General features: G+C 70.8%; 193 protein-coding genes, 5 tRNA genes, 1 other RNA gene and 3 pseudogenes (1 of these 202 only partly in view). 108 read left to right on the top strand and 94 right to left on the bottom strand.

Features of this window, described 5'->3' with window-relative positions; translation table 11 throughout:
- Window positions 1-178: 178 nt before the first annotated feature.
- Window positions 179-415, top strand: a pseudogene (locus AB0I45_RS07160) (TrmH family RNA methyltransferase); the annotation flags it as partial.
- 70 nt (window positions 416-485) lie between these two features.
- On the opposite strand, the gene AB0I45_RS07155 reads toward AB0I45_RS07160, so the two are convergent.
- The 6 genes from AB0I45_RS07155 to AB0I45_RS07130 all read right to left on the bottom strand — a co-directional run bounded on the left by AB0I45_RS07155 (window position 486) and on the right by AB0I45_RS07130 (window position 9,985).
- A complete protein-coding gene (locus AB0I45_RS07155) occupies window positions 486-2,123 on the bottom strand; it encodes an ATP-binding protein (RefSeq protein WP_345031080.1) in 1,638 nt (545 codons plus the stop codon).
- Between the two features lie 71 nt (window positions 2,124-2,194).
- Window positions 2,195-5,131, bottom strand: coding sequence for an HsdR family type I site-specific deoxyribonuclease (locus AB0I45_RS07150; RefSeq protein WP_360317516.1), 2,937 nt, complete (start codon window positions 5,129-5,131; stop codon window positions 2,195-2,197).
- Complete coding sequence (locus AB0I45_RS07145) at window positions 5,131-6,306, bottom strand: hypothetical protein (RefSeq protein WP_345031076.1); 1,176 nt, start codon at window positions 6,304-6,306, stop codon at window positions 5,131-5,133. Before AB0I45_RS07145 ends, AB0I45_RS07150 begins: the two co-directional genes overlap by 1 nt.
- Window positions 6,303-7,799 carry a class I SAM-dependent DNA methyltransferase gene (locus AB0I45_RS07140; protein ID WP_345031075.1) on the bottom strand — a complete coding sequence of 499 codons (1,497 nt, stop codon included), beginning with the start codon at window positions 7,797-7,799 and terminating at the stop codon, window positions 6,303-6,305. Before AB0I45_RS07140 ends, AB0I45_RS07145 begins: the two co-directional genes overlap by 4 nt.
- Window positions 7,796-9,346, bottom strand: coding sequence for a class I SAM-dependent DNA methyltransferase (locus tag AB0I45_RS07135; protein ID WP_345031073.1), 1,551 nt, complete (start codon window positions 9,344-9,346; stop codon window positions 7,796-7,798). The genes AB0I45_RS07140 and AB0I45_RS07135 overlap by 4 nt, the downstream gene beginning before the upstream one ends.
- 51 nt (window positions 9,347-9,397) lie before the next feature.
- Window positions 9,398-9,985, bottom strand: coding sequence for a recombinase family protein (locus AB0I45_RS07130; protein WP_360317511.1), 588 nt, complete (start codon window positions 9,983-9,985; stop codon window positions 9,398-9,400).
- A 222-nt stretch (window positions 9,986-10,207) separates the two neighbouring features.
- Here AB0I45_RS07130 and AB0I45_RS07125 point away from each other — a divergent pair.
- Together AB0I45_RS07125 and AB0I45_RS07120 are read left to right on the top strand one after the other, a co-directional pair.
- Window positions 10,208-10,615 (top strand): annotated as a pseudogene (locus tag AB0I45_RS07125) (RNA methyltransferase); the annotation flags it as partial.
- A 73-nt stretch (window positions 10,616-10,688) separates the two neighbouring features.
- Window positions 10,689-11,516 (top strand): phosphatase, encoded by an 828-nt coding sequence (locus AB0I45_RS07120; RefSeq protein ID WP_345031071.1) that lies wholly within the window; start codon window positions 10,689-10,691, stop codon window positions 11,514-11,516.
- Window positions 11,517-11,528: 12 nt separating this feature from the next.
- On the opposite strand, the gene AB0I45_RS07115 is transcribed toward AB0I45_RS07120, so the two are convergent.
- Entirely contained in the window at window positions 11,529-12,080 is a 552-nt protein-coding gene (locus tag AB0I45_RS07115) for a YbaK/EbsC family protein (protein ID WP_345031069.1), read from the bottom strand.
- A gap of 223 nt (window positions 12,081-12,303) precedes the next feature.
- Here AB0I45_RS07115 and AB0I45_RS07110 point away from each other — a divergent pair, with 223 nt between their 5' ends.
- Window positions 12,304-12,561, top strand: a complete 258-nt coding sequence (locus AB0I45_RS07110; RefSeq protein WP_137319730.1) for a type B 50S ribosomal protein L31 — start codon at window positions 12,304-12,306, stop codon at window positions 12,559-12,561.
- Window positions 12,562-12,658: 97 nt separating this feature from the next.
- Here AB0I45_RS07110 and AB0I45_RS07105 read toward each other — a convergent pair whose 3' ends face one another.
- On the bottom strand, window positions 12,659-13,483 hold the full coding sequence (locus tag AB0I45_RS07105) for a PfkB family carbohydrate kinase (protein ID WP_137319729.1): 825 nt from the start codon (window positions 13,481-13,483) through the stop codon (window positions 12,659-12,661).
- 244 nt (window positions 13,484-13,727) lie between these two features.
- Window positions 13,728-14,195: a tRNA (cytidine(34)-2'-O)-methyltransferase gene (locus tag AB0I45_RS07100; RefSeq protein ID WP_247424720.1), complete on the bottom strand. Its 468-nt coding sequence runs from the start codon at window positions 14,193-14,195 to the stop codon at window positions 13,728-13,730.
- A 1,269-nt stretch (window positions 14,196-15,464) separates the two neighbouring features.
- On the opposite strand from AB0I45_RS07100, the gene AB0I45_RS07095 reads away from it, so the two are divergent.
- The 6 genes from AB0I45_RS07095 (at window position 15,465) to AB0I45_RS07070 (ending at window position 25,832) form a co-directional block, all read left to right on the top strand.
- Window positions 15,465-17,015: a DUF222 domain-containing protein gene (locus AB0I45_RS07095; RefSeq protein WP_345031063.1), complete on the top strand. Its 1,551-nt coding sequence runs from the start codon at window positions 15,465-15,467 to the stop codon at window positions 17,013-17,015.
- Window positions 17,016-17,246: 231 nt separating this feature from the next.
- A complete protein-coding gene (locus AB0I45_RS07090; protein WP_175406961.1) occupies window positions 17,247-17,978 on the top strand; it encodes a porin in 732 nt (243 codons plus the stop codon).
- Window positions 17,968-19,776: a DNA polymerase Y family protein gene (locus tag AB0I45_RS07085; protein ID WP_345031061.1), complete on the top strand. Its 1,809-nt coding sequence runs from the start codon at window positions 17,968-17,970 to the stop codon at window positions 19,774-19,776. The genes AB0I45_RS07090 and AB0I45_RS07085 overlap by 11 nt, the downstream gene beginning before the upstream one ends.
- Window positions 19,773-23,249, top strand: coding sequence for an error-prone DNA polymerase (locus AB0I45_RS07080; RefSeq protein WP_345031058.1), 3,477 nt, complete (start codon window positions 19,773-19,775; stop codon window positions 23,247-23,249). Before AB0I45_RS07085 ends, AB0I45_RS07080 begins: the two co-directional genes overlap by 4 nt.
- Window positions 23,250-23,340: 91 nt before the next feature.
- On the top strand, window positions 23,341-24,717 hold the full coding sequence (locus AB0I45_RS07075; protein ID WP_295687320.1) for a bifunctional o-acetylhomoserine/o-acetylserine sulfhydrylase: 1,377 nt from the start codon (window positions 23,341-23,343) through the stop codon (window positions 24,715-24,717).
- A 5-nt stretch (window positions 24,718-24,722) separates the two neighbouring features.
- Window positions 24,723-25,832, top strand: a complete 1,110-nt coding sequence (locus tag AB0I45_RS07070) for a homoserine O-acetyltransferase (RefSeq protein WP_295687205.1) — start codon at window positions 24,723-24,725, stop codon at window positions 25,830-25,832.
- On the opposite strand, the gene AB0I45_RS07065 is transcribed toward AB0I45_RS07070, so the two are convergent.
- Window positions 25,833-27,884 (bottom strand): acyl-CoA dehydrogenase, encoded by a 2,052-nt coding sequence (locus tag AB0I45_RS07065; protein ID WP_295687207.1) that lies wholly within the window; start codon window positions 27,882-27,884, stop codon window positions 25,833-25,835.
- A complete protein-coding gene (locus AB0I45_RS07060; RefSeq protein WP_345031053.1) occupies window positions 27,881-28,471 on the bottom strand; it encodes a TetR/AcrR family transcriptional regulator in 591 nt (196 codons plus the stop codon). The genes AB0I45_RS07065 and AB0I45_RS07060 overlap by 4 nt, the downstream gene beginning before the upstream one ends.
- Before the next feature lie 64 nt (window positions 28,472-28,535).
- Here AB0I45_RS07060 and AB0I45_RS07055 point away from each other — a divergent pair, with 64 nt between their 5' ends.
- From AB0I45_RS07055 to AB0I45_RS07030, 6 genes are all read left to right on the top strand, one after another.
- On the top strand, window positions 28,536-29,825 hold the full coding sequence (locus AB0I45_RS07055) for an acetyl-CoA C-acetyltransferase (RefSeq protein WP_295687215.1): 1,290 nt from the start codon (window positions 28,536-28,538) through the stop codon (window positions 29,823-29,825).
- Window positions 29,822-31,210 carry a 3-oxoacyl-ACP reductase gene (locus tag AB0I45_RS07050; protein ID WP_137319720.1) on the top strand — a complete coding sequence of 463 codons (1,389 nt, stop codon included), beginning with the start codon at window positions 29,822-29,824 and terminating at the stop codon, window positions 31,208-31,210. The genes AB0I45_RS07055 and AB0I45_RS07050 overlap by 4 nt, the downstream gene beginning before the upstream one ends.
- Before the next feature lies 1 nt (window position 31,211).
- Window positions 31,212-32,099, top strand: coding sequence for a MaoC/PaaZ C-terminal domain-containing protein (locus AB0I45_RS07045; protein ID WP_295687220.1), 888 nt, complete (start codon window positions 31,212-31,214; stop codon window positions 32,097-32,099).
- 118 nt (window positions 32,100-32,217) lie between these two features.
- Window positions 32,218-32,305, top strand: a tRNA-Leu gene (locus AB0I45_RS07040).
- Window positions 32,306-32,396: 91 nt separating this feature from the next.
- Complete coding sequence (locus AB0I45_RS07035) at window positions 32,397-33,128, top strand: hypothetical protein (RefSeq protein WP_295687223.1); 732 nt, start codon at window positions 32,397-32,399, stop codon at window positions 33,126-33,128.
- Window positions 33,129-33,182: 54 nt separating this feature from the next.
- Window positions 33,183-33,848: a hypothetical protein gene (locus tag AB0I45_RS07030; protein WP_295687225.1), complete on the top strand. Its 666-nt coding sequence runs from the start codon at window positions 33,183-33,185 to the stop codon at window positions 33,846-33,848.
- Between the two features lie 43 nt (window positions 33,849-33,891).
- Here AB0I45_RS07030 and AB0I45_RS07025 read toward each other — a convergent pair whose 3' ends face one another.
- Together AB0I45_RS07025 and AB0I45_RS07020 are read right to left on the bottom strand one after the other, a co-directional pair.
- The gene (locus tag AB0I45_RS07025; protein WP_295687228.1) at window positions 33,892-35,079 is read right to left on the bottom strand and encodes a glycosyltransferase family 1 protein; all 1,188 of its coding nucleotides are present in this window, start codon (window positions 35,077-35,079) and stop codon (window positions 33,892-33,894) included.
- 7 nt (window positions 35,080-35,086) lie between these two features.
- Window positions 35,087-36,361: an NAD-dependent epimerase/dehydratase family protein gene (locus AB0I45_RS07020; protein WP_247424680.1), complete on the bottom strand. Its 1,275-nt coding sequence runs from the start codon at window positions 36,359-36,361 to the stop codon at window positions 35,087-35,089.
- Between the two features lie 153 nt (window positions 36,362-36,514).
- Here AB0I45_RS07020 and AB0I45_RS07015 point away from each other — a divergent pair, with 153 nt between their 5' ends.
- The 4 genes from AB0I45_RS07015 to AB0I45_RS07000 all read left to right on the top strand — a co-directional run bounded on the left by AB0I45_RS07015 (window position 36,515) and on the right by AB0I45_RS07000 (window position 40,087).
- Window positions 36,515-37,153, top strand: a complete 639-nt coding sequence (locus tag AB0I45_RS07015) for an ATP-binding cassette domain-containing protein (RefSeq protein ID WP_247424677.1) — start codon at window positions 36,515-36,517, stop codon at window positions 37,151-37,153.
- Entirely contained in the window at window positions 37,150-37,944 is a 795-nt protein-coding gene (gene fetB, locus AB0I45_RS07010; protein ID WP_265809350.1) for an iron export ABC transporter permease subunit FetB, read from the top strand. The genes AB0I45_RS07015 and fetB overlap by 4 nt, the downstream gene beginning before the upstream one ends.
- Before the next feature lie 21 nt (window positions 37,945-37,965).
- Window positions 37,966-38,655: a PIG-L deacetylase family protein gene (locus AB0I45_RS07005; protein ID WP_137319712.1), complete on the top strand. Its 690-nt coding sequence runs from the start codon at window positions 37,966-37,968 to the stop codon at window positions 38,653-38,655.
- Window positions 38,656-38,722: 67 nt separating this feature from the next.
- Entirely contained in the window at window positions 38,723-40,087 is a 1,365-nt protein-coding gene (locus tag AB0I45_RS07000; protein WP_345031043.1) for a M20/M25/M40 family metallo-hydrolase, read from the top strand.
- 12 nt (window positions 40,088-40,099) lie between these two features.
- Here AB0I45_RS07000 and AB0I45_RS06995 read toward each other — a convergent pair whose 3' ends face one another.
- Entirely contained in the window at window positions 40,100-41,041 is a 942-nt protein-coding gene (locus AB0I45_RS06995) for a DMT family transporter (RefSeq protein WP_295687245.1), read from the bottom strand.
- 2 nt (window positions 41,042-41,043) lie between these two features.
- Window positions 41,044-41,247 carry a DUF5703 family protein gene (locus tag AB0I45_RS06990; RefSeq protein ID WP_345031040.1) on the bottom strand — a complete coding sequence of 68 codons (204 nt, stop codon included), beginning with the start codon at window positions 41,245-41,247 and terminating at the stop codon, window positions 41,044-41,046.
- Window positions 41,248-41,341: 94 nt separating this feature from the next.
- Here AB0I45_RS06990 and AB0I45_RS06985 point away from each other — a divergent pair, with 94 nt between their 5' ends.
- Entirely contained in the window at window positions 41,342-42,040 is a 699-nt protein-coding gene (locus tag AB0I45_RS06985) for a histidine phosphatase family protein (RefSeq protein ID WP_345031038.1), read from the top strand.
- A 34-nt stretch (window positions 42,041-42,074) separates the two neighbouring features.
- On the opposite strand, the gene AB0I45_RS06980 is transcribed toward AB0I45_RS06985, so the two are convergent.
- Window positions 42,075-42,902, bottom strand: coding sequence for an undecaprenyl-diphosphate phosphatase (locus AB0I45_RS06980; protein WP_360317493.1), 828 nt, complete (start codon window positions 42,900-42,902; stop codon window positions 42,075-42,077).
- A 108-nt stretch (window positions 42,903-43,010) separates the two neighbouring features.
- Here AB0I45_RS06980 and AB0I45_RS06975 point away from each other — a divergent pair, with 108 nt between their 5' ends.
- On the top strand, window positions 43,011-43,913 hold the full coding sequence (locus tag AB0I45_RS06975) for an aldo/keto reductase (protein ID WP_265809345.1): 903 nt from the start codon (window positions 43,011-43,013) through the stop codon (window positions 43,911-43,913).
- Between the two features lie 39 nt (window positions 43,914-43,952).
- On the opposite strand, the gene AB0I45_RS06970 is transcribed toward AB0I45_RS06975, so the two are convergent.
- Entirely contained in the window at window positions 43,953-44,291 is a 339-nt protein-coding gene (locus AB0I45_RS06970) for a hypothetical protein (protein WP_345031035.1), read from the bottom strand.
- 111 nt (window positions 44,292-44,402) lie between these two features.
- Here AB0I45_RS06970 and AB0I45_RS06965 point away from each other — a divergent pair, with 111 nt between their 5' ends.
- From AB0I45_RS06965 to mshC, 3 genes are all read left to right on the top strand, one after another.
- On the top strand, window positions 44,403-44,969 hold the full coding sequence (locus AB0I45_RS06965; protein WP_137319704.1) for a DUF3090 domain-containing protein: 567 nt from the start codon (window positions 44,403-44,405) through the stop codon (window positions 44,967-44,969).
- Window positions 44,969-45,784 carry an SCO1664 family protein gene (locus AB0I45_RS06960; RefSeq protein WP_345031032.1) on the top strand — a complete coding sequence of 272 codons (816 nt, stop codon included), beginning with the start codon at window positions 44,969-44,971 and terminating at the stop codon, window positions 45,782-45,784. The genes AB0I45_RS06965 and AB0I45_RS06960 overlap by 1 nt, the downstream gene beginning before the upstream one ends.
- A gap of 66 nt (window positions 45,785-45,850) precedes the next feature.
- Entirely contained in the window at window positions 45,851-47,083 is a 1,233-nt protein-coding gene (gene mshC / locus AB0I45_RS06955) for a cysteine--1-D-myo-inosityl 2-amino-2-deoxy-alpha-D-glucopyranoside ligase (RefSeq protein ID WP_345031030.1), read from the top strand.
- Window positions 47,084-47,114: 31 nt separating this feature from the next.
- Here the strand turns inward: mshC and AB0I45_RS06950 are convergent, their stop codons facing one another.
- Window positions 47,115-47,945: a PAC2 family protein gene (locus AB0I45_RS06950; RefSeq protein ID WP_137319701.1), complete on the bottom strand. Its 831-nt coding sequence runs from the start codon at window positions 47,943-47,945 to the stop codon at window positions 47,115-47,117.
- A 25-nt stretch (window positions 47,946-47,970) separates the two neighbouring features.
- Between AB0I45_RS06950 and AB0I45_RS06945 the strand changes: the two genes are divergently transcribed.
- Window positions 47,971-48,639: an HAD family phosphatase gene (locus tag AB0I45_RS06945; protein WP_295687267.1), complete on the top strand. Its 669-nt coding sequence runs from the start codon at window positions 47,971-47,973 to the stop codon at window positions 48,637-48,639.
- A gap of 16 nt (window positions 48,640-48,655) precedes the next feature.
- On the opposite strand, the gene AB0I45_RS06940 is transcribed toward AB0I45_RS06945, so the two are convergent.
- Window positions 48,656-49,477, bottom strand: a complete 822-nt coding sequence (locus tag AB0I45_RS06940; RefSeq protein WP_265809340.1) for a PD-(D/E)XK nuclease family protein — start codon at window positions 49,475-49,477, stop codon at window positions 48,656-48,658.
- A gap of 69 nt (window positions 49,478-49,546) precedes the next feature.
- On the opposite strand from AB0I45_RS06940, the gene AB0I45_RS06935 reads away from it, so the two are divergent.
- The 3 genes from AB0I45_RS06935 (at window position 49,547) to arc (ending at window position 53,582) form a co-directional block, all read left to right on the top strand.
- Complete coding sequence (locus AB0I45_RS06935) at window positions 49,547-50,734, top strand: site-2 protease family protein (RefSeq protein ID WP_345031021.1); 1,188 nt, start codon at window positions 49,547-49,549, stop codon at window positions 50,732-50,734.
- 68 nt (window positions 50,735-50,802) lie between these two features.
- A complete protein-coding gene (locus tag AB0I45_RS06930) occupies window positions 50,803-51,912 on the top strand; it encodes a tRNA (adenine-N1)-methyltransferase (protein ID WP_345031019.1) in 1,110 nt (369 codons plus the stop codon).
- Complete coding sequence (gene arc / locus AB0I45_RS06925) at window positions 51,909-53,582, top strand: proteasome ATPase (protein ID WP_137319696.1); 1,674 nt, start codon at window positions 51,909-51,911, stop codon at window positions 53,580-53,582. Before AB0I45_RS06930 ends, arc begins: the two co-directional genes overlap by 4 nt.
- A gap of 30 nt (window positions 53,583-53,612) precedes the next feature.
- Here the strand turns inward: arc and AB0I45_RS06920 are convergent, their stop codons facing one another.
- Complete coding sequence (locus AB0I45_RS06920; RefSeq protein WP_137319695.1) at window positions 53,613-53,990, bottom strand: DUF3054 domain-containing protein; 378 nt, start codon at window positions 53,988-53,990, stop codon at window positions 53,613-53,615.
- Between the two features lie 104 nt (window positions 53,991-54,094).
- On the opposite strand from AB0I45_RS06920, the gene dop reads away from it, so the two are divergent.
- Genes dop through AB0I45_RS06885 form a run of 7 tightly spaced genes read left to right on the top strand, consistent with a single transcriptional unit; the run spans window position 54,095 to window position 60,314 of the window.
- On the top strand, window positions 54,095-55,645 hold the full coding sequence (gene dop / locus AB0I45_RS06915; protein WP_345031016.1) for a depupylase/deamidase Dop: 1,551 nt from the start codon (window positions 54,095-54,097) through the stop codon (window positions 55,643-55,645).
- 1 nt (window position 55,646) lies between these two features.
- Complete coding sequence (locus tag AB0I45_RS06910) at window positions 55,647-55,841, top strand: ubiquitin-like protein Pup (protein ID WP_137319693.1); 195 nt, start codon at window positions 55,647-55,649, stop codon at window positions 55,839-55,841.
- Window positions 55,838-56,644, top strand: a complete 807-nt coding sequence (gene prcB, locus AB0I45_RS06905) for a proteasome subunit beta (protein ID WP_137319692.1) — start codon at window positions 55,838-55,840, stop codon at window positions 56,642-56,644. Before AB0I45_RS06910 ends, prcB begins: the two co-directional genes overlap by 4 nt.
- A complete protein-coding gene (gene prcA, locus AB0I45_RS06900) occupies window positions 56,641-57,402 on the top strand; it encodes a proteasome subunit alpha (RefSeq protein WP_137319691.1) in 762 nt (253 codons plus the stop codon). Before prcB ends, prcA begins: the two co-directional genes overlap by 4 nt.
- Window positions 57,399-58,871 (top strand): Pup--protein ligase, encoded by a 1,473-nt coding sequence (pafA, locus tag AB0I45_RS06895; RefSeq protein ID WP_295687282.1) that lies wholly within the window; start codon window positions 57,399-57,401, stop codon window positions 58,869-58,871. Before prcA ends, pafA begins: the two co-directional genes overlap by 4 nt.
- A 59-nt stretch (window positions 58,872-58,930) precedes the next feature.
- Entirely contained in the window at window positions 58,931-59,887 is a 957-nt protein-coding gene (locus tag AB0I45_RS06890) for an FKBP-type peptidyl-prolyl cis-trans isomerase (RefSeq protein ID WP_247424612.1), read from the top strand.
- 52 nt (window positions 59,888-59,939) lie between these two features.
- Window positions 59,940-60,314, top strand: a complete 375-nt coding sequence (locus tag AB0I45_RS06885; RefSeq protein ID WP_247424609.1) for an FKBP-type peptidyl-prolyl cis-trans isomerase — start codon at window positions 59,940-59,942, stop codon at window positions 60,312-60,314.
- An 81-nt stretch (window positions 60,315-60,395) separates the two neighbouring features.
- Here AB0I45_RS06885 and AB0I45_RS06880 read toward each other — a convergent pair whose 3' ends face one another.
- Window positions 60,396-61,550, bottom strand: a complete 1,155-nt coding sequence (locus AB0I45_RS06880) for a DUF3866 family protein (protein ID WP_345031011.1) — start codon at window positions 61,548-61,550, stop codon at window positions 60,396-60,398.
- Window positions 61,551-61,590: 40 nt separating this feature from the next.
- Between AB0I45_RS06880 and AB0I45_RS06875 the strand changes: the two genes are divergently transcribed.
- The 5 genes from AB0I45_RS06875 to AB0I45_RS06855 are packed head-to-tail and all read left to right on the top strand — an operon-like array spanning window position 61,591 to window position 67,531.
- A complete protein-coding gene (locus AB0I45_RS06875) occupies window positions 61,591-62,649 on the top strand; it encodes a WYL domain-containing protein (RefSeq protein WP_247424603.1) in 1,059 nt (352 codons plus the stop codon).
- Window positions 62,646-63,620, top strand: coding sequence for a WYL domain-containing protein (locus AB0I45_RS06870; protein WP_247424601.1), 975 nt, complete (start codon window positions 62,646-62,648; stop codon window positions 63,618-63,620). Before AB0I45_RS06875 ends, AB0I45_RS06870 begins: the two co-directional genes overlap by 4 nt.
- A gap of 35 nt (window positions 63,621-63,655) precedes the next feature.
- On the top strand, window positions 63,656-63,940 hold the full coding sequence (gene tatA / locus AB0I45_RS06865) for a Sec-independent protein translocase subunit TatA (RefSeq protein ID WP_247424599.1): 285 nt from the start codon (window positions 63,656-63,658) through the stop codon (window positions 63,938-63,940).
- Window positions 63,941-63,946: 6 nt separating this feature from the next.
- Window positions 63,947-64,783: a twin-arginine translocase subunit TatC gene (tatC, locus tag AB0I45_RS06860; RefSeq protein WP_265809336.1), complete on the top strand. Its 837-nt coding sequence runs from the start codon at window positions 63,947-63,949 to the stop codon at window positions 64,781-64,783.
- A gap of 57 nt (window positions 64,784-64,840) precedes the next feature.
- On the top strand, window positions 64,841-67,531 hold the full coding sequence (locus AB0I45_RS06855) for a DEAD/DEAH box helicase (protein ID WP_247424596.1): 2,691 nt from the start codon (window positions 64,841-64,843) through the stop codon (window positions 67,529-67,531).
- Window positions 67,532-67,549: 18 nt separating this feature from the next.
- On the opposite strand, the gene secA2 is transcribed toward AB0I45_RS06855, so the two are convergent.
- Both secA2 and AB0I45_RS06845 read right to left on the bottom strand, forming a co-directional pair.
- On the bottom strand, window positions 67,550-69,811 hold the full coding sequence (secA2, locus tag AB0I45_RS06850; RefSeq protein WP_345031006.1) for an accessory Sec system translocase SecA2: 2,262 nt from the start codon (window positions 69,809-69,811) through the stop codon (window positions 67,550-67,552).
- Window positions 69,812-69,903: 92 nt separating this feature from the next.
- Window positions 69,904-71,604, bottom strand: a complete 1,701-nt coding sequence (locus tag AB0I45_RS06845) for an exonuclease domain-containing protein (protein ID WP_295687291.1) — start codon at window positions 71,602-71,604, stop codon at window positions 69,904-69,906.
- A gap of 76 nt (window positions 71,605-71,680) precedes the next feature.
- Between AB0I45_RS06845 and AB0I45_RS06840 the strand changes: the two genes are divergently transcribed.
- Together AB0I45_RS06840 and AB0I45_RS06835 are read left to right on the top strand one after the other, a co-directional pair.
- Window positions 71,681-72,640: a metal-dependent hydrolase gene (locus AB0I45_RS06840; RefSeq protein WP_247424587.1), complete on the top strand. Its 960-nt coding sequence runs from the start codon at window positions 71,681-71,683 to the stop codon at window positions 72,638-72,640.
- A 326-nt stretch (window positions 72,641-72,966) separates the two neighbouring features.
- On the top strand, window positions 72,967-73,701 hold the full coding sequence (locus AB0I45_RS06835) for a polyprenol monophosphomannose synthase (protein ID WP_247424584.1): 735 nt from the start codon (window positions 72,967-72,969) through the stop codon (window positions 73,699-73,701).
- Between the two features lie 102 nt (window positions 73,702-73,803).
- On the opposite strand, the gene AB0I45_RS06830 is transcribed toward AB0I45_RS06835, so the two are convergent.
- Together AB0I45_RS06830 and AB0I45_RS06825 are read right to left on the bottom strand one after the other, a co-directional pair.
- Window positions 73,804-74,145, bottom strand: a complete 342-nt coding sequence (locus tag AB0I45_RS06830) for an RNA polymerase-binding protein RbpA (protein ID WP_345031000.1) — start codon at window positions 74,143-74,145, stop codon at window positions 73,804-73,806.
- Window positions 74,146-74,215: 70 nt separating this feature from the next.
- On the bottom strand, window positions 74,216-74,980 hold the full coding sequence (locus tag AB0I45_RS06825; protein ID WP_265809333.1) for a glycerophosphodiester phosphodiesterase family protein: 765 nt from the start codon (window positions 74,978-74,980) through the stop codon (window positions 74,216-74,218).
- Between the two features lie 134 nt (window positions 74,981-75,114).
- Here AB0I45_RS06825 and AB0I45_RS06820 point away from each other — a divergent pair, with 134 nt between their 5' ends.
- A complete protein-coding gene (locus tag AB0I45_RS06820) occupies window positions 75,115-75,561 on the top strand; it encodes a hypothetical protein (protein ID WP_295687298.1) in 447 nt (148 codons plus the stop codon).
- 84 nt (window positions 75,562-75,645) lie between these two features.
- Here the strand turns inward: AB0I45_RS06820 and AB0I45_RS06815 are convergent, their stop codons facing one another.
- Window positions 75,646-76,158 carry a ferritin gene (locus AB0I45_RS06815; RefSeq protein ID WP_247424572.1) on the bottom strand — a complete coding sequence of 171 codons (513 nt, stop codon included), beginning with the start codon at window positions 76,156-76,158 and terminating at the stop codon, window positions 75,646-75,648.
- A 216-nt stretch (window positions 76,159-76,374) separates the two neighbouring features.
- Window positions 76,375-76,965, bottom strand: coding sequence for a LysE family translocator (locus tag AB0I45_RS06810; RefSeq protein ID WP_360317525.1), 591 nt, complete (start codon window positions 76,963-76,965; stop codon window positions 76,375-76,377).
- A gap of 244 nt (window positions 76,966-77,209) precedes the next feature.
- Between AB0I45_RS06810 and AB0I45_RS06805 the strand changes: the two genes are divergently transcribed.
- Window positions 77,210-77,794, top strand: a complete 585-nt coding sequence (locus AB0I45_RS06805) for an ABATE domain-containing protein (protein WP_247424566.1) — start codon at window positions 77,210-77,212, stop codon at window positions 77,792-77,794.
- A gap of 384 nt (window positions 77,795-78,178) precedes the next feature.
- On the opposite strand, the gene AB0I45_RS06800 is transcribed toward AB0I45_RS06805, so the two are convergent.
- From AB0I45_RS06800 to AB0I45_RS06780, 5 genes are all read right to left on the bottom strand, one after another.
- Window positions 78,179-78,958: an enoyl-CoA hydratase gene (locus AB0I45_RS06800; protein ID WP_295687304.1), complete on the bottom strand. Its 780-nt coding sequence runs from the start codon at window positions 78,956-78,958 to the stop codon at window positions 78,179-78,181.
- Window positions 78,951-79,421: a MarR family winged helix-turn-helix transcriptional regulator gene (locus AB0I45_RS06795; RefSeq protein WP_295687307.1), complete on the bottom strand. Its 471-nt coding sequence runs from the start codon at window positions 79,419-79,421 to the stop codon at window positions 78,951-78,953. The genes AB0I45_RS06800 and AB0I45_RS06795 overlap by 8 nt, the downstream gene beginning before the upstream one ends.
- A gap of 423 nt (window positions 79,422-79,844) precedes the next feature.
- The gene (locus AB0I45_RS06790) at window positions 79,845-80,594 is read right to left on the bottom strand and encodes a DsbA family oxidoreductase (RefSeq protein WP_345030995.1); all 750 of its coding nucleotides are present in this window, start codon (window positions 80,592-80,594) and stop codon (window positions 79,845-79,847) included.
- The gene (locus AB0I45_RS06785) at window positions 80,591-82,021 is read right to left on the bottom strand and encodes a DUF418 domain-containing protein (RefSeq protein WP_345030993.1); all 1,431 of its coding nucleotides are present in this window, start codon (window positions 82,019-82,021) and stop codon (window positions 80,591-80,593) included. The genes AB0I45_RS06790 and AB0I45_RS06785 overlap by 4 nt, the downstream gene beginning before the upstream one ends.
- Window positions 82,022-82,105: 84 nt before the next feature.
- Window positions 82,106-83,038 (bottom strand): AEC family transporter, encoded by a 933-nt coding sequence (locus tag AB0I45_RS06780; RefSeq protein WP_295687312.1) that lies wholly within the window; start codon window positions 83,036-83,038, stop codon window positions 82,106-82,108.
- Between the two features lie 133 nt (window positions 83,039-83,171).
- Between AB0I45_RS06780 and AB0I45_RS06775 the strand changes: the two genes are divergently transcribed.
- Window positions 83,172-83,660 carry an Hsp20/alpha crystallin family protein gene (locus tag AB0I45_RS06775; protein ID WP_137319667.1) on the top strand — a complete coding sequence of 163 codons (489 nt, stop codon included), beginning with the start codon at window positions 83,172-83,174 and terminating at the stop codon, window positions 83,658-83,660.
- Between the two features lie 105 nt (window positions 83,661-83,765).
- Here AB0I45_RS06775 and AB0I45_RS06770 read toward each other — a convergent pair whose 3' ends face one another.
- Genes AB0I45_RS06770 through AB0I45_RS06755 form a run of 4 tightly spaced genes read right to left on the bottom strand, consistent with a single transcriptional unit; the run spans window position 83,766 to window position 87,712 of the window.
- On the bottom strand, window positions 83,766-84,755 hold the full coding sequence (locus AB0I45_RS06770) for a zinc-binding dehydrogenase (RefSeq protein WP_137319666.1): 990 nt from the start codon (window positions 84,753-84,755) through the stop codon (window positions 83,766-83,768).
- Window positions 84,756-84,813: 58 nt separating this feature from the next.
- Entirely contained in the window at window positions 84,814-85,551 is a 738-nt protein-coding gene (locus tag AB0I45_RS06765; protein ID WP_137319665.1) for a class I SAM-dependent methyltransferase, read from the bottom strand.
- A 15-nt stretch (window positions 85,552-85,566) separates the two neighbouring features.
- On the bottom strand, window positions 85,567-86,646 hold the full coding sequence (locus AB0I45_RS06760; protein ID WP_137319664.1) for an Ldh family oxidoreductase: 1,080 nt from the start codon (window positions 86,644-86,646) through the stop codon (window positions 85,567-85,569).
- 7 nt (window positions 86,647-86,653) lie between these two features.
- Window positions 86,654-87,712 (bottom strand): endonuclease/exonuclease/phosphatase family protein, encoded by a 1,059-nt coding sequence (locus AB0I45_RS06755; RefSeq protein WP_175406958.1) that lies wholly within the window; start codon window positions 87,710-87,712, stop codon window positions 86,654-86,656.
- Window positions 87,713-87,765: 53 nt separating this feature from the next.
- Here AB0I45_RS06755 and AB0I45_RS06750 point away from each other — a divergent pair, with 53 nt between their 5' ends.
- Window positions 87,766-89,043, top strand: coding sequence for an aminotransferase class I/II-fold pyridoxal phosphate-dependent enzyme (locus tag AB0I45_RS06750; protein ID WP_137319662.1), 1,278 nt, complete (start codon window positions 87,766-87,768; stop codon window positions 89,041-89,043).
- A gap of 105 nt (window positions 89,044-89,148) precedes the next feature.
- On the opposite strand, the gene AB0I45_RS06745 is transcribed toward AB0I45_RS06750, so the two are convergent.
- From AB0I45_RS06745 to AB0I45_RS06735, 3 genes are all read right to left on the bottom strand, one after another.
- Entirely contained in the window at window positions 89,149-90,009 is an 861-nt protein-coding gene (locus tag AB0I45_RS06745; protein WP_137319661.1) for a 3-hydroxybutyryl-CoA dehydrogenase, read from the bottom strand.
- Between the two features lie 73 nt (window positions 90,010-90,082).
- On the bottom strand, window positions 90,083-90,574 hold the full coding sequence (def, locus tag AB0I45_RS06740; protein WP_137319660.1) for a peptide deformylase: 492 nt from the start codon (window positions 90,572-90,574) through the stop codon (window positions 90,083-90,085).
- A complete protein-coding gene (locus tag AB0I45_RS06735) occupies window positions 90,567-93,968 on the bottom strand; it encodes a pyruvate carboxylase (protein ID WP_345030984.1) in 3,402 nt (1,133 codons plus the stop codon). Before AB0I45_RS06735 ends, def begins: the two co-directional genes overlap by 8 nt.
- 185 nt (window positions 93,969-94,153) lie before the next feature.
- On the opposite strand from AB0I45_RS06735, the gene AB0I45_RS06730 reads away from it, so the two are divergent.
- The 3 genes from AB0I45_RS06730 (at window position 94,154) to AB0I45_RS06720 (ending at window position 99,755) form a co-directional block, all read left to right on the top strand.
- Window positions 94,154-95,293, top strand: coding sequence for an exonuclease SbcCD subunit D C-terminal domain-containing protein (locus AB0I45_RS06730; protein ID WP_345030982.1), 1,140 nt, complete (start codon window positions 94,154-94,156; stop codon window positions 95,291-95,293).
- Entirely contained in the window at window positions 95,290-98,325 is a 3,036-nt protein-coding gene (locus AB0I45_RS06725) for an SMC family ATPase (protein ID WP_295689835.1), read from the top strand. Before AB0I45_RS06730 ends, AB0I45_RS06725 begins: the two co-directional genes overlap by 4 nt.
- Window positions 98,326-98,393: 68 nt before the next feature.
- Window positions 98,394-99,755: an AAA family ATPase gene (locus AB0I45_RS06720; RefSeq protein ID WP_345030980.1), complete on the top strand. Its 1,362-nt coding sequence runs from the start codon at window positions 98,394-98,396 to the stop codon at window positions 99,753-99,755.
- A gap of 90 nt (window positions 99,756-99,845) precedes the next feature.
- On the opposite strand, the gene AB0I45_RS06715 is transcribed toward AB0I45_RS06720, so the two are convergent.
- Window positions 99,846-100,421, bottom strand: a complete 576-nt coding sequence (locus AB0I45_RS06715; protein WP_137319656.1) for a MerR family transcriptional regulator — start codon at window positions 100,419-100,421, stop codon at window positions 99,846-99,848.
- 272 nt (window positions 100,422-100,693) lie between these two features.
- Window positions 100,694-101,494 (bottom strand): lysophospholipid acyltransferase family protein, encoded by an 801-nt coding sequence (locus AB0I45_RS06710; protein WP_137320475.1) that lies wholly within the window; start codon window positions 101,492-101,494, stop codon window positions 100,694-100,696.
- A 196-nt stretch (window positions 101,495-101,690) separates the two neighbouring features.
- Here AB0I45_RS06710 and AB0I45_RS06705 point away from each other — a divergent pair, with 196 nt between their 5' ends.
- Together AB0I45_RS06705 and AB0I45_RS06700 are read left to right on the top strand one after the other, a co-directional pair.
- Window positions 101,691-102,503 carry an alpha/beta fold hydrolase gene (locus AB0I45_RS06705; protein WP_137319655.1) on the top strand — a complete coding sequence of 271 codons (813 nt, stop codon included), beginning with the start codon at window positions 101,691-101,693 and terminating at the stop codon, window positions 102,501-102,503.
- Window positions 102,500-102,922 carry a hypothetical protein gene (locus tag AB0I45_RS06700; protein WP_247424527.1) on the top strand — a complete coding sequence of 141 codons (423 nt, stop codon included), beginning with the start codon at window positions 102,500-102,502 and terminating at the stop codon, window positions 102,920-102,922. The genes AB0I45_RS06705 and AB0I45_RS06700 overlap by 4 nt, the downstream gene beginning before the upstream one ends.
- Here the strand turns inward: AB0I45_RS06700 and AB0I45_RS06695 are convergent, their stop codons facing one another.
- The gene (locus tag AB0I45_RS06695; protein ID WP_137319653.1) at window positions 102,923-103,222 is read right to left on the bottom strand and encodes a hypothetical protein; all 300 of its coding nucleotides are present in this window, start codon (window positions 103,220-103,222) and stop codon (window positions 102,923-102,925) included.
- Between the two features lie 153 nt (window positions 103,223-103,375).
- Here AB0I45_RS06695 and AB0I45_RS06690 point away from each other — a divergent pair, with 153 nt between their 5' ends.
- On the top strand, window positions 103,376-105,112 hold the full coding sequence (locus AB0I45_RS06690; RefSeq protein WP_345030973.1) for a DEDD exonuclease domain-containing protein: 1,737 nt from the start codon (window positions 103,376-103,378) through the stop codon (window positions 105,110-105,112).
- Here AB0I45_RS06690 and trpD read toward each other — a convergent pair.
- The gene (gene trpD / locus AB0I45_RS06685) at window positions 105,077-106,177 is read right to left on the bottom strand and encodes an anthranilate phosphoribosyltransferase (RefSeq protein WP_345030970.1); all 1,101 of its coding nucleotides are present in this window, start codon (window positions 106,175-106,177) and stop codon (window positions 105,077-105,079) included. The two genes, AB0I45_RS06690 and trpD, sit on opposite strands and share 36 nt — an antisense overlap.
- 362 nt (window positions 106,178-106,539) lie before the next feature.
- Between trpD and AB0I45_RS06680 the strand changes: the two genes are divergently transcribed.
- Genes AB0I45_RS06680 through AB0I45_RS06665 form a run of 4 tightly spaced genes read left to right on the top strand, consistent with a single transcriptional unit; the run spans window position 106,540 to window position 110,646 of the window.
- Window positions 106,540-107,076 (top strand): heme-copper oxidase subunit III, encoded by a 537-nt coding sequence (locus tag AB0I45_RS06680; protein WP_247424982.1) that lies wholly within the window; start codon window positions 106,540-106,542, stop codon window positions 107,074-107,076.
- A gap of 51 nt (window positions 107,077-107,127) precedes the next feature.
- Window positions 107,128-107,913 carry a cytochrome c gene (locus tag AB0I45_RS06675; protein WP_137319649.1) on the top strand — a complete coding sequence of 262 codons (786 nt, stop codon included), beginning with the start codon at window positions 107,128-107,130 and terminating at the stop codon, window positions 107,911-107,913.
- Window positions 107,914-107,956: 43 nt separating this feature from the next.
- Window positions 107,957-109,006 (top strand): Rieske 2Fe-2S domain-containing protein, encoded by a 1,050-nt coding sequence (locus AB0I45_RS06670; protein ID WP_137319648.1) that lies wholly within the window; start codon window positions 107,957-107,959, stop codon window positions 109,004-109,006.
- Window positions 109,003-110,646: a ubiquinol-cytochrome c reductase cytochrome b subunit gene (locus tag AB0I45_RS06665; protein ID WP_137319647.1), complete on the top strand. Its 1,644-nt coding sequence runs from the start codon at window positions 109,003-109,005 to the stop codon at window positions 110,644-110,646. The genes AB0I45_RS06670 and AB0I45_RS06665 overlap by 4 nt, the downstream gene beginning before the upstream one ends.
- Before the next feature lie 974 nt (window positions 110,647-111,620).
- Here AB0I45_RS06665 and AB0I45_RS06660 read toward each other — a convergent pair.
- The 6 genes from AB0I45_RS06660 to AB0I45_RS06635 form a co-directional block, all read right to left on the bottom strand.
- A complete protein-coding gene (locus tag AB0I45_RS06660; RefSeq protein ID WP_137319646.1) occupies window positions 111,621-112,022 on the bottom strand; it encodes a cytochrome c oxidase subunit 4 in 402 nt (133 codons plus the stop codon).
- Window positions 112,019-113,725, bottom strand: coding sequence for a cytochrome c oxidase subunit I (gene ctaD, locus AB0I45_RS06655; protein WP_360317452.1), 1,707 nt, complete (start codon window positions 113,723-113,725; stop codon window positions 112,019-112,021). Before ctaD ends, AB0I45_RS06660 begins: the two co-directional genes overlap by 4 nt.
- Window positions 113,722-114,540: a cytochrome c oxidase subunit II gene (gene coxB, locus AB0I45_RS06650; protein WP_247619073.1), complete on the bottom strand. Its 819-nt coding sequence runs from the start codon at window positions 114,538-114,540 to the stop codon at window positions 113,722-113,724. Before coxB ends, ctaD begins: the two co-directional genes overlap by 4 nt.
- 244 nt (window positions 114,541-114,784) lie before the next feature.
- A complete protein-coding gene (gene aat, locus AB0I45_RS06645; RefSeq protein WP_217494856.1) occupies window positions 114,785-115,417 on the bottom strand; it encodes a leucyl/phenylalanyl-tRNA--protein transferase in 633 nt (210 codons plus the stop codon).
- 61 nt (window positions 115,418-115,478) lie between these two features.
- Window positions 115,479-115,829, bottom strand: a complete 351-nt coding sequence (locus tag AB0I45_RS06640; RefSeq protein WP_175406957.1) for an iron-sulfur cluster assembly accessory protein — start codon at window positions 115,827-115,829, stop codon at window positions 115,479-115,481.
- Between the two features lie 67 nt (window positions 115,830-115,896).
- Window positions 115,897-117,300: a dipeptidase gene (locus tag AB0I45_RS06635; protein ID WP_247619072.1), complete on the bottom strand. Its 1,404-nt coding sequence runs from the start codon at window positions 117,298-117,300 to the stop codon at window positions 115,897-115,899.
- A 21-nt stretch (window positions 117,301-117,321) separates the two neighbouring features.
- On the opposite strand from AB0I45_RS06635, the gene AB0I45_RS06630 reads away from it, so the two are divergent.
- A complete protein-coding gene (locus AB0I45_RS06630; RefSeq protein ID WP_247619071.1) occupies window positions 117,322-117,981 on the top strand; it encodes a DUF3043 domain-containing protein in 660 nt (219 codons plus the stop codon).
- On the opposite strand, the gene AB0I45_RS06625 is transcribed toward AB0I45_RS06630, so the two are convergent.
- The gene (locus AB0I45_RS06625) at window positions 117,956-119,044 is read right to left on the bottom strand and encodes a quinone-dependent dihydroorotate dehydrogenase (RefSeq protein WP_137319640.1); all 1,089 of its coding nucleotides are present in this window, start codon (window positions 119,042-119,044) and stop codon (window positions 117,956-117,958) included. The genes AB0I45_RS06630 and AB0I45_RS06625 overlap by 26 nt on opposite strands.
- 121 nt (window positions 119,045-119,165) lie before the next feature.
- On the opposite strand from AB0I45_RS06625, the gene AB0I45_RS06620 reads away from it, so the two are divergent.
- The 3 genes from AB0I45_RS06620 (at window position 119,166) to sucB (ending at window position 124,252) form a co-directional block, all read left to right on the top strand.
- On the top strand, window positions 119,166-120,680 hold the full coding sequence (locus AB0I45_RS06620) for a leucyl aminopeptidase (protein ID WP_345030958.1): 1,515 nt from the start codon (window positions 119,166-119,168) through the stop codon (window positions 120,678-120,680).
- A gap of 194 nt (window positions 120,681-120,874) precedes the next feature.
- Window positions 120,875-122,266: a dihydrolipoyl dehydrogenase gene (gene lpdA / locus AB0I45_RS06615; RefSeq protein ID WP_345030956.1), complete on the top strand. Its 1,392-nt coding sequence runs from the start codon at window positions 120,875-120,877 to the stop codon at window positions 122,264-122,266.
- A gap of 21 nt (window positions 122,267-122,287) precedes the next feature.
- The gene (gene sucB / locus AB0I45_RS06610; protein WP_345030954.1) at window positions 122,288-124,252 is read left to right on the top strand and encodes a 2-oxoglutarate dehydrogenase, E2 component, dihydrolipoamide succinyltransferase; all 1,965 of its coding nucleotides are present in this window, start codon (window positions 122,288-122,290) and stop codon (window positions 124,250-124,252) included.
- Between the two features lie 42 nt (window positions 124,253-124,294).
- Here the strand turns inward: sucB and AB0I45_RS06605 are convergent, their stop codons facing one another.
- Complete coding sequence (locus tag AB0I45_RS06605; protein ID WP_345030952.1) at window positions 124,295-126,049, bottom strand: hypothetical protein; 1,755 nt, start codon at window positions 126,047-126,049, stop codon at window positions 124,295-124,297.
- 239 nt (window positions 126,050-126,288) lie between these two features.
- Between AB0I45_RS06605 and AB0I45_RS06600 the strand changes: the two genes are divergently transcribed.
- Window positions 126,289-127,023 (top strand): DUF4191 domain-containing protein, encoded by a 735-nt coding sequence (locus tag AB0I45_RS06600; protein WP_137319635.1) that lies wholly within the window; start codon window positions 126,289-126,291, stop codon window positions 127,021-127,023.
- 178 nt (window positions 127,024-127,201) lie between these two features.
- On the opposite strand, the gene AB0I45_RS06595 is transcribed toward AB0I45_RS06600, so the two are convergent.
- Entirely contained in the window at window positions 127,202-127,642 is a 441-nt protein-coding gene (locus tag AB0I45_RS06595; protein ID WP_247619066.1) for an RDD family protein, read from the bottom strand.
- 142 nt (window positions 127,643-127,784) lie between these two features.
- Between AB0I45_RS06595 and glnA the strand changes: the two genes are divergently transcribed.
- Both glnA and AB0I45_RS06585 read left to right on the top strand, forming a co-directional pair.
- Window positions 127,785-129,209 carry a type I glutamate--ammonia ligase gene (gene glnA / locus AB0I45_RS06590; RefSeq protein ID WP_247619065.1) on the top strand — a complete coding sequence of 475 codons (1,425 nt, stop codon included), beginning with the start codon at window positions 127,785-127,787 and terminating at the stop codon, window positions 129,207-129,209.
- Window positions 129,210-129,307: 98 nt separating this feature from the next.
- Window positions 129,308-130,768 carry a mycothione reductase gene (locus tag AB0I45_RS06585; RefSeq protein ID WP_360317441.1) on the top strand — a complete coding sequence of 487 codons (1,461 nt, stop codon included), beginning with the start codon at window positions 129,308-129,310 and terminating at the stop codon, window positions 130,766-130,768.
- Between the two features lie 5 nt (window positions 130,769-130,773).
- Here AB0I45_RS06585 and AB0I45_RS06580 read toward each other — a convergent pair whose 3' ends face one another.
- The 4 genes from AB0I45_RS06580 to glgA all read right to left on the bottom strand — a co-directional run bounded on the left by AB0I45_RS06580 (window position 130,774) and on the right by glgA (window position 134,720).
- Complete coding sequence (locus AB0I45_RS06580; RefSeq protein WP_247619063.1) at window positions 130,774-131,244, bottom strand: hypothetical protein; 471 nt, start codon at window positions 131,242-131,244, stop codon at window positions 130,774-130,776.
- A gap of 130 nt (window positions 131,245-131,374) precedes the next feature.
- The gene (locus AB0I45_RS06575) at window positions 131,375-132,073 is read right to left on the bottom strand and encodes a response regulator transcription factor (protein WP_360317437.1); all 699 of its coding nucleotides are present in this window, start codon (window positions 132,071-132,073) and stop codon (window positions 131,375-131,377) included.
- Window positions 132,058-133,476, bottom strand: a complete 1,419-nt coding sequence (locus tag AB0I45_RS06570) for an ATP-binding protein (RefSeq protein ID WP_360317435.1) — start codon at window positions 133,474-133,476, stop codon at window positions 132,058-132,060. Before AB0I45_RS06570 ends, AB0I45_RS06575 begins: the two co-directional genes overlap by 16 nt.
- 59 nt (window positions 133,477-133,535) lie before the next feature.
- Complete coding sequence (gene glgA, locus AB0I45_RS06565) at window positions 133,536-134,720, bottom strand: glycogen synthase (RefSeq protein ID WP_295688068.1); 1,185 nt, start codon at window positions 134,718-134,720, stop codon at window positions 133,536-133,538.
- 172 nt (window positions 134,721-134,892) lie between these two features.
- Here glgA and glgC point away from each other — a divergent pair, with 172 nt between their 5' ends.
- Complete coding sequence (glgC, locus tag AB0I45_RS06560; protein WP_137319627.1) at window positions 134,893-136,167, top strand: glucose-1-phosphate adenylyltransferase; 1,275 nt, start codon at window positions 134,893-134,895, stop codon at window positions 136,165-136,167.
- A gap of 48 nt (window positions 136,168-136,215) precedes the next feature.
- Here the strand turns inward: glgC and AB0I45_RS06555 are convergent, their stop codons facing one another.
- Genes AB0I45_RS06555 through AB0I45_RS06545 form a run of 3 tightly spaced genes read right to left on the bottom strand, consistent with a single transcriptional unit; the run spans window position 136,216 to window position 140,791 of the window.
- Window positions 136,216-139,245: a bifunctional [glutamine synthetase] adenylyltransferase/[glutamine synthetase]-adenylyl-L-tyrosine phosphorylase gene (locus AB0I45_RS06555; protein WP_295688073.1), complete on the bottom strand. Its 3,030-nt coding sequence runs from the start codon at window positions 139,243-139,245 to the stop codon at window positions 136,216-136,218.
- A complete protein-coding gene (locus AB0I45_RS06550; protein WP_137320473.1) occupies window positions 139,245-140,582 on the bottom strand; it encodes a glutamine synthetase family protein in 1,338 nt (445 codons plus the stop codon). Before AB0I45_RS06550 ends, AB0I45_RS06555 begins: the two co-directional genes overlap by 1 nt.
- Window positions 140,583-140,590: 8 nt before the next feature.
- Window positions 140,591-140,791 (bottom strand): hypothetical protein, encoded by a 201-nt coding sequence (locus AB0I45_RS06545; protein ID WP_137319625.1) that lies wholly within the window; start codon window positions 140,789-140,791, stop codon window positions 140,591-140,593.
- A gap of 210 nt (window positions 140,792-141,001) precedes the next feature.
- On the opposite strand from AB0I45_RS06545, the gene ald reads away from it, so the two are divergent.
- Window positions 141,002-142,120: an alanine dehydrogenase gene (gene ald, locus AB0I45_RS06540; RefSeq protein ID WP_345030924.1), complete on the top strand. Its 1,119-nt coding sequence runs from the start codon at window positions 141,002-141,004 to the stop codon at window positions 142,118-142,120.
- Window positions 142,121-142,250: 130 nt separating this feature from the next.
- Here ald and AB0I45_RS06535 read toward each other — a convergent pair whose 3' ends face one another.
- The gene (locus tag AB0I45_RS06535; protein WP_137319623.1) at window positions 142,251-142,964 is read right to left on the bottom strand and encodes an FCD domain-containing protein; all 714 of its coding nucleotides are present in this window, start codon (window positions 142,962-142,964) and stop codon (window positions 142,251-142,253) included.
- Window positions 142,965-143,045: 81 nt separating this feature from the next.
- On the opposite strand from AB0I45_RS06535, the gene map reads away from it, so the two are divergent.
- The gene (gene map / locus AB0I45_RS06530) at window positions 143,046-143,951 is read left to right on the top strand and encodes a type I methionyl aminopeptidase (protein ID WP_265809294.1); all 906 of its coding nucleotides are present in this window, start codon (window positions 143,046-143,048) and stop codon (window positions 143,949-143,951) included.
- Between the two features lie 41 nt (window positions 143,952-143,992).
- Window positions 143,993-144,832 carry a polyphosphate--glucose phosphotransferase gene (gene ppgK, locus AB0I45_RS06525; RefSeq protein ID WP_137319621.1) on the top strand — a complete coding sequence of 280 codons (840 nt, stop codon included), beginning with the start codon at window positions 143,993-143,995 and terminating at the stop codon, window positions 144,830-144,832.
- Here the strand turns inward: ppgK and rnpB are convergent.
- Window positions 144,831-145,208, bottom strand: an RNA gene (rnpB, locus tag AB0I45_RS06520) — RNase P RNA component class A. The genes ppgK and rnpB overlap by 2 nt on opposite strands.
- 109 nt (window positions 145,209-145,317) lie before the next feature.
- Between rnpB and AB0I45_RS06515 the strand changes: the two genes are divergently transcribed.
- The gene (locus tag AB0I45_RS06515; RefSeq protein ID WP_345030916.1) at window positions 145,318-146,070 is read left to right on the top strand and encodes a peroxide stress protein YaaA; all 753 of its coding nucleotides are present in this window, start codon (window positions 145,318-145,320) and stop codon (window positions 146,068-146,070) included.
- Window positions 146,071-146,235: 165 nt separating this feature from the next.
- On the opposite strand, the gene AB0I45_RS06510 is transcribed toward AB0I45_RS06515, so the two are convergent.
- Together AB0I45_RS06510 and AB0I45_RS06505 are read right to left on the bottom strand one after the other, a co-directional pair.
- Window positions 146,236-146,967 (bottom strand): hypothetical protein, encoded by a 732-nt coding sequence (locus tag AB0I45_RS06510; protein WP_345030914.1) that lies wholly within the window; start codon window positions 146,965-146,967, stop codon window positions 146,236-146,238.
- Window positions 146,968-146,969: 2 nt separating this feature from the next.
- A complete protein-coding gene (locus AB0I45_RS06505; RefSeq protein ID WP_345030912.1) occupies window positions 146,970-147,890 on the bottom strand; it encodes a Nif3-like dinuclear metal center hexameric protein in 921 nt (306 codons plus the stop codon).
- 120 nt (window positions 147,891-148,010) lie between these two features.
- Between AB0I45_RS06505 and AB0I45_RS06500 the strand changes: the two genes are divergently transcribed.
- Together AB0I45_RS06500 and AB0I45_RS06495 are read left to right on the top strand one after the other, a co-directional pair.
- Window positions 148,011-149,525, top strand: coding sequence for a fatty acyl-CoA synthetase (locus AB0I45_RS06500; protein WP_345030909.1), 1,515 nt, complete (start codon window positions 148,011-148,013; stop codon window positions 149,523-149,525).
- Window positions 149,526-149,717: 192 nt separating this feature from the next.
- Complete coding sequence (locus AB0I45_RS06495; protein WP_345030907.1) at window positions 149,718-150,116, top strand: ectoine synthase; 399 nt, start codon at window positions 149,718-149,720, stop codon at window positions 150,114-150,116.
- Between the two features lie 6 nt (window positions 150,117-150,122).
- Here AB0I45_RS06495 and AB0I45_RS06490 read toward each other — a convergent pair whose 3' ends face one another.
- Window positions 150,123-151,142, bottom strand: a complete 1,020-nt coding sequence (locus tag AB0I45_RS06490) for an SDR family oxidoreductase (RefSeq protein ID WP_345030904.1) — start codon at window positions 151,140-151,142, stop codon at window positions 150,123-150,125.
- 59 nt (window positions 151,143-151,201) lie between these two features.
- Here AB0I45_RS06490 and AB0I45_RS06485 point away from each other — a divergent pair, with 59 nt between their 5' ends.
- The 4 genes from AB0I45_RS06485 to AB0I45_RS06470 all read left to right on the top strand — a co-directional run bounded on the left by AB0I45_RS06485 (window position 151,202) and on the right by AB0I45_RS06470 (window position 153,810).
- Window positions 151,202-152,293 carry a WYL domain-containing protein gene (locus tag AB0I45_RS06485; protein WP_345030902.1) on the top strand — a complete coding sequence of 364 codons (1,092 nt, stop codon included), beginning with the start codon at window positions 151,202-151,204 and terminating at the stop codon, window positions 152,291-152,293.
- A 5-nt stretch (window positions 152,294-152,298) separates the two neighbouring features.
- Window positions 152,299-152,850, top strand: a complete 552-nt coding sequence (locus AB0I45_RS06480) for a GNAT family protein (RefSeq protein ID WP_345030900.1) — start codon at window positions 152,299-152,301, stop codon at window positions 152,848-152,850.
- Window positions 152,851-153,029: 179 nt separating this feature from the next.
- A tRNA-Val gene (locus AB0I45_RS06475) sits at window positions 153,030-153,106 on the top strand.
- Window positions 153,107-153,132: 26 nt separating this feature from the next.
- A complete protein-coding gene (locus AB0I45_RS06470) occupies window positions 153,133-153,810 on the top strand; it encodes a YoaK family protein (protein WP_345030897.1) in 678 nt (225 codons plus the stop codon).
- A gap of 133 nt (window positions 153,811-153,943) precedes the next feature.
- Here AB0I45_RS06470 and AB0I45_RS06465 read toward each other — a convergent pair.
- From AB0I45_RS06465 to AB0I45_RS06455, 3 genes and pseudogenes are all read right to left on the bottom strand, one after another.
- Window positions 153,944-154,590: pseudogene (locus tag AB0I45_RS06465) on the bottom strand (response regulator transcription factor).
- Window positions 154,587-155,279, bottom strand: coding sequence for a histidine kinase (locus tag AB0I45_RS06460; protein ID WP_345030895.1), 693 nt, complete (start codon window positions 155,277-155,279; stop codon window positions 154,587-154,589). Before AB0I45_RS06460 ends, AB0I45_RS06465 begins: the two are co-directional and overlap by 4 nt.
- On the bottom strand, window positions 155,279-155,701 hold the full coding sequence (locus AB0I45_RS06455; protein WP_345030892.1) for a hypothetical protein: 423 nt from the start codon (window positions 155,699-155,701) through the stop codon (window positions 155,279-155,281). The genes AB0I45_RS06460 and AB0I45_RS06455 overlap by 1 nt, the downstream gene beginning before the upstream one ends.
- Window positions 155,702-156,006: 305 nt before the next feature.
- Between AB0I45_RS06455 and AB0I45_RS06450 the strand changes: the two genes are divergently transcribed.
- From AB0I45_RS06450 to AB0I45_RS06425, 6 genes are all read left to right on the top strand, one after another.
- Window positions 156,007-156,693 (top strand): hypothetical protein, encoded by a 687-nt coding sequence (locus AB0I45_RS06450; RefSeq protein WP_345030890.1) that lies wholly within the window; start codon window positions 156,007-156,009, stop codon window positions 156,691-156,693.
- A 148-nt stretch (window positions 156,694-156,841) separates the two neighbouring features.
- Window positions 156,842-157,966 (top strand): alcohol dehydrogenase catalytic domain-containing protein, encoded by a 1,125-nt coding sequence (locus AB0I45_RS06445; RefSeq protein WP_295686957.1) that lies wholly within the window; start codon window positions 156,842-156,844, stop codon window positions 157,964-157,966.
- A gap of 11 nt (window positions 157,967-157,977) precedes the next feature.
- Window positions 157,978-158,418 (top strand): pyrimidine dimer DNA glycosylase/endonuclease V, encoded by a 441-nt coding sequence (locus AB0I45_RS06440; protein WP_345030887.1) that lies wholly within the window; start codon window positions 157,978-157,980, stop codon window positions 158,416-158,418.
- Window positions 158,419-158,536: 118 nt separating this feature from the next.
- A complete protein-coding gene (locus AB0I45_RS06435; protein ID WP_345030885.1) occupies window positions 158,537-159,478 on the top strand; it encodes an aminotransferase class V-fold PLP-dependent enzyme in 942 nt (313 codons plus the stop codon).
- Between the two features lie 90 nt (window positions 159,479-159,568).
- The gene (locus tag AB0I45_RS06430) at window positions 159,569-160,000 is read left to right on the top strand and encodes a hypothetical protein (protein WP_247618621.1); all 432 of its coding nucleotides are present in this window, start codon (window positions 159,569-159,571) and stop codon (window positions 159,998-160,000) included.
- 23 nt (window positions 160,001-160,023) lie between these two features.
- The gene (locus tag AB0I45_RS06425) at window positions 160,024-160,371 is read left to right on the top strand and encodes a transcriptional regulator (RefSeq protein WP_345030881.1); all 348 of its coding nucleotides are present in this window, start codon (window positions 160,024-160,026) and stop codon (window positions 160,369-160,371) included.
- Between the two features lie 75 nt (window positions 160,372-160,446).
- Here the strand turns inward: AB0I45_RS06425 and AB0I45_RS06420 are convergent, their stop codons facing one another.
- Window positions 160,447-160,932 carry a TetR family transcriptional regulator gene (locus AB0I45_RS06420; RefSeq protein WP_345030878.1) on the bottom strand — a complete coding sequence of 162 codons (486 nt, stop codon included), beginning with the start codon at window positions 160,930-160,932 and terminating at the stop codon, window positions 160,447-160,449.
- 202 nt (window positions 160,933-161,134) lie between these two features.
- Here AB0I45_RS06420 and AB0I45_RS06415 point away from each other — a divergent pair.
- A tRNA-Pro gene (locus tag AB0I45_RS06415) sits at window positions 161,135-161,211 on the top strand.
- 183 nt (window positions 161,212-161,394) lie between these two features.
- Here AB0I45_RS06415 and AB0I45_RS06410 read toward each other — a convergent pair.
- From AB0I45_RS06410 to AB0I45_RS06400, 3 genes are all read right to left on the bottom strand, one after another.
- Complete coding sequence (locus tag AB0I45_RS06410; RefSeq protein WP_345030876.1) at window positions 161,395-161,787, bottom strand: HIT family protein; 393 nt, start codon at window positions 161,785-161,787, stop codon at window positions 161,395-161,397.
- A gap of 149 nt (window positions 161,788-161,936) precedes the next feature.
- Window positions 161,937-162,404: a redoxin domain-containing protein gene (locus tag AB0I45_RS06405; protein ID WP_345030874.1), complete on the bottom strand. Its 468-nt coding sequence runs from the start codon at window positions 162,402-162,404 to the stop codon at window positions 161,937-161,939.
- Between the two features lie 6 nt (window positions 162,405-162,410).
- Complete coding sequence (locus tag AB0I45_RS06400; protein WP_137319605.1) at window positions 162,411-162,857, bottom strand: DUF3052 domain-containing protein; 447 nt, start codon at window positions 162,855-162,857, stop codon at window positions 162,411-162,413.
- Window positions 162,858-163,196: 339 nt separating this feature from the next.
- On the opposite strand from AB0I45_RS06400, the gene aceE reads away from it, so the two are divergent.
- The 6 genes from aceE (at window position 163,197) to AB0I45_RS06370 (ending at window position 171,042) form a co-directional block, all read left to right on the top strand.
- Window positions 163,197-165,956: a pyruvate dehydrogenase (acetyl-transferring), homodimeric type gene (gene aceE / locus AB0I45_RS06395; protein ID WP_345030872.1), complete on the top strand. Its 2,760-nt coding sequence runs from the start codon at window positions 163,197-163,199 to the stop codon at window positions 165,954-165,956.
- 143 nt (window positions 165,957-166,099) lie between these two features.
- Window positions 166,100-167,332, top strand: a complete 1,233-nt coding sequence (locus tag AB0I45_RS06390) for a helix-turn-helix domain-containing protein (RefSeq protein ID WP_345030870.1) — start codon at window positions 166,100-166,102, stop codon at window positions 167,330-167,332.
- A gap of 37 nt (window positions 167,333-167,369) precedes the next feature.
- Complete coding sequence (locus tag AB0I45_RS06385; RefSeq protein WP_345030868.1) at window positions 167,370-168,290, top strand: ACP S-malonyltransferase; 921 nt, start codon at window positions 167,370-167,372, stop codon at window positions 168,288-168,290.
- Between the two features lie 17 nt (window positions 168,291-168,307).
- Window positions 168,308-169,309 (top strand): beta-ketoacyl-ACP synthase III, encoded by a 1,002-nt coding sequence (locus tag AB0I45_RS06380; RefSeq protein ID WP_345030865.1) that lies wholly within the window; start codon window positions 168,308-168,310, stop codon window positions 169,307-169,309.
- A gap of 158 nt (window positions 169,310-169,467) precedes the next feature.
- Complete coding sequence (locus tag AB0I45_RS06375) at window positions 169,468-169,719, top strand: acyl carrier protein (protein ID WP_137319601.1); 252 nt, start codon at window positions 169,468-169,470, stop codon at window positions 169,717-169,719.
- A gap of 81 nt (window positions 169,720-169,800) precedes the next feature.
- Entirely contained in the window at window positions 169,801-171,042 is a 1,242-nt protein-coding gene (locus AB0I45_RS06370) for a beta-ketoacyl-[acyl-carrier-protein] synthase family protein (RefSeq protein ID WP_137319600.1), read from the top strand.
- A gap of 147 nt (window positions 171,043-171,189) precedes the next feature.
- Here AB0I45_RS06370 and AB0I45_RS06365 read toward each other — a convergent pair whose 3' ends face one another.
- From AB0I45_RS06365 to AB0I45_RS06330, 8 genes are all read right to left on the bottom strand, one after another.
- Window positions 171,190-171,681, bottom strand: a complete 492-nt coding sequence (locus AB0I45_RS06365) for a DUF3145 domain-containing protein (RefSeq protein ID WP_345031168.1) — start codon at window positions 171,679-171,681, stop codon at window positions 171,190-171,192.
- A 130-nt stretch (window positions 171,682-171,811) separates the two neighbouring features.
- The gene (locus AB0I45_RS06360) at window positions 171,812-172,183 is read right to left on the bottom strand and encodes a hypothetical protein (protein WP_345030861.1); all 372 of its coding nucleotides are present in this window, start codon (window positions 172,181-172,183) and stop codon (window positions 171,812-171,814) included.
- Between the two features lie 121 nt (window positions 172,184-172,304).
- Complete coding sequence (locus AB0I45_RS06355) at window positions 172,305-174,002, bottom strand: AMP-binding protein (protein WP_345030858.1); 1,698 nt, start codon at window positions 174,000-174,002, stop codon at window positions 172,305-172,307.
- Window positions 174,003-174,051: 49 nt separating this feature from the next.
- Window positions 174,052-174,125 (bottom strand) — tRNA-Ile (locus AB0I45_RS06350).
- A gap of 94 nt (window positions 174,126-174,219) precedes the next feature.
- On the bottom strand, window positions 174,220-174,684 hold the full coding sequence (rraA, locus tag AB0I45_RS06345) for a ribonuclease E activity regulator RraA (RefSeq protein ID WP_345030855.1): 465 nt from the start codon (window positions 174,682-174,684) through the stop codon (window positions 174,220-174,222).
- A gap of 9 nt (window positions 174,685-174,693) precedes the next feature.
- Window positions 174,694-175,947, bottom strand: a complete 1,254-nt coding sequence (locus AB0I45_RS06340; protein WP_265809679.1) for an EAL domain-containing protein — start codon at window positions 175,945-175,947, stop codon at window positions 174,694-174,696.
- A 186-nt stretch (window positions 175,948-176,133) separates the two neighbouring features.
- Entirely contained in the window at window positions 176,134-179,346 is a 3,213-nt protein-coding gene (locus AB0I45_RS06335) for a beta-phosphoglucomutase family hydrolase (protein ID WP_345030846.1), read from the bottom strand.
- A gap of 103 nt (window positions 179,347-179,449) precedes the next feature.
- The gene (locus AB0I45_RS06330; RefSeq protein ID WP_345030843.1) at window positions 179,450-180,997 is read right to left on the bottom strand and encodes an MFS transporter; all 1,548 of its coding nucleotides are present in this window, start codon (window positions 180,995-180,997) and stop codon (window positions 179,450-179,452) included.
- A 79-nt stretch (window positions 180,998-181,076) separates the two neighbouring features.
- Between AB0I45_RS06330 and gluQRS the strand changes: the two genes are divergently transcribed.
- Window positions 181,077-182,021 (top strand): tRNA glutamyl-Q(34) synthetase GluQRS, encoded by a 945-nt coding sequence (gene gluQRS / locus AB0I45_RS06325; RefSeq protein ID WP_345030840.1) that lies wholly within the window; start codon window positions 181,077-181,079, stop codon window positions 182,019-182,021.
- A 62-nt stretch (window positions 182,022-182,083) separates the two neighbouring features.
- On the opposite strand, the gene AB0I45_RS06320 is transcribed toward gluQRS, so the two are convergent.
- From AB0I45_RS06320 to AB0I45_RS06310, 3 genes are read right to left on the bottom strand one after another with little or no spacing between them, the layout of a single operon-like run.
- On the bottom strand, window positions 182,084-182,668 hold the full coding sequence (locus AB0I45_RS06320) for a flavin reductase family protein (RefSeq protein WP_217494853.1): 585 nt from the start codon (window positions 182,666-182,668) through the stop codon (window positions 182,084-182,086).
- Between the two features lie 40 nt (window positions 182,669-182,708).
- Window positions 182,709-183,905 carry a glycosyltransferase gene (locus AB0I45_RS06315; protein ID WP_345030835.1) on the bottom strand — a complete coding sequence of 399 codons (1,197 nt, stop codon included), beginning with the start codon at window positions 183,903-183,905 and terminating at the stop codon, window positions 182,709-182,711.
- Window positions 183,906-183,951: 46 nt separating this feature from the next.
- On the bottom strand, window positions 183,952-184,860 hold the full coding sequence (locus AB0I45_RS06310) for a DMT family transporter (protein WP_265809689.1): 909 nt from the start codon (window positions 184,858-184,860) through the stop codon (window positions 183,952-183,954).
- A gap of 199 nt (window positions 184,861-185,059) precedes the next feature.
- Between AB0I45_RS06310 and AB0I45_RS06305 the strand changes: the two genes are divergently transcribed.
- Both AB0I45_RS06305 and AB0I45_RS06300 read left to right on the top strand, forming a co-directional pair.
- Window positions 185,060-185,132: transfer RNA gene (locus AB0I45_RS06305), tRNA-Asn, on the top strand.
- 278 nt (window positions 185,133-185,410) lie between these two features.
- Window positions 185,411-186,592 (top strand): transglycosylase family protein, encoded by a 1,182-nt coding sequence (locus AB0I45_RS06300; RefSeq protein ID WP_345030830.1) that lies wholly within the window; start codon window positions 185,411-185,413, stop codon window positions 186,590-186,592.
- Between the two features lie 10 nt (window positions 186,593-186,602).
- Here the strand turns inward: AB0I45_RS06300 and AB0I45_RS06295 are convergent, their stop codons facing one another.
- On the bottom strand, window positions 186,603-186,920 hold the full coding sequence (locus tag AB0I45_RS06295; protein ID WP_137319590.1) for a GNAT family N-acetyltransferase: 318 nt from the start codon (window positions 186,918-186,920) through the stop codon (window positions 186,603-186,605).
- A 213-nt stretch (window positions 186,921-187,133) separates the two neighbouring features.
- On the opposite strand from AB0I45_RS06295, the gene AB0I45_RS06290 reads away from it, so the two are divergent.
- Window positions 187,134-187,640: a thioesterase family protein gene (locus tag AB0I45_RS06290; RefSeq protein WP_345030828.1), complete on the top strand. Its 507-nt coding sequence runs from the start codon at window positions 187,134-187,136 to the stop codon at window positions 187,638-187,640.
- Between the two features lie 72 nt (window positions 187,641-187,712).
- On the opposite strand, the gene AB0I45_RS06285 is transcribed toward AB0I45_RS06290, so the two are convergent.
- The 5 genes from AB0I45_RS06285 to AB0I45_RS06265 all read right to left on the bottom strand — a co-directional run bounded on the left by AB0I45_RS06285 (window position 187,713) and on the right by AB0I45_RS06265 (window position 192,765).
- The gene (locus tag AB0I45_RS06285) at window positions 187,713-188,543 is read right to left on the bottom strand and encodes an amino acid ABC transporter permease (RefSeq protein ID WP_345030826.1); all 831 of its coding nucleotides are present in this window, start codon (window positions 188,541-188,543) and stop codon (window positions 187,713-187,715) included.
- Complete coding sequence (locus tag AB0I45_RS06280) at window positions 188,540-189,202, bottom strand: amino acid ABC transporter permease (RefSeq protein WP_345030824.1); 663 nt, start codon at window positions 189,200-189,202, stop codon at window positions 188,540-188,542. The genes AB0I45_RS06285 and AB0I45_RS06280 overlap by 4 nt, the downstream gene beginning before the upstream one ends.
- Window positions 189,203-189,304: 102 nt before the next feature.
- Window positions 189,305-190,216 carry a glutamate ABC transporter substrate-binding protein gene (locus AB0I45_RS06275; RefSeq protein WP_295687011.1) on the bottom strand — a complete coding sequence of 304 codons (912 nt, stop codon included), beginning with the start codon at window positions 190,214-190,216 and terminating at the stop codon, window positions 189,305-189,307.
- Between the two features lie 9 nt (window positions 190,217-190,225).
- Window positions 190,226-190,954 (bottom strand): amino acid ABC transporter ATP-binding protein, encoded by a 729-nt coding sequence (locus AB0I45_RS06270; protein WP_175407044.1) that lies wholly within the window; start codon window positions 190,952-190,954, stop codon window positions 190,226-190,228.
- A gap of 152 nt (window positions 190,955-191,106) precedes the next feature.
- On the bottom strand, window positions 191,107-192,765 hold the full coding sequence (locus tag AB0I45_RS06265; RefSeq protein ID WP_345030820.1) for a hypothetical protein: 1,659 nt from the start codon (window positions 192,763-192,765) through the stop codon (window positions 191,107-191,109).
- Between the two features lie 207 nt (window positions 192,766-192,972).
- Between AB0I45_RS06265 and AB0I45_RS06260 the strand changes: the two genes are divergently transcribed.
- The 5 genes from AB0I45_RS06260 (at window position 192,973) to panC (ending at window position 198,636) form a co-directional block, all read left to right on the top strand.
- A complete protein-coding gene (locus AB0I45_RS06260; RefSeq protein WP_137319583.1) occupies window positions 192,973-194,634 on the top strand; it encodes a thiamine pyrophosphate-dependent enzyme in 1,662 nt (553 codons plus the stop codon).
- Window positions 194,635-194,719: 85 nt separating this feature from the next.
- On the top strand, window positions 194,720-196,339 hold the full coding sequence (locus AB0I45_RS06255) for a CYTH and CHAD domain-containing protein (RefSeq protein WP_137319582.1): 1,620 nt from the start codon (window positions 194,720-194,722) through the stop codon (window positions 196,337-196,339).
- A gap of 72 nt (window positions 196,340-196,411) precedes the next feature.
- Entirely contained in the window at window positions 196,412-197,215 is an 804-nt protein-coding gene (locus AB0I45_RS06250; protein ID WP_137319581.1) for a hydratase, read from the top strand.
- A gap of 91 nt (window positions 197,216-197,306) precedes the next feature.
- Window positions 197,307-197,729, top strand: coding sequence for a thioesterase family protein (locus AB0I45_RS06245; protein ID WP_137319580.1), 423 nt, complete (start codon window positions 197,307-197,309; stop codon window positions 197,727-197,729).
- Between the two features lie 40 nt (window positions 197,730-197,769).
- Window positions 197,770-198,636 (top strand): pantoate--beta-alanine ligase, encoded by an 867-nt coding sequence (panC, locus tag AB0I45_RS06240; protein ID WP_137319579.1) that lies wholly within the window; start codon window positions 197,770-197,772, stop codon window positions 198,634-198,636.
- Window positions 198,637-198,680: 44 nt separating this feature from the next.
- On the opposite strand, the gene AB0I45_RS06235 is transcribed toward panC, so the two are convergent.
- On the bottom strand, window positions 198,681-199,229 hold the full coding sequence (locus AB0I45_RS06235; protein WP_345030813.1) for an NAD(P)H-dependent oxidoreductase: 549 nt from the start codon (window positions 199,227-199,229) through the stop codon (window positions 198,681-198,683).
- Window positions 199,230-199,461: 232 nt separating this feature from the next.
- Here AB0I45_RS06235 and AB0I45_RS06230 point away from each other — a divergent pair, with 232 nt between their 5' ends.
- On the top strand, window positions 199,462-200,616 hold the full coding sequence (locus tag AB0I45_RS06230) for an amidohydrolase family protein (RefSeq protein ID WP_345031164.1): 1,155 nt from the start codon (window positions 199,462-199,464) through the stop codon (window positions 200,614-200,616).
- Between the two features lie 96 nt (window positions 200,617-200,712).
- Here the strand turns inward: AB0I45_RS06230 and AB0I45_RS06225 are convergent, their stop codons facing one another.
- The 3 genes from AB0I45_RS06225 to AB0I45_RS06215 form a co-directional block, all read right to left on the bottom strand.
- Window positions 200,713-203,106, bottom strand: a complete 2,394-nt coding sequence (locus AB0I45_RS06225; protein ID WP_345030810.1) for an excinuclease ABC subunit UvrA — start codon at window positions 203,104-203,106, stop codon at window positions 200,713-200,715.
- 86 nt (window positions 203,107-203,192) lie between these two features.
- Window positions 203,193-203,807: a YitT family protein gene (locus tag AB0I45_RS06220; RefSeq protein WP_345031161.1), complete on the bottom strand. Its 615-nt coding sequence runs from the start codon at window positions 203,805-203,807 to the stop codon at window positions 203,193-203,195.
- A gap of 155 nt (window positions 203,808-203,962) precedes the next feature.
- Window positions 203,963-204,838, bottom strand: coding sequence for an FUSC family protein (locus AB0I45_RS06215; RefSeq protein ID WP_345030807.1), 876 nt, complete (start codon window positions 204,836-204,838; stop codon window positions 203,963-203,965).
- Between the two features lie 325 nt (window positions 204,839-205,163).
- Here AB0I45_RS06215 and AB0I45_RS06210 point away from each other — a divergent pair, with 325 nt between their 5' ends.
- From AB0I45_RS06210 to yidD, 8 genes are all read left to right on the top strand, one after another.
- Window positions 205,164-206,477, top strand: a complete 1,314-nt coding sequence (locus tag AB0I45_RS06210; protein ID WP_345030804.1) for a histidine kinase — start codon at window positions 205,164-205,166, stop codon at window positions 206,475-206,477.
- The gene (locus AB0I45_RS06205) at window positions 206,474-207,172 is read left to right on the top strand and encodes a response regulator transcription factor (protein WP_345030801.1); all 699 of its coding nucleotides are present in this window, start codon (window positions 206,474-206,476) and stop codon (window positions 207,170-207,172) included. Before AB0I45_RS06210 ends, AB0I45_RS06205 begins: the two co-directional genes overlap by 4 nt.
- Before the next feature lie 65 nt (window positions 207,173-207,237).
- Window positions 207,238-208,143 (top strand): ATP-binding cassette domain-containing protein, encoded by a 906-nt coding sequence (locus tag AB0I45_RS06200; RefSeq protein ID WP_345030798.1) that lies wholly within the window; start codon window positions 207,238-207,240, stop codon window positions 208,141-208,143.
- The gene (locus AB0I45_RS06195; RefSeq protein WP_345030795.1) at window positions 208,143-208,889 is read left to right on the top strand and encodes an ABC transporter permease; all 747 of its coding nucleotides are present in this window, start codon (window positions 208,143-208,145) and stop codon (window positions 208,887-208,889) included. Before AB0I45_RS06200 ends, AB0I45_RS06195 begins: the two co-directional genes overlap by 1 nt.
- A gap of 1 nt (window position 208,890) precedes the next feature.
- Entirely contained in the window at window positions 208,891-209,643 is a 753-nt protein-coding gene (locus tag AB0I45_RS06190) for an ABC transporter permease (RefSeq protein WP_345030793.1), read from the top strand.
- 208 nt (window positions 209,644-209,851) lie between these two features.
- Window positions 209,852-210,202 (top strand): DUF2200 domain-containing protein, encoded by a 351-nt coding sequence (locus AB0I45_RS06185; protein WP_137319545.1) that lies wholly within the window; start codon window positions 209,852-209,854, stop codon window positions 210,200-210,202.
- Window positions 210,203-210,262: 60 nt separating this feature from the next.
- Window positions 210,263-210,682 carry a phage holin family protein gene (locus AB0I45_RS06180; RefSeq protein ID WP_137319544.1) on the top strand — a complete coding sequence of 140 codons (420 nt, stop codon included), beginning with the start codon at window positions 210,263-210,265 and terminating at the stop codon, window positions 210,680-210,682.
- A 99-nt stretch (window positions 210,683-210,781) separates the two neighbouring features.
- A complete protein-coding gene (gene yidD / locus AB0I45_RS06175) occupies window positions 210,782-211,087 on the top strand; it encodes a membrane protein insertion efficiency factor YidD (RefSeq protein ID WP_345030790.1) in 306 nt (101 codons plus the stop codon).
- A gap of 34 nt (window positions 211,088-211,121) precedes the next feature.
- On the opposite strand, the gene AB0I45_RS06170 is transcribed toward yidD, so the two are convergent.
- Both AB0I45_RS06170 and AB0I45_RS06165 read right to left on the bottom strand, forming a co-directional pair.
- A complete protein-coding gene (locus AB0I45_RS06170; RefSeq protein WP_345030788.1) occupies window positions 211,122-211,889 on the bottom strand; it encodes a hypothetical protein in 768 nt (255 codons plus the stop codon).
- 99 nt (window positions 211,890-211,988) lie between these two features.
- On the bottom strand, window positions 211,989-213,179 hold the full coding sequence (locus AB0I45_RS06165; protein WP_345030786.1) for an MFS transporter: 1,191 nt from the start codon (window positions 213,177-213,179) through the stop codon (window positions 211,989-211,991).
- 172 nt (window positions 213,180-213,351) lie between these two features.
- Between AB0I45_RS06165 and AB0I45_RS06160 the strand changes: the two genes are divergently transcribed.
- Window positions 213,352-214,806 carry an FAD-dependent oxidoreductase gene (locus AB0I45_RS06160; protein ID WP_345030784.1) on the top strand — a complete coding sequence of 485 codons (1,455 nt, stop codon included), beginning with the start codon at window positions 213,352-213,354 and terminating at the stop codon, window positions 214,804-214,806.
- Window positions 214,803-215,086: the 5' portion of an N-acetyltransferase family protein gene (locus AB0I45_RS06155; protein WP_345030782.1), read on the top strand. The gene runs 238 nt beyond the window's last position; only the first 284 of its 522 coding nucleotides appear in the window; its start codon is at window positions 214,803-214,805; its stop codon lies off the right edge, out of view. The genes AB0I45_RS06160 and AB0I45_RS06155 overlap by 4 nt, the downstream gene beginning before the upstream one ends.

The raw sequence follows: 215,086 nt of genomic DNA, 5'->3' as shown, positions 1-215,086 counted from the left end.
CGATCCTCAACCGGATCGTGTCCAACGCCGAACTGGTCCAACTCGCCGGCCCGAACATGCGTCGCCACACCAAACTCGACGCCGCCGACTGAACAGCACCGCGGGCGGGATCGCCGCTACCCGGTCGTCCCGCCCGCGCTACCGGTTCGCCACACACACGCTACCGAAAGACGCTGCTAAACAGCACGGCTACGTCGTGGCCGGGATGACGCTGGGGGAGGGCGCGATCACGCTTGACGAGCTGGTCGCGGAGGACCACCCGCATCTCGCGCTGGTGTTCGGGACAGAAGGCCACGGCCTGACGCGCCAGGCCGACCGCCGGCTCGACCGACGAGTGACGATCCCGATGATGCACGGGGTGGACTCGTTGAACGTGGCAGCGTCGGCGGCGGTGGCGTTCTACGCGACGCGGTAGTCACAGGAAACTTACGTGGCGGTGGCCGCCCCAATGCCCATTGGGCAGGGAATCGGGTCGCTGCGGACGCTCACGACCCTTCTAGCTTGGATTCAATTTCGCGAACGAGGGCATCGAGAGGCCCTCTTCGATCGGCTCGAAGGGCGGCGACGGGATCGCGCTCGACGGCATCGGCAACGAGGGTCTTGAGGTCGTCCTCGATCGCCTTAGTCCAACCTTGACCCGAGCCTGCGAAGTAGTCTTGCATTCGCAGCTTGAACTTCTTTTGCGGGTGAGTGTGAGCAGGATCCAGGGTCACGTTGAATCGAGCGAGGATGTCCGGTCCCAGAAATGCTTCGTCGAGCAGATCTTCCACCTCCGAGTCGTTCATGTCGACGACCCTCACCATGGTCGCGTCAAGATGGCTGAAGCCGTGCTCCTTCTCGAGAGCTTCGAGTGCCTTGCGCCCAGCAGCGTCGGAGTCTAGTAGTACGTGAACGCGGCAGACACTGTCGTAGAAGTGACGGAACTGGTAAGCGACATTGCTCGCGCCGGTTGTAATCTCTATCCGGAGTGCGCCGTCAGTCAACGCGGACTGGATTATCGGGCTCTCGCCAGCCAGAAGCGTCTGGATGATCCTTTTGTCACTGAGGCCTTCAACTAGCAGGGCGACGCTCGCCGACTGAAGGTTATCCTCGATCCGTACCCCGAGGATGTCCCGGATCTGGCCGAGTGAACCCGCTTGGACCGCACGGTTCTGCCTGATGATGACGTTGCCCGCGACATCACCACGACTCACGAGGAGAGGGCTGTGAGTTGTAATGACCACCTGCTGGTCATGGGCAATCTCATCCAGAACTGCGCGAAGCTCGTGAACCGCTGAGGGGTGAAGATGGGCCTCAGGCTCTTCGACTGCGAGGATTAGGTCCGACTTATTGTTCGCCTGCGCCAATGAGTGCGCCAAAGAGATCGCGGCAAGGCTCTGCACCCCGTCACCCTTTGACGCCAGAGGCGTCTTCACTCCGTCGTCGACCATGAAGTCGAACTCTGTCCAGGCCCACGGATTCACTCCAAAGTAGTCCCGCCCAGACGGCTCGATCTCGACTGACTCCACGTTTGGGAGGAAGCGGCGAAGGGCATCAGTGACTGACGTGCCGAGCGGTGATAGGGCATCCTTGCGGCGCTCGAGCACGACCTCCAGCGCCTTTCGGTATTCTTGATCGCTTTCCAGCGCCGCGAGACGAGAACCCACCTCGGCGCGCATCAACGAGACCGATTCAAACGCTGGGCGAGACGCAGGGATGTACTGCACGCGAACTTGGTCCGAGATGAACTTCGCAATGGCGACCTTCTTCTCGTTGATCTTCTTGCTGCCGGGTCCCTGTTTGATGATTTGCATCTCGCGCCGTCCTCGGTACAGGCGCAGACGAACTTTCAATGTGCCGTTATTGGCGCTCTTCGTTCGTTCCTTGAATTCTTCAATCTCGTCGTCGTTGAGCTCGAAGTCGAACTCGAGGACCGTTGCCGAGTTCGGTTTTGCTGACCTGACAGAATCGGGGATGTCTGATTCCCACGTGTACGTCTCGAAGTCCCAGTCATCCCGCCGTCCGCGACCGCGCGCGGGATAGGGTGCGCCCTTGCCGATGTCGGATATTGCACGTAGGCCAACGACGAGACCACGCAGGATGTTCGACTTTCCTTCGTTGTTTGGACCGACGAGAACCGTCATAGTTCGAAGGTCCATGCCCTCACTCTTGAGGATGGATCGATACCTCTCCAGGCGGAACTGTCGCACTCTCATCAGTAGTACTCCCGGACGTAGCCGAGGGCTTTCTCGAAAACGTCGTTGTCGCGGATCTTGAACTGGACGTAGAGCGTCTTCCGCAGAGCTTGGCGGACCTCTTGGTCGCCGCGGATCGTGGACTGCCACCCCTCGAAGCGGACCCCACGGACGACCTCGTCGATCCGGTTGACGACGTTCTCGACGATGATCGGGGTCTGATCGCCTTTGAGGGCGTCGAACAGCTCGGTCAGTGCCGCCTTGCCCTGCTCTTCGCGGGGCACCTCGTCGGCTGCTTTCTCGGCAGCAACGGTGTCGCGGGCGAGTTCGAGAAGCTCTCGAAGGAAGTCGAGGCTGGACTGTTGGATGTCGGCGTAGCGCTCGCGCAGGTCGTTGAGGCGCTGGCCGAGTTCGACGAAGACCGGGTTATGCAGGTGCCGCGCGATGCGTGCGGTGATCTGACGCTCGATCTCTTCGGTGGGGATGTCGGTGCGCCGACCAGTCATGAGGTCTTCGATCGTCTGAGCGTCGAGCACGATCGTCTCTGTGTTCTGCGGGATCTCGACGGCGACGTGCTCGTTGATCAGGTCGATTGTCTTGGCTCCGAGCGCGTGCCACACGAGACGGCCCGTGATGTCCGAGGGGCGCACCGACTCATAGACATCCGAGAGCCAGCGGTAGTCATCGCGATGTTCGCCCAGCATGGGGTCTGGACTGAGTGCCTCCCACAGCTGTGACACCACGCTGTAGGCGGCTCCGAAAGCGTCCTTCGTGACGTCGTCGGCGATCGCGGATTGTGCCTGGACGAGGCCTTCGTACCCGCCGACGGTGCGGTCGACACCGGGGAAGAATGCGAGTGCGGCAGCCATCGCCGGTGCGAGTTGAGTCTTGAGCTCCTCGATGTTGGAGACGACCTCCCGGACAGCCTGCTCGTCGAAGGAGAGGGATCGGGCGACGTCGTCGAAGATGCCGAGGTAGTCGACGATCAGGCCGTGGGTCTTGTCCGGCGGGTACACGCGGTTGGTGCGAGTGATCGCTTGGAGCAGCGTGTGCTCCTTCAGCGGCTTGTCGAGGTACTGGCAGTAGAGGATCGGAGCGTCGAACCCGGTCAGCAGCTTCGCCGTCACGATGATGATCTTGAGCGGGTCGCTCGGGTCATTGAACCGCGCGACGACCTGCTCAAGCTCCTCGGCACCTGGGGTCCACTTGGCCCAGTCGGGCGAGTCACCTCGGGTCTTCGACATGACGATGGTTGATGCCTCGGGCCCGAGGTGCTTGTCGAGCTCATTCTTGTACGCGACGCAGGAGGCCTTGTCGTAAGCGACGACCTGCGCCTTGAAACCCTGGGGCTCCACTTTGGATTGGAAGTGGGCGGCGATGTCGGCAGCGATCTTCGCGATGCGCGAGGGCGTCTTGATCAGCACCTCGATCGAGGCCGCCTTCTTCGAGAGGGTGATCTTGTCGCTCTCGGACAGATCGCGATCCGTGGCGAGTTCCTCGAACGCCGCGTCGATCGCCTCCTGGTCGATGTGGATTTCTGAGAGTCGTGGTTCGAAGTGCAACGGAAGGGTCGCACCGTCGCGGATGGAGTCCTGGAATGAGTACCGCGACAGGTAGCCGCCCTCGTCCTCGGGTGCGCCGAACCACTTGAAGGTGTTGCGGTCGCGTCGGTTGATCGGCGTGCCCGTCAGGCCGAAGAGGTACGCGTTGGGTAGGGCCTCACGCATCTTCTGCCCGTAGTCGCCCTCTTGCGAGCGGTGGGCCTCGTCGACCATCGCGATGATGTTCTGCCGGGCGTCGAGGACGCCAGGTGCCTCGCCGAACTTGTGGATCGTGGTGATGATGATCTTCCGAGCTCCCTGGCTGAGCAGCGTCTGGAGCTGGGCCCGAGAGTCGGTCGACACCAAGCCCGGGACGTCCGAGGCGTTGAAGGTGCCCGTGATCTGGGTGTCCAGGTCGATGCGGTCGACCACGATCAGGATCGTCGGGTTCGTCAGCTCGGCCATCGCGCGCAGTTTGAGCGCGGTGAAGACCATGAGCAGTGACTTGCCCGAGCCCTGGAAGTGCCAGATCAGGCCCTGCTTGACCTTGCCGAGCAGAACCCGGTCGACGATCAGATTGGTCGCCTGGAACTGCTGGAACCGCGCGATGATCTTGATCTTGCGGTGCTTCTTGTCAGTCGCGTAAAGGGTGAAGAACCGCAGAAAATCCAGGACCGCACGGGGAGTGAGTACTCCTTCGACGGCCTCTTGGACCGCGACGAGACCGATCTTCGCCGGCGCATCCTCATCGGTGGGGTCGTCGCGCCAGGGGCCCCACAGCTCGATCGGCATGCCAATGGTGCCGTAACGGAAGTCCTTGCCCTCGGTCGCGAACGAGAACACGTTGGGCACGAAGAACTGCGGGACGCTCTGCTCGTAGTCGTCGTGGATCTGCGCGGCCCCGTCGATCCAGGTGTACGCCGGCCGGATCGGCGTCTTCGCCTCACCCACCACCAAGGGCAGGCCATTGCACCAGAGCACCAGGTCAAAGCGCTTCTCGAGCCTTCCCTGTTTGAACGTCACCTCAGTCGAGACGATCCACTGGTTCGACGAATCATCGTCGAGGTCGTCGAAGTCGATCAGCCGGACCGTCGTGTGCTCGCCGTTCGGCCCGAACGGCATCGACTTCTGACCAGTCAGCCACGCCATGAACTCCTCGTTGGCCACCACTGGATGCGGGCTGTTCCGGGCAGCGATCAGGATCGCACGGAGGTTGTAGATGACTTCGTCCGCCTTCGCGGGGTCCGCCTCGATCTCCGGATTCAGCCGGACAAGCGCTCCCTCCAGCACACCTTCGAGCATCACCTCGTCGGTACGACGCGGAAGCTCGTTGCCCGGCAAAAACTGGACGTCGTCGGATTTCACTAGGTCCCGGATGAGGTCGCGCACAGAATTCGCTTCGTTGAACTGGGCCATCAGCTGCCTCCAAGCATCTCTCCGAGAACCACTTTGCCGACGGCGGTGACAGCAGCGACTTCGGCACGAAGGCGTGCGAGACCGTCCCTCAGCGTGCCGAGGGTCTCGACAAATGCTCTTCTCTCTTCGGGGAGTTCCGTCCAGGGAATTTCAAGCTCGTTGAGCCAGCGAACGGCGAGGTTGCCCAAGCCGACAGTCCCCGAGGCTGCGTCACTCATGCGGTGCTGCATCCCCGCCTCGCTCAGGACCCAGAAGAGATAATCCCTGTCGGACATGTCGTTCGCCCGCATAAGGAACTGGAACGCGGACACCGCATGCCCGTGCGCCGCTTCGGGCGGGATGTATACGTTCCCGATCCGCTGTCGGTTTCCATTAGTGCGAATCAGGATGAGGCTCGACTCGTCGATTGTGCTAACACTGGCGGGAAGTCCAGTCACATGGCCGACGCCTTCGAGATCGATCGTTCCGTCAGGCTTCGTGTTAGGGATACCAATGACAGGCACCGATCCTTCGACGGATTCACCGTGAACATCCGATGCTGGAAACGAAGGCCCGGACCGCGTCGTCGTGAGATCCCCCAGTCGCGCTGTAGTGGGTAGGGCGCTGAGCCGTGTAGCCGCGACGCGCGCAAGGACACCTTGGACCGATTCGACCTCGTCCGCAAGGGTGCGTTTATGACGCTCGATGGCCCAGAGGAGGTCGGCCATGCGCGTCTGTTCCTCGAAGGATGGGAGGTTGAACTCAAAGTCCTTGAGGTCGCGCCAGTTGGTGCGTGGCGACAGAGAACCAGCCGACGTGCCGAGAGCATGCTCGAAGAAGCCCTCCGACTGCACAATGAAGGGGAGCAAGTCTCTGCGAAGCTGCGTCTCATCGGCATCGAAGGTGTAGATGTCGCCGGAGCAGATGGCGTCGAACTCGGCGTAGGCGGCCTTTCGCTGGTAGGCACGGCGCTTGCCGAAGAGCGTCTGTCCGGGTTTGACCCGTCGAGTGAAGGTCCTGCCGGCATCGGTGGATCCCCAACGGCTGACCTTCAGCTCGCCGGGGTCCAAATGCTCCATCGCGATGATCCGGTCGATGCCGGCCGCCTCGAGATCACGGACGGTCTCATTGACATTGCGGACGACGTCGCCGAATGCCACCCGCTTCCAGGCGGACTTGTCGAGGTTCAACATCATGCCGTCACCTCTGCTCGCAGGAACGCGAGTACGTCGTCGATCGCCGCGTCGGCTACAGCAGCAGACGCTCGCCAATCAGCAACCGCATCTGTGACGTCGAGCTGGTCTCCCGCGAGGGTGGCTGAGGCTCCGGCGACGTACAGCGGAATCGCGAGGCTGTGACCCTCGTCGGCAATCTGGGCGAGTGAGGCGACGGCTGCGAACTGGTCGATGTCGGCGAAAGCGCGGTACGCCTCCAGCACTTTCTGCTGATGGGAGTCTCGCAGGAACGACTGCGCCTGCTCGCGGGCGACTTCGTTGACCGCGTTGATGAACAGCACTTTGCCCTTGTGCTCGGCGGGCTTACTGGCGCGGAGCGTGACGACCACGGCCTCCATGGGGCTGTTGTAGAACAGTCCGGCACCGAGCCCGAGCACGCACTCGATGAGGTCGGATTTGACCAGTGCTTCACGCAGAGATGCCTCTTCACGCCGGAAGAGCACCCCGTGGGGGAAGAGGATCGCAGCGCGGCCCGTATCGGGGTCGAGACTCTTGGCGATGTGCTGGAAGAACGCGTAATCGGCGCGTCCCTGCGGCGGCACGCCCCAGACGTTGCGGCCGTACGGGTCCTTGGCGAACGCGGTGCGGTTCCACGCCTTGATGGAGTAGGGCGGGTTTGCCAGCACAACGTCGAACGTCTGCAGACGGCCCTTGCCGTCTAGGAACGCCGGCCGGCTGAGGGTGTCACCGTGGGCGATGTGGCCGTCTGTGATGCCGTGCAGGAACAGGTTCATCCGCGCGATGGCGGATGTCCCGTAGTTGAGCTCCTGGCCGTAGAGGCGCAGATTCCGCCACTCCTTGCCCTGCCGCTTCAATTCGGCGGCGGTGGAGATGAGCATGCCGCCCGTGCCGCAAGTGGGGTCGTATACAGACTCACCCGGTTGGGGCTCGAGCATCATCGTCATCAGGTGCACGAGCGTGCGGTTGGTGTAAAACTCCTGCGCGGTGTGACCGGAGTCGTCCGCGAATTTCTTGATCAGGTACTCGTACCCGTTGCCGAGCTCGTCCTCGGGCAGGTTGGTGATCGAGAGCGTCTTGGTGGAGAGGTGCTCGATGAGGTCGGCCAGCGTCGAGTCCGGGAGCAGGTCCTTATTGCCCCAGTCGCCGTCACCGAAGACGCCGGGGAGTGTGTCGGGGTTGGCCTTCTCGATGGACCGCATGGCGTGAAGGAGCGTGGTTCCGATGTTCTGGGTGACGCCTCGGATGTCGTCCCAGTGGCAGCCGTGGGGGATGGCGAAGCGGTGGTTCTCTGGGAGGTCGGCGAGCTCCTCGTCGTCGTCGTATACCTCCATCGCGGCGGCGTGCTCCTCGTCGTAGACGTCGGAGATCCGCTTCAAGAAGACCAGCGGGAAGATGTACTGCTTATAGTCGCCGGCGTCAATCAGCCCACGGAGCACGATCGCCGCGCCCCACAGGTAGTTCTCGAGCTCGCGCTGTGTGATTCTGGTGCTCATACGGACAGCCCCCACTTCGTCAGCTCGGCCTCCAGCGCAGCACGCGTCCTGGTCGCCTCGGCGTGCGCCGTTTCGAGATTCGCGAGAGCGTCCGCGAGCGTGAGCTTCTCGCCGATGTCAGGTGGGGCGACGTACAGCGGGATGTTGAGGTTGTAGTCGTTGCTCTCGATCTCGGCCAGATCGACGACACGGGAGCGGCCCTCGATGTCAGCGTGGAGCTCATAGGCGTCAAGGATCTGCTGGGCATGCTCGGGTTCGAGGGTGTTCTGGTTGCGTCCGCGCTTGAACAGGTCTTCACCGTTGATGAAGAGCACCTTGCGTTTCTCCTCCGGTTGCTTCTCCTGTCGAAGGATCAGTACACAGGCGGCGAGGCCCGTGCCGTAGAACAGGTTGGGAGCCAACCCGATGACCGCGTCGACGAGGTCTGACTCGAGCACGTGGGTGCGGATCCGCGCCTCAGCGCCCTGCCGGAAGAGCGCCCCCTGGGGCAGGACGACGGCGACGCGTCCAGTCTTCGGTTTCGCGGAGGTGAGCATGTGCTGGACCCAGGCCCAGTCGGCATACCCCTTTGGTGGGACACCACCACGTGCGTTCCGGCCCCATTTGTCGGACGCCCATTCGGGCTCGCCCCAGTTCTTAAGTGAGAACGGCGGGTTGGCGACGACGCAGTCGAACTGCGCGAGGTTGTTTCCCGTGTAGAAAGCGGGGTTGCGCAGCGTGTCCTCGCGGACGATCTTGAAGTCTTCGACGCCGTGGAGCAGCAGGTTCATCCGTGCGATCGCAGAGGTCGCGAGCACTTTCTCCTGGCCGTAGAGCTTGCCCCAGAGAGTCTTGGGGCTGCCGCCGGCGGTCTTCACGTGCTCGATGACCTCGATCAGCATGCCGCCGGTGCCGCAGGCCGGGTCGTAGACCGTCTCGCCTTCGGTGGGGTTGAGGATGGTGACGAGCAGGCCGACCACCGAGCGCGGCGTGTAGTACTCACCGGCCTTCTTGTTCGACTGGTCGGCGAACCTTTTGATGAGGTACTCGTACGCGTTGCCGAACACGTCGGGCGGCACAGCGGCGTTGGTCAGCGCCTTGCTCGAGAAGTGCTCGAAGAGATCGGCGAGCTTGCGGTCGGGCAGCTTGTCCTTGTTGGTCCAGCTGGCGTTGCCGAAGATGCCGTACAGCGTCTCGGGGTTCGCTTTCTCGATCTCACGCAACGCAGTCTGCAAGGCGGTGCCGATGTTCGCTGTGTGGGTGCGCACGTCGTCCCAGAGGCTTCCGGGAGGGATCACGAAGCGGTGGTTCTCCGCGAACAGGGCGAACTCGTGGTCGCCCCCGGACTCGTCCAGCGCTTGGGCGTACTCCTCGAGGTAGACGTCGCTGATCCGCTTGAAGAACATCAGCGGGAAAATGTACGCCTTGAAGTCGGCCTGGTCGATGCTGCCGCGCAGCAGGTCAGCCGCCGCGGCGAGGTACTGCTCGAGCTCCGCCAGCGTCAGCGGATCGCTCCCGCCGTGGGGGCGCAATGCCCGCGCTGCCGCGCGTGCCTCATCCTCGGTCATCCGTCTCCTAGCTATTGCTCCACCACGCGGCAATGGCGCTACCGACTCAGCTCACGGCCGAGGGGACAACGTCCCCTGACTAGGCCCTCGTTGCGTCAGCACGCGATGGGCGGTTCCGATCGACACGCCAGCGCTTCCGGCGATGCTGCGCAACGACTCGCCTCGATCTCTCCGCATCCTAATCTCGCGCTGCGTCTCGTCGCTAATGGTGCGTGGTCGGCCGTGGCTGCCTCCGTGTTCCCGCGCCGTCTGGATGCCGGCCCGGATGCGGGAGCTTTGAAGCTCACGACGTAGTTGTCTGAGCTCGCGGATGTCAGCGAGAAGCTCCGAGTCTCCGGTGTGCTCGCCCGCGGCCAGGCCAACGAGGACCTTCACTGTTACTCCTCGGTCAATGAGGCCCAGCAGTGTCTCGAGTCCGTCGACCATGCTCGTGCTCAGGCTCCGTGCGCGGGTCACGGTGAGTGCATCCCCGTCGCCGACCTCCGCCACAGCAGCGAGGAGCCCGGGGCGGTTCTTGATCAGGCGTCGACGCGATGCTGTCGCCTCGAAGAGACGCGAGCAGATCGGCTCGAGTGCTTGCCGTTGCAATCTCGCGTCCTGAGGGTCTGCCCCGACCCGGACGAGTACAATGAGCGCCATCAGCCCAAGCTCAGGTCGCTGCTGTGCAGTCGCAGCATGGCAGTGGGTGGGGGAGTGAGGTGCATAGGGTTTATTGAACGCTCCAAGCCGGCCGACGATGACGACCGAGCGGCCATATTTTCCTTCTGACCTGCGGAGACGTAATGCTCAGTTCATCGGTGTGTCGACCGGAAGGAACCGAGCTCACGGGTCCGAAACGCTCCAGAACACTCTGTGACCGCCTCCAACCTCGGCGCGATCTTCCGCTCCGCGGCGGGCCTGGGCGTCGATGCCGTGCTCATCACCCCACGCAGCGCCGACCCGCTCTACCGCCGGGCGATCCGGGTGTCGATGGGCACGGTGTTCCAGGTCCCGTGGACGCGTCTCGACTCCTGGCCGGCCGACATCGACCGGCTCCACGAGCTCGGCTTCCACACCGCCGCGCTCGCGCTCGAGGACGACTCGGTGCCGCTGCGGGAGTTCGCCGCGCGGGCTCCTGCGCGCACAGCGCTCATCATGGGCACCGAGGGCGACGGACTGCAGCGCAGGACGATCGCGGCGGCGCGCTCGACCGTCCTCATCCCCATGGGCCACGGCGTCGACTCGCTCAACGTCGCCGCCGCGACGGCTGTGGCCTGCTACGCGCTGCAGCCGAGCGTGGACACGCCGCAGAGCGAGACTCAGCGATCGAGCGAGACCATCCGAGCGAATCCCGGAGACGACGATGCAGAACCGACGAACTGACCGCACCGATCCGACTGAGCAGACCGCGCCGGAGCTCACCCGCGCCCTCGAGGCCGCCCGGATCACCGGGGAGGTCGGCACGCCGCGCGAGGGCAACCTGTCCCACATCCAGCGGTTCCTCGACCAGGAGACGCACTTCCACTTCGGCGTGCCGCTCACCCGCGACTGGGACTACGACGCTGTCTTCGACCTCATGGTCGGCCGGGTCGGAATCTCCGCAGATCGGGCGCACACCGCCGGTCAGGACACGATCTCGACCGCGCTGTGCCTCGCGGCCTCCGCGCGCTTCGCGGCGGTGCTCGGCGAGGTCGCGCGCGGCGGCGGACGGATCCTCTTCGGCTCCGGCCACCCGGCCGGCATGGTGCCCGTCCACCAGGCCTTCGCCCGGGCCGCGGAGGCCGCCGGGGCCGAGGTCGTCCGCGCCACCGGACCGATCACCGTCGACACCGATGGGGGAGACGTCCGGCACCTCGGCGGGGTATGGGTCTGGCACCAGCACGGCGGCGTACCGCACACCCACTCGCCCGAACCGGTGGCGCATCTGCTGGCCGAGCTCAGCCGCCGCGGCGAGGCACCGCCGGACCTCGTCGTCGCCGACCACGGCTGGGCCGGGTACGCCGGCGGGCAGGGCCTGCGCGCGATCGGCTTCGCCGACTGCAACGATCCGGCCCTGTTCGTCGCCGAGGCGCAGGGCCAGGTCGAGGTCGCCGTCCCGCTCGACGACGACATCGAGCCGCAGCTCTATCTGCCGCTCATCGAGTTCATCCTGCAGCGCGCCGGCCTCCCCGCCGAGGGGATCGCGCTCTGAGCCGGCTCGCGCTCACACCTCGAGCGCGAGGTCCTCGATCACCTCGGCGCCGGGGAGGCGTGCGAGCTCGGACCCGGGGAGGATGATCTTCGAACCCCGGATGCCCGAGCCGATGATCACCTCGTCGGCCGCGATGACTCGGGAGTCGACGAGCAGCCGGTAGCCCTCCGGGAGGCCGATCGGCCCGATGCCCCCGTACTCCATGCCCGATTCCTCGACCGCCCGGTCCATCGGCAGGAACGAGGCCTTGCGGACGTCGAGGAGCTTGCGGACCCGCTTGTTGACGTCGGCGCGGGTGTGGGCGAGCACGAGGCAGGCGGCGATGCGCTCGTCGCCCGCGCGGGTGCCGGCGACGAGGACGCAGTTCGCGGAGTGCTCCGGGGCCAGGCCGTAGGCCTCGGTGAGGGCTGCGGTGTCCGCGAGGTCCGGGTCGATGGGGAACACCTCGGCGGTGAGATCCGCCGGGAGCGCGGCGAGCGCCTCGGCGGTGGGAGCGGCGACGAGCTCGGGGGTGTCGCTGGCAGGCACGGCGGTCACGGTGTCGGGCAGGATGCTCCAGGTCATGGCACCCACGATAGGACAGGCCGGCGTGCAGGTGCAGGCGCGGTGTCATGATCGGTCGGCGTGTTCGGGTTCGCCCCGGTTCGACGCGTCCGGTATAGTGGATCGTCGGTCCTCCGTGGGACCGGACCGGATCCGAGCAGGATCCGAGCACACGAATTTGAGCACTGGCAGGCGGATGAGGATCCGCATCAGGGCTCACAGGAATTCAACGCGAAGGACATTCATGAAGAAGGACATCCACCCGGAGTACGACGTCGTCGTGTTCAACGACCTCTCCTCCGGCACCAAGTTCCTCACCCGCTCCACCGTGAAGAGCGACAAGACCATCGAGTGGGAGGACGGGAACACCTACCCGCTCATCGACGTCGAGATCTCCTCGGCCTCGCACCCGTTCTACACCGGCAAGCAGCGCATCCTCGACTCCGCCGGCCGCGTCGAGAAGTTCAAGGACCGCTACAAGGGCTTCGGCAAGCGCAAGTGACGCACGCCTGAGACGAGCGCAGGGCCCCGGGATCGAATCCCGGGGCCCTGCGCTATTCACCGCTGCCGACTGCGCACCGAAAGGGTGCGACGGCCGGTCAGCTGCGCGTGACGGTGATGTCCGCGTGCGGGAAGCAGCGGACGGCGGGGTGGAGGAGCGAGCGGACGCCGGTCGCGTTCTCGATCGCCGCGGCGATGCCGTGGGCGACGGTCTCCTTGGCCCGCGCGACCGCCTCGGGCACGGCGAGTCCGGTGGCCAGCCCCGCAGCGATCGCCGAGGCGAACGAGCAGCCGGCGCCGTTGACGAGGTGGTCGTTGACCTTCTTCGTGGCGAACACCGTGACCGACTCGCCGTCGAACAGCACGTCGACCGCATCCTCGCCGGCGAGGCGGGCGCCGCCCTTGACGACGACGTTCTTCGCACCCATCGAGTGGATCGCCCGGGCCGCGTCGACCATGTCCTCGACGCTCGTGAGCTCGGCCGTGCCGGTCAGGGTCGCGGCCTCCTCGAGGTTCGGGGTGATCACCGTGGCGAGCGGGACGAGGTTCTCGACGAAGAGGTCCTTGAGGTCGACCATGGTGCCCGCGCCCTTGCACACGAGGACCGGGTCGAACACGTAGGGCAGGTGGTTGTCGCGCAGGCGCTCGGCGAGGACGAGCGCGGAGTCGACGGAGCCGAGCATGCCGGACTTGATGACGTCGAAGTCGTGGACGGCGAGCGCGGAGTCGAGCTGGCGGTTGACGACCTCGGGCTCGATGAACTCGATGACGTGGTTGAACCCGTCCTCGGGGTCGAAGGTGACGATGCACGTCACGGCGGCGGTGCCGAACACGCCGTACTCCTCGAACATCTTGAGGTCGGCGGCCAGGCCCGCGCCGCCGGAGACGTCCGAGCCGGCGACCGTGAGGGCACGAGCGATCATGAGGTGGATCCTTCCGTGGTGGGGCAGTGGGGTGCGGTGCTGGAGGTGCGAGGTGCGACGGCGCGGAGCCGTGCGCGCGGTGCACGATGGATCCACTGTACTCCTCAGTCCGCAGTGCACACGGTGATCGGTGAGCCGTGATCCGAGTGGGCGGTGAGCAGTGATCCGAGTGGGTGCGGACCGTTCCGAGTGGAGCGCACGTGTCGTCGATGCGCACTGGTCTCGCCGGGCGGGGTGTGCGGGCTCAGGTGCCGCCGGGGTAGCCGAGCTGGCGCCACGCCTCGTACACCGCGATCGAGGCGGAGTTCGCGAGGTTGAGCGAGCGTCGGGACGGCTGCATCGGGATGCGCACGGTGAGGTCGACATGGTTGTCGGCGAGCACCTCGGCGGGGAGTCCGACGGACTCGCGGCCGAACAGGAGCACGTCGTCGCCCGTGTACTCGACGGTGTGGAACGCGGTGTCGGACTGGGCGGTGAAGGCGATGACGCGGCGGTCCCCGAGCGTGTCCCACAGGGCGTCGAAGTCCGGGTGGACGGTGACGTGCGCGAGGTCGTGGTAGTCGAGCCCGGCGCGGCGCAGCTTGGCGTCGGAGAGGTCGAAGCCGAGGGGCTCGACGAGGTGCAGGTGCGCGCCGGTGACCGCGGCCAGGCGGATCGCGTTGCCGGTGTTGCCCGGGATCTCGGGGGTGCAGAACACGATGCTGAGATTCATCACCGGCCCAGTGTATGCGCGCGGGTGCTGCGAGCCGGGATGGGGAGTGCGCATCAGTCCGGTTCGGGGCGGGAGCGGTGGCACCGAGTGCCGAGGTGCGGCAGGCGGGGCGATAGGGGCGTCCCTGCTGTGACGTCCCCGCTGTGACGTCCATCCGGGGTGAAGCGTCCCGGTCGCGCCGCTGTTGAGCATCCCGGCCGAGACCGGGTTCTTCCAGCGAGGTGTTCGCTGCGCGGCGTCGCGGCAGAAGCGTCACCGTGGCGTAGTGAAGGCAACGACGTCACAGCAGGGACGTGAGGGCGAAGACGTCACGGCTGGGACGTGAAAGCCGCTGGGACGTCACGACGGGGCGTCTCAGCGGGGCGACACAGCGGGGACGCGACCGGACGGGTTCCCGCGATCGGAATGACGTCACAGCGCGGAACTCGCAGCAGAGTCGTCGCAGCAGAGGCGTGAGAACAGCGGCGTCGCACCGGGGACGTGACGGGGTGACATCATTGCGAACGCGTCACAGTTGAGACGTGACCTCCGAGACGTCACAGCAGGGGCATCACGGCGGGGTCGTCACGGCGGGGTTGTTACAGCGGGGTGACGGTGCGGGTGTGTGACCGATGCCTATGGAGCACACGGGGTCGGTTGGGCGAAGACGTCACGGCAGGCACGCCGCTGTGACGCCGGAGCCGCCGGAGTGCTGTCCTCGCTTCAGGACTCCGGCGGCTCTCATGGGCGAGCATCCCGCCGGATGAGGACGAGGTGGGCGGGCACCTCGGGACCGGACCGGCCGCCCTAGCGTCGACGGCGAGGTATATGGGCCGGCGGGCGAGGCGCGGAACGAGCGGTCCGCGCGCCGGTTCGATGGCGCCCCGGTGGGGTCGATGGTGCACCGGTAGAGACGAGGGCATCCCGGTGGAGGCGGGCGGCCCCTGATCCGCACAGAACAGCAGGACGACAATAGATCACTGTGATCGAACCCGTGTCAGTGCCTCCCGATAGCGTGATCTCATCTCGATAAGGGTGGGGTGCGGAGCTCGCCCGAAGGAGGGGGACACGATGAGAACACCGACGGCGGAAGACGCGCGGCCGAGCGGGCATGCGAACGGGGCGGACGAGGCCGAGGATATGAGGCGTGGCGGGGATGCACCCGATGCTGACCGGACGGCGGACAGGACGGCGGCGCCTGCATCCGAGGCACCGGAGGAGCGGGAGTCCGGCGGCAACCCGGACGAGTGTGCCGAGCTCGTTCGCCGGATCCGGGGTGCCGCGGCGCAGATGGCACAGTCGCAGGCGCAGTTCGTCGCGCTCCTCGATCGGATCGATCAGGAGGGTGCCTGGGAGGGCTGGGTCGGCATCCGGAGCTTCGGGCACTGGGTGGCGTTCGCGTGCGAGATGACACCGCACACCGCGCGGGAGTACATCCGGGTCGCTCGCGGCCTGCGCGAGTTCCCCGAGGTCACCCGACTCTTCGGGGAGGGCCGGGTGTCGTATTCGAAGGTCCGTGAGATCACCCGGCTGGCAGGTCGGATCGACGAGACGGAGGCGGCGCGGATGTGCCGGGTCGCGACCTCGGCGCAGCTCTCCCGGATGATCTCGACCTTCCGGCGGATCGCGCCGGACGCGGCCGGGGTGGTCAAGGAGCTCCCCGGTGACGTGTTCCGCATCGAGCCGCTCCCTGCCGGGCGCGCACGGATCACGATCGAGCTGCCCGAGGCCGAGGCCGCCGAGGTCATGGCACTGGTGGACGCGGCCGTCGACCGGACGATCACCACCGCCCACCGGCGGGCGCGGGGAGAGGGAGCGGACGGTGAGGCGGGCGAGGGGATGAGCGGCGAAGCCGATGGTGGCGAGAACACGGAGGGTCCCGCGTCGGAGCCGATCTCCAGGGTCGACCGGTTCCTCGACCTCATCCGGACCGGATCGCGGAGCGGCGAGGAGGCCGGGACGACGTCCCGCCGGGCCGAGGTGCACGTTCACGCATCCATCGCGACCGTCGCCGGCGCGGACCCTGCCTCCGAATCCGCTGCGGGGCGGGTCGAGGCGGAGGATGCGAACATCGGCGCGACAGCCGGGGCACACCGCGACACGGGCGATGAGCCGACCGAGGCCGTGGACAGCAGTGAGCCTCGCGCGGTGTCAGAGGCCGACGTCGCCTGCATCGAGGGGTACGGCGCGGTGACCGCCGCCACCGTCGGCCGGCTGAGCTGCGGATCGCCGCTCGTGGGCGCCCTCATCGATGCATCCGGCGACGTGCTCGCCCTCGGCCGGACGAAGCGCCTGGCCTCGCATCGCCAGCGGCGGGCCCTCGCGGTGCGCGACATCGGATGCCGATTCCCCGGCTGCTCGCGCACCCGGCTGCTCGAGGCGCACCACATCCGACCGTGGTCCGAGGGCGGCCCGACGGACCTCGACAACATGCTCCTGCTCTGCCGCTCGCACCACATCGCGATCCATGAGCACGGTGTGTCCATCGCCCGGCGCGCGGGCGAGGTTCCTGACGGCGGTGCTCATGATGACGACGCTCATGATGGCAACGCTCATAGGGGCGCAGCGCGGACCGATCGGCATCCCGGCGTCGGTTTCGTCTTCACTGCCGCGGGTGCCGAGCTCATGCCGACGTGGAGGGAGACGGATGACGTCGGGGTGTTCGATACCGCCTGGCTGTCCTGGGACGACTACGACCGGGTCGCCAATCATCCGGAGCGCATCTGCACCCTCGGCGGCGGGGAGGGCTTCGACCTCCACGAGTGCGTCCGCTGGATCTTCGACGCCGCCCGGCTCCACGATGACGGCCTGCCGCGCGACGAGGCCGAGGCCGCCGCCTGACCCAGCGGCTGCGGATCGGGGCCGGGCGGCTGCCGGCTGGCGTCCGGTGCCGGGGCGTGGGTGCCGGTGTGCTGGTGCCGTGGCGGCTGGGCTGTGCTCGTGCGGCGATCATGCCGCGTTCGAACGGTGGCCTGGCCGCGTGCGAGCGAAGAGCTGAGTATGTTCGAACGGCGACCGGGTGCCCTTCGAATCCCACTTGAATGATTAGAACTGACGTTCGATACTGGATGCATGTCCGCCGACCCCGTGCACGCGATCAGTGCCCTCACCGAACAGCTCACGCGCCTGCCGGGGATCCGGACGGCCTCCGAGCTGTTCGCCGGGCACCCGCCGTACGCGGTCGACGCCCCGCTGCGGCCGCTCTTCCAGCGCGGCGGGCTGCCGCGCGGCGAGATCCTCGCCATCACCGGCGAGCACTCCTTCTCCCTCGCACTGGCCGCCTGCGCCGCCGCTACGCGGGAGCAGCTGTGGTGCGCCGTCCTGGGCATGGGGGAGCCTGCCGTCGCCGGGATCGCCGACTTCGGCATCGATCTCTCCCACTTCGTCAACCTCCGCACCCCGCTCCAGGACTGGCTGCGGGTGACATCGATCCTCGTCGAGTCCTTCGACATCCTCATCGTCCGGCCCGGTTTCGCCCCGACCCCGGGAGACCGGCAGCGTCTGCTCGCCAAGGTCCGGGAACGGCGGATGACCCTCATCACCCTCGACGAGTTCCCCGGCACCGGCGAGCGGCTCGGCGTCCGCGACGTCCGCTGGGAGGGCACTGCTCGAGGCGCCGGCCGCCTCGAGCAGTGCACGGTCACCGTCCACGGTTCGCGCACCGGCACCCACACCCTCCTGCTCCCGGCCCCCTCCGGCCGGGCCGAGCACCCCGCTCCGATGCCGGGGGCCGAACACTCCGTTCCAGCGGTGGGGGTCGCGCACCCCGGCGGCCCTGTCCCGAGGATCCACAGTGTCGACTGAAGCAGCGTCTGCCGAGTCCACGGCTCCTGCCGAGCTCCCCACCGCGCCGGCCGAGGCCCCGACACCTGCCGAAGCCCCGGCTCCTGCCGAACCACCTGCCTCTGCAGCCTCCACCTCCCAGCGCGTGTCCGTCCATCGCACGGTGGTCCTCGCAGTGCCGGACTGGCCGGCGGTGGCGGCCGGGATCGCGCACGGGCTGAGCACGGCCGCGCCCGCCGCCGTGCTCCGGGCCGGGCGCATCATCTCCTGCAATGCGCCCGCGCGCGCCTCGGGCGTGGAGACCGGGCTCAACAAGCGCGCCGCCCAGCTGCGCTGTCCCGAGCTCACCGTCATCCCCTGGGACCCCGAGGTCGACCACCGGGTGTTCGCCGCCGGGATCGGCGTGCTCGAGGACCTCGTCGCCCGGTTCACCCTGCTGTCCCCGGGCGTGGTGAGCATCCCGGCCCTCTCCCTGCGCCGCACCCACGCGAGCGAGGAGTCCGCGGTCGAGGAGCTCCTCACCGGCCTCACCGACTCCACCGGCTGGGAGTTCTTCCCCGGCATCGCCGATACCGCCTTCGCCGCGCTGCTCGCCTCCCGCACCGCCACCCGCGTGCCGCCGGGCCGGACCGCCGCCTTCCTCGCCCCGCTCCCCATCTCCTCCCTCACCGCGGTCGACGCCCACGCCTACGCCGAGCTCGTCCCACTGCTCGGCCGGCTCGGGCTCACCGCGCTCGGTCGGTTCGCCCAGCTCGCGGAGGCCGACGTCCATGCGCGGTTCGGCACCCTCGGCCGGCGCGCCCACCGGCTCGCCCGCGGTCTGCCCGACCGGATCCCCGCCGACCACGTGCGCGCCCGCGAGTTCCGGGTGCACAGCCCCCTCGACCCGCCGAGCGGCCGCAGCGACGTGCTGTCCTTCCACGCCCGCACCCTCGGTGCCGAGCTGCTCGGCACCGTCCGCGCCGCCGGCCTCGTGTGCACCCAGGTGGACATCGAGCTCACCGCGACGACGGGGGAGACCTGCCGGCGGACCTGGCGCCTCGAGGACATGGACGAGTCGATGATCGCCGACCGCCTCCGCTGGCAGGCCGAGGGGTGGCTCGCCGCCGGGGGAGCCGGCACGGGTGCCGACGGCCGGGGCGGACCCCGTACCCGAGGCGCCCGCCCCGATCGCAGGGCTCGCACTGCCCGCCCCGACCGCACCGCCCGGGCCGTTCCCGAGAACGGGGAGGACCCCGGCCCCGACCCGACACTCGTCAGCGGGGAGGACGGGATCTGCGCGATCGGGCTCGCCGCCGCGGAGCTCCTCAGCCCCCTGGGCACGCAGCAGAGCCTGTTCGACCAGCACCCGGGACGGATCGCGCACACCCTCGAGCGCCTCCAGGGCCTGTTCGGCCCCGACGCCGTGCTCGTCCCCGGCCTGCAGGGCGGCCGCGATCCGGCGGAGACGAACCTCTGGACACCCTGGCAGCAGCGCCCCCGGCCCGAGCGCGACCCCGAGGCCCCCTGGCCGGGCGCGGTGCCGGCTCCCCGCCCCACGCTCGTCGAGCACACCCCGGTGGACCTGCTCGACGAGCGCGGCGCCACGATCGTCGCCCGCCCCGCCGGACTCGACAACGTCCCGGCGCTGCTCCGGATCCCCGGCACGGGGACGGTGCGCGTGGTCGACCACTCCTCGGCCTGGCCGGTGGAGGCCGGCTGGTGGGACCGGAGCACGGCCCAGTACCGGGTGCGCCTCCAAGTCGTCGCCGAGGACGGGGCCGCCTACCTGCTGAGCAAGGAGAGCGGCCGCTGGTACCTCACCGGGAGATACGCATGAACGGCTTCTTCAACCCGCGCACCCCGTGGTCCGAGCTCGAGCGGCGGCTCTCCGACCGGCCGGACCCGCGGGCGGACCGGAAGAGCCGGGAGCCGGACCCCGATGCCGGGTCCACAGGTCCCGGATCCACAGGTCCCGTGTCCGTGGGGCCCGGCGGCTCGGACGGACCGTCCCGGTACGCGGGCCGGGACGCCCGCACGCGCCCGGGACGTGCCATCCCCGCAGGCGCCGACGGCTCCGACGCCCCGGCCTTCTCCCGCCCCGACCGGTACGCGGAGGCCGACCAGCACAGGAGCTCCGACCAGCAGGGGAGCTCCGACCACTCCCTCCTGCCCGCCCGCACACCCGCCCTCCTGCCCGCCCGCACCCCGTGGGCGGAGCTCCATGTGCACTCGGACTTCAGCTTCCTCGACGGCGCCTCGGAGCCGGAGGAGCTCGCCGCCACCGGCGCCCGGGCCGGGCTCACGGGGATGGCGCTCACCGACCACAACGGGCTCTACGGCGCGGTCCGCTTCGCCCAGTCCGCCGCCGAGGCCTCCCTCCCCACGGTGTTCGGCGCCGAGCTCTCCCTCGGGCTCACCGCGAAGATCCCCGGCCAGATCGACCCGCAGGCCGAGCACCTCCTCGTCCTCGCCCACGGGGTCGACGGCTACCGCACCCTGTCCGCGGCGCTCACCGCCGGCGCACTGGCCGGGGAGAAGACCCGGCCGGTGTTCGACCGCGCCGGCCTCGCCGCCGCGGCGGGCGACTGGACGATCCTCACCGGCTGCCGCAAGGGCCCCCTCCTGCCGCACCTCGACGATCCCGACGGCGGCCTCGGCGCGCTCCGCCGCCTCGTCTCGGAGTTCGGCCGCGACCGGGTGGTCGTCGAGCTCACCCGCCACGGCCTGCCCACCGACGACGCACGGATCGCCCACCTGTGCGAGCTCGCCCACCGGGCGCGGCTGCCGGTCGTCGCCACCAACGCCGTCCACTACGCGACCCGGGCCCGCTTCGCCGACGCCCAGGTGCGCGCCGCGGTGCGCTCCCGCCGCTCCCTCGAGGCGGTCGCCGGCTGGCTGCCGCCCACCGCCTCGGCGCGCATCCACACCGGCGAGGAGATGCGCGAGCGCTTCCCGGCCGCCGCCCTCGACACCGCCGTCCGGCTCGCGGCGAGCCACGCCTTCGAGCTCACCGCGGCGCGCGCCGGGCTGCCCGATGCCCCGATCCCCGCCGGGACCGACGAGGCGACCCACCTGCGCCGGCTCGTCGAGGCCGGCGGGCTCGGGCGCTACGGCACCCGCACCGCACACCCGCGCGCCTGGGAGCAGCTCGACCGGGAGCTCGCGACGATCGAGACGATGGGGTTCTGCGGCTACTTCCTCATCGTCCACGACATCGCCCGGTTCTGCCGCGAGCAGGACATCTTCTGCCAGGGCCGCGGCTCGGCGGCGAACTCCGCGGTCTGCTACGTCCTCGGCATCACCGCCGTCGACGCCGTGCGGTTCCGGCTCCTCTTCGACCGCTTCCTCGCCCCCGACCGCGCCGGCTACCCGGACATCGACATCGACATCGAGTCCGGCCGCCGCGAGGAGGTGATCCAGTACGTCTACCGGCACTACGGCCGCCACCGCGCCGCCCAGGTCGCCAACGTCATCACCTACCGCGCGAAGTCCGCCGTCCGCGACGCCGCCGCCGCCCTCGGATACGACCCCGGCCAGCAGGACGCCTTCTCCACCGGCATCAACCGCTGGTCGACCCTGCCCGATCCGGCGGACACCGCGGTGCCCGCCCCGGTGCTCGAGGTCGCCGCCGGACTCCTCGGCACCCCGCGCCACCTCGGCATCCACTCCGGCGGCATGATCCTCGCCGACCGGCCGATCGGCGAGGTCGTGCCGATCGAGCCGGCGACGATGGAGGACCGCACCGTCGTCCAATGGGACAAGGACGACTGCGCGGCGATGGACCTCGTGAAGTTCGACCTGCTCGGCCTCGGGATGCTCACCGCGCTCCACGAGATGGTCGACCTCGTGGCCCGGCACACCGGCGAGCGCATCGACCGGGCGGCGATCCCGCAGGAGGACCCGCGCGTGTACGACATGCTCTGCGCCGCGGACGCGGTGGGCGTGTTCCAGGTCGAGTCCCGCGCTCAGCTCGCGACCCTGCCCCGGCTGCGTCCGCGCACCTTCTACGACCTCGCCGTGCAGGTCGCGCTCATCCGCCCCGGCCCCATCCAGGGCGGCTCCGTCCACCCCTATATCCGCCGCCGGCAGGGCCTCGAACCCGTCGAGCACCTCCACCCGCTGCTCGAGAACGCACTCGACAAGACCCTCGGGGTGCCGCTGTTCCAGGAGCAGCTCATGCAGATGGCGATCGACGTCGCCGGCTTCACCGGCCCCGACGCCGACGAGCTCCGCCGCGCGATGGGCTCCCGCCGCTCACGCGCCCGGATGGAGCAGCTCGCCGAGCGCTTCCACACCGGGTGCGCCGCCCGCGGGGTCGCCCCGGACATCGCACAGGCGATCTTCGACAAGATCGCCGCCTTCGCCAACTACGGCTTCCCCGAGAGCCACGCCATCAGCTTCGCCAACCTCGTCTACGACTCCGCCTGGTTCAAGTGCCACCACCACGCGGCGTTCACCGCCGGCCTCCTGCGCTCCCAGCCGATGGGCTTCTACTCCCCGCAGTCGCTCATCGCCGACGCCCGCCGCCACGGCGTGACGATCCGCCCCGTCGACGTCAACGCCTCGGCCGCCCTCGCCGACCTCGAACCGGACCCGGACTCCACCGGTGGGCTCGCGATCCGGGTCGGCCTGGAATCCGTGCGCGAGGTGGGGGGCGCGGCCGCGACGATCGTCGCCGAGCGCGAGGCGGCCGGGCCCTACGCCTCGATCGCCGACCTCGCCCACCGCACCGGGGTCGAGGTGCGGGTCCTCGAGGGGCTCGCCTCCGCCGGCGCCTTCACGGGGTTCGGCGTCGACCGGCGCCAGGCGCTGTGGCTCGCCGGCTCGCTCGCCGGCGCCGGGCCCGGCGTGCTGCCGGGCACCGCACCCGTCACCGCCGCCCCCACCCTGCCACTCATGAGCGCGTTCGACGTCACGCTCGCCGAGCTGTTCGCCACCGGCCTCACCGTCGAGGGATACCCGACCGCCCAGCTGCGCAGCGCCCTCACCGCCCGCGGGTACGCCTCGACGGAGGACGCCCGGGCGACCGCGGACGGCTCCCGGATCACCGTGGCCGGGATCGTCACCCACCGACAGCGGCCGGCCACCGCCTCGGGCATCACCTTCATGAACATCGAGGACGAGTTCGGGATGCTCAATGTCGTGTGCACCCCGGGACTGATGAAGCGCTTCGCCCCGATCTCCACGAGCCGCAGCACCCTCGTCGTGACCGGGCAGCTGCAGCGTGCCGGTGAGGTGGTGAGCCTCTACGCGCACCGGCTCCACCCGCTCGAGGTGCAGCTGCCCTCCCGCTCCCGGGACTTCCGCTGAGGCGCACCGGAGTGCGACGCCGGGAGTCGGCGCCGGACCTGCCCACCGCTCGCACATGACGCAATGTGACGGAAGATGACAGCCAGATGACATCGGGTGCCGCCGGGACCGCGCTCCCGGGCGAGAGTGGGAGGCACACTTCGATGAGGAGGAACCCATGAGCGAGCTGTCGTTCGAGACCCGGCAGATCCACGCCGGCCAGACCCCGGATCCCACGACGGGCGCCCGGGCCCTGCCGATCTACCAGACCACGTCCTACGTCTTCGACTCCGCGCAGACCGCAGCCGACCGCTTCGCGCTCGCCGACCTCGGCCCGATCTACACCCGGATCGGCAACCCGACCGTCGCCGTGGTCGAGGACCGGATCGCGGACCTCGAGGGCGGTGTCCAGGGCCTGCTGCTCGCCTCCGGCCAGTCCGCGGAGTTCCTCGCGCTCATCAACGTCGCCGAGGCCGGCGACCACATCGTCGCGAGCCCCAGCCTCTACGGCGGCACCTACAACCTCCTCGACGTCACCCTGCGCAAGCTCGGCATCGAGACGACCTTCGTCGCCGACCCCGACGATCTCGAGGGGTGGCGGGCCGCGGTCCGCCCCAACACCAAGGCGTTCTTCGGCGAGGTCGTCTCCAACCCCCGCTCCGACGTCCTCGACATCGCCGGCGTCGCCGAGGTCGCCCACGCCGCCGGCGTGCCCCTCATCGTCGACAACACGCTCGCCACCCCCTACCTCGTGCGCCCGATCGAGCACGGCGCGGACATCGTCGTCCACTCCGCCACGAAGTACCTCGGCGGGCACGGCACCGCGATGGGCGGCATCATCGTCGACGCCGGCACCTTCGACTTCTCCCGCGACCCCGAGCGCTTCCCCGGCTTCAACACCCCGGACGCCTCGTACAACGGCATCGTCTACGCCCGCGACCTCGGTCCGGACTCGCCGTTCGGTGCGAACGTGTCGTTCGGGATCAAGGCGCGCGTGCAGCTGCTCCGCGACCTGGGCCCGGCGCTCTCCCCGTTCAACGCCTTCCTCCTCGCTCAGGGCCTCGAGACCCTGAGCCTGCGCATCGAGCGCCACGTCGCCAACGCCGATCGCGTCGCCGCCTGGCTGGAGGACCACGCGCAGGTCGAGCGCGTCGTGTTCGCCGGACTCCCGTCGAGCCCGTGGTACGAGCGCGCCCAGAAGTACCTGCCGAAGGGCGTCGGCTCGGTGCTGTCCTTCGACATCGCCGGCGGCTACGACGCCGCGGTGCGCTTCGTCGACGCGCTCGAGCTCCACTCGCACGTCGCGAACATCGGCGACGTCCGCTCGCTCGTCATCCACCCCGCCTCCACCACGCACTCCCAGCTCGACGAGGCCGCGCAGGCCGCCGCCGGGGTCAGCCCGGGCCTCGTCCGGCTCAGCGTGGGCATCGAGGGGGTCGAGGACATCATCGCCGACCTCGAGAAGGGCTTCGCCGCCGCGCGCGGCTGAGCCGCATGCCGGTCACCGGACGCACGGGACTCGCCGGATTCACCGACCTCGCCCTCGAATCCGGGTACGTGTTCGAGGAGATGCACATCGCCTACGAGACCTTCGGCACGCTCAACGCGGAACGCACGAACGCGGTCCTCATCGAGCACGCGCTCACCGGCGACGCCCACGTGACCTCCGGGGTCGCCGAGCCTGCGACGGCCGAGCACCCGAGCTCGTTCGCCCCCGGCTGGTGGGAGGAGGTGATCGGCCCGGGCCGGCCGATCGACACCGACGAGTTCTTCGTCGTGTGCGCGAACGCGCTCGGCGGGTGCAACGGCAGCACCGGGCCGACGACCATCCACGCCGACGGGCTGCCCTACGGCTCGCGCTTCCCCGCGCTCACCGTCCGGGACCTCGTCACCGCCGAGCTCGCGCTCACCGACAGGCTCGGCATCGAGTCCTGGCACGCGGTGATCGGCGGTTCGATGGGCGGGGCGCGCGCGCTCGAGTTCGCGCTGCTCGCTCCGGAGCGTGTGCGCAAGGCCACGGTGCTCGCCGCGCCGGCGTACTCCGACGCCGACCAGATCGCGTGGGCGCACACCCAGATCCAGGCGATCGCCCTCGACCCGGACTACTGCGGCGGGGACTACGCCGCGCTCGGCCGGTTCCCCGCCGCGGGGCTCGGGCTGGCACGCCAGATCGCCCACCTGACCTACCGCAACGACGTCGAGCTCAACCACCGGTTCGCGAACGCGCACCAGTTCCCGCGCCCGGCCGGGGCCCCGGACACGTACTACTCGATCCAGAGCTACCTCGACCACCAGGCGCGCAAGCTCGTCCACCGCTTCGATGCGGAGTCCTACCGGGTCCTCACGGCGGCCCTGCGGGATCACGACGTGCGCCGGGGCCGGCACTCCGACCTCGCCGAGGCGCTCGCCGGCGCCCGCAGCGAGTTCCAAGTCATCGGCATCTCCACCGACCGGCTCTACCCGCCGGCGCAGGTCGCCGAGCTCGCGGCCGCGCTGCCGGGCACCGTGACCCACCACACGATCGAATCGTGGGCGGGTCACGACGGCTTCCTCACCGAGGGGCAGAAGGTCGGTCGGCTGGTGCGCGGCTTCCTCGAGGGCTGATCAGCCCTTCCGGGTCCGCTCCCGGTGGAGCACCTTCTCGTCGACCGGATGGTCGGCCTGCGCGCGGGCGCGCCGGTAGTGCTCGCGCGCCTCGGTCTGGCGCCGGGCCTCCACGCCCTCGGCGATCGTCGCGCGCCGGTGCTCGGGGCCGTAGCCGAACGCGGCCACGAGGTCCGCGGCGTTGCCGGCGAGCTTGGCGCACAGGCGGTTGATCGCCGGGCCCACCTGCCGGGCGCGGTTCATCGAGAGCCGCCCGTACATGATGTGCCAGCCGATGCTGCGCTCGATGAGCGTGAGCCCGTAGAGGTCGCGGATGCGGCGGAGCGCCTTGGCCTCGTCCGCCCGCCGGGGGTCGTCGTCGAAGGTGTGCATCGCGGTGTTGAGCGCCTGCCACTTGAGGAGCTCGACATAGGCCTTCGCCGCTTCGATGAGCTCGTGCTGGTTCTCGTTGAGGAGCGCGGCGGCCTCCTCCTTGGGGAGCTTGGAGGCCGGACGCAGATTGCTCGCGAGCTCGGCGACCATGGTGTCGACGCGAGCGGACAGGAGCAGCTCCTGGAGCCGGCCCGAGCGGATCCGGCGCTCGGTCAGCCCCGGGGTGAGCACCTCGCCGATCGTGCGCCCGACGTTCGCGAGCCCCGAGCGGTAGAGGGAGTGCTCGGCGGCCTGCGTGCCGATGAAGCGCGCCACCCCGCCGACATCGATGTTCTTGAACTCCGCGGCGTAGTCGCCGAGCAGCCGCTTGCCGACGAGCTGGAGGAGGACGGTGTTGTCGCCCTCGAAGGTGACGTAGACGTCGAGGTCCGCGCGCAGCCCGGTGAGGCGGTTCTCCGTCATGAATCCCGCCCCGCCGCACGCCTCGCGGCACTCCTGGAGGACGTCGAGGGCGTCCCAGGTCGACGTCGCCTTGAAGCCGGCCGCCTGGGTCTCGAGGAGCTGGCGGGCCTCGTCGGAGTCGTCCTCGCCGGAGAACACACGCTGGAAGGAGGCCAGCAGCACCTCGTGCGCGATCGCGTTCGCGTAGGTCTCCGCGAGCAGCGGCATGAGGCGGCGCTGGTGCTGCTGGTAGTCCATGAGCACGACCTCCTCGGTGTCGTCGGCCCCGGTGAACTGCCGGCGCTCGAGGCCGTAGCGCACCGCGATGTCGAGACCGAGCTTCGCGGCCACGACCGCTGCTCCGTCGAGCGACACGCGCCCCTGGACGAGGGTGCCGAGCATGGTGAAGAACCGGCGCCCGGGGGAGTCGATGGGGGAGGAGTACGTGCCATCGGGGGCGACGGCGCCGTAGCGGTCGAGGAGGTGGGTGCGCGGCACCCGCACGTCGGCGAAGGCGAGCCGGCCGTTGTCGACCCCGAGCAGCCCGCCCTTGCGTCCGTCGTCCTCGATCGACACGCCGGGCATGGGTTCGCCGTCCTCGGTCCGGATCGGGACGAAGAAGGCGTGCACGCCGTGGTCGACCCCGGCGGTGATGAGCTGGGCGAACACGACGGCGGCCCGGCCGTGCGCGGCGGCGTTGCCGATGTACTCCTTCGTCGCGGCCCGGAACGGGGTGGTGATGACGAACTCCTCGGCCGCCGGGTCGTAGACCGCGATGGTGCCGAGCGAGGCGACGTCGGAGCCGTGCCCGATCTCGGTCATCGCGAAGCAGCCGAGCAGCTCCCCGCGCTGGGCGGGCAGGAGCCACTGCGCGTGCTGCTCGGCATTGCCGAGGTGCTGGATCGCCCCGCCGAACAGCCCGTACTGGACGCCGGCCTTGATCTGCAGGCTCGGGGAGGCGGTCACCGACTCCTCGAAGGCGGCGACGTAGCCGGCGTGGTCGTTCTCCCCGCCGAGCTCGGTGGGCAGGGAGCGCAGGGTCGAGCCGGACTCCCCGAGCGCGCGGACGCCGCGCAAGGTGGCCTCGCGCATCTCGTCGAGGTCGCCGGTGATCGGCGGCACGGTGTCGGGGTGCTCGACGAGCGTGCGGCCGCGGCGGCGCTCGGAGGCCCACCGGCCATCGAGGAGGTCGGCGAGCACGGACGGGTCGACGGTGAGCGGGGTCTTGGTGCGGTTCATCGGTGTACCTCCATGAAGCTGCGGCTGGAATCCCACAGCCAGGTCGTGAGTCGGGTGGTGAAATCGTGGCGGTCGCGCGGGTCGAGGAGCCACTGCTCGGTGCACGAGCGGACGAAGCCGAGCGCGCCGGCCGCCCACTGCACCTCGGCCTCCCGGGTCAGCCCCATGCGCACGCAGAGCAGGTCGGTGACGTCGGTGAGGAAGCCGCGGGCGGGTGCGCCGCCGGAGACCGCGGAGTCGCAGAAGCGGTAGACCTCCGGGGAGCCGGCGGCGAGCGCGGTGAAGGCGTCGATCATCGCCTCGAGCGCGGCGCGGGAGTCGCCCTCCGGGGCATGGGCGGCGGCGAGCGAGCGGCGGATGGTGTGCATCGCCCAGTCGCCCATCGCCGCCTGGAGGCCCGAGCGATCGCCGAAGTAGCGATAGAGGACGGTCTTCGTCGTGCCCGAGCGGGCGGAGATCTGCTCCATCGAGAGGTCCGCCCCGTGCTCGGCGACGACGTGCCGCACCGTGCGCAGCAGCTCCCGGTGCCGGCGTCGGCGGTGCTCGTCCCAGCGGGCGGAGCGACCGTCGGATGTGATGGGTTTCATGCGTCAGACAGTATCAGGTACTGTCGGTAACGGTTAAACGTCCCCACGTTCCCAGGAGGAACCCATGACGCATCGCAAGGCCGCCGTGCTCGGCGGCAACCGCATCCCGTTCGCCCGCTCGAACAAGGAGTACGCGCACGCCTCGAACCAGGACATGCTCACGAGCGCTCTCGACGGCCTCGTGGCCCGCCACGGGCTGGCCGGACAGCGCCTCGGCGAGGTCGCCGGCGGCGCGGTCCTCAAGCACTCGAAGGACATCAACCTCACGCGCGAGGCGGTGCTCGGCTCCGCGCTGAGCCCCGAGACCCCTGCGTTCGACCTCGGGCAGGCCTGCGCCACCGGGCTCGAGGCGGTCGTGTCGATCGCCGGCAAGATCAAGCTCGGCCAGATCGACTCCGGGATCGCCGGCGGCGTCGACTCCGCCTCCGACGCCCCGATCGTGGTGAGCGAGGAGCTCCGCAGCATCCTCCTCGAGCTGTCCCGCGCGAAGTCCGTGCCGCAGCGGCTCAAGACGCTCTCCCGGCTGCGCCCGGCCGACCTCGCACCCCAGGCCCCGACCACCGGAGAGGCCCGCACGGGCAAGTCGATGGGCGAGCACCAGGCGCTCTCGACCGCCGACTGGGGCATCACCCGGCAGGCCCAGGACGAGCTCGCCGCCGCCTCCCACGCCAAGCTCGCCGCCGCCTGGGACCGCGGCTTCTTCGACGACCTCGTCACCCCGTTCCTCGGGGTCACCCGCGACACGAACCTGCGTCCGGACTCCACCGTGGAGAAGCTCGCCGGTCTGAAGACGGTGTTCGGCAATTCCCTGCCGGCCGAGCCGACGATGACCGCCGGCAACTCCACCCCGCTCACCGACGGCGCCTCGACCGTGCTCCTCGGCAGCGAGGAATGGGCGGCCGAGCAGGGGCTGACGCCGCTGGCCTACATCGTCGACGCCGAGGCCGCCGCGGTGGACTTCGTCGACGGCTCGGAGGGGCTGCTCATGGCCCCGGCCCACGCGGTCCCGCGCCTGCTCGCCCGCAACGGCCTGACCTTCGCCGACTTCGACGTGTTCGAGATCCACGAGGCCTTCGCCGCCACCGTGCTGTGCCACCTCGCTGCCTGGGAGAGCGAGGAGTACTGCCGGGACGTGCTCGGCCTGCCCGCCGCGCTCGGCCCCATCGACCGCGAGCGGCTCAACCCGCTCGGCTCCTCGCTCGCCGCCGGCCACCCCTTCGCCGCGACCGGCGGACGGATCATCGCGAGCGTGTCGAAGCACCTCGCGGAGACCGGGAAGCGCCGCGCCCTCGTGTCGATCTGCGCCGCCGGCGGCCAGGGCCTCACCGCGATCGTGGAAGGAGCGCGAGCATGAGCGACCGCTACATCTCCGTCGTCAACGGGCCACTCAAGGGCATCGTCAAGAGCCTCGGCCTGCCGGCACCGGTCGAGCTCCGCCGCTTCGACCCCGCGGACCCCCGCCACGGGTACCTGACGGAGCCGATCCTCGTCGTCGGGCCGGCCGCCTCGGCCGACCCGATCGCCGAGCTCCTCCTCGGCGCCGACTTCGAGGTCGTCCGCACCGCCACCCCCGGTCAGCGGTACTCCGCGATCATCGGGGTGTTCACCGGGATCGACGACCCGTCCGAGCTCGGTCCGACCGCCCTGGCGATCGGCGCCGGCATCAAGCAGCTCGCCCGGTGCGGGCGCATCGTCACCATCGCCGAGGCCGCCGGGCTCACTCCCGAGGAGGCCGCCGGCACGACGGCTGCGGCGAACGCCGCACGCAATGCCGTCACCGGGATCACGCGCTCACTGGCCCACGAGATGCGCGCCGGGGCGACGGCGAACGGGATCGTCCTCGACGGCGTCGACGTGCTGGCGCCCTCGGCCGTGTCGGCCCTGTGGTTCCTCCTGTCCGCGAAGTCGGCCTACGTGTCCGGCCAGTTCCTCACCGTCGACTCCGCGCGCGGCACCGCGGTGACCGCGCGGGAGTTCGCCGCGACCCGCACCTCGGGGGCCGAGGGAGCCGCTCCGCTCGCCGGCCGCACCGCAGTGGTCACCGGGGCGGCGCGGGGGATCGGCGCCTCGATCGCCGGGACCCTGGCCCGTGACGGCGCCCGCGTCATCGGCGTGGACGTGCCGGCCGCCGGCGATTCGCTCGCGCGGACGATGAACGGGATCGGAGGGGTGGCCCTCCAGCTCGACATCACCGCGCCGGACGCCGCGGCGACGATCGCCGCACAGGTCCGCGGACCGATCGACATCCTCGTCCACAACGCCGGGATCACCCGCGACAAGCTGCTGGCGAACATGGACGGAGCGCGGTGGGACTCGGTGATCGCGGTGAACATCGCATCCCAGCTCCGGATCAACTCAGGCCTCACCGAGCTCGGCGCCTGGGGCGAGCACCCGCACGTCGTGTCCCTCGCCTCGACCTCGGGCATCGCCGGCAACCGGGGGCAGACGAACTACGCCGCCTCGAAGGCCGGTGTGATCGGTTTGGCCGCCGGCGCGGCCGCGGAGTTCGCCGCGCTCGGCGGCACGATCAACGCCGTCGCCCCGGGGTTCATCGAGACCGAGATGACCGCGAAGATGCCCGTCCTCACCCGCGAGCTCGCACGCCGCGTCTCCAGCCTGCAGCAGGGCGGGACGCCGCAGGACGTCGCCGAGGCGATCGCGTACCTCGCCTCGGACGCCGCCGGCGGCATCAACGGCCGCGTGCTCCGCGTGTGCGGCCAGAACATGGTGGGAGCGTGACATGAGGGAACCCCAGCGCAACACGCACGAGAACCCCGGTGAGCAGCAGTCCTCGATGCTGCCGATCTACGGGCGGGCGCTGCTGGGCATGCTGCCCGGCCGGCGCCGCTCCGCCCAGGTGCCCGGCGGGGAGCTCAGCCGCACCGTGGTCATCGACCCCGCCGAGGTCGCCCGGTTCAGCCGCGTCGTCGGCGCGCCGGTCGGCAACCGCGTCCCACCGGCCTACCTCCACGTCCTCGGCTTCCCGCTGAGCATGCGGCTGATGACCGACCCGCGATTCCCCGTGCCCGCCATGGGCATGGTGCACATCCGCACCGCGTACACGCAGCTCCGCCCGGTGGAGGTGGGGGCGGAGCTCACCCTGACCGTCGGCGTCGAGGAGCCGCGGGCCCATGCCCGCGGCACCGAGATCGGCTTCCGCGTGCGTGGATCCGTCGCCGGCGAGCCGGTGTTCGACGAGACCTGGGTGTGCCTGGCGAAGGGTGCCGCCCTGCCCGGTGCCGCACCGGCCGCCGAGCGGGAGCGGAAGGACTTCGCCGCTCCCGTGCCGACCGCCGAGTGGCGGCTCGCACCGGCGATCGGGCCGCAGTACGCCCGGGTGTCCGGGGACTACAACCCGATCCACATGAACCCGCTGGCGGCCAAGGCGTTCGGGTTCCCGCGCTCGATCGCGCACGGGATGTACACCGCTGCCCGCGGCTTCGCCGCCGCCGACGTCCGGCTCGATGCCTTCCGCTGGGAGTTCGAGTTCGCGAAGCCGATCGTGCTGCCCGCTCGGGCGGCCTTCCGGGTCACCCGGCGGGAGGCCGACGGCAGTGTGGACTATGCGGTGTGGAACCCGAAGTCCGGCAAGCCGCACCTGCTCGCAGCGGTCGCACCCCTGCGCTGAGGCACTGCAGGGGCCTCCCGCGGGTGCCCGACCGGAACGGCCGATATGACATGCAACACATTCGGCCGTTCCGGTTTGGCTTCGCCCGAAAGTGTGTGTAAAGTTCTATCTGTTGCCTGCGCGGGTGGCGGAATTGGTAGACGCGCTAGCTTGAGGTGCTAGTGCCCAACTTATCGGGCGTGGGGGTTCAAGTCCCCCCTCGCGCACAGGAACACAGGCCCCGGAGAGATCCGGGGCCTGTTGCTTTCCCCGTTCGGCTCCGGCCCTACAATCGGGATACCGGAAGGGTGCGGACGCATGGAGGAGACCACCCGTGCGCTGCTCTCCCTGCTCCTCGAGATCGGACCGCTCACCCTGCCCGCCGCGGTGAGCCCCGTCGTGTTCATCAACGCGACGACCATCGTCACGACGATGGACCGGCGTGCCGCCTCCCGCTATGTGCTCGGCAACGCCGCCGTGCTCCTGGCGATCGGGATCGTCAGCGCCGGCATCCTCGGCGCGAGCCTCACCGCCGTCATCGAGCGCGAGGTCCTCTCCGGTGTGTTCCAGGGCCTCGTCGGCGTCGCCCTGCTCGTCTACGGGTCCGTCCTCGTCAAGCGCTACTGGGCCTCCACCGGGGGCCGCCGTCGCGCGGAGCGCACCGGGTCCACCGCGGCGAAGTCGCCGGCGACCGAGGCCGTCGAGGCCGTCGGCAGCGCCCGCTCCCGGGGCACCCTCGTGTGGGGAGCGGCGACGATGGCGACGAACTACACCTCGCTGCCCCTCTACATCGCCGTCACCCAGGACATCGTCGGAGCGCCCTTCGGGGTGTGGTGGAAGGCTCCCGTCCTGCTGTTCGTCATCGCAGTCATCTCCACACCTGCGTGGCTGCCGTCCGTGCTCGCGCGCACCGCTCCGCAGCGCATGGCCCGGATCCAGCGCCGGCTGGCCTCGCGCGCGCCGCGCCGGTGGCCGATCACCCCGCTGCTGCCGATCGTCGCATGCCTCGCCGGCGGCGGCTGGCTGCTGTGGATCGCCGTGCGCGCCTGAGACGATAGGCTCGATCCGTCATGACACCGCCGTCTGCGAAGGGGACCAGGGCCGTTGACATCAGATGACCGCGCCGCACCGGACCGGGAGCGCTACTCCGCCGCAGCCCTGCGGGCCGGGATGCTGTGGCTCTACGCCGAGGCGCACGGCCTCGCCGCCGCCGAGGTGCCCGGGTCGTCCGAGCCCGAGGAGGACCCCGGCCTCGGCGAGGCCGCCGCGGCGATCCTCAGCGAGCAGGGCGCTTCGGCGTCCCGCATCGCCCGCTGCCGCGCCGGCATCCGGGCAGCCCTGCGGGTGCTCGCCGCCGGGACCGCCGCGGAGTTCTCCGCCGAGGCGTACGACCGGACGCGGCAGACCGTGATCGCCGGTGAGCACTCCGCCGGCCTGCCCGGTCACCGGATCTGGCCCCCGACGAGCCAGACCGTGCGCCGGACGCTGGGGGAGGGGTACTGGAACTCCGCTCTGCGGGCGGTGGGCCTCCCGGTGTCCGGCCGCGGCCGCGCCCGAGGCGCATCCCGGTACTCCGAGGAGGACTACCGGGCCGCGGTGCGCGACTTCCTCACCGCCGCCGAGCGCGCGGGCACCCCGACGAGCTTCGTCGCGTACCAGGACTGGGCGCGCGCGGAGAGCACCGCGGGCGCCCCGCGGCCGTCGGGCGCCGGCCTGCGTGCGCACTTCGGCGGCTGGCAGGCGGCGCGGGACGCCGTCGATCCTGCCTGAGGAGCGCCGGCCTGAGGAGAACCGGGCTCGGTGAGCGTCCGACTCAGCGGGCGCGGGGCATCGGGCGGCCGAGGAGCTTGATCCGCCACGCCGGCTCCACGTGGTTCGTCCAGTGGCGATCGATCGCGAGCTCGTAGAACTCGACCAGTCGCTCCGTCGCCGCCCGCCAGCTGTACTGCTCCGTGCTCGCCCGGCCCTGCGCGCCGAGGCGCCCGCGCAGCTCCTCGTCCTCGAGCAGGCGCGAGATCTGCCGCGCCATGTCCGGGGCATCGTTCGGCTCGAACAGCAGCCCGTCGACGCCGTCCTGCACGGCGAAGGGGATGCCGCCGGCGCGCGCCCCGACGACCGGCACCCCGGAGGCGAGCGACTCGAGTGCCACGAGTCCGAGCGTCTCCGTCGTCGACGGGAACACGAAGACGTCGGCCGAGGCGTACGCCGCGGCGAGCTCCTTGCCGCTCATGTAGCCGGTGAACACCGTCCGCGTGCCGGCGAACTCGCGCTGGAGCTCCGCGGCGTGCGGGCCCGAGCCGACGAGGGCGAGCCGCGTGTCCTCCGGGAGCCGGGCCATGACCGCGCGCAGCACCCCGAGGTCCTTCTCCTTCGACAGCCGCCCGACGTAGATGAGGAGCCGGTCCTCGGGATGCCCGTCGGTGAGACGCGCACGCATGTCGGGTGAGGCATTGGCCGGCGTGTAGCCGATGGTGTCCACGGCCCGCGGCCACAGGTCGATGTTGCGGATGCCCGCCGCCCCGGCCTGTTCGACCATCTGCTGGGAGGTGCAGAGGTTGACCTCGGCGAGGTTGTGGATCCAGCGGATCCACCGCGTCGTCGTGTCGGTGATCCACTCGAGCCCGAGGCGCTGGGTGTACTCCGGCACGTCGGTGTGGAACGACGCGAGCATCGGCAGGTCGCGGCGCTTCGAGGACATCGTGCCGTAGGCGGCGAGCCACACCGGATTCACCGCGTGGACGACGTGCGGATGGAACCGCTCCATGGTGCGGGCGATGCTCGCCGTCGGCAGACCGACCCGGAGCTCCGGGTACCACGGCTTGAAGGCGACGGATGCCACCGGGACCACCCGGAACCCGGCATAGCGGGCCGGCGGGTTCCCGGGAGCGAACACGACGACCTCGTGCCCGAGCTCGGCGAGATGGTCGAGGGTGCCCATGAGACGGGTGACCACACCGTCGATCTTGGGGAGGAAGACCTCGGTGAAGAGCGCGATCCGCACCGGGGTCTCAGCGCCCGGCGGCGGTCGGCACGGCGGCGGGACCGGCGGCCCCCGCCTCGGTCCCGGCGAGCGAGGGCGGGACGCCCTCGTGGGTGGTCCGGTTCCACAGGGAGCGGGCCGGGATCCGCGACAGGTCCGCCCGTTCCCGGTAGCGCTTCGCCGTCTCCTCGACCTCGAGGAGCAGACCCTCGGACAGGGTCGTCGGCTGCAGGCCGAGGTCGAGGAAGGTGGCGTTGACGACGTGGAGCTCGTTCTCCGGCGACTCCTGCCGCGGGTTCGGCACGAGCTCCATCGTGGCCCCGGTGATCTCGCAGATGAGGGCCGCGAGGTCGCGCACCCGGTGGGTCTCGGTCATCTGGTTGAAGATCTTCACCCGGTCGCCGGCCTCCGGCGGGTTGGCGAGCGCGATCTCCACGCAGCGCACCATGTCCTGGATGTGGATGAAGGCGCGCGTCTGGCCGCCGGTGCCGTGGACGGTGAGCGGGTAGCCGACGGCCGCCTGCATGAGGAAGCGGTTGAGCACGGTGCCGTAGTCGCCGTCGTAGTCGAAGCGGTTGACGAGGCGCTCGTCCTGCTTGGTCTCCGCGGTGTTCGTGCCCCAGATGATGCCCTGGTGCAGGTCGGTGATGCGCAGCCGGTCGTTCTTCGCGTAGAAGGCGAAGAGGTGCTGGTCGAGCACCTTCGTCATGTGGTAGATCGAGCCCGGGTTCGTCGGGTAGAGGATCTGCTGGTCGATGGGGTACGGGTCGACCGGGTTGCCCTCGGCGTCCTCCGTCGCGGTGACCTGGACGTCGAGATAGCCCTCCGGGATCTTCATCCCCGCGGTGCCGTACCCGTAGACGCCCATCGTGCCGAGGTGCACGAGGTGGACGTCGAGGCCGGACTCGACGACCGCGGCGAGCAGATTGTGGGTGGCATTGACGTTGTTGTCCACGGTGTAGCGCTTGTGGCCGGCCGACTTCATCGAATACGGCGCGGCACGCTGCTCGGCGAAGTGGACCATCGAATCCGGCGCGGTGCGCGCGATGAGCGCGAGCAGGCCCTCGGGGTCCTGCGCGAGATCGAGGTCGACGAACTCGATGGTCCTCCCGCTGACCTCGTGCCACGCGGCGATCCGCTCCTCGATCGAGCTGATCGGGGTGAGCGACTCCGCCCCGAGCTCGGCGTCGATGGCCCGCCGGGACAGGTTGTCGACGATGACGACCTCGTGGCCGCGAGCCGACAGGTGCAGTGCCGTGGGCCAGCCGCAGAAGCCGTCCCCGCCGAAGACGATGGTCTTCACTCGGTTCTCCTCGTTCGTGTTCCGGTTGCGTAGTGGTGCGGGATCGTGGGTGTGCGGGTGCGGAGCATGTCCGCATCCTCCGATCACCCTAGCCCCTGCACCGGCGCCGAGGTCGCAGGCACCCCGGTCCCGCGCGGTCCGTAGACTGACCGCATGCCGGTCTTCGAGCTCGAACAGGTGCGCTTCCGCGGCGTCCTCGACATCCCCGCGCTGCGCATCGAGACCGGGGTCACCGCGGTGACCGGACCCTCCGGCGCGGGCAAGTCGACGCTCCTGAGGCTCCTCGACGACCTGCGCGAGCCGGAATCCGGCACGATCCGCCACCGCGGCACCGACATCCGGGAGATCCCCGCGATCGAGCTGCGCCGGCGGGTCCCGATGCTCTCCCAATCGCCGGTCGTCGTGCCGGGCACCGTGCTCGACAACCTCGCCCGCGCCCATCGGCTGCAGGAGCGTCCCGATCCCGCACCGGACGCCGCCGCCGAGGCGCTCGCCGCCCTCGGCCTGACACAGGACCTCGACGCCGATGCCGGGGTGCTCTCCGGCGGCGAGCGCCAGCGCCTCGCCCTCGCCCGGCTGCTGCTCCTCACGCCCGACACCGTGCTCCTCGACGAGCCGACCTCCGCGCTCGACGAGGACACCGCGCTGCGCGTCATGGGGACCCTGGTGCGGCTGCTCGCCGCGGGCGGCACCGACATCGTATTCGTCACCCACAGCAGCGCGCTCGTCGACGCCTGCGCCGAGCACCGGGTCGTCGTCTCCGGGGGCACCGCGCGGCAGGCGGCGCGATGAGCGGCGGCCTCGTCGTGCTCGGCTGGCCGCAGGTCGGCCTCGCCTTCGTCATGGTGCTCGTCGTGCTCCTGCTCATGGTGGCGACCCGGGTGGGCCGGCGCGGGGAGATGCTGTGGGCGTGCCTGCGGATGACCGTGCAGCTCGTCCTCGTCGGACTCGTGCTCGGCTGGGTGTTCGCCCACCCCAGCTGGTGGCTCACCGGGCTGATCTTCGCGCTCATGCAGGTGTTCGCCGTCGCCACCATCCTCGGGAAGTTCCGCGGCCGGCTGTCGCTCGCGCTGCGCCGCGTCGTCGTCCTCGCCTCGACGGCCGGGACCACCGGCGCGGTCGCCTGGTTCCTGTTCGTCGTCGTCGGGCTCAGCCCCTGGTACGAGCCGCGCTACGTCATCCCGATCGCCGGGATGCTCATCGGGAACTCGATGACCGGCATCACCCTGGGCCTCAAGGCGCTCGTCGACGGGATGCGCGAGAACCGCGACGCGATCGAGGACGCGCTCGGCCTCGGCGCCGCGCCGCGTGCCGCCATCGCTCCGCTCGTCCGCTCCGCCTTCGAGAGCGCGCTCATGCCGACGATCAACAGCATGCTCGGCACCGGGATCGTGTTCCTGCCCGGCATGATGACCGGCCAGATCCTCGCCGGGGTCGACCCAATGACCGCGATCGGCTATCAGATCGCGATCCTCCTCGGTATCGTGGGAGCCGTCGGCACGACGGTGTTCCTCGCCCTCGTCCTCGGCGCGCGCACTTACTTCGACGCCCGCGACCGGCTCCGCGACGACCGCATCCGCTGACCCCGATCCGAAAGGACGCCCATGCTCGACACCCTGCCGGAGGACTTCGACTCCGTCCTCCTCGTCATGGCCCACCCGGACGACCCCGAGTACGGCTCGGCGGCAGCCGTCGCGCGCTGGCTCGCCGAGGGGAAGCGCGTGGGCTACGTGCTCGCGAGCCGCGGCGAGGCCGGCATCGCCGGGCTCCCGCCCGCGGATTCCGCGCGGATCCGGGAGGCCGAGCAGCGCGCCGCCTGCGCCGCGATCGGAGTCGAGCACCTCGTGTTCCTCGACGAGCCCGACGGCTCGATCATGTACACCCGTGAGCTGCGGACCGCGATCGCCGAGGAGATCCGGCGGTTCCGCCCCGAGGTCGTCATGGTGCTCAACTTCCACGAGACCTTCGGGGGCCGGCACCCGAACTCCGCCGACCACCGGCACGTCGGACTCGCAGCGCTCGACGCGGTGTCCGACGCCGGGAACGAGTGGATCGTCCCCGGCGAGCGCTACCAGGGTGTGAAGTACATCCTCGAGTTCGCCGGCGAGCCCACCCACGTCGTCGACGTCGACGGCCACGTCGATGCGGCCGTCACCTCGCTCATGGCCCACGAGCGCTACCTGCAGGCGCTCTCCGACGCCCCCGTCGAGGAGCAGGCGCGCGCCCAGATCGAGCGCGCCACCGCCGTCGAGGGATTCGACACCCCGCACATCGCCGTCCGCCTCTACGGCTGACACCACGGCCGAGAACCCGGCCGACACCGCCCGCCCGCACCACGCCGACCACCGACCGAGGACCCCGATGACGTCTCAGACCCCCGACCCCAGCTCCCCGCAGTCCACCGCGCAGCAGGACACCGGCGCGCAGATCCCGAGTGCGGAGTCCGAGGTGGTCGGCATCTGCCGCGAGCTCATCCGCTTCGACACCCAGAACTGGGGCGGGAACACCGCTCGGCCGGAGCGCCCCGCCGCGGAGCGGATCGCCGAGTGGTTCACCGAGGTGGGCCTCGACTCGGAGATCTTCGAGTCCTCACCGGGCCGGGCGAGCCTCGTCGCCCGCATCCCCGGCAGCGATCCCGGCCTCCCGGCCCTTGTGGTCCACGGCCACACCGACGTCGTGCCCGCCGACGCCGCCGAGTGGGCCGTCGACCCGTTCTCCGCCGAAGAGCGCGACGGCCTGATCTGGGGCCGCGGCGCGGTCGACATGAAGGACATGGACGCGATGATCATCGCCGTCGTGCGGAACTACCTGCGCACCGGCCTGCGCCCCCGCCGCGACCTCATCATCGCGTTCTTCGCCGACGAGGAGGCCGGCGGCACCTACGGCGCACGCTGGATGGTCGAGAACCACCCGCACCTGTTCACCGACGCGACAGAGGCCGTGTCCGAGGTCGGCGGCTACTCCGTCGACCTGCGCGGTCAGCGGGTGTACCTCGTGCAGACCGCGGAGAAGGGGATCGCCTGGCTCAAGCTCGTCGCCCGCGGCACGGCCGGCCACGGCTCGCAGATCAACGAGGACAACCCGGTGACCAAGCTCGCCGCCGCGGTCGCCCGGATCGGTGCGCACGCCTGGCCCGAGCAGCTCCCGCAGGCCACCGAGGACCTGCTGCGCGGCGTGTCCGACATCACCGGTGTGCCCTTCGGCGCGGAGACCTACCCGGAGCTGCTCGCCGAGCTCGGGTCGGTCGCGAAGTTCGTCGGCGCCACCCTGCGCAACACCTCGAACCCGAGCCTGCTGTCCGCCGGCTACAAGCACAACGTCATCCCCTCGACGGCCGAGGCGCTCATCGACTGCCGCACCCTGCCCGGTGAGCACGACGCCCTCATGCGCACGGTCCGCGAGCTCGCGGGCAGCGACGTCGAGGTGCTCACCGAGATCGAGGCGCCCGCCCTCGAGGCGCCGTTCTCCGGGCGGCTCGTCGACACGATGACGACCTCCCTGCTCGCCGAGGACCCCGGGGCGCGGGTGCTGCCGTACACGCTGTCCGGCGGCACCGACAACAAGTCGCTGGCCGCGCTCGGGATCCACGGCTACGGATTCGCGCCGCTGCGCCTCACCGGGGACCTCGACTTCCCGGCGATGTTCCACGGTGTCGACGAGCGCGTGCCGGTCTCCGCGCTGACCTTCGGCACCCGGGTGCTCCACCGCTTCCTCCTCGAGGCCTGAGCGGCGTGGACCTCAGGTGCGCCGGCGCCGGGGGAGCGAGGCGATGAGCACGCCGGAGAGCACGATCGCCATCGCGAGGTAGGTCGTCCACGTCACCGGGGTCGCGGCGGCGGGGAACAGCAGGTCGATGACGAGCGAGCCCACGAGGCTGCCGAACAGCGAGGTCAGGCTGAGCAGGAGGACCCCGAGGTGCTCGACGGAGACCGTCGTGATCCCGATGAAGGCCACTCCGATGACACCGCCCATGAGCGTCCACCACTCACCGGGCAGGTCCGGCAGGCCGGTGAAGCGGACGCCGGCGGCGAGCAGGCAGAGTGCCACGGCGACGAGGAAGATCGACCCGCCGAGGAAGTTGATGAACGTCGCGGTCGCGGCCGAGGCCGAACGCAGCTTGATCCGACCGTTGGCCGCCTGCTGGAAGGCGGTCATCGACCCGGCGAGGAACGGCAGGAACGGCGCCCACCAGCTGATGCCGTGCTCGAGCACGCCGCTCGAGGACACGACGACCCCGACGAGCACCACCGCCACACCGAGCACCCGCTGGAGGCTGAGGGACTTCCGTCCGCCCGGGGGCAGGGAGGTGTTGTCGACGACGAGCGCGCCGGCGAGCTGACCGGAGACGAACGCCATGGTGAACACCGCGACGCCGAACAGCGGCACCGTGATCGACTGCGCGATGACGACGGCGGCGCCGCCGAGGCCGCCGAGCGTCATCCACCACGGGACCTCCTGGGAGCGCAGAAGCCGCACGACGAGGGCCAGCCCGCGACGGGTGCGCGGGGAGACGAGGGCGACGACGAGCATGACGAGCAGGCCACCGAGGAAAGACACCGTGGCGGCGAACAGGCCGTTGCCGGTGATCCCGGCGAGGGCGGCGTTGGCGTTGCCCTGCACGGCCATGCCGAACCCGGCGAGCGTCGTCGCGACGGCGCTGAGGAGGAGGGGGAGCCGCACGATCAGGCGGTGCGCTGCACGCGGATGATGCGGCGGCGCAGCCACACGGTGCGGGATCCGCCCATCCCGATCCGGGTCCGGGCGAGCTCCCAGCGGCCGTACTCGGCCTCCTCGGTGAGCAGGGTGCGGGCCTCGCTGCGGGTGGTGTCGCGGGTGAAGCTGATGGTGCGGAACTCGTACTCCACCGGGGTCCGGGTGCGCTTCATCGTTCCTCCGCGAAGTGAGTGCAGCAGTGTGCTGGGCCTGGCGATCGGTGATCGAGCGTAACCGTACCACCGGGCCGTGGGCTAGCCTGGGCGCATGGTCCACATCGTCCTCGTCAGGCACGGCGAGAGCTCGGCGAACGCCGCCGGGATCCTCGCCGGCCGCACGCCCGGCGTGTCGCTCACCCCGGCCGGGGAGCAGCAGATCCGCGGCCTCGCGGAGATCTTCCCGTTCCGCACCGTGACCGAGGTGCGCTGCTCCACGGTGCAGCGCTGCCGCGAGACCGCTGCGCTGCTCCTGACCGGGATCACCGCGCCCGGGGTGCGCGAGGCGCCCGAGTTCGCCGAGGTCGACTACGGGACGTGGTCGGGCCGCCGGCTCGCCGAGCTCAAGGAGCTCCCCGAATGGCAGCGGGTCGCGCGCTCGCCGTCGTCGATGGAGTTCCCGGGGGGCGAATCGCTGCGCGATGCCGCCGCCCGCGCCGTGACCGGGGTCGACGCCTTCGTCGCCGACCTCCGTGCCCGTCAGGTGCCCGACGCCGGAGCGGGGGATGCAGGGGGAGCGGGCGGGACGCGGGTGCCGGTGGGCGTCGTCGTGGCGCACGGCGACATCATCAAGGCGGTGCTCGCCGCCGCGCTCGACATGCCGCTCGACGCGTTCCAGCGGATCGCCGTCGCACCCGGCTCGCTCAGCGTCGTGACGTACCCGGAGACGGGCTACCCGACGGTCACCGCGATGTCGGTGACGGCCTCCGGCCGCACGGGTGAGGCGGGAGCCGTGGGCGGCGGCCGCTGAGCGCACCCGGCTCGGACCGCCGATCCCGCCGGAATCAGACCGCGGAGAGCACTCCGGTGCCGAGCAGCACGAACACGAAGAGGCCGAGCGCCACCCGGTACCAGACGAAGATCGCGAACGACTTCGTCTGGATGAACTTGAGGAACCCGACGATGACGACGTAGCCGACGACGAAGGACACGGCGGTCGCGAGGACCGTCGGACCCCAGCCGAGCACCATCGGCTCGCCCAGGCTCTTGACGAGCCCGTAGAACCCCGAGGCCATGACGGCCGGGACCGCGAGCAGGAACGAGTAGCGGGCGGCCGACTCGCGGGTGAATCCCATGAGCCGGCCGGCGATGATCGTGCCGCCGGAGCGCGACACGCCCGGGATGAGCGCCATCGCCTGGGCGAGGCCGTAGACGATGCCCTGCCCCCAGGTCATGTCCTCCAGGCCGCGCTCGCGGGAACCGACCCGGTCCGCGATGCCGAGGATGATGCCGAACACGATGAGCATCGCGCCGGTGATCCAGAGGTTGCGCAGCACGCTGTCGATCGCGTCCTGGAACGCGAGGCCGAGCACCCCGATCGGGATCGAGCCGAGGATGATGAGCCAGCCGAGGCGCGCCTGCGGGTCGCCCTTCTCCCGCCGTCCGACGAGCGAGGCGCACCAGGAGCGGATGATCCCGACGATGTCGCTCCAGAAGTAGACGAGGACCGCGGTCTCGGTGCCGATCTGCACGATCGCGGTGAAGAACGCCCCCGGGTCCTCGCCCGGCAGGAGGAACTCGCCGACGATCCGCAGGTGGGCCGACGAGGAGATCGGGAGGAACTCGGTGAGTCCCTGGACGACGCCGAGCACGGCAGCGATCAACCAGTCCATCAATGTCCTTCTTCGCAGGAGACGTCGCCCCGAGGGGCGACGAGGCGGCCTCACCTGCACGGGAGGCCCAGACCAGGGTAGTCCTCCGGTCGGGTAACCTCAATGAATATGCGCATCAACCGTGTGGGAACGTCAGGTCTCGAGGTCTCCGAGCTCGGTCTGGGGACTTTCGAATGGGGGCACCGCGTGAGCGCGGAGACCGCCCAGGAGCTCGTCGACGCCTACGCGGAGGCGGGCGGGACGGTGCTCGAGCTGCCGTCCTTCGCCTCCCCGGCCGCCGAGGTCGTGGGGAGCCTGAGTCTTCCCTCCGAGATCGCTCTCATCGCTCGTGTCGGGGTCGATGTCGACACCCGCGGCGCGCGCCTGTCGCTCGGCCGCCGCACGATCCTCACCCAGGTCGAATCGCTCCTCCGGCGGACCGGCCGCGATCGCCTCGATGTGCTCGTCCTCGAGGGCTTCGACGCCCAGGTGCCGCTCGCGGAGACCGCCTCGGCGCTCGATACCGTGCTGCGCAGCGGGGCGGTGGTCCACGTCGCGGCGGCCCACCACACCGGTTGGCAGCTCGCGGTGCTGCGCGCCGCCGGGATCCCCCTCGTCGCGGCCCTGTCCGAGCTCTCGCTCCTCGACCGCCGTGCCGAGAGCGAAGTGCTGCCGGCAGCGGAGTACCTGGGGATCGGCGTCATCGCCGGTTCCGCGCTCGGCCGCGGGATCCTGCCCGGCCGATACGCCACCGGGGTGCCGCGCGACTCGCGCGCCGCCGGTGCCGGACGCGAGTGGGTGACGGAGAAGCTCACCGCGGAGTCGGAGCAGGTCATGGCCGGGGTGACGAAGGCCGCCGCCGGGCTCGGGGTGTCGCCGCTCGATGTGGCGCTCGCCTGGAACCGGGCGCTGCCGGTGGCGTGCTCGCTCGTCGGTCCGCGCTCGGTCGCGCAGCTGCGCGAGATCCTCGACAGCGAGTTCGTGCTCGAGCCGGAGATCCGCGACGCGCTCGATCAGATCTCGGACCCCTGAGGCCGGCGGTGCGGCTCGCCGTGGAGTGACGCTGTGCGCTCAGCGCGCGGAGTCGTCGTCCTCGTCGTCGAAGTCATCATCATCATCATCGTCATCGTCATCGTCGAAGTCGTCGTCCTCGAGATCGTCGTCCTCGTCGTCATCGTCCTCGTCGTCATCGTCCTTGGCGTCCTCGACGTCGTCGAAGAGCTCGAACGGGGTGACCTCGTCGAACGCGGTGTAGAGCGCGTCCTCGTAGAGCTCGAACGCGTCGGCGAGCGCCATGTAGCTCGCCTCCACCCGCGGGTCGGTGTCGGAGGTGCGGTGCGCGGCTGCCGCGTAGTGCTCGCGAACAGCGGAGAGGAAGTCTTCGAGTGCCACGTGCGGTTCAAGGCTCATGCCCCAAATGTACCCCCACCCGGCGCACCGGCGTAACCCTTCCGGGTCGCGGTCCGTCCGGGCGTCATCCCATGTGAAGCGGTGCGGGAGGCCGTGTCATAGGCTGGGGGCATGGCTGCGCAGGTATTCGATCATCCCGCCCCGGACAGGTTCGTCGTCGGGACCGTCGGGCTGCCCGGCGAGCGGACCTTCTTCCTCCAGGCCCGGACCGATCAGCGGGTGACCACCGTGACGCTCGAGAAGGAGCAGGTGGAGATGCTCGGGGAGCGGATGAACGAACTCCTCGACCTCGTCCGCTCGAAGTCCTCGGATCCCCAGTCGATCCCGCTCGCACCGCGCGAGGAGCTCATCGACAACGCCGGTCTCAGCGTGCCGGTCGAATCGGAGTTCCGGGTCGGCACGATGAGCCTGGGCTGGGACACCGTCGCCGAGCACATGGTCGTCGAGTGCTTCGAGTTCACCCGCACCGACGCCGAATCCGGGACGAGCGCCGAGCCCGACGACGAGTCCGAGGACCGCGATCGGCTGCGCGTGGTGCTCAGCGCGGCCCGCGCCCGCGAGTTCTCCCGCCGCGCCGACCAGGTCGTCAACGCCGGTCGGCAGGACTGCCCCTTCTGCTCTCTGCCCCTCGACCCCGAGGGCCACATCTGCCCGCGGGCCAACGGGGTCGCCCGCTGATGTCCTCGGCACAGGCGGTGCGCGACCTCCTGCTCTCCGGTGCGATCGAGCAGCTCGGCCGCATCCCCGGTGCCTCGAACGACACCCGCCTCGTCACCGTCGCGGACGGCGACGCGGTGCTGCGTGCGGTGTACAAGCCGACAGCGGGGGAGCGACCGCTCCACGACTTCCCGCTCGGCTCGCTCGCCGGGCGCGAGGTCGCCTGCTCCGTCCTCGCCGCGCACTGCCCGTTCGTCGAGGTCCCGCCGACCGTGCTCCGGGAGGACCTCCCGTCCGGCCCCGGCTCGCTCCAGGCCTACGTCGAGTCCGCCGGCGATCCCGAGGACCTCGTCACGGTGTTCGCCCCGGACGCCGTGCCCGCCGGCTGGGCCCCGGTCCTCCGCGCCGTCACCGCCGAGGACGAGGAGGTCGTCGTCGCCCACGGGCTGACCCCGGCCCTGCGCGGGCTCGCGCTCTTCGACGTCATCACGAACAACGCCGACCGCAAGGCCTCCCACGCGCTCCACGGCCACTACCATCCCGCTCCCGGCGTGGAGCCGCTGCTGTTCGGGATCGACAACGGGCTGTCCTTCCACGTCCGGCCCAAGCTCCGCACGATCCTCTGGGGCTTCGCCGAGGAGCCGCTGACCGCGGGGGAGCGGGATGCGCTCGGCGCCCTGCTCGCAGCGCAGGACGAGCTCGCCGCCGCTCTCGCCCCGGTCATCGCCGCGGCGGAGATCGATGCGCTGTTCGAGCGGATCGCGGGCCTGCTCGTGCACGGCCGGATGCCGGGGGTGCCGCACACCCGCACCCCGATCCCGTGGCCGCCGCTCTGAGTCCGCGCGGCGCTCTGCGCGCACCCGGCTTTGCCCGGTCTCGACCGGGCTGTCTATGGTTGAGTGGTGAAAACCTGGTCAGCACCCGCAATCCCTGAGATCGGCACCGTCGGCGACGCCCCCGTGGTCTTCTGCACCTCGGCCCGCGGCCCCGTGTCCTCGCCCCGGAAGCAGGCCGAGGCCCGCCTCTACGTCTGCGGGATCACCCCGTACGATGCGACGCACCTCGGACACGCCGCGACCTACGTCGCCTTCGACGTGCTCGTGCGAGTGTGGCGCGACGCCGGGATCGCCGTGAACTACGTGCAGAACACCACCGACGTCGACGATCCGCTCCTCGAGCGCGCCACAGCGACCGGGGTGGACTGGCAGGAGCTCGCCCGCGAGCAGACCGAGCTCTACTTCGCCGACATGGAGGCGCTGCGGGTGATCCCGCCGGACTCCTACATCGGAGCCGTCGAATCCGTCGACCGGATCGCCGCGGCCGTGCAGCGGCTGCTCGACTCCGGCGCGGCCTACCAGCTCGACAGCGGCGACGTCTACTACCGGATCGCGACCGCGGTCCAGCCGCCCTTCGGCACGATCTCCGGCTACGACCGCCCCACCATGCTCGAACTCTTCGCCGAGCGCGGTGGCGACCCGGACACGCCGGGCAAGGAGGATCCGCTCGATGCACTCCTGTGGCGCGCCCGGCGCGACGGCGAGCCGAGCTGGGACGGCGGCGACCTGGGACCGGGTCGACCCGGCTGGCACATCGAGTGCGCCGTCATCGCCGAGGAGTACGTCGGCCTGCCGCTCAGCGTGCAGGGCGGCGGCAGCGACCTGATCTTCCCGCACCACGAGATGGGTGCCGCCCACGCCTCGGCGCTCACCGGCACGGAGCTCGCGCGCACGTACATGCACACCGGCATGGTGGGGCTCGACGGCGAGAAGATGAGCAAGTCGAAGGGCAACCTCGTGTTCGTGTCCGCGCTGCGGGCCGAGGGCGTGGACCCGATGGCGATCCGGCTCGTGCTCCTCGCCCACCACTACCGCAGCGATTGGATGTACGAGGACGCGCACCTCGCCGGGGCCGCCCGTCGCCTCGAGGCATGGCGGGAGGCCGCCGGCCGCGCCTCCGGGATCCCCGCGGCCGAGGTCATCGCCAACCTCCGCCAGGAGCTCACCGACGACCTCGACTGCCCGGCAGCGCTGTCCGTCGTCGACGACTGGGCCGCCGCCGCGGGCAGCGGACCGGCCGACGAGGACACCGCGCGCATCCGGGACGCGATCGACGCCCTGCTCGGCGTCGTCCTCTGAGCCCTGCCCGGCCCGCCGGCGCGGGTTCTGCTCAGTCCTCGCGCCGACGCCGGTCGAGGTAGCGCTCGAACTCCCGCGCGATCGCCTCGCCCGAGGCCTGGGGGAGCTCGGTGGCGTCTGTCATCCCCTCGATCCGGGCGACGTGCTCGGCGAGGTCCTCGTCGCTGTCGACGAGCGCGTCCGTGCCGGTCTCCCACGCCCGGGCCTCGTCGACGAGCTCGTGCTGGTCGACGACGAGCCCGGTGAGGTCCTCGAACGCGCCGAGCATCGCGAGGACCGCCTTGGGCGATGGGCTCGAGGCGGCGTACGCCGGCACCGCGACCCACTGCGAGACGGTCGGCAGGCCCGCTTCCGCGAGCGTCGTCGCGAGCACTCCGAGGATCCCGACGGGCCCGGTGTACTCGCTGCGCTCGATCTCCGGCTCGGCGGCCAGCTCGGGATCCTCCGCGGTCGTCGACACCGGCAGCGGCCGCGTGTGCGTGACGTCGGCGAGGAGCGAACCGAGGAGCACCACCCGGTCGCCCTCGGTCAGCCGTTCCCGGACCCGGCCGATGTACTCCTGCCAGCGATAGGACGGCTCGGTGCCGATGATCACCTCGATCTCCAGACCGGTGCCCGGCACCGTGCCGGTGTGGGTGGTGCAGCCGGGCCACTCGATGTGCGGGCCGTCGGCATCGCGGGTGAGCACGGGGCGGATGAATGTCATGTCGAAGTAGTCGTCGCCGGAGAACAGGGTGCGCCCCTGGAGTCCCCAGACCGCGACGAGGTGGCGCGCGGTGTCGACGGCGGCCTCCCCGGCGTCGTTCCAGCCCTCGAAGGCGATGACGACGAGCCGGCCCGGGCCGGATGGCAGAAAACTCATGGATCCAGATTACGCTGGTGCGCATATGGACACCTTCGCTGCGGTCCTCTGGGACATGGACGGGACCCTCGTCGACACCGAACCGTACTGGATGAGGGCGGAGACCGACCTCATGCACGCCCACGGCCTGAACTGGGACGAGGAGAAGGGCCTCCTCATGGTCGGCAACGACCTGCTGACCTCGGCCCGGATCCTCGTCGACCACGGCCTGCCGCTGCCGCCGGAGGAGATCGTCGAGATCCTCCTCGACGCGGTGATCGAGCAGGTGGCCGAGCACGTGCCGTTCCGCCCCGGGGCCCGCGAGCTCCTCGACGCGCTCCATGCCGCCGACATCCCGTGCGCGCTCGTCACGATGTCGTACCGGCGGCTCGCCGAGGCCGTCGTCGCGGCCTGCCCGCCGGGCAGCTTCCGCGCACTCGTCACCGGCGACGAGGTGCCCGCCGGCAAGCCCGATCCCGCCCCCTACGTGCTCGGCGCCGAGGCGCTCGGCCTGGCTCCGGAGGACTGTGTCGCGCTCGAGGACTCGATCCCCGGGCTGACGAGCGCAGAGGCCGCCGGCACGCTCGCGCTCGGCGTCCCCCACCTCGTCCCCATCCCGGAGGCCCCGGGACGGGTGCTCCTGCCCGGGCTCTCCGGGATCGGCCCGGTCGAGCTGCGGGAGATCGCCGGGAGGATGCGCTCCGGGCGCATCTGAGCCCCCGCGACCCGGATCAGCTCAGCAGGTCCGTCCCTGCGATCGCGGTGATCGGCGGGGGCTCCGGCGGGGTGTTGCCCCAGGCCGGGCACAGCGGCTTGAAGTGGCACCACCCGCACAGCGGCGACTTCCGTGCCCGCCACCGGCCCGAGCGGGCGCTGGCGGTGATGTCGTCCCAGATGCCGAGCACCTCCGCCTCGGTGCGCTCGACGTCGGCGAGCGTCGGGTGGAAGCTCTTGATCGAGCGGCTGCCGAGGTACATGAGCTGCAGGGTGTGGACGAGGACCCCGTCCATGCGATGCCGCAGGAGTGCGTAGAAGCGCATCTGGAACTCCGCCTCGCGCCCGTACTGCGGCTTGGGCTGCTTGCCGGTCTTGTAGTCGACGAGCCGCACCTGCCCGCCCGGGGCGACGTCGACCCGGTCGATGAAGCCGCGCAGCACGAGTCCGCTGTCGAGGGTGACGGAGACGAACCGCTCCCGCTCCGCCGGTTCGAGCCGGTCGGGCAGTTCGAGCCCGAAGTACGCCCGCAGCAGCTCGGTGCTCTCCCGGAACAGGACGTCGACGGCCTGCTCGTCCGGGTACATCGCGGCGACCTCCGGGTCCTTCGCCGCGAGTGCGGCGTACCGGCCGGGCAGCAGACCGGCCGCGGTGTCGAGCGTGCGCTCGGCGGCCGGTGCATCGAAGAGCTGCTCGAGGACCGCGTGGACGAGGGTGCCCTTGAACGCGGCCGGCGAAGGCGGCTCCGGCAGCCGGTCGACGGTGCGGAACCGGAACTTGAGGGGGCACTGCACGAAATCGTTCGCCCGGGACGGGGAGAGTGCTGCGAGTTCGACCATGCCTGCACTCTACCGAGGGGTGCGGACACGGCACCCGGCACCGGCCTCACGCCCGTTAGGATGGACCCCATGTCGGACACCACCTCAGCGCGTCGCGCGCCCGGAGCGTCGCGCGGCCTGCACCTCGGGCGCGTCCTCGGCGCACCGGTGCTGCTCGCCTGGTCGTGGTTCCTCGCCGCCGTCGTCATCACCGTGCTGTTCCGGCCGTGGCTCGCCTCCGTCCGCCCCGACCTCGGCTGGGGCACGTGGCTGGTCGCCTTCGCCTACGCCGTGCTCCTGTTCGGCTCGGTGTTCCTCCACGAGCTCGCCCACGCGGTGGCCGGTCGCGCATCCGGGCAGCGGGTCGCGGCGATCGAGCTCAACGTGTGGGGCGGCCTCACCCGCTTCGAGCCGCGGATCGAGGAGGACTCCGTCCGCGCGGCGACGACGAGCTTCGTCATCTCCATCGTCGGCCCCGTGGTCAACCTCGTGCTCGCCGGGATCGGCTGGGGAGCGGTGCAGTTCACCGAGGTCTGGTCGGTGCCCTGGCTGCTCCTCATGGCGCTGACCTTCGCCAACCTCGCCCTCGGCGTCATCAACCTGCTGCCCGGCATCCCGCTCGACGGCGGCTGGGCGCTCCAGGCGCTCCTCTGGCGCGCCACCCGCAGCCAGTACCGCGGCACCATCGTCGCGAGCTGGGTCGGCCGCCTCATCGCCGTGGCTTTCGTCGCCTGGTCGCTGCTCACCCCGCTGCTCGCCGGGCGCCGCCCCGACCTCGTCACCGTGCTGTGGATGAGTGCGATCGCGATCATGCTCTGGGTCTCCGCCGGGGACGCCGCCACCCACGCCAAGCGCGCCCGGCGGATGGAGACCTACGACCTCTCCCGTGTGATCCAGCCGGCGATCGCGGCGACCGGGGACGCCGACGTCGAGCAGACGCTGGCCTTCGCCGACCGTGCCCTCACCGGTTCGGGACCCGGTGCCGCGCGCCCGGTCCCGCTCATCGTGGTCCTCGACGAGACCGGGCTGCCGTTCGGTCTGCTCGATCGGCACGCGGCCTCGCAGGTCATCGCCGCGCCCGGTCCGCCCGCCCAGGTCAGGGACTTCGTGAGGCCCTTCGGCGCGTGGATCGGGGTGCCCCGCGACATCACCGCGCCCCACCTCCTCGAATCGCTCACCCACCGGCCCAAGGCCGAGTTCTGCCTCGTCATGGACGGCAGCACGCTCACCGGGGTGATCGATCTCCAGGAGTTCTTCGACGAGCTCCTCGCGGACTGATCCGCCGGGGTGTCCGGTCCTCGACCCGCCCGCGCGCCCGTGCCGGGCGGACGACTAGAGTGGAGCCGATGACTTCCACCGATGACCCCAGCGGCCCCGTCCGCACCGACCCCGCGTCGACCGGCGCGGCCGCCCGCCGCGGCCCGCTGCGCATCGGCGACAAGGTGCAGCTCACCGACCCCAAGGGCCGCCTGCACACGATCGCGCTCGAGCCGGGTCGGCAGTTCCACACCCACAAGGGCTCCATCGACCACGACGAGCTCATCGGCGGCGCCGAAGGCACGATCGTCCACACCACCGGCGGCGTGCCCTACCAGGTGCTCCGCCCGCTGCTCGAGGACTTCGTGATGTCGATGCCGCGCGGTGCCGCCGTCGTCTATCCCAAGGACGCCGCCCTCATCGTCACCCTCGGCGACGTCTTCCCCGGGGCCACCGTCGTCGAGGCCGGGGTCGGCTCCGGCGCCCTCACCCTCTCCCTCCTGCGCGCCGTCGGGGACGCCGGGCGCGTCCACTCCTTCGAGCGCCGCGGGGAGTTCGCGCAGATCGCCGCGGGCAACATCGAGGACTTCTACGACGGCCCGCACCCCGCGTGGCGGCTCACCATCGGCGACCTCGCCGAGGAGCTGCCCGCGCAGTTCGCACCCGGCACCGTCGACCGCGTCGTCCTCGACATGCTCGCCCCCTGGGAGTGCCTGCCCGCGGTCACCGCCGCGCTGGCCCCCGGGGGCGTGCTCGCCTGCTACGTCGCCACCGTCCCGCAGCTCTCCCGCACCGCGGAGGCGCTCCGCGAGTCCGGGGACTGGACCGAGCCCCGCGCGATGGAATCGATGCTCCGCGACTGGCACCTCGAGGGCCTCGCGGTGCGCCCCGAGCACCGGATGATCGCCCACACCGGTTTCCTCCTGTTCGCCCGCCGCCTGTCCGCCGGCACGAGTCCGCTCGAGCGCCGCCGCCGCCCGCAGGGCAGCGAGCCGAGCGCGGAGGACCGGGCGGCCTGGGAGGACGGCGAGATCACCGCCCAGGCGATCGGCACCCGCGAGGCGACCGGCAAGAAGCTGCGCCGCGTCATGCGCGAGGCCGGCTCCCGCAGCCGCATCGCCGAGCGCACCCGGCCACCCGGGGCCGCCCCGGGCGCCGGCACCCCCAGCATCGACCGCACACCGGAGGAGGACACATGACGGAGGACCACCGGACCGCCGAGCTCAGCGCGGTGCGCAAGGACGCCGCCCAGCTGCGCCAGCAGCTGTTCAACGCCTCGAAGCGCAACGACGCCCTGTCCCGCACCCTCAAGACGGCGCGGGAGGAGCTCGTGCGGATCCGCACCGAGGCCGAGCGCCTGTCCGAGCCGCCGAACTCCTTCGGCACGGTGCTCGCCGTCGTCGACGGCCCCGCGGACACCCGCGCGCTCGACGTGCTCGTCTCCGGCCGTCGGATGCGCGTCGCGATCACCCCCGACCTCGACGTCTCCACCCTCGTCCCCGGCGCCGACGTCCGGCTGTCCGAGGGCCTCGTCGCCCTCGAAGCGGTGGGCTTCGCCGACGCCGGCACCGTCGTGCCGGTGCGCGAGGTGCTGCCCGACGGACGGATCCTCATCGGGGCGCCGGGCGACGACGAGCAGATCCACCGCCTGTCCGGACCGCTGCGCTCCGAGGGCGTGCGCCCGGGCGACGCGGTGCTCGTCGACACCCGCACCCACTTCGCACTCGAGAAGGTCGAGAAGCCCGAGGTGGCGTCACTCCTGCTCGAGACCGTGCCGGACATCTCCTACAACGACATCGGCGGCCTCGAGGACCAGATCGACATGATCCAGGACGCCGTCGAACTGCCCTTCGAGCACCCCGACCTCTACACCGAGCACGGGCTCAAGCCGCCCAAGGGCATCCTCCTCTACGGCCCGCCCGGCTGCGGCAAGACGCTCATCGCGAAGGCTGTGGCGAACTCGCTGGCCCAGCGCCGCGCGGGGGAGGGGACCCGGTCCTACTTCCTCAACATCAAGGGCCCGGAGCTGCTCGACAAGTACGTCGGCGAGACCGAGCGTCAGCTCCGTCTGATCTTCTCCCGCGCCCGGGAGAAGGCGACCGCCGGTTCGCCCGTCGTCGTGTTCTTCGACGAGATGGAGTCGCTGTTCCGCACCCGCGGCACCGGCAAGTCCTCCGACGTGGAGACGACGATCGTGCCCCAGCTGCTGAGCGAGATCGACGGCGTCGAGCGGCTCGACAACGTCATCGTCATCGGTGCGTCGAACCGTGAGGACCTCATCGATCCGGCGATCCTGCGGCCCGGCCGGCTCGACGTCAAGATCCGGATCGAGCGGCCCGACGAGCAGGCCGCCGCCGACATCTTCTCGAAGTACCTCACCGCCGATCTGCCGCTCCACGCCAGCGTCCTCGAGTCCGCCGGGGGCTCGCGCGCCCAGGCGGTCGAGCAGCTCATCACCGCGTGCGTCGAGCGGATGTACGCGCGCACCGCGCGCAACGCCTTCGTCGAGGTCACCTACGCGACAGGCCAGAAGGAGCTGCTCCACTTCGCGGACTTCGCCTCCGGGGCGATGATCTCCAACGTCGTCGACCGTGCCAAGAAGCATGCGATCAAGTCCCTGCTCGCCGACGGGGAGCGCGGCCTGACCTGGGAGCACTTCGAGCGTGCGATCGGCGAGGAGTTCTCCGAGCACGAGGACCTGCCGAATACGACGAACCCGGACGAGTGGGCGCGGATCAGCGGGAAGAAGGGTGAGCGCATCACCCACCTGCGGATGGTCCAGCACGAGTTCTCCGGTGCGCCGCTGGGCACGACGCCGCCCGGCGGCGGAGACGTCGTCACCGTCGAGGGCGACTCCGGCCTCGTGTGAGGCCGGGCCACCGCGTCCGGAGCCCGGGCCTCAGCGCCCGGAGCGTCCGGCGACGGCGGTGGCGATGAGCCGCCAGCCGACGAGCGTGACGAGGTTGAGCGAGGCGGCGACGACGACGAACGGCCCGGCCGTGCCCTCACCGGTGAGCGCGCGCACGACGAGTCCGAGGAGCACCGTCGTCGCCCACACGCCCACCCCGGTGCGCAGCGGCGCCAGCGGCGCCGCCCACACGGCGTTGAGCAGCCAGGCGGCGAGCAGCCCGAGCACGAACGGCCAGGCGGTGCCGATGATCCCGTCGACGTCGAGGTTCTGCGCGTGCGTGTAGTAGCCGACGATGGTGAACAGCACCACGAGCACGAGGTCGACGACGAGGGCGATGAGCAGGTGTGATTTCTTCTTCGCGGCCACACGAGCAGTGTAATGGGCGCGGGGGTGCGCGCACGTCCTAGAGTGGGGAGCGGACAGGCACCGGCCGCACCCGCACGCCGGATCCGAGGAGAGGAGATGACGACATGCTCAGGGTCGAGAGGATCATGGGGGCGGAGACCGAGTTCGGGATCTCCCAGCCCGGCAACCCGCACGCCAACCCGATGCGGGACTCCGCGCGCGTCGTCGACGCCTACGCGGGACCGCGCGGGCTCAAGTCGAGCCAGAGCTTCTGGGACTTCGAGACCGAATCGCCGCTCGCCGATGCCCGCGGCTTCCTCATGAACGTCGCCGACGCCCACTCCTCGCAGCTCACCCACCTGCCGCAGGCCGAGCCCGAGGCGCAGTACCTCGCCAATGTCATCCTCCCCAACGGGGCGCGCCTCTACGTCGACCACGCCCACCCGGAGTACTCCTCCCCGGAGACCCTGACACCGCGCGACGTCGTGCGCTGGGACCGCGCCGGGGACCTCGTCGCGCTCGCGGCCGTCGAATCGCTGGCCGCCGGGCCCGAGCCGGTCAACCTCTACAAGAACAACACCGACTCCAAGGGCTCCTCCTACGGCGCCCACGAGAACTACCTCGTCGATCGCGCCGTGCCCTTCGACGACATCGTCACCGGCATCACCCCGTTCTTCGTCACCCGCCAGATCCTCTGCGGCGCGGGCCGCGTGGGGATCGGCGTGCACGGCGACACGCCCGGCTACCAGATCTCCTCCCGCGCGGACTTCTTCGAGGCCGAGGTCGGACTCGAGACCACGCTGCGCCGCCCCATCGTCAACACCCGCGACGAGCCCCATGCCGACCCCACCCTCTACCGGCGCCTCCACGTCATCCTCGGCGACGCCACCCTCGCGGAGCCCGCGACCCTCGTGCGCTTCGGGACCACCTCGCTCGTCCTCGGCCTCATCGAGTCCGGCGCGGTGCCGCACCTCGAGCTCGCCGACCCGCTCGACTCGCTGTGGACGGTGTCCCACGACCTCACCCTGTCCACCCGCCTGCCCCTGGCCGACGGCTCGGCCCTCACCGCGCTCGAGATCCAGCGGATCTACCTCGATGCCGCGCGGACCGCCGCCGGGCCGGACCCGGATCCGGACACCGCCGAGGTCCTCGCGGAGTGGGAGCGGTTCCTCGACGCGCTCGCCCGCGACCCCTTCGAACTCTCCGACAGCATCGACTGGGTCGCGAAGCTCGCGATGCTCGAGCAGTACCGGACGCGGGAGAACCTGCCCTGGGACCACCCGAAGCTCGCCCTCATCGACGTCCAGTACCACGACGTCCGGCCGTCGAAGGGGCTGTTCCACCGGCTCGAATCGGCCGGCCGGATCACCCGCCTCACCACCGCCGAGGAGGTCGCCGCCGCCCTCGACACGCCGCCGGAGGACACCCGCGCCTGGCTCCGCGGCCGCGTGGTGGCACGCTTCACCGCCGAGCTCGTGTCCGCGAGCTGGGACTCGCTCATCCTGTCGACCGGCGGCGAGGCGCTCGTCCGCCTGCCGCTGCGCTACCCGCTCAAGGGCACGCGCGCGCTCGTCGGGGCCGCGATCGAGGAGGCGGAGTCGCCGGCGGCGCTGCTCGCCGCCCTCGGAGTCACTAGACTCGGGGGAACAGCCCACCGAGACAGCAGCGAGGTATGAGATGAGCAGCGGCCAGGAGCAGATCCGCACCACCCGCAAGGACGACGTCGAGCCGGTCGACGCACCCGTCGCCGCGCAGGCGCAGACCCAGGTGAATACCGAGGCGGTCGACTCGATCCTCGACGACATCGACAGCGTGCTGGAGTCGAACGCCGAGGAGTTCGTCCGCAACTTCGTCCAGAAGGGCGGCCAGTGACTCCCGGCTTCGACCCCGCCTACCTGAGCTCGACGACCAACTCGTTCATCGCCTTCGCCCGGGCGACCGCCCCCGAGGTGCTGCCGTTCGGCGAGAGCGGTGCGCAGCTCCCCGCCCCGCAGGTGCCCGAGGGCACGACGATCGTGTCGTTCAAGACCGCCACCGGGGTGCTCATGGCCGGCGACCGGCGCGCGACGATCGGCAACGTCATCGCCAGCCACACCATCGAGAAGGTCCACGCCGCGGATTCGACCTCCGTCATCGGCATCGCCGGCACCGCCGGGCTCGCCCTCGAGCTCATCCGGCTGTTCCAGCTCGAGCTCGAGCACTACGAGAAGATCGAGGGCACCCCGCTCTCGCTCGTCGGCAAGGCCAACCGGCTCGCCTCGATGCTGCGCGCCAACCTCGGCCTCGCGATGCAGGGCCTCGCGGTGGTGCCGCTGTTCGCCGGCGTGGAGCCCGGCGCCGACCACGGGCGGATCTTCAGCTTCGACGTCACCGGCGGGAAGTACGAAGAGGTCAACTTCCACTCGATCGGATCCGGCTCCGGGTTCGCCCGGGGGGCGCTGAAGAAGCTGTGGAGCCCCGATCTCGACTCGCCGGCGGCGATCCGGGTCGCCGTCGAGGCGCTCATCGACGCCGCCGACGACGACTCCGCCACCGGGGGACCGGACTTCATGCGCCAGGTCGCCCCCGTCGTCCACCTCGTCGACGCCGCGGGCACCCGGCAGGTGCCGCAGTCGGAGGTCCTCGACATCGCCACCGCCGTGGTGGCCACCCGCGCGGAAGGAGAGCGCGCATGAGCCAGCCGTTCTACGTCTCACCCGAGCAGCTGATGAAGGACCGGGCGGAATTCGCCCGGAAGGGGATCGCGCGCGGCCGCTCGGTCGTCGTGCTCCGCTACGACGAGGGCATCGTCCTCATCGCCGAGAACCCGTCCTCGACGCTCCACAAGATCGCCGAGATCTACGATCGGATCGGCTTCGCGGCCGTCGGCAAGTACAACGAGTTCGAGACCCTGCGGCAGGCCGGGGTGCGCTACGCCGACCTCCGCGGCTATTCCTACGACCGGGCCGATGTCACCGCGCGCGGCCTCACCAACGCCTACGCGCAGACCCTCGCCGGCGTCTTCACCACCGAGTCGAAGCCCTTCGAGGTCGAGATCGTCGTCGCCGAGCTCGGCGTCACCGCCGCCGGGGACCGCCTCTACCGGCTGTCCTACGACGGCTCCGTGGCCGACGAGAACGAGCACGTGGCGATCGGCGGCCAGGCCGACGCGATCTCCACCCAGCTCTCCGGCGTCCACACCGCCGACCGGCCGCTGCCCGCGGTGTTCGCGCTCGGCGTGCGCGCCCTGTCGCCCGCCGACGGGGCGCCGATCCCCGTCACGAGCATCGAGGCCGCCGTCCTCGACCGGACGACCGGCAGCCACCGCACCTTCCGCCGCCTCGACGACACCGCGATGGCCGAGCTGCTCGCCCTCGCCGCGGGCACCGACGCGCAGCCGGGCACCGACGCGCAGCCGGGGAGCACGCAGCCACCGGCGGAGGACGCACAGTGAAGCGGATCTTCGGCCTCGAGACCGAGTACGGCATCGCGTTCACCCAGGGCGAGGGGAGGCGCCTCGGGCCCGAGGAGATCGCCCGCTACCTGTTCCGACCGGTCGTCGAGTGGGGCCGGTCCTCCAACGTGTTCCTCCCCAACGGCGCCCGCCTCTACCTCGACGTCGGCTCCCACCCGGAGTACGCGACCGCCGAGTGCGACGTGCTGCCCGATCTCCTCGCGCAGGACGCCGCCGGGGACGCGATCATGGTCGATCTCCTCGCCCGCGCCCAGGCCGCGATGGCCGCCGACGGGGTGGACGGCACCGCCCACCTGGTGAAGAACAACACCGACTCCGCAGGGAACTCCTACGGCAGCCACGAGAACCTCCTCGTGCGCCGCTCGATGGACTTCACCCACCTCACCTCGGTGCTCCTGCCCTTCCTCGTCACCCGGCAGCTCATGGTCGGCGCCGGGGCGGTGATCCCGCGTGCGGTCGCCACCGACCTCCGGCCGGCCGACTCCAACCGCGCCGCCCCGCACAGCCCGCACACCGCTCCCACCGATCCGGGCAGGGACCTCGTCTACGGGCTGTCGGCCCGCTCCGACGTCATGTGGGAGGGCGTGTCCTCGGCCACCACCCGCTCCCGGCCGATCATCAACGCCCGCGACGAGCCCCATGCCGACGCGGAGAAGTACCGCCGTCTCCACGTCATCGTCGGCGACTCCTCGATGACGCAGACGACGACGGAGCTCAAGGTCGGCTCCGCCGCGCTCGTCCTCGACCTCATCGAGTCCGGCGCCCCGATCCGCGACCTCAGCCTCCGCAACCCGATCCGCGACATCCGGCACGTCGCCCGCGACCTCACCGGCCGACACGTCCTCGAGCTCGTGTCGGGGGAGCGCCTCACCGTGCTCGAGCTGCTCTCGATCTACCTCGAGCGGGCCCGCGCGCTCGTGGCCGCCGGCGACCACAGCCTCGGCTCCGACGCGTCCGCCGCGCGGGTCATCGACCTGTGGACGCGGATCCTCGCCGCCGTGGAGAGCGGGGACTTCACCGGCGTCGACACGGAGATCGACTGGGTCATCAAGCGCGGCCTCGTGCAGCGCTACCTGCAGCGCTCCGAGGCCGGGCTCGCCGACCCGCGGATCGCGCGCCTCGACTTCGCCTTCCACGACCTCACCCCGGGGTCCGGCATGCTCGCCCGCCTCGAGGCCGCGGGGCTCGCCGCCCGTGTGGTCCCCGAGGACACGGTGCGCGCCGCCGTCGACGCCCCGCCGGCCACGACGCGCGCGGCGATCCGCGGCCGGTTCGTGCGCGCGGCGCACGCGGCCTGCCGCGACTTCACCGTCGACTGGGTGCATCTGCGGCTCAACGACCAGCTCCAGCGCGCCGTCGTCCTCAAGGACCCGTTCGCGGCATCGAACGACTCCGCCGACGCACTCATCGCGGGGCTGGGGGAGGCTCCGGGCGAGCACTCAGTGTGAGCCGCTAGGATCGTGGGGGCTCTTCGCCCTGCCCTGCCCCTCGTGGAAAGGACGCCTTCGTGCGCACCACTCTCATCAGTGCCCTGAGCATCGCCGTGCTGGCCCTCGCCGGCTGCGGCGACTCGGGATCGGATCCGGCCGGCGAGACCCAGGCGGTCTCCACCGCCGAGGCCAAGACCACCTCGCTCGACGGCGTCACCGTCGAGGGCGAGCCCGACGCCGAGCCGACGGTGTCCTTCGAAACCCCGCTCGTCATCGAGGAGTCCGCGCACACCGTGCTCTCCGAGGGCGACGGCGAACCGGTCGCCGAGGGACAGCAGGTCACGGCGAACATGACGATGGTGTCCGGGACGAGCGGTGAGGTCATCGAGTCGAGCTATCAGGCCGAATCGCCGTCGGGCTTCCCGATGGACACCGCGCAGATCAACCAGGCGCTGTTCGACGCGCTCGTCGACGTGCCGGTCGGCTCCCGCGTGCTGCTGAGCCTCAACGGCAGCCCGCAGTCCGGGCAGCCTGCCGAGACCCTGATCTACGTCGTCGACCTGGTGAGCGCCGAGGAGATCCCGGAACCGCTCGAACGCGCCTCCGGTGAGCCGCAGGAGCCCGCCGAGGGCCTGCCCGAGGTGTCCACCGACGACGCCGGCGTCCCGAGCATCACCCAGCCCGAGGGCGACGCCCCAGCCGAGCTCGTCGTCGAGCCGACGATCCTGGGGGAGGGCGCGGAGGTCTCCGAGGGCCAGACCGTGAGCGTCCACTACTCCGGCTGGCTGTGGGACGACGCCTCGCAAACCTTCGACTCGAGCTGGGACCGCGGCGAGCCCTTCGCCGTCGAAGGCGTGGGCGCGGCCCCCGTCATCGACGGCTGGAACGAGGCGCTCATCGGGCAGAAGGTCGGTTCCCAGATCCTCGTCGTGATCCCGCCGGAGAAGGGCTACGGGGCGCAGGGCTCCCCGCCGTCCATCCCCGGCGACGCCACCCTCGTGTTCGTCATCGACATCCTGTCGGCCGTCGGCTGACCGGCAGCCGCCGCACCCATCCACCATCTCCCGTCCCGGAAGGACAGCAGACATGGCCAAGAGCAAGCCCGAGATCGATTTCCCCGGCGACCAGCCGCCCACCGAGCTCGAGATCGTCGACGACGAGATCGGCACCGGTGCCGAGGCGAAGGCCGGCGACACCGTCGCCGTCCACTACGTCGGCGTCGCCCACTCGACCGGTGAGGAGTTCGACTCCTCGTACAACCGCGGCGCCCCGCTCGAGTTCCGGCTCGGCGTCGGCATGGTCATCGCCGGCTGGGACCAGGGCGTGCAGGGGATGAAGGTCGGCGGTCGACGCACCCTGCGGATCCCGCCGCACCTCGCCTACGGCGACCACGGCGCCGGCGGCGTCATCGCCCCCGGGGAGAGCCTGATCTTCGTGTGCGACCTCGAGAACGTGCGCTGACACCGCGCTCGCAGCGGCACTGAGCCGAGACCGCGCACGGCGCCGTCGTCCGCCCCCTCCGGGCAGGCGACGGCGCCGCTGTCATCCGGCGAGCGCGCGGGCCGCCCAGCGCCCGGCGGCCGCGGCGGAGAGGAACGAGGCGGCATCCGCGGTGAGACCGCGGCCCATCGTCGACAGCCGGACGGGGGAGCCCTCGAGCGCTTCGAACAGCCCGTCGAGCTCGACGTCGACGAGCGTGTGGGCGGTGAGTTCGGCGCGCTGGGAGGCGAGCGCCTCGGCGACGATCCGCGGGTCGGGGTCGCACGCGGCCGCCACGGAGTCCGGCAGGGTGGCGAGGCCGGGCAGCGGCACCGTGCAGCCCGGTCGAGCGCCCCGGCCGACTGCGGTGAGCGTGTGATGGGAGATCCCGAAATGGCGCCCGCGGGCATCGGCGTTCGACATCCGGGCCACCGCCACGGGCAGCCCGCCGAGCAGCGCGGCGGCGTCGAGGTGGTCGCCGACGACCATGCCGGAGAACCCGAACGGGGTCCCGGTCCCGAGGTTGCCCGGGCCCTGGCTGACGATCGTGATGTCCGCGCCGGCGACGTGGCGGGCCGCGAGCAGGGCGGAGTGGACGGTGACGGCCTCGTGGTCCCCGCCCCACGCCTGGCCGACGCTCAGCGTGTCGGCGAGCCAGCCGGCCTCCTGCAGCCCTGCGACCGCCTGGGAGAACGGCAGCGGGAGCGCCGCCCCGTCGGTCATCGCATAGGCGACCCGCAGCTCCGGGTCCTCCGCCCGGATCCCGGCGAGGATCGCGGGCAGCGCCGAGTGGAGGTCGGCGACGAGCACCGGCATCCCGTCGATGCCCGTCGCCCGGGCGAGCGTCGCATGGTGCTCGGACTCCTGGTCGTCGACCCCGAGCACCATCGTCTGGGTGGGGGAGTAGCGGTCCTTGACGAGGTGCCCCGGAGCCGGAGGCGGGTCCGCGGGGAGCGCCTCGGGCAGGGCGACGACGAGCGCGAATCCGCCGGTGCCGAGCCCGCGGGCGAGGGCGGAGACGTTGAGGATCACGGTGTCGCCGGGCTCCGGGGTGCCGACGAGCCCGGTGTAGGCCACTGCGCGGACCTCTCCGGCACCGGTTGCCCCCGGGCTGCCGTCAGCGCCCGGGAGGGGTTCGGTGAGGGCCGCGCGGACCTCCCTCACCCCGGGCCGATCGCTGCTCACGGACACGACATGCGCACGACGCCAGTGGATCATATGCCCACCGTACCCGGTGCGTGCCTGTAGCGTGGTGGGCGTGAACGATGCCGACAGCCGCGTGCGCGAGCAGACCGAGCGGATCCTCAACCTGCTCATCGCGCTGCGCGCCGCCTCCGGGTGGATCGACCGCGATTCCCTCAAGGCGTGCATGGACGAGTACGCCGGCCTCAGCGACGCCGCCTTCGACCGCGCCTTCTCCCGTGACAAGCGCCTGCTCCGCGACCTCGGGATCGAGATCAGCACCGCGACCTGGGACGACGAGTTCACCGGACGCAACGGCTACGGTTACCGGATCACCTCCGACGACTACGAGCTGCCCGAGATCGACCTCACCCCGCAGGAAGCCGCGGTGCTCTCCGTCGCGAGCCGCTTCTGGCAGGACTCGGCGCTCGGCGAGGCGAGCGGGCGGGCGCTCCACAAGCTCCGGGGTCTCGGCATCGACCTCGCCGAGAGCACGGACCCGCTGCCTGCCCGGATGCGGTTCGGCACCGAGACCTTCGCCGCGGCGCTGTCCGCGGTGAACGCCCGGCGCGCCGTGCGCTTCTCCTACCGCAAGCCCGGCGGCGTCGCCGGGGAGCGGCGGCTCGAGCCCTATGCGCTGCTCACCCGCGGCGACCGCGTCTACCTGCTCGGCCGCGACCTCGACAAGGAGGAGATCCGGACCTTCCGGCTCTCCCGCATCTCCGGCACCCTCTCCCGAGTGCACGGCCGGAAGGACGGGGACTACACGGTGCCGGAGGACTTCCGGCCCGGCGACTGGTTCCGGCCGGTCCACGCCTCCGGAGCGAGCACGACCGCGCACCTGCGGCTGCGACCCGGCAGCGGCGACCCGCTGCGCCGCGCCGGCACGCCCGCCGGCACCGACGATGCCGGCTGGGACCTCCTCGCACTCGGCTACGACGATCCGGAGGAGCTCGCCGCGACGCTGGTGGGCTTCGGGCGGGCCGTCGAGGTCGACTCGCCCGCCGACCTCGCCGACGCCCTGGAGCGGATGCGCGGGACCACGCTGGCGGCCCTGACCGCCGCACAGGACGCCCCCGTGGCACCGAGCACACCCGTGGAGACCGAGGCACCCGACACGGAGGAGCGCGCATGACGACGACCGCCTCGACGCGCCTCGCCCGCCTGCTCGGGCTCGTGCCCTACCTTATCGAGAACCCCGGCGCGGATCTTCACCGGACCGCCGCGGTGTTCGGCGTCACCGTCGCCGAGCTCGTCGACGACCTCGAGCTCCTCTTCGTCACCGGCCGGCCCGGCCGCATGCCCGACGACCTCATCGAGGCGAGCTGGGAGGACGGCCGCATCCACCTCGGCAACGCCGACGAGGTGTCCGTGCCCGTGCGTCTCACCCGCGATGAGTCGACGAGCCTCCTCGTCGCCCTCGACTACCTCGCCTCGCTCGATCCGGACCGCCAGGCCGCGATCGCCTCCACCCGGGACAAGATCCGCACCGCCGCCGGACTCCAGGACGAGCGGCCGAGCATCGACGTGGGCGTCCCCGAGCTCGACCGGGAGCTCGCCGCGGAGATCCGCGGCGCCGCGGCCGCCGGCACCGGCCTGGACATCCGCTACTACGTGCCCTCCCGCGACGAGCTCACCGCTCGCACCGTCACCCCGCGCTCCCTGCGGCTCACCGGGCAGTGGTACATGGACGCCTACTGCCACACCTCCGGCGGGGAGCGGTCCTTCGCCGTCGACAACATCCGCAGCGCTGCCCCGACGACAGCACCCGCCGCCCCGCCCGCGCCGACGGACGAGGCCGATGCGGGCTCCGGAGCCGGTGCCGGCCCCGATGAATCCGGCACCGCGGTCACCCTAGCGCTCGCCCCGGCGGCGGCCTGGCTCGCCGACGAGCTCGATCCGCTCGACCGCGCCCACGACACGCACGGCCCCGGCACCGTGACGATGACGCTCCGAGTGCTCTCCGACACCTGGCTCACCCGCCTCCTGCTCCAGCACGGGCGTCACGTGCTCGCCGTCTCCCCTCCCGAGGCCGCCGACGGTGCCATCTCAGCGATCGCCGGCACCGCTCCGGGCGCGGATGATTCCCACGTCGGCAGGGACTAGACTGGATCCCTGAAACCGCTTCCTGAGGAGTCCGCATGCGCCCCGAGCCGATCCACATCATCATCCTGCTCGTCGTCATCCTGCTGATCTTCGGCGCGCCCAAGCTCCCGATGATCGCGAAGAACCTGGGCAAGTCGATGAAGATCTTCAAGTCCGAGGTCAAGGATCTGCGCAACGACGACGACCGCGGCACCGCCGAGCGGCACGAGATCACCGACGCCCCCGAACGTCCCGCAGACCCGACCCGGTCCGCCGAGCGCACCGCCGAGCCCGTCGATTCCACCCGCACCCCCGGCGACGAGCAGCGCCCCCGTCCCTGACCGGTGGTGAAGATCTCCCGTCCCGGCGGTCTGCCGGGAGGCGGCCGTGCCCGTGCGGCCAACCCCGAGAAGCGGATGCCGCTGGCGGGGCACCTCGTCGAACTCCGCAACCGCGTCCTCCTCTCCGTCATCGCCCTCGGGCTCGGCGCCGTCGTGGGCTGGTTCCTCTACGATCCGGTCCTCCAGTTTCTCCAGGCCCCGGTGATGGAGGTGTCCGCGCAGGACGGCCGCGTCGCGGAGGTCAACTTCGCCGGCGTCGCCTCCCCCTTCGACATGAAGGTCAAGGTCGCGGTCTTCATCGGCTTCTTCCTCACCTCCCCGTTCTGGCTCTACCAGGTATGGGCCTTCATCGTGCCGGGCCTGACGAAGAAGGAGAAGCGCTACTCCCTGGGCTTCCTCGCCGCCGCGATCCCGCTGTTCCTCGCCGGCGCCGCACTCGCCTCGTTCGCCCTGCCGAACGCCGTGCGCACGCTCACCGCATTCACCCCCGAGGGTGCGACGAACATCATCCCGGCGCAGGACTACCTCAACTTCGTCATGCTCATCATCGTCGTGTTCGGCATCGCCTTCGTGCTGCCGGTCCTCATGGTGGGCCTCAACCTGCTCGGGCTGCTGTCGGCCGACACCATCCGCAAGTCGTGGCGCTGGGTCGTCGTGCTGATCTTCGCCTTCGCCGCGATCGCCACCCCGACCCCCGATGCGATCTCGATGTTCTTCCTCGTCATCCCCATGACTGCACTGTTCGTCCTCGCCTGGGTGCTGTGCTGGCTCGGCGACCGGCGGCGGAAGGCGCGGATGATCGCCGAGGGCACCTGGGAGGATCCCGCCGAGCTCGACGACTGAGCCGCGAGCGGCCCGGAGGGCGGCGGACGCGCACCTCGAGGCGGTAGAGTCGAGGGCATGGACGACCGCATCCCGCCTGCTCAGGCCTACGCCGCATCGCGGAAGCGCGCAGCGGAGGCGGCCACCCCGTTCGGACGCTTCACCGCCGCGCTGTCCTACGGACTCGACCCGTTCCAGGAGCAGGCGTGCCGGGCGCTGGCCGACGGGAGATCCGTGCTCGTCGCCGCCCCGACCGGCGCCGGCAAGACCGTCGTCGCCCAGTTCGCGGTGCTGCTCGCCACCGAGCAGGACGTGCGCGTCTTCTACACCACCCCGATCAAGGCGCTGAGCAACCAGAAGTTCGCAGAGCTCAGCCGGGAGTACGGGGCGGACCGGGTCGGACTGCTCACCGGCGACGTCTCGATCAACCGGGACGCGCAGATCGTCGTGATGACGACCGAGGTGCTGCGCAACATGATCTACTCCGGCACCGACCTCAGCTCCCTCGGCTACGTCGTGCTCGACGAGGTCCACTACCTCGGCGACCGGTTCCGGGGACCGGTGTGGGAGGAGGTCATCATCCACCTGCCCGCCCATGTCGCACTCGTCAGCCTGTCGGCCACCGTGTCCAACGCCGAGGAGTTCGGCGCCTGGCTCCGCGAGGTGCGCGGGCACACCGAGGTCATCGTCAGCGAGCACCGGCCGGTGCCGCTGTACAGCCACGTCGCCGTCGGCACCGACCTCCACCCGCTGTTCCAGGCCGGGGCGCCCGGGCAGGTCAACCGCGACCTCGAGCTGGCGGTGCGGCCCTTCGTCTCCCGGGGCTCCCGGCGGGACCGCCGCCGGCCCATGCACGCACGCTTCCAGCGGCCCTCGCGCACCGCGCTCATCCGCGAGCTCGACGAGGACGACCTGCTCCCGGCGATCTTCTTCATCTTCTCCCGCAATGGCTGCGATGCCGCCGTCGAGCAGTGCCTCGCCGCCGGCCTCGACCTCACCGACAAGGCGGAGAAGCGTCACATCATGGCCCGCCTCGAGGAGCTCCACGACGAGCTCGGCTCCGAGGACCTCTCCGTGCTCGGCTACCACACCTTCTCCACCGGTCTCATCCACGGCTTCGGAGCACACCACGCGGGTCTGATCCCGCAGTTCAAGGAGCTCGTCGAGGAGCTGTTCGTCGACGGCTGCCTGCGCGCGGTGTTCGCCACCGAGACCCTCGCGCTCGGCGTCAACATGCCGGCGCGCACCGTCGTGCTCGAGAAGCTCACGAAGTTCAACGGCGAATCCCATGTGCAGATCACCCCGGGGGAGTACACCCAGCTGACCGGGCGCGCCGGACGGCGCGGGATCGACGTCGAAGGCCACGCCGTCGTCGTCTGGCACCCGAGCACCGAGCTCGCCGACATCGGCTCGCTCGCCTCGAAGCGCACTTACGCGCTGCAGAGCCGATTCACCCCGACGTACAACATGACGGCGAACCTGCTCGCCCGGCTGACCGAGCACGACGCCGCGAAGGTGCTCGAGACCTCGTTCGCCCAGTTCCAGGCGGACAAGGGCGTAGTCGGCCTGGCCCGGCGGGTGCGCCGCAACGAGGAGGCGCTCGCAGGCTACCGGACGTCGATGGAGTGCGAGCGCGGGGACTTCGAGGAGTACGTGCAGCTGCGCCGCACCCTGTCGGAGATGGAGAAGCGGGCCAGCCGCTCACGCACGAAGATCAAGCAGCGGGAGACGATCGAGTCGCTCGGCCGGCTCAAGCACGGCGACGTCATCGTGCTGCCCTCGAAGCGGATCGACGGCACCGCCGTCGTCATCACTCCGATGAGCAACCGGGACGGCGAGCTGCGGCTGCCGACCGTGCTCACCGAGCAGGGCAAGGTGTGGCACCTGCGGATGCACGAGATCACCGAGCCCGCCGTGGTGCTCGGACGCCTCAAGATGCCCAAGCGCTTCAACCACCGGCAGGCATCGGAGCGCCGCGCGCTGCGCGATTCCCTGCTCGCCGCGATCGCCGACGGCCGTGTCGCACAGCCCAGCGAGGCCGCGCAGCCGGCCAAGGGTGCCCGGGTCCAGTCCGAGGAGATCGCACTCGTCCGCGAACAGCTCCGCAGCCACCCCTGCCATTCCTGCCCCGACCGCGAGCACCACGCCCGGTGGGCGGAGCGGGCCGCGAAGCTGCAGCGCGACACCGCCTCGCTGACGAAGCAGATCGAAGGGCGCACGACCTCGATCGCGCAGGTGTTCGACCGGGTGCGCCGCGTGCTCACGACCCTCGGGTTCCTCCCCGACGACGCCCGAATCCTGCGCCGCATCTACGGGGAGCGGGACCTCCTCACCGCGCTGAGCGTGCGCGCCGGGCTGTGGGACCCGCTGTCGGAGCCGGAGGCCGCGGCCTTCGCCTCGAGCCTCGTCTACCAGGCCCGGCGCACCGAGGGGTACTTCAACCCGCGGATCCCCTCCGCGAGCCTCGAGCACGCGCTCGTCGAGCTGCGGAGCACCTGGCAGAACCTCTACCGGCTCGAGGTCGACGCGGACCTGCCGGTGACCCCGGAGCCCGAGTTCGGCCTCGTCGAACCGATCTTCCGATGGACCGAGGGGAAGTCGCTGTCGGCGGCACTGGCCGGATCCGACATCGCCGCCGGGGACTTCGTCCGCTGGGCCAAGCAGACCCTCGACCTGCTCGGCCAGGTCGCCGACGTCTGCGAGCCCGCGACCGCGGTGGTCGTGCGCCGCGCGGCGGACGCGATCCGCCGTGGGGTCGTCGCGGATTGAGACCCCGCGGGGCGGCTGTCAGCGACCGATGCGCCGGACCACGGACTCGATGTCGGAGCCGAAGGTCGAGTCCGTCGACAGGTAGGTCCACGTCGAGGACGGCCGCTTGAGCCCGTATGCGGGCAGGTCGATGCCCGCGTCGGTGAACTCCGCCTCCTCCACGACCTCGGTCGCGCGCTCGAGGACATCGGTCCAGAACCCGGAGAACGCGCCGATCGACTCGGAGTTGAATGCCTCGTGCGGCTTCTCCCGGGCGAGCGTGCGCAGGTGGATGCCCTCGCGCAGATCGTTGAGGAACGCGAGGTGCTCGACCCACCGGTTGTCGAGGGTGAAGAGCAGGACGTCGCGGATCGCGGCGTCGACGGTGTCCTCCCCGTGCGCCTCGTCGAGCTCCTCGACGCGCTCCGGCAGCTCCGCGCGGACCTCGGAGATCCCCGCCTCGCCCTCCCGGATCGCCTTCCGGCGCTCGAGGACGAGCTCGCGCTGCTGGGCCATGAGCTCGTTGAAGCGCCAGGTGTCGCGGTGGACCGCGGTGTTCTCGCCCTCGGCCATGCGCTGGGCGTGCTCGACGAGCTGGGCGGCGCGCTTCGAGGCGATGTGGCCGTGCTCGTCGCCCTCCTCGATGAACCGCTGGGCCTCCGGCACGCGGCTCATGAGCTCGTCCTCGAGGCTGGTGAAGAACACCGAGGAGCCCGGGTCGCCCTGGCGGCCGGCGCGGCCGCGCAGCTGGTCGTCGAGGCGGGAGGACTGGTAGCGGCCGGCGCCGATGACGAGCAGCCCGCCGGATTCGGCGACGGATTCGTCGGCGAGCCGGATGTCGGTGCCGCGCCCGGCCATCTGGGTGGACACGGTGACCGCCCCGGCCCGCCCGGCGCCGGCGATGATCTCCGCCTCTGCGGAATCGTCCTTCGCGTTGAGCACCTGCGCATCGATCCCGCGGGTGCGCAGCCGCTCGGCGAGGCTCTCGGATTCCGCCACCGAGCGGGTGCCGATGAGCACGGGACGGTCCGCGGCATGCTGCTCGACGACCTCGTCGACGATCGCGCGCTCCTTCGACTCCTGGAAGGTGTAGAGACGGTCCGGCTCGTCGACGCGGATGACCTCGAGGTGGGGGTCGACCGGCACGATCTCGAGCCCGTAGAACTCGCGCAGGTCCTCGCCCACGGCGACCGCGGTGCCGGTCATGCCGCACACCGTGTCATAGCCGTGGATGAGCTCCTCGACGGTCATCTGATCGAGGATCTCGCCGCTGTCTGTCGTCGACAGCTGCTCCTTGACCTCGACGGCGGCCTGCAGCCCGTCGGGCCAGCGCTGAAGCTCGGCCACCCGGCCGCGGGAGTCGGAGATGAGCTTGATGGCGCCGTCGACCACGAGGTAGTCGACGTCGCGATGGACGAGCGCGGAGGCGTAGAGCGCGAGGTTGACCGCGGCGAGCGTCGCCGAGTCGTCCCCGAACAGGTCGACGTCGAGCTCCTCCTCGACCCGGTCGATCCCGGCGTCGGTGAGCGACACCGCCTTCCGGTCGGGGCTGATCTCGTAGTGCTCGCCGGCCACGAGTCCGGCGACGAGCGCGGCGATCTCCGCGTCCCCCGCCTCGTGGCTGGTGGACCCGGCGAGGACGAGCGGGACGCGCGCCTCGTCGATGAGCACGGAGTCGGCCTCGTCGACGATGACGACGTCCCGGCCGGGCACCCGGATCTCCGCGTCGTCGAGCACGAAGCGGTCCCGCAGCACATCGAACCCGACTTCGGTGACGGAGGCGTAGACGACCTCGGAGCGGTAGGCGGACCGGCGCTCCTCCTCGGTCTGGGTGCCGGAGATCGCGGCCGACTCGACACCGAGCAGATCGAACAGCGGCCTCATCCAGGCCTCATCGCGCACCGCGAGGTAGTCGTTGACGCTGACGAGGTGCACGCGGCGCCCCTGCAGGGCGTAGCCGGCGGCGGCCATCGCGCCGACGAGGGTCTTGCCCTCACCGGTGAGCATCTGCACGATCGAGCCCTCGAGCAGCCCGATGAGGCCGGTGATCTGCTCGTCGTAGGGGCGCTCGTCAAGGGTGCGCTCGGCGGCCTCGCGGGCCAGCGCGGCGAACTCGGTGAGCTGGGTCCGCCGCTCGCCGGTCTCGAAGATCTCCCCGGCCTTCACGGTGATCTCCGCGTCGCTGAGCTCGGCGTACTCCTCGCCGAGTCGTTCGATCTCCGGACGGCTCCTGCTGAGCCAGCCGATGCGCCTGTCGGCCTGGGCGCCGGGCCGGTTGAGCAGTCGGGCGAAGAATCCCATCGCGCATGTCCTCCACAGGGGTCGGGTGTCGGTCCCAGTGTACGCAGGGGACGAGGTGTCCCCGCGCATCCTCCGGGCGGTCGGGGGCGCGGTCAGACACCGGGCCGGGGAGCGGGTCCGCGGCGCGGCTCGAAGGGCCACGAGGGGTCGACGACGGCATTCGGACGGCCGCGCCCGCGCAGGTACTCCTGGAACGAGGCGGCCTGTTCGCGCTTCCACCCGATCTGCGCGGCGTGGAGCGCAGCGGGGGAGTGGGCGGCGATGTCGGGATGGACCGCGGCGATCGCGAGGGCGATCCGGACGGCCGCCTCGGCGTCGGCGAGGGCCTCGTGCGCCTGGGAGAGCTCGACGCCCCAGTTCTGGGACACCGCGGTGAGCGTGCGCGGCCCCCTGCGGAACTGCTGGGCCCGCTTGTCGAGGACGAAGGTGTCGATGACGGGCGGGCAGACGGCGCGGGCGTCGGGCTCGGCACCGGCGCGCTCGGCCTCGTACTGGAGGATCGTGAGGTCGTAGACGACGTTGTGGCCGACGAGCATACCGCCGGCTCCGCGGATGGCGGCGACCTTCGCGAGGATCTCCGGCACCGCTTCGGCGACCGGCCGACCGTGGGCGCGGACGTGCTCGGGGGTGATGCCGTGGATGCGGACCGAGGCGGCCGGGATCTCCACGCCGGGATCGACGAGCCAGGTCAACCGTTCGACCGGGTCGCCGCCCGCGAATCGGACGAGCGCGGCGCTGACGATGCGCGCGGTGTGCGGATCCGTCCCCGTGGTCTCGAGGTCGAATCCCCACAGGGGGGCCTCGGTCCAGACCTCCCCGGCGGACTGCTCCCCGGTATGGGCGGCGGCCGGGACACCTGCGGGTGGGGCGACGTCTGCCGGCGGGGCACCGAGCGCGGCGAGCAGGCGCTCGGCGCTCTGCGTCAGACCGTGGCGGGCGGCGAGCTCGCGCAGGGCGACGGGATCCGGATCACCGCCAGCGGCCTCGACGAACCCGGCCACCGGGAGATCCTCCCGGCATGTCATCACCGTGTGGTTGGCCTCGACCGCGGCGCGGTGCTCGAGGATCGCCGCGGCGCGACGCGGGGACAGCCCGTGGGCCCGCTCGCCGGCTTCGGCGGCGGCGAAGATCCCCGGCAGGTCGCCGTAGCCGGAGAGCAGGGCGGCCGCGGTCTTCTCCCCGATGCCCGGCACCCCGACGAGCCCGTCGGAGGGGTCGCCGCGCAGCGCGGCGAGCGCCCGGTACTGCGCGCCGTCGACGACGCCGTAGGACCCGGGCAGGTCGGCGATGCGCAGCGTGTCCCAGACGCCGGCCTTCTTGGGCCTCATGACCACGAGATCGCGGCCCGGGGCGAGGAGGGAGAGGAGATCCCGGTCGGAGGACACGATGACGACGGATTCGTGCGCAGCGGCGGCGATCGAGGCGATGACGTCGTCGGCCTCGGTGCCGGGCACCTCGGCCACGGGGATCCCGGCGGCGGCGAGGAGGGCGGTGATGAGGGGGAGCTGGACGGCGAGGTCCGGCGGGGTCTCCGTGCCGGCGGCGTCGTCGGTGACGCGCTGCGCCTTGTACTCCGGGACGACGGCGGTGCGGAACGCCGGTCGCCAGTCCGCGTCCATCGCCGCGACGATGCGGGTGGAGCCGGTGAGCTCGACGAGGGAGGCGAGTGTCTGGGTCATCCCGCGGGCGGCGTTGATCGGCATCCCGGCGGGGTCGCGGAGCGAATCCGGGAGGGCGTGGAACGCCCGGTAGTACAGCGTCGGGGTGTCGAGGACGACGAGCGGTTGAGTCACGGTGTCACCCTACAACGGCCCTCGGACACGGGTCCGGGGGAGCATCGCGCCCCGCCCGCCGTGGCAGAATGACCGGGTGACTTCCAGGACAGTTCTGCATCACGGCGACGTCTACAGCAGCGCCGATCCCTTCGCCACCGCCATCGCCTTCGAGGGCGACACCGTGACCTGGGTGGGGTCCGATGAGGCCGCCGCCGAGCTCGGCGGGAACCAGGTCGACCTCGCCGAGGACTTCGTGACCCCGGGGTTCGTCAGCGCCGGGGTGGACCTCCGGGACGTCGAGGTGTCGCCCGCGGAGCTCCTGGCCGCCGGCATCACCACCGCGCACGTCGTGGGGGAGAGCACGACGGTGGAGAACTTCGCCGCCGCCGCGCCCCCGGGGCTCGACATCGTCGCCTACCCGCTCGGGCGCACCGACGCGACCGGCGCGGTGGGCATCGCCGAGCTCGACCCGCAGCACCTGCCGGAGCACCCGCAGTTCGCGCTCGTCGACTCCCCGGAGCAGCTCCGGACCGCCCTCGAGCTGTTCCAGGATCCCGTGGTGCGCACCCACGCGCAGCGCCACGGCTACCGGCTGCTCGTCGGCTGCCCCGTCCCTGCCTCAGGTGTGGAGAAGCTCGCCGGTCACGGCATCCCGGTCACCCTCGACCCGACCCGCCACGAGCAGCCGCTCGGCACCATGCTCTCCGCCGGAGTGCAGCTGAGCTTCGCCCTCGATCCCGCATCCCCCTGGCGCTCGCTCAGCGCAGCGGTGTACGGCGCGGCCGACGGCATCTCCGCACGCGCCGCATTCAACTGCGCGACCCGGTTCGGGCTGCGTGCGCTCGGTCGGTTCGAGGCCGGCGTGCTCGCCCCCGGCGCGCTGGCGACTGCGGTGCGCTGGGAGGTCGACGGGCTCGCGGTGCAGGTCGCCGACGAGCGGGTGGCGGCGTGGAGCACCGATCCGCGCTCCGGTACCCCGGGGCTGCCCGATCTGACCGATCCGGAATCGCTGCCCCGGCTGCGCACGGTGTGGGTGCGCGGCACCGAGGTGTGACCGCTTAGCCGAGCGGCGCGGCGCGGACATGCGCGACACGCCGGGAGTGCTGAGATTCTTCGACCTGTTTTCTGCTCCCGCAACCCGCTGTTCACCTGGGCGGATAGGCATCGTCCCAGGTCAGAGCGATTTTGCGGAACCCTGCTCGGCGGGTAGGTTCGACTCTGACGCTCCCGTTGCGGGAGCGCGACCCGGTTCCCGCCGGCATTAGAAAACGTGGGCCTCTCGGTTCCACGGTCCGAAGTCGGTGGGGCCGGGTCCATCGATTCACGCCGGAGTGCCTCACCGGCCCACCCGCCGGTGTCCTCTAGGGTGGGGGAGTGCCTATGAAGACCCTCATCGTCATCCCCACGTACAACGAGCGGGATTCTCTCCCGCACACCATCGAGTCGATCCGCACCTGGGTGCCCGCGGCCGAGATCCTCGTCGTCGACGACGCCTCGCCGGACGGCACGGGGGAGTGGGCGGACGAGGCCGCGGCGGCCGATCCGCGCATCTCCGTGCTCCATCGCACTGCGAAGAACGGCCTCGGTGCCGCGTATGTCGCCGGCTTCACCTGGGCCCTCGAGCGCGACTACGCGGTGATCTGCGAGATGGACGCCGACGGCTCGCACCGCGGCCGCGACCTGCCGCAGCTGCTCGCGGCGATCGAGGGCGGCGCGGATCTCGTGATCGGCTCCCGCTGGATCCCCGGGGGAGCGGTGGTCAACTGGCCGCGCAACCGCCACCTGCTGTCCCGCGGGGCGAACCTCTACGTCAACGCGGCGATGGGTCTCGGGGTCGGTGACGCGACCGCCGGCTTCCGCGCGTACCGGCGGGAGGCACTTGCGGCGATCGCGCTCGACGACATCGAGTCCCAGGGCTACTGCTTCCAGATCGATATGACGAAGCGGGTGGACGAGGCCGGCTTCCGGATCGCCGAGGTGCCGATCACCTTCGTCGAGCGCGAGCTCGGGGAGTCGAAGATGCACGGCGGAATCATCTCCGAGGCGATGACAAACGTCGCCCGCTGGGGCCTCGAGCGCCGCGGGCGTCAGGTCCGGCGCCTGCTCCGTCGCTGACGCGACATCGGGCGGCGGTCGGCGACCACCACTGAATGCGACGATCCCTGAATGCAGCGATCCCGCCGAGTCCTCTCGGCGGGATCGTGCGCTTTCAGGGGGTCAGCTCTGCAGCGGGGCCTCTCCACGCCGCACTGCCAGCCGCTCGTCGAGCAGCACCTGGAGCTCTTCGAAGGAGCGGCGCTCGAGGAGCATGTCCCAGTGGGTGCGGACGTGCTTCTCCGGCTCCGCCTCGGGCTCCTCGCCGCCCACCCGCATGCCGATGCCGTGGGTTCCCGAGTCCCAGGTCGCGGGCACATCGGCCTCGACGGAGAACGGGACGGTGAAGGTGTGCCCGTCCTCGCAGGCGTACTCGACGACCTGACGCGGCGCCGGCTCGACGCCGACGTCCGATTCGAGGCTCCGCGAGCCCAACTGGGTCCCGCGCAGGCTGCGCTCACTCATTCCTGGTCCACCTTCCGGTCGTGCACGATCGAACAATCCAGTCCAACAGTCTACCGGGCGCTTTCATTCCTCAGGAACGAGGATTCCCCGGCGACGGCGGATCACCCGCAGGCAGGTGATTCCCGAGCACGGCGAGTGCCCGGGCCGGGTGATCGGTGACGATGCCGTCGACCCCGAGCGCGGCGAGCTCGCGCATGTGCGCGGGTTCGTTGACGGTCCAGACGTGGACGAGGAGCCCGGCGGCATGAGCACGGTCGACGAAGCGGCGCGTCACGACGGTGATGCCGGACCGCCGGTGCGGTACCTGGAAGGCATCAAGGTCCGGATCGAACCGGTGGGCGGCCCGGCGGCCCGCGAGCAGGAACGCGGCGACCTCGGCGGTGCCCGCGGAGCTGCGCACGCCCGGAAGCGCGGCACGCAGCCGGGCGAGCCGGCGGGTGGAGAACGACGCGAGGCGGATCCGGTAGCCGATGTCCATCGCGCGGATCAGGCGCACGGTGGAGGCGGTGGACCGGTCGGCCTTGACGTCGATGTTGAAGGACACGCCCGGGAGCTCCTCGAGCACGTCCGCCAGGCGGGGGAGTCGACCGCCGCCGGTGAGCTCGATCCGATCGAGGGTCCGGGCGTCGAGGTCGCCGAGGCGTTCGGGGCGGCCGGCGAGGCGAGCGAGGTCGGGATCGTGGACGGCGTAGAGGACCCCGTCGCGGGAGGCGTGCACGTCCGTCTCGATCCAGTCGAGCCCGAGGTCCGCGCAGCGTCGGAAGCCCTCGATGGTGTTCTCCGCGGCGTCGTCCCACAGTCCGCCGCGGTGGGCGATCGTCTCCGGTCCGGTCATCGCACCCACAGTAGCCGAGCGTCGACCCGCGGGCCCGCCGGTCCACCGGCGCCCGCCTGAGGATCGCCTGTGTGGGTGCGACGAAGCGCTCCCTGACGTTGACCACGGCGGCCGTGACCGGGGACAATCGGCGTATGAGCGATCATCGTGAACCCGTGGAACCGACCGAAGTGTACGACTCGACCCATCGCAGCGCCTCGGATCGCATCCGGGCCGCGGCGGACCAGGTGATCTCCGGCGGCGTGCGCGCCGCCGATGCCGCACGGCTGCGGGCGGAGTCCGCCCGCAGCGGCGTGCGCGACTTCGCCGATCAGCCCGTCGATCGGGTCCGCTCCTACTCCGAGCGCGCCCGTACGGAGAGCGCTCGGATCGGCGACCGGGCGAAGTCCCAGGCCCACCGCGCCGCCGCCCCCGGTGGACCGGTGGACTGGACCGAGACGAAGATCAACGGCCTCATCGCCGGCATCGGCACGCGCCTCTCCGACGCGGTGCGCACCGGCAAGGTCGACCGCGTGTTCCAGGTCGCGCAGGAGGGTGTCACGAAGGGCGCCGGACAGGCCCGCCGCCTGCTCCGCCGCTGACGGACCCAGCACCACCCGCCGGGCATTCAGTCGGCGGAGACGACGAAGGCCCCGATCATCCGATCGGGGCCTTCGTGCGTGCGGTCACTCGCCGCTGTCGATGTCCGGGGTGCGGCTGCCGAGCTGGCTGTCCATGCGGAGCAGTCCGGAGCCGTCGTCGCCGACGATGGTGAGGCGCCCGACGATCTCGCCGACGCTCGCCTCCTCCTCGAGCTGCTCGTCGACGAACCAGTTGAGCAGCGGCAGGATGTCGATGTCGCCCTCGGCCTGGGCGGTGCGGTAGAGCTCACGGATCGCCTCGGAGACCTTCTCCTCGTGGGCGAGAGCGGCCTCGAAGAGCTGCACCGGCGTGCGGCCGGAGAAGCTCGGCGCCTCGATGGTGCCGATCTGCGGGGCGGATCCGCGGTCGAGGGAGTGGGAGATGAACTTGGCAGCGTGGACCTGCTCCTCCTCGGCCTGGGCGCGCATCCACGAGCTCATGCCGGTGAGATCCTGGTTGTCGAGCTCGATGGCGAGCTGGAGGTAGACGATCGACGCGGTGAGCTCGAGGGTGACCTGGTCGCTGAGGGCGCGGGCCATGGTGTCGGACAGACGCATGGAGGCTTCCTTTCGGGTCCGGAACGGTGGAGCATGACGCGAGTCACGCTGTGCTCACATCGTAGTCCTGCAAGGGGAGCGCGGCATGTGTGGATAGGCTGACCTCAGCCTGGGGCCCGGATGAGCAGGCGTTGCGGGCTCCCGTTGCCATAGAAGATGTCGGAACTTCTCCGTCAGATGAGTCGGAACGTCACCCCGCACAGTTCACTATGGCGGTCACTGCGTGCGTACCGTGTCGACGACGATCGCCAGGGCGAGCAAGAGGTAGACAGCCCCGGCGAACTGGTGAAGATGGCGGCTGGCACGTCGATTCTGTGCGAAGCGGGCGGCGAAAGCGCCCGCCAGGAGGCCGATTGCCCCGTACAGCAGAACCTCGGTGGCGACGTTGACCGCGCCCAACATCGCGAGCTGCAGTTCTGGGCTCTCCGCTCTGCCGATGAACTGGGGGAGGACGGCGACGAAGAACAGGATGAGCTTGGGGTTGGTCAGGCTGATGATCACGCCCCGCACGTACCACCGGCCGGCGCGCACCTGATCGATGTCGGTGCTCCCTCGACGCGCGTCGCGCAGGCTCGTCCAGGCCATCCACACCAGAAAGGCCGCCCCGCCCAGTCGCACGGCGTCCAGGACTGCAGGGTTGGCCTGCATGAGCCTGGCCAACCCGAGGACCACCGCGGCGGCGTAGACGCTCATCCCGGTTCCGATCCCGAGGATGGCGCGGGCGGCTGCCCGCCGGCCCCCTTGCAGGCCCACGGCGATCATGTAGGTCATGTCCGGCCCGGGTGGTGCCAAGAAGGCTAGGATCACCCCGACGAAGGCGGGGAGGACCAGCAGGTCAACCACGGGCTTGCCCGTCTATCAGGATGGCCCAGGTGGCAATCGATGCGGGGGACCAAACCGTTGGCTGCCGGGTTGCCGTGAGGTGCGAGCGACAGAAGGCGGGCAGGGGCATGTTCACTCCGCTCGATAGGAACCGTCATGGGTAGTTCTAACAGCCGGTCGCCGTCCGTGCAACCAGCAATGTCGGTTCCGAATTGGTAGACTCGCAGTCATGTCGGCGACCAGATACCCGCCGTTCCGCCCGGGAACGGAACTGGCGATGTGCTTCACCGGAACACTCACCGAGCGTCACGGGGACCGCGTGGAACGCATTCCCGTGCCGTCGCGCCTTGCAGACTGGTTCATCGCCAACGGTCTTGACGTGGTGGCCTGCAGTGAGGCCGATCTTGACCGTGCTCGCGAGCTGCGCGAGGCCGTCCACGTATGCGGCACAGCGGCGGCACGGGGTGAGCCGCTTCCGCCTGAGGCTCGCGAGGTCATCAACATGGCCAGCATCAACGGGTCCGCTTCAGCTCTCCTCACTACGGAGGGTGGCCTTGGTTGGCAGTTGGGACCCGGGGGCCCAGTGGCCGGCGCCCTGGGGGTCGTAGCGCTGAGCGCGATCGGCATCATCTCCGGAGCGCGCGACGGCAGGCTCGCACTCTGCGCATCCCCGACGTGCCGGGCGGCCTTCTTCGACACCAGCCGCAGCCGGACCCGAAAATGGTGCGACATGAACACCTGCGGCAACCGCGAGAAGAAGGCACGTTTTCTGGCCAACAGGCGAAGCGCCGGCGGTTCGTCCCGCGACACGTGATCGGCAGGATCCTCCCGGGTTGAAATGATGGGATGGTGAGCTCGACCGGTCCGGGGCCCACCCCGCGGGTGCGGTTCAATGAGTCGACCTCGGGTGGTCGTTCGGGCCGTTGTGCTCGCTCCGGTGATCTCCTCGGCCCGCTCGGCGAGCATGTTCGCGTCGTTGATCCCCGTGGACACGGCCCGATTCGCGGAGCAGAGGCATCGGCCGATCTCGCAGGTGGCGTGGGCGCTGGAGTTCAACGAACGCCGGGACGGCGTTGCTCTCCCGCAAAGCCGATAATATACATTATGTTAACTACGGGCGGAAGAGGGGAAGAGGGCGGGAACGGCGCAGACGTACCCCCTCCCGGTTCCGCACGTCTGCGCCGGCCCCGCTCCCCGTTCAGCTGAACTGCGAGAAGTCGGGCTTGCGCTTCTCCGCGAAGGCGGTGAACGCCTCCTTGGCCTCCGGGCTCGTCAGACGTGCGGCGAACTCCTCACCCTCGACGCGCATGTGCTCGGTGATCGCCGTGGTGTCGCGCATGAGCTGCTTCGTCGCGCGGACCGCGCCGAGCGGCAGCTGGGCGATCCGGGCGGCGACGGCCTCGATCGTGGGCACGAGCTCGGCGGCGGGAACCGCTGTCGTGGCGAGTCCCCATTCCACAGCCGTGTCGCCTCTCACGGTCTCCCCCAGCGCGAGCATGCTGAATGCGCGCAGGTGGCCGATCCGGGCCGGCAGGAGCATGCTCGAGGCGGCCTCCGGGACCAGTCCCAGGCTGACGAACGGCGTCGAGAGCTTCGCGTCCTCGGCGATGGCGACGTAGTCGCAGTGGAGCAGCAACGTCGTCCCCACGCCGACCGCCCGACCCTGGACGGCGGCGAGCAGCGGCTTGGGGAACTCCGCGATCGCGCGGACGAACCGGCGCACGTGGCGTGGTCCGCTGTCCGGCGTGCTCGCGGCGAACTCGCCGACGTCGTTGCCCGCGGTGAACATGTCCCCCTCACCCCGGATGACGACGACGCGGACCGCAGGATCGTCCTGGGCCGCCTCGAGAGCGTCCGCAAGGATTCCGTACATCTCGTTCGTCAGCGCGTTCTTCTTCTCGGCGCGGTCCATGACGAGCGTGAGGACGCCGTCGGATCGCTCCGTTCGGATGCTGCTGTGCTGCGTGCTGTCATTCATCGTTCTTCTCTCCTGGTGAGAATCGGGTAGTCACGGTTTCCAGCCAGCGCTCGACGAGGGCGAGCTCGCTCGCGTCGAAGCCCTCGCACAGCCGGTCGTTGATGGTGCGGGCGGTCCGGACCGCCTCGGCCCGGGCGGTCCGGCCCTCCGCGGTGAGGACGATTGTCGCGGCGCGCCCGTCGTGCGGGTCGGGACGGCGTTCGACGAGTCCGTCCCGGCTCATCCGGTCGAGCAGACCGGACAGCGCGGAGGGGCTGAGCCGCAGCTGCGCGCGCAGCTCTTTCGTCGGTCGCCCCGAATCGTCGTCCCCGACGGCGAAGAGGATGCCGGCCCGGGCGGAGTTCTGTTTCCCCGCATCGTCGTGGAGGGCGGCCTGGAGCGAGCGTTGCGCGAGGTTGAGCAGATAGATGAAACGGGGCTTCCGCTCAGGGGCGGGCGCGGATCCCGCGAATTCATTTCGCATACGAACAATACTAGGTCACATACGAAGCATCTGTCGAGCGTCGGGTCCATCATTCCGTCACCGCTGTGACGCGAGCACAGTGGTGCTCGGTCATGGACGGTGAGCCCGCACCTCCCGCCACCTGACTGCAGGCCGAGGTCGGGCCGCCTCTCCCCCAGCTTCTCGAGGACCTCGGCCTGCGGGTGGTGCACAGCGCGTGAATGACAGAGCCCGCCCGTCCGGAGAGGACGAGCGGGCACTGGAAGGTTCGGATCCGATCAGCGGTCGGTCGAGCGACGCGAGGACTTCTGGTCGGCCGTCGGCAATACGACGATCGCGAGCAGGGGCAGCACCAGCATCCCGCCGATGATGGCCATCGAGAGCAGCACATCGATCATGTCTTTCACCTCCCACCGAGTCGTCGTGGACAATCCTAACCCGAGGTCAGGACTGCTCCGCACCCGCGTCCGGGCGCGTCGGCACCGCACATCCGTCCGGCCCGCACGCGGCGGCATCGGGCTCCCCCAGCGGCGTCAGTCCGACCTGCGGATGCACCTCCGCCCACACCTGCTCGAGTGCCTGGGTGAAGACCTCGGCCGGCTGAGCGCCGGACACCCCGTACTTCTGCTCGAAGACGAAGAACGGCACCCCGGAAACGCCGATCTGCTGGGCCGCGGCGAGGTCGGCCTGCACCGCGCGCACCACCGTGGGGTCGGTGAGTCCGGCGCGCACCGCGCCGGCGTCGAGGCGCTGCGCCGCCCCGATCCGCACGAGCACGTCCGCATCCGCGATGACCTCGCCGTCGCGGAAGTGCGCGTCGAACAGCGCGTCCTCCACTGCCCCGATGTCCGCACCCGTGGCCTCCGCATATTTGAGCAGCGCGTGCGCGGCGAGCGAGGACGAGGGCACCACGGAATCGAAGTCGAAGTCGAGCCCCTCCCCCGCACCGGCCCGCGCGATCTGCTGCGTCATCGCCTCGACCTGGGCGCGCGGCATGCCCTTGCGCTCGATGAGGTATTCGACCTCGGTACCGTCGTAGCGCACCGGCAGGTCCGGATCGAGGATGAAGGCGTGCCACGCGACCTCGACCTCGTCGCGGTGCGCGAACCGCGCCAGCGCCGATTCGAAGCGGGCCTTGCCGATCCGGCACCACGGGCAGGCGATGTCGGACCAGATGTCGATGCGGATGGTCATGGCGAGGCTCCTCGGGACGGAGGGTCGATGGGCGGTGGAGGAACGGACGGCTGTGGCGGTGGCGGCCGCCCCGGTCCTGCGGGTCCCGGCGGGTCGGACCGGGTGGGCACGGCACCGGCCGGGTGGAGTCCTGCGGGATCGTCCCGCCGGTACGTCAGGCGCCGGAGCAGCGCCTCGGCCGGCCCCCGCCGGCCGCGGGATTCGAGCACTCCGGCGATGACGAGCGAGAGCACCCAGACCGCGACCGCCAGTGCGTAGGCCCCTGCGGTGCCCATCCACTCCCCCATGCCGAATCCCCAGGCCGCCAGCAGCGGAGCGAAGATCAGCGACTGGAGCAGATAGAAGCTCAGCGAGCGCTTGCCGACGGCCGCGACCGCGCGCAGCGGCGACCTGACGCGGGAGCGCAGTCGCAGCGCGAGCAGACCGAACAGCGCGGCGTAGCCGACCCCGCCGGCCATGCCGGTGAGGGTGACGAGCCCCATGGTGCCCCACCACGCTGCGTCCGCCAGCGGCAGGAGGCCGAGGTACGACAGTGCCTGGGGCACGGCGCCGAGGACTCCGATGAGGATCCCCCACAGCGCGGTGCGGCCGAGCAGACGGCGGTGGCGCTCCGAGTCCTCGAGGAAGCGGTGGCGGGCGGCGAACCACCCGAGGAGGATGCAGGCGGGCACCACGAGGCCGAGGAGCTGACCGAACAGGCCGAGGGCGAAGAACAGCACCCGGGCGCCCACCGAGACGAGGTAGTTCCCGTCCCCGCTGAGCATGCCGCGCTGGCTGCCGACGGTGAAGCCGGTATCGCCCGCGAGCTCCTCGGCGGACATGCCGGTGGCCTGCGGCAGCACCCACGAGACCATCACCGCGCCGAACAGGCTGAAGAGCGCGCTGACGGCGAGCATCGCGACGACCACCCAGACGAGGATCTTCAGGGTCCGGTCGGCGCGTCGGAAGAACAGCGCAGCGAGGATGAGGCCGGCGAGTCCGTAGGCGCCGAGGATGTCACCGGCGAACAGGAGTGCGGCGTGGACGAACCCGAAGGCGATCATCCACCAGTGGCGCCGTGCGAGCATCCGCCGGACCACCGGCTCGGGGATCCCGCGCGCCGCGCGCGAGGTCGCGAACTGCACCATCCCGTAGCCGAACAGGAAGGCGAACATCGGATAGACGCGGGCGTCGACGAAGAGGATCGCGAGTGTGGAGAGCGCCCGGTCGAGCACGGTGCCGTCGGTCGGGTGCACGACCGCGGGGTGTTCGTCGCCGCCGTAGAGGAACCACGACACATTGGCGATCGCGATGAACAGGAGCATGACCCCGCGGGCGAGGTCGGGGGCGAGAGCGCGCGGACCCGGTCCGCGGTGCGGCGTGTGCGGCGCGGGACCGGCCGCAGGAGCCGGGCCGGCCGGGCCCCGGCGGGGTTCGGGCGTGTGCATGCGATCGATGCCTTCGGGCGGGGATCGCCGAACGGGGCGGGTGCCGTCGGCGGGGCACTTCGCAGTCTAGCGGGATCCGCGGACTCAGCCGAGGAGCCGGAACCCGAGGCCGAGGACGAGCGGCAGGGTGACCATCGACAGAAGCGTCTGCACGGCGATGAGGGCGGCCATGAGCCGGGCGTTCCCGCCGAGCTGCCGGGCCATGACGTACGCGCTCGGCGCGGTCGCGATCGCCTGGAACACGAGGCCCACGCGAGCCGCCTCGCCGGTGACGCCGAAGGCGAGGAGCGCGGCGACGGTCACCGCCGGCAGGACGAGGAGCTTGACCGCGGCGGCGACGACCAGGCCGACCCCGTGCTCGCCGATCGAGATCGCACGCATCCCCGCGCCGACGCACAGCAGGCCGACCGGCAGGGCCGCGGCCGACAGCGGGTCGAGCACCTCGAGCGCGAGCCCGGGCAGTTCGACGGGGAGCAGGTTGACGACGATCCCGAGCGCGCAGCCGAGCACGAGCGGATTGAGGACCACCGTGCGCAGGAGCGAGAGCCACGAGTGCTTGTCGACGAGGAAGAGCTCGAAGGCGAGCGAGGACAGGACGTTGACGAGGGGGACGAGGATCGCGCCGATGATCGCCGCGAGCGCGAGCCCGGTGTCGGCGAACAGCGCCGCGGACAGGGACAGGCCGATGTAGGTGTTGAAGCGGATGCCGCCCTGGAACACCGAGGTGAACGCCGGGGCGTCGGCCGCGACGAGCCGGTGGACCAGGCACAGGACGCCCGCTGCGCCGAGCGTCGGCAGCACGAGGCCGAGTGCGAGCGGGCCGAGGTCGAAGGCGGCGATGTCGACGGTGGCGACGTTGCGGAACAGCAGGGTCGGCAGGAGGGCGAAGTAGGCGAGCTTCTCCGCGCCCGCCCAGAATTCCGCGGAGGAGAACAGCGGGGTGCGCCGCAATCCGAAGCCCAGGGCGATGAGAGCCGCCACCGGCACGAGCGCGGTGACGATGTCGGCGAATCCCATGGACCTCACTCTAGGAGATCGGCCGTGCTGCAGAACCTGCGGGCGCGGAGTCGGCGGTTCTCGGGAATGATCTCGGACTTGAGTGTGTTCGACTCAATGTAAGGCTTCACCGCACATCTGAAAGGACATGCACATGGCCACCAAGTTCGATCCGATCCGCGATCTCGACCGCTTCTTCTCCGAGGTCACCCGCACCCCCAACACCGCCGCGCTGCCGATGGACCTCTACCGTGAGGGCGAGGTGTTCGTCGCCCGCATCGACATGCCCGGCGTCGACCCGGCGAGCATCGATGTCGACGTGCAGGACCGCACGCTGACCGTGCGCGCCGAGCGCACCGCGAACACGAGCACCCAGGACATCAAGTGGCTCACCCGTGAGCGTCCCACCGGGACCTTCGCCCGTCAGCTCACCCTGGGCAACCGGATCGCCCTCGACCAGATCTCGGCGGACTACACCGACGGTGTGCTCCTGCTGACGATCCCGGTCGCGGAGGAGGCGCGGCCGCGCAAGATCTCGGTCGCCCACAACCAGGGCACCGACCGCAGCACCACGGTCACCACGGACCTGGGCACCTCGACCGGCACCGACTCCGGCACCTCGGGCACCGGCACCTCGGTCTGAGGATCCTCGGGGCGTCCCTCGCCCCGGTGACAGCGGAACCGGCCGGGACATCGCATCACGCGATGTCCCGGCCGGTTCTTCCATGTCCGGGCGTCGGCCGGCGCCTCACTCCATCGAGAGCACGATCTTGCCGAAGCGGAGGTTCGAGTCGAGCTGGGAGTGCGCCTCGGCGACCTCGTCGAGCGGGTAGACGGAGTCGATGACGGGATCGATGTCCCCGTCGGACACCATCTCGAGGAACCCGGCGAAGTCCCGCGGGGACCCCATCGCGGTGCCGAGGATCCGCTTGTGCTGGAGGTAGAGGGTACGGATGTCGAAGTCGGAGACGATGCCGCTGTCACCGGTCCCGCCCATCGACAGCACCGCTCCCCCGCGCCGCAGCAGCAGCACGGACTCCTGGAGCGTCGATCCCACCGAGTCGAGGACGAGGTCGGCCTCTCCGATCTCGTCGCGCAGCCGCAGCTCCCAGTCCGGGACGGTGTAGTCGACGCCGACCGCAGCGCCCATCTCCTCGGCGAGCCGGAGCTTGTCCTCGCTCGAGGACGTCACCGCGACGCGCGCGCCGGCCTTGACGGCGAGCTGGAGGGCGATGAGCGACACGCCCGACCCGGCGCCGAGGATGACGAGGGTCTGGCCGCGCCGCAGCCGCCCGACGGTGAACAGCGCCCGGTATGCGGTGAGGCCGGACAGCGACAGCGCGCCGGCCTCCGCCCAGGCGAGGTGGCGCGGTTTGGGGAACAGGCAGGCCTCGTCGACCGCGATGAGCTCCGCGTAGGTGCCGCCGTCGGGCCCGCCGCCGAGCACCGCGTAATCCGGTCCGGGGCAGGCGTCGTCGTCGCCCCAGCGCAGGGACGGCAGGATGATGACCTCCTCCCCCGTGTCACGGCGGATGCCGGCGCCGTCGGAGCCGAGGATCACCGGCAGGTGCGGTCGGTAGCCGGGGCCGATCCCGCCACGGATGAGCGCGTCGCGGCGGTTGATGCCCGCGGTCCGCAGCTCGACGAGGACCTGACCGGCCTTCGGTTCGGGGTCCGGGATCCCGGTGCATCCGAGGACCTCCGGTCCGCCGTGCTCTGTCAGCAGGACTCCGCGCATTCTCGTGTCTCCTCCTCAGTCGATTCCGTTCCTCATCCTCCCACGGATGGTTCTGCCCTCATGCGGATCCGGCGTCGGTGAGACGCTGTGCGCGATAGCTGAGACAGAGGTACGGGAGGTCGAGGCGGGTGCCGAGTGCCACGGGGTGCTCCTCGGCGAAGTAGTCGCGGAGGTTGGCCTCGACGCGCTTGCGGATGTGCCGCGGCGAGCGCAGCCAGTAGGAGCGGGTGGCGGCGAGGTCGACGATGTCGTCGACGCCCACCGGGGTGCTGAACTCGTCGAGGCGCGCCTCGACACGACCGAACCCCGGTCCGAGCTCAGGGCGCCAGTGCGGGCGGTAGACGTCGCCGGCGTGCATGATGCGGCTCAGCCGCAGCACCCAGTCGACGCGCACATCGAGCTGGTTGAGCACGATCCACAGCACTCCGCCCGGGCGGAGGACGCGGGCGATCTCCGCGGCTGAGCGCTCCGGGTCGAGCCAATGCCAGGCCTGGGCGACGGTGACGAGGTCGACGCTGCCGTCGGCCAGCGGGATCGACTCCCCAGTGCCGAGGATCCCGCGGGCCGGGTTGCGGGCGAGCGCCTGGCCGTCGGGGTCGACGGCGACGACCTCGAGGCCGCGCTCGAGCAGCGGGCGCGTGAGCTTTCCGGTGCCGGCGGCGAGGTCGAGCACCGCTCCCCCGTCCGCCGCGATCGCATCGACGAGCGCGTCCGGGTAGCCGGGACGCACCGCGTCGTAGACGTCCGCGGCCGTGCCGAAGCACCTGCCGTGCGCCTCGCGGCCGGCGGCAGGCATGCGCGGGCCGGCCAATCAGACCTGCTCCGCGAGGAGGAACTCCGCTCCGGTGTCGGCGCACACGTGCTGCAGCTGACCGACGAGGGTGTCGGCCAGCGGGATCCCGTGGGCGGATCGCTCGGCGCGGATCCTGGTCTCGGGGTCGCCGGCGACCTGCACGGGATGCGCCGGGTCGACGGGCTCGAGCCCGCGCAGGGTGTCGCGCAGCTCCTTCGCGTAGTCGGCGGCCACGCCCGGGTTGATGAGCTCGGTGTCGATCGCGAGGAAGAAGTAGCCGACGTCGTGGAACCCGGCCTTGCTGCCGGGCTGGTCGGCGCCCGGGATCGCGGCGGACAGGAGCTGGATCATCGTGGCCAGCGCGTAGCCCTTGTGGCCGCCGGACAGGGTGCCGCGCCCGCCGATCGGCACGAGGCCGTGGCGGTCGTCGTGGCTGCACAGACCGGCGTACGCGGCCCCGGCGTCGGTCTCGACCTCGCCTGCGTCGTCGACGACCCACTCCGCGGGCAGCGGCTCGCCCTTGAGCCCGTAGACCTTGACCTTGTTGAGGGGGACGACGGAGGAGGCCATGTCGATGACGATCGGCTCCTCCCCGGTGACGGGGGCGGCGAAGGCGAGCGGATTCGTGCCCATGAGCGGGTGGCGGGAGCCGGTGGGGGTCTGCAGGGCCTCCCGGGTCGAGCACAGGGCCATGCCCATGAGCCCCTCCTCGGCGGCCATCCGCGCGTAGTAGCCGGCGGCGCCGAAGTGGTTGGCGTTGCCCACCGAGCCGAGCCCGATGCCCATCTCCTTGGCCTTCGCGATCGCCTCGCGCATGCCGAGGTGCGCCGCGGTGTGGCCGAACCCCCGGTGCCCATCGATGAGGCTGAAGGCCCCGGCGCTGCGGGTCACCTCGGGCACGGCGTCCGGGTCGGTGGTGCCGGCGGCGATCTCCCGGTGGTAGATCGGCAGCATCGAGATGCCGTGGGAGTCGACCCCGGAGAGGTCGGTGGCGAACATGACGTCGGTGCACACGGTGCGGGTGGCGTCGTCGACGCCGAAGCCGGCCATGATGGCATCGATCTGGGAACGGGTCGAGTCCGGTGTGTATCGTTTCATGTGCCCATCATGGCACCCGCGCGGCGTCCACGATGTACTCGACGAGCACTCCGCGGTGGTCCGATCCCGGGATGTCGAGGATCCAGCCGCGGTGTGCGGTGAAGCGCTGCGGATCGAACAGCTGGTGGTCGATCGCGGCGCCGAGCCCGCGCGGCCACTCCCGGTCGCCGACGGTCTGCGGCCAGGTGCCCACGGCCCCCATGCCGAGTGCGGTGGCCGCATCGGTGCAATCGGTGTGTCCGGTCAGGGTCCGGTGGTCCGGGGTGGCGTTGAAGTCCCCGACGACGAGGGTGCCGGCCCCGGTCGTGCAGAGCTTCGCTGATTCCGACACCGAGCGCCACCAGTTGAACTGGCGGATACTGCGGTCGATCGGCGCATAGGTGTGGACCGCGTAGATGTCCCCCACATTCGTGCGCGCACCGACCGCGGCGAAGGGCAGCGGTCCTCCATCGATCTCCTCCGGCTCGAGCGCCGGGTTGACGAGGAGGATCGTCGCCGCGGTGTCGACCCCGGAGCGGATCGACACCGCCGCCACCTCATACTCCGCTGACAGTCCGGTGCGCTCGAGGACCGCTTCGACGATGGCCGGTGAGGTCTCCTGGAGGGCGATGACGTCGGCCTGCGCGGCGGCCGCTTCCCGGAGCAGATCCTCGTAGCCGGCGTTGCCGATGAGGACGTTCGCGGTGAGCACGGTGAGCCGGGACCCCGGGGCCGACCCAGGGGCGGCCGCCGGGGCGAACGGCTGGGTCTCCGCCGCGGGCACGCCCGGGTCGGAATATCCTCGGCCGAGCAGGATCCCGCCGCTGGCGAGCACGAGGACGGCGCCGAACCCGAGGAACCCGGTGAGGAACGGCCGCGACCGGCGGGAGAGCAGGCCGCCTGCGGCAACGAGGAGGATCCCGAGCGCGGCGAGCGTGACGAGGCCGCGCAGGGCACTGAGATGCACCGCGCCGCTGAGGGTGTGCAGCCCGAGCGCGTCGGGGAACAGGGCGACGAGGCCGAGCCCGACGGCGAGCAGCGCACCGAGCAGGACCGGGCGGAGGCGGGTCTCGGGGTCAGGGGTCACCGCACTAGGATATGAGCGGAAGGCCTCATCGACCCCGGGAAGGGCGGCTTCGCATGGCACTGGAAGATCTCTCGCAGGCGGACCTCGAGCAGGAGCTCGCGGCCGCGACCGAGGCGTACGGCGACTTCGCCGCCCGCGGGCTCGACCTCGACATCACCCGCGGCAAGCCCGGCACCGACCAGCTCGACCTGTCCGCGGGCCTGCTCACCGCGGTCGCCGGGGACGACATCCGCTCCCGCGACGGCGTCGACGTCCGCAACTACGGCGGGCTCGAGGGCCTCCCGGAGCTCCGCGAGATGTTCGGCGAGCTCTACGGCGTCCCCGCCGATCAGCTGCTCGCGCAGGGCAACTCCTCCCTCACTCTCATGCACCAGGCGCTGAGCTTCGCGCTGCTCGCCGGCACGGTCGACGGCGACGCGCCGTGGGTCGGGCAGCCGCGCCGGATCATCTGCCCCGTGCCCGGGTACGACCGCCACTTCACGCTCGCCGAGGCGCTCGGCTTCGAGCTCGTCACCGTCCCCCTCGACGACGAGGGCCCGGTGCTGTCCGCGGTCGAGGAGCTCGTCGCCACCGATCCCACGATCAAGGGCATGTGGGTCGTCCCGATGTACTCGAACCCGACCGGCATCTCGATGAGCGAGGAGCGCACCCGCGCCCTGCTCGCGATGCCGACCGCGGCCCCGGACTTCAAGCTCCTGTGGGACAACGCCTACGGCATCCACCACCTGCGCGAGCCCCACGCCCCGATGCTCGACGTGCTCGGTCTCGCCGCGGATGCCGGACACCCCGACCGGGTGTGGGTGTTCGCCTCGACCTCGAAGATCACCCATCCGGGTGCCGGGGTCGCCTTCTACGGTGGCTCGGAGGCGAACATCGGCTGGTTCACCGGCCACCTCGGCGCCGCGTCGATCGGCCCGGACAAGATCAACCAGCTGCGCCACGCCCGGTTCTTCGGCGATGCCGCCGGGGTGCGCCGGCACATGTCCGAGCACGCCGCGCTCATCGGCCCGAAGTTCGCCGCGGTCATCGAGAAGCTCGAGGCCGGCCTCGCCGGCACCGGGGCGGCGCGATGGACGGACCCGGACGGCGGCTACTTCATCACGCTCTCCGTGCTCCCCGGAACCGCCGACCGGGTGGTCAAGCTCGCCGGTGAGGCCGGTGTCAAGCTCACCCCGGCGGGTGCGACGCACCCCTACGGCCTCGACCCCGACGACGCGGTGATCCGGATCGCCCCGACGATGCCGAGCCTCGCCGATGTCACCGCCGCCACCGAGGGTCTCGCGGTGTGCGTGCGACTCGCCGCCTGCGAGAAGCTCCTCGCCCAGGACTGAGATCCCGCCGGCACGGGCGCCCACCCGCCGGCAGGAATGCGAAGGCCCCCACCGGGTTCCCGGTGGGGGCCTTCGCGTCTCCGGCCGAGGGCCGGCCGTGACGGCTCAGCGGTAGTCGTCGTAGAAGCCCTGACCGGACTTCACGCCGAGCAGGCCGGCGTCGACCATGCGGCTCAGCAGCAGCGGCGGCTTGTTCGCCGGGTCCCCGGTCTCCTCGTAGATGCTCTGTCCGACGTAGAAGCAGGTGTCCAGGCCCACCCGGTCGGCGAGCCGGATCGGGCCCATCGGGTGGGCGCAGCCGTTGATCATCCCGGTGTCGATGTCCTCCTTCGTCGCGTGCCCGGCCTCGAGCATGCGGATGGCGGAGAACAGGAACGGGATGAGCAGCGCGTTGACGATGAACCCGGGGCGGTCGTCGGAGCGGATGGTGACCTTGCCGAGCACCTCGGTGGTGAAGGCGTCGAGCTCGTCGGCCATCGCCGGGTCGGTCAGCAGCGAGGAGATGATCTCGACGAGCGGCTGCACCGGTGCGGGGTTGAAGAAGTGCATGCCGATGACGCGCTCGGGGCGGGAGGTCGCCTGGGCGAACCGCACGATCGGCATCGACGAGGTGTTCGACGCGAGGATCGCCTGCGGGTCGGTGACGATCGAGTCGAGCTCGGCGAAGATCTTCTTCTTGATCCCCTCGTTCTCGCTCGCCGCCTCGATGACGAGCTGCCGGTCGGCCATCGCCGACAGATCCGTGGTGAAGTGGAGGCGGGCGAGAGCGCCGTCGCGGTCCTCGGCGCTCATCTTGCCCCGCTCGACGCCCTTGGCGAAGGACTTCTCCACCCGGGCGCGACCGGCCTCGACGGCGGCGTCGTCGATGTCGCGGACGACGACGTCGAGGCCCTTGCGGGCGAGGATCTCGGCGATGCCGGATCCCATGAGGCCGCAGCCGATCACTCCTGCGCGTTCGATTGTCATATCAACTCCTGTAGTCATGTGCGGTGCTTGCAGTGCGGACGGGCTCGGGTGCTCCGGGCCCGATCGTGCGGGCTCAGAACCAGTCGGACTCCCGGACCGCCTTGAGGGCGGCGCGCCGGTTCTCCGGGCTCAGCCGGTCGAGGTAGACGAGTCCGTCGAGGTGGTCGACCTCGTGCTGGAGCATCTGGGCCATGAGGCCCTCGCCCCGCACGACGACCGGCTGGTTGTCCTGGTCGACGCCGCGGACCACGGCGGTCTCCCAGCGCGGGGTGGGGTACCAGAGCCCGGGCACGGAGAGGCAGCCCTCCCCGATCTCCCGCTTCTCTCCCCCGGTCTCGACGAGCTCCGGATTGACGACGTAGCCGAGCTCGCCCTCGACGTGGTAGGCGAAGACACGGCGGGTCGACCCGATCTGGGTGGCCGCCACGCCTGCCCGCCCCTCCATGCGGGTCGAGTCGAGCAGGTCGCGAACGAGCTCCCTGAGCTTCCGGTCGAACACCGTGACCGGGTCGGTCACGGTCTTGAGGACCGGATCGCCGAAGCGACGGATGGGCCTCTCAGGCATCGACCACGGCCACGAGGTCGCCGCCCTCGAGCTGCTGGACGGCGCCGATCGCGACACGGGAGACGGTGCCGGCGATCGGGGCGGTGATCGCGGCCTCCATCTTCATCGCCTCGATCGTCGCGACGGTGTCGCCGGCCTTGACGCTGTCCCCGGCCGCGACCTGCATGGTCACGACGCCGGCGAACGGACAGGCCATGTGGCCCGGCACCGAGGTGTCGGCGCGCTCGGCGGTGACGACGTCGACGTCGACGGAGCGGTCGCGCACGGAGACGGGGCGCATCTGGCCGTTGAGCGTGCACATCACGGTGCGCATGCCGCGCTCGTCGGCCGGGCCGACGGCCTGGACGCCGACGAGCAGCGCCTTGCCCTTGTCGATGACGACGGCGTGCTCCTCGCCCTCCTGAAGACCGTAGAGGTAGTCGGTGGTCTCGAGGACGGACAGGTCGCCGTAGGTCTCCCGCATCCGGTTGAATTCCTTGGACGGAGCGGCGAACAGGAGCCGGTTGAGGGTCTCCTGGCGCACCCGGCCGGTCTCCCCGAGCAGGTCGGAGTCGTGGTCGGACAGGCTCTCCGCGGGGGCGGTGTACTTGCGGCCCTCGAGCGCCTTGGAGCGGAACGGCTCCGGCCAGCCGCCGGGCGGATCACCGAGGTCGCCGGACAGGAATCCGATGACGGAGTCCGGGATGTCGAAGTGGCGCGGGTTCTCGGCGAACTCCTGCGGGTCGGCGCCCACGGCGACGAGGTGCAGGGCGAGGTCACCGACGACCTTCGACGAGGGCGTGACCTTGACGAGGTGGCCGAGGATCCGGTCCGCGGCCTCGTACATCTTCTCGATCTCCTCGAATTTCTCGCCGAGGCCGAGCGCGAAGGCCTGCTGGCGGAGGTTCGAGAGCTGGCCGCCGGGGATCTCGTGGCGGTAGACGCGGCCGGTGGGGCCGGGCAGACCGGATTCGAAGGGCTTGTAGACGTTGCGCACGGCCTCCCAGTACGGCTCGAGGTCGGAGACCGCGGCGAGCGAGAGGCCGGTGTCCCGGTCGGTGTGCTCGAGTGCGGCGACGAGCGCGGACAGCGCGGGCTGGCTCGTGGTGCCGGCCATCGAGGCGCTCGCGGCGTCCACCGCATCGGCTCCCGCGGTGGAGGCGGCGAGCAGCGTGGCGAGCTGACCTCCGGCGGTGTCGTGGGTGTGCACGTGGACCGGGAGGTCGAAGTTCTCCCGCAGCGCGGTCACCAGCGTGGTCGCAGCGGCCGGGCGCAGCAGGCCTGCCATGTCCTTGATCGCGAGCACGTGGGCACCGGCCTCGACGATCTTCTCCGCGAGCCGGAGGTAGTAGTCGAGGGTGTAGAGCTCCTCCGCCGGATCGGTGAGGTCCGAGGTGTAGCACAGCGCGACCTCGGCGACGGTGGTCCCGGTGGCGAGCACGGCGTCGATCGCCGGGCGCATCTGCTCGACGTCGTTGAGGGCGTCGAAGATCCGGAAGATGTCGACGCCGGTGCGCGCGGCCTCCTCGACGAAGGCATCGGTCACCGCGGTGGGGTACGGGGTGTAGCCCACGGTGTTGCGGCCGCGCAGGAGCATCTGCAGGTTGATGTTCGGCATCGCCTCGCGCAGTGCGGCCAGGCGCTCCCACGGATCCTCGGCGAGGAAGCGCAGCGCGACGTCGTAGGTCGCACCGCCCCAGCACTCGACGCTCAGCAGCTCCGGAGTCATCCGGGCGGTGTACGGGGCGACCGCGAGCAGGTCCTTCGAGCGCACGCGGGTGGCGAGCAGCGACTGGTGGGCATCGCGGTAGGTGGTGTCCGTCACGGCGAGGGCGGACTGCTTCCGCAGGTCCGCGGCGAAGGCCGCCGGGCCGAGGTCGAGCAGCCGCTGGCGCTGACCGGCTGGGGCCTCGCCGGAGATGTCGAAGGCGGGCAGCTTGTCCTTGGGCAGCAGCGCCACCGGGGAATCGCCGTGCGGGCGGTTGACCGTGACGTCGGCGAGGAACTCGAGGAGCTTGGAGCCGCGGTCGGCACCGACCTTCGCGGCGAGCAGGTGCGGACGCTCCTCGATGAAGGTCGTGGCGACGTCGCCGCGGATGAACGCCGGGTCGTCGAGCACGGCGCGGAGGAACCCGATGTTCGTCGCCACACCGCGGATCCGGAACTCGGCCAGGGCGCGGCGGGCCCGGTTGACGGCCTGTTCGAAGGTGCGGCCGCGGGTCGTGCACTTGACGAGCATCGAGTCGAAGTGCGCGGAGACCTCGGCGCCGGCGTACACCGTGCCGCCGTCCAGGCGGACTCCCGCGCCGCCGGCGGACCGGTAGGCGGTGATGGTACCGGTGTCCGGACGGAACGAGTTCGCCGGGTCCTCGGTGGTGATGCGGCACTGGAGGGCGGCGCCCTTGACGGTGATGCTGTCCTGGCTGAGCCCGAGGTCGGCGAGCGACTCCCCGGCCGCGATCCGCATCTGGGACTGCACGAGGTCGACGTCGGTGACCTCCTCGGTCACCGTGTGCTCGACCTGGATCCGGGGGTTCATCTCGATGAAGGCGTGCTGGCCGGCCCGGGGCCCTTCGGTCTCGAGGAGGAACTCCACGGTCCCGGCGTTCTGGTAGCCGAGCGCGGTGGCGAACTTGAGCGCGTCGGTGCGCAGGGCCTCGGCGACCGCCGGATCGAGGTGGGGCGCCGGAGCGATCTCGACGACCTTCTGGTGGCGCCGTTGGATCGAGCAGTCGCGCTCGAACAGGTGGATCGCGTTGGAGTCGTTGTCGGCGAGGATCTGCACCTCGATGTGGCGCGGGCGCTGCACGGCCTGCTCGATGAAGACCGTGGGGTCGCCGAAGGCGCCCTCGGCCTCGCGCATCGCGGCCTTGAGGGCATCGACGAGCTCGGACTTGCTGCCGACCCGGCGCATGCCGCGCCCGCCGCCGCCTGCGACGGCCTTGACGAACAGCGGGTAGTCCATCGACTCCGCGTCCGCGAGGAGCTCGTCGAGATCCGCCGAGGGCCGCGTGGAGGCCAGCGTGGGGATCCCGGCGGAGCGGGCGGCCTCGAGCGCGTGCACCTTGTTGCCGGCCATCTCGAGGACGTCGGCCTTCGGGCCGATGAAGACGATGCCGTTGTCGGCGCAGGCCCGGGCGAGGTCGGGGTTCTCGGAGAGGAAGCCGTAGCCGGGGTACACGGCGTCGGCGCCGCACTCCTTGGCCACGCGGATGACTTCCTCGACATCGAGGTACGCGCGGACCGGGTGCCCCTTCTCCCCGATCGTGTAGGCCTCATCGGCCTTGAGCCGGTGCTCCGAGTTGCGATCTTCGTACGGGAACACGGCGACGGTGGTGGCGCCCAGTTCATAGGCGGCGCGGAAAGCGCGAACCGCGATCTCTCCGCGGTTGGCTACGAGAACCTTTGAGAACATCAGTGTTGCTCGTTTCAGCTCGGCGTCGATGGTGGTCGGCGCGGGGTCCTTTGACAGGCACAACTCTACAGACGCCCGCGGACACGTCACCGGCGGGGCGTGGAAACCCTGGATGCTGCCCCCGCCGGTACGGAGCATCGCCCGCCGCCCGACCCCGTGTCCGTCCCCGCCGATACCCTGGGCGCATGCGTATCCTCCACACCTCCGATTGGCACCTCGGGCGGTCGTTCTTCGGCGTCGACCAGCACGACGTCCACGCCCGGTTCCTCGACTTCCTCGTGGACACGGTCGAAGCCGAGCGCATCGACGTCGTCCTCGTCTCCGGCGACGTCTACGACCGGGCGATCCCGCCGCAGGAATCGCTCGAGCTCTTCGACACCGCGGTGGGCCGTCTGCTCGCCGCCGGTACCCGGGTCGTGGTCTCCAGCGGCAACCACGACTCCTTCATGCGGCTCGGGATGGGTCGAAGGCTCGTCGACACGGCAGGTCTCCACCTGCGGACCCGGCTGTCGGACATCACCTGGCCGGTCCCCCTCTCCCCCGCCGGCGGAGATCCGGAGGCCGTGGTGTACGCGATCCCCTACCTCGAGCCCGCGCTCGTCCATTCCCGGTTCGGCGTCGAGCGGACCCACACCGCCGTGCTCGGTGCTGCGATGGAGAGGATCCGGGAGCACGCGGGAGCCCACCATCCCGGGGTGCCGCTGCTCGTCATGGCCCACGCCTTCGTGTCCGGTGCCGTCGGCAGCGAATCGGAGCGCGACATCGGGATCGGCGGCGTGGGCGTGGTGCCCGCCGCGGTGTTCGCCGGCGCGGACTACGCTGCCCTCGGCCACCTCCACCGCCCGCAGTCGATCACCCCGACCGTGCGCTACTCCGGCTCCCCCGTGCCGCTGTCCTTCACCGAGGCGCTCACCCCCAAGCAGCTCGTCCTCCTCGACATCCGCGACGCCGGGATCGAGCTCAGCGCGGTGCCGGTCCCGGCGTTCTCCCGGATCGAGACCGTGCGCGGCACCTTCGCCGACGTCCTCGCCCGCGCGGCGGAGCACGAGGATGCGCTCGTCGCCGTCGAGCTCACCGACACCGAGCGCGTCGACGGGGCGCTCGGGCGGCTGCGCGCCGTGCTGCCCGGGCTCATCAGGCTCAGCTACGTCAACGCCGCCCAGCCCACCGCACTGGAAGTGCCGGACGCCGCGACGGCGGCCGCCCGCACCGACACCGAGGTGTTCTCCGCCTTCGTCGACGACGTCGCCGGACGCCCCGCGCGGCCCGGGGAGCGCACCCGGTTCGAGACCGCACTCGCCTCCTCGCGGAGGGAGGACGCATGAGACTGCACACGCTGACGCTCTCGGCCTTCGGACCGTTCGCGGAGACCGCGGAGGTCGACTTCGACGCCCTCGCCGGGGACGGCCTCTTCCTCATCCACGGGCCCACCGGCTCGGGGAAGACGACCGTTCTCGATGCCATCGTCTTCGCCCTCTACGGGACCGTGCCGGGGGCCCGCAACGAAGCCGGACAGCTGCGCTCCCAGTTCGCCGCTCCGACCACCCCGACGACGGTCGTCCTCGACTTCAGTGCGCGCGGCCGGCGCTATCGGATCGAACGCAGCCCGGCCTACGAACGGCCCAAGCAGCGCGGCTCCGGCACGGTCACGCAGCGACCGGCGGTGTCCCTGCTCCAGTGGGACGGCACCGCGTGGGCCGGACTCGGCCGCACGATGAACGAGGTCCAGGCCCACGTCAATCGGGCACTGCGCCTCAACGCCGAGCAGTTCACCAAGATCGTCCTCCTCCCCCAGGGCGAGTTCGCCGCCTTCCTCCGCGCCGCACCGCAGGAGCGCGAACCCATCCTGCGGCGGCTCTTCGACACCGAGCACTTCACCGCCGTCGAACGGGTCCTCGCCGACTCCGCCCGGGCGGCGCGCACCCGGATGACCGAGGTGTCCGCCGGGCGCACAGCACTCGTCGACCGGGCGCTCGCCGTCCACGGCGAGGACCTCCCCCGCCCTGCGGTCGAGCACCCGGGCGTCGCCGATGTCGACGCCGTGCTCGGGCCGAGCACGGCGATCTGCGCCGAGCGCCGGGACCTCGCCGTGGCCGGCCGGGATCTCAGTCAGGCGGCCTGGGACCGGGCGGCGGAGGCGGCCGGTGCCGCCGCGGAGCGCCTCACCGCCCGCCGGGAGCTCACCCGGCTGCGGAAGCTCGAACAGGACTACGAGGGCGGGGCGGGCGACCGCGACCGGATCCGTGAGCAGCAGGCGCTCGCCCGGGCTGCCGGCGCGGTGCTGCCGCTGCACCGTGAGCTCCGCGCCGCCGAGCGCACGCGGGACACCCGCACAGAATCGGCGCGCGCCGAGCGCCGGCGCCTCGAGGCCGCGCTCGCGACCCTGCCGGAGGTCGACCCCGACACCTCTTGGGAGGAGCTCGCAGAGCTCGGGCGCGGGGTCGCGGAAGCGGCCCGGACGCTCGGCAGAGCACTCGAGCGCGGCGAATCCCTACGCGCTGCAGCTCGGGACTGCGAGGAGGCGATCACCACGCAGTCGGCACGGCTCCGGGAGCACGCCGAGCTCCAGCAGGCGGAGGCCCGTCGGCGCACCGAGACCGCGACCGCACTCGCCGCCGAACCCACCGTGCGCGCCGCACTCGAGAAGGAGCGCGCGAACCTCCGTCGGGCCGCGGAGCAGCTCGAGTCCGCCGAGCTCCGCGACCGCCTGGCCGACCGGCTGGCCGATGCGCGCACCGAGGTCGGATCCCGGCGCACCGATCGGGACCGCGCTCGCACGGATTACGAGGACATCCGTCGCCGCCGCATCACCGGGATCGCCGCGGAGCTCTCCGCCGCACTGGAAGCCGGGGCCGAATGCCCCGTCTGCGGATCGACCGAACACCCGCACCCGGCCGCAGCGGACTCGCATTCCGTCACCCGAGAGGACGAGGAGCGCGCCCATTCCACCTGGGAGTCGCGGCAGGCCGCACTGACCGCGGCTCAGGACCGGAGCACCCGGCTCGAGGAGCAGCACGCCGCTGCGCGGGCCACCGCCGGTGACGGCTCGGTCGACGACGCCTCCCGCGCCAGGGCCGCAGCCGCGCAGCAGGTCGAGGCGCTCGAAGCGCAGACCGCCGATCTCGACCGGCTCCGCACGGAGGCCGATCGCCTCGCGACCCGCGCTGATGCGCTCGACGGCGAAGCACAGCGCCTGTCGACGGAGCTCACCCGCCTGCGCGCGCGGTCCGAATCCCTCGCCGAGCAGATCGCTGAGCTCGACGAGTCCGAAGCCGCCTCCCCCCGCGAGGTCCTCCGACGCACCGGGCACGCGGTGCCGGACTCATCGGCGGCCGCGGAGGAAGCCGCAGCGACCGGCACCGCACTCACCGCGGCCGCTCAGGCGGCCGGGCGAGCCAGTGCCGCCGCCGCGGACGCCGCGAGCGAGGTGGCCACGCGGCAGACGGAGTACGACACGGCGCTGCGGGCCTCGCCCTTCACCTCCGAATCGGAGCTCCTCAGCGCCCGCAACCTCGACCCGGATGTGCTCTCCTCCCAGGCGGCGCAGCACCAGGCTCTCCTCACCCGCATCACCGTGATGCGGGAGTCGGCGTGGTTCCCGGCTGCCTCGCGCGACACCGCACCGGAGGAGGAGCTGCTCTCCGCCTGCGCCCGCGCGGAGGACGCGGAGGTGCGGTTCCGGGAGCGGGCCCGCCGGGCCGTCGAATCCCTCGCAGTCGCCGAGGATCGCTGCCGCGATATCACCGGGCTCCGCACGACGTTCCTCGACGAGGCCGCGGTCGAGGAGGACGAGCTCGGCGAACTCCGGGCAGACGTGGCACTGGCCGGCCTCGTGCAGGCGACGAGCCCGGACAACCTGCGGCGGATCTCGCTGTCGTCCTACGCGCTCGTCGCTCTGTTCGCCGACGTCGCCGCGAACGCCTCGGAGCGGCTGCGGGTGATGAGCCGGGGTCGCTACTCCCTCGTCCACGACGACGTCATCCACCGGCGGGAGAAGCGTGCGGGACTCGGCCTGCAGGTCGTCGACGGCTTCACCCAGGAGCGGCGCGACCCGCGGACGCTGTCGGGCGGGGAGAGCTTCATGGCCGCCCTCGCGCTCGCCCTCGGGCTCGCCGACACCGTGAAGTCGACCGCCGGGGGGATCGAGCTCGATTCGCTGTTCATCGACGAGGGCTTCGGCACCCTCGACCCGGACACCCTCGCCGAGGTCATCGGGATCCTCGAGGAGCTGCGCGAGGGCGGTCGCACCGTCGGGGTGATCTCCCACGTCCAGGGGATGCAGCAGGCGATCCCGAACCAGATCGTGCTCGAGGCGTCCCCCACGGGTTCGCGCATCCGGGTCGAGATCCCCGGCTGAGCGAACCCGGTGCGCGCTCCTGCGTGCGTCGTCATGATCCGGGGTGGGATATCGGCTAACGTTGGACTGTGCTCGTCCTCAGTGTCTCCAGTCTCAAGGGCGGGGTCGGAAAGACCTCCGTCACCCTCGGCCTGGCCTCGGCCGCCTACAGCCGGGGCATCCCGACGTTGGTCGTCGACGTCGATCCGCAGGCCGACGCCTCCACGGGCCTCGACGTCCCGGTGACCACCGAGGTCGACATCGCCGACGTCCTCGCCGCACCGAAGTCGCGGATCCTCGACCGCGCGGTCGTGCCGAGCGGCTGGGTGGGCGACCGCCCCGGCCACATCGATGTCATCCCCGGCTCCCCGCGTGCCGCCGAGTTCGACCGGCCCTCGCTCACGGACCGGTACCTGCGCCGTCTCAAGGACGCGATCGCCAAGGTGTCGAGCGGCTACCGGCTCGTCCTCATCGACTGCCCGCCCTCCCTCAACGGACTCACCCGCGCCGCCTGGACGGCGAGCGACCGCGTCCTCATCGTCACCGAGCCGGGCCTGTTCTCCGTCGCCGCAGCCGACCGCGCGCTGCGCGCCACCGAGGAGCTCCGCCGCCGCAACGCGCAGAGCCTGCAGCCGCTCGGCATCGTCGTCAACCGGGTTCGACCGAACTCACGTGAGCACGCCTACCGCTTCACCGAGCTCAAGGAGATGTTCGGCCCGCTCGTCATCACTCCCCCGCTCCCGGAGCGCACCGTGCTCCAGCAGGCCCAGGGCTCGGCGCGGCCCATCCACTCGTGGCCGGGCCGTCCGGCAGCGGAGCTCGCCTCCGCCTTCGACCGGATCCTCGACCGCGCGCTCCGCAGCGAGAAGATGCGCCGGCCCGGCGCCCCGCAGGGCGGGGCCGGGGACGCTGCCACTGGCGACTCCGCGCAGAACGGGCCGTCGCAGGAGAGCCCCGCGAAGGACGATGCCGCGCCGGGATCCGTCGACGCCGCAGGCGTCGCGGAGCAGACGGACGATGCGGCGGCCTCGAAGCCCTCAGCATCCACGACTCCCCCGGAACCCGGGACCGAGAAGGATGGCTCCTCGGCGGCCGACGGGAAGAAGGTCTCCACAGCGACCGAGAGGGACGACGACTCCCCCGCGACCGAACAGGACGCTGCCGGCGAACCCGGGACCGCATCCGCACCGGGGTCCGCATCCGCCACCGCCGGCGAGTCCCCGGCCGGAGTCGACGCGGCGTCTCCCCCGCGCTCCGTAGCCGGTGCTCCGCAGAGCTCGGCCCGGGGTAGCGGGAGCCGGGCGGCCGGCGAGCCGAAGAAGCCCGCCGATCCCCCATCGAGCGCCGCGCGTCCGACCTCCGGCGGCACCGGTGAGCGCCAGGCCGGCGAGCACGAGGAGAGCTTCGAGTCCCGCCGCGCCCGCCGCGCGCGGGAGAAGAAGCGGTTCTGACGCTGCACCGCCGGGCATGATGAAGGGCCGTGATGATGATCATCACGGCCCTTCATCGTCAGCGGGTCCTGCTGCTGGGGCTCTCCTGCCTCAGCTGGACTTGCGTGCGGCGCGCCGGGCGGCGAGCTCGTCGACGATCTCGACCTCGTCCTCAGGACGTTCGCTCGGGAGTTCGCACAGGGTGCCCTCGACCTCGCGCCAGACCCGGCCCACGGCGATGCCGAACACGCCCTGGCCGCCCTGCACGAGGTCGATGACCTGGTCGGCGGAGGTGCATTCGAAGACGCTCGAGCCGTCGCTCATGAGCGTGATCTGCGAGAGGTCGTCGACGCCCCGCTCACGCAGGTGGCCGACGGCCACCCGGATCTGGTTGAGGGACACACCGGTGTCGAGGAGGCGCTTGACGATCTTGAGCACGAGGATGTCGCGGAAGCTGTAGAGGCGCTGCGAGCCGGAGCCGGTCGCGGTGCGGATGCTCGGGACCACCAGATCCGTCCGTGCCCAGTAGTCGAGCTGACGGTAGGTGATGTCGACGACGCGGCAGACGGTGGGACCGCGGTAGCCGGCCTCCTCGTCGAGCACAGGCAGATCGTCGTCGAACAGCAGACCCTGCGCGGCCGGCGGCACTGCTGTGGAACGGGCCTGTTCCTGACTTGAGCGGTTCACACCGACTCCTCCTTCATGTCCCTGGGGGAAGCAGGGCCTGCGAGCACCGGATCGGTTGTCTCCAGTGATTCTACCGCACCGGGCGCTCGCGGACCCAGGGAAAGTTACACCCTTGAACTTATGCGCTGGTGCGGGCGCGGACAACGAAGCACGGGATAACGATTCGGCGTGTCGCCGTTACCGGAGTAATCGAACGCCGAGCGACCGGAATCTCTCCGCGGTGACGGCCGGTGCGCCCGCACCGGGGAGCGACCAGCATCGGCGGGTCGCCGTCACCGCGGAGCAGCCGTCGCAGGCGCCCCACCGGCGGCCTCGCCGCCGACGGATCCGCTCCCGGCGGCGTTCCCGGCGGCGTTCCCGGAGGTCTCCTCGGTCCGGTTCGTCGGCTTGGTCGAGGTCAGCAGCTTCGTCTTCACCGATGAGGCATAGGTGTCGACGTACTCCTGCCCGGACAGGCGCAGGATCTCGTACATGATCTCGTCGGTCACCGAGCGCAGCAGGAACCGGTCACCCTGCATGCCGGCGTACTCGCTGAAGTCGAGCGGCTTGCCGAACACGATCCCCACCCGACGCAGGCGCGGGATGGTCCGTCCCTCGGGCTGCACCTTGTCGGTGCCGATGAGCGCGACGGGCACCACGGGTACGCCGGCCTCCATGACGAGGCGCGCGATCCCGGTCCGCCCGCGGTACAGCCGCCCGTCGGGGCTGCGGGTGCCCTCGGGGTAGATCCCCAGGAGGTCCCCGCGGCGGAGCACCCTGAGCCCGGCGTCGAGCGAGGCCTCCGAGGCCGAGCCCCCGGACCGGTCGATCGGCAACTGGTTGGTGAGCTTGAAGAACCACCGGGTCACCGTGCCCTTGATCCCGCGGCCGACGAAGTAGTCGTTCTTCGCGAGGTAGACGACCGGCCGGGGAACCGCCAGCGGCACGAAGATCGAGTCGATGAAGGACAGGTGGTTGCCCGCGATGATCGCACCGCCGGTCTCCGGGATGTTCTCCAGCCCGCGCACCCACGGCCGGAACAGGGCACGCGCGACCGGCCCGACGACGATGGTCTTGAGCAGCCAGTAGAACACGGTGTCCCTTTCCACACGGGCGGTCGAACGGTCCGAGACTACTACACGGAGGCGTCCTCGGATCCGCTGCGATCGGCACCGCGCCCACCGCACCCACCGCACACTCGCCGCCTCTGGGCTGTGCGTCACCGACGCCCTTCCAGTGAGGAAGCACGGGCTCTCTGCGGCTGCGGCGCGGTGTGGCATTCTGGAACGCATGACGGCACCTCCCGGAAGCACGATCGCAGCCGAGCGCCCGGCCTCCGCGCTGACCTTTGACGCCCCGTCCGAGGTCGGCGTGCTGCTGCTCCACGGCATCACCGGCTCCCCCGCCGCCTGGCGGCCGATCGCCGAGCAGCTCATCGCCGACGGCACCGCGGTGCGTGTTCCGCTGCTGCCGGGACACGGCACCGTCTGGCAGGATCTCAACGCTGCCACCTGGGCCGACTGGCGCACTGCGGCGGCGCGCGAGCTCGCCGACCTCCGCGGGCGCCACTCCGCAGTCGTCGTGGCGGGCCTCTCGATGGGCGGGGCACTCGCCCTCGAACTCGCCGCAGCCGCTCCGGCAGGCGACCGGGAGGGCGCGCTCGGTGAGATCTTCGGCCTCGTCCTCGTCAATCCTGCCCTGCGGGTCGATTCCCCGCTGCGGACCGCGCTCCCCCTCCTTCAGCACCTCGTGCCGAGCGTCGCGGCGATCGGCAACGACATCGAGCTGCCCGACCAGGACGAGGTCGCCTACCCGCGCACCCCGCTGCGCGCCATCGCTTCGATGCAGCGCGGCCAGCGCTCACTGCTGCAGCGCCTGTGGCGGATCACCGTGCCCACGGTCATCTGCCAGTCGGGCACCGACAACGTCGTGGGACCGTGGTCGGCGCGACAGCTGCGCGCCCGGCTCGCCGGGCCGGTGCGCACGGTCTCCCTGCGCCGCAGTCGCCACGTCGCCACACTCGACTACGACGCGTCCCTCGTCCTCACCGAGATCCGCCGCATGCGCGACGCCGCCGCGGACTCCCCGAGGTCTCGGCCATGACCGGCTCCGGCGGCCTCCCGGGATCCTCCGGTGACCCGGATCGCGAACGCCTGCCCGACGCCGAGCGCATCCCGGATGCGGACTGGGAGTCCATGGTGTCCGGGATCGAGGCGCAGTCGGGCTTCGTCCCGGAGATGTCCATCGACGAGATCCGCGAGCGGCTCGAGGAGGACGAAGACTGGGTCCCACCGGCCCCGGAGCGGATCGGCTGGCGCAGTGCGCCCCCGCTCTTCGTGCTCTCCGTCGTCGGGCTCGTCGGCGGGGTCGGCGCTCTCCTCGTCATGGCGATCTTCTTCCGGCCCGTGCCGGGCATCGCGGTGCTCGTGCTCCTCGGCATCAGCATGGCCTCGGGCCTCATGCTCTTCCTCAACCTGCCGGCCGAGCACCGCAGCGATCCCGGCGGCGGGGCGCAGGTCTGATCAGCCGACCCGGCGGATCGCCGGAGCGAAGGGCACGTAGTCGGCCTCCCGGTCGTCCTCCCCCGGCGCCACGACCTGCGGCACGAGGCCGCAGTCGCCGAGCACCGCGAGCGCCTCGACCTCGAGACGATCGAGGTGATCCGGACTCTCGAGGATCCAGTCGGGGCGCACGGCGGGCAGTCGGTCCATCGGATCCGGACCGGAGTGGACGGCGGCGACCAGGCAGTCGGGGTCCGGGCACACGACCGCGCCCGTGCGCTCGTCCGTGCCGTGGCCGGGATCGGTGCATTCGATGATCATGAGGTCCTCCTCGATCGGTGCGCCGCGGCTGCGACGCACGGTGTCAGGTGCACGTTCCAGACCCTAGACGGAGGTGCGGACACGGCCCCGCCGGCGGCCGCCCTGCCCGCATCCCCGACCCCCGTGTCCGTCCCGCGTGGCAGGATGTCAGCCATGTCCATCCACCGCGCCCCGAGGGCTTTCGACCGGGACGAGCGGCCGCGCTCCGGGCAGCTCGACCTCAGCGATCTCGGCACCCCGCTGGAAGAGGTGACCTTCGTCGTCGTCGACCTCGAGACGACCGGCTCGACCGACATCACCGAGATCGGCGCGGTCAAGCTCCGCAGCGGCGAGGTGCTCGGCGAGTTCTCCACCCTGGTCCGGCCGCGCACGAGCACGATCTCCCCGTTCGTCGAACGACTGACCGGGATCACCAACGGCATGGTCGCCGGCGCCCCGGAACTCGATTCGGTGCTCCCCGCGTTCCTCGAGTTCGCGCGGGGATCCGTCCTCGTCGCCCACAACGCAGGCTTCGACATCGGCTACCTCAAGGCCGCCTGCAGCTCGCTCGACTACGCCTGGCCGGACCCGCCCGTGCTCGACACCGTCAAGCTCGCCCGCCAGGTCGTGCCCCGCGGAGAGGTCGTCAACCACAAGCTCGGCACACTCGCCGCGCATTTCGGCACCGCGGTGGCCCCGGACCACCGGGCACTGGCGGATGCGCGGGCGACCGGGGAGATCCTCCACCGGCTGTTCGACCGCTTCGGCACCTTCGGCATCACCACCCTCGAAGACCTCCAGCGCCTCAAGCCGGCCGGATGGCAGAAGCGCCGCACCAAGGCCCACCTCGCCACGGGGGTCCCGGAAGGACCCGGTGTGTACATGTTCCTCGACGGCTCCCGGCGGGTGCTCTACATCGGGGTGAGCCGGAACATGCGGGCCCGCGTGCGCAACTACTTCACGGCCGGGGAGACCCGCGGTCGCATGGCGGAGATGATCACCGCCGCCCAGGAGGTCAGCACGGTCCCCTGCGACACGCACCTCGAGGCGGAGGTCAGGGAGGTCAGGCTCATCGGCGAGCTCGCCCCGCCCTACAACCGACGGTCCAAACATCCGGAGCGCCGCACCTGGCTCCGGCTCACTGACGAGGAGTTCCCGCGCCTCTCGGTCGTGCGGACAGCACCGGCCTCGGCGGACGACGCCGCGCGCCGGCTCGGGCCGTTCCGGACCCACCGCCGCGCCCAGGAGGCCAAGCGCGCCCTGGACCGCCTCTTCCCGCTCAAGCAGTGCACGCAGAAGCCGCACCACGCCGCCTTCGCCCCGTGCGCCTCCGGGGAGCTCGGTCGCTGCGGCGGACCGTGCGCCGGGAACTGGGACGCCGAGGCCTACCGGGCCGGCATCACCGGCGTCCACGATCTCCTCGTCGGCGACCCGGCGGAGTTCGTCCGGTGCTGCCGGGAGCGCATGGCCGCCCTCACCGCGGGCGAGCGCTTCGAGACCGCCGCCGAGGTGCGCGACGCGATGACCGGGCTGCTCTCCTCGCTCGCCGCCCAGGAGCGGCAGGCCGGGCTCGCTGCGATCGAGGAGTGCGTCGCCGCCGTCCCGACGCCGGGGGGCGGCTGGGACCTCGCCCTCGTCCGCTGGGGCCGGCTCGCCGGGAGCGCCCGCGTGCCGGGGGGCGTCAATCCCTATCCGGCGATCGAGTCGCTGCGGCTCACCGCCGAGCACGTCGAGCAGCCGTCCGTGGATGCGCCGGCGGCGCTCGCCCAGGAGACCGCGCTGATCCATCGGCGGCTGGCCGACGGGAGCACGCGGCTGGTGCGCACCACCGGCGGCTGGAGCGAGCCGCTCACCGGCTTCGGGCGCGTCCTCGGGTCATTCGGTCCGCTCGGCGGCACCCCAGCGGTGTGACGCCTCGATCAGCTCATCGAGCTTGCGGCGGGCGGCCCCGGAATCGAGCGCCTCGGCGGCGATCCCGGACTTCGCGGCGAGCCGATCGGTCAGAGCACCCTCGGCCTCCCGATCGGCTGCGACGAGCGCGGCCGCCGCATTGAGGATGACGACATCGCGCACCGGGGACCGCTCGCCCTCGAGCACCCGGGTCATCACCCCGGCGTTGAACTCCGGGTCACCGCCGCGCAGATCGTCCTTGGAGACCCGCGGGAGGTCGAGGGCGGTCGCGTCGAAGGTCGAATGGACGACCGAGCCGTCACGGACCTCCCAGACGTCGTTGACCGCGGTGGTGCTGAGCTCGTCGAGGCCGTCGCCGGACCGGAACACGAGCGCCGTGTCGCCGCGTCGGGCGAGCACCCCGGCGACGAGCGGTGCCATCGCGGGATCGGCGACACCGATCGCGGTGGCACGGGTGCGGGCCGGATTGGTGAGGGGGCCCAGGATGTTGAAGGCCGAGGGCACCTTGATGGCCTTCCGCACCGGGGCGATGAATCGCATCGCCGGGTGGTAGACGTTCGCGAAGCAGAACGCCATCCCCACCTCGCGGGCGAGCCCGACGGTCTGCGCGGGCGTGAGGTCGAGGGTGAGTCCGAGCGCCTCGAGGACGTCGGCGGACCCCGAGGCCGAGGACGTGGCCCGGTTGCCGTGCTTGACGAGACGCTGCCCGGAGGCGGCGATGATGAACGAGGCGGTCGAGGAGATGTTCACCGTCTTCGCCCGGTCGCCGCCGGTGCCGACGATGTCGACGGCGTCGGAGAGCCCGTCGAGCGTCACCGCATGAGCCATCATCGCTTCGACGAGACCGCTGATCTCCTCGACCGTCTCCCCTTTCCCGTGGTGGGCCACCAGGAAAGCGGCCATGGTGACGTCGGGGACGTTGCCGGACATGATCTCGTCCATCGCCCACGCCGCGGTCCCGGCGTCGAGATCCTGCCGCGACATGAGGGCGACGAGCAGGTCGGGCCAGTTGCGCACATCCGAGACGACGGCAGACGCGTTCGCGGGTCGGGACTGTGCGCTCATTCGGGGGACCTCTCTCTGGGCTGCGGTGTTCGATGGGACTCCGGGTCTCACCCCGGGAAGGGGACGGCTCCATCATGCTACGCCGCCCGTGCCGGCGCGTCCGCGGTCCGATCGGCGGAACCGACACGCGAGGGAGCGTGTTCCCGCACGTCACACGGATCCGCGAGTTCTCGGGCTTTCCGCTACACGCCGTAGAAAATGTCCCCGGCGAACCTGAGCAAAAGGTGAATTTATCCTTGGGACTGGGTAATAATGGGGGCGTGTCCACTGCCAATGCATCTCAAACAGCGCCGGTTCATCCAGTCGTCAACAGGCCGAACACGACAACCGTAGGGTTCATCGTGTGGCTGTCGAGCGAGCTGATGTTCTTCGCCGCGCTCTTCGCCATGTACTTCACGATCCGTTCGGTCGTCCCGGAAATGTGGGCCGAGGAAACGCAGAAGCTCGCGTTCTGGTTCGCGCTCGGCAACACCTCGATCCTGGTGCTGTCGTCGGTGACCTGCCAGCTCGGCGTGTTCAAGGCCGAGCACTTCCAGCCGCGCCGCACCGGCGGTCTGCTCAACGTCGGCCGCTGGGGCCTCGTCGAGTGGTACTACGCCTCCTTCTTCCTCGGCTCGATCTTCATCGGCGGCCAGGTCTACGAGTACGCCACCCTCGTCTCCGAGGGCGTTGCGATCAACTCGAACGCCTACGGCTCGGTCTTCTACCTCACCACCGGGTTCCACGGCCTCCACGTGCTCGGCGGCCTGATCGCGTTCCTGCTGGTCATCGGCCGCACCTACGCCGCCAAGCGGTTCGGTCACCGGGAAGCCGTGTTCGCGATCTGCGTGTCGTACTACTGGCACTTCGTCGACGTCGTGTGGGTCGGCCTCTTCGCCGTGATCTACATCCTCCAGTGATCGCGGTCTGAGACCCGCCCTGCCAGACTCCAGCAAGAAAAGGACAAATCTGTGAAGCTTCTAGCCGCACGACGCCGGCACCCGATGGCCCTCGTGGTCCTGCTGCTCGTCGGTCTGTTGATGACCGGCGGCGCCTACGCAGTGTTCACCACGAACAGCACCGCGTCCGCCGAGGAGTACACGGCTCAGGACGTGGAGGAGGGCGAGAAGCTCTTCGTCACCAACTGCGCGACCTGCCACGGGATGAACGCCGAGGGCACCGAGAACGGGCCCGGCCTCGTCGGAGTCGGCGCGGCAGCCGTGGACTTCCAGGTCGGTACCGGCCGCATGCCGCTGCAGATGAGCGGCCCGCAGGCACAGGTCAAGACTCCGCAGTTCAGCGAGGAGCAGATCTCGCAGATGTCGGCGTACGTCGCCTCGCTCGGCCCCGGACCGGCAGTTCCGGAGGACGAGTACCTCGACGCCTCGCAGGGCGACCCCGCCGCAGGCGGCGGACTCTTCCGCACCAACTGCGCGATGTGCCACAACGTCGTCGGCTCGGGCGGCGCCCTGACCCGCGGCAAGTATGCCCCGAACCTCTCCGAGGTCTCCGAGAAGCACCTCTACGAGGCCATGCAGACCGGTCCGCAGAACATGCCGATCTTCAACGATGCCAACCTCACCCCCGAGCAGAAGCGCGACGTCATCGCCTACGTCCGCGAGGTCTCGGAGCAGCCGTCCGCCGGTGGAGCCAAGCTCGGCTCGCTCGGCCCGGTCGCCGAGGGCCTGTTCATCTGGTTCTTCGGTCTCGCTGCAGTCATCGGCATCACCGTATGGCTCTCGGCGCGGTCCAAGTGACCACCACGTTCTCATCCGTATCGAGTAAAAGACGAGGAAGCGAATGACCTCGAAACAGCACACTGCCGAGCACGGCAGCCAGCTCGAGCAGGTGAACGGGTTCACCAATCCTGGTATTCCCGAGCACAAGCCCCGAGTCACCGACAGCAGCCCCGCTGCTGAGCGCATGGCCGAACGGCAGATCGCGGGATGGTTCATCCTCTCGATGATCGGAACCCTGTGGTTCATCGTGTCGTACTTCCTCTTCCCGATCGAGGACGGCTCGATGGGGTCGATCCGACTGCAGAACGCGATGCTCGGGCTCGGCGCGACGCTCGCGCTGTTCTCCATCGGAGTCGGCATCGTCCTGTGGGCCAAGACCCTCATCACCGACGTCGAGGTCGTCGAGTCCCGTCACGACATCGCCGGGTCCGAGGAGGACCAGGCGATCGCGCTCGAGATCATCAACCAGGCCAAGGAGGAGTCGGGCATCGCCCGTCGCCCGCTGCTGCGCAACACCCTCATCGCAGCCGTCGCGATCGCTCCCCTGCCGGCGCTGCTCGTGTTCCGCGATCTCGGTCCGCTCCCGGGCGACTCGCTCTTCAAGACCCTCTGGGGTCCCGGCGTGCGCCTCGTCCAGGACCCGGGCATGGTGCCCCACGAGGACCGCTACATCCGTGCCGAGGACGTCACCATCGGCTCCGCGTTCCACGTGATCCCGGAGAAGATGTACGAGTCCGAGCACCCGCTCAACGAGAAGGCCAAGGCCGCCGTGCTCCTCATGCGGATCGATCCGCAGGAGCTCAACACGGATCCGGCGAAGGAGGACTGGGGTGTCGACGGCATCGTCGCCTACTCCAAGATCTGCACCCACGTCGGCTGCCCGGTCGCCCTCTACGAGCACCAGACCCACCACCTCCTGTGCCCGTGCCACCAGTCGACCTTCGACGTGACCAACCACTGCGCGGTCATCTTCGGCCCGGCCAAGCGTCCGCTTCCGCAGCTTCCCATCGCCGTCGATGACGAGGGCTACCTGGTCGCCCAGCGCGACTTCGTGGATCCCGTCGGCCCGACGTTCTGGGAGATCAACACCAGGGAGACCTCCGAGCAATGAGCACAGCACCCGCGACGACCGCTGTCGGAAAAGCGGCACAGTTCACCGAGAGCCGCGTAGGCGCCTCGAAGATGGTGAAGGAGTTCGGTCGCAAGATCTTCCCTTCCCACTGGTCCTTCATGCTCGGTGAGGTGGCCCTCTACACCTTCATCATCCTCATCCTCACGGGCACCTTCCTCACGTTCTGGTTCAAGCCGGCGATGGGCGAGCTCCACTACGAGGGTCCGTACATCCCGCTCAAGGGCGTCGAGATGTCCGAGGCCTACGCCTCGACGCTGGCGATCTCCTTCGAGATCCGCGGCGGCCTGTTCATCCGCCAGATGCACCACTGGGCGGCTCTGCTGTTCATGGCCGCGGTGAGCATCCACGCGCTGCGCATCTTCTTCACCGGTGCGTTCCGCCGCCCGCGCGAGATCAACTGGCTCATCGGCATCGCTCTCATCGCGCTCGGCATGGGTGCCGGCTTCACCGGCTACTCGCTGCCCGACGACCTGCTCTCCGGCAACGGCCTGCGGATCATCGACGGCCTGCTCAAGGGCATCCCGCTCGTCGGCACCTATGTGTCGTTCTTCCTGTTCGGCGGCGAGTTCCCCGGCATCGACATCGTGTCGCGCCTCTACTCGCTCCACATCATGATCGTCCCGGCGCTGCTCATCGCTGCCATCGGCGTCCACCTGATGTTCGTCGTCATCCACAAGCACACGCAGTGGCCGGGCGCCGGGCACACCGAGAAGAACGTCGTCGGCGAGCCGGTGCTCCCGACCTTCGCGGCCAAGGGCGGCGGGTTCTTCTTCATGATCTTCGGCCTGCTGGCGCTGATCTCCGGCTTCTTCACCATCAACCCGGTGTGGAACTACGGGCCGTACGATCCCTCCCCCGTCTCCGCCGGCACGCAGCCGGACTGGTACATCGGCTGGATGGACGGCTTCCTCCGCATCATCCCGGGCTGGACCGAGTTCTACATCTTCGGATGGCCGATCAGCTTCAACATCTTCTCCGCGCTGCTCATCGCCGCGCTGCTGTTCGGTGCGATGGCCGCCTGGCCGTTCGTCGAGGCGTGGGTCACCAAGGACCACCGCGAGCACCACATCCTCGACCGCCCGCGCAACAACCCCACGCGCACCGCCTTCGGCATGGCGGCGGTCGTCTGGTACGCCGTGATGTGGGCAGCTGCCTCCGGTGACCTCATGGCGGTGTTCTTCCACATGTCGCTCAACGACATGATCTACATCTTCCGCTTCCTGTTCTTCGCCGGCCCGATCATCGCGTACATCGTGACGAAGCGGATCTGCCTCGGACTGCAGCGGAAGGACCGCGAGATCATCCTGCACGGCTACGAGAGCGGCGAGATCATCCGCCTGCCCCACGGCGAGTACCAGGAGCGCCACAAGGTGCACACCGATCACGAGGTGTGGGCGCTGAGCTCCTTCGAGTCCCCCGAGTACGTCCCCGCCGAGCCGGACCCCGATGGGAAGATCTCGAAGTGGGAGCGTCGCCGAGCAGCGATCTCGAAGTTCTTCTACGAGGATCGCGTCGCCCCGGTGACCAAGGACGAGCTCGATGCCGCTCACCACGATCATGGTGACCACGGCGTCGACGCCGGATCGCACTCCGGTGGAGAGCTCCCGCGCGGACACTGAGCGGAGATCCGCTCGCACGAGGCCGAGGGCCGGACTGTTACCGACAGTCCGGCCCTCGGCCGTTCACCCGGTCCTGCGAACGGCTGCTCGCCGGACTGCTCGTCCGATCACATGCAGGCCCCCAGTCCCCTCCCCCGAGGCTCCGTCCGAGCGGACGAGGCGTCCGGCACGTCACGGCTGGCCTTCGCGCTCGACCGTCAATCGCAGCCCATCACTCGCCGGCTCCGGCTCACTGAGTTCAGCGCTGGTTCGCCCTCGTCTCACACCCCAGAGAGATCGCAACGGAAACTGCTGCCGCAGTCGCAGACTGCGCAGTCCACGAGTCCACGACCGCCACAGCAGTCTGCGTTGTTGCAGACACGTATCGAAGTCGGCCGCGGTGCTGGGTTTCTGAGCGAGAGCAGGGGGGTTCGGCGCCGCCTCGGACAGCGCCGCCGCGACTGCAGCGATCCGGGCCTCATGAGGTTCGCCGCTGCGGATAGTCGGTGGTCGTGGCGTAGCCCCCACGCCAGATCGAGCATCCGTTGGAGTCCGATGCAGTGCGGTCTCGGAGGAACGAACCGATCGTCGGGGAGTTGCTGGACACCATCGCTTCCTGGAGCGCAGTGAAGCTGTACTCCTCGGGAACGGGGCACCGGCGGTCGCAGGATCGCCGATTTCAGCTGGTCGTGCTGATACCTTCGCCGCACCCTTCACCGCTGAGCACGTGTACCGCCTGGGCCTTCTTCCTGGCCGCAGCAGTGTTCGCCTGAACCCGTCGAACTCTCCTGCACGCCCGATCACCGCAGTTCGTCGCCCGTGCGCCCAGAGGATCGAGTATCCTACCGCGGATCACGCACTCGCTCGGTTCCAATTCCCCCGGAACAAGCAATCACGGGAGGCGCCCCCGGGTCGCCTGAAGGCACACGCAGAGAAGCGGGGCCGGGACATGAGTCCCGGCCCCGCCTCAGCGTGCCTGCGCTATGCGCCTGCGCTCAGTGCGCGTGGTTGCCGCGATCGTATTCGTAGACGAGTCCGACGAGTCCGACCAGGGCGATGAGTCCTCCGAACGGAACGATCCACCATCCGACGGCCACGCCGACGAAGCAGATCCCGGCACCGGTGGCGACGGTGATCGGCCACCAGCTCCACGGGCTGTAGAAGCCGTACTCATAGGCTTCATCGGAGATCTCGCCGTCGAGGTCGTCGGCGGCGATCCGTCCGATGCTCCTGTCGTGGAGGAAGAGGTACCCGCCGATCATCAGGGACATGAGCCCGACGAGGAGGATCGCCGGGAATCCGACGAGCTCCTGGAAGTCGGTGAGGAACCCGTAGATGAAGGCGATCGGGAGGAAGAACAGGATGCCCGAGCTGAAGATGATGGCTGATGTCTTCACTTCTTCGTCCTCTCCACCACTGCGTACGCGTCACGATCGTAGCCGGCCAGCTCGAGCAGCTCCGGGTGGTTCGCGTCGAACGCAGGGCGCTCGGAGCGGATCCGGGGCAGCGAGGTGAAGTTGTGGCGCGGCGGCGGGCACGAGGTCGCCCACTCGAGGGAGGAGCCGTAGCCCCACGGGTCGTTCACCGTGACCTTCGGTGCCCTGCGGGCGGTGACCCAGACGTTCCAGAAGAACGGGATCATCGACAGACCCAGGATCAGCGAACCTACGGTGGAGATCTGGTTCATCCACGTCCAGCCGTCCTGCGGCAGGAAATCCGCGTACCGGCGCGGCATGCCATCGGCACCCATCCAGTGCTGGATGAGGAACGTCATGTGGAAGCCGATGAACAGCAGCCAGAAGTGGATCTTGCCGAGCGACTCGTTGAGCATCCGCCCCGTCCACTTCGGCCACCAGAAGTAGAACCCGGCGAACATCGCGAACACGACCGTGCCGAAGATGACGTAGTGGAAGTGGGCGACGACGAAGTACGAATCGGACACCTGCTGATCGAGGACCGGGCTGGCGAGGATGACCCCGGTCAGCCCGCCGAACACGAACGTCACGAGGAACCCGAGGGACCAGAGCATCGGAGTCTCGAAGGTCAGGGAACCGCGCCACATCGTGCCGATCCAGTTGTAGATCTTCACACCCGTCGGCACCGCGATGAGCATCGTCATGAACGCGAAGAACGGGAGGAGGACCGCACCGGTGACGTACATGTGGTGGGCCCACACGGTGACGGACAGCGCGGCGATCGCGATCGTCGCGTAGACGAGGCCCTTGTATCCGAAGATCGGCTTGCGGCTGAAGGCCGGGAAGATCTCCGACACGATGCCGAAGAACGGCAGTGCGATGACGTACACCTCGGGGTGGCCGAAGAACCAGAACAGGTGCTGCCAGAGGATCGGCCCACCGTTCTCCGGGCTGAACACGTGGGCACCGAGGATGCGGTCCGCACCGAGCGCGAGCAGCGCGGCGGCCAGCGGCGGGAAGGCCATCATCACGAGGATGCCGGTGATGAGGACGTTCCAGGTGAAGATCGGCATCCGGAACATCGTCATGCCCGGCGCACGCATGGTGATGATCGTGGTGATGAAGTTCACCGAGCCGAGGATCGTGCCGAAGCCCTGGAACGCCAGGCCCATGACCCACAGGTGTCCGCCGACCCCCGGAGTGAAGGTCGTGTTCGACAGCGGGGCGTAGGCGGTCCAGCCGAACGAGGCAGAACCCTGCGGGGTGAGGAAGCCGGCGAGCGCGATGAGGCTGCCGAACAGGAAGAGCCAGAACGCGAAGGCGTTGAGACGCGGGAACGCGACGTCCGGCGCGCCGATCTGCAGCGGCATGATGACATTGGCGAACCCGGAGAACAGCGGGGTCGCGAACATCAGCAGCATGATCGTGCCGTGCATGGTGAACAGCTGGTTGTACTGCTCCTTCGTCTCGATGATCTGCATCCCGGGCTCGAACAGCTCGAGCCGGATGAGCAGCGCCATGACGCCGCCGATGCAGAAGAAGATGAAGGAGGCGATCAGGTACATGTACCCGATGGTCTTGTGGTCGGTGGAGGTGATCCAGTCGACGACGATCCGACCCTTGCTCCTGGGGAGCGGATCCCGGGTCACCGCGGTCGTGGACCGGTTCTCAGCGACGGCTGTCATTGTTCAGCCCCCTCTTCCTGCTCATAGGGATTCTGGTACCACTCGGTGCGGTCGTAATCCGGGCCGAGGATGCCGGTGTTGCCCTGCTCGCGCAGGCTGTCCGTGTATTCGATGAACTCGTTCTCCGGAACGACCTCGACGTTGAAGAGCATCTCTGCGTGGAACTCACCGCAGAGCTCGGCGCACTTGCCCACGTAGGTGCCCTCCTTGAGGGGACGAAGGTGGATCGACGACTCGCGTCCCGGGATCATGTCGCGCTTCTCGAGGAAGGCGGGGACCCAGAAGGAGTGGATGACGTCGCGCGAGCGCATGACGAGTTCGATGTCGGTGTCGGCCGGCAGGTAGAGCGTCGGTGCGTCGTAGCCCGGCTGCTCGGTGCCGTCGAGGTTGACCTGGACGCCGGCGTAGTGGACGTCCTCGGTCACATAGTTGAAGTCCCAGGCCCACTGCTTGCCGACGACCTCGATGACCTGCTCTCCCGGCGTCTCGTCGTCGATGGTCTTCTCGAGGGCGCTGACGTTGTGGAAGAAGAAGCCCACGACGAGGATGATCGGGATGACCGTGTAGAGGATCTCGATCGGCATGTTGTAGGCCAGCTGCACTGGCAGGCCCCGGTCCGACTTCTTGCGCCGGAAGGCGATGACGCACCAGAGGATGAGTCCCCAGGTGACGAGGCCGACGAGCAGGGCGGCGATCCAGCCGCCGTTCCACAGCGCGGTGTAGGCGTCCGTGTGGGAGGTCGCTCCCTTGGACTCCACCGGGAAGAACCCGACCTCCCAGACCTCGCGGGAGCACCCGGCGAGGAGGGCTGTCATGGCAACTGCGCCGACGGCCACGAGCCGTCTGGGCCAGATCCGTCGCTTGCCGCGCACTGGCTGATTCGGAGAATCCACGTGCAGCCTTTCACAACTTCCGTCGATGACCGTCCGCCCTGGTGGGCCCGCCCGCGCGCACTCCTGCGCGCCGTGCTGGCCGCCGCCGGCGGGGCGGATCACCGAATTCTGATTCTGTCTCCACATACCTTACCGCTACGCACGGTAGAAAATCACACTCAACTGCTCAATCGGTGAGAAAAGCCTGCGAATGATTCCGCTCGAGCGCGCTTCGCAGGGCGGACAGGTACTCGAAGGCGCTGATCTCCGACACGCCGAGGCGCGCGAGGTGCGGAGTCCGCCATTGCGTGTCGATGAGCCAGGGGGCGGGATCGTCTGCGCCGTCGAGGATCCCGACGAGGTGCGCGAGTGCCGCCTTCGAGGCGTCGGTGCGGGTGTGGAACATCGATTCCCCGGCGAACACTCCCCCGAGTGCGACCCCGTAGAGGCCGCCGACGAGCTCTTCGTCGGCCCGGACCTCGACCGAATGCGCATACCCCGCCCGGTGGAGCACGAGGTAGAGCTCGATGAACTCCTCGGTGATCCAGGCCCCGGGCCGGGCCGGGTCGGCGCACGCCCGTACGACCGCGGCGAAATCCGTGTCGACCGTCACGGAGAACCTTCGCATGGACCGCCGCAGGCTGGTGGAGACGTGCAGCTCACCGGGCCGCAGCACGCCACGGCGGCGCGGTGCCCACCAGCCGATCGGCCCGGAGCCGCCCTCCCCCAGCCCCATGGGGAACAGTCCGGCTCGATACGCAGAGAGGACCTGGGTGATGCTGCGCAGCTCGCCGACGGCGCGCAGATCACCCAGGTCCATGTCGTCTCCGGACTCCGGCGGAGGCGGTTCGCGGTGCGGATCGGGATCCGCCGCCGCGGCCTCAGTGGAAGGAGTCACCGCAGGCGCACGAACCGCCCGCATTCGGGTTGTCGATCGTGAAGCCCTGCTTCTCGATGGTGTCCGAGAAGTCGATGGTCGAGCCGTTGAGATACGGCACGCTCATCCGGTCGACGATGACTTCGACGCCGCCGAAGTTCCGCACGGCATCGCCGTCGAGGAACCGCTCGTCGAAGTAGAGCTGGTAGATCAGGCCCGAGCAGCCGCCCGGCTGCACCGCCACCCGGAGCCGGAGATCGTCCCGGCCCTCCTGCTGGAGGAGGCTGCGGACCTTGTCCGCGGCCGCGGTGGAGAGATCGATCTCGTGCACCGGGGCTTCGTTCGTGACTGTCATCGGGGACTCCTTCGCAGACATGTGGTTCGGACACAGGCTACATGAACGAACGCCCGTCCCGGGTGCATTATTCCGCCGACTCCGCGCCGTGTGCGAGGCGGTCGAGCAGCAGCGCCTCGGACACGATCGCGGAGGCGAAGTCGGGCAGATAGAGCGATTCGTTCGCGCTGTGCGCCCGGGCGTCGGGATCCTCCACCCCGGTGACGAGGATCGAGGCCGCCGGGAACACCGCGGTGAGATCGGCGATGAAGGGGATCGAGCCCCCGAGCCCCATGCGCACGCACTCGACACCGAAGCCATCGCTGAGCGCCTGCTGGGCGAGCGCGGTGACCGGGTCGTCCGCATCGGCCTGCCACGGGCTGCCGCTCTCCTCGGGGCCGAACTCGATCTGCGCGCCGAACGGGACCGCCTCGGCCAGGTGCTGCTTGACCGCGGCGAGTGCCGATTCCGGCGAGTCGCCCGGCGCGAGCCGGATCGAGAGCTTGGCCCGGAGCGAGGCCTGCAGGGTGTTCGAGGAGTCGTCGACGTGCGGGTTGTCGAGACCGATCACGGTGATCGACGGCTGCGCCCACAGGCGGGAGGCCAGCGAGCCGGAGCCGATGAGCGCAGTGTCCGGCAGCACCCCCGAATCGCGGCGCAGCTCCCCCTCCTCATACTCGACGTCGGCGGTCTCCCGCCGCACGAGGCCGGGCACTGCGACCGCTCCGGCGTCGTCGTGGAGCGTGGCGAGCAGCCGGGTCATGGCGAGCATCGCATCCGGCACGAGGCCGCCGTACATCCCGGAGTGGACGGCGTGATCCAGGGTGCGCACGGTGAACTCGAGTGCGGCCATCCCCCGCAGGCTCGAGGTCAGCGCGGGGACGCCGGCCGCCCAGTTTCCGGAGTCGGCGACGACGATGACGTCCCCGGTGAGCCGTTCCCGGTAGCGCTCGAGGAAATCCCGGAAGCTCGGCGAGCCGGCCTCCTCCTCGCCCTCGACGAACAGCGTCACGCCCACCCCGAGCCGCTCGCCCAGGAGTTCGAGCGCGGTGAGGTGGACCATGATCCCGGCCTTGTCGTCGGCGGCGCCCCGGCCGAACAGCCGGTCCCCCACCCGGGTCGCGGTGAATGGCGGGGTGTCCCACAGCGATTCGTCACCGGTGGGCTGGACGTCGTGGTGGGCGTAGAGCACGACCGTGGGCCGACCGGGGGGCGCCGGGATCGAGGCGACGACCGCAGGGTAGCCCGGGGTGCCGTCGGGGGTATGCGCGGTGAGGATGTCGACGCGGTCGAACCCGGCGGCCCGCGCGAGATCGGCCACCGCCTCGGCACTGGCGCGAACCGGAGCGGGGTCCAGCGTCGGCCAGGCGATCGACGGGATCGCGACGAGCGAGCCGAGCGAGTCGAGCACGCGGGGCATGATCGCCTCGAGCTCGGTGCGGAGGGCGGCGGCGGTGAGGGGTGCGGTGGATGCTGGATTCGAATCGGTCATGCGTCCGATACTATTGAATGCGTGTTTGGACGGAACAAGAACCCCGAGACCCCGAGTGCGAGCGGCTCCTCCGCCGCCGACCCTGCGACGACGCCCGACGGCGGGGCCGGCTCGCCTGCACCCGGGCACCCCGAGGCACCCGCGGCGGTGAATCCGGCAGAGGCGAAGAAGAACCGTCCGACCCCCAAGCGGAGCGCGCAGCAGGCCGCCCGCAAGCAGCCGCTCGTGCCGCAGGACCGCAAGGTGGCCAACCGGCGCGCCCGCGACGAGATGCGCAAGCAGCGCGACCAGGCGCGGATCGGCGTCATGCAGGGGGACGAGAAGTACCTCACCGCGCGTGACCGCGGACCGCAGCGCCGCTACGTCCGCGATTTCGTCGACGCGCGCTGGTCGATCAGCGAGTTCTTCATCCCGCTCGCGCTCATCGTGCTCGTCGTCGGCATGTTCGGCGGCCCGGACTTCCAAGTCATCGCGAACATCATCGTCTACGGCATCCTCGCGCTCGTCATCCTCGACAGCGTGGTCCTCAACTACCGCGTCAAGGCCCGGATGGCCGACAAGTTCGGCGGCCGCGACCGGCTCGAGAAGGGCCTGACGTTCTACCTCGTCATGCGCTCGATCCAGATGCGCCCGCTGCGCATCCCGAAGCCGCAGGTCAAGCGCGGCGAGTTCCCCGCCTGATCGCGCGCAGCAGGCGGCCGGGCCAGAACGGCCCGCCGTAGATCATCCCCGAGTACACCTGCACGAGGTCGGCGCCGGCGGCGAGCCGCGCCCGCACATCGCGGGCGTCGGACACCCCGCCCACGGAGATCACCGCGAGCCGGTCGCCGACGTGCGCCTTGACGAGACGGAGCACGTCGAAGGCCCTGCCGGCGAGCGGCCGGCCCGAGATCCCGCCGGCCTCGGCGAGGGCGAATCTCCGGTCCGACCCGTCGAGCACCGTCCGGTCGATCGTCGTGTTCGTCGTGATGAGCCCGTCCACCCCGGTGCGCAGGGCGAGCTCGGCCACCGCGATGACATCGGCGTCGGCGAGATCGGGAGCGATCTTGACGAGCAGCGGCACGTGGCCCAGGCGCGAACGGGGCGCCGGCACGGCGGACGCGGCGGCCTCCTGGACGGCACGGATGATCGGCTCGAGGGCGGCGGTGGACTGGAGGTCGCGCAGCCCCGGTGTGTTCGGCGAGCTCACATTGATGACCAGGTAGTCCGCGAACGGGGCGAGGATGCGCGCGGACTCGCGGTAGTCCTCGGCCGCCCGCACGGCGTCGACGACCTTGGTCTTGCCGAGGTTGACGCCGATGATCGGCTGCCTTCCCAGGGGCATCCGCGCGACCCGGGTGCGGGCGGTGCGGAGGTTGAAGGACGCGGCGCGCGCACCGTCGTTGTTGAAACCCATCCGATTGAGGATCGCGTCGTGGTCGAGGAGCCGGAACAGACGGGGTCGCGCGTTACCCGGCTGGCTGTGCGCGGTGATCGTCCCGACCTCGATGTGCCCGAAGCCCAGCAGTGCGAGCGCACGGACGCCGGCGGCGTTCTTGTCGAACCCGGCCGCCAGCCCGACCCGATTGGGGAAGGGCAGGCCCAGCACCTCGGCGGGATCGCCGGTGCCGGCGCTGAACAGGGCGCCGAGTGCGGCGCGCACACCGGGGACCCGGTCGAGCGCCCGCAGGCCGCCGAAGCTGATCCGATGAGCGCGCTCGGCGTCCATCGGCACGAACACGGTGCGCAGTATCAATCGGTACACGCCTCCATCCTAACGGCGGGCGACCGGGCCCGGCGCGCCTCGCGCCCCGGCGCTCACCGCGATGCCAGGACGACGGACTACGATCAGTGAGCAGGACAGCAGCCCCGACGAAAGGACATCCATGACCTCCCCCACGATCGACATCACCGCTGACGGCACCGCCCCGGCGAAGGCCCGGGCGGACGTGCTCGTCCTCGGCATGCGGTCCCAGGACGGCACCGCCGCCCTCCCGGCCGGCATCGATCTGCCCAAGGGTGCGCAGTCGGAGCTCGGCGCGGCGGCCGCCGCGGTCGGCTTCTCCGGCGCGGTCGACTCGCACGCGCGCATCCCGGCCCCCAAGGGCGTCGCCGCCCGCTCCGTGCTGCTCGTCGGCCTCGGTGAGTTCGATGAGCTCGACATCGTCGGCGAGGCAGGCGCCGACGAGGCGCATGAAGTCCTCCGCCGGGCGGCCGGCACCGCGGTGCGGGCGCTGTCGAAGGGCGAGTCCGTCGCCCTCGCCCTGCCCGCGGACACCGCTTCCGCCGCCGAGGCGATCGCCACCGGTGCCGGGCTCGGCGCCTACCAGTACACCGAGTACCGCAGCACTCCGGAGGCCAAGCGCCGCCCGACGGCGATCTCCGTGCTCACGACCGACAAGGACGGCTCGCACGGCGTAACCCGGGCCGCTCCGGTGGTCGCCGCGACGAACCGGGCCCGCGATCTCGTCAACCAGCCCCCGCTCGACCTCTATCCGGAGACCTTCGCGGACACCGTCGCCGCGCAGGCGAAGGGACGCAAGGTCAAGGTCACCGTGCTCGACCCCGCGCAGCTCGCCGCGCAGGGCTACGGCGGGCTCACCGGCGTGGGCCAGGGCTCGCCGCGCGGCCCCCGCCTCGTCAAGCTCGAGTACAGCCCCCGCAAGGCCGCCCGTCATCTGGCTCTCGTCGGCAAAGGCATCACCTTCGACTCCGGCGGGCTGTCGCTCAAGCCGGCGGCCTCGATGGAGGACATGAAGTCCGACATGGCCGGTGCCGCGGCCGCGGCCCAGGCGCTGTTCGCGATCGCGGACCTCGGCCTGCCGGTGCGCGCCACCGCCTGGCTCGCGCTCGCCGAGAACATGCCCAGCGGTGAGGCCCAGCGCCCCAGTGACGTGATCCGGATCTACGGCGGGAAGACCGTGGAGGTGACGAACACCGACGCCGAGGGGCGCCTCGTCCTCGCCGATGCACTCGTCGCCGCCCAGGAGGAGGATCCCGACCTCGTCATCGACATCGCCACGCTCACCGGCGCGCAGATCGTCGCTCTCGGCACCCGGGTGTCCGGCGTCATGGGCACCAACGGCGCGCGCAACCGGGTGGTGCTCGCCGCCGGCGCGACCGGGGAGCAGATGTGGCCGATGCCCTTCCCCGAGGAGATCCGCCGCCAGTTCGATTCCACGGTCGCCGATCTCAAGAACTCCGGCAAGCGCCACGGCGGCATGCTCGCCGCCGGCATCTTCCTCGCGGAGTTCGTCGCCCCCGGTGTGCAGTGGGCGCACCTCGACATCGCCGGACCGTCTTACAACACGGAATCCCCGTGGGGCTACACCCCGGCAGGCGGCACCGGGGTCCCGGTCCGCACCCTCATCGAGGTCGCCGCGCAGCTCTCCGGACGCTGAGCACCGGCCCGGCCCCGCGCGTGCACCCGAGTCCGGCTCGCCCTCTGGCGGGCGGGCCTCCGGGCTTCGGGCGTGAGGCGGCTTACAGCAATTCCGGCACCTCTCATCACGACATTTCCGTCGATTAGTGGAAAGATGATTGGAAACGTGCCGTCACCCTCGGCACACCCCTTCAGTACTGCGAGGAGCGATCCGTGAGCGATCCGGACAACACGTACGATCTCGTCGTCCTCGGCGGTGGCACCGGAGGATACGCCGCCGCCCTGCGCGCCGCCCAACTCGACATGAAGGTCGCGCTCATCGAGCGCGACAAGGTCGGCGGCACGTGCCTGCACCGGGGCTGCGTCCCCACGAAGGCCCTCCTCCACGCGGCCGAGGTCGCCGACTCCGCGCGCGAGGCCGGCGGCTTCGGCATCGAGGTCGAGTTCCAGGGTATCGACATGCCCAAGGTCCTCGACTTCAAGCAGGGCATCATCGACCGGAACTACAAGGGCCTGCAGGGCCTCATCAAGGCCCGCGGCATCGACTACATCGCCGGCGAGGGCAAGCTCGTCTCCGAGGACACCGTCGAGGTCACCAACGACGAGGGGACCATGGAGGTCACCGGCACCCACATGGTGCTCGCCACCGGGTCGACCTCGAAGACCATCGGCATCGACATCCGTGATCGCGTGATGACGAGCGAGCAGGCGCTGACGTACGACGAGGTGCCGGAATCGGCCGTCGTGCTCGGCGGCGGCGTGATCGGCGTCGAGTTCGCCAGCGTCTGGGCCTCGTTCGGCTCGCAGGTGACCATCGTCGAAGGCCTGCCCCACCTCGTCGCGAACGAGGACGAGTCGATCTCCAAGGCCCTGGAGAAGGCGTTCAAGAAGCGCAAGATCGGTTTCCAGGTGGGCGTGAAGTTCGACAGCGTCGAGCAGGACGACTCCGGGGTCCACGTGAAGCTCGAGGACGGCTCCGTCATCGACGCCCAGGTGCTCCTCGTCGCCGTCGGCCGCGGTCCGGTGACCGAGGGATTCGGTTTCGAGGACCAGGGCATCACGCTCGATCGCGGATTCGTCATCGTCGATGAGCGCCAGCGCACCGGGGTCGGGAACATCTACGCCGTGGGCGACATCGTGCCCGGGCTGCAGCTGGCCCACCGCTCTTTCGCGCAGGGCATCTTCGTCGCCGAGGAGATCGCCGGGCTGTCCCCGGCCCCGATCATCGAGTCCGGGATCCCGCGGGTGACCTACAGCGAGCCGGAGATCTTCTCCGTCGGCCTGACCGAGAAGAAGGCCGCCGAGGAGTACGGCGAGGACAGCATCGAGAAGGTCGAGTACCCGCTCGGTGGCAACGCCAAGTCGGCGATCCTCAAGACCAACGGGTTCATCAAGGTCGTGCGCGAGAAGGATGGCCCGGTGCTCGGCATCCACGGCATCGGCGCGCGCCTGAGCGAGCAGGCCGGCGAGGCGCAGCTCATCGTCAACTGGGAGGCGTTCCCCGAAGAGGTCGCCCAGCTCATCCACGCGCACCCCACGCAGAACGAGGCGATCGGCGAAGCGCACCTGGCGCTCGCCGGCAAGCCTCTCCACTTCCACAACTGATCCCGAGGGAGACACACCATTATGTCCAACTCCGTGCAGATGCCGGCTCTCGGCGAGTCGGTCACTGAAGGCACCGTCACCCGCTGGCTCAAGGAAGTCGGTGACGAGATCGAGGTCGACGAACCCCTGCTCGAGGTGTCGACCGATAAGGTCGACACCGAGATTCCCAGCCCCTACGCGGGCGTGCTCGAGCAGATCCTCGCCGACGAGGACGATGTCGTCGAGGTCGGCGGTGACCTCGCGGTCATCGGCGACGGCTCCGACGACTCCGCCGACGCGGACGAGTCCGAGGATTCCGCCGATGCCGAGGCGGATTCCGATGCTGAAGATTCCTCCGACGACGCCCCGGCCGACGACGAGTCCGCAGCCGACGAGGATGAGGACGACGCCGATGACGAGGACGACGACTCTGCTGATGACTCAGCCGGCGAGGATTCCGCCCCGAAGTCGGATTCGTCCGGCTCCGGCGAGGCCACCGAGGTCACCATGCCGGCGCTCGGCGAGTCGGTGACCGAGGGCACCGTCACCCGCTGGCTCAAGGAGGTCGGCGACGAGATCGAGGTCGACGAGCCGCTGCTCGAGGTCTCCACCGACAAGGTCGACACCGAGGTCCCCTCGCCTGTCGCCGGCGTCGTGCAGAAGCTCCTCGCCGAGGAGGACGACACCGTCGAGGTCGGCGAGCCGCTGGCACTCATCGGCTCCGGAGCTCCCACCGAGGACAGCTCGGATGGCGAGTCCGGCGCGGACGACACCGCCGATGACTCTTCGGACGACTCCTCCGACGATGAGGTCGCCGATGCCGAGGACCAGGCCGACGCCGAACCCGAGGACAAGGCCGACGAGGCCGCGGAGACCGACGCCGAGGGCGAGAAGGCCGCGGAGAAGGTCGATGCGGAGACCGATGAGGACCCCGAGCCGGACACGGGTTCCGGGCAGGAGTCCGAGAAGTCCGAGCCCGCCGGGAAGTCTGCGGAATCCGCGCCTGCGGAGAAGTCCGAGGGCCGCTCCGGACGCGATATCTCCGCCACGGTGAGCGCCGAGAACGCCGCCTACGTCACCCCGCTGGTCCGCAAGCTCGCGAAGACCAAGGGCGTGGACCTGTCCACGGTGTCCGGCACCGGAGTGGGCGGCCGGATCCGCAAGCAGGACGTGCTCTCCGCGGCGCAGAACGCCGCGGCCTCGCAGGCGGCGGCCCCCGTCGCCGGCGGTGCGGGCGAGCAGCGCGAGGCGTATACGCACGAGATCCCGGAGGAGGCGCAGAAGCTCCGCGGCACCACCGAGAAGGCCTCGCGCATCCGCCAGACGATCGCGTCGCGCATGCACGAGTCCTTGCAGACGACCGCGCAGCTCACACAGGTCATCGAGGTCGACATGACCCGGGTGGCCAAGCTGCGGGCCGCGCACAAGGACGCCTTCGCGCAGAAGCACGGGGTGAAGCTCAGCTTCCTGCCGTTCTTCGCCAAGGCGATCGTCGAGGCTCTGCAGGTCCACCCGAAGGTCAACGCGGTGTACGACGTCGAGGCCAAGGAGATCACGTACTTCGATCACGAGAACCTCGCGGTCGCCGTCGACACCGAGCGCGGTCTGCTCGTCCCGGTGATCAAGGACGCCGGCGAGCTCAGCATCGCCGGCCTCGCGAAGGCCGTCGACGACCTCGCCGCACGGACCCGTGAGAAGAAGATCGGGCCCGATGAGCTCACCGGCGGCACCTTCACGGTGACGAACATCGGCAGCGTCGGAGCGCTCTTCGACACCCCGATCATCAACACCCCGCAGGTCGGGATCATCGGCACCGGTGTCATCACCAAGCGTCCGGTCGTCGTCAAGACGGCCGACGGGGAGGACAGCATCGCGATCCGCGACATGGTCTACCTGCCGCTGACCTACAACCACCAGCTCGTCGACGGTGCGGATGCGGGACGCTTCCTGCAGACCATCAAGGCGCGCCTGGAGGACGGCAACTTCGAGGCGGACCTCGACCTCTGATCCACGGGTCTCCTCGCTGCAGGGGCGGGATGAGCACTGTGCTCATCCCGCCCCTGCGGCGTCTCCGTCCGTGATCCGGTAGACGCGCCAGCCGTCCGCGCCGTAGCGCAGCTCCACCCGGATGCTCACCCGGCCGTGGTCCTCGGCTGTGCCGTCGGGCGCGCTGGTCGTCGTGTGCATGCGCACCGCGAGCCGTGCCGAATCCCCGTCGGCCTCGGGCTCCCCGAGCAGCTCGAGCATGATGGTCACCCTCGTACCGCTGTGCTCCTCGACGGGCGCACGGGCGTCCGCCCGGGCCGCCGGCGAACCGGGCACCGTGAGGGTGGACAGGGCTTCGGCGTCACCGGCTTCATAGGCTGCGGCCCGGGCCTCGGTGAGGACCCGGAACGCCGTGAACGGGTCGTCCCGGTCGAACAGCTCCGGAGCGGCCGTCGTCGCGGACCCGGGCGGGGCGGAGGCTGCCGGCGGAGAGGACTCCGGCGTCGCTGCCTCCGCACCGGCGCTGCCGGACGGTCCGGATGCGGTCGGCCCGGGCGCAGCGCTCGGCCCCGCGGTCGTCCGCTGCTCGGTCTGGAGAGCGGGCAGGAGAACGAGGACCCCGATGACGACGGCGAGCATCGCACCGATCGCCGCGAGCGGGCGCAGTCCGAGCCGACGCAACCGGGCCGCGACCCGCGCGAGGCGCTCGCCCGGGGCGAGGGCACCGAAGTGCCCCGGCCACCGGCGAGGCCTCCCGCTCCTCCGGTTCCCCGCCGTGCTCCGGTGCTGAGCCCTCCTCCGACGTGTGCTCCCGTCTCGCCCCGCATTCCCGTCTCGACCCGTTGCTCCGCGCCGACCGGCCGCCCGACGGAGTCGACCCACCCCGGACGGGGCCGGTGCCTGCACGGTCCCCGCACTGCCGACTCCCCCGCTTCCCGCGGCGCTGCGCGCTCTCCTTGCGCTCCCGGCACCTCCGCGGGTCGGCTCCGCGGTCCCGGTGTCCTCAGCGGCTCCGGGGTCATCAGCGACGCCGCCGTCTGCGGGACCGGTGCGGCCGCGTGCGCCCCGTCCGTTCGCCGCAGCCGCGAGCCGCTCCGCGTACCCGGCATCGATCCGGATCTGAGCGGTCACCGCATCGGCGACCGGAACTGCGGCCTCCGCGGGGAGGAACGGGAACGGCTCAGCGTCGCCGGCGGCGGCGAGTCGAGCGGAGAGCGATCTCGGCAGCCCGTGGATGTCGAGGTCGAGCTCCGCGGCGGCTTCGAGCAATTCGATGACGATGACCGCGAGCGGCTCCGCCGGCGCGTGGCGCAGCGATCGCACCGGGATCGCTGCCTCGGTCCAGGTCCGTCCGGTCAGGCACAGGTACCCGATCTCCCCGAGCTCGACCTGCGGCTCCACCGCACCGGCCGCCGCCGTGTGGCACGGGACGGTCCGGATCGCCCCCTCGGCATCGAGGGCGAACACGTGCCGGTGCAGGCGGGTCCGGCCCGGCGGCGCTGCAGGGGTCTCCGCCAGGGCGGTCAAGCACTCCTGCAGGACACCGATCGTCTGTGCGCTCGACAATCCCCCACACGAGCGCAGGACATCGACGAGCAGCCCGCCGGCGAACCGCGGGACCCGGACCCCGGTGGCCTCGTCGCCGCCCGGCCCGAGGACCGTGATGTGCCGGATCCCGGTGGCGCCCCCTCGTGCTTCCTGCAGAATCGCCTCGGCTGCCGCCGGTTCGCCTGGGAGGAACCACGCGGTGTCCTCCCCCGCACGGATCCGGGCGATCCCCGGTGCCACCTCGGCCTCGACGTGCCATTGCCGGTCCACGCTCGGCTCCTTCGCTCGCGGTGATGGTGGAGCACCGGTCCGGCGCCCGTCGGAATCACTCTGTTGATCTCGCTCAGTGTCGTTTGATGTCCTGTGCGGTCGTTCGCATCATTCCACCAGGTGTCGACGCGGAGCACAAGAGCGTTGCCGGCCCTGTGGACGACGGCGTCCCACGGCGCCGCGCGGGAGAGGGTAAACTTGCTGAGCGAGGAATCATCCGCCATCGATCGAGCGAGAGAATGTCAACAGACTCAGAGAAGCGCCGCGGGCTGTTCAAGCGCAGGCCCAAGGATCCCAACAAGACCGGCCGCCTGGCCCAGATGAAGCAGGTCGTGCAGCTCGCCCGACGCCACAACCCGGCGTCCGTGTGGCTCATGGCTGCGGCGATCGTCGGCTGCATCGGCCTCGGCGTCATCGCCGGGTTCGTGTTCGGTGCGATGTGGCTGTGGGTGATCTTCGGTCTGCTCCTCGGCGTGTTCCTCGCCCTGTTCATGCTCGGTCGCTTCGCGGAGACCGCCGCGTTCGAGGAGATGCGCGGCCAGCCGGGTTCGATCGGCGCGGTCCTCAACACCGCCCGGCGCGGCTGGCTCATGGACGAGCAGCCGATCGCTGTCGACCCGCGGACCCGGGACCTCGTCTACCGCTCGACCGGCAAGGGCGGAGTGATCCTGTTCAGCGAGGGCCCGAAGAACCGCTCGGCCAAGATGCTCGCCAAGGAGAAGAAGCGCCACGAGCGCGTGCTGCCCAATGTGCCGATCCATACCTTCCAGGGCGGCGAGGGCGATGAGCAGATCCCGATGAGCCGCATCGTCAAGACCGTCCACCAGGTGCCGCGGCCGCTCAACAAGGCCGAGGTGCTCGCCGTGCGCAAGCGGCTCACCGCACTCGGCTCGATGACCACGCGCCCGCCGATCCCCAAGGGCATCGACCCGATGCGGGCCCGGCCGGACCGCAAGGCGCTGCGCGGCCGCTGAGGCCGGGCCGCAGGCGCCCACCCGCGCAACGGAGGCCGGGGTACGACGGGGACGTCGGCCCCGGCCTCCGGCGTGGATGACCTCCGGCGCGAATGCTGCAGGTGAGGGTGGGCCGCGGGGCCACGGATCAGCACCCGGATCGATCGCACCGGCCGCCGGTGGTCCCCGGCGCCACGGCTCAGCGGCGGACGATCACCGTGCGCGCCGCGACGTCGTGGAAGCCGCGGTTGTCGACGTTGCTGATGAGTGCGGGGACGACGGGCAGCAGCAGCGCGGTCCGGATGAGACCGGCGAGCAGTCCCGGTGCGCGGCCGGCGAGATTCATCACGCGCACGCCGAACGCCCAGTGCCCCACCGTCATGCCGAGGGTGGAGACGAGGACGAGGTTCTCGACCGCGAAGATCGAGAGGATCGCCAGCGGGTGCGCGTCGAAGAGGAACGCGGCGATCGCGTAGCACATCGCCCAGTCGAGGAGGACTCCGAGGAGGCGTCGGCCGAGCGGCGCGATGGAGCCGGGGCCCGCTTCCGGCAGGCCGAGATTCTTCCCCGGCCAGTAGTCGGCGGGGGCGCTGAACTGGGGGCCGTCGAGCCAGGAGCCGAGGTCGTCGCGATCGATCACACCTACCAGGGTACCGGCCCACGGCGTGTAACACGCTCGAAACACGGGCGATACCGCGGATTCACGCCGCCCACTAGACTGAGGGTATGACGTCGCGGCAATCCTGCCGCAGCGTCCTCCCAGCCCGACACCAGGAGTGAGCTTGTTCTCCACATCTTCCGAACTCGTGTCCTATCTCAGGGACAACGACGTCCAGTTCGTCGACATCCGGTTCTGCGATCTCCCCGGAGTGGTCCAGCACTTCAACCTCCCGGCCTCCGCCTACGGCGAGGACGAGATCAACGACGGCCTGCTGTTCGACGGTTCGTCGATCACCGGATTCCAGGGGATCCACGAGTCGGACATGAAGCTCCTCGCCGACGTCTCCTCGGCCTTCATCGATCCGTACCGCGATGCGAAGACCCTCGTAGTCAACCACTCCATCGTCGACCCGTTCACCGATGAGCCGTACTCGCGCGATCCGCGCCAGGTCGCCGCCAAGGCCGAGGCCTACCTCAAGAGCACCGGCATCGCCGACACCGTCAACGTCGGCGCCGAAGCGGAGTTCTACCTCTTCGACAGCATCCAGTACCAGAACGACCCGGGTCACGGCTTCTTCAAGATCGACTCCGAGGAGGCGGCCTGGAACACCGGTCGCGAGGAGCTCGGGGGCAACCTCGGCTACAAGACCCCCTACAAGGGCGGCTACTTCCCGGTGTCCCCCTCCGACCACTTCGCCGATGTGCGCGACGCCATCTCGCTCACCCTGCAGGAGCTCGGCTTCGAGGTCGAGCGCGCCCACCATGAGGTCGGCACCGCGGGCCAGCAGGAGATCAACTACAAGTTCGATTCCCTCAAGAAGGCCGGCGACCAGCTGCTCGACTTCAAGTACGTCGTGAAGAACACCGCCTGGGAGTTCGGCAAGTCGGCGACCTTCATGCCGAAGCCCCTGTTCGGCGACAACGGCTCGGGCATGCACTGCCACCAGTCGCTGTGGAAGGACGGCGAGCCGCTGTTCTACGACGAGAACGGCTACGCGGGTCTGTCCGACCTCGCCCGCTGGTACATCGGCGGTCTGATCGAGCACGCCGGTGCGGTCCTCGCGTTCACCAACCCGACGATCAACTCCTACCGCCGCCTGGTCCCCGGGTACGAGGCGCCCGTCAACCTCGTGTACTCGGCCCGCAACCGCTCGGCCGCGATCCGCATCCCGGTCACCGGCTCCTCGCCCAAGGCCAAGCGCCTCGAGTTCCGCGTGCCGGACCCGTCGTGCAACCCGTACCTCGCCTTCTCCGCCCAGCTCATGGCCGGACTCGACGGGATCAAGAACCGGATCGAGCCGCCGGAGCCGATCGACAAGGACCTCTACGAGCTTCCGCCGGAGGAGCTCGGCGACATCAAGCTCGTGCCGAACTCGCTCGACGAGGCGCTCGACGAGCTCGAGGCCGATCACGACTTCCTCACCGCCGGGGACGTCTTCACCGATGACCTCATCGAGACCTGGATCCGGATCAAGCGCGAGGAGGAGATCGAGGTCGCCCGCCTCCGTCCGACCCCGACCGAGTTCGAGCTCTACTACTCGATCTGATCGACCGGAACGGTCACCGGCACCCTGCCGATGACCGTCCGCACCGAGGGGGAGCATCCGTGCGGATGCTCCCCCTCGGTGCGTCCTAGACTGGGGCCATGACCCACTACGACCTCCTCATCATCGGCACCGGCTCCGGGAACTCGATCGTCGACGAGCGCTTCGACTGCCTCCGGGTGGCGATCGCAGAGGCCGGCCTGTTCGGCGGCACCTGCCTCAACGTCGGCTGCATCCCAACGAAGATGTTCGTCCACACCGCCGACCTCGCCGCGGCCGCCGCGGACTCCTCGGCCTTCGGGATCCGCACCTCCTTCGGCGGTGCCGACTGGCCGGCGATCCGCGACCGCGTCTTCGGCCGGATCGACCCGATCGAGGCCGGCGGCCGGGAGTACCGGACCAACCGGCAGCCGAACGTCACCGTCTACCCCGAACACGTCCGGTTCACCGGCCCGAAGTCCTTCACCACGGCGTCCGGCACGGAGTTCACCGCCGACCGGGTGGTCCTCGCCGCCGGCTCCCGCGCGCAGATCCCCGCCCTGCCGGGCATCGACACCGACCGCGTCGACACCCCCGGCTATCCCGTCATGACGAACGACACCGTCATGCGGATGAGCGCGCTGCCGGAGACCATGACGATCGTCGGCGGCGGGTTCATCGCCGCCGAGTTCGCCCACGTGTTCTCGGCCCTCGGTGTCGACGTCACCGTGCTCGTGCGCGGCGAGGGGCTGCTCACCGCCGCCGATGCCACCGTCACCGAGCGCTTCACCCGCGCCTTCTCCGCCCACCACCGGGTGCACCTCGGGACGCAGATCCGGCAGGCCGAGGTGTCCGCGGACGGCGTCCGGCTCCAGCTCGAGGCCTCCGGCCGGGTTCCCGACTCCCCCGTCCCGGACGACATCACCACCGACGTCGTGCTGCTCGCCACCGGCCGGGTGCCGAACATCGACGGCCTCGGCCTCGATGCGGCCGGCATCGACGTCGTCGCCGGACGCGTGGCCGTCGACGACCACCAGCGCGTGCTCTCCGACGGTGCTCCCCTGCCCGGGGTGTTCGCGCTCGGCGACATCAGCTCGCCGCACCTCCTCAAGCACGTCGCGAATCACGAGGCGCGGATCGTGCAGGCGAACCTCCTCGCCGACATCGCCGCGGGCGCCCCGGGCGCTGCACCGGACTCCGCGCTCGAGACGACGAACCACCGCGCGGTGCCCGCCGCGGTGTTCTCCCGCCCGCAGGTCGCCTCCGTGGGCGCGACCGAGGATGCCGTCCGGGCCTCGGGTGCGGAGTACACGGTGAAGATCCAGGAGTACGCCGACGTCGCCTACGGCTGGGCGCTCGAGGACACCACCGGGTTCGTCAAGATCATCGCCGACCGCAGCACCCGACTGATCCTCGGCGCGCACCTCATGGGCGATGAGGCGTCGATGATCGTGCAGCCGCTCATCCAGGCGATGGCCTTCGGCCTGCCGGCGGACCGGATGGCCCGGGAGCAGTACTGGATCCACCCCGCCCTGACGGAGGCGGTGGAGAACGCCCTGCTCGGCCTCGAGTTCACCGACTGACGGGCTCAGTCGTCGTCATCATCGTCATCGTCGTCGTCATCGTCGTCGTCCCAGTCGTCATCGTCCCAGTCGTCGTCATCGTCATCCCCTCCGCCGCCGGGCGCGCGCGGGGGCGGAGCGACCTCCTGCGGGGCGGATCCGCCTCCGCCGCCGCTGCTCGATCCCCCGCCGGAGCCGCCGCTGCCGGAACCTCCGCCCCCGGACCTCTCGCGCTCGGGTGCGGGCTGCCTGCGCTCGACCTGGAACTCCGGCCGCTCGGCCTCGCCCGCCGGGGGTGCCGCGGATTCCGAGGGGTCGAGACCGGCCTCCCCCTCCGCGCCCTCGGCGGCCTCGGTCTCCCCTGCACCGGCGTCCTGCGAGTTGCCGACGATCGGTTCGCTCTGGGAATCCGTCGGGGACATCGAATCCGTCACCCACAGCCCGATCCCGGCCATGAGGGCGAGCATCAGGGCGCCGATGGTGATCAGGGTGCGCACGGGTTCCGCCTTCCTCCTACGAATGTCTCCATGGTCCCGGCCGGGGATGAGCCGCGGATGAGTCGCGGATGAGAAATCTCTCATCCGCCCCGGTGCGGCCCGGGGCCGGTGTCCGGGTCACGCGGGCTCCTCAGCCGACCGGCGGATCCTGAAGCATCCGGTAGCCCAGGCCGCGCACCGTCTCGATCGATTCCGCGCCGAACTTCTGGCGCAGGTACCGCACGTAGACCTCGACGACGTTCGACCGGCCGTCGCAGTCGAGCCCCCACACCCGCTCGAGGATCTGGTCGCGCGAGAGCACCGTGCCGGCATGGGTGACGAAGAGCTCCGCGAGCATGAACTCCCGGGCCGACAGGTCCACCCGCCGATCCCCGACCATCGCGGTGCGGGCGTGCGCATCGAGCTCGATCGCCCCGGCACGCAGGGGGAGCGCCTCCGCCGCCGGCGCCGCCTCCGCCCGGTGCTGCTGGTGGTCGCGCAGGCGGAGCTCCACCCGTGCGACGAGCTCGGAGACCTGGAACGGCTTCGCCAGGTAGTCGTCGGCTCCCCCGGTGAGACCGTGCACGGTGTCCTCGCTCGAGGTCCGTGCGGTGCACATGATGACCGGCGTGGTGTTCTTCGACTCCCGCAGCGCGGCGAGGATCGCGAAGCCGTCGATCGTCGGCAGCCCGACGTCGAGCACGATGAGATCGTACGCCCCGTGGAGCGCGGACTGGAGGGCGAACATGCCGTCGGCGGCGACGTCGGAGGTGTGCCCGGCCTTCGTCAGGCCCTTGGCGATGAAGCGGGCGATGTTCGCCTCGTCCTCGGCGATCAGGATGTGTGCCATGGTGCCGGCTCCGTTCTCCAGGGGGTGCGGGGGATGACGATGGTGAATGCGGCGCCGTGTCCGGGCCGGGACTCGAGGTCGACCCAGCCGCCGTGCGCGTGGGCGATCGCGGCGACGATCGCGAGCCCGAGGCCGGAGCCCTCGGTGCCGCCGCTGCCGGATCCGCGGCGGAACCGGTCGAAGATGTGCGGCTGCTCCTCGTACGGGATGCCGGGGCCGTCGTCGGCCACGCGGAACAGCACCGCCGGCCCGGCCTCGGGGTGGGTGGCCGGGGACGTGGTGGCCGCAGCCGAGATCACCACGCTCGATTCCGGCGGGGTGTGGTTCACCGCGTTGCGGCACAGCTGGAGCAGGGCCTGCGCGATCCGCTGCCGGTCGATGACCATCTCCTGATCGACGGAGGTGGCGACGGTGAATCGCTGCGGGCCCAGGCTCGAGGCCTTCGCGGCGACCTCGCTGACGATCGACGCCGCAGACTCCGGGCCGATCCGGATGAAGTCGGCGTGCCCGGCTGCGGCGAGGAGCGAGAGGTCGGCGACGATGCGGCTCATCCGGTCGACCTCGTCGAGCACGAGGTCACGGGTCTCGACGACGTCGGCCGGATCGGTCTCGTCGACGACCTCGAGGTTGCCGCGGATGATCGTCAGCGGCGTCTTGAGCTCGTGCCCGGCATCGGAGAGGAAGCGGCGCTGCTCCTCCACCCCGTCCTGGACCCGGTCGAGCATGGAGTTGAAGCTCGCGCCGAGCCGGTCGATCTCGTCGCCGGTGCCGGTCACCGCGACGCGCGCGCTGAGATCGTTCGCGTCGGCCCTCCCGGCGACCTCGTTGATCTCGTGTACCGGACGCAGCATCCGCGCCATCACCCCGGCGCCGAGCACCCCGACGAGGACGAGCGTGAACAGACTGACCCCGGCGTAGATCCAGGCGCCCTGTGCGACCTCGTCGTAGAACCGTCCGAGGTCGTAGGCGATGATGAAGTAGCCCTGCGACTCGTCGCCGGGCACGGTGACCGGGACGATCGCCACCCGCATGAGCTCGGACTCGTAGGACACGTCGGTGGTGACGGTCCGGTCAGGGGTCCTGCGGCTCTCGATCTCTGCCAGCAGCGCCGGATGGGTGATGTCGACGGTGCGCTCCCCGGCCGGCACGTACACGATCTCGCCGTCGATCATCGCGGCGAAGGATTCGTGCGCGCCCGGCACGTCGGCGGTCATCGCGGCGTAGAGCAGCTCGGTGAGCGATTCGAAGGGCTCGCCCTCGGCGTCGCCGGCCGCGGAGAGGGTGCGGAGGTCGGCGATCTCGTCGTCGAGCTCGTTGTTCGCCCGGTCGGAGGCGCTCTTGGCCTGGAACGCGAAGCTCAGGCCGCCGGCGATGAGCAGGCCGGCGAAGATCGTGGAGAGCACGACGAGGAGGGTGCGGCCCCGGAACGAGCTCGCCGATTCCCGCAGCCGCGCCCGCATCGTCAGCGCAGCAGGGACTCGTACACCTGCACGGTCTCGCGGCCGATCTGCTCCCAGGAGAAGGTGTCGACGGCACGCTGCCGGCCCCGCCTGCCCATCTCGCGGGCGCGGTCGGGGTCGGAGACCATGCGGGTGAGGCCCTCGGCGAGGTCCCGGACGAACGCCTCGGGATCCTTCGGGGTGCCGGTCCCGTCGTCGAGCTGATCGATGGGCACGATGATCCCGGTGTCGCCGTCGAGCACGACCTCGGGGATCCCTCCGGTCGCGGTGCCCACGACCGGCGCGCCGCAGGCCATCGCCTCGAGGTTGACGATGCCGAGCGGCTCGTAGACGCTCGGGCACACGAAGGTCGTCGCGTGTGTGAGGAGCTGGGTGAGCTTCTCCCGCGGCAGCACGGTGTCGATGAAGACGACGCCGGAGCGGGTCTCCTGCAGCTCGGCGACGAGCCCGGCCACCTCCTGGGCGATCTCCGGGGTGTCCGGTGCGCCTGCGCAGAGCACCACCTGGACGTCCTCGGGCAGCAGGGCGACGGCGCGCAGCAGGTAGGGCAGGCCCTTCTGCCGGGTCACCCGGCCGACGAACACGACGCTCGGACGCCGCGGGTCGATGCCGTACTCGTCGAGCACCGCGGTGTCCTCGTTCGGCTGCCAGGCGCTCGAGTCGATGCCGTTGTAGACGACGCGCACCTTCCCGGGGTCGATCTGCGGGTAGACGCGCAGGATGTCGCGCTTCATGCCCTCGGACACGGCGATGACGCCGGCGGAGTGCTCGTAGGCGGTGCGCTCGGCCCACGAGGAGATCGCGTAGCCGCCGCCGAGCTGCTCGGCCTTCCACGGCCGCAGGGGCTCGAGGGAGTGCGCGGACAGCACGTGCGGGATGTCGTACATGAGGGAGGCGAGGTGGCCGGCCATGTTCGCGTACCAGGTGTGGGAGTGCACGAGGTCGGCCCCGGCGATCCCGGCGATCATCGACAGGTCGACGCCGAGCGTGCGGATCGCGGCATTCTGGTCGGCCAGCGCCGACAGCTCTGGGTAGCCGGTGGCATAAGGGATGTCGCGCCGGTCGCCGAAGGCGTGGACGCGCACGTCGATGAGCATCGCGAGGACGGCGCTGAGCTCGGCGACGTGGACGCCGGCACCGCCGTAGACCTCGGGCGGGAATTCCTTGGACACGATGTCTGTACGCACGCCCCAATCTAATCACGGACCACCTGCGGGCGTGAGCGGCGCCGGAGCGCAGGGCGTTCGCTGTGGGGTGCGCTTGCGGGCGAACCGCAGGTCACAGGGAGTGTTGGCGTGGGCGGGGCGAGCGAATAGAGTGAGAAGTGCCCGCTCGACCTCCATCGGAGAAGGACTGCGAATGTCGGATCCCCGCGTACTGTCCATCGTCCTCGCCGGTGGCGAGGGCAAGCGACTGCAGCCGCTGACCTATGACCGCGCCAAGCCCGCAGTCCCGTTCGCCGGCAGCTACCGGCTCATCGACTTCGTCCTGTCGAACCTCGTGAACTCCGGCCTGCGCGAGGTCGTCGTGCTCACGCAGTACAAGTCGCACTCGCTCGACCGGCACATCTCCGAGACCTGGCGGTTCTCCTCCCTGCTCGGCAACTACATCGCCTCCGTGCCCGCCCAGCAGCGGGTGGGCAAGCGCTGGTTCCAGGGCAGCGCCGACGCGATCTTCCAGAGCCTCAACCTGATCTTCGACGCCAAGCCCGACATCGTCGCGGTGCTCGGCGCTGACCACGTGTACCGGATGGACTTCCGGCAGATGATCGACGCCCACCTGGAATCCGGCCTGCCCGCGACCGTCGCCGGCGTCCGGCAGCCGGTGGCCCTGTCCAAGCAGTTCGGGGTCATCGAGACCGTCGAGGACGACCCGAGCCGGATCTCCGCCTTCGTCGAGAAGCCGGCCTCGACCCCCGGCCTGCCCGACTCCCCCGGCGAGTTCCTCGCCTCGATGGGCAACTACGTGTTCGATGCGCAGGCGCTCATCGACGCGGTCGTCTCCGATTCCAAGGACGACTCCTCCTCCCACGACATGGGCGGGGACATCATCCCCTCGTTCGTGTCCCGCGGCGAGGCCGGCGTGTACGACTTCGCGAACAACGTCATCCCCGGGTCCGGGAGCAAGGATCACGGCTACTGGCGGGACGTCGGGACGATCGACTCGTTCTACGACGCCCACATGGACCTCATCGCCCCGGTCCCGTCGTTCGACCTGTACAACATGCGCTGGCCGATCTACACCCGCCACACGGTGCTGCCGCCGGCGAAGTTCGTCCACGACATCGACCACCAGCCCGGTCGCGCCGTCGATTCGATCGTCTCCCCCGGCGTCGTGATCTCCGGCGGCTACGTCGAGGGTTCGGTGATCTCCCAGGGGGTGACCGTCGACTCGCTCGCGGCGGTGTCCGCCTCGGTCGCCATGGACAATGTGCGGATCGACCGCGGCGCGCGGGTGCACCGGGCGATCCTCGACAAGAACTCGGTGGTGCCGCCCGGCGAGACCGTGGGGCTGTTCCCCGAGGTCGACCGGCGACGCGGCTTCACCGTCACCGACAGCGGGCTCACGGTCGTGCCGAAGAACCACACCGTCAACGACGACCCGTTCGACGACGCCCCGCGACTCCATCCCTGAGTGCGGCCCTTCCCCTGAGTGTGGTGCGGCCCCACCCCTGAGTGCGGCTCAGTCGAACTCGTAGAACAGCCGCTCCATGACCTTGCGCGCACGCCGGGTCGCCCCGAGGTACTCCTCCGCGAGCCGCTGCGCGCTGCCCGGCCGGTAGCCCATGAGTCGGGCGGCGGCCTCGAGTTCGGTGTGGTCGGCGGGCAGCGCAGCGGCGGTGCGGCCGCGGAACAGCATCACCGCCGACCGCAGCGCGGTCGCCATCGACCAGGCGGTCTCGAGCGTCCGCGCATCGTCCTCCCCCGCGAGCCCGGCATCCACCGCGGCGTGGAGCGCCCCGAGCGTCGAGGTGGTCCGCAGGCCGGGATGATCCGCCGCATGGCGGAGCTGCAGGAGCTGCACCGTCCATTCGACGTCGGACAGCCCGCCGCGGCCGAGCTTGATGTGCCGCTTGGGGTCCGCCCCGCGCGGCAGCCGCTCGCTCTCCATCCGGGCCTTGAGCCGGCGCATCTGCCGCAGCGATGACACCGGGACCTCGCCGGGATAGCGCAGGGGGTCGATGAGCGCGTCGAACGCCTCGCGCAGCTCTCCCGAACCGGCGATCGGGCGGGCGCGCAGGAGCGCCTGCGCCTCCCAGGGCTCCGACCACTTGGCATAGTAGCGGCGGTACGACTCGAGTCCGCGGACGAGCGGGCCGGACTTGCCCTCGGGCCGGAGGTCGGCGTCGATGTCGATCTCGAGGCTCGCGGATCCGGTGCCGCCGAGCGCGGAGGTGAGCGCCAGCGCCACCTTCTTCACGTGCGCCGTCAGACGCCCCGAGGCCTCGGAGTCGAGGTCGTCCACCAGCGGACGGTGGACGAACATCACGTCGGCATCGGAGAAGTAGCCGATCTCCGCCCCGCCGAGCCGGCCCATCGCGATCACCGCGAACTCGTAGTCGGGGACATCGGCCTCGGCGTCGAGCCCGGCGCGCACGGCGGACAGCGCGGCGTCGATCGTGATCTCCATGAGCTGGGAGAGGATGCCGGGGATCGCGGGGAGCTCGACGGCGTCGAGCACGTCGCCCAGCGCCGTGCGGAGCACCTCGCGGCTGTAGAGCGCACGGATCGGCTCGACCGCCTCGGCGCCGTGCCGCTCGAGGAGACCTGCGGCCTCCTGGCGCAGCGAGTCCACGCTGCGCGGCTGCAGGCGCTCCTGATCGTCGAGCCAGGCGGCGGCCGCGGGATTGTGGAGCAGGAGGCCGGTGGCGAACTCCGACAGGGAGAGCACCTGTGCCATGGACCGCGCGGCGACCCCGGAGTCGCGGAGCAGCTTGAGGTACCAGTTCGACCCGGACAGGGACTCCGAGAGCCGCCGGAACGCGAGCAGGCCGGCATCGGGGTCGACGCCCTCGGAGAACCAGTCGAGGAGCGCGGGCAGCACCTGGCGGTGCACGACGGCGGCGCGGCTCACCCCGGAGGTCAGGGCGGCGATGTGGCCCATCGCGGCCTTCGTGCCCCGGTACCCGAACGCGGCCAGGCGGGCTCGAGCGGCCTCGGCGGACATCGCGGTGAGCGCGTCCTGCCCCGCGGCGGCCTCGAGGATCGGGCGGTAGAAGATCTGTTCGTGCAGGCCGCGCACCCGCTTGCTGTGGGCGGTGCGGTCGTCGGCCAGACGCCCCTCCGAGCGGTCGCCGAGCGCGTACACGCTGCGCGCGAGCGTGCGCAGCTTCGACTCCTGGTCGGGCAGCAGGGCGGTGCGCTGCATGCGGGGGATCTGCAGCCGGTGCTCGACGACCCGCATGAAGCGGTAGGCCTCGGCGAGATCGGCGGCATCGGCGGAGGCGATGTACCCGGTCTCGCCGAGCGCGGCGAGCACCCGCAGGGTGGTGGGGACGCGGATCCGGTCGTCGGCGAGACCGTGGACGAGCTGGAGGAGCTGGGCGGAGAACTCGACATCGCGCAGCCCGCCGGGGCCGAGCTTGATCTGCCGCTCGGTCTCCTTCTTGGGGATGAGGTCGACGACCCGCACCCGCATCGCGCGGACCTGTTCGATGAACCCATCGCGGCCGGAGGCGGTCCACACGTAGGGGTTGAGGGTGTCGTACCAGGCGGCGCCGAGTGAGGCGTCGCCGGCGATCGGGCGGGCCTTGAGCAGGGCCTGGAACTCCCAGTTGTGGGCGACCTCGGCGTAGTAGTGGTCGAACTCCTCGAGCTTGCGCACGAGCGGTCCGGCCTTGCCCTCCGGGCGGAGCGCGGCATCGAGCTCCCACAGCGCGGGCTCGGCCGCGGAGCCGCTGATGATCTCGACGAGCCGCAGCGCCAGGCGGGTCGCGGCCCGGGCTGCGGTGTCGTCGGGGGCCTCGCCGCGCGCGGCGTAGCAGAACACGACGTCGACGTCGCTGACGTAGTTGAGCTCGCGCGCCCCGCACTTGCCCATCCCGATGACGGCGAGCGAGGCGGTGTCGGCGTCCTCGGTCTCCGCGCGGGCGATCGTCAGACCGGCGTCGATCACCCCGGCGGCGAGGTCGCTCAGCAGCGCGGTGACGGATTCGACGATCGATGTCGGCTCGAGGGCGGCGAGGTCGTCGACGGTGACCTGGACGAGCAGGTCGCGGTAGCGGCGGCGCAGCGCGGCCACGGCCTCCTCCCCCGTCATCGTCGCGGTCGGGAGCTCGGCATCCGGATCAGCGCCGACGGCGGTGAACAGCGTCCGCCGCAGCGCGTCCGGTGCGGCGTCCTCGGAGCCGACGATGAGGTGGGTGTCCTCGCCGTTGAGCACGAACACCGAGTCCGGCCAGCGCACGAGGTGATCGATGCTCGCCTCCGAGGCGCCGGCGAGCAGGATGAGACGGGACAGGAAGGCCGGGGACCCGGCGAGGGCGGCACGCAGCCGATCCCCCTCCCCCTCGCGGGCCACCGCCTCGACGACCCGGAGGACGCCGAGCGCGGCGGCGTCGGGATCCGCCGCCGCACTGAGCAGGCCGGCGACGGCGGGGCCGGCGAGCACCTCGGCCCCGAGGAGCTCGTCCGCCTCGCCCATGAACCGCTGGGCCCGGGCGGACGTCCCCGCCCCGCCCGAGCGCGCCGGGTCGCCGCGTCGCGTGCGCATCAGGGTGCGGTGAAGTGCCGGCCGAGCTCGTACTCGGTGACCTGCGCACGGTAGTCGTTCCACTCCTCGCGCTTGTTGCGGAGGAAGAAGTCGAACACCTCCTCGCCCAGGGTCTCGGCGACGAGTTCGCTGTCCTCCATCCGTGCCAGCGCCTCGTCGAGGCTCGCCGGCAGCGCCTCGATGCCCATGGCGCGGCGCTCGTTGTCGCTGAGCGTCCACACGTTGTCCTCCGCCTCCTCGGGGAGCTCGTAGCCCTCCTCGATCCCCTTGAGCCCGGCGGCGAGCATGACGGAGTAGGCGAGGTACGGGTTGGCGGAGGAGTCGATGCCGCGATACTCGATGCGCGCCGACGAGGACTTCCCGGACTTGTACTGCGGCACCCGGATCAGCGCAGAGCGGTTCCGGTGGCCCCAGCAGATGTAGCTCGGCGCCTCGTGGCCGGTCCAGATCCGCTTGTAGGAGTTGACGTACTGGTTGGTCACGGCACTGATCTCCGCGGCGTGGCGGAGCAGGCCGGCGACGAACCGGCGGCCGGTCTGCGAGAGCTGGTACTCCCCTGCCGGCTCGTAGAAGGCGTTGCTCTCCCCCTCGAACAGCGACATGTGCGTGTGCATGCCGTTGCCGGGCCGGTCGGCGAGCGGCTTGGGCATGAAGGATGCGTAGACGCCCTGCTGCAGCGCCACCTCCTTGACGAGGGCCCGGAAGGTCATGACGTTGTCGGCCATGGTGAGGCCGTCGGCATAGCGCAGATCGATCTCGTTCTGGCCGGGGCCGGCCTCGTGGTGGGAGAACTCGACGGAGATCCCCATCGCCTCGAGCGTCTGCACGGCGGTCCGGCGGAAGTCGTTGGCGGTCCCGCCGTTGACGTGGTCGAAGTAGCCGGCGGTGTCGACGGGCACCGGCGGGCGGCCGCCGAGCTCCCCGGATTCGAAGAGGTAGAACTCGATCTCAGGGTGGACGTAGAAGGTGAAGCCGCGCTCACCCGCCCGATCCATGGTCCGGCGCAGCACGTTGCGGGCATCGGATGCCGCGGGATGGCCGTCGGGCGAGTAGATGTCGCAGAACATGCGGCCGGTGGGCTCCGACTCCCCGCGCCACGGCAGGAGCGAGAAGGTCGAGGGGTCGGGGCGCAGGACCATGTCGGACTCGAACACCCGGGAGAAGCCCTCGACGGAGCTGCCGTCGAACCCGATGCCCTCGCCGAATGCGCCCTCGAGCTCCGCCGGGACGATGGCGACGGACTTGAGCTGGCCGAGCACGTCGGAGAACCACAGCCGGATGAACCGGACGTCGCGGTCCTCGACGGTGCGGAGCACGAACTCCTGCTGGCGGTTCATGGATCCCATCAGGACTTCCAGTCCCGGTCCTCGGACTCCCAGTCCGCGGTGTTCTCCGCGGCCCGGGACAGCGCGTTCTGCGCCTCCTCGGCGGTGTCGTAGGGGCCCATCCGGTTCTCCCACGCGCTCGCGCGCCCCTTCTCCACCTGGTTCGTCTTGGTGTTGTACCAGAACTTCTCTGCACCGGCATCGGTGTTCGCGTCCGACATCTCGGGTCTCCTTCGGCTGCGGGGGTGCGGTGGGGCGGCTGCGCCCCCGGTCCGCACGCGGTTGGCGGGTTCCGCTCCCACCTTACCGCCGTGCCGGGCCGCGTCCCCGTCCCACCGTCTAAAGGTTTGCTCGGCCGACCTTTAGGGGCGTACAGTGTGGTGACCCGATACCCCGGCGGCGTACGCCGCCACCCCCGAGGGAGAGAATCGATGAAGGTCGCCGTCCCGACAGAGATCAAGAACAACGAGAACCGCGTGGCCATCACCCCCGCAGGCGTCCACACGCTCGTCGAGGGCGGCAACACCGTCGTCGTCCAGGCCGGCGCCGGCATCGGCTCCTCGATCAGCGACGAGGAGTACCGGGAGGCCGGCGCGGAGATCATCGAGGATCCCGCCGAGGTCTGGCAGGCCGGTGAGATGGTGCTCAAGGTCAAGGAGCCCATCGCCGAGGAGTACGGCCACCTGCGCGAGGACCTCATCCTCTTCACCTACCTCCACCTCGCCGCCGACGAGCCGCTCACCACTGCTCTGCGCGAGGCCGGCACCACGGCGATCGCCTATGAGACGGTGCAGCCCGAGGGCGGCGGTCTGCCGCTGCTCGCCCCGATGTCGGAGATCGCCGGCCGGCTGTCGACCCAGGTCGGAGCCCACACGCTCCTCAAGGCCAACGGCGGTCGCGGCATCCTGCTCGCCGGCGTGCCCGGGGTCCGCCGCGGCCGCGTCACCGTGATCGGCGCCGGAGTCGCCGGCACGAACGCCGCCCGCATCGCCATGGGGATGGGCGCCGAGGTCGAGATCATCGACATCAACGCCCAGCGGCTGCGTCACCTCGACGAGATCTACGGTGCGAGCCTGCAGACCACGGTGTCGAACCCCTACGAGATCGCCCGTGCCCTCGAGACCTCCGACCTCGTCATCGGCTCCGTGCTCATCCCCGGCAAGCGCGCCCCCAAGCTCGTCACCGATGAGATGGTGCAGGGCATGCGGCGCGGTTCCGTGCTCGTCGACATCGCGATCGACCAGGGCGGCTGCTTCGAGAACTCGAAGCCCACGACCCACGACGATCCGACGTTCCCGGTGCACGACTCGGTCTACTACTGCGTGGCGAACATGCCCGGCGCGGTGCCGAACACCGCGACCAAGGCCCTGACGAACGCGGTCATGCCCTACGCCGCCCGGATCGCGAGGTCCGGCTGGCGCGAGGCGCTGGTGGCCGACCCGGCGCTCGCCCGCGGCCTCAACGTCCAGGCCGGGAAGGTGACGAACGAGAACGTCGCCGAGGCGTTCGGTCTCGAGCACATCACGCCGGCCGAGGCGATCGACGCCTGAGCACGGCCCTCTGGCTGCGCCCAGCGGCGGCCCGGAGAGCTTCGGCTCCCGGGCCGCCGGCGTGCGCGGGCGCCCCTGTGAGCAGCCGAGAGCGGGCGGGCCGCCGGCGTGCTCGCGCGGGAGCGGGCCGTCAGCCGGCCATCATCGTCGTCGCCCGGAAGTGCTCCTCGCACAGCCGGCCGGCGGCAGGGCCGTCGCCGTCGCGGATCGCCTCGACGATCGCCGAGTGGTCGGCGCAGGCGCGGGCGAAGAGCTCCGGCGAGAACGGATCGTGGCGGAAGCCGGTGTTGATCCGCCGGTCGAGATCGGTGACGATCCGCACGATCTCCGGGTTGTGCCCGGCGAGGGCCACGGCGTGGTGGAAGCGGGCGTCGGCGAGCCGGGCCCCCGCGGCATCGGCCTGGGCGGCGTAGGCCTCGGCGAGCCCGGCGATCTCCTCGGCCTCGGCCGCGGTGCGCCGCTGCGCGGCGAGCAGCGCGGCCCGGTTCTGGACCACGGCGCGCGCGTCGAGCAGGTCGATGCGGGTGCGGTGGAACTCCTGCAGGCGGTCCTCGATCCCGGCCAGTGCCCGGGAGTCCCATTCGGCGACGAAGGTGCCGCCGCCCCGCCCGCGCCGGCGCACGATGAAGCCGCCGCGCTCGAGCCGGTCGAGGGCCGCGCGGACGGAGGACCGTGACACCTGCATCGCCGCGGCGAGCTCACGCTCCGGCGGCAGCGCCGAACCCACCGGGAGGGCGCCGACGGCGATCGAGGACATGATGTGGTCGGCGATCTGCTGGGGCGCGCTCGTCATCACGACGACGTCCCCCAGACCGTCGCCCAGACCGGACAGCGGTGTGCTCATGCGACCTCCTCGGGAACCTCCATCCTAGTCCCGCACCGCGGACTGCGGACCGGGCCGGACGCCGATTAGACTGGCCGCATCATGACATCACACGCGCCGCTGGGCACCCTCACACCAGGAACCGTCTCCCCCGTCCGCAGCGTCCCCGCCGACATCCCGCGTCCGGAGTACGTGGGCCGTGCGGTGCCGGACGAGGGACGCGGCGGGGACCACTACACGCCGGAGGAGATCGAGCGCATCCGGGCGGCCGGCCGGATCGCCGGCAACGCGCTCGCCGAAGCCGGTCGCGCCATCGTCCCCGGCGTCACCACCGACGAGCTCGACCGGATCGCCCACGAGTACCTCTGCGACCACGGCGCCTACCCGTCCTGCCTCGACTACCGCGGCTTCCCCAAGTCGATCTGCACCTCGATCAACGAGGTGATCTGCCACGGCATCCCGGATTCCACCGTCCTGCAGGACGGGGACATCATCAATCTCGACATCACCGCGTACAAGGACGGGATGCACGGGGACACGAACTACACCTTCTGCGTCGGCGAGGTCGACGAGGAGTCCCGGCTGCTCGTCGAGCGCACGTACGAGGCCACGATGCGCGGGATCAAGGCGGTGAAGCCGGGACGCGAGATCAACGTCATCGGCCGCGTCATCGAGAAGTACGCCGGACGGTTCGGATACGGCGTCGTGCGCGACTACACCGGGCACGGGGTGGGCCGCGAGTTCCACTCCGGCCTCATCGTCCCCCACTACGACGCCGCGCCGGCCCACAACGAGGTCATGGAGCCGGGCATGGTGTTCACCATCGAGCCGATGCTCAATCTCGGCACCGAGAAGTGGGAGTCCTGGGACGACGACTGGACCATCGTCACCGCCGACCGGAAGCGCTCCGCACAGTTCGAGCACACCCTCGTCGTCACCGAATCCGGTGCCGACATCCTCACCCTGCCCGACGAGTCCACCGCGATCTTCCACGGCCCGGCGGCCTGACGCCGCCCCACGAGCCCGACCCGTTCCCCGAAAGGCGGATCATGACCGACTTCCTCCACTCCGACACCCCCTACGGCATCGGCATCGACATCGGCGGCACCGGGATCAAGGTCGGCCTCGTGTCCCTCGTCGACGGCACCCTGCCGTTCAAGCGCGTGCGCGTGCTCACCCCCAAGCCCGCCACCCCGGAGGCGGTCGTGGGTGCGGTGGCCGATGCCGTCGACCAGGTGGTCGACAAGGCCGTGCGCAAGAAGGTCGTGCCGGACGCCGCGGCGCTCGCCCGGCTGCCGCTCGGCGTCGCCTTCCCCGGCGTCGTCAAGGAGGGCACGGTGCTGTTCTGCCCGAACCTCGACCAGAGCTGGATCGGCGAGCACCTGCCCGAGGCGATCACCCGGGCCACCGGCCGCAGCTGCTTCGTCATGAACGACGCCGATGCCGCCGGATTGGCTGAGATGACCTTCGGCGCCGGGCGGGGCCACCGCAAGCAGACGGTGATCATGACGACGCTCGGCACGGGGATCGGCACCGCGCTGTTCCACGATGCGGTGCTCGTGCCGTTCACCGAGCTCGGTCACCTCGAGATGAACGGGGCGGATGCGGAGACGCAGGCGGCGGAATCCGTCAAGGTCCGCGAGGGGCTCGAGTACGCCGAGTGGGCGCAGCGTCTGCAGCAGTACTACTCGATGCTCGAGATGCTCTTCACCCCGGACCTGTTCATCGTCGGCGGTGGGATCTCGAAGAGCCACGAGCAGTTCCTGCCGCTGCTTCGGCTGCGCGCGGAGATCGTGCCGGCCGAGCTCCGCAACGACGCCGGCACGGTGGGTGCGGCGTATCTCGCGGCCAACGGGGGCCGGGCGAAGGTGCGCAAGCACAAGGGGTGAGGACAGGCCGCCTGTACGCCGGGTTCTGTCCACGGGCCGGTTGCCCGGACACCGTTCGACGGTCATCTGTCTAGGGCCGCCGTTGCCGACGGCCTCGAGCGATCCACCCGACAGCTCGGGCGAGCAGCCCTCGGACGCTGTCTGTCTGATCTTGCTCCCAGCGGGGTTTACCCAGCGATTCCGGTCACCCGGAACCCTGGTGGTCTCTTACACCACCGTTTCACCCTTACCGGCCTGCACCAGGCAGGCAGGCGGTCTGCTCTCTGTTGCACGTGCCCGCGGGTCGCCCCGGGTGGGTGTTACCCACCGCTGTGCTCTGCGGAGCCCGGACGTTCCTCGTCAGCGTTCCCGCTGCCGCGACCGTCCGGCGACCTGTCCTCGATCACCCAGTGTAGTCGCAGGCGGCCCGAGCCCGGGCCACGCCGTCCTCGCTGACCATAACCCCGGGTCAGGGGGCGGCTGGGCGGCCTCTAGGATGGTGGACCGTGATCATCCTCCTCCCGCCCTCCGAGGGCAAGACGCCCGCCGCGACCGGACCGCGCCTCGACCTCGTCGCGCTCAGCCTGCCGGAGCTCACCGGCGCCCGCGCCGAGGTGCTCGACGCGCTCGCCGAGGTGTCCGCCGCCCCGGATGCGCTCGACCGGCTGGGCGTCGGGGCGGGCATCGCCGAGGACGTCGCCCGCAACACGCGGCTCACCGAGATCCCCTGCGCGCCGGCGCTCGACACCTACTCCGGAGTGCTCTACTCGGCGCTCGGCCGGCTCACCCCGACGGCGCGTGCCCGGCTCGGGCACGTCTGGGTATCCTCGGCGTTGTTCGGGATCGTCGCCGCACTCGACCCGATCCCCGCCTACCGCCTGTCGATGAAGACCCGGCTCTCCGGCCAGGTGCTCTCCACCTGGTGGCGCACCCGCCTCACACCGGTGCTGGATGACGAGTTCGCCGGGCAGCTCGTCCTCGACTGCCGCTCGACGGAGTACCGGAAGTCGTGGCCGGGCCCGCCGGAGCGCACCGCCGTCGTCGACGTGTACACCGAGTCCCGGGGCCGGCGCACCGTGGTCTCGCACAACGCCAAGCACACGCGCGGAGAGCTCGTCGGCCGCCTGCTGCGCTCCCGGGCCGCGCTGCCGGAGGACTTCCGCGGCCTCGTCACGGCGGCGAAGCGGTACCACGCGGTCGAGTTCACTCCCCCACAGGGCCGGCAGCCGGCCCGGCTCGACATCATCCTGCCCGGCTGAGGCGCCGGAGCGGGGCGGGCCTCCGGACGACGGCGGGTTCCGGGTGCAGTCCGGTGCGGATACCAGCGAGTAACCGCACTGCAGTGGCTGTTGAGTGCCAGAACCGCACTGAGGTGGCTCAGGAACCGGCGTTTCGCACCGCGGCCGTCCAGCTGGTCCGTGCCGTCAGCCCAGCGGCGTGACGAGGAGCGTCTCGCAGGAGTCGCATTCGACGACCGTGCCGGGCTCGGAACCGGAGAGCGCATCGCGGGCGACGCCGCTGAGCTCGTCGCCGCAGGCGCCGCAGGTGCCGTGAGCGAGCACTGCGGCACCGATCTGGCCCGCGGTCTCCTTCGCGCTCAGCCGCTGCCGGATGTCGGCCGGGAGCTTCTCCGCCGTGCCGGCGCGCTCGGCTTCGAGCTCCGCGGCCTCGGCGGCGAGCTCCTCGGCGCGTGCCTTGCGCTCGGCCTGGAGGTCCTTGCCGCGGGCGGCGATCGCCGCGCCCTCCTGCCGCAGGTCCCGGATCTCCGCGTCCTGCTCCTCGACCGTGCCGAGCGAGGTGAGCTGGTCCTCCTCGACCGTCTCCCGCGCGGTCTTCGCGGTCTCGATGTCGCCCTGGAGCGCCACGAGGTCGCGGGAGGTCAGCCCCTCACCCGAGGCCAGGCGGGACTCCATCCGCTCGATCGTCGCCCCGCGGGCGGCGACGTCGGTCTCGAGCGCGGTAGCGCGCTCGGACTCCGCGGTGCGGGTCGCCTCGAGGGCGGCGATGCGCTCGGCGTTGGCCTTGTGCTCGGCGGCGAGCCCGCGCAGCTGTTCGAGGAGCTCGGTCTGCTTCGCGGCGTGGACGTTCTTCCGCAGGCGGGCGGACAGATCGATCCAGTCGAGGAGGGCGCGGTGTTCGGTGTCGGTGAGCGGCATTCTCAGTCCTCGGTCGGAGCGGACGGGTCGGCGGCCCCGGGCCCGAGCGGTGCGGGACGGGTGGCGCCCGGTTCATCGAGCGGCTGGTCGATGCGCAGCGTCCACGGGTCGGTGCGGGTGCGCGACACGGTGATGTCGAGGGCGCATCCGGCGTCCTCGGCCGCGGTCGCGAGCTGGTCGGCGGCCCGATCGAGCCACAGCGCCTCGGCCGCCCAGTGGGAGATGTCGATGAGGTGCGGGGTGTCGTCGGTCCGGTGTGCGGTGTCCCGGGCCTCGCTGGCCGGGTGGTGGCGCAGGTCGGAGGTGATGTAGACCTCGGCGCCGGAGGCGCGCACAGCGTCGAACAGCGAGTCGCCTGCGCCGCCGAGCACCGCGACCCGTGTCACCTCGGCCGCAGGGTCTCCGGCGATCCGCACTCCGGTCACGGTCGGATCGAGCACCTCTGCGAGTCGGCGGGCGAGGTCCTCCACGGTCTGCACCGCAGACAGGGTGCCGACCCTGCCGATGCCCACCCCGGCGGGCGCCTCGGCGGTGGGGGCCAGCGGAGCCGTATCGGTGAGGCCGAGGGATTCGGCGAGCACGTCGGAGACCCCGCCGAGCGCGGAGTCCGCGTTCGTGTGCGCGTTGAACTGGGCGACGCCGGCGCGGATCAGGGCATGGACCGCACCGCCCTTGAGGGTGCCGGCATTGACGGAGGTGACCCCGCGCAGCAGCAGCGGGTGGTGCGTGATGAGCATGTCGTACCCGCCGTCGACCGCCTCGGCGACGACGGCGTCGACGGGATCGAGAGCGAGCAGGATGCTGCGCACGGGAGCATCCGGGTCGCCCACGGCGAGCCCCACGGTGTCCCAGCTCTCGGCGTAGGCCGCCGGCCACAGCTGCTCGCACAGGTGCATGATCGTTCTCACGGTCGCGGTGCTCATGGTGCCACCGTAGTACACGCCCACCCGCCGCCGAGGCGGTGTGCCGGTGCGCGGTGCACGGTGCCGTTCGGAGAGCGGACAGCCCTGGGAGGATGGCGCGGCGCACATTAGGGTGGTGCCATGAACTCGATCCCAGCGCTGCGATCCAGCACCATCGCCGACCTCCTCCGCCGCACCGCCCGCCGCACCCCCGAACGGACCGCCCTCGTCTTCGCGGACCGCACGTGGACCTACGCCGAGCTCGACACCGCGGTGACCGCGCTCGCCCGGCATCTGCTCGCCCAGGGGCTCGAGCACGGTGACCGGGTGGCCGCGTACGGCAGGAACTCCGACCTCTACGCCCTCGTCTTTTTCGCCACCGTGCGCGCCGGCCTCATCCACGTGCCGGTGAACTACCAGCTCAAGACCGACGAGCTCGAGTACATCCTCGACAACTCCGGGGCTCGCCTGGTGATCTCGGACGCCGCGATGGCCGCCGATGTCGACGCCACCGAGGCCGGTCGCGCAGCGCTGCGAGCGGACTTCGAGGACCTCCTCGACACCGTCCAGGCCCCGGACGTCGCTCCGGAGGCGATGGGCGAGTTCGACGTCACCGACACCGACGTCGCCCAGCTGCTCTACACCTCGGGCACGACCTCGCTGCCCAAGGGAGCGGTGATGACGCACCGCGCGCTCATGCACCAGTACATGAGCTGCCTCGACGTCCTCGACTTCGATGCCTCCGACCGGCAGGTCCATGCGCTGCCGCTCTACCATTCGGCGCAGATGCACGTCTTTCTCATCCCGGGGCTCATCAAGGGCGCGCTCAACATCATCGTGCCGGCCCCCGTGCCCGGCGAGCTGCTCGAGCTCATCGAGGCCGAGCGCATCAACACCTTCTTCGCCGCTCCGACCGTGTGGGTCGCGCTCGTCAACCACCCGGACTTCGCGACCCGGGACCTCACGAGCCTGCGCAAGGCATACTACGGGGCGTCGATCATGCCCGGGCCCGTGCTCCACAAGCTCGTCGCCCACCTCCCCGAGCTCGGCTTCTACAACTGCTTCGGGCAGTCCGAGATGGGCCCGCTCGCCACGGTGCTGAGGCCCGAGGAGCACCAGGATCGGCTGGGCTCGGCCGGACGCCCGGTGCTGTTCGCCGAGACCCGCGTCGTCGACCCCTCCGGCGTGGACGTGGGACCGGGCGAGCAGGGCGAGATCCTCTACCGCTCCCCGCAGCTGTGCGAGGGCTACTGGAACAAGCCCGAGGCCACGGAGGAGGCGTTCCGCGACGGCTGGTTCCACTCCGGCGACCTCGTGATCCAGGACGCCGAGGGGTACGTCGAGGTCATCGACCGGGTCAAGGACGTCATCAACACCGGCGGGGTGCTCGTCGCGAGCCGGCAGGTCGAGGACGCGATCTTCGAACTCGACTCCGTCGCCGAGGTCGCCGTCATCGGGATGCCCGACGAGAAGTGGATCGAGGCGATCACCGCCTATGTCGTGCCCAAGGACGACTCCCTCACCGAGGCGCAGGTCATCGAGCACGTCAAGGGCCGGCTCGCCGGCTTCAAGGTGCCCAAGGCGGTCCACTTCGTCTCCGAGCTGCCGAAGAACTCCGCGGGCAAGATCCTCAAGCGCACGCTGCGCACCGGCTGAGGCGGCCGGGAGCTCGAACCGGCGGGGTCGAGCTGCGGGGAACCGGTGCCGTGCTCGTCACCCGTTCCTGGCAGCACCGTTCGTTCCTGACAGCACCCTTCGTTCCTTGACGTCGTCGGCCGGTTCCGTCAGCGTGGGAGGTGCCATCTGCGGCGGCCGCGCTGCCGTCGCTCCCACCGAAAGAGGAGGACGATGCTCATCGTCGATCGTGACGATCTCAACGGGACCGACCAGGACGTCACGTCCGAGACCTGGCGCAGTCGCCGCATGGTGCTCGCCCGCGACGGGGTGGGTTTCTCCCTCCACGACACCGTGATCTACGCCGGCACCACCTCGACGTTCCACTACCAGAACCACATCGAGGCCGTGTACTGCGTCCAGGGGACGGGCACCCTGACGAACGAGGAGACGGGCGAGGTGCACGAACTCCGCGACGGGACGATGTACCTGCTCGACGGGCACGAGAAGCACACCGTCCGCGCGGAGACCGAGCTGCGCATGGCCTGTGTCTTCAATCCGCCCGTGACCGGCCACGAGGTCCACGACGAGAACGGCGTCTATCCGCTCGTCACCGAGGACGCCGCTCGCTGACCCGGCTCAGCGGAACTCGTCGGTCTCGATCGACTCGACCGGCAGCGTCTCGAAGGCTGCCATGAAGCGCCACGTGTCCGGGCGGGAGCCGTCGACGTCGGTGAGCCCGTAGTGCCCGGCGAGCTCGAAGGAGCTCGTCGATCGCGTGTTCCACCGGGCGCGCTCGGGGTCCGCGGCCAGGGCTGCGATCCCCCGGGCCAGCAGCGCCGGGGTCTCCGAGATCCCGAACTCGTAGGGCGGCACGACGTCGGTGCGCCCGCGGTTCGCTGCGGCGGCGGCCGCCCAGGTGTCCTCGGTGACGCCGAAATGGTCGAGCATCATCTCCGATCGCAGCCAGCCCGGCGTCACCGACACCGCGGTGCAGCCGTGGGGCCGGAGCTCGTGGCCCTCGGCGAACGCCAGCCGGTCCACGGCGGTCTTGGTGAGGTCGAGGAACACCGTGGAGCGGAAGTGCTCGGCGTTGTACTCCCGCGTGCCGTCGGTGACCTCGACGACGAGACCGCCGGAATTCCGGATGAGCAGGCCGAGAGCGCAGCGGCTGGTGATGAGGTGGGTGAGGTACCCGGTCTCGAACAGCCGCATCCCGCGGTCGAATTCGTACTCCCACAGCGGGGTGTCGAACTCGACGTAGGCCTCTCCCCCGATGTCGTTGATGAGGATGTCGAGGCGCCCGTGCATGTCCTCGATCCGGTCGAGGAGCGCGGTCACCTGTGCGATGTCCCGGTGGTCGACGACCGCGGCATGCGCGGTGCCCCCGGCGGCGCGGATGAGCTCCGCCGTCTCCTCGACGGTCTCCTGCCGGTCGTAGTCGGATAGGTCGCCGGGCGCGGAGCGCCCGGTGCAGTGGACCTCAGCCCCGGCGGCGGCGAGCTCCCGGGCGATCGCGCGGCCGGCACCACGGGTGGCTCCGGTGACGAGCGCGATCCGCCCGGTGAGCGGGCGCGCGTTGGTGGGTGCACTGGTGCCGGGTCCGGCGGTACCGGGTGCGGGGGTGCGGGATTCCTGGGGTGAGCTCGTCTCGTCCATGGTTCCAACGTCCCAGCCATTCCCGACAGACCGTGTCGTGAATGGCCTAGGCTTCGCGCATGCGCTCAACCCGGCTGCTGTCGCTCATCATGGATCTCTCGCGCCTGCGCACCACGAGCGTGGGGGTGCTCGCCGAGCGCCACGGGGTGTCCGGGCGGACAGTGCAGCGCGACCTCGCCGAGCTGCAGGCGATGGGGGTGCCGGTGTGGACGCGCACCGGTCCGGCCGGCGGCGTCGGGATCGTCGAGGGCTGGTCGTCCCCGATCACCGGGATGCCGCAGCAGGAGATCACCGCACTGCTCCTCGGGGAGACCGCAGCGCGGGAGCTCGGCCTCGCCGGGGAGCACCGGGCGGCCCGCCTCCGGCTGCGCGGGGAACTCGACCCACCCAGTGCGGACGGGCACGTCGCCGACCACATCGAGCAGCGGGTGCTCGTCGACGCCGCGGCGTGGTTCACCGAGGCCGAGGAGCCGCCGGCGCTCGCCGCGGTGTCCCGGGCCGTCTGGACCGGGCGGCGCCTGCGGATGCTGTACCGGCGTGGGGCCGCTGCCGTGTCGCGCCTCATCGATCCCCTCGGCCTGGTCCTCAAGACCGATCGCTGGTACCTCGTCGCCGCGCACCGCAGGGCGCTGCGCACCTACCGGGTGTCCCGGATCGCAGGCGCACGGGTGGTGGAGGCGCCCGCATGGCGGCCCGCCGGATTCTCCCTGGCCCAGCACTGGGCGCAGGCCCGGACGGCCTTCGAACGGGGCCTGGACGGCATCACCGTGCGGGTCGCGGTGGACCGGTCCGCGCTGCCCGCTCTGCGGCACGCCGTCCCGGGGGCGGGCGCCTCGGCGGCGCTCGAGGCAGCGGAGGCCGATGCGGTGACAGATGATGCGGTGGACGGCGTTACTGGCGCTCCCGCAGCGCGGGTCGTGGTCGAGCTGCCGATGGAGACGCAAGCGATCGCCGTCTCCCAGCTGCTCCAGGTCCCCGGCGTCGAGGTGCTCTCCCCCACCCCGATCCGCGATGCGGTGGCCCGCCGCGCGCGCGAGCTGTGGGAGGCCAACGCGCCGGGTGCTCGATCGGACGCGGTGCCGGATGCACTGCGTGGTGAACCGAGCACAAGAGTTCCCGGAGGAGGGTACGAGGGTGAGTCGTTAGGCTGACCGGCATGGATTCCCTGCCCCTGCCTCTGTGCACTCCGCGGCTCACGCTCCGCCCGCACCGCCTCGACGACGCCGCTTCGCTGCTCGCCTACTACTCCCGGCCCGAGGTCGCGGTGCACCTGCTCGAGGAGCCGTGGACGCCGGAGTACGCGGCCGAGCAGTCGCAGTCGCTCACCCGGCGCACCGGGCTGGAGACCGCGGCGCGGGCGCTCGCCCTCGTCATCGAGCACGAGGGACGGGTCATCGGCGACGTCGCCCTGTGGCTCACCGAGGAGGAGCTCCCGGTGGCGGAGATCGGCTGGGTGCTCGACCCTAGGCACGGCGCGCGGGGTTTCGCCGCCGAAGCCGCCGGGGCGCTGCTCCGGGCCGGGTTCGAGACCTACGGCCTGCACCGGGTGGCCGCGCAGATGGATGCCCGGAACACCGCCTCGGCGCGGCTGGCTGAGCGGATCGGAATGACGCGCGAGGCGCACCTCCGGCAGAACTGGTGGAGCAAGGGCGAGTGGACGGACACCGTGGTCTACGGCGCCCTGTCCACCGATGCGCTGCCGGGATGACCGAGGCGATGGTGGGAAAGGAAGCCGGCGGGGTCGGACGGCGGCGGCACCCGGTGCCGCCGGGCGGCCGTGTCGTCGCCCTGCAGCGCCGTCGGCGGTGTGGCATACTGATTCCGCTGTCAGCGCGGGCTGACCGGGACCGATTCCTTCGGTTCCCGGATGCGCGCGGACAGCGGTCGGGGCCTATAGCTCAGTTGGCTAGAGCATCTCGTTTACACCGAGAGGGTCGGGGGTTCGAGTCCCTCTGGGCCCACCACATATCGGCAGGAAGGGCACACGTCGTTGGAGGGGTACCGTCTCGGCGAACGTGTGCTCGCGTGGTACCTGTCGTCGATCACCGGGTTCATCGACGCGCTCGGCTTCCTCTACCTCGGCGGGTTCTTCCTCTCCTTCATGTCCGGCAACACCACCCGAATGACCGCAGCTGCTGTCGAGGGCGGCTGGGACGTGGTGGGACGGGCGGCCGGGGTGATGGCCCTGTTCCTCCTCGGTGTGATGATCGGCTCACTCGTCAGTCGACTCGCCCACCGCCACCTGCCGCCCACCCGACCGCGTGAGCTCGTCCTCCTCTTCGTCTGCCTCACGGCGATGATCGCCTCGGCCCTGGTCCTCGCCGGGCACGATCTGCCCGCGGTGCTCAGCCTGTCCTTCACCGTGGGCTCGATGAACAGCATCTTCGAACGCGACGGCGAGGTCGCGATCTCTCTGACCTACATGACAGGCACCCTGGTGAAGATGTCGCAGCGATTCGTCGGCGCCTTCTTCGGCGGTGCCCATTCCGCCTGGCTCGGGTACTTCCTTCTCTGGCTCTCGCTCGCCCTCGGAGCGGTGCTCGGAGGCCTGTGCTACCTGGCCCTCGGGATCCGCGCGGTCTGGGTCGTCACCGCGCTCGTATTCCTCGGCACCGCGGCCGCGCTCGCCAACCGCGCGCGGCGGCGCAGGCGTGGACTCCCGGTGTAGCCCCGGCACGCTCCACAGTCGCCCGCGACTGGCGGCTCGAGCGGCCGCGCTATGTAGGTGCGGCCGTGACCTGGTCGGAGTGGATCGCCTTCCCGGGCGGCGGGACATCGGCGTCCCGCACTCACACCGCCGGTCACCCCGATCCGGGCAGCACGAGTCCGCTCTCGTAGGCCAGGACGGCGATCTGCACCCGGTCGCGCAGGCCGAGCTTGGCGAGCAGCCGCGAGACGTAGGTCTTCACCGTCGCCTCGCTGAGGAAGAGGAGACCGGCGATCTCGGTGTTCGACCTCCCCGCCGCGATGAGCGTGAGCACCTCCGTCTCGCGGTCCGTCAACACGGGCAGCGCCACTGCCTGCGACGGCGGCGGTGCGAACTGTTCGAGCAGTCGTCGGGTGACCTGCGGGGCGAGCATCGACTCGCCGGTCGCGACGATCTCGACGGCCCGGACGAGGTCGGCCGGGCGCAGGTCCTTGAGCACGAAACCGGACGCTCCTGCCCGCACGGCGTCGTAGACGTACTCGTCGAGATCGAAGGTGGTGAGCACGAGCACCCTGGTCGCGGGGAGCTGCGCCACGATCCGGCGGGTGGCCTCGATCCCGTCCAGGCGCGGCATCCGGATGTCCATGAGCACGACGTCCGGGGACAGCGCCCTCGCCCGCTCGATGGCCTCGACCCATCGGCGGCCTCCCCGACGACGTCGAACCCCGACTTCTCGAGGATCAGCCGGAATCCCGCCCGGAGCAGCTCCTGGTCGTCGACGATGAGCACCGAGGTGGTCACGATCGCTCCACCGGCAGGACGGCTTCTCCGAGGAAGCCGCGCGGATCCGCCGGGCCGGCGCGCAGGGATCCGCCGTAGAGCTCGACCCGTTCGCGCATCCCGATCAGGCCGTGGTCCGAACCGGTCGTCCCGGCCACGGGGATCCCGTCATCGCGCACCCCCAGGTGCAGCCCGTCCTCCGCATGATCGACGGTCACCTCGACCGCCGCTGCACCCGTCGCGTGCCGCCGGACGTTGGTCAGCGCCTCCTGGACGATCCGAGAGGCCGCGAGGTCGATCCCCGCCGGCAGGCCCCTTGGAGTGCCGTGCACCGCGAGGGTGACCGGGAGCCCACTGTCGCGAGCGTCGTCGACGAGCTGCGTGACCGCGGCCAGTCCCGGCTGCGGCACGCGCAGAGCGGTCTCGTCCTGATCCCGGAGCATCGTGACGAACCGCCGCATCTCCCCCAGCGCCTCGGCCCCGGTGAGCCGGATCGTCTCGAGCGAACGACGCACCTCGTCCTCGTCGTCGCTGACGAGCTGGGCCGCTCCCGCCTGGACGACGATCACACTCATCGCATGGGCCACCACGTCGTGCAGCTCGCGCGCCATCCGGGTGCGCTCCCCGAGATTCGCCTGTGCGGTCCGGGCCGCGGCCTGAACCTGGGCGTCGATCGCCTGCTGCCGCGCCAGCGCGGCCTGGTTCGCCATCACCCGCTGCCAGGTCCCAGGGCATAGGCGCCGAACAGTACGCTCCAGTGGAAGACGATCTCGTCAGGGACCTGCAGCTCCGGCACGAGCAGGTCGCCGACGAGCATGGTGCCGATGATCAGCGCCGCTCCGAGGTAGGGTTCCCGCCCCTTTCCGTGGCGCGCCACGGCGAAGGTCGTCAGCACCATCGGGACGAACTGTCCGTAGAACAGCAGGTAGGTCACCCCGGCGATGTGCAGACCGCTGAACAGGATGAGGGCCACCCCGGCGGCGATGAGCGGACGGGTGCGGCGCACCACCATGGCCGCCGCCACGATGACGACCTGCGCCGAGGACAGCCACAGATTTCCGTCCCCCTCACGGGAGACGAACGGGACCCAGACCTCCAGCAGGCCGACCACGAGCACAGCGAGGGCGATCATGAGATCGACGATCCTGGACCGGTGCCGCTCCATATATTCACGGTAGGCCGGTCGGGCACCCGTGGCATCATCCCACGGATGACAATCTTCGGACCATACAACAGTGGTGCTCACTGCTCCCCGGGCCCTCCCTGGTGGCGTTCCCGGCGCCGAGGCGGTCCGCGCGGATCTCGGTGCTGCACGGGCAGGCCGCCGCGGGAGTCAACCATGGGTGACATCGAGCAGCCTCAGGCTCATCCCGCGGAGGACACCGGGCACGACCCGGGGCCGATGCCGGGCGCGCTCTGCGGTGGTGTGCTGGAGACATGAACAGAAAACTTCGACTTCTCGTCGCCATCAGCCTCGTCCTCTTCGCAGCCTTGTCGATCGTCTGGACACTGCTCCTCCCCGACAGCGCCGTCGACCCCCAGAACAGCCTGCTCGTGATCGCCGACGCCGGCGCCACCGCCCCGATCGCCGTCCTGGCGCTCACCCTCAGCCAGCTCGCCTTCATGATCGCCTTCGTCGGAGTCGCGGTCTGGCTCCATCCGGCCACCCCCGGGCTGGCGTCGATCGGCGGTGCACTCGCCATCCTCGGCGGCTTCGGCCACACCGTGTTCTGCGGGGTCGAGATGGCGCGCCACGCGCTGGCCGCCGACCCCACCGCCAACCTCGCGGCCGCCGGCCGGCTCGAGTCCTACCTGCCGCTGATGCCATTCATGATGGCCGGCCTGATCTGCACGGTGGTGGGCCTGGTGCTCCTCGGCATCGCCCACCTCCGCTCCGGCACCGCGCCGCGCTGGGCCGGCCCGGTGCTCATCGCGTTCGTCCTCGTCGAGTTCGTCGGCGGCAACTTCACCGAGTGGGCGACCTACCTCTCAGGCCTGCTCCTGCTCGGCGCCTGCACGGGTCTTGCTGCGAGCGTGCTCCACGGCGCACACCCGCTCCCGAGGCGCGCGGACCGCACCCCGAGTGATGTCACCGTGGGGCGTGGGAGTCCTCAGCACACCTGATGACGCGTCGCCCCGCCGAGAGGACGGGACGGAGGGGGCATCCACCGGTCGGTGGGTGCCCCTGCCGTCGGCGCCCGCGAACCGGTAGCGTCGGATGCACGACGACGCATCCGCCCCCACGCGGCGGCACACAGGAGAAGGAGCCAGGATGAAGATCACCGGAGCTGTCCTCGAGGAGATCGGGGCCGCGCGCCCCTACGCCGAGTCCGCACCGCTGCGGGTCCAGGAGCTCGAGCTCGATCCGCCCGGACCCGAGGAGGTGCGCATCCGGATCCGCGCCGCCGGCCTGTGCCACTCGGACCTGTCCGTGGTCGACGGCAACCGCGTCCGCCCCGTCCCCATGCTGCTCGGGCACGAGGCGTCCGGGATCGTCGAGGAGGTCGGGTCGGCCGTCACCGACCTCGCCCCCGGCCAGCAGGTCAGCACGGTGTTCCTGCCGCGCTGCGGGGAGTGCGCGAACTGCCGCACCGACGGCAAGCTCCCCTGCACCCCCGGCACCGCGGCGAACAACGCCGGACACCTCGTCGGCGACCACATCCGCCTCCACCGCGGCGACGAGGACGTCCTCCACCACCTCGGCGTGTCCGGCTTCGCCACCCATGCAGTCCTCCACCGCACCTCCGTGGTGCCCGTCGGCGACGATGTGCCCGCGGACATCGCGGCCGTGCTCGGCTGCGCCGTGCTCACCGGCGGCGGCGCTGTGATCAACGCCGGCGACCCGGCCGAGGGTGACGACGTCATCGTCGTCGGCCTCGGCGGGGTCGGGATGGCCGCGCTCATCACCGCCGTGTCCCTGGGCCGGGGGAAGGTCATCGGGGTCGATGCGAACCGCGACAAGCTCGACCGCGCCACCGAGCTCGGCGCGGACGCCGTCCACACACCCGAGGAGGCGGAGGACGCCGAGGTGCGCGCCCCGGTCGTCATCGAGGCCGCCGGCCACCCCAAGGCCTTCGAGACCGCCGTGCGGCTCACCGGGGTGGGCGGCACGACGGTCACGGTGGGCCTGCCCTCCCCCGATGCCCGGTCCTCGATCGCGCCGCTCACCCTCACCGCCGAGGCGCGCACGATCATCGGCTCCTATCTGGGCTCCGCGGTGCCGGCCCGGGACATCCCCGTCTACGAAGGGCTCTGGCGCGACGGGCGGCTCCCGGTGGGCGAGCTGATCTCCGGGCACATCGGGCTCGCCGACATCAACGCCGCCCTCGACACCCTCGCCGACGGACGGGCGGTCCGGCAGGTCATCCTGTTCGACGAGACCGCGCCCACCGGCTGAGCGCGGGTCCTGTGCGCATCTGGTCGCTCCACCCCTCCCACCTCGACCGGCAGGGGCTCATCGCCTGCTGGCGGGAGACGCTGCTCGCCCAGAAGGTGCTGCGCGGGCAGACCCGTGGGTACCGCAGCCACCCGCAGCTCGTGCGCTTCCGCGAGCTCGACGCGCCGGTCGCCGCGATCGGCGCCTACCTCTCCGGGCTCGCCGCCGAGGCGGATGCCCGCGGTTACACCTTCAACCGCGGCCTCATCGTCGACGACGCGTGGGACGGCACCATCGAGGTCGCCGAGGGGCAGATCGCGTTCGAGTGGGACCACCTGCTGGCCAAGCTCAGCATCCGCAGCCCCGCGCACGCCGAGGCCTGCGCGGAGCGGGCGCGGGACGGTGACGTGCCAGCGCTCCACCCGCTCATGTTCGCGGTGCCCGGGCCGCGCGCGGAATGGGAGCGCGGCTGAGCCTCGGATGCTAGGGCCCAGTGGCATGCGTCACAGCTGGGGAGAGACCGTCGACATTCCGACCGGATACCTCAACACCGCGAGCATCGGTATTCCGCCGGGCCGCGTCGCGGAGGCGATGAGGACGGCACTCGAGCGCTGGGCGCAGGGACGCACGACGGTCGCAGAGTACGACCCTCCCGTCGCGGCCGCGCTCCAGGGGTACGCCGATCTCATCGGGGTGCCGGTGAGCAGCGTGACGATCGGCGGCAGCGCCTCGGCGCTCATCGGGCTCGTCGCCGCAGCGGTGCCGGACGGGGCCCGGGTGCTCGTCGCCGACGACGAGTTCACCAGCGTGACCTACCCGTTCGTCGTCCACCGCCCCCGAGGCGTCGTCGTGGACTCCCGACCGCTCGCCGAGCTGCCGGGGGCCGCCCCGGGCTACGACTGGGTGGCGGTGAGCGTGACCCAGTCCACGGACGGCGCAATGATCGACCTCGACGGCCTGCGGGAGGCGACGGAGCGCGCCGGCACCCGCGTGCTGCTCGACGTCACGCAGACGGCCGGGTGGATGCCCCTGCATCTCGACTGGGCGGATGCCGTGGTGTGCGCCGGCTACAAATGGCTGCTGAGCCCCCGCGGAGCCGCCTGGATGGCGCTCCGACCCGCCACCGCGGCGGGCATCAGGCCGCTCGCGGCGAACTGGTACGCCGGCGCCGACCTCCAGGGCTCGATGTACGGCCTGACACCCGAACTCCACGCGGACGCCCGGCGCTTCGACGCCTCGCCGGCGTGGCTGAGCCACGTGGGTGCCGGGGTCGCGCTCCCCTGGCTCGCCTCCCTCGACCTCGAGGCCGTGCGCGCCCACGCGGTCGGCCTCGCGAACCGCCTGCGCGCGGGCCTCGGCCTGCCGCCGGGCGACTCGCCGATCCTCTCCCTCGACGGATTCGACGGAGCGAGCCGCACGCTGGACGAGGCAGGGGTGAGCCACGCGGTGCGCGGGGGCAGCATCCGGCTGTCCTGCCACCTGTACTCGACGGAGGAGGATGTCGCCGCCGCCCTCGCGGTCCTCACGTCCTGAAAAGTAGTGGCATTTCCGCAACTACTTTCCATACCGGAAACTATTTGCTACGGTGGTTCCAACAGCACATCCACACCAGGAGGAACCGCCATGAACACCCAGCACACGAACATCTCCCCCGCCGAAGCAGCCGCACTCGTCGAACGCGCGGACGCCTCGACCCGCAGCGCCAAGCAGTCCGACGCCTGGCCGATCGTCGTCCTCGAGATGGTGCTCGGCGCCGTCCTCTCGCTCGCGCTCCTGGCCCAGGTCGTCGCAGGCACCACCACCGGCGGGACGCTCATGGTCGGCGCGGGGCTCGCCTGGCTCGTGCCCGCGTTCATCCTCTACTTCCGGTACGCCAAGGGCTGGCAGCGCGGCACGACCTTCCGGTTCGTCGGATTCGTCGTGTTCGCCACGCTGTGCCTGGTCCTCGGCGTCTCCACGGTCGGAGTGCTCGGATTCGGCTGGGTGCCGTTCGCGGCCGCGGCCGCGATCTGGGTCGCCACGCCGATCGCTGCCCTTCTCGAACTGCGCGACTGAGTCGCAGAACAGGAGACCGCGTCATGGACACGAAGAACTCGACGTCGGGGGCCGACATCGCCGGCACGCTCGACGCCCTCCACCCCGACCTCAACCATCCCACCCGCCTGGCCATGCTCGCCGGACTGCAGAACCGGGAGCGCGCGGAGTTCAAGCTCATCCGCGAGACGCTCGGGGTCTCCGATTCGGTGCTCTCCCGGCAGATGACGACTCTCGAGAAGGCCGGGCTCCTCACGGTATCGAAAGGCTTCGTCGGCAAGCGTCCCCGGACCTGGCTGGCGATCACCGAGGACGGGCGCTCAGCCCTCACCCGGCACCTCGCCGCCCTCCGCACCATCGCCGAGGCGCAGTTCGGTGAGCAGGAGGACTGAGCTCGACGACAACAGATCCGCTCCGCCTGCGGAGCACCGGTCGAACAAGGGCCGCCCCGACCGGGGCGGCCCTCGTCATGTGCCGAGGAGAGCGCGCAGGCCGCCGATGAAGGTGTCCTCGGCGTCGGGATCGTCGACTCCGAGCATCGACCGGTTCTGCTCGACGGCGACCTGGCCGAGCACGAACCCCATGGTCGCCGCGAGCCGGTGCCCGTCGAGGGCGGCGGCCAGCGCCTCGGGCACGGCGCGTTCGGCTTCGAGGGCGTAGGCGAGGAGATGGATCTCCGCGCCGTCGCGGTAGCTCAGGAGCACCTCGCGCAGGGCGAGGGCGACGACCACCGGTGCGGGCTTCGCTGCGGCCGGGCACCGGGTATCCACCTGCTCGGTGAATCGGCGGGCGACGAGGGCGAACAGCTCCTGCTTGTTCTTCACATGCCAGTACAGGGCGGAGGGCTGCACGTCGAGCTCCCGGGCGAGCCGGCGCATCGACAGGTCGCCCATGCCGAACCGGGAGAGCACCTCGAGCGCGGTGTCGGTGATCGACTCCGGGGTCAATGCCATACCCGCTCCTCCCTGCACCTCGACTCCCTGCGTGCGGCCGTTCCATTCCTATCAGACATGCTCGACCAGACCCGCTCGAGCCGGGCCGCCCGCCGGCCCGGACACCGCGACGAGTGACACCGATCACAGGCCGCGCGAAGGGGACGGAGCCGAATTGGTCGAATCCCCCGGGTGTGGTTATAGTTGTTCTTGCTTCGCGCATCGGGATATGGCGCAGCTTGGTAGCGCGCCTCGTTCGGGACGAGGAGGTCGTGGGTTCGAATCCCGCTATCCCGACCATCCGGAAACCGGCTCTGATCAGCACAAACGCTGATCCGGGCCGGTTTTCTCATCCCCGTGAAACAGCAATTTTCGAAGGTTCCTGAGAGCGGTTCCACCAGATATTGCAGTCTCGGCGAGCGGCGTCGAGATTGCGAAGAACGGCGTTCCAGCTCTCAGGAACCTTCTGAAATCGAGGTCTCGTCAGAGGGCGGCGGTGATGCGCTCGGCGTTGGCCTTGAGCACCTCGGGCTCGGCCATCGGGCCCTTGTTCGCGGGATCGAAGTCCTTGATCGCATTCGTCGGCCAGACGTGGATGTGGACGTGGGGCACCTCGTAGCCCTGGATCATCACACCGATCCGCTCGCAGCCGAACGCCGTCCTCTGCGCCACGCCGATCTTCTGCGCCACCGCGAACAGATGCGCGGCGAGGTCCTCGGGCAGGTCGATCCAGTGGTCGATCTCCTCGCGCGGGACCACGAGCACGTGCCCATCGGTCATCGGGGCGACGTCGAGGAACGCCGCACACTTCTCGTCCTCGTAGACGAAGGCGCCGGGGATCTCCCCTGCCATGATCTTCGTGAAGATGCTTGCCATGATCAGTCCTTCCGGTTGCGGATAGCGGATAGCGGTTCGTGGAATACAGGGGTGCACGGCCGACAGCGCTCGGCCGGCGGGAGAGGTGCGCCGGCGCCGCCTGCACCGGGTGCGGGACCCCGCGGTACGGAGCCGGCACCGACGGGAGATCAATCCGGCGGAGGCGGCCCGGCGGGCAGGAACACGGTGAAATCGCGCGCCTCGGCCACCGGGCCCGTGAGCACCTGCTCCACCGTGCCGTCCGTGCCGATGAGGAAGGTGCCGCGCGTCGCCATGCCGCGCTCCTCGTCGAACACGCCGTAGGCGCGGGCGACCTCACCGTGGGGCCAGAAGTCCGCCGCGAGGGAGAACGGGATGCCCATGTCCAGAGACCACGCCTGCAGGGCGTACTTCGAGTCGACGGACACGCCGATCACGGTGATGCCGGCGGCGGTGAAGTGTTCGTGGAGCTCCCGGAGCACATGCATCTCGCCCCCGCACACTGCGGAGAACGCGAAGGGGTAGAACACGAGGAGCACCGGCCCCTCGCGTCGCAGCGCGGCGAGCTCGAGCGGCTCGCCGTACTGCGATCGCAGCGCGAACTCCGGCGCGATCGATCCGACGGCGAGGGCGGGCACCGGCGCTCAGCTGTAGTTCTTCTTGCCCACCAGCCGGAACCCGGACCAGTCCGGTCCGGCGCTGATGGTCTTCGTCAGGTGCATGCCCGCCGTCGGCGCCGCATGGGAGATGTCGGCCGGCGGGATGTGGCCGGGACGACCGGCCTTCGGGGTGAACAGCCACACGAAGCCGCCCTGGCCGAGCATGGTCTGCGCGTCGACGATCGCGTCGGTGAGGTCCGGGTCGTCCGAGCGCCACCACATCACGACGACATCGAACACGTCGTCGACATCGTCGTCGGCCATCTCCTCGCCGGTGATCGCCTCGATGACCTCGCGGAGGTCGAAGTCGACGTCGTCGTCGTACCCGAGCTCCTGGATGTACTGCCCGGCCTTGAGGCCCAGGCTGTCCTTGAGTTCCCCGAGGTCAGCCTCGGATGTGTGCAGTGTCCTCTCGGAAGGCGTAGTGCTCATGCGCACATTGTCCACGCCCGACTGCTGTGGGGGCAAATACATCGCTCGGACACCGGTCAGAATTCACACAATCGATACTCAGGGACGCCGCCCCGGCCCGCCGCTCGCCCGCCGCGCACCGTCCACACGCCCGGTGCGTGCCCCGCCGCGGGACAGAGAGGATGCTCCGCGGGAGGGAGACCGCCGCCACACGCGCACCCTTACGCACGGCGGCGAAACCGGACTAGGCTGGGAGGAGCCCCTGAGGCGGAGATGGCCGACGGCGCTCATCCAGCACCGGCGCCCACGTTCCCGCCCGTCCGCCGACGGCACCCCGTCGAACCGAGAGGACTCCACGAAGTGGTCAACAAGAGCAGCGGACCGATTCTCAACGGTCTCCCGAGCCACGTTCCCGATATCGACCCCGAAGAGACCCAGGAATGGCTCGAGTCCCTCGACTCCCTGGTCGATGACGGCGGCCGGACCCGGGCCCGCTACGTCATGCTCCGGCTGATCCAGCGCGCCCGCCAGAAGAGCCTCGGCGTGCCCAGCCTCACGGCGACCGACTACGTCAACACCATCGGGCCCGACGACGAGCCCTGGTTCCCCGGCGACGAGGACGTCGAGCGCCGCTTCCGCCGCTGGATCCGCTGGAACGCCGCTGTCATGGTCCACCGCGCCCAGCGACCCGGGATCGAGGTCGGCGGCCACATCTCGACCTACGCCTCCGCCGCCACCCTCTACGAGGTCGGCCTCAACCACTTCTTCCGCGGCAAGGACCACCCCGGCGGCGGCGACCACATCTTCTACCAGGGCCACGCGTCCCCCGGCATGTACGCCCGCGCCTACCTCGAGGGCCGGCTGAGCGAGGACCAGCTCGACGGCTTCCGCCAGCAGGTCTCCCACCGCATCGGCGACAAGCCCGGCGGCATCCCGTCCTACCCCCACCCGCGGCACATGCCCGAGTTCTGGGAGCACCCCACAGTGTCGATGGGCCTGGGCCCGATGAACGCGATCGCGCAGGCGCAGTTCGACAAGTACCTCCACAACCGCGGCATCAAGGACACCTCCCAGCAGCACACCTGGGCATTCCTCGGCGACGGCGAGATGGACGAGCCGGAGAGCCGCGGCATGCTCCAGACCGCCGCCTACGAGGAGCTCGACAACCTCACCTTCGTCGTCAACTGCAACCTCCAGCGCCTCGATGGCCCGGTGCGTGGCAACGGCAAGATCATCCAGGAGCTCGAGGCGTTCTTCCGCGGTGCCGGCTGGAACGTCATCAAGGTGATCTGGGGTCGCGAATGGGACGCCCTGCTCGCCAAGGACCGCGACGGCGCGCTCGTCAACCTCATGAACGCCACCCCCGACGGCGACTACCAGACGTACAAGGGCGAGTCCGGCGGATTCGTGCGCGACAACTTCTTCGGCCGCGACCCGCGCACCAAGGCGATGGTCGAGGACTACTCCGACGAGCAGATCTGGCAGCTCAAGCGCGGCGGCCACGACTACCGCAAGGTGTTCGCCGCGTACCAGCAGGCGATGAACCACACCGGTCAGCCGACCGCGATCCTCGTCAAGACGGTCAAGGGCTATTCGCTCGGCCCGCACTTCGAGGCGCGCAACGCCACCCACCAGATGAAGAAGATGGCCCTCGAGGACCTCAAGATGGCCCGCGACCACTTCTCCATCCCGATCTCCGACAAGGACCTCGAGGAGAACCCGAAGATCCCGCCGTACTACCACCCCGGTGAGGACGCACCGGAGATCAAGTACCTGCTCGATCGCCGTCACGAGCTCGGCGGGTTCACCCCCGAGCGCCGCTCGAAGTACGTCGACCTCGCGCTGCCCGGCGACAAGGAGTTCGCCGGCGCGAAGAAGGGCTCCGGCAAGCAGGAGATCGCCACCACCATGGCGTTCGTGCGGATCCTCAAGGACCTCATGCGCCACAAGGAGTGGGGCCCGCGGATCGTCCCGATCATCCCGGACGAGGCCCGCACCTTCGGCATGGACTCGTTCTTCCCGACGGCCAAGATCTACAACCCGCACGGGCAGAACTACGTCTCCGTCGACCGCGACCTGTTCCTCGCCTACAAGGAGGCGACCGACGGCCAGCTGCTCCACATGGGCATCAACGAGGCCGGCTCGACCGCCGCGCTCACCGCGGTGGGCACCTCGTACGCCACCCACGGCGAGCCGCTGATCCCGTTCTACATCTTCTACTCGATGTTCGGGTTCCAGCGCTCCGGCGACGCCTTCTGGGCGGCCTGCGACCAGATGGCCCGCGGGTTCATCCTCGGCGCGACCGCCGGGCGCACCACCCTCGTGGCCGAGGGCCTGCAGCACGGTGACGGGCACTCCCACGTGCTGTCCTCGACGTACCCGTCGATCATCTCCTACGACCCGGCCTACGCCTACGAGATCGGCCACATCGTGCGCGACGGGATCGAGCGGATGTACGGGCCCGACGACTCCCGCGACCCGAACGTCATGTACTACATCACGATGTACAACGAGCCGATGGTGCAGCCGCCGGAGCCGGAGGACATCGACGTCGAAGGTGTGCTCAAGGGCATCTACAAGCTCGCCGACGGCCCCGAGCTCGACGGCCCGAAGGTCCAGCTGCTCGCCTCCGGCGTCGCGGTCCCGTGGATCGTCGAGGCCCAGCGCCTCCTCGCCGAGGACTGGGGCGTGAGCGCCGACGTGTGGTCGGTGACCTCGTGGCAGGAGCTGCGCCGCGACGGCCTCGCCTGCGACGACGAGCGCCTGCTCGATCCGGCCGCGGAGAAGCGGATCCCGTTCGTCACCGCGAAGCTCGCCGAGGCGCGCGGTCCGATCATCGCGACGAGCGACTACACCCGCACCGTGCCGGACATGATCCGCCAGTACGTGCCGGGGCACTTCACCTCGCTCGGCGCGGACGGCTACGCGATCTCCGACACCCGCCCGGCGGCCCGCCGCCACTTCCTCATCGACGCCCCCTCCGTGGTCGTGCAGGCGCTCATCAGCCTCGCCGACACCGGGGAGATCGACCCGTCGACCGCTGCCGAGGCGGCGAAGAAGTACCAGCTCGACGATCCGCGGGCCGGCGCCACCGGCTCGACGGAGGGCGCCAGCGCCTGACCGCACTGACCGGCACGAGCGACCGGCACCGCTGCTCGCTGCGACCGGCGGCATCACAGGACGGGCCGCGGAGGGAGACCTCCGCGGCCCGTCTTGTGGTCCGGGCACAAGAAAGTTGTCGGTCTGCGGTTACAGTGGGGATCATGCCGACAGCCGCCGATGCCCAGTCCGCTGCGATCCGCGGGCGCGCCGAGACCAGCCGCAGGCTCAAGGCCGGACAGGCCGTGCTCTCCAAGCTCACCCTCCAGCGCATCGAGGCGCAGCTCCCCTGGTACCGGGCGATGAGCTCGGCCGACCGCGGCTGGGTGGTCGTTCTCGCCAACTCCGGCATCTCCTCCTTCATCGACTGGTACCGCAAACCCCAGACGCCGCTGCGCGTGGTCGGCGACATCTTCAAGTCCGCCCCGCGCGAGCTCGTGCGCTCGGTGTCGCTCCAGCAGACCCTGCAGCTCCTCCGGGTCGTCGTGCAGGTCGTCGAGGAGCGGGTGACCGAGCTCGCCCGCCCCTCCGAGCAGTCCGCCCTCAAGGAGGCCGTGCTCATCTACTCCCGCGAGATCGCCTTCGCCGCCGCGGACGTCTACGCCCGGGCCGCCGAGGCGCGCGGCAGCTGGGACGCCCGGCTCGAGGCGATGGTCATCGACGCGCTCGTGCGCGGGGACTCCGTCGACGAGCTCGCCAGCCGCACCGCGGCGTTCGGCTGGCGCTCCGACGGCGCCGTCCACGTGCTCGTCGGCCGCGCGCCCAAGCGCAGCGCCCACCGGAGCATCGACGAGATCCGACGGGCCGCCCAGAAGTGGGCGGAGGACGCGCTCCTCGGCGTCCACGACGACCGGCTCCTCATCGTGCTCGGCGGGGTCGAGGACATCGACCGCACCGCGACCTCGCTCGCCCACTACTTCGGCCCCTCGGAGGTCATCATCGGACCCCGGGTCGACTCGCTGGCCGAGGCGGGCACCTCGGCCTCGGCCGCCGTCTGGGCGCTCCGGACGGCCGCGGCCCGGCCGGCCACCCCGCGCCCGGTCCACGCCGCCGATCTCCTGCCGGAGCGGGCGATCGCCGGGGACCGCAGCGCCGTCGCCGAACTCATCTCACGGTTCTACGAGCCGCTCGGTGCGGGCTCCGGGCAGCTCCATGACACGGTCGCGGCCTACCTCGAGTTCGGCGGTTCCCTGGAGACCACCGCGAAGGCCCTCCACGTCCACCCCAACACCGTGCGCTACCGGCTGCGGAAGATCACCGGTCTCATCGGCATCGACCCGACCGAGGCGCGCGCCGGTTTCGTCGTGCGGATCGCCTTGGTGTACGGACGACTGTCCGAGGCCGGGCAATTGTCGAACGGACACAAATCCACTGTGCCCGGCAGTCCCCTGACCTAAGCTGGACCAGAACGTCGACCGAGAGGACCCCTCACCAGTGCTCGTCATCGCCTGCCCGGGACAGGGCGCCCAGAAATCCGGATTCCTCAGCTCCTGGCTCGAGCTCCCCGGCTTCGCCGAATCCATCGATGCGCTGTCCGCGGCCTCCGGGATCGACCTCAGGCTCCACGGCACCGAATCCGACGACGCGACGATCAAGGACACCGCGCTCGCGCAGCCGCTGCTCGTCGCCTCCGCGATCGCCGCCTCCCGCGAGCTCCTGCGCGACCTGCCCGCCCCGCAGGCGGTCGCAGGCCACTCCGTCGGGGAGATCGCCGCCGCGCAGATCGCCGGCATCCTCGACGCCGAGGCCGCGATGGAGTTCGTGCGCGTGCGCGCCACCGGCATGGCCGAGGCCTCCGCGGCCGCCCCGACCGGGATGGCCGCCGTGGTCGGCGGCGACCCGGATCAGGTGCTCGCCGCGATCGAGGCCGCCGGTCTCGCACCGGCGAACATCAACGGCGGCGGGCAGACCGTGGCCGCCGGTGCACTGGAGAACATCGACGCGCTGGTGGAGAACGCCCCCGAGCGCGCCCGCGTCATCCCGCTGCCGGTGGCCGGCGCCTTCCACACCGCGTACATGGCCCTCGCGCAGGAGCCGCTGCGGGATCTCGCCGGCACCCTGACGGTGCACGACCCGCAGATCACCATCCTCACCAATGCCGACGGCCGGCCGGTGGGTTCCGGTGCGGAGTACCTCGGGCTGCTCGTCGACCAGGTGACGAGCCCCGTGCGCTGGGACCTGTGCCAGCAGCAGCTCCTCGACATGGGCGCCACCGGTCTCATCGAGCTCGTGCCCGGCGGCACCCTCACCGGGCTCGCCCGCCGCGCGATGAAGGGCGTCGAGACGCTGGCGCTCAAATCCGCGGACGACCTCGAGGCCGCCCGCGCATTCGCGCAGACCCACGCCCAGGCGTGAACGAAGGAGGAAGAGCCATGCCCACACTGCAGACCCCGGCACCCAATCGGTTCTCGCGGATCGCCGGCATCGGCGGCTACCGCGCCGAGCACGCCGTGCCCAACGCCGACCTCGTCGGCCCGATCGACTCGTCCGACGAGTGGATCCGGCAGCGCACCGGCATAATCACCCGTCATCGCGCGGGCGAGGACGTCGCCGTCCTCGACATGTGCGAGGAGGCCGCGGTCGAGGCGATCGCCAACGCCGGGCTCAAGCCCGAGGACATCGGCGCCGTCCTCATCGCCACGGTGACCTTCGGCACGCCCACGCCGTCGGCGGCCTCCGCGCTCACCACCCGGCTGGGCACCGGCCCGGTCCCGGCCTGGGACATCTCCGCGGCCTGCGCCGGCTACTGCTACGCGATCGCCCAGGCCGACGGCCTCGTGCGCTCCGGCACGCTCGACAACATCCTCGTCATCGGCGTGGAGAAGCTCTCCGACTTCATCGATCCCACGGATCGCACGATCTCCTTCCTGCTCGGCGACGGCGCCGGCGCGGTGGTCGTCACCTCCTCCGACACCCCGGGCATCGCGCAGAGCGTGTGGGGCTCGAAGGGCGAGAACTGGGAGACGATCCGGATGACGAACTCCTTCCTCGACCTGCGCGACGACCGCGAGACCCCGTTCCCGACCCTGCGCCAGGACGGGCCGAGCGTGTTCCGCTGGGCCGTGTGGGACATGGCCGAGGTCGCCAAGGAGGCCCTCGAGGTCGCCGGCATCGAGTCGCAGGACCTCGCCGCGTTCGTCCCGCACCAGGCGAACATGCGGATCATCGACGAGCTCGCCAAGCAGCTCAAGCTGCCCGACTCCGTCGTCGTCGCCCGCGACATCGCGGACAACGGCAACACCTCGGCGGCCTCGATCCCGCTCGCCACCGAGCGCCTGCTGCGCGAGCACCCGGAGCTCCACGGCGGGCTCGCCCTGCAGATCGGCTTCGGCGCCGGCCTCGTCTACGCGGCGCAGGTCATCGTCCTCCCCTGAACCGGAACGCCGCCCGCACCGGTGGGGCGGCGACGCACCTCGGCCCGGCAGGGCCGATGTCGTAGGATTCTGACGGGACACTCGTCGAATCACGTTCCACGCGAAATCCGTCCGACCCCCTCGGGCCGGCGGACCACATGAGAAAGAAGGATAGGAAAATGGCACACACCGAAGCCGAAGTCCTCTCGGGACTCGCCGAGATCGTCAACGAGGAGACCGGACTGGCTCCTGAGGCCGTCGAGCCGAGCAAGTCCTTCACCGACGACCTCGACATCGACTCGATCTCGATGATGACCATCGTCGTCAACGCCGAGAAGAAGTTCAGCGTGAAGATCCCGGACGACGACGTCAAGGACCTCGTCACCGTCCAGGACGCCGTGGACTACATCGTCAAGGCCCAGCAGGCCTGACGGTCCCCTGCTGCGGGGCGGCCCCGGACACACCGGGTCGCCCCGCGGCACCGCACTACTGATTCGACGAGGTTTCACACCATGACTTCCACTGTTGTCGTCACCGGACTCGGTGCCGTCACCCCCCTCGGCACCGGAGCGGACGCCACCTGGCGCGCCGCCCTGGCCGGAACGTCGGGTGCACGCACCCTCACCAACGACTGGTCGGAGAAGTACGGCATCCCCGTCGACTTCGCCGCACCCATCGACGCCTCGGTCGTCGAGGAGAACCTCACGCGCGTCGAGGCCAAGCGCCTCGACCCCAACAGCCGCTTCGCCCTGATCGCCGCCCGGGAGGCCTGGCAGGACGCCGGCGCCCCCGAGGTCGAGCCCGAACGGCTCGCCGTGTCCTGGGGCACCGGGATCGGCGGCGCCTGGACCCTGCTCAACGCCTGGGACACGCTGCGCGAGGAGGGCTCGCGCCGCGTCATGCCGCTCACCGTGCCCATGCTCATGCCCAACGGACCCGCTGCCGCCGTCGGCATGGAGTTCTCCGCCCGCGCAGCCGTGCAGACGATCGTGTCAGCCTGCGCGTCGTCCACGGAGAGTATCGGACACGCCTTCGACCAGCTGCGCTCCGGGAAGGCCGACGTCGTCATCGCCGGCGGCTCCGAGGCCGCGATCCTGCCCGTCACGCTGTCCGCGTTCTCCTCGATGCGCGCCCTGTCGCGCCGCACCGACTCGCCCGAGACCGCCTCGCGCCCCTACGACATCGACCGCGACGGCTTCGTCATGGGCGAGGGCGCCGGCACGCTCGTGCTCGAGCTCGAAGAGCACGCGAAGGCCCGCGGCGCGAAGATCTACGCCGAGATCGGCGGCTGGGGCATCTCGAACGACTCGTACCACATCACCGCCGGCGAGCCCGAGGGCCGCGGCTCGATCCTCGCGATGCGCCAGGCCCTCGAGACCGCCGGTCTGCAGCCGGCCGACATCCGCCACATCAACGCGCACGCGACGTCCACCCCGGTGGGCGACGTGCCCGAATCGCTGGCGATCAACGCCCTGCTCGGCCCGCACGCCTCCGATGCCATGGTCTCGGCCACGAAGTCGATGATGGGCCACCTGCTCGGCGGTGCCGGCGCGGTCGAGGCCGTGCTCACCGTGCTCGCTGTGCAGAACCGCACCGCTCCTCCGACGATCAACATCGAGCAGGTCGATCCGCAGATCGAGCTGACGATCGCCCGCGACACCCCGCAGGAGCTCCCGGCCGGTGAGATCGCCGCGCTGACGAACTCGTTCGGCTTCGGCGGCCACAACGCCGTCGTCGCCGTCAAGAGCGTCTGAGAGCACTTCCGGGCGCGCCGAACGGCCGCCTGTCCGCTGCAGGTCTGCGGGCAGGCGGCCGTTCGCATGGAGGGAGGCAGGGGCACCGGTGACAGGCATCGGGGTGCCGGGGCGCGCCGCACGCAGGGCGGCGCAGGTGGAGCGGGTTCAGCCGACCTTGGTGAGCCAGCGCACCGGGGCGCCCTCACCGGCGTGGCGGAAGGGTTCGAGCTCGTCGTCCCAGGCCTGACCGAGCGCCTTCTCCATCGCACCGGCGATGTCCTCGCCGTGCTCGGCCGCACGGACGAGCACCGAGCGGATGATGTCCTCGGGCACGACGATGTTGCCGAACGCGTCGGTGGTGGCGTGGTAGATGCCGAGCGAGGGGGTGTGGCTCCAGCGGCCGCCGTCGATCCCGGCCGAGGGCTCCTCGGTGACCTCGTAGCGCACGCCGTCCCAGCCGCGCAGGGCCGAGGCGATGCGCGCGCCGGAGCCGCCGGGCGCCTTCCAGCAGATCTCCGCCCGGAACATGCCCGGTGCGGCCGGCTGCGGCGTCCAGTCGAACTTCGCCTGCGCGCCGATGGCCCCGCCCGCTGCCCACTCGATGTGAGGGCACAGCGCACGAGGTGCTGAGTGGACGAAGAGCACGCCCTGCGTCATATCCATATCTGCCTCCTGCGGTTCGGATACGTCTTCCCCTACGATCCGAATATGCGGAGGTCTGCGGTCATTGTATGGCATGGTCAGGGCCGGTGCCAGCACCCGCGCCGGGCGGGTGCGCCCGCGGTGCTCAGGCGGATGCCGGTCGACGGCCGAGGCGCGGGGCCCCGCCGCGCAGCCGGCCGGTGGCCCAGACGAGGACGATGGTGACCTGCACGAGGCCGGCGACGATCGCACCGACGGCCGCCCACGGCGGGCCCGCGAGGATCCCGGCGAGCACCCCGAGCACCCCGATCGAGCCCACGCACACCCCGAGCCACAGGATCATGCGGGTGACGAACGCCCAGGCGTAGGGGATGAAGTGGAAGCCGACGAAGGTCGCGTTGATCGCCGGCTGCAGGTGCTCCATCCCGACGTCGCGGGCCGCTCCCCCGGCGAGGTTGACGCCGACGGCCATGAGCACGATGCCGCCGATCCAGATCGGCAGCGCCGACCAGTGCATCAGCGGCGGATGTCGGTGCGCATCCGGGTGCGCTGCGGTTCAGGCATCCCGGCGACCCAGCGGGGTTCGTTCGGGTGCGCCTCGGCGCGTGCGGTGTCCGTCATCGGGGCCGCGTCGTCTCTCAACCGGCCGCGGTGTCGAACTCGGCCTTGATGTCGCGTTTGAGGAGCTTGCCGGCGGCGTTGCGGGGCAGGTCCCTGCGCTGCATGACGACGTGGGAGGGGATCTTGAACTTCGCGATCCGGGTGTCGAGGAACTCCCGGAGCCCCTCCTCGGAGAGGGTCGAGCCGGGCACGCACTGCACGACGGCGGCGACCTCCTCACCGAGCTCCTCGTGCGGGATGCCGATAACCGCGCAGTCGGCGACGTCGGGGTGCTGGTGGATCGCGGCCTCGACCTCGGCGGAGTAGACGTTCTCCCCGCCGCGGATGATCATGTCCTTGGCGCGGTCGACGATGTAGACGAAGCCCTCCTCGTCGATCCGGGCGAGATCGCCGGTGTGGAGCCAGCCGTCGACGATCGCCTGGGCGGTGGCCTCCGGCCGGTTCCAGTATCCGGTGACGACATTGGCTCCCCTGATCCGCAGCTCCCCGAGCTCGCCGGGAGGCAGCGGCTCCCAGGTCGCGGGGTCGATGACGTCGACATCGCAGATCGGCACCGGTCGGCCGACGCTGTCGGGCTTCTCGATGTAGTCCTGCCCGCGGTTCGCGGTGGTGAGCGAGGAGGTCTCGGTGAGGCCGTACCCGTTGCCCGGAGCCGCCTGCGGGAGGAGCTCGGTGGTCCGGCGGACGAGCGCGGGAGCGGCCGACGCTCCCCCGGAGCCGATCCCGGTCAGGCTGCTGAGGTCGCGGTCGGCGAAGTCCGGGTGCTGGTAGAGCTGGGTGAGCATCGCCGGCACGCCGGTGAAGCTCGTCACCCGTTCGCGCTCCATGAGCTCGAGAGCGACCCCGGCGTCCCACTTGTGCATGAGCACGAGGGTGGCTCCCTGGCTCACCGCGCCGAGCAGCACCGCATGGCAGCCGGTGGCATGGAAGAACGGCACCGCGACGAGGATCGCCCCCGGGGGCGCCGGGTTCGCCAGGAGCTCGCGCAGATTGCTCCCCTGCCGCAGCTGCTCCCGGGCCGCGGCGTACCGCACGCTCATGACGTTGCCGCAGATGTTTCGGTGCGTGCCGAAGGCCCCCTTGGGGGTGCCGGTGGTGCCGGAGGTGTAGAAGATCGTCGCGCCGTCGTCCGGACCGATCTCGCAGTCCGGCAGCTCCGCGGCGCCGGGGACCTCGGCCATGTCCCGCGCGCCGGCGGGCAGCTCTCCGGCGGGACGGGCCACGAGCACGGGGAGGTCGAGGGCGGGCAGCACATCGGAGAGGCGCTCGAGGCGCTCGTCGTCCGCGAGCAGCACGCGCGCTCCGGAATCGCGCAGCCCGAACTCGAGCTCACCGGCGGCCCACCAGGCGTTGAGCGGTACGACGACGGCGCCTGCGCAGGCTGCGGCGAAGAAGGCGATCGACCATTCCGGGTAGTTGCGCATCGCGATGGCGACTCGGTCCCCCGGGCGGATCCCGTACTCCTCGACGAGCGCGTGCGCGAGCCCGGCCACACGGCGGAAGTGCTCGGCGTAGCTCAGGCGGTCGGTGCCGAGCACGAGCATGTCCCGGTCCCCGTGCTCGCGTGAGGCCTCGATCATCGCGCGCAGGCTCGGCGGGGCGTGGCGCCAGGCGCGCACGGTGACTCCGGAGCGATCGATCTCGATGGTCTCGAACGGCGCGCCGGGAGCGGTGAGCTCCGCGTCGACCTCGGCATGCGACCTCAGTGCTGTCATGTCGTCGGCTCTCCTCGATCTCTCCCGGCACCTCGGTGTGCCGTACCGGTGCCCCCGGCGGGGCTTGAACCCGCGACCAAAGGATTATGAGTCCTCTGCTCTGACCAGCTGAGCTACAGGGGCGTGCAGCCTGCGCGCGGAGCGACGCACAGGTCACCGATGGTGTCCTGCGCCACGGCGGGCGTGCCGTCGCCAGGCTAGCAGATGGGCGCCACGCTCAGCGTTCGACGAGGATGCCGTCGGGGTCGGCCCACATCATGCGTCCCGGGACCAGCCGCACCTCACCGATCGTCACCGGGACGTCGACCTCACCGACCCCGTCCTTCGACGACTTGCGCGGGTTCGAGCCGAGTGCTTTGACCCCGAGGTCGAGCGCAGCCAGCGCGGTGCGGTCGCGGACCGCGCCGAGGATGACGACGCCGGCCCAGCCGTTCTCCACCGCGGCCGCGGCGATGAGGTCGCCCATGAGCGCCGATTCGAGCGAGCCTCCCCCGTCGACCACGAGCACTGCGCCGTCCCCGGGCGAGTTGAGAGTCTGCTTGACGAGCCCGTTGTCGCGGTGGCACACGATCGTGCGGATCGGGCCGGAGAAGGACTCCCGCCCGCCGAGGTCGAGGAACTGGAGCGCGACGGAGTCGAGCTCCTCGCCGCGCTCGTCGTAGAGGTCTGCTGTGGAGATCATGGGGCGATCCTAGCCGAGCGGCCGGATCCTGCTGAGGACGCCGCGGGCGGCGTCGACGCAGGTGTAGCGCTCCGAGGTGACGTAGACGTCGTACTCGACGCGGCCGTCGGGCCCCGGATCGGAGCGCCGGGAAGCTGCGACCATGGCCGACCAGTCGGAACCGACGACGATGACGGCGTACTCGCGCCGCAGCGGGTCGGAGGCGTCGACCATCCCCGAGCGCACGCCGGGGATCGGCGGCTCCTCGAACCCGCCGGACAGCGCGGCGACGAAGCCGGCCGAGCCGCTGAGCACGGAGAAGTTCTCCCGTGTCGCGGTGATGAGCTCCTGGTCCTCCCCGAACACACCGATCACCACGGACGATTCTCCGCCGCTCGCCAGCGCCCGGCGCTGCAGGGACTGCATCTGCGCGGTGAGCAGCGGCTCGTCCATGACGAGCGGATCGCGGCGCAGCGCGCGGGTCGCGGAGAACGGCGTGCCCTGCACCGCGGCGTTCCGGGAGAAGTGGTCGGCGAGCGGATCCTCCGGCGGGTTCGTCAGCGGCTCCGGCGCGGTCGAGGGACCGCCGTAGAGCGGCCCGGTGACGAACCGCACCCCGAGGGCGCGGACCATCTCGAGGTCGTCCTCGTGGCGCACACCGGTGGCCATGATCACTCCGCCGGTGCGCTCGGTGTGGGCGTGGAGGAGGCGGATGAGCTCGGCGAGGTGGGCGGTGTCGGTGATGTCGAGGACCCCGGGATGCAGGGTGACGACGGACGGGTTGACGAGCGGCAGGAACGCCGCGGTGGCGAGGTCGACTCCGATCTCCTCCATCCCGATGCCCCAGCCCTGCGAGCGGGCAAGGCGGACCGAGCGGAGCACCGCGGCCGGGCTCGCGGCGATCCGCTCCGGGTGAAGCTGCAGGATGACCGAGCGGTCGGGCTCGTCGGTCCGATCCTCGACGGTGACGAGGGATTCCGGCTCGGCCTGGAGGAAGAGGCGGGTGTGGGTGGGGAGGCCTGCGGCCTCGGCGGCGCGCAGACCGATCGAGCGCAGCGAGGCGTCGAAGTCGCCGATCAGCTGGGAGGCGCGGATGTCGGCGCGGAGCCGGGCCGAGGCGCTGCCGGTGCCGTCCTCCGAGCCGTGCTCGAGGTGCTGCAGGGTGTAGCCGGCGGGCTCCCCGGTGAAGCGGTCCACCACGGGGGCGAAGTGGGTGTCGATGAGACCGGAGCGGATGAGCCGCTCGAGCTCTGCGGTCGAGGTGTCGACGCTGTCGGTCTGCACGATGCAGTGGTCTCCTCACGATGGTTGCGCCCGTGGAACCCGTCCAGGGTCTCATATCGGCCGCTCCGGTTCACGGCGATCCGGGATTTATGACAGGACTGACACAGGATCGTGCCGCACCCGTCGCAGAAGGCGGGGCACCGCGCCCCCGACGGCGGGAACCGGTGGTCACCGACCCCCTGGGTCTCAGCCGTCGAGCGCGAAGTGGAGCGTCGCCCCGCCGTCGAGGAACCGCTGCTCGTCGAACACCTGGACCTTGACGCGGGAGGTCTCGTGGGATCGCGACATGAGGACGAGCTCGTCGTGGTAGACCCGGACGTCGATGACCTGCCCCTGGAACAGCACGCGGAACCGCACCGAGCCCATGGCGGCGGGCAGCCGGGGGTAGAACTCGATCCGGTCGAAGCGGATGAGCACCCCGGCGAAGGCGCGCACGATGACGTCGACGGTGCCGGACATCGCGCCGAGGTGGATGCCCTCCTGCGTGGTGCCCCACTGGGTGTCGTTGAGGTCGACGACGGCGGCCTGCTTCCACGCGTCCCACGCCTCCTCGCGCCCGATCGAGGCGAGCACACCGGAGTTGACGACATTGGACAGGCTGGAGCCGTTCGTCGAGCGGGCGACGTAGTAGTCGATCGTCTGCACGACCTGCTCATGGGTGAACTCGTACCCCATGCGCCGCAGCTCCTTGATGACGCCCTCAGGACCGAGGAGGAAGAAGAGCATCGTGACGTCGGCCTGCTTGGACAGCTTGTAGTTGTTCGTGGAGTCGCCCTCGGACTCCATGATGAGGTCCATCCGGCCGATGTTGCCGTACTTCTTGCGGTAGGCGGCCCAGTCGAGCTCCTTGAGATCGTCGTAGCCCTCGAACTGGCTGATCACCCCGTCGGAGTTGAACGGCACCGCGAGACGGGCGGCGAGCCGGCCCCAGTGGGTGATCTCGGCCGGTTGGATGCCCAGCCGGAAGATCAGGTCCTCGGCCTCGTGGGAGGACAGCACGCGGAAGATCTCCACCGCGTGGCGGCACAGCCAGGCGGTCATGATGTTCGTGTAGGCGTTGTCGTCGAGGCCCTCGCCGGACCGGCCCGGATAGCCGTCGTGGAACTCGTCGGGCCCCATCACGCCGGTGATGTGGAAGCGGTCGTCGCTCGCGTCGTAGGACGACATCGACGCGAACAGCCGCACCACCTCGATGAGGAGCTCGCCGCCCTGCGCGGCCAGCCAGCCGGTGTCCGCCGTCGCCCGGTAGTGCTGCCAGGCGTTGTAGGCGATCGCGAGGCCGACGTGGAACTGCCGCCGCGAGTTGTCCGGCATCCAACGCTTGGACCGCGGGTTGTAGAGCTCGATCGGCGTCTCCTCGCGGCCGTCGGAGCCCGACTGCCACGGGAACAGGGCACCGGCGAGCCCGGCCTCGCGCGCGTGGTGGCGGGCGGCGTCGAGCCGCCGCCAGCGGTAGAGCAGGAGCGACTTCGAGATCTCCGGCAGCCGCAGATTGAGCAGCGGCAGGATGAAGAGCTCGTCCCAGAAGATGTGCCCGCGGTACCCCTCGCCGTGGAGGCCGCGCGCCGGGGTGCCGGCGTCGAGGAAGGCGGTGTGCGGCGACAGCGACTGCAGCAGGTGGAAGGTGTGGAGGTGGATGATGAGCTGGGTCTGCGGATCGGCGTCGACCTCGACGTCGAAACGCTCCCACAGCCGCTGCACGGCCGCCGTGTGGGCCGGCAGGAGGTTGTGGAAGCCGATCGCGGGCAGCCAGTCGAGCTGGTGCACCGCGCCCCCGCGGACCGAGGTGATCGCGGAGTCGCGCGAGTTCACCGCCGCCGTCGTCGAGTCGACGCTCACCGCGTACCCGCTCTCCACGGGCACCGCGAACTCGCGGTAGATCGCCTGCGTCTCCTCGATCGTCGACACCGAGTAGGCATGGGACACCTCGGGCACCTGGGTGGTGACGGCGTGCGTGGGCTCCTGGGTCAGGGTGGTGCGCTGGGCCATCGCGATCCGCAGGTGGCTCTGCGTGGTCTCGACCTCGCAGATGAGCGTGCCGTCCTGGGCGACGGAGTTGTACCGGTTGACGAGGTGGCGCTTGGCAAGCTGGTCGTACTCCGCGACGTTGTCGTTGAGCACCGAGGTGTCGACGCCGGTGCGCACGTAGATCATCCCGGAATGGTTCACCGGGGTGATCTCGGTGAGCATCGCCGCGACGTGCTGGTGGGCCATGGAGACGAGCCGCTGCTGCTTGATCCGCAGCCGCCGGTCCCGGTCGTCGACGAGCACCGCGGTGCGGGTGAGGACACCGGTGGCCATCGACAGCGTGCGGTTCTCCTCGACGACCTCGAGCCCGCCCTCGGACCACCACCGGCCGTCGCCGACCTTGACGTCGCACAGCGCCCAGCGCGGCAGGTTGACCATCGACTCGTGCTCGATGTCGCGGTCGTTGACGTGGCTGACCAGGCGGTTGAAGATCCCCGACATGTACGAGCCCGGGTAGTGCACGCCGTCCGCGGCACGCTCCGGAGCGGAGCCGCGCAGCGACATGTAGCCGTTGGCGAGGGTGGTGAGCGCCTCGCGCCTGCCCTCGTGCTCGGGATCGACGCCCTCGAAGGAGAGCTCCCACGGGTCGTCGCGCACGTCGCCGAGGTCGAGCTCGGTGACGTCGTTGACGACGACGTCGGCGCCGGCGGCCTCGAGCGCCTGCCGGTTGTGGTCGCGGGCGATCCCGACGACGAGCCCGAACCCGCCGGCCCGGGCCGCGCGCACCCCGGCCTCGGCGTCCTCGAGCACGGCGGTGTCGACGGCGTCGACGCCGAGCCGGTTGGCGGCCTCGAGGAAGGTCGCGGGCTCCGGCTTCCCGGGCAGGCCGAGGTCCTTGGCGACCTGCCCGTCGACGATGACGTCGAACAGGTCGGTGATCTCCGCGTTCTCGAGCAGCAGTGGCGCGTTGCGGCTCGCGGTGACGAGGGCGGTGGGCATGCCGCCGCGGCGCAGGCGCTTGATGAGCCGGATGGTGCCGTCGAACACCCGCACACCGTCCTCGGCGAGGATCGCGTTGAAGCAGTCGTTCTTGCGCTTGGCGAGCCCGTGGACGGTGAGCTGGTCCGCGTCGTCGGTCTCCTCGCCCTCGGGGACCACTGCACCGCGCGCGGCGAGGAAGGTGCGCACACCGTCCTCCCGCGGGCGCCCGTCGACGTAGCGACGGTAGTCGCCGACGACGTCGAAGGGGCTGCGGTCGACGTTGCCCTCGAGCGACTCGTCGGCCAGCGCGGTGTCGAACAGCTGCTTCCAGGCCACGGCATGGAGCGAGGCGGTATCGGTGACCACGCCGTCCATGTCGAAGACGACGGCGGACCACGGCGCGGTCGCGGCGAACGGGACCTCGTGGTCGGCTGCGGTGCTCGTGTGCATGGGGGCTCCGTGATCGTCGACGGCCGGTGGGCGGGTCCCCGGGAGACCGGGCTGACCACAGACCACCATAACGAGGTTTCGGACAGGTGAACGACGCCGCGGGCTACGCGCCGGGTCTCCTCCCGGCGCGGCGGGCCTGCACCTGGTCGACGATCCCGACGACGCCGGAGGCGACGACGATGGCGATGATGACGAGGTAGGCGGCGACGAAGGCCGCCGTCCAGCCTGCCTGGCCCTGCACCGCGAAGAACACCGCGGTGATGAGGGCGAGCCCGATCGCGGTGCCGATCCGCTGCCCGGTCTGGAGCACTCCGCCGGCCGAGCCGGCGTAGCGCAGCGGGACGTCGGCGAGCGTGAGCGTCTGGTTGGGGCTGATCGTCGACCCCTGGCCGAGCCCGACGAAGGACAGGGTGAGCAGGAGCCACCAGATGCTTGTGCCGGCGCGGTCGTGGAGCACGACGACGAGGATGCTCGTCACCAGTCCGACCAGGAGGATCGCGATCCCGCCGAGCACGATCGGCCGCCCGATCCGGAACACGTGGCGCCCGGCGATACCGGAGGAGAACGCGGAGAGGATCGCAGCGGGCAGCCCGACGAGCCCGGCTTCGAGCGCGGTGCGGCCGAGCCCGGACTGGAGGAAGATCGCGCCGACCACCCACACGCTCGTCATCCCCATGAAGTAGAGGGCGATGAGCAGCGAGCCGTTGGCGAAGGAGCGGGTGGCGAACAGCCGGAGGTCGACCATGGGTGCGCGCCCGCGCCGCTTGTAGGCCGCCTCCCAGCGCACCCACGCGAGCACGAGCAGGACGCCGAGGCCGAGGATCGACCACACCCAGGGTCCGGCGGAGAACTGGAGGAAGGGGATCATCACCGCGAGCGTGCCGAGTGCGAGGAGCGCCATGCCGACCGGGTCGAGGTCGGGCAGCCGGCGGGCCGGGGCGCGGTCCGCGGGTGCCGCCGGCGGGGGTGCGGCCGGCCCGGGGGCGGGTTCCTCCGCTCCGGCCGGGGCGCCGGGGGTGTCAGGCGATGCGGCGTCGGCATCCGGCAGGGCGCGCCATGCGGAGGCCGGCAGGGAGCGGACGGCGAAGAGGATCGACACGACGGCGAATGGCACGTTGATGAGGAACGAGGAGCGCCATCCCCAGTCGGCGCCGAGCAGCGCGACGAGCACCCCGCCGAGCACCGGGCCGATCGCCACGGAGATCCCGACGACCGCGCCGAACATGCCGAACGCCCGGCCGCGCTGCGCGCCCTGGAAGTACTGCTGGATGAGCCCCACCGTCTGCGGATTGAGGAATCCGGAGCCGATCCCCATGGTGACGCGCGCGATGTTGAGGACGACCTCGTTCGGGGCGAATCCGGCGACGAGCGAGGACAGCCCGAACAGCGCGACGCCGACGACGAACATCGGTGCGCGCCCGAACAGGTCTCCGGCCCGGCCGGCGGCGACGAGCACGACCCCGAAGGCCAGCGTGTATCCGGTGAGCACCCATTGGAGGCCCGAGGCGCTCGCCCCGAGCCCGGTCTCGATCGACGGCAGCACGACATTGACGATCGACACGCTCAGCAGCGACATGAAGAGCGGGACGAGGGTGATCGCGAGGACCGTCCGCTGGACGTCCGTCAGCCGCGGTTCCGGGTGGGAGCTCATTCCCTCATTCGTACACCCGCTTCAGCGGCGGGGCAAAGACGGGTCCGCGCCCGCGCCGCCCGACGCTACAGTGGACGCCATGTCCGTCGCTCCGCAGGCCCCCGCCGACCCCGTCCCGGATCCGCCCCGCACGCCTGCCGGCCGCTATGCGCCGAGCCCGAGCGGCGACCTCCACCTCGGCAACATCCGCACCGGGGTGCTCGCGTTCCTCTGTGCGCGGACCACGGGCCGGGTGTTCCGCTGGCGGGTCGAGGACCTCGACCGGGTGCAGGACGGTGCCGCCGAGCGTCAGCGCGCCGACCTCGAATCGCTCGGGGTGGACGTCGACCCGCCGGTGCTCGTCCAGTCCGCACGCACGGACCGCTACGCCGCGCACCTCGCCGCGCTCGCGGAGCGCGGTCTGACCTACGAGTGCTACTGCTCGCGGAAGGAGATCCAGGCCGCCCCCTCGGCGCCCCATACTCCCCCGGGCGCCTACCCGGGCACCTGCCGGGACCTCGGCGAGACCACGCGCCGGACCGCCCGGGCCCGGCTGCGGGAGCAGGGTCGCCATCCCGCCGTCCGCCTGCGCACCGCTCACGAGTCGGTCACCGTCGACGACGACTTCCTCGGGCCCGTCACCGGCGCGGTCGACGATTTCGTGCTCCGGCGCGGGGACGGGGTGGTGGCCTACAACCTCGCCGTCGTCGTCGACGACGGCGAGACCGGCATCGACCAGGTCGTCCGCGCCGACGACCTCGCGAGCTCCGCGCCGCGCCAGGCGCACCTCGCCGCGCTGCTCGGCTTCGCAGTGCCCCGATACGTCCATGTGCCGCTCGTCCTCGCCCCGTCCGGCGCCCGGTTGGCCAAGCGGGACGGCGCGGTCACGCTGCGGGAGCTCGACACGCTCGGTTTCGACGTGTGGGCGTGGCTCGGGCGGTCCTGCGGGTTCGGACCGTGGTCCGGCATGGAGCAGGCGCTGGCGGAGTTCGATCTCGGCCGCCTCGCCCCGGAGCCGGTCGTCTTCACCCCGCCGGCAGACTGAGCGGACTCATCCCGTCGGCGGAGCGGGACTGCGCAGTGCGAGGGCGCTCGGCGCGGCGGTCCTCAGCCCAGTCGGTAGTGCTCGGCGAGGTGCGCGTAGTGACGCCCCACCCGGGCCACGGGGTCGAGCGCCGGGATGTCGATATGCCCCGCCGCATCGCTCAGCGCCTGCGCGACGTGGGCGCGCAGCACGCGGACGACGAAGAACTCCTCCTGGCCGGGCCGCAGCCGTGTCTCCACCCGGCACTCGAGCGCCGAGTCCGCCGTGCACAGCCGCGGCGGGGCGACGAGCTCGCTCGGTTCGGTGGCGAGCCCGAGCTCGGCGATCTCGCTGTGCTCGGCCGGCAGCGGGCGCGAGCTCGCGTGCATCGCCTGCGCATCGGCCTCGGACACCGAGTGGATGACGAGCTCTCCGGTGGCGTCGAGGTTGCGCCAGGTGTCCTTGTGGACCTCGGAGGTGTGGTCCGGGGTGATCGCCAGGCCCATCATCGCCGGGCGGGTCGACACCACCGTGAAGAAGCTGAAGGGTGCGAGGTTGGTGCGCCCGTGCGCGTCCGCCGTCGTCACCCAGGCGATCGGGCGGGGAACGACGAGCCCGTACATGAGGCGGCGGGTCGCCTCGAGGTCGGCGGCCTCGAAGGTGCGCATGGGCCGGGACCCCGGACCGCGCGTGCCGGGGGTCGGGTGCTCAGGCGGCACGGGGCTCATCGATGACCTTCCGGTAGATGTCCTCGAACGCGTCGAGGGTGCGGGTGATGTCGTGCCGGGCGGCCGTGGTCTGGGAGGCCTCTCCCATCGCGGCGCGCTCGGCCGCGGGCATCCGGCACAGGCGGGTGAAGCGCTCGGCGAGGGCGTCGACGTCGCGCGGCGGGAACAGGAATCCGTTGACGCCGTCCTCGCACAGGTGGGGCAGCGCCACCGCGTCCGCGAGCACCACGGGATTTCCCGAGGACATCGCCTCGAGGGTGGCGATGCTCTGGAGTTCCGCGGTGCCGGGCAGGCAGAAGAACGTCGCCTCCTGGTAGGCGCGCACGAGCGCGCGCTCGTCGACCTTGCCGCGCAGCTCCACCCGGTCGGCGACACCGAGCTCGGCGGCGAGCGAGCGGAGTGCCGGCTCCTGGTCGCCGGTGCCGACGATCACCGCGCTCAGGCCGAGGCCGGGGTCGGTGCGGGCAAGGGCACGGACGATGTCGTCGATGTGCTTCTCCTTCGACAGCCGACCGACGAACAGCACCGTCGGGGCCGCGTCCGACCCGCCGACGCCCGGGCCCACCCCCTCCTGCGCCCGGCGGAAGCGCGACAGGTCGATCCCGCACGACACCGCCTGGATGGGCCGGTCGAAACCGTTCTCGGTGAGCAGGTCCGCAGCGAGCTGGGTGGGCACGGTGATGTGTTCGGCGGACTGGAACGTGCGCCGCAGGTCCCACCAGGCCGCGGCGGTCGCAGCGTCGACGACCGGACCGGACACCGGCAGATACGGCCGCACGTTGTCCGGCATGAAGTGGTTCGTCGCGACGACCGGGATGCCGCGGCGGTGCGCCTCGGAGAACGCGTAGCGGCCGATGACGAAGTGCGCCTGCGTGTGGACGACGTCGGGGCGGATGTCGTCGAGCAGCCGGGCGACGGCGGGCTTGGTCTCCCAGGGCATGCAGATCGTCCAGGTCGGGTGGAAGTACCAGCGATGGGACCGGATGCGGTGGACGACGACCCCGTCCTCCCGGTCGGTGCTCGGCACACCGGTGGGCGAGGGGCAGATGACGTGGACCTCATGACCGCGCGCAGCGAGTCCGGCGGCGAGGCGCTCGGTGAACTTCGCGGCTCCATTGACCTCGGGGGCATAGGTCTCGGCGGGGATGCAGATGGTCAGCGGTGGCGGGAATGCCATGTCCGGTGCGTGTCCTTCCGGGCGTGGAGGCGGGCGGGAGCCCTGCTCAGACGCGTGATCCTGTCGCGGCGACGACGGCCCGGGAGGCGCGCCGGGCGCGCTCCCGTTCGATGACGTCCGGGTGATATCGGGACAATACAACGACGGCGGCGCAGGCGACCACTCCGGTGGCCGACATGAGGAGCACGACGGGCGGCGGTGCGCCGGCGGCCTCCCCGAGCACGACCGAGCCGAGGACGACGGCGAAGATCGGGTCGACGACGGTGAGACCGGCGATCACCATCTCCGGCGGGCCGGCGGAGTACGCCGCCTGCACGAACCAGGTCCCGATCGCGGCGGCGACGACGAGCGCGACGAGGTTGAGCAGCGACACCGCGCCGGGGCCGGCTTGGAACAACTGGTTGCTCACGAGGTGCGTGGTCGTGGCGACGCAGGCGAAGAGCAGACCGGCACCGAGCACGAGCAGCAGCTGCGGCGGACGCCGCCAGGCCAGGACGACGACGAGGAAGACCGCGGAGAGCGCGAAGGCGATCCAGGCGACCGGGTGGGACTCCTCCCCCACGTGCAGGCGGGTGCTCGCGATCCTCGCGGACACCGCAACGAAGGCGGCGACGCTGAGCGCGCAGACCGCGACGGCCAGCGAGATCCGACGGGTGATCCGCAGTCCGCGGTAGCGGGCGGCGAGGAGGATCGAGATGAGGAGGGAGACCGCACCGATCGGCTGGACGACCATGACGGGGGCCAGCGAGAGGGCGACGACGTTCGCGACGGTGCCCAGCCCCAGGCACAGGAGGCCGAGCAGCCACGTCCGGTTGCGGAGCAGGCGAAGGAAGGTCCCGAGCCGGAATCCTGCGGGGTGATCGTCCTCGTCGGCCACACCACGGTGCTGGTACATCGCGCCGAAGGCGAGGCCGACGGCGGCGAGCACTGCGAGGACGATGGCGAGAGGGGTCACGCCGACAGTCTAAGCAGGCGAGACGCCGGGCACCGTCCCGAAGAGCCGGAAACCGGGGGTTCACGGGCAGGTCGGCGGAAAACCCCAGGGTCGTCGGGCAGGTTCCCCCGGGCTGTGATCCACGCCATTCCGATCCGCTTGGACCTCCGGCAGGCCCGGTGCTAGAGTGGTCTCTCGCGTGCGGCACCACGCACGCTATTCCTCCGTAGCTCAGTTGGCAGAGCATTCGACTGTTAATCGAAGGGTCGCTGGTTCGAGCCCAGCCGGGGGAGCACATCGAGCAGGCGGGATCCGGATTTCTCCGGGTCCCGCCTGCTTCGCGTTCGCAGGCCGCCTTGTCCCCCGTCGAGTCGGGCTCCGGCGCCCCGCACATTTCCACCGCGAGGTGTGGCCTCCCCCAGTGGCGCATCACATTATGTCAGTGTTGCGACATTGTGACATTACTGCGCCCTTATGGTTAAGATACCGTAACGTATCTTCCACGCGTGCCGCCTGTGGCCGAGAACCCGCCCGAGGTGCACATCGCGATCCGACCGACGGAGACCACATCATGAGGATCACCGATCTCGCACGGCGCACGGCGGTCGCCGTCGCCGCACTCGCCATGACCGCCCAGCTCGGCATCGCCTCGGCCTCCGCGGCCGGCCTCGGTTCGACCGACACCGGACCGAGCGCGGAGGCGACGACCGCTCCCCCGAGCGCTCCCGAAGACGCCCCGGACGAGGGCGCTCAGCCCGAAGAGGCCCCGGACGAGGGTGCCGGATCCGATGACACAGCGGACGAGAGCGCTCCCGAGGATCCCGCATCCGAGGCGCCGGCCGGCGATGCACTGAGCTCCGGCACCGGCGCGTTCGCGGTGCGCGGTGCGATCGCCTCGACCTGGCACGACCTCGGCGGCGCCGCCGGCGACCTCGGCCGTCCGACCACCGCCGAGCGGTGCGGTCTGCGCGGCAGCGGCTGCTACCAGCGGTTCCAGAAGGGCGAGGTGCACTGGTCGCCGAAGACCGGCGCCCATGCGACCCTCGGCGCGATCGCGAACACCTGGGCCCGGACCGGGCACGAGGGCGGGAAGCTCGGCTACCCCACGTCGAACGAGCGCTGCGGCCTCAAGGGCGGCGGCTGCTACCAGCGGTTCCAGAAGGGCGAGGTGCACTGGTCACCGAAGACCGGTGCGCGGGCGACCACCGGCGCGATCGCCCGGGCCTGGTCCTGGAACGGCCACGAGACCGGCGACCTCGGCTACCCGACCTCCGGAGAACGCTGCGGACTCAAGGGCGGGGGCTGCTACCAGAAGTTCCAGAAGGGCCAGATCCACTGGTCGCCGAAGACCGGTGCGCACGCCACCAAGGGCGGCATGCAGCGCCAGTGGGCGAAGGCCGGCTGGGAGAACGGCTCCTGGGGCTATCCCACCGGCAGTGAGCGCAAGGTCGGCAGCGGCAGGTGGGAACAGCGCTTCCAGGGCGGCCTGAAGACCTACACGACGATCGACCCGGTGTGGGACCGCCTGGCGCAGTGCGAATCGGGAGGCAACTGGAAGATCAACACCGGCAACGGGTACTACGGCGGCCTGCAGTTCTCCGCGAGCACATGGAAGGCGTTCGGCGGCCACAAGTACGCGAAGAACGCGCACCTCGCCACCCGCGAGCAGCAGATCGAGATCGCGCAGAAGGTGCAGAAGGTCCAGGGCTGGGGCGCCTGGCCGGCATGCACCCGCAAGCTCGGCATCCGCTGAGCGGCGGGGCTCAGGACTCCACGAGGTCCGCGTACTGCGGGAAGCGCTCGAGGTAGCGCTGCACGTAGGAGCACGTGGGCACGATCCGCTGCTCGCGCTCCCGGAGCTGGTCGAGGACCTTCGTCACGAGTGTGCGCGCGTACCCCTGGCGGCCGAAGGATTCGGAGATGATCGTGTGCTGGAGGTCGTAGACCCCGGGCCGCTCGAGCCGGTAGCCGAGGAAGCCGACGAAGGTGCGCTCCGGCTCGGAGGCCCAGAGCTCGAACCGATCGTGGGTGAGGTTGTCGAGGACCTCGACGGGCGTGGTGACGATCTCAGGTGTGCTCATGGGCGGCTCCCCTTCCGAGCGCAGGCGGGCTGATGGCCCCGAGTCTATCCGCACCCACCGCTGCCCCGGCGGACCCCCCGACGGGCATCACTCCCCCGGCGGCTCGATGAGGCCCGCGGTGCACTCACCGTGGACGCTGCACGCACCGCCGCCATCGGGTCCGATATATTCGACAGTGCTTGCCGATGCCGCCGAGACGAACGAGGAGCCCCCGTGGCCGATTTCAGCACCCCGACCTTCGCCCAGGTCGATGCCCTGCCCACCGTGCTCGAGGCGACCGTCCCCCAGGACTGGATCGACGAGAACGGGCACATGAACATCAGCCATTTCTTCGACATCGGCGGCGAGGCGGCGTGGAAGTTCTGCCAGGGACTCGGCCTGCAGCGACTCTATGAGGCCGAGCCGCCGACCGGCCTGTTCACCACGGAGCACCACCTCACCTACCTCAGCGAGCTGCGCCTCGGAGAGCGGCTCAGCGCGCATGTGCGGTGCGTCGACGTCGGTCCGAAGTCGGTGCACCTCATCACCCTCATCCTCGACCGGGAGCGCGAACGGGTCGCGACCGTGTTCGAGGTCGTGCTCGTCCACGTCGACATGACCGCCCGGAAGGCCGCGGCGTTCCCCGAGGAGTTCCGCGAGGCGCTCGAGGCCGCCGTCGCCGCCGACGGGGATCTCGGCTGGCCCGCCCCGGTGTGCGGGGCCATGGGCGTCCGCCGCTGACACGACCCCTGCGGCACCCCGGTCCGGCACCTCCCGCCCGGGGGCGCCGCATCGTCGCTCGACGGCGTGTCGTCAGTCGGTGGCTTTCGCCGGCCCCGAGCCCCCGGCGGTCTTCGACTGCAGGCGGCGCTCGAGCCACTGCGCGAACGCGGCGACGATCATGTTGATGGCGATGTAGAGCAGCGCGCCGACGATGAAGGTCGGGAGCAGGTTGTTGTACTGGCGGCCGATCGCGTTGACCTGGTAGAGCAGGTCCTGGTAGGTCACCATGAAGCCGAGCGCGGAATCCTTGAGCAGCACCACGACCTGGGCGATGAGCGTCGGCATCATCGCGCGCAGCGCCTGCGGCAGGAGCACGAGACCCATCGTCTGGGAGCTGCGCAGACCGATCGCCATCGCCGCCTCGCGCTGCCCCTTGGGCACGGCGAGGATGCCGGCGCGGATGATCTCCGCGATGACCATGCCGTTGTAGAGCGTGAGCCCGATGACCACCGACCAGAACGGTCCGATCCGGTTGCCGAAGATCATGAACGTCGCGAAGATCAGGAGCAGCACGGGGACGCCGCGGAACACCTCGAGCACGATCGTCGAGGGCAGCGAGATCGCGCGCGTCGGGGCCAGGCGCAGCAGCGCGAAGACGAGTCCGACGGCCAGGGCGAGCAGAGTCGCGACCGCCGCGACGGACAGGGTGGCGCCCATCCCCCGCAGCAGCACCTGCTGGATGCCGGTGTAGGTGAAGGGGCTCCACCGGTTCGGCTCGAGCTGGCCGGCGTCGTAGAACTTCCAGACGATGAACGCGATGATGCCGAGCAGCACGAGCACCGACACCACGGACATGATGACGTTGTTCCGCCGCGCCCTGGGGCCCGGGGCGTCGAAGAGGACCTGGGTGGGCGCGCTCATCGGAGGATCACCAGCTTCTTCTCGAGGAGGTCGAACACCCGGCCGAGGATCAGCGCCAGCACGAGGTAGACGACGGCCGTGGCGAGCAGGATCGTGATGACGAGGTCGCCGCGCAGCTCGATCGCGTTGCGCATCGCCGACATGAGTTCGCGGTTGTTGAACGCCGATGCGATCGAGGTGTTCTTGAGCATCGCGATGATGACGCTGCCGAGCGGCGGGATGACTGTGCGCACGGCCTGCGGGAGCACCACCGTGGACAGGGTCTGGCCGAAGGTCAGGCCGATCGCGCGGGCCGCCTCGGCCTGCCCCACCGGCACCGTGGCGATGCCGGAGCGCAGGGTCTCGGCGACGAAGCAGGCGGTGTAGGCGATGAGCGCGATCGTCGCCAGGATCATCGAGTTGAGTCCGGCGCTCTCGGCGAACCGGATGTCGAGGTAGGGCAGGCCGAACACGCAGAAGAACATCACCAGGGTCAGCGGCGTGTTGCGCACCACGTTGACGTAGCTGTGGGCGGTGACCCGGAGCACCGGAGTGGGTGAGACCCGCATCGCGGCGAGGATCGTGCCGAGGACCAGGCAGCCCACGAGCGTGAGGAGGAAGAGTCTCAGCGTTCCCCACGTGCCGCTGAGGAACAGCTGGGTCATATCGAGGAATGACACGGGCGATCAGCTTTCGGTTCGGTCAAGCTGGGTGAGGTCCGCCCGAGGCGCCCCGGGTGAGGGCCGTCGACCCTCACCCGGGAGCACTCGCGCGGGCACGGATCAGTAGCGGTCGACCGCAGGCTGCTCGACGCCGGAGGAGTCGCCGAGGGTGTACTCGAACGCCTCGGTCCAGGTGCCGTCCTCCCCTGCCTGCTCGAGCGCATCGTTGACCGCGTCGCGCAGGGCCTGGTCGTCCTTGGGCAGGCCGATGCCGTAGGGCTCGTCGGAGAAGGGCTCGCCGACGACCTTGAACTCGCCCTCGTACTGCGCGGCGTAGCCGCGGAGGATCGCGTCGTCGGTGGTCACCGCGTCGACGTTGCCGGTCTGCAGGTCCTCGACGCACTTGGAGTAGGCGTCGTAGGTGACGAGCTCGGCGTCGCCGTACTCGTCCTGGATCCGCTGGGCCGGGGTGGAGCCGTCGACCGAGCACACGGTGGTTCCGGCGAGGTCGTCCGGTCCGGCGATCTCGGAGTCCTCGGCCACGAGGAGATCCTGACCGGCGACGTAGTACGGTCCGGCGAAGTCGACGACCTCCTTGCGCTCGTCGTTGATCGTGTAGGTGGCGACGACGAGGTCGACGTTGCCCTGCTGGAGGAAGGGCTCGCGGTTGGCCGACACGGTCTCGACCCATTCGATCTGGTCGGGCTCGAAGCCGAGCGCGGCGGCGGTGATCTTGGCGATCTCGATGTCGAAGCCCTCGGGGGCATCGGCGGTGGCGTCCTTGTTGCCGAGTCCCGGCTGGTCGAACTTCACGCCGACCTTGAGGGTCCCGGCGTCGTTCGCCGCGGACCAGGTCGGGCTGTCGGCGAGGTCGACGTCGGATGCGACCTCGTACTGGGGCGCCTCGGCAGCGGTGTCGCCGCCGCCTTCGCCGCCTCCGCCGCCCGTCTCCGGGGTGCCGCTCTGACCGCAGGCGCTCAGCGCCAGGATGCCGACGGCCGAGGCCGCGAGGAGAGTGTGCAGTTTCTTCATGGTGTCTCCTTAGTGGGTGAGGATCTTGGACAGGAAGTCCTTGGCCCGCTCGGACCTCGGAGCGGTGAAGAAGGTCTCCGGCTCCGCGACCTCGACGATCTCCCCGTCGGCCATGAAGGCCACCCGGTTCGCCGCCTTGCGCGCGAATCCCATCTCGTGGGTGACGACGACCATGGTCATGCCGTCCTGCGCGAGCTCGACCATGACGTCGAGGACCTCGTTGATCATCTCCGGGTCGAGCGCCGAGGTCGGTTCGTCGAACAGCATGACCTTGGGCTTCATCGCCAGTGCTCGCGCGATCGCGACGCGCTGCTGCTGGCCGCCGGACAGCTGGGCGGGGAACTTCTGCGCCTGGTGCTCGACGCCCACCCGGGTGAGCAGGTCCATCGCGAGGGCGTCGGCATCGGCCTTCCCCAGCTTGCGCACCTTGATCGGGCCGAGCGTGACGTTCTCGAGGATCGTCTTGTGGGCGAAGAGGTTGAACGACTGGAAGACCATGCCGACGTCGGAGCGCAGCTGCGCGAGCTGGGCACCCTCCTCCGGGAGGACCTTCCCGTCGATGGTGATCGTGCCGTTGTCGATCGTCTCGAGCCTGTTGATCGTGCGGCACAGCGTCGACTTCCCGGAGCCCGACGGGCCGATGACGACGACGACCTCGCCGTGGTGCACGGTGAGGGTGATGTCCTTGAGCGCGTGGAACTCGCCGAAGTGCTTGTCGACGTTCGTGATCTCCACCAGCGGCCGGCCGGGAGCAGGCTGCGGGGAGGTCTGCGCGGGGTTCGGATCAGCTGTCATGTGGATCACAATAAACACCCTGCACGTGGTGCAGGTCACTCCGACCCCGAATGGCGGTCATTGGTCCCGAATCGAGACGCATCCGTTATAGATGCTCAGCCGAGCTGCTCCCGGAAGCGCTCCGCGGCGCGGTCGGCCTCCCCGCGGTCCGCGGACTCCACGACGAGCACGAACAGCAGTCCTACGCCCGCGTGCTCCGTCTCCCCGATGCGCCATGTCGTCGCACCGGTGTCCGCGGGCCGGTTCAGGACCGGCCGCAGCGCCCGGGCCTCTGCCGCGGTGAGCGACCCGGCGGTGCCCGCGAGTCTGCGCGGCGCGCCGCCGGCCTCGGTGACGAGGGCCGGCGCAGAGGTGCCCCCGGCGAGCACCGAGGAGGCGCCGGCCGCCGCGGCGATCGGGCTGCCGGTGAGCCCGGCGCCGGCGGTCCGTGCCGACAGCGCGGGCAGACCGATGTCGAGGCCGCTCATCCCGAGGTCGGCCGCCGCCCTTGTCCGCCGGCCGGGGTCGTCCGGATCCTCGCCGCGGTGCTCGAGCAGCGCCTCGACGAGCAGGGAGTGCGGGCCGTCGGAGTAGCCGCCGCGCAGCGCCCGGTCGAATCCGCCGTCGGCGTTCGCGACCGCGCGGATCTCTCCGGTGCCGGGGTCGACGGCGATGAGCGCCGCCGGGGATCCGGTGTCCTGGAGGGCGGCCTCGGCCGCGGCCTGCACCGCGAGGTCGATCGTCGTGCGGACCGGCCGGCCGGGCACCGGGTCGACGGTGAGCAGCGGCTCGGCGGCGGGTTCTTCCGGTGCCGACTCTCCGTCCACGGGTGCCATCGCGATGGACAGGGTGTACCCGTCGGACCCGGCGAGCTCCTCCTCGTAGTGCTCCTGGAGGCCGCCGCGGCCCACGAGTTCCCCGGGGCGCACCCGGGCGGGTGCGGCGGCGATCTCCTCGGCGGTGGCCTCGCCCACGCGGCCGAGCAGCAGCGGGCCGAGGCCCTGGCGCACCGGGATCGAGCGCTCGCTGCGGCGGAACACCGTGCCGGGGATCGGCCGGATGGCCCCGGCGACGTCGATGTAGTCGCGCTCGCGCAGGGTGATCACCGGCACGAAGGCGGTGGCCGCGGCGCTCTCCACCCGGTCCCGCAGCGGTCCGGGATCCACGTCGAGCTCCGCCTCGAGCACCCGCAGCACCTCATCGAGGTCCTCGACGCGTCCGGGTTCGATCCCGACGTCGACGACGGCCTCAGTGCTCGTGAGCACGGCATCGCCGGCCCCGCGGATCTGCCCGCGCTGCGCCGGAGCGGACTCGACGGCGAAGACGTGGCCGCCTGTGAGGTCGGGGTGGACCACCGCGGGCACGAACTCGGCCTGCCAGGACAGTCGGTGCTTGCGCACTTCGAGCACGGAGGTGTACGTCCAGTCGGGAATCCCGGTCTCCGATTCCGGGTCCGTCGTCCACCCCCAGTGGAGCACCGCCTGCGCGCTCGCCTCTCCGGTGCTGCGGACCTCGAGCACATCGACGACGGTCGGGGTGAGCAGACGGGTGGTCCGCAGCGGGGCGCGCACCTTCGCGTACTCCCGTTCCGCGGCCTGCGGGTCGGTCCAGGGCCCGTGGGCCACCGCGTCCTCCTGGAGCGATTCGGCAGCGCGCCGGGCCGCGGACTCCGGCGAGGTGCCGAGCTCGGGATCGAGGACGATGAGGAGGGACACGAGGAGCGCGAGGACCGCGAGCACGACACCGACGAGCAGCAGACCGGTGCGCCGATGCATCCGCCCTCCTCCGCCCTGTCGGTGCGCGGGCCCGCCGGGCCCGGACGGTTCTCGATGCCCGTGCACCGTCTTGCATGTCGGGAAACCGTGCGGGACGCACGCGCTTTCGATCATCATGGCAGGAACAGTGGCGCCGGTCACCCGTAGACTCGGGTCCCGGCAGGGAGTGCGCGGCAGCGTCACGACGGAGTGGAGCGAAGAGGAACCATGACAACGGTACGCGATATCGAAGGTGTCCCGAACTCGGTCTCGGCCGGGCACATGATCGTCAAGTCCTTGGCGCAGCACGGGGTCGAGCGCGTGTACGTGGTGCCGGGCGAGAGCTACCTCGACGTGCTCGACGGGCTCCACGACTCGGATATCGAGACGGTGGTCTGCCGCCACGAGGGCGGCGCCGCCTACATGGCCGAGGCCGACGGCAAGATGAACCCGGTGCCCGGCATCGCGATGGTCACCCGCGGACCCGGAGCTGCGAACGCCCACGTAGGCCTCCACACCGCCTGGCAGGATTCCACCGCGATGGTGCTGTTCGTCGGCCTCATCCCCTTCGAGCACCGTGAGAAGGAGGCCTTCCAGGAGTTCGATCCGAAGGCCTGGTTCGACAGCGGCGCCAAGCGCGTGATGATCCTCGACCACGCCGAGCGCGCCTCGGAGATCGTCGCCGAGGCGATGTTCGCCGCCGCCTCCGGCCGGCCCGGCCCCGTGGTCGTCGGCCTCCCCGAGGACATCATCAAGATGGGCAACGACGGCGTCCTCCACCCGCGGATCCCGATCGCGGAGGGCGGCATGACCGTCACCGACTGGAAGGCGCTCAAGTCCGCGCTGCTCGACGCCGAGCGCCCGCTGTTCGTGTTCGGCGGCAACGACTGGACGCACCCCGCCGCCGAGGAGTTCACCGCCTGGCTCGAGTCGCACAACCTGCCGGCCGCCGCGGAATGGCGCTGCGAGGGCACCGTGCCGTTCACCTCGCCGAGCTACGTCGGCCCGCTGGGCTACGGCCGGCCGCACCACACCCGCAGCGTGCTCGAGGACTCCGACCTCCTCGTGTTCGTCGGCACCGTGCCCGGCGACGTCATCACCGACGGCTTCACCGCGCGCCAGAACTGGGAGAAGAGCAACTTCCTCGTCACCATCGACCCCGCCCTGCGCGGACGGTCCGGCCCGGTGAGCCATCAGATCGTCGCCAAGCCCGACGTCTTCATCCGCGACCTCGTGCGCATGGACCTGCCGGTGCGCGACGCCTGGCGGCAGTGGACGAACGAGCTGCGCGAACGGCAGAACGACTTCGCCGCGCTCCCCACGGCGGAGCCCGGCGACGGGCAGGCGAAGATGGCGACGCTCATGGCGAACCTCGTCCCCCGTCTCGACGAGGACGCGATGGTGACCTTCGGCGCCGGCGAGCACACGAACTGGGCCCACCGCTACTTCCCCACCAACGGCTACGCCTCGATGATCTCCGCCCGCAACGGCTCGATGGGCTACTCGGTGCCCGCCGCGGTCGCCGCCTCGCTCAACCACCCCGGCCGCCAGATCATCTCGATCGCCGGCGACGGCGAGTTCCTCATGAACGGCCAGGAGCTCGCGACCGCCAAGCAGTACGGCGCGAATCCGCTCGTCATCGTCATGGACAACCAGGAGTACGGCACCATCCGCACCCACCAGGAGCGGGACTACCCGGACCGGGTGTCCGGCACGCAGCTGGCGAACCCCGACTTCGCCAAGCTCGCCGAGGCCTACGGCGGCGTGGGCGTGCGCGTCGAGCGCGACTCCGAGGTGCCGGCGGCCGTCGACACCGCGCTCGCCGCGATCGCCGACGGCGAGTTCGCGCTCATCCACATCATCGTCGAGCAGCGCGTCAAGGCGTACTGAGGTCTCCCGGCCCGCGGTCCCTCCCGGCACGCCCCCGGAGCCCTCCACCCTGTGCGAGGTTGCCCCGAGCGCCCATAATGGGAGCATGAGCGGGACCTTCCTCGAGATCGAGCGCAAGTACGACATCACCGGCCAGACCTCGCTGCCGCGACTGCACGGCGCCGCTGGGGTCTCCCGCGTGGGCTACCGCCCGCCGGTGGCGCTCGAGGCGGTGTACTTCGACACCCGCGACCGGGTGCTCGCCGCCAACGGTGTGATCCTGCGCCGGAGGGCCGGCGGGGAGGACGCCGGCTGGCACGTGAAGATCCCCTCGGGCGCGCACCGGATCGAGATGCAGGTGCCGCTCGCCTCGTCCGAGCGGACCGGGGACGGACCGGCCGAGTCCGTGCCGTACCGCGTGCCGGAGGAGATCGCCGACCTCGTCGCGGTGCACGTGCGCGGGCGCGCGCTCGTGCCGGTGCTCAGCATGAATACGCTGCGCTCCGTCGTCGACCTCATGGATGCCCGGGGCCGCACCGTGGCCGAGGTGTGCGACGACCAGGTCGCGGCGATGGCGGCGGGATCGCGCACCGACTCCCGGGTGCGCCACTGGCGCGAATGGGAGGTCGAGGTCGTCAACCCGACCCTCGTGGGCGGGATGGAATCCGTCCCGGGCTTCCTCGATGCGGTGGAGTCGACGCTCCTCGATGCGGGGGCGCAGCGCTCGCATGCGGGCTCCAAGCTCGAGAAGGTCCTCGGCCGTCCGGCGGACCCGCTGAGCCCGGAGGGCGCCGGTGAGGGCACCGACCTCGCCACCGTCCTCACCCGCACGGTCCGCACCCAGGTGCGCCGTCTCAAGTCCTGGGATCCGCTCGTCAGGCGCAGCGCCGACGACGCCGTCCACCAATTCCGGGTGTCCGCCCGCACCCTGCGCTCGCTCCTCCAGATCTACCGTCCCCTGCTCGAACCGGAGGCGCGGAAGGAGGTCAACCGGGCGCTGCGCCGCCTCGGCCGGCTGCTGTCGGCCGCACGCGACGCCGAGGTGCTCCGCGACCAGGTCGGTGAGCGGATCGCCGCGCTCCCGGGCGGGGCGGAGGGCCTCACCGCCGCACTCATCCCCAAGAGGACCGTGCGCCGGCTCCGCGACTCCCAGGTCCGGGAGTACCGGCGCGCGCACCGGAGGCTCCTCGCCGCGATGCGCAGCCCCTGGTACGCCGAGCAGCTCGACATCATCGACCGCTGCGCCCGTGCGGTCCCGCTGCACCCCGACCTCGGCGCCGAGCAGCGCAGGGATGCTGCGGCCGCCCTCGCCCCGCTCGCCACGGCCCAGGTCGACAGCCTGCTCGCCCACGCGGAGACCGCCGAGCACGAAGCCGACGAGGCCACCCGCATCGAGGAGCTCCACGAGGTGCGCAAGGAGGCCAAGCGGCTGCGCTACGCCGTGTCCGCAGTCACCGATGCCGCTGCGATCGACCTCGGGGACGACCTCGCGGAGAAGATGGCGGTGGCGAAGAAGCTCCAGACCGCGCTCGGCACCCATCGCGACTCGGTGATGTTCCAGGACCATGTCCGCAGCACCGCTCGCCGGGCGGAGAAGAAGGGCGAGCCGACGTTCGGGTACGGGCTGCTCTACGGCGCTGAGATCGCGGTGCAGACGAAGGCGCTGAAGAAGACGACGAAGCTGCTGTCCCGGCTCCATTCCGCGGCGAGCACCGAGCAGGCCTGAGGTCCGGGACCGGAGCGAGCACGGGGACCGGTTGCCGACCTGCGGGGCGGCGCCCGGAGCTAGGCTGAGGCCATGGACCTCTCCCCCGCCCAGATCCAGCAGGCCGCCGCCGTCCTCGCCGAGGCGCGCCGCACGCGTACACCGCTCGAGCGCCTGCCCGGCAGCCTCACCCCGCTGTCCCGGGGCGAGGGCCACGCGATCGCCACCCGTGTCGCGACGCTCGCCGGCAGCCCGGTCCACGGCTGGAAGATCGCGGCGACGAGCGCGGCCGGGCAGGCCCACCTCGACGTCGACGCGCCGATCGCCGGCCGCATGCTCGCCGACGGGATCATCCCCGACGGCGGCACCCTGCAATTGGGCCCCCGGGTGATGCCCCTGGCCGAGGTCGAGTGCGCCTTCACCCTCGCCCGCGATCTCGTCCCCCGCGATGACCCGTACTCGCAGCCCGAGGTGCGCGCTGCCCTCGCCTCGGTCCACCCGGCCATCGAGCTTCCCGACACCCGACTGTCGCGCTTCACCGATGTCGGCATCGCCGAGCTCACCGCCGACAGCGCCTGCGCCGCGGAGTTCGTGCTCGGTCCCGCCGCGCCGCCCGCGCGGCTCGACGACGACCTCACCGAGCTCGAGGTCACGATCACCGTCACGCTGGCGGATGGCACGAGTGCGCACTCGACCGGTCGCGGCGGCAACGTCCTCGACGGCCCGCTCGGCTCGCTCACCTGGCTCGTGGGCGAGCTCTCCACCCACGGGATCACCCTGCACGCCGGGCAGGTCGTGACCACCGGGGTCCTCTCCGCGCCGATCCCGCTCGTGCCCGGGACACGGGTGCACGCCGACTTCGGATCCCTCGGCACGGTGAGCCTGAACACCGCCTGACGCGGCGTCCGCAGCGGCCGGCGGGGCCGCCGGCTGTCCACCACTCGGTCCTGCGGTTCCCGTGATCGGGCTCACATGGCACGATGAGAGAATGACCGACACGATCGACGACTTCCCCATCCGCACCCACGACAAGCTCCGGTACGCGGACACCGACAAGCAGGGCCACATCAACAACGCCGTCTATGCGACGTTCTTCGAGACCGGCCGGGTCGAGTTCATCAGCCGCGCCCACGAGGTCTCGGCCCATGACGATGCCGAGTTCGTCATCGCACAGATCACCATCAAGTACCTGCAGGAGACGCACTGGCCGGGCACCGTCGAGGTCGGCTCCCGGGTCAAGCGGATCGGCGGCAGCTCGCTCGTCGTCGAGCAGGCGCTGTTCAACGACGGTCGCCTGTGCGCCGCAGGTGAGTCCGTGATCGTGCAGATCAACACCTCGACCCGCAAGTCGCAGCCGTTCGACGACGCGATGCGCGAGTACTTCTCCGCACTGCTCGCCCCGGAGGACTGACCCCTCAGCGGCGCGGCCGCACCCCGACCCGGAGGTCACGATGACCGTCCTCACCCGCACCATCGCTGAGCTCCGTAATGCGCTCACCCGCCTCGTCGCGGAGCGCGAAGCCCACTCCGTCGGGCTCGTGCCGACGATGGGCGCCCTCCACCAGGGGCATGCCGCGCTCATGCGCGCGGCCCGGGCGGACAACCCCGTCGTCTGCGCCTCCCTGTTCGTCAACCCGCTCCAGTTCGAGTCGCCGCTCGACCTCGAGCTCTATCCGCGCGACCTCGATGCGGACATGGCGCTGTGCGAGGCCGAGGGGGTCGACCTCGTCCTCGCACCCGAGGTCGAGGAGATGTACCCGAACCACCCCGACTCCCCCATCGTGCGGGTGACGAGCGGCCACATGGGTCAGATCCTCGAGGGCGCCTCCCGGCCCGGTCACTTCGACGGGGTCGCCACGGTCGTCTCCAAGCTCTTCAACATCTTCGATCCCGAGGGCCCGGCGCGGCTCAAGGCATACTTCGGGCAGAAGGACGCCCAGCAGCTCATGATCGTCTCCCGCATGGTCGCCGACCTCGACTTCCCGGTGACGATCGTGCCGGTGCCCACGCAGCGGGAGGAATCCGGGCTCGCGCTCTCCAGCCGGAACCTCCTCCTCACCGAGGAACACCGCCGGGCCGCGACGGCCCTGTCGTCGGCCCTGTTCGAGCTCCTCGACCGGGCGGCGCACGGTGCGGACTGGGATCTGTCGGGGCTGCGCCGACAGGTGCGGGAGGCCCCCGACGTCATCCTCGACTACCTCGAAGTCGTCGATCCGGGCACCCTGCTGCCCACCGAGTCGCTGCCGGCGCTCGCACTCATCGCCGCCTACGTCGGCAGCGTCCGGCTCATCGACAACATCGAGCTCCCGGCGCACTGAGCCGCGGAGCGGGATCTGCGGCGCCCCATGATCGCGCGGGAGTCTCAGGCACCGACCGCAGACAGGCGAGGCCGGGCGTGCAGACCGATGTCGAGCGCGAAGTCGTCCACCGTCCCGGCGACCTTCGCCGCCGCCGGCTCGCTGAGCCCGGCCGGCCCGATGTGCGCGGATTCGACGAACCGGCCGCGCGCGATGGTCGTCGCACCGAGCGCGGCGAGCAGCGGCTTGAGCCCCTGGTCGAGAGCGAGGACGTGGCCCACGGACCCGCCGGTGACGAACGGGAGCACCGGGGTGCCGGCGAGGCAGTTCGGCGGCAGCAGGTCGACGAAGGTCTTGAGCAGCCCGGAGTAGCTCGCCTTGTAGACCGGCGAGGCGACGACCAGGGCATCGGCGGCGACGACCTCGGCAATCCCCGCGACGATGCCCGGATCACCGAGGTCCGCGGTGATGAGGGCCGCGGCCGGCAGATCGCGGACGTTGATGAGCGAGGTGAGGTGACCGTGCCCGCGCATCCGGTGGGCGACCTCGGTGAGGAGGCGTTCGGTGGTGGACGGGTTCGAGGGGCTGCCGTTGATCACGACGACGCTGGCCATGGGCGAGGTCCTTTCCGGTGGGCGGTCCGCGGCCCTGCCCGGCGCACCGCACTGCGAGCGCACCGGGCCGGACCCCGACGACGATGCCCACACTAGGGACGTCACCGCTGCGCGGACCGCCCGCCGGTCGCACGGCGTCACCGCCCGTCATCTGCCGTCGTATACATGCGATGCTGAGACCATGAGCATCATCATCACGAACGTCCGCCCCTAGGGCGGCCCGGCCCAGGACATCACGATCGACGGCGACACCTTCACCGGATTCGCCGACACCGGCCCCCACGGCACGGATGCCGGTTCGCGCACCGAGAGCGCCGCCGAGGTCATCGACGGGCGCGGCCTGCTCGCGCTGCAGGGCATCGTCAACGGGCACGCCCACGTCGACAAGTCCTGGCTCGGCCTGCCCTGGCAGTCCTACGGCGGCGAGCCCGGCACGGACGGCCGGATCCGCCACGAGCGGGCCCGCCGCGACGAGCTCGGCATCCCCAGCGCCGCGCTGAGCTCCCGGGTGCTCGACGCCATGGTGGGCGACGGCACGACCGCGATCCGCTCCCACGTCGACGTCGACCTCGGGATCGGGCTGTCCGGCATCGAGGCGGTGCGCGAGGCCGTCGCCGCCTACGACGGTGCGCTCGCGGTGGAGATCGTCGCGTTCCCGCAGGACGGTGTGCTCCGCCGGCCCGGTGTCGTCGACCTGCTGCGGCAAGCCGCCGAATCCGGCGTCGAGCACATCGGCGGCCTCGACCCCGCCGGTATCGACCACGATCCCGTGGGGCAGATCGATGCGCTCGTCGACATCGCCCGCGACACCGGGGTCGGCATCGACATCCACCTCCACGACCCGGCCGAGCTCGGCGTGTTCCAGATCGAGCTGCTGCTCGACCGGATGGAGCGCTGGGAGCTCTCCTCGCCGGTGAACATCGCCCACGGCTTCGCCGTCGCGCAGATCGACGCCGCCGGGCAGCGGGACCTGCTCGCGCGGATGGGCGGGCTCGGGGTGACGATGTCGACCGTCGCCCCGCCGCGCCTCGGCGCCGCCCAGCTGCCCCTGCACGCGCTGCGCGAGCACGGGGTCCGGCTCACCCTCGGCACCGACGGCATCCGCGACCTATGGAGCCCCTACGGGACGGGCGACACGCTCGGCATCGCCTGGCAGTACGCACGCGGCAGCGGCCTGGTGCGCGACGAGGACCTGCTCGACGTGGTGCGCACCGCGACGAGCGACGGCGCCTGGGCGGTCGGCCGCGCGGACCACGACCTCACGGCCGGGGCGCGCGCCGACCTCGTGCTCGTCGACGCCGAGAACCCGATGGACGCCCTCGTCCGGCTGCCCGAGCGCAGGCTCGTCGTCGGCGGCGGTCGGGTGCTGCGCAGCACGCTGGACTGACCCGCGAAAGGCCCGCGATTCCTGCAGCCGCCCGCGGAATCTGTGCAGGAATCGCGGGCATCTGCAGGCGGCGCGGGGTGCTCGCCCGGTCCCCGGTCAGCCGGCGATGTATTCCTTCAGGTGCTTCCCCGTGAGCGTCGAGGCGTCGGCGACGAGCGCGGCCGGCGTCCCCTCGAACACCACCCGGCCGCCCTCGGAGCCCGCCCCGGGCCCGAGGTCGATGATCCAGTCGGCGTGCGCCATGACCGCCTGGTGATGCTCGATGACGATGACCGACTTCCCGGCGTCGACGAGCGTGTCGAGCAGGCCGAGCAGCTGGTCGACATCGGCGAGGTGGAGCCCGGTGGTCGGCTCGTCGAGGACGTAGATCCCGCCCTTCTCCCCCATCCGGGTGGCGAGCTTGAGCCGCTGCCGCTCTCCGCCGGACAGGGTGGTGAGCGGCTGGCCGATCGTCAGATAGCCCAGGCCCACCTCGGCGAGGCGCACGAGGATCCTATGGGCCGCCGGCAGGCGGGCCTCGCCCTCGCGGAAGAATGCCAAGGCCTCCTCGACGGACATCGCGAGGACCTCGGCGATCGACCTCCCGCCCAGGCGGTGCTCGAGCACGGAGGCCTCGAACCGCCGGCCCTCGCACACCTCGCACGTCGTCGACACCCCGGCCATGACGCCGAGGTCGGTGTAGATCACCCCGGCACCCTTGCAGTTGGGGCACGCGCCGTCGGAGTTCGCGCTGAACAGCCCGGGCTTGACCCCATTGGCCTTGGCGAAGGCCTTGCGGATCGGGTCGAGCAGCCCGGTGTAGGTCGCCGGATTGCTCCGCCGGGAGCCGCGGATGCCGGACTGGTCGATGACGACGACGTCGTCGCGGTCGGCGATCTGGCCGTGGATGAGCGAGCTCTTCCCCGAACCGGCGACCCCGGTGACGACGGTGAGCACGCCGAGCGGCACGTCGACGTCGACGTCGCGCAGGTTGTTGTCGACCGCCCCGCGGATCTCGATCACCTCTCTCGACTCCCGCACCGTCTCCTTGAGGCGGGCGCGGTCGTCGAGGTGGCGGGCGGTGAGCGTGCCGCTGTCGCGCAGGCCGGACAGCGGCCCCTCGTAGCAGATCTCCCCGCCGACCGCGCCGGCACCGGGCCCGAGGTCGACGACGTGGTCGGCGATCTGGATCATCTCCGGCTTGTGCTCGACGACGAGGACGGTGTTGCCCTTGTCGCGCAGGCGGCGCAGCAAGCCGTTCATGCGGTCGATGTCGTGCGGGTGGAGGCCGGCGCTCGGCTCGTCGAACACGTAGGTGATGTCGGTGAGCGAGGAGCCGAGGTGGCGGATCATCTTGGTGCGCTGCGCCTCGCCGCCCGACAGCGTTCCCGCCGGCCGGTCGAGCGAGAGGTAGCCGAGCCCGATCTCGACGAAGGAGTCGAGGAGCTCGCGCAGGCCGGCGAGGAGCGGGGCGACCGAGGGCTCGTCGAGCTCGGCGACCCAGGCGGCGAGGTCGGTGATCTGCATCGCGGCGGCCTGTCCGATGTGGATTCCCCTGATCGTCGAGGACCGGGCGGCCTCGCTCAGCCGGGTGCCGTCGCACTCCGGGCAGCGGGAGAAGGTGATGACGCGTTCGACGAAGGCGCGGATGTGCGGCTGCATCGCGTCGACGTCCTTGGACAGGAAGGACTTCTGGATCTGCGGGATGACCCCGGTGTAGGTGAGGTTGATGCCCTCGACCTTGATCTTCGTCGGCTCCTTGTAGAGGAGGTCGTCGAGCTGGCGCTTGGTGAACTTCTTGATGGGCGTGTCCGGGTCGAAGAACCCGCAGGCGCGGAAGATCCGGCCGTACCAGCCGTCCATGCTGTAGCCGGGCACGGAGAGCGCGCCCTCGTTGAGCGACCTCTCCGCGTCGTAGAGCTCGCTGAGGTCGAAGTCCTCGACCCGGCCCATCCCCTCGCAGCGCGGGCACATGCCCCCGGTGATGCTGAACGTCCGCTTCTCCTTGACGGTCCGGCCGCCCTTGTCCAGGGTCACGGCGCCGGCGCCGCTGACCGAGGCGACGTTGAAGGAGAAGGCCTGCGGGGAGCCGATGTGCGGGGTGCCGAGCCGGCTGTAGATGATCCGCAGGAGCGCGTAGGCATCCGTCGCGGTGCCCACGGTGGACCGCGAGTTCGCACCCATCCGCTCCTGGTCGACGAGGATCGCGGTGGTGAGGCCTTCGAGCCGGTCGACGTCCGGGCGGGCGAGGCTCGGCATGAAGCCCTGGACGAATGCGCTGTAGGTCTCGTTGATGAGCCGCTGGGACTCCGCGGCGACCGTGCCGAACACGAGCGAGCTCTTGCCGGACCCGGACACCCCGGTGAACACCGTGAGCCGCCGCTTGGGGAGGTCGACGCTGATGTCCTTGAGGTTGTTCTCGCGCGCGCCGTGGACCCGGATGCGCTCGTGGGCGTCGGCCGCGGGCGCGGAGTCGCCGGCCGTCGGGGCGGAGGTCTCGGATTCGGTCATGAGGTGTCTCCCAGCGAAGGCGGATGCGGCCGACGGATGCGACCGTGGGAAGTGTACTCCCCCGTCCGCGACCCCGGCGCGGGCTCCTAATACCCGGTGTAGCGGCCCGGCCGGTGGTTGAGGGCGAGGATGAGGTTGAGGACGACGGCGCCGGCGGCCGACAGCAGCACCGACGGCCAGGGGCTCACCGTCAGGGCGGCGACGATGATGAGGACATCGATGCCCATCTGCACGTAGCCCGCACTCCAGCCCAGGCGCTCCTGGACGAGCAGGGCGAGGATGTTGATGCCGCCCAGGCTTGAACGGTGACGGAACAGGATGAGGAGCCCGACCCCGGCGAGCAGGTTGCCGGTGAACGTGCCGTAGACGGGGTCGACGTCGACGCCGGCGAGCATGACCGGGTGGAGGAGCGTGAGGGCGGAGACGAGGAGCACGGCGATGATCGTGCGGAGCGTGAAGCTCCATCCCTTCTTCCACAGCGCGAGGGCGAAGAACGGGATGTTGACCAGCGGGAACATCACCGCGACCGGGATGTCCGAGGCGTAGCTCAACAGCAGTCCGAGGCCGGCGGTGCCGCCGGTGACGGCGAGCGCCTCACGCAGCAGGTAGAGGCCGAGCGAGGCGAGGAAGGTGCCGGTGAGCATCCCCCACACGTCCTCGATCCACGAGTGCTTCTGGAGGGCCTGGTCGACCCCGTTCATAGCACCGAGCGGCGGTGCCGAGGGCTCCGGGTCCGCTGCAGGACCCGGAGCCGAGGTGGGAGCCGGGTCCGGGGCGGGAGCCGGTCCCGTGCCCGGAGCGGCATCCCGGTGCGGGGTCGCCTCGGGCTCGCGGTGGGGTTCGGGTGCGGGGTGCGTCATGGGGTCCTTCCGATTCCGTCGTCCACGGGCCGCAGGCGGACGAGCCGCAGCACCGCGAGGGACACGATCCCGGCGATCACGGTGTCGATGCCGCGCGCCAGCGTGAGCTGCAGGGGTGATTCGTCCGGGGTCAGCGGCACCGACATGAACAGGGCGAGCAGGGTGATGAGGACGCTGCCGAGCAGGTAGTTGCGGGCGGTCCAGCGGGCCACGCACCACAGGAGGATGCACAGCACGGCGACGTAGCCAGCGCTGCCGAGGTGGAGGTCGGCGACCGGCAGGAACAGGAGCAGGCCGGCGAGCGTGCCGAGGATGCGGGACACGGCGCGCACGGTGAGCTGCCGGGAATCGCCCGGGTAGGAGAGTACGAGGACGACGACGAGCACTCTCCAGAACGGGTGCGCATCCCCGCGCAGGGCACTGATGCCGAGCGTGGCGCTCAGCGCGATCGCGATCCGCATGAACGTGAGCCGGGTCGACCCGCGATCCGGCCCGGCACCGGCATCGTCCCGCGGCGCATCGACGTCGTCGGTCTCCTCCTCGTCCGCATCGCCGGCAGCCCTGTCCGCATTCCCGACCGTCTCCGGTCCCGGCTCCCCGGCCGGCTCCGGCTGCGCGTCCGCGGTACGCCGGTCGAGGAGTGCGTCGATGCCGCCCATGAGCAGCGCGAGGGCGGAGCCGAGCGCGAGGAACAGGAGGGTGAGCGGGATGCCGAGGCCCACCCCGCCGAGCAGGGTGCCGCCGCCGACCTTGAGGACGAAGAAGTACGGGCCCGGCGGTCCGGGATCGACCCGCCGGGTGACGAGGACGGCGAGCACCGCGGACCCGAGGTAGGCAAGCCAGGTGAGGAGCGCGGACCCGGCTGCCGCCATGCCGAGAGCGACGGAGCCCAGGAGCCCGAGGGCGGCGATGAGGTACGCGCGCAGCCGGCGTGCAGCGGCTGCCCCCGCCGAAGAGCACGATGTACGCCCCGAGCGCCACGAGCAGCCCCTCGAGCGGTCGGCCGAGCGCGGTGAACACGATGAACCCGAACCACACGGGGCTCACCAGGAGCAAGGTGGTCCGCAATGACATGAGCGGCGGGCGGAACGTCACGAGTGCACGGAGGAAGGAGGTCTCCTCCGTGCTCGGCCGCTGCTCGTCGTCGTGCTTCACGGGTTCCAGTATGCTCCCTCCGGTTCGGTAGAGTGCCACTCGATGGCACGTCCGGCCCCCGACTCCCCCGCCCCCGCGGGCGACGGCACCCCCGCCGCTCCGGCACCGGACCCTGCCGAGGCGCGGCCCGCGCCGCTCGCCCGGTTCCGCATCCCGATCGACATCGCGGTCGCGGTCGTCGCCGTCGTCTACACCCTGCCGCTGCTGCCGGCGGCCGCCGTGGGCCAGCCGCCGATCATGCTCCTCGTCCACGTCCTCCTCGCCGCGGCCATCGGCGCCGCGCTGCCGTTCCGGCGCCGGCACCCGGTCGCCGCCCTCGCCGTGATGGTTATCGCGATGAGCGCCCACGCGCTCCTCGGCGCCCCGCTGCTCCCCATCGACGTGCTGGCCCTGCCCGCCCTGTACTCCCTCGCTGCGTTGTACCGCCCGCCGGTGTCCGTGCCGGGCGCCGCCGCACTGCTGACCTGGCTGCTCGCCACAACCCTGCCGCGGCTCGGCGACGAGCACCTCAACCCCGGCGAGGTCGGCCTCCTCTGCGTCGTCATCGCCTGGGTGTGGACCTGGGGCACCCTCGTGCGGATCCGCCGTGCCCACCTCGACGAGCTCGGGGCACGCGCCCTGCGGCTCGAACGCGAGCAGCACGCGCTCGCGGAGGCCGCGGCGGCCGAGGAGCGCGCCCGGATCGCCCGCGAGATGCACGACATCGTCTCCCACAGCCTCAGCGTCGTCGTCGTCATGTCCGAGGGGGCGGCCGCCACCGTCGACACCGCCCCCGAGCGCGCCCGCGAGGCGATGCTGCGGGTGCGCGACACCGGGCGCAGCGCGCTCGCCGACATGCGCACCATGCTCGGCGTCCTCCGCAGCCCGGAGACCGGCCCCCACGACCCGCAGCCCGGAATCGACCGGCTGCCGGAGCTCGTCGCGGAATCCCGGGCCGCCGGCCTGCCGGTTCAGCTCACCGTCGACGGGGACCACGCAGCACTGTCCACCGGGCTCGAGGCGACCGTCTACCGGATCGTGCCTGAGGCCCTCACCAACACCCGCAGGCACGCCGGGCCCGAGGTCGGCCGTGTCGAGGTCGCGGTGCGCACCGACCCCGGGTCGGTCCGGGTCCGGATCGCCGACGACGGACAGGGCCCCGCGACGGCGCCGACGACCGCCGCACCGGCATCCGCGCCGGCGGGCACCTCGACAGCGGGCACCTCGGCGGCGGGCAACGGGTTCGGACTGCGTGGCATCCGGGAGCGGGTGGCGGCCTCGGGCGGGATCGTGCACGCCGGACCGCGCCCCGGCGGCGGTTTCGAGGTCGCCGCCGAGCTGCCGACCGACACCCGAACGGAAGGAGAGCGCACATGACGATCCGCGTGGTGCTCGTCGACGACCAGGAGATGATCCGCACCGGCCTGCGGATGATGCTCGAGTCCCGGCCGGAGATCACCGTCGTCGGCGAGGCCGGCGACGGCGAGGAGGCGCTCGCCCTGCTCGAGTCCGTCGCCGCCGATGTCGTGCTCATGGACATCCGGATGCCGCGCCTCGACGGGGTCGCGGCCACCCGGCGGATCCGCGAGCAGGCGGACGTCCCGCAGGTTCTCGTCCTCACCACCTTCGACCTCGACGAGTACGCCTACGACGCGCTGCGCGCCGGGGCCGGCGGCTTCCTCCTCAAGGACGCCCCGCTCGAGGAGATCGCGCAAGCGATCGGCCACGTCCACGCCGGGGAGGCGATCGTCGCCCCGAGCACCACGCGCCGCCTCCTCGACCACGTGCTCGCCCCCGGCGGCGCCGCTGACGGCGCACCGCGGCTGCCCGACCCGCGCCTCGAGCTCCTCACCCCGCGGGAGCGGGAAGTCCTGCTCGAGGTGGCCCGCGGGCACTCGAACGCGGAGATCGCCCAGCGCCTCGTCCTCGCCGAGGGGACGGTGAAGATCCACGTCGGTCGGATACTGACCAAGCTCGACCTCCGCGATCGGGTGCAGGCCGTCGTGCTCGCCTACGAATCCTGGCTCCTGCGGCCCGGCCCGGAGGACCCCGGGGACGCGCATACCACCTGAGGCATAGGCGCAGGTGATGTCCCGCGGCTGACGACGCGGCGTCCGATCCTCGCGAGGGTGGAGGCATGGACACGATCATCAGCACCCACGGACTGACCAAGACCTACGGCACCCGCCCGGTCGTCCAGGACCTCGAGCTGCGCGTCCCCACCGGATGCGTCTACGGGTTCCTCGGCCCGAACGGGGCCGGGAAGTCGACGACGATGAAGATGCTCCTCTCCCTCGTCCGCCCCACCCGCGGCGAGGTGACGATCATGGGCCGGCCGATGAACCGCAGCACCCGGCGGGAGCTCCTCGGCGGGATCGGCTCCCTCATCGAATCGCCACCGGGCTACGGGCACCTCACCGGAACGGAGAACATGCGCCTGATCCAGCGGCTGCTCGGGCTCGACGACGCGCAGATCGATGCGGCGGTGGGCACCGTGCGGCTGGAAAAGCAGCTCGACAAGAAGGTGCGCGAGTTCTCGCTCGGCATGAAGCAGCGCCTCGGGATCGCAATGGCGCTCGCTCGGCAGCCGCGGATCCTCATCCTCGACGAGCCGACGAACGGCTTCGACCCCGCCGGGATCGAGGAGATCCGCGCGCTGCTGCGCAGCCTCGCCGAATCCGGGGTCACCGTCATGGTGTCCTGCCACCTGCTCGGCGAGATCGACCGCATCGCCACCGTGCTCGGCATCCTCAGCGGCGGGCGGCTCGTGTTCCAGGGCACCCGGGAGCAGCTGTTCGCCGCCTCGACCCCGGACCTGCTGATCGACACCGCGGACCCGCAGCGCACCGCCTCCCTCATCCGGCCCGAGCTGCTCCGCGGCACGCACGGCCGCACCCTGCGCCTCACCGGCATCGACGAACCGGCGACCGCCCGGCTCGTCAGCGAGCTCGCCGGTGCGGGGATCGACATCTACGGCGTGCGGCGCGACGAACAGACGCTCGAGGACGTCTTCATGGACGTCACCGCCGGAGGTGGTCTGTGATGAGCGCACGACTCCTGCGACTCGAGTTCTCCAAGATGCGCCGGCTCCGCATGGGGCTCAGCGCCGCGGCGCTCGTCTGCGCCGTCTCCGGGCTGAGCATCATGAGCGCGGCGAGCTCCCCGGAGTTCAGCCCCGCCGCCCCCGAGGCATGGGCCGGCCTGCTCGCCGGACTCTCGCTCGCCGTGCCGGTCGGCTCGCCGCTCACCATCGCCGTGCTCGCCAGTCGCCAGGTCGACATCGAGCACCGGGCGAACGGCTGGCTGCTCGCGCGCACCGCAGGCGTCACCACCGGCCGGCTGTGCCGGACGAAGTTCGCCGCCACCGCGATCTGGGTGGCCGGGGCGACCGTGCTCAGCAGCCTGCTCGTCGCGGGGTTCGGGCTCGCGGTGGGGATCACCGCCCCGCTGCCCGTGGCCGCATGGGCGCTCTACACTCTGCTGGCGGTCACCGTCAGCCTCGTCGTCCTCGCCCTGCACGTCGTGCTCGCCACCGTGGTGGACAATCAGCTCGTCACGCTCGGCATCGGGGTGGTCGGCACGCTCATCGCGGTGTTCGCCAGCGGCTTCCCACCGCTGCTCGCCCACCTGTCGCCGTGGGGCTACTATGCCCTGGCGACGGGGGCCGCATTCGTCGGCGACGCCCCCGAACTCCTCACCCCGGCCTTCCCGAGCGTCGCCGCGCTCGCCGTGGTGGGCTCCCTGCTCTTCGTCCTCACCACCGGACTCCTCGACCTCAAGGAGGACTGACATGAATGCCGTCCGCGCCGAATTCCTCAAACTCTCCCGTTCCCTGAGCTGGGTCGTCGTGCTCCTGCTCCCGACCGCCATGGTCCTCTCCGGGGTCGCGAACACCCTGGCCTCGGGTCAGGCCCCCGCCGATGGCTGGCACACGATGTGGCTGCGCTCCGTCGTCGTCCATGGGATGGCGCCGCTGCCGCTCGGCATCGCGATCATCGCCTCCCTCGTGTGGCGGCCCGAGAGGCAGGAGGGCAACTGGAACGCCCTGCTCAGCGGCCCGACCTCGGCGCTGCGGATCGCGGTGGCGAAGACCGCGGTCATCGCGACAGCCGCCGCGGCCATGCAGCTCGTGCTCCTCGGGGTGCTCACGGTGTTCGGGAGGTTCGTGTTCGGCCTGCCGGGGCTGCTGCCCGGTGAGTACCTGGCGATCAGCCTGCTCATCATCGCCGCGAGCATCCCGGTGGCCGCCGTGCAGTCGGGCCTGTCGATCCTGCTGCCGTCCTTCGCCGCGCCCGTGGCCTGCGCGCTCGTCGCCTCGGGGGTCTCCGTGGTGCTCCTGCTCACCGACGTCGGTGCGCTGATCGCGGTGCTCCCCCATGCGCTCATCGCCCGCACCACCCAGCTGGGCACCGGCACCTTCGCCGACCCCGGCACGATCGGGTTCGGCGACGTCGCCGCGATCCTCGCGTGCACGGTGCTCCTCACCGCAGCGGCGATCGCCGGGAGCGCCGCACTCCTCGCCCGCCGCGAGGTGCGGGGGTGAAGGCGTTGGACGAACGCCTCGGCGGGGATCAACGCGACCTGCTGGGCGATGGACCGGGCCGACCGCAACGACGGGCACCGGAACCTCATGCTGCGCACGCTCGACCGGCTGGGGCTCGGGTTCACCTCGTGAGCCGGGCCGGGATCGCCTCGCCGGTGGGACAATGGCGTCGAGACGTCGATCGATCCATCACTCCAGGAGGCGCACCATGGCCGGGCACCGCATCTTCACCACGAGCTTCGCGAGCATCTACCCGCACTACGTCACCAAGGCGGAGAAGAAGGGCCGCGGCAAGGCCGAGGTCGACACCGTCATCACCTGGCTCACGGGGTACTCCGAGGCAGACCTCGAGCGCGTCATCGAGAACGACACGGACCTCGCGACCTTCTTCGCCGAGGCGCCGGAGCTCAACCCCAACGCCGAGCTCATCACCGGCGTCGTCTGCGGGGTGCGGGTCGAGGAGATCGAGGACCCTCTCATGCAGAAGATCCGCTACATGGACAAGCTCGTCGACGAGGTGGGCCGGGGCAAGAAGATGGAGTCGATCCTGCGGGGGTGACCGGATCCCACCGCACCGCTGGCCGCGGCCACCGTTCCGACAGTTCCAGGAGGACGCACCATGAACCTCATCCTGCGCATCATCGTCAATGCCCTGGCGCTCGCCGCCGCGGTCTGGTTCCTGCCCGGGATGGAGATCGCCGGGAGCGACGCCTTCGCCGCCTCGCTCGGGGACACCGGCTCGACCGTCGTGGCGTACCTCGTCATCGGTGCTCTGTTCGGGGTGGTGAATGCACTCGTCCGGCCGCTCGTCGAACTCGTCGCACTCCCCCTGACCTGCCTGACACTCGGCCTGTTCGCCGTCGTCATCAATGCGCTCATGCTGCTCCTCACCGCATGGGCCTCGCAGTTCACCCCGATCACGCTGAGCTTCGACGGGTTCCTCACCGCACTGTTCGCCGCGATCATCGTCGCGATCGTGTCCGCGGTCCTCGGCTGGGTCATGCCCGACCGCCGGGCCGAACGCAGCCGCGAGGACTGAACCCCGGCCGCAGGTCCGTGGTGCACCACCGGGCCGGTCGGCCCCGGTTTCCGGCAGGTCACCCTGTACCCGGCGCGCCATCGGGTCTACTGTCGGAGCATGTCGAACACACGCCCGATCACCCGTGCCCCGCGCTTCGGCGCCGACCGCGCCATCCGCATGTACCAGCGGCACATCTCGCCGCGCAAGGGATTCACCTGCGCCTCCCTCGTCGCCGGCGCCGAGCGCTCCTGCTCGGCCGTGATCCGCTCGATCATCGCCGAACGCGGAGTGATCGGCGGGATCCGCCCCTCGATGTCCCAGTTCGCCCGCTGCTCCCGCGCCGCGACCTCGCTCAAGGCCGGCGGCGGCAATGTGCAGGGCGTGTGCTGCCTGGGCGGGATCCCCATCCCCTTCCGGTTCTGAGCCCCCCGCTCTCACCTGCTGCGACGGAGATCCGTCAGGTACCGCTCTGGGACTGGAGCACCGTGATCTTCTGCCACACCTTGCGCGCCATGTCGGACGTCAGCGTCTCGATGCCCTCGACCGCATCGAGCACCTCGCCATCGGTGGTGTCCTCGGCGAACAGCGCGGCCGCCTTGCCGACGAGGGAGAGCATCTCCGTGCAGTAGTCGAAGTAGTGGGCGAGCTGCTCGCGCGTCAGATCGAGACCATCGTCCTCACGCCGGCCGCGTTCGAGCCGCTCGGGCACCTTGGTGAGCTGGTGCATGTCGATGACGTGGGCGAGCGAGCGCAGACGGTGGACGAGGCGCAGCACCCGCGCACGCTCCATGCGCTCCGGGACTGCGACGAGGAAGAAGATCGCGATGCCGGCGAACACGAGGTTGTTCACCGCGGTCTCGAGCAGCGGCAGCAGGTCGATCGGTCCCAGGGCATCGGCTCCCGCCCAGACGTCGACGCCGGCGAGCACGATCGCGCCGCCGAAGACGACGATGACGGTGATGATCGCGACGCGCGAGAGCAGCCGAGCGAGGCCGACCCGGCGGCGGCTGATCCCGCCGCCCTCGATGACCTCGTCGACGAGGCCGAGGAGCTCGCTGCACACCTCCCACAGACCCCGGTCGGGGAACCGACTCCTGATCCTCCGCTGCAGGCGAGCCGTCGAATCACGGACCGCTGCGCTGTCGAGCTTCTGGTAGCGGCTGTCGGCGGGCGGCCCGTCGTCGTGGTCGACGGGACGGGCGGCGGATTCTGGAGGATTCGGCACGCATCGATGGTATGCGAGGGCCAGGATCCGGGCCTCACCGGCCGGCGCTGACCCCGCTCCGGCCCGTGGATTCGCCGTGCACGTGGCCCCGCCCGTCCATCAGGGGTGAGGCGCCGGCCTCGGCTGCGGCTCCCTCATCGCCACGAGCGCGGCCCCGGTCAGCAGTGCGGCCATGATGACCGCCATCGCCGGGTAGCCGCCGAGCAGCTCGGCCAGACCCGGCCCGGCAACCAGGGCGACCGCTCCGACGGCGGTCATCGGTGCGACGAAAGCGCCGTTGATCGCGCCGAAGTTCTTCGTCCCCCAGCGGTCCGACACCGCAGTCGCCTGGAGCAGTGTGTGGCACCCGCGCACTCCTCCGGCGAGGATCGCGACCGCCACGAGCAGCCAGTACGGCTGCGGGAGCAGCGCCAGCACCCAGAGTGCTGCGGCGCCGGCGATGAACACCGTGACCGTCCTCATCCGAGGTGTGGTGGCGCGGGCGAACTGCGGGTACCCGATGCGGCCGATGACCTGCCCGGCGCCGACGAGGCCGAGCGACAGGGCCGCCATCTCGTAGCTCATCCCGCGCTCGAGGAACATCGGGATGATGTTGATCGTCACCGCGAAGAGGGTGAAGGTCGCCACCGCCATGGTGATCTGCAGGATCCGGAACCGGGCGGAGCGGGTGACCTGCCGGATCTCCGCCGTCGCAGCGGTGGTGGCCCGGACAGGGGCGCCGTCGGACCACGGACCGTTGAGGAACAGCGCGTGCAGCGGGATGGTGACGAGCGCGAGGATGACCGCCATGACGAGGTAGCTCCCGCGCCACCCGAACACCTCGACGAGGAAGGCGACGAGCGGGGCGAACACCGTCGAGGCGAAACCGCCGACGAGCGTGAGAGTGGTGAGCGGACCGACCCTCCAGGGCCCGTACCAGCGGGTGATGACGGCGAACGCGGGCGGGTAGAGCACCGCGGACTGCGCGAAGCCGGCGAGCAGCCAGGCGGCGAAGAACATCGGCAGGTTCGGCGACCAGGCGACGAGCAGCAGGGCGAGCACCCCGATGACGGAGCCGGTGGTCATCAGCGCACGCGGCCCGCGGACGTCGAGGAGCCGGCCCACCCGGACGCCGAGCACCGCGGACACGAGGAGGCCTGCGGCGAGTGCGGCGGTGACCGTCGTGTGGCTCCACCCGGTGTCCGCGGAGACCGGGACGACGGCGACGGGCAGCGAGTAGAAGAGCAGTCCCCAACTGGTGATCTGGGCCAGGCACAGGGCCGTCATCCCACCCCGGGGTCGGTCGGTCATCGAACAGGTCCGGCAGGTCTCATCGCTGTGGTCACTCCCCCATTATGCCCATAGATCGACATCTGTCGATACGACATGCTTGGCTGTACATCGACAGCCATCGATGTGCGATGGCTGTCGATTGAGCCGCGTGCGGCGACCACCGTGCGCACCCCGAACCGAGGAGACGCCCGTGCCCGCAGCCGACCCGTCCACACTGCCCGTCGCCGTGATCGGAGCCGGCCCGGTCGGTCTCGCCGCGGCGGCGCACCTGCTGGCCCGCGGGCTCGAGCCGATCGTGTTCGAGGCGGGCCCTGAACCGGCATCCGCGGTGAGCGCCTGGGGCCACATCCGCCTCTTCTCCCCATGGCGGTACGACATCGACCCCGCCGCCCGCGCACTCCTTGAATCGACCGGCTGGACGGAGCCCGACCTCGACCGCCTGCCCACCGGGGCGGAGCTCGTCGCCGACTACCTCGCGCCGCTCGCCGCGACCCCGGAGCTCAGCGGACGGATCCGCACGAGTACCCGGGTCGTCGCGGTCAGCCGCGAGGGCATGGATCGGACCCGCAGCCACGAGCGCGAGACCACCCCGTTCCTCGTCCGGGTCGCCGACGCGCAGGGCGCGGTCACCGATCACCGCGTGCGTGCGGTGATCGACGCCTCGGGCACGTGGCACACCCCGAACCCGCTCGGGCAGGCGGGGCTCCCCGCCCCCGGCGAGGCGGCAGCCCGCGCCGCCGGGCTCGTCACCTCTCCCCTGCCGGACGTCACCGGCCGGGATCGGGCGGAGTTCGCCGACCGCCGCGTCCTCGTCGTCGGCGCCGGGCATTCGGCGGCGAACACCCTGCTCGCCCTCGCCGAGCTCCGCGCCGAGGCGCCGCATACCCGCATCGGCTGGGCGATCCGGTCCGCGAGCCCCGAACCGGTCTACGGCGGCGAGGACCGGGACGGCCTGCCGGCCCGCGGTGCGCTCGGCTCACGGCTGCGCGCCCTGATGGAGGACGGCGCGATCGAGCTCCACACCGGGTTCACCGTCACCGGGCTCGAATCGGACGTCGGCGTGACCGTCCATGCCGACACCCCGGCCGGGCCTGTCGCGCTCACCGTGGACCGGGTGGTGCCGACAACCGGGTTCCGGCCGGACCTGAGCATGCTGCGCGAGGTCCGCCTCGACCTCGATCCCGTCGTCGAGGCGCCGCGGGAGCTCGGACCGCTCATCGATCCCGAGTTCCACAGCTGCGGGACCGTGCCCCCGCACGGGGCGGCGCTCCTCGCCCACCCGGATCCGGACTTCTACATCGTCGGGATGAAGTCCTACGGCCGGGCACCGACGTTCCTCATGGCCGCCGGCTACGAGCAGGTGCGCTCGATCGCGGCCGCGCTCGCCGGCGACCGGGAGGCCGCCGAGCGCGTCGAGCTCGTGCTGCCGGAGACCGGGGTGTGCTCGACCGACCTCGGCTCCGTGGACGGAGACGAGGGCGGCTGCGACACCCCCGACTGCGCCGACTCCGGCGACAGCGGCACGGATGCCGACTCCGTGTGCTGCCCGCCGGTGAGCGCGTGCTGCCCACCGGCGGCCCCGGTGTCGCTCGGCATCCCCACGGGCACCGCGCACGGGCGCAGCGGACAGCGGTCGCACGCATGAGCGGCGCCTCGGGCCCGGGGGTGCGCTTCCGCGTGATGACGGAGGCGGACTGGCCGGCGGTGGAGGAGATCTACCGGGCCGGGATCGCGACCGGGCAGGCGACCTTCGATTCCGCACCCCCGGCGAGCTGGGAGGAGTTCGCGGAGCGCCGGATCCCCGCGCTGCGCCTCGTCGCCGTCGATGACGACGAGCGGGTGCGCGGCTGGGCGGCCGCCACGCCGGTGTCGGCCCGCGCGGTGTACCGGGGCGTCGTCGAGCATTCGGTGTACGTCCACCCCGA

Origin of the sequence: Brevibacterium sp. NPDC049920, assembly GCF_040656435.1 — a bacterium.
Taxonomy (GTDB): Bacteria; Actinomycetota; Actinomycetes; order Actinomycetales; family Brevibacteriaceae; genus Brevibacterium; species Brevibacterium pityocampae.
Note: the sequence above shows the minus strand (reverse complement) of the source record. Positions and strands in the feature narration are given on the sequence as shown.

What these genes read in the sequence shown, in the direction of transcription:
- AB0I45_RS06180 (WP_137319544.1), top strand. Translation starts at nt 210,263, where the DNA reads ATGAACCTCATCCTGCGCATCATCGTCAATGCCCTGGCGCTCGCCGCC.
- AB0I45_RS06790 (WP_345030995.1), bottom strand. Translation starts at nt 80,594, where the DNA reads ATGACCATCCGCATCGACATCTGGTCCGACATCGCCTGCCCGTGGTGC.
- AB0I45_RS06870 (WP_247424601.1), top strand. Translation starts at nt 62,646, where the DNA reads ATGACGACGACCGCCTCGACGCGCCTCGCCCGCCTGCTCGGGCTCGTG.
- AB0I45_RS06550 (WP_137320473.1), bottom strand. Translation starts at nt 140,582, where the DNA reads ATGAACCGCCAGCAGGAGTTCGTGCTCCGCACCGTCGAGGACCGCGAC.
- AB0I45_RS06795 (WP_295687307.1), bottom strand. Translation starts at nt 79,421, where the DNA reads ATGCGAAATGAATTCGCGGGATCCGCGCCCGCCCCTGAGCGGAAGCCC.
- AB0I45_RS06205 (WP_345030801.1), top strand. Translation starts at nt 206,474, where the DNA reads ATGACGATCCGCGTGGTGCTCGTCGACGACCAGGAGATGATCCGCACC.
- AB0I45_RS06210 (WP_345030804.1), top strand. Translation starts at nt 205,164, where the DNA reads ATGGCACGTCCGGCCCCCGACTCCCCCGCCCCCGCGGGCGACGGCACC.
- AB0I45_RS07080 (WP_345031058.1), top strand. Translation starts at nt 19,773, where the DNA reads ATGAACGGCTTCTTCAACCCGCGCACCCCGTGGTCCGAGCTCGAGCGG.
- AB0I45_RS06880 (WP_345031011.1), bottom strand. Translation starts at nt 61,550, where the DNA reads ATGATCCACTGGCGTCGTGCGCATGTCGTGTCCGTGAGCAGCGATCGG.
- AB0I45_RS06990 (WP_345031040.1), bottom strand. Translation starts at nt 41,247, where the DNA reads ATGAAGCGCACCCGGACCCCGGTGGAGTACGAGTTCCGCACCATCAGC.
- AB0I45_RS07045 (WP_295687220.1), top strand. Translation starts at nt 31,212, where the DNA reads ATGAGGGAACCCCAGCGCAACACGCACGAGAACCCCGGTGAGCAGCAG.
- AB0I45_RS06330 (WP_345030843.1), bottom strand. Translation starts at nt 180,997, where the DNA reads ATGAGCTCCCACCCGGAACCGCGGCTGACGGACGTCCAGCGGACGGTC.
- AB0I45_RS06355 (WP_345030858.1), bottom strand. Translation starts at nt 174,002, where the DNA reads ATGACAGCACTGAGGTCGCATGCCGAGGTCGACGCGGAGCTCACCGCT.
- AB0I45_RS06380 (WP_345030865.1), top strand. Translation starts at nt 168,308, where the DNA reads ATGCCCACACTGCAGACCCCGGCACCCAATCGGTTCTCGCGGATCGCC.
- AB0I45_RS07070 (WP_295687205.1), top strand. Translation starts at nt 24,723, where the DNA reads ATGCCGGTCACCGGACGCACGGGACTCGCCGGATTCACCGACCTCGCC.
- ppgK (WP_137319621.1), top strand. Translation starts at nt 143,993, where the DNA reads ATGACCGACTTCCTCCACTCCGACACCCCCTACGGCATCGGCATCGAC.
- AB0I45_RS06400 (WP_137319605.1), bottom strand. Translation starts at nt 162,857, where the DNA reads ATGAGCACTACGCCTTCCGAGAGGACACTGCACACATCCGAGGCTGAC.
- AB0I45_RS06690 (WP_345030973.1), top strand. Translation starts at nt 103,376, where the DNA reads ATGTCCATCCACCGCGCCCCGAGGGCTTTCGACCGGGACGAGCGGCCG.
- AB0I45_RS06295 (WP_137319590.1), bottom strand. Translation starts at nt 186,920, where the DNA reads ATGAGCACACCTGAGATCGTCACCACGCCCGTCGAGGTCCTCGACAAC.
- ald (WP_345030924.1), top strand. Translation starts at nt 141,002, where the DNA reads ATGAAGGTCGCCGTCCCGACAGAGATCAAGAACAACGAGAACCGCGTG.
- AB0I45_RS06705 (WP_137319655.1), top strand. Translation starts at nt 101,691, where the DNA reads ATGACGGCACCTCCCGGAAGCACGATCGCAGCCGAGCGCCCGGCCTCC.
- AB0I45_RS07095 (WP_345031063.1), top strand. Translation starts at nt 15,465, where the DNA reads ATGGCACAGTCGCAGGCGCAGTTCGTCGCGCTCCTCGATCGGATCGAT.
- AB0I45_RS06165 (WP_345030786.1), bottom strand. Translation starts at nt 213,179, where the DNA reads ATGACCGACCGACCCCGGGGTGGGATGACGGCCCTGTGCCTGGCCCAG.
- AB0I45_RS06585 (WP_360317441.1), top strand. Translation starts at nt 129,308, where the DNA reads ATGACCCACTACGACCTCCTCATCATCGGCACCGGCTCCGGGAACTCG.
- AB0I45_RS06825 (WP_265809333.1), bottom strand. Translation starts at nt 74,980, where the DNA reads ATGACCGGACCGGAGACGATCGCCCACCGCGGCGGACTGTGGGACGAC.
- AB0I45_RS06725 (WP_295689835.1), top strand. Translation starts at nt 95,290, where the DNA reads ATGAGACTGCACACGCTGACGCTCTCGGCCTTCGGACCGTTCGCGGAG.
- AB0I45_RS07035 (WP_295687223.1), top strand. Translation starts at nt 32,397, where the DNA reads ATGGAGGAGACCACCCGTGCGCTGCTCTCCCTGCTCCTCGAGATCGGA.
- AB0I45_RS07050 (WP_137319720.1), top strand. Translation starts at nt 29,822, where the DNA reads ATGAGCGACCGCTACATCTCCGTCGTCAACGGGCCACTCAAGGGCATC.
- AB0I45_RS06485 (WP_345030902.1), top strand. Translation starts at nt 151,202, where the DNA reads ATGCGCTCAACCCGGCTGCTGTCGCTCATCATGGATCTCTCGCGCCTG.
- AB0I45_RS07140 (WP_345031075.1), bottom strand. Translation starts at nt 7,799, where the DNA reads ATGAGCACCAGAATCACACAGCGCGAGCTCGAGAACTACCTGTGGGGC.
- AB0I45_RS06835 (WP_247424584.1), top strand. Translation starts at nt 72,967, where the DNA reads ATGAAGACCCTCATCGTCATCCCCACGTACAACGAGCGGGATTCTCTC.
- AB0I45_RS06970 (WP_345031035.1), bottom strand. Translation starts at nt 44,291, where the DNA reads ATGAGCCTTGAACCGCACGTGGCACTCGAAGACTTCCTCTCCGCTGTT.
- AB0I45_RS07005 (WP_137319712.1), top strand. Translation starts at nt 37,966, where the DNA reads ATGCTCGACACCCTGCCGGAGGACTTCGACTCCGTCCTCCTCGTCATG.
- AB0I45_RS06965 (WP_137319704.1), top strand. Translation starts at nt 44,403, where the DNA reads ATGGCTGCGCAGGTATTCGATCATCCCGCCCCGGACAGGTTCGTCGTC.
- AB0I45_RS06335 (WP_345030846.1), bottom strand. Translation starts at nt 179,346, where the DNA reads ATGCACACGAGCACCGCAGCCGACCACGAGGTCCCGTTCGCCGCGACC.
- AB0I45_RS06260 (WP_137319583.1), top strand. Translation starts at nt 192,973, where the DNA reads ATGACAACGGTACGCGATATCGAAGGTGTCCCGAACTCGGTCTCGGCC.
- AB0I45_RS06220 (WP_345031161.1), bottom strand. Translation starts at nt 203,807, where the DNA reads ATGAACGGGGTCGACCAGGCCCTCCAGAAGCACTCGTGGATCGAGGAC.
- secA2 (WP_345031006.1), bottom strand. Translation starts at nt 69,811, where the DNA reads ATGGGATTCTTCGCCCGACTGCTCAACCGGCCCGGCGCCCAGGCCGAC.
- dop (WP_345031016.1), top strand. Translation starts at nt 54,095, where the DNA reads ATGCTCAGGGTCGAGAGGATCATGGGGGCGGAGACCGAGTTCGGGATC.
- AB0I45_RS06980 (WP_360317493.1), bottom strand. Translation starts at nt 42,902, where the DNA reads ATGGACTGGTTGATCGCTGCCGTGCTCGGCGTCGTCCAGGGACTCACC.
- AB0I45_RS06535 (WP_137319623.1), bottom strand. Translation starts at nt 142,964, where the DNA reads ATGAGCACACCGCTGTCCGGTCTGGGCGACGGTCTGGGGGACGTCGTC.
- AB0I45_RS06225 (WP_345030810.1), bottom strand. Translation starts at nt 203,106, where the DNA reads ATGACCGAATCCGAGACCTCCGCCCCGACGGCCGGCGACTCCGCGCCC.
- AB0I45_RS06410 (WP_345030876.1), bottom strand. Translation starts at nt 161,787, where the DNA reads ATGGCAAGCATCTTCACGAAGATCATGGCAGGGGAGATCCCCGGCGCC.
- AB0I45_RS06190 (WP_345030793.1), top strand. Translation starts at nt 208,891, where the DNA reads ATGAATGCCGTCCGCGCCGAATTCCTCAAACTCTCCCGTTCCCTGAGC.
- AB0I45_RS06300 (WP_345030830.1), top strand. Translation starts at nt 185,411, where the DNA reads ATGAGGATCACCGATCTCGCACGGCGCACGGCGGTCGCCGTCGCCGCA.
- AB0I45_RS06750 (WP_137319662.1), top strand. Translation starts at nt 87,766, where the DNA reads ATGGCACTGGAAGATCTCTCGCAGGCGGACCTCGAGCAGGAGCTCGCG.
- AB0I45_RS06435 (WP_345030885.1), top strand. Translation starts at nt 158,537, where the DNA reads ATGAGGACGGCACTCGAGCGCTGGGCGCAGGGACGCACGACGGTCGCA.
- AB0I45_RS06680 (WP_247424982.1), top strand. Translation starts at nt 106,540, where the DNA reads ATGTTCTTCGCCGCGCTCTTCGCCATGTACTTCACGATCCGTTCGGTC.
- AB0I45_RS06940 (WP_265809340.1), bottom strand. Translation starts at nt 49,477, where the DNA reads ATGGTCGAACTCGCAGCACTCTCCCCGTCCCGGGCGAACGATTTCGTG.
- AB0I45_RS06820 (WP_295687298.1), top strand. Translation starts at nt 75,115, where the DNA reads ATGAGCGATCATCGTGAACCCGTGGAACCGACCGAAGTGTACGACTCG.
- AB0I45_RS07115 (WP_345031069.1), bottom strand. Translation starts at nt 12,080, where the DNA reads ATGACCTGGAGCATCCTGCCCGACACCGTGACCGCCGTGCCTGCCAGC.
- AB0I45_RS06575 (WP_360317437.1), bottom strand. Translation starts at nt 132,073, where the DNA reads ATGGCACACATCCTGATCGCCGAGGACGAGGCGAACATCGCCCGCTTC.
- AB0I45_RS07000 (WP_345031043.1), top strand. Translation starts at nt 38,723, where the DNA reads ATGACGTCTCAGACCCCCGACCCCAGCTCCCCGCAGTCCACCGCGCAG.
- AB0I45_RS07135 (WP_345031073.1), bottom strand. Translation starts at nt 9,346, where the DNA reads ATGACCGAGGATGAGGCACGCGCGGCAGCGCGGGCATTGCGCCCCCAC.
- AB0I45_RS07015 (WP_247424677.1), top strand. Translation starts at nt 36,515, where the DNA reads ATGCCGGTCTTCGAGCTCGAACAGGTGCGCTTCCGCGGCGTCCTCGAC.
- AB0I45_RS07145 (WP_345031076.1), bottom strand. Translation starts at nt 6,306, where the DNA reads ATGATGTTGAACCTCGACAAGTCCGCCTGGAAGCGGGTGGCATTCGGC.
- AB0I45_RS07155 (WP_345031080.1), bottom strand. Translation starts at nt 2,123, where the DNA reads ATGACGGTTCTCGTCGGTCCAAACAACGAAGGAAAGTCGAACATCCTG.
- AB0I45_RS06695 (WP_137319653.1), bottom strand. Translation starts at nt 103,222, where the DNA reads ATGATCATCGAATGCACCGATCCCGGCCACGGCACGGACGAGCGCACG.
- AB0I45_RS06600 (WP_137319635.1), top strand. Translation starts at nt 126,289, where the DNA reads ATGTCAACAGACTCAGAGAAGCGCCGCGGGCTGTTCAAGCGCAGGCCC.
- AB0I45_RS06785 (WP_345030993.1), bottom strand. Translation starts at nt 82,021, where the DNA reads ATGCACACGCCCGAACCCCGCCGGGGCCCGGCCGGCCCGGCTCCTGCG.
- AB0I45_RS06375 (WP_137319601.1), top strand. Translation starts at nt 169,468, where the DNA reads ATGGCACACACCGAAGCCGAAGTCCTCTCGGGACTCGCCGAGATCGTC.
- AB0I45_RS07065 (WP_295687207.1), bottom strand. Translation starts at nt 27,884, where the DNA reads ATGAACCGCACCAAGACCCCGCTCACCGTCGACCCGTCCGTGCTCGCC.
- AB0I45_RS07060 (WP_345031053.1), bottom strand. Translation starts at nt 28,471, where the DNA reads ATGAAACCCATCACATCCGACGGTCGCTCCGCCCGCTGGGACGAGCAC.
- AB0I45_RS06455 (WP_345030892.1), bottom strand. Translation starts at nt 155,701, where the DNA reads ATGATCGCCCTCGCTGTGCTCGTGGTCGGCCTGCTGGAGGTCTGGGTC.
- sucB (WP_345030954.1), top strand. Translation starts at nt 122,288, where the DNA reads ATGTCCAACTCCGTGCAGATGCCGGCTCTCGGCGAGTCGGTCACTGAA.
- AB0I45_RS06255 (WP_137319582.1), top strand. Translation starts at nt 194,720, where the DNA reads ATGAGCGGGACCTTCCTCGAGATCGAGCGCAAGTACGACATCACCGGC.
- AB0I45_RS07130 (WP_360317511.1), bottom strand. Translation starts at nt 9,985, where the DNA reads ATGGCGCTCATTGTACTCGTCCGGGTCGGGGCAGACCCTCAGGACGCG.
- AB0I45_RS06665 (WP_137319647.1), top strand. Translation starts at nt 109,003, where the DNA reads ATGAGCACAGCACCCGCGACGACCGCTGTCGGAAAAGCGGCACAGTTC.
- AB0I45_RS06285 (WP_345030826.1), bottom strand. Translation starts at nt 188,543, where the DNA reads ATGAGCGCGCCCACCCAGGTCCTCTTCGACGCCCCGGGCCCCAGGGCG.
- AB0I45_RS06960 (WP_345031032.1), top strand. Translation starts at nt 44,969, where the DNA reads ATGTCCTCGGCACAGGCGGTGCGCGACCTCCTGCTCTCCGGTGCGATC.
- glgC (WP_137319627.1), top strand. Translation starts at nt 134,893, where the DNA reads ATGTCGGATCCCCGCGTACTGTCCATCGTCCTCGCCGGTGGCGAGGGC.
- fetB (WP_265809350.1), top strand. Translation starts at nt 37,150, where the DNA reads ATGAGCGGCGGCCTCGTCGTGCTCGGCTGGCCGCAGGTCGGCCTCGCC.
- AB0I45_RS06460 (WP_345030895.1), bottom strand. Translation starts at nt 155,279, where the DNA reads ATGGCGAACCAGGCCGCGCTGGCGCGGCAGCAGGCGATCGACGCCCAG.
- AB0I45_RS06930 (WP_345031019.1), top strand. Translation starts at nt 50,803, where the DNA reads ATGACTTCCACCGATGACCCCAGCGGCCCCGTCCGCACCGACCCCGCG.
- AB0I45_RS06985 (WP_345031038.1), top strand. Translation starts at nt 41,342, where the DNA reads ATGGTCCACATCGTCCTCGTCAGGCACGGCGAGAGCTCGGCGAACGCC.
- AB0I45_RS06315 (WP_345030835.1), bottom strand. Translation starts at nt 183,905, where the DNA reads ATGGCATTCCCGCCACCGCTGACCATCTGCATCCCCGCCGAGACCTAT.
- AB0I45_RS06700 (WP_247424527.1), top strand. Translation starts at nt 102,500, where the DNA reads ATGACCGGCTCCGGCGGCCTCCCGGGATCCTCCGGTGACCCGGATCGC.
- aat (WP_217494856.1), bottom strand. Translation starts at nt 115,417, where the DNA reads ATGGACCTGGGTGATCTGCGCGCCGTCGGCGAGCTGCGCAGCATCACC.
- AB0I45_RS06505 (WP_345030912.1), bottom strand. Translation starts at nt 147,890, where the DNA reads ATGAGCACCGCGACCGTGAGAACGATCATGCACCTGTGCGAGCAGCTG.
- AB0I45_RS06420 (WP_345030878.1), bottom strand. Translation starts at nt 160,932, where the DNA reads ATGGCATTGACCCCGGAGTCGATCACCGACACCGCGCTCGAGGTGCTC.
- AB0I45_RS06370 (WP_137319600.1), top strand. Translation starts at nt 169,801, where the DNA reads ATGACTTCCACTGTTGTCGTCACCGGACTCGGTGCCGTCACCCCCCTC.
- tatA (WP_247424599.1), top strand. Translation starts at nt 63,656, where the DNA reads ATGCGCCCCGAGCCGATCCACATCATCATCCTGCTCGTCGTCATCCTG.
- AB0I45_RS06775 (WP_137319667.1), top strand. Translation starts at nt 83,172, where the DNA reads ATGGCCACCAAGTTCGATCCGATCCGCGATCTCGACCGCTTCTTCTCC.
- AB0I45_RS06760 (WP_137319664.1), bottom strand. Translation starts at nt 86,646, where the DNA reads ATGAAACGATACACACCGGACTCGACCCGTTCCCAGATCGATGCCATC.
- AB0I45_RS06450 (WP_345030890.1), top strand. Translation starts at nt 156,007, where the DNA reads ATGAACAGAAAACTTCGACTTCTCGTCGCCATCAGCCTCGTCCTCTTC.
- AB0I45_RS06185 (WP_137319545.1), top strand. Translation starts at nt 209,852, where the DNA reads ATGGCCGGGCACCGCATCTTCACCACGAGCTTCGCGAGCATCTACCCG.
- AB0I45_RS06555 (WP_295688073.1), bottom strand. Translation starts at nt 139,245, where the DNA reads ATGCGCACGCGACGCGGCGACCCGGCGCGCTCGGGCGGGGCGGGGACG.
- AB0I45_RS06200 (WP_345030798.1), top strand. Translation starts at nt 207,238, where the DNA reads ATGGACACGATCATCAGCACCCACGGACTGACCAAGACCTACGGCACC.
- AB0I45_RS06855 (WP_247424596.1), top strand. Translation starts at nt 64,841, where the DNA reads ATGGACGACCGCATCCCGCCTGCTCAGGCCTACGCCGCATCGCGGAAG.
- AB0I45_RS07110 (WP_137319730.1), top strand. Translation starts at nt 12,304, where the DNA reads ATGAAGAAGGACATCCACCCGGAGTACGACGTCGTCGTGTTCAACGAC.
- AB0I45_RS06215 (WP_345030807.1), bottom strand. Translation starts at nt 204,838, where the DNA reads ATGGCGGCAGCCGGGTCCGCGCTCCTCACCTGGCTTGCCTACCTCGGG.
- AB0I45_RS06235 (WP_345030813.1), bottom strand. Translation starts at nt 199,229, where the DNA reads ATGGCCAGCGTCGTCGTGATCAACGGCAGCCCCTCGAACCCGTCCACC.
- AB0I45_RS06780 (WP_295687312.1), bottom strand. Translation starts at nt 83,038, where the DNA reads ATGGGATTCGCCGACATCGTCACCGCGCTCGTGCCGGTGGCGGCTCTC.
- arc (WP_137319696.1), top strand. Translation starts at nt 51,909, where the DNA reads ATGACGGAGGACCACCGGACCGCCGAGCTCAGCGCGGTGCGCAAGGAC.
- AB0I45_RS06805 (WP_247424566.1), top strand. Translation starts at nt 77,210, where the DNA reads ATGTCGGCGACCAGATACCCGCCGTTCCGCCCGGGAACGGAACTGGCG.
- AB0I45_RS06735 (WP_345030984.1), bottom strand. Translation starts at nt 93,968, where the DNA reads ATGTTCTCAAAGGTTCTCGTAGCCAACCGCGGAGAGATCGCGGTTCGC.
- AB0I45_RS06245 (WP_137319580.1), top strand. Translation starts at nt 197,307, where the DNA reads ATGACCGACACGATCGACGACTTCCCCATCCGCACCCACGACAAGCTC.
- ctaD (WP_360317452.1), bottom strand. Translation starts at nt 113,725, where the DNA reads ATGACAGCCGTCGCTGAGAACCGGTCCACGACCGCGGTGACCCGGGAT.
- AB0I45_RS06425 (WP_345030881.1), top strand. Translation starts at nt 160,024, where the DNA reads ATGGACACGAAGAACTCGACGTCGGGGGCCGACATCGCCGGCACGCTC.
- AB0I45_RS07100 (WP_247424720.1), bottom strand. Translation starts at nt 14,195, where the DNA reads ATGAATCTCAGCATCGTGTTCTGCACCCCCGAGATCCCGGGCAACACC.
- panC (WP_137319579.1), top strand. Translation starts at nt 197,770, where the DNA reads ATGACCGTCCTCACCCGCACCATCGCTGAGCTCCGTAATGCGCTCACC.
- AB0I45_RS06510 (WP_345030914.1), bottom strand. Translation starts at nt 146,967, where the DNA reads ATGCCGCTCACCGACACCGAACACCGCGCCCTCCTCGACTGGATCGAT.
- AB0I45_RS06885 (WP_247424609.1), top strand. Translation starts at nt 59,940, where the DNA reads ATGGCCAAGAGCAAGCCCGAGATCGATTTCCCCGGCGACCAGCCGCCC.
- AB0I45_RS06640 (WP_175406957.1), bottom strand. Translation starts at nt 115,829, where the DNA reads ATGACAGTCACGAACGAAGCCCCGGTGCACGAGATCGATCTCTCCACC.
- AB0I45_RS06430 (WP_247618621.1), top strand. Translation starts at nt 159,569, where the DNA reads ATGAACACCCAGCACACGAACATCTCCCCCGCCGAAGCAGCCGCACTC.
- AB0I45_RS06265 (WP_345030820.1), bottom strand. Translation starts at nt 192,765, where the DNA reads ATGCATCGGCGCACCGGTCTGCTGCTCGTCGGTGTCGTGCTCGCGGTC.
- prcA (WP_137319691.1), top strand. Translation starts at nt 56,641, where the DNA reads ATGAGCCAGCCGTTCTACGTCTCACCCGAGCAGCTGATGAAGGACCGG.
- AB0I45_RS06500 (WP_345030909.1), top strand. Translation starts at nt 148,011, where the DNA reads ATGAACTCGATCCCAGCGCTGCGATCCAGCACCATCGCCGACCTCCTC.
- AB0I45_RS07150 (WP_360317516.1), bottom strand. Translation starts at nt 5,131, where the DNA reads ATGGCCCAGTTCAACGAAGCGAATTCTGTGCGCGACCTCATCCGGGAC.
- AB0I45_RS07105 (WP_137319729.1), bottom strand. Translation starts at nt 13,483, where the DNA reads ATGATCGCTCGTGCCCTCACGGTCGCCGGCTCGGACGTCTCCGGCGGC.
- AB0I45_RS06250 (WP_137319581.1), top strand. Translation starts at nt 196,412, where the DNA reads ATGGACCTCTCCCCCGCCCAGATCCAGCAGGCCGCCGCCGTCCTCGCC.
- AB0I45_RS06390 (WP_345030870.1), top strand. Translation starts at nt 166,100, where the DNA reads ATGCCGACAGCCGCCGATGCCCAGTCCGCTGCGATCCGCGGGCGCGCC.
- AB0I45_RS06800 (WP_295687304.1), bottom strand. Translation starts at nt 78,958, where the DNA reads ATGAATGACAGCACGCAGCACAGCAGCATCCGAACGGAGCGATCCGAC.
- AB0I45_RS06320 (WP_217494853.1), bottom strand. Translation starts at nt 182,668, where the DNA reads ATGCGCACCTTCGAGGCCGCCGACCTCGAGGCGACCCGCCGCCTCATG.
- AB0I45_RS06545 (WP_137319625.1), bottom strand. Translation starts at nt 140,791, where the DNA reads ATGTCGGACGCGAACACCGATGCCGGTGCAGAGAAGTTCTGGTACAAC.
- AB0I45_RS06495 (WP_345030907.1), top strand. Translation starts at nt 149,718, where the DNA reads ATGCTCATCGTCGATCGTGACGATCTCAACGGGACCGACCAGGACGTC.
- AB0I45_RS06445 (WP_295686957.1), top strand. Translation starts at nt 156,842, where the DNA reads ATGAAGATCACCGGAGCTGTCCTCGAGGAGATCGGGGCCGCGCGCCCC.
- AB0I45_RS07090 (WP_175406961.1), top strand. Translation starts at nt 17,247, where the DNA reads ATGTCCGCCGACCCCGTGCACGCGATCAGTGCCCTCACCGAACAGCTC.
- AB0I45_RS06815 (WP_247424572.1), bottom strand. Translation starts at nt 76,158, where the DNA reads ATGCGTCTGTCCGACACCATGGCCCGCGCCCTCAGCGACCAGGTCACC.
- map (WP_265809294.1), top strand. Translation starts at nt 143,046, where the DNA reads ATGACATCACACGCGCCGCTGGGCACCCTCACACCAGGAACCGTCTCC.
- AB0I45_RS06765 (WP_137319665.1), bottom strand. Translation starts at nt 85,551, where the DNA reads ATGCCTGCCGCCGGCCGCGAGGCGCACGGCAGGTGCTTCGGCACGGCC.
- AB0I45_RS06730 (WP_345030982.1), top strand. Translation starts at nt 94,154, where the DNA reads ATGCGTATCCTCCACACCTCCGATTGGCACCTCGGGCGGTCGTTCTTC.
- AB0I45_RS06480 (WP_345030900.1), top strand. Translation starts at nt 152,299, where the DNA reads ATGGATTCCCTGCCCCTGCCTCTGTGCACTCCGCGGCTCACGCTCCGC.
- coxB (WP_247619073.1), bottom strand. Translation starts at nt 114,540, where the DNA reads ATGACAGCCCTCCTCGCCGGGTGCTCCCGCGAGGTCTGGGAGGTCGGG.
- AB0I45_RS06935 (WP_345031021.1), top strand. Translation starts at nt 49,547, where the DNA reads ATGTCGGACACCACCTCAGCGCGTCGCGCGCCCGGAGCGTCGCGCGGC.
- rraA (WP_345030855.1), bottom strand. Translation starts at nt 174,684, where the DNA reads ATGATCTCCACAGCAGACCTCTACGACGAGCGCGGCGAGGAGCTCGAC.
- AB0I45_RS06830 (WP_345031000.1), bottom strand. Translation starts at nt 74,145, where the DNA reads ATGAGTGAGCGCAGCCTGCGCGGGACCCAGTTGGGCTCGCGGAGCCTC.
- AB0I45_RS06975 (WP_265809345.1), top strand. Translation starts at nt 43,011, where the DNA reads ATGCGCATCAACCGTGTGGGAACGTCAGGTCTCGAGGTCTCCGAGCTC.
- gluQRS (WP_345030840.1), top strand. Translation starts at nt 181,077, where the DNA reads ATGTCCGTCGCTCCGCAGGCCCCCGCCGACCCCGTCCCGGATCCGCCC.
- AB0I45_RS06490 (WP_345030904.1), bottom strand. Translation starts at nt 151,142, where the DNA reads ATGGACGAGACGAGCTCACCCCAGGAATCCCGCACCCCCGCACCCGGT.
- AB0I45_RS06945 (WP_295687267.1), top strand. Translation starts at nt 47,971, where the DNA reads ATGGACACCTTCGCTGCGGTCCTCTGGGACATGGACGGGACCCTCGTC.
- AB0I45_RS06745 (WP_137319661.1), bottom strand. Translation starts at nt 90,009, where the DNA reads ATGACAATCGAACGCGCAGGAGTGATCGGCTGCGGCCTCATGGGATCC.
- AB0I45_RS06620 (WP_345030958.1), top strand. Translation starts at nt 119,166, where the DNA reads ATGACCTCCCCCACGATCGACATCACCGCTGACGGCACCGCCCCGGCG.
- AB0I45_RS06275 (WP_295687011.1), bottom strand. Translation starts at nt 190,216, where the DNA reads ATGAAGAAACTGCACACTCTCCTCGCGGCCTCGGCCGTCGGCATCCTG.
- AB0I45_RS06910 (WP_137319693.1), top strand. Translation starts at nt 55,647, where the DNA reads ATGAGCAGCGGCCAGGAGCAGATCCGCACCACCCGCAAGGACGACGTC.
- AB0I45_RS07120 (WP_345031071.1), top strand. Translation starts at nt 10,689, where the DNA reads ATGCAGAACCGACGAACTGACCGCACCGATCCGACTGAGCAGACCGCG.
- AB0I45_RS07055 (WP_295687215.1), top strand. Translation starts at nt 28,536, where the DNA reads ATGACGCATCGCAAGGCCGCCGTGCTCGGCGGCAACCGCATCCCGTTC.
- trpD (WP_345030970.1), bottom strand. Translation starts at nt 106,177, where the DNA reads ATGAGCGCACAGTCCCGACCCGCGAACGCGTCTGCCGTCGTCTCGGAT.
- def (WP_137319660.1), bottom strand. Translation starts at nt 90,574, where the DNA reads ATGCCTGAGAGGCCCATCCGTCGCTTCGGCGATCCGGTCCTCAAGACC.
- AB0I45_RS06635 (WP_247619072.1), bottom strand. Translation starts at nt 117,300, where the DNA reads ATGACCGATTCGAATCCAGCATCCACCGCACCCCTCACCGCCGCCGCC.
- AB0I45_RS06770 (WP_137319666.1), bottom strand. Translation starts at nt 84,755, where the DNA reads ATGCGCGGAGTCCTGCTGACAGAGCACGGCGGACCGGAGGTCCTCGGA.
- AB0I45_RS06670 (WP_137319648.1), top strand. Translation starts at nt 107,957, where the DNA reads ATGACCTCGAAACAGCACACTGCCGAGCACGGCAGCCAGCTCGAGCAG.
- AB0I45_RS06360 (WP_345030861.1), bottom strand. Translation starts at nt 172,183, where the DNA reads ATGCACTGGTCGGCGCTGCCGATCTGGATCGGCGGCATCGTGCTCATG.
- AB0I45_RS06950 (WP_137319701.1), bottom strand. Translation starts at nt 47,945, where the DNA reads ATGAGTTTTCTGCCATCCGGCCCGGGCCGGCTCGTCGTCATCGCCTTC.
- yidD (WP_345030790.1), top strand. Translation starts at nt 210,782, where the DNA reads ATGTCGAACACACGCCCGATCACCCGTGCCCCGCGCTTCGGCGCCGAC.
- AB0I45_RS06365 (WP_345031168.1), bottom strand. Translation starts at nt 171,681, where the DNA reads ATGACGCAGGGCGTGCTCTTCGTCCACTCAGCACCTCGTGCGCTGTGC.
- AB0I45_RS06195 (WP_345030795.1), top strand. Translation starts at nt 208,143, where the DNA reads ATGAGCGCACGACTCCTGCGACTCGAGTTCTCCAAGATGCGCCGGCTC.